Origin of the sequence: Chryseobacterium sp. RU33C, from assembly GCF_900156015.1 — a bacterium.
Classification (GTDB): domain Bacteria; phylum Bacteroidota; class Bacteroidia; order Flavobacteriales; family Weeksellaceae; genus Chryseobacterium; species Chryseobacterium candidae.
Genome location: NZ_FTMT01000003.1, coordinates 115,343 through 284,031 on the forward strand (window position 1 = coordinate 115,343; position 168,689 = coordinate 284,031).

162 protein-coding genes, 9 tRNA genes, 1 other RNA gene and 1 riboswitch (1 of these 173 cut by a window edge) are annotated in these 168,689 nt (G+C 35.4%); of the genes, 95 read left to right on the forward strand and 77 right to left on the reverse strand.

Annotation, left to right across the window (positions count from 1 at the left end; all coding sequences use genetic code 11):
- Together BW946_RS03930 and BW946_RS03935 are read right to left on the reverse strand one after the other, a co-directional pair.
- Positions 1-36, reverse strand: the start of a protein-coding gene (locus tag BW946_RS03930) for a glycosyltransferase family 2 protein (protein WP_076594927.1). Its footprint begins 720 nt before the window's first position; 36 of the gene's 756 nt are visible here — the first part of the coding sequence; the start codon lies at positions 34-36; its stop codon lies beyond the left edge, outside the window.
- Between the two features lie 22 nt (positions 37-58).
- Positions 59-1,090 carry an acyltransferase family protein gene (locus BW946_RS03935; protein ID WP_076595075.1) on the reverse strand — a complete coding sequence of 344 codons (1,032 nt, stop codon included), beginning with the start codon at positions 1,088-1,090 and terminating at the stop codon, positions 59-61.
- A gap of 145 nt (positions 1,091-1,235) precedes the next feature.
- On the opposite strand from BW946_RS03935, the gene BW946_RS03940 reads away from it, so the two are divergent.
- The 13 genes from BW946_RS03940 to BW946_RS04000 all read left to right on the forward strand — a co-directional run bounded on the left by BW946_RS03940 (position 1,236) and on the right by BW946_RS04000 (position 16,625).
- Positions 1,236-1,712 carry a lipocalin-like domain-containing protein gene (locus BW946_RS03940; RefSeq protein WP_034693028.1) on the forward strand — a complete coding sequence of 159 codons (477 nt, stop codon included), beginning with the start codon at positions 1,236-1,238 and terminating at the stop codon, positions 1,710-1,712.
- A 172-nt stretch (positions 1,713-1,884) separates the two neighbouring features.
- Positions 1,885-4,698: a leucine--tRNA ligase gene (gene leuS / locus BW946_RS03945; protein WP_076594928.1), complete on the forward strand. Its 2,814-nt coding sequence runs from the start codon at positions 1,885-1,887 to the stop codon at positions 4,696-4,698.
- 240 nt (positions 4,699-4,938) lie between these two features.
- Entirely contained in the window at positions 4,939-5,802 is an 864-nt protein-coding gene (locus BW946_RS03950) for a MotA/TolQ/ExbB proton channel family protein (protein ID WP_076594929.1), read from the forward strand.
- Between the two features lie 61 nt (positions 5,803-5,863).
- Entirely contained in the window at positions 5,864-6,472 is a 609-nt protein-coding gene (locus BW946_RS03955; RefSeq protein ID WP_076594930.1) for an ExbD/TolR family protein, read from the forward strand.
- Between the two features lie 11 nt (positions 6,473-6,483).
- Positions 6,484-7,053, forward strand: coding sequence for an ExbD/TolR family protein (locus BW946_RS03960; protein WP_076594931.1), 570 nt, complete (start codon positions 6,484-6,486; stop codon positions 7,051-7,053).
- A 29-nt stretch (positions 7,054-7,082) separates the two neighbouring features.
- Positions 7,083-7,925 (forward strand): energy transducer TonB, encoded by an 843-nt coding sequence (locus tag BW946_RS03965; RefSeq protein ID WP_062675757.1) that lies wholly within the window; start codon positions 7,083-7,085, stop codon positions 7,923-7,925.
- A gap of 75 nt (positions 7,926-8,000) precedes the next feature.
- Entirely contained in the window at positions 8,001-8,198 is a 198-nt protein-coding gene (locus tag BW946_RS03970) for a DUF308 domain-containing protein (protein ID WP_170872050.1), read from the forward strand.
- Positions 8,188-9,060 carry a PstS family phosphate ABC transporter substrate-binding protein gene (locus BW946_RS03975; RefSeq protein ID WP_076594933.1) on the forward strand — a complete coding sequence of 291 codons (873 nt, stop codon included), beginning with the start codon at positions 8,188-8,190 and terminating at the stop codon, positions 9,058-9,060. Before BW946_RS03970 ends, BW946_RS03975 begins: the two co-directional genes overlap by 11 nt.
- An 89-nt stretch (positions 9,061-9,149) precedes the next feature.
- The gene (locus BW946_RS03980) at positions 9,150-10,802 is read left to right on the forward strand and encodes a tetratricopeptide repeat protein (protein ID WP_076594934.1); all 1,653 of its coding nucleotides are present in this window, start codon (positions 9,150-9,152) and stop codon (positions 10,800-10,802) included.
- An 82-nt stretch (positions 10,803-10,884) separates the two neighbouring features.
- Positions 10,885-11,604, forward strand: coding sequence for a bacillithiol biosynthesis deacetylase BshB1 (bshB1, locus tag BW946_RS03985; RefSeq protein ID WP_076594935.1), 720 nt, complete (start codon positions 10,885-10,887; stop codon positions 11,602-11,604).
- A 35-nt stretch (positions 11,605-11,639) separates the two neighbouring features.
- A tRNA-His gene (locus tag BW946_RS03990) sits at positions 11,640-11,715 on the forward strand.
- Positions 11,716-11,961: 246 nt separating this feature from the next.
- On the forward strand, positions 11,962-14,274 hold the full coding sequence (locus BW946_RS03995; RefSeq protein ID WP_076594936.1) for a VCBS repeat-containing protein: 2,313 nt from the start codon (positions 11,962-11,964) through the stop codon (positions 14,272-14,274).
- A gap of 44 nt (positions 14,275-14,318) precedes the next feature.
- Positions 14,319-16,625, forward strand: coding sequence for a hypothetical protein (locus tag BW946_RS04000; RefSeq protein ID WP_139325961.1), 2,307 nt, complete (start codon positions 14,319-14,321; stop codon positions 16,623-16,625).
- A 125-nt stretch (positions 16,626-16,750) separates the two neighbouring features.
- On the opposite strand, the gene BW946_RS04005 is transcribed toward BW946_RS04000, so the two are convergent.
- Together BW946_RS04005 and BW946_RS04010 are read right to left on the reverse strand one after the other, a co-directional pair.
- On the reverse strand, positions 16,751-17,086 hold the full coding sequence (locus BW946_RS04005; protein WP_002976288.1) for a DUF3276 family protein: 336 nt from the start codon (positions 17,084-17,086) through the stop codon (positions 16,751-16,753).
- 99 nt (positions 17,087-17,185) lie between these two features.
- Positions 17,186-18,847, reverse strand: coding sequence for an ABC transporter ATP-binding protein (locus BW946_RS04010; RefSeq protein WP_076594938.1), 1,662 nt, complete (start codon positions 18,845-18,847; stop codon positions 17,186-17,188).
- A gap of 91 nt (positions 18,848-18,938) precedes the next feature.
- Here BW946_RS04010 and BW946_RS04015 point away from each other — a divergent pair, with 91 nt between their 5' ends.
- The 7 genes from BW946_RS04015 (at position 18,939) to BW946_RS04045 (ending at position 24,928) form a co-directional block, all read left to right on the forward strand.
- The gene (locus tag BW946_RS04015; protein WP_034693040.1) at positions 18,939-19,844 is read left to right on the forward strand and encodes a transcription antitermination protein NusB; all 906 of its coding nucleotides are present in this window, start codon (positions 18,939-18,941) and stop codon (positions 19,842-19,844) included.
- 1 nt (position 19,845) lies between these two features.
- Entirely contained in the window at positions 19,846-20,352 is a 507-nt protein-coding gene (locus BW946_RS04020; protein WP_076594939.1) for a DUF1573 domain-containing protein, read from the forward strand.
- 10 nt (positions 20,353-20,362) lie between these two features.
- Entirely contained in the window at positions 20,363-20,725 is a 363-nt protein-coding gene (yajC, locus tag BW946_RS04025) for a preprotein translocase subunit YajC (protein ID WP_062675766.1), read from the forward strand.
- Between the two features lie 139 nt (positions 20,726-20,864).
- Complete coding sequence (locus tag BW946_RS04030) at positions 20,865-21,599, forward strand: SDR family NAD(P)-dependent oxidoreductase (protein WP_076594940.1); 735 nt, start codon at positions 20,865-20,867, stop codon at positions 21,597-21,599.
- Positions 21,600-21,871: 272 nt separating this feature from the next.
- A complete protein-coding gene (locus tag BW946_RS04035; RefSeq protein ID WP_076594941.1) occupies positions 21,872-22,717 on the forward strand; it encodes a mechanosensitive ion channel family protein in 846 nt (281 codons plus the stop codon).
- A 187-nt stretch (positions 22,718-22,904) separates the two neighbouring features.
- Positions 22,905-23,474, forward strand: a complete 570-nt coding sequence (locus BW946_RS04040; RefSeq protein WP_076594942.1) for a Crp/Fnr family transcriptional regulator — start codon at positions 22,905-22,907, stop codon at positions 23,472-23,474.
- Between the two features lie 170 nt (positions 23,475-23,644).
- Positions 23,645-24,928, forward strand: a complete 1,284-nt coding sequence (locus tag BW946_RS04045; RefSeq protein WP_076594943.1) for an adenylosuccinate synthase — start codon at positions 23,645-23,647, stop codon at positions 24,926-24,928.
- 187 nt (positions 24,929-25,115) lie between these two features.
- On the opposite strand, the gene BW946_RS04050 is transcribed toward BW946_RS04045, so the two are convergent.
- From BW946_RS04050 to BW946_RS04060, 3 genes are all read right to left on the reverse strand, one after another.
- Positions 25,116-26,447, reverse strand: coding sequence for a M12 family metallopeptidase (locus tag BW946_RS04050; RefSeq protein ID WP_076594944.1), 1,332 nt, complete (start codon positions 26,445-26,447; stop codon positions 25,116-25,118).
- A gap of 479 nt (positions 26,448-26,926) precedes the next feature.
- Positions 26,927-28,681, reverse strand: a complete 1,755-nt coding sequence (gene aspS / locus BW946_RS04055) for an aspartate--tRNA ligase (RefSeq protein WP_076594945.1) — start codon at positions 28,679-28,681, stop codon at positions 26,927-26,929.
- A 138-nt stretch (positions 28,682-28,819) separates the two neighbouring features.
- A complete protein-coding gene (locus BW946_RS04060; RefSeq protein WP_076594946.1) occupies positions 28,820-29,182 on the reverse strand; it encodes an ankyrin repeat domain-containing protein in 363 nt (120 codons plus the stop codon).
- A gap of 112 nt (positions 29,183-29,294) precedes the next feature.
- Between BW946_RS04060 and BW946_RS04065 the strand changes: the two genes are divergently transcribed.
- Positions 29,295-30,689 carry an MATE family efflux transporter gene (locus tag BW946_RS04065; RefSeq protein WP_076594947.1) on the forward strand — a complete coding sequence of 465 codons (1,395 nt, stop codon included), beginning with the start codon at positions 29,295-29,297 and terminating at the stop codon, positions 30,687-30,689.
- Positions 30,690-30,731: 42 nt separating this feature from the next.
- On the opposite strand, the gene BW946_RS21770 is transcribed toward BW946_RS04065, so the two are convergent.
- Entirely contained in the window at positions 30,732-30,863 is a 132-nt protein-coding gene (locus BW946_RS21770; protein WP_262484558.1) for a hypothetical protein, read from the reverse strand.
- 57 nt (positions 30,864-30,920) lie between these two features.
- On the opposite strand from BW946_RS21770, the gene BW946_RS04070 reads away from it, so the two are divergent.
- Positions 30,921-31,040 carry a 30S ribosomal protein THX gene (locus BW946_RS04070; RefSeq protein WP_076594948.1) on the forward strand — a complete coding sequence of 40 codons (120 nt, stop codon included), beginning with the start codon at positions 30,921-30,923 and terminating at the stop codon, positions 31,038-31,040.
- A gap of 58 nt (positions 31,041-31,098) precedes the next feature.
- Here the strand turns inward: BW946_RS04070 and BW946_RS04075 are convergent, their stop codons facing one another.
- Both BW946_RS04075 and BW946_RS04080 read right to left on the reverse strand, forming a co-directional pair.
- Positions 31,099-31,755 carry a DUF937 domain-containing protein gene (locus tag BW946_RS04075; protein ID WP_076594949.1) on the reverse strand — a complete coding sequence of 219 codons (657 nt, stop codon included), beginning with the start codon at positions 31,753-31,755 and terminating at the stop codon, positions 31,099-31,101.
- Between the two features lie 109 nt (positions 31,756-31,864).
- Entirely contained in the window at positions 31,865-32,374 is a 510-nt protein-coding gene (locus tag BW946_RS04080) for a DUF2480 family protein (RefSeq protein ID WP_076594950.1), read from the reverse strand.
- Positions 32,375-32,452: 78 nt separating this feature from the next.
- Between BW946_RS04080 and lpxB the strand changes: the two genes are divergently transcribed.
- From lpxB to BW946_RS04145, 13 genes are all read left to right on the forward strand, one after another.
- Positions 32,453-33,556 (forward strand): lipid-A-disaccharide synthase, encoded by a 1,104-nt coding sequence (lpxB, locus tag BW946_RS04085; protein ID WP_076594951.1) that lies wholly within the window; start codon positions 32,453-32,455, stop codon positions 33,554-33,556.
- 35 nt (positions 33,557-33,591) lie between these two features.
- Entirely contained in the window at positions 33,592-34,683 is a 1,092-nt protein-coding gene (locus BW946_RS04090; RefSeq protein ID WP_076594952.1) for a glycoside hydrolase family 99 protein, read from the forward strand.
- A 142-nt stretch (positions 34,684-34,825) separates the two neighbouring features.
- The gene (locus BW946_RS04095; RefSeq protein ID WP_076594953.1) at positions 34,826-36,598 is read left to right on the forward strand and encodes a ComEC/Rec2 family competence protein; all 1,773 of its coding nucleotides are present in this window, start codon (positions 34,826-34,828) and stop codon (positions 36,596-36,598) included.
- 145 nt (positions 36,599-36,743) lie between these two features.
- On the forward strand, positions 36,744-37,406 hold the full coding sequence (locus BW946_RS04100) for a succinate dehydrogenase cytochrome b subunit (protein WP_076594954.1): 663 nt from the start codon (positions 36,744-36,746) through the stop codon (positions 37,404-37,406).
- A 15-nt stretch (positions 37,407-37,421) separates the two neighbouring features.
- Positions 37,422-39,434, forward strand: a complete 2,013-nt coding sequence (locus tag BW946_RS04105) for a fumarate reductase/succinate dehydrogenase flavoprotein subunit (RefSeq protein ID WP_076594955.1) — start codon at positions 37,422-37,424, stop codon at positions 39,432-39,434.
- Position 39,435: 1 nt separating this feature from the next.
- Positions 39,436-40,017, forward strand: coding sequence for a hypothetical protein (locus BW946_RS04110; RefSeq protein ID WP_076594956.1), 582 nt, complete (start codon positions 39,436-39,438; stop codon positions 40,015-40,017).
- A gap of 24 nt (positions 40,018-40,041) precedes the next feature.
- A complete protein-coding gene (locus tag BW946_RS04115) occupies positions 40,042-40,809 on the forward strand; it encodes a succinate dehydrogenase/fumarate reductase iron-sulfur subunit (RefSeq protein WP_065399437.1) in 768 nt (255 codons plus the stop codon).
- Positions 40,810-41,117: 308 nt separating this feature from the next.
- The gene (locus BW946_RS04120) at positions 41,118-42,659 is read left to right on the forward strand and encodes a TlpA family protein disulfide reductase (protein ID WP_076594957.1); all 1,542 of its coding nucleotides are present in this window, start codon (positions 41,118-41,120) and stop codon (positions 42,657-42,659) included.
- Positions 42,660-42,767: 108 nt separating this feature from the next.
- Positions 42,768-44,180, forward strand: a complete 1,413-nt coding sequence (rlmD, locus tag BW946_RS04125; protein WP_076594958.1) for a 23S rRNA (uracil(1939)-C(5))-methyltransferase RlmD — start codon at positions 42,768-42,770, stop codon at positions 44,178-44,180.
- Between the two features lie 25 nt (positions 44,181-44,205).
- Positions 44,206-44,682, forward strand: coding sequence for a DUF6452 family protein (locus BW946_RS04130; protein WP_076594959.1), 477 nt, complete (start codon positions 44,206-44,208; stop codon positions 44,680-44,682).
- Entirely contained in the window at positions 44,648-45,313 is a 666-nt protein-coding gene (locus BW946_RS04135) for a DUF6048 family protein (protein WP_076594960.1), read from the forward strand. The genes BW946_RS04130 and BW946_RS04135 overlap by 35 nt, the downstream gene beginning before the upstream one ends.
- A 179-nt stretch (positions 45,314-45,492) precedes the next feature.
- A complete protein-coding gene (locus BW946_RS04140) occupies positions 45,493-48,528 on the forward strand; it encodes a reprolysin-like metallopeptidase (protein WP_076594961.1) in 3,036 nt (1,011 codons plus the stop codon).
- A 167-nt stretch (positions 48,529-48,695) separates the two neighbouring features.
- Positions 48,696-53,126: a GEVED domain-containing protein gene (locus tag BW946_RS04145; RefSeq protein WP_076594962.1), complete on the forward strand. Its 4,431-nt coding sequence runs from the start codon at positions 48,696-48,698 to the stop codon at positions 53,124-53,126.
- A 148-nt stretch (positions 53,127-53,274) separates the two neighbouring features.
- On the opposite strand, the gene coaE is transcribed toward BW946_RS04145, so the two are convergent.
- The 4 genes from coaE to ruvB are packed head-to-tail and all read right to left on the reverse strand — an operon-like array spanning position 53,275 to position 56,477.
- Complete coding sequence (gene coaE / locus BW946_RS04150) at positions 53,275-53,904, reverse strand: dephospho-CoA kinase (RefSeq protein ID WP_076594963.1); 630 nt, start codon at positions 53,902-53,904, stop codon at positions 53,275-53,277.
- 9 nt (positions 53,905-53,913) lie between these two features.
- The gene (locus BW946_RS04155) at positions 53,914-54,780 is read right to left on the reverse strand and encodes an MBL fold metallo-hydrolase (RefSeq protein WP_076594964.1); all 867 of its coding nucleotides are present in this window, start codon (positions 54,778-54,780) and stop codon (positions 53,914-53,916) included.
- A 13-nt stretch (positions 54,781-54,793) separates the two neighbouring features.
- Positions 54,794-55,405 carry an FMN-binding negative transcriptional regulator gene (locus BW946_RS04160; RefSeq protein WP_076594965.1) on the reverse strand — a complete coding sequence of 204 codons (612 nt, stop codon included), beginning with the start codon at positions 55,403-55,405 and terminating at the stop codon, positions 54,794-54,796.
- Positions 55,406-55,454: 49 nt separating this feature from the next.
- Complete coding sequence (gene ruvB / locus BW946_RS04165; protein WP_076594966.1) at positions 55,455-56,477, reverse strand: Holliday junction branch migration DNA helicase RuvB; 1,023 nt, start codon at positions 56,475-56,477, stop codon at positions 55,455-55,457.
- Between the two features lie 259 nt (positions 56,478-56,736).
- Between ruvB and hutI the strand changes: the two genes are divergently transcribed.
- From hutI to BW946_RS04185, 4 genes are all read left to right on the forward strand, one after another.
- Entirely contained in the window at positions 56,737-57,960 is a 1,224-nt protein-coding gene (gene hutI / locus BW946_RS04170) for an imidazolonepropionase (RefSeq protein WP_076595076.1), read from the forward strand.
- Between the two features lie 15 nt (positions 57,961-57,975).
- The gene (locus BW946_RS04175) at positions 57,976-58,377 is read left to right on the forward strand and encodes a hypothetical protein (protein WP_076594967.1); all 402 of its coding nucleotides are present in this window, start codon (positions 57,976-57,978) and stop codon (positions 58,375-58,377) included.
- Between the two features lie 8 nt (positions 58,378-58,385).
- Positions 58,386-59,300: a formimidoylglutamase gene (gene hutG, locus BW946_RS04180; RefSeq protein ID WP_076594968.1), complete on the forward strand. Its 915-nt coding sequence runs from the start codon at positions 58,386-58,388 to the stop codon at positions 59,298-59,300.
- A 138-nt stretch (positions 59,301-59,438) separates the two neighbouring features.
- Positions 59,439-60,731, forward strand: a complete 1,293-nt coding sequence (locus tag BW946_RS04185; protein WP_076594969.1) for an aldehyde dehydrogenase family protein — start codon at positions 59,439-59,441, stop codon at positions 60,729-60,731.
- Between the two features lie 204 nt (positions 60,732-60,935).
- Here BW946_RS04185 and pyk read toward each other — a convergent pair whose 3' ends face one another.
- The 6 genes from pyk to BW946_RS04215 all read right to left on the reverse strand — a co-directional run bounded on the left by pyk (position 60,936) and on the right by BW946_RS04215 (position 65,961).
- Positions 60,936-62,381: a pyruvate kinase gene (gene pyk, locus BW946_RS04190; RefSeq protein WP_076594970.1), complete on the reverse strand. Its 1,446-nt coding sequence runs from the start codon at positions 62,379-62,381 to the stop codon at positions 60,936-60,938.
- Positions 62,374-62,847, reverse strand: a complete 474-nt coding sequence (locus tag BW946_RS04195; RefSeq protein WP_076594971.1) for an IPExxxVDY family protein — start codon at positions 62,845-62,847, stop codon at positions 62,374-62,376. The genes pyk and BW946_RS04195 overlap by 8 nt, the downstream gene beginning before the upstream one ends.
- Positions 62,825-63,589 carry a ribonuclease III gene (gene rnc / locus BW946_RS04200; RefSeq protein ID WP_076594972.1) on the reverse strand — a complete coding sequence of 255 codons (765 nt, stop codon included), beginning with the start codon at positions 63,587-63,589 and terminating at the stop codon, positions 62,825-62,827. Before rnc ends, BW946_RS04195 begins: the two co-directional genes overlap by 23 nt.
- A gap of 9 nt (positions 63,590-63,598) precedes the next feature.
- Positions 63,599-64,843 (reverse strand): beta-ketoacyl-ACP synthase II, encoded by a 1,245-nt coding sequence (gene fabF / locus BW946_RS04205; RefSeq protein ID WP_034693118.1) that lies wholly within the window; start codon positions 64,841-64,843, stop codon positions 63,599-63,601.
- Between the two features lie 34 nt (positions 64,844-64,877).
- On the reverse strand, positions 64,878-65,117 hold the full coding sequence (locus BW946_RS04210; RefSeq protein WP_002976354.1) for an acyl carrier protein: 240 nt from the start codon (positions 65,115-65,117) through the stop codon (positions 64,878-64,880).
- A gap of 385 nt (positions 65,118-65,502) precedes the next feature.
- The gene (locus BW946_RS04215) at positions 65,503-65,961 is read right to left on the reverse strand and encodes a hypothetical protein (RefSeq protein WP_076594973.1); all 459 of its coding nucleotides are present in this window, start codon (positions 65,959-65,961) and stop codon (positions 65,503-65,505) included.
- A gap of 343 nt (positions 65,962-66,304) precedes the next feature.
- Here BW946_RS04215 and BW946_RS04220 point away from each other — a divergent pair, with 343 nt between their 5' ends.
- The 5 genes from BW946_RS04220 to BW946_RS04240 all read left to right on the forward strand — a co-directional run bounded on the left by BW946_RS04220 (position 66,305) and on the right by BW946_RS04240 (position 72,055).
- Positions 66,305-67,594 carry a site-specific integrase gene (locus BW946_RS04220; RefSeq protein WP_076594974.1) on the forward strand — a complete coding sequence of 430 codons (1,290 nt, stop codon included), beginning with the start codon at positions 66,305-66,307 and terminating at the stop codon, positions 67,592-67,594.
- Between the two features lie 3 nt (positions 67,595-67,597).
- On the forward strand, positions 67,598-69,043 hold the full coding sequence (locus tag BW946_RS04225; protein ID WP_076594975.1) for a hypothetical protein: 1,446 nt from the start codon (positions 67,598-67,600) through the stop codon (positions 69,041-69,043).
- A 128-nt stretch (positions 69,044-69,171) separates the two neighbouring features.
- Positions 69,172-69,447, forward strand: a complete 276-nt coding sequence (locus BW946_RS04230; RefSeq protein WP_076594976.1) for a helix-turn-helix domain-containing protein — start codon at positions 69,172-69,174, stop codon at positions 69,445-69,447.
- Positions 69,448-69,570: 123 nt separating this feature from the next.
- Positions 69,571-70,431: a ParB/RepB/Spo0J family partition protein gene (locus BW946_RS04235; protein ID WP_076594977.1), complete on the forward strand. Its 861-nt coding sequence runs from the start codon at positions 69,571-69,573 to the stop codon at positions 70,429-70,431.
- A gap of 229 nt (positions 70,432-70,660) precedes the next feature.
- On the forward strand, positions 70,661-72,055 hold the full coding sequence (locus BW946_RS04240) for a hypothetical protein (protein WP_076594978.1): 1,395 nt from the start codon (positions 70,661-70,663) through the stop codon (positions 72,053-72,055).
- A gap of 176 nt (positions 72,056-72,231) precedes the next feature.
- Here the strand turns inward: BW946_RS04240 and BW946_RS04245 are convergent, their stop codons facing one another.
- From BW946_RS04245 to BW946_RS04280, 8 genes are all read right to left on the reverse strand, one after another.
- Complete coding sequence (locus BW946_RS04245; RefSeq protein WP_076594979.1) at positions 72,232-72,804, reverse strand: hypothetical protein; 573 nt, start codon at positions 72,802-72,804, stop codon at positions 72,232-72,234.
- Positions 72,805-72,824: 20 nt separating this feature from the next.
- On the reverse strand, positions 72,825-74,159 hold the full coding sequence (locus BW946_RS04250) for a hypothetical protein (RefSeq protein WP_139325962.1): 1,335 nt from the start codon (positions 74,157-74,159) through the stop codon (positions 72,825-72,827).
- 286 nt (positions 74,160-74,445) lie between these two features.
- On the reverse strand, positions 74,446-74,883 hold the full coding sequence (locus tag BW946_RS04255; protein ID WP_076594981.1) for a hypothetical protein: 438 nt from the start codon (positions 74,881-74,883) through the stop codon (positions 74,446-74,448).
- A 16-nt stretch (positions 74,884-74,899) separates the two neighbouring features.
- Complete coding sequence (locus BW946_RS21585; protein WP_076594982.1) at positions 74,900-75,889, reverse strand: hypothetical protein; 990 nt, start codon at positions 75,887-75,889, stop codon at positions 74,900-74,902.
- 1 nt (position 75,890) lies between these two features.
- Positions 75,891-76,292, reverse strand: a complete 402-nt coding sequence (locus BW946_RS04265; RefSeq protein WP_076594983.1) for a hypothetical protein — start codon at positions 76,290-76,292, stop codon at positions 75,891-75,893.
- 505 nt (positions 76,293-76,797) lie between these two features.
- The gene (locus tag BW946_RS04270) at positions 76,798-77,139 is read right to left on the reverse strand and encodes a hypothetical protein (RefSeq protein WP_076594984.1); all 342 of its coding nucleotides are present in this window, start codon (positions 77,137-77,139) and stop codon (positions 76,798-76,800) included.
- A gap of 18 nt (positions 77,140-77,157) precedes the next feature.
- On the reverse strand, positions 77,158-77,580 hold the full coding sequence (locus BW946_RS04275) for a hypothetical protein (RefSeq protein WP_076594985.1): 423 nt from the start codon (positions 77,578-77,580) through the stop codon (positions 77,158-77,160).
- A gap of 74 nt (positions 77,581-77,654) precedes the next feature.
- Positions 77,655-78,191: a TetR family transcriptional regulator gene (locus tag BW946_RS04280; protein ID WP_076594986.1), complete on the reverse strand. Its 537-nt coding sequence runs from the start codon at positions 78,189-78,191 to the stop codon at positions 77,655-77,657.
- Between the two features lie 2,618 nt (positions 78,192-80,809).
- Between BW946_RS04280 and BW946_RS04285 the strand changes: the two genes are divergently transcribed.
- On the forward strand, positions 80,810-81,340 hold the full coding sequence (locus BW946_RS04285; RefSeq protein ID WP_076594987.1) for an antirestriction protein ArdA: 531 nt from the start codon (positions 80,810-80,812) through the stop codon (positions 81,338-81,340).
- A gap of 179 nt (positions 81,341-81,519) precedes the next feature.
- Here BW946_RS04285 and ssrA read toward each other — a convergent pair.
- Positions 81,520-81,921, reverse strand: a transfer-messenger RNA (tmRNA) gene (gene ssrA / locus BW946_RS04290).
- Between the two features lie 269 nt (positions 81,922-82,190).
- Here ssrA and rpsU point away from each other — a divergent pair.
- The 15 genes from rpsU (at position 82,191) to BW946_RS04365 (ending at position 92,510) form a co-directional block, all read left to right on the forward strand.
- On the forward strand, positions 82,191-82,388 hold the full coding sequence (rpsU, locus tag BW946_RS04295) for a 30S ribosomal protein S21 (RefSeq protein ID WP_034693154.1): 198 nt from the start codon (positions 82,191-82,193) through the stop codon (positions 82,386-82,388).
- Between the two features lie 79 nt (positions 82,389-82,467).
- Entirely contained in the window at positions 82,468-83,355 is an 888-nt protein-coding gene (locus tag BW946_RS04300; RefSeq protein ID WP_076594988.1) for a tyrosine-type recombinase/integrase, read from the forward strand.
- Positions 83,352-83,642, forward strand: coding sequence for an HPF/RaiA family ribosome-associated protein (locus BW946_RS04305; RefSeq protein ID WP_076594989.1), 291 nt, complete (start codon positions 83,352-83,354; stop codon positions 83,640-83,642). Before BW946_RS04300 ends, BW946_RS04305 begins: the two co-directional genes overlap by 4 nt.
- A 109-nt stretch (positions 83,643-83,751) precedes the next feature.
- Positions 83,752-83,825 (forward strand) — tRNA-Thr (locus tag BW946_RS04310).
- 18 nt (positions 83,826-83,843) lie between these two features.
- Positions 83,844-83,924 (forward strand) — tRNA-Tyr (locus BW946_RS04315).
- An 87-nt stretch (positions 83,925-84,011) separates the two neighbouring features.
- Positions 84,012-84,084: transfer RNA gene (locus BW946_RS04320), tRNA-Gly, on the forward strand.
- Positions 84,085-84,173: 89 nt separating this feature from the next.
- Positions 84,174-84,247: transfer RNA gene (locus tag BW946_RS04325), tRNA-Thr, on the forward strand.
- A 20-nt stretch (positions 84,248-84,267) separates the two neighbouring features.
- Positions 84,268-84,348: transfer RNA gene (locus BW946_RS04330), tRNA-Tyr, on the forward strand.
- 86 nt (positions 84,349-84,434) lie between these two features.
- A tRNA-Gly gene (locus BW946_RS04335) sits at positions 84,435-84,507 on the forward strand.
- A gap of 42 nt (positions 84,508-84,549) precedes the next feature.
- A tRNA-Thr gene (locus tag BW946_RS04340) sits at positions 84,550-84,621 on the forward strand.
- A gap of 125 nt (positions 84,622-84,746) precedes the next feature.
- Complete coding sequence (locus BW946_RS04345) at positions 84,747-85,427, forward strand: response regulator transcription factor (RefSeq protein ID WP_076594990.1); 681 nt, start codon at positions 84,747-84,749, stop codon at positions 85,425-85,427.
- A complete protein-coding gene (locus BW946_RS04350) occupies positions 85,428-86,792 on the forward strand; it encodes a sensor histidine kinase (RefSeq protein WP_076594991.1) in 1,365 nt (454 codons plus the stop codon).
- 215 nt (positions 86,793-87,007) lie between these two features.
- On the forward strand, positions 87,008-88,249 hold the full coding sequence (locus tag BW946_RS04355; protein WP_083688777.1) for a TolC family protein: 1,242 nt from the start codon (positions 87,008-87,010) through the stop codon (positions 88,247-88,249).
- A 4-nt stretch (positions 88,250-88,253) separates the two neighbouring features.
- Positions 88,254-89,339: an efflux RND transporter periplasmic adaptor subunit gene (locus BW946_RS04360; protein ID WP_076595078.1), complete on the forward strand. Its 1,086-nt coding sequence runs from the start codon at positions 88,254-88,256 to the stop codon at positions 89,337-89,339.
- A 69-nt stretch (positions 89,340-89,408) separates the two neighbouring features.
- Positions 89,409-92,510 (forward strand): efflux RND transporter permease subunit, encoded by a 3,102-nt coding sequence (locus BW946_RS04365; protein ID WP_076594992.1) that lies wholly within the window; start codon positions 89,409-89,411, stop codon positions 92,508-92,510.
- A gap of 85 nt (positions 92,511-92,595) precedes the next feature.
- On the opposite strand, the gene BW946_RS04370 is transcribed toward BW946_RS04365, so the two are convergent.
- On the reverse strand, positions 92,596-94,098 hold the full coding sequence (locus tag BW946_RS04370) for a DUF4394 domain-containing protein (protein WP_076594993.1): 1,503 nt from the start codon (positions 94,096-94,098) through the stop codon (positions 92,596-92,598).
- Positions 94,099-94,420: 322 nt separating this feature from the next.
- On the opposite strand from BW946_RS04370, the gene tuf reads away from it, so the two are divergent.
- The 24 genes from tuf to BW946_RS04495 all read left to right on the forward strand — a co-directional run bounded on the left by tuf (position 94,421) and on the right by BW946_RS04495 (position 118,161).
- Entirely contained in the window at positions 94,421-95,608 is a 1,188-nt protein-coding gene (gene tuf / locus BW946_RS04375) for an elongation factor Tu (RefSeq protein ID WP_034693176.1), read from the forward strand.
- A gap of 63 nt (positions 95,609-95,671) precedes the next feature.
- Positions 95,672-95,742 (forward strand) — tRNA-Trp (locus BW946_RS04380).
- Between the two features lie 12 nt (positions 95,743-95,754).
- Positions 95,755-95,961 (forward strand): preprotein translocase subunit SecE, encoded by a 207-nt coding sequence (gene secE, locus BW946_RS04385; RefSeq protein ID WP_002976410.1) that lies wholly within the window; start codon positions 95,755-95,757, stop codon positions 95,959-95,961.
- 19 nt (positions 95,962-95,980) lie between these two features.
- The gene (gene nusG / locus BW946_RS04390) at positions 95,981-96,523 is read left to right on the forward strand and encodes a transcription termination/antitermination protein NusG (protein WP_002976412.1); all 543 of its coding nucleotides are present in this window, start codon (positions 95,981-95,983) and stop codon (positions 96,521-96,523) included.
- Positions 96,524-97,006: 483 nt separating this feature from the next.
- The gene (locus BW946_RS04395; RefSeq protein ID WP_076594994.1) at positions 97,007-97,627 is read left to right on the forward strand and encodes a hypothetical protein; all 621 of its coding nucleotides are present in this window, start codon (positions 97,007-97,009) and stop codon (positions 97,625-97,627) included.
- A 12-nt stretch (positions 97,628-97,639) separates the two neighbouring features.
- The gene (locus BW946_RS04400) at positions 97,640-98,287 is read left to right on the forward strand and encodes a hypothetical protein (RefSeq protein WP_076594995.1); all 648 of its coding nucleotides are present in this window, start codon (positions 97,640-97,642) and stop codon (positions 98,285-98,287) included.
- Between the two features lie 6 nt (positions 98,288-98,293).
- Positions 98,294-98,962 carry a hypothetical protein gene (locus BW946_RS04405; RefSeq protein WP_076594996.1) on the forward strand — a complete coding sequence of 223 codons (669 nt, stop codon included), beginning with the start codon at positions 98,294-98,296 and terminating at the stop codon, positions 98,960-98,962.
- Between the two features lie 376 nt (positions 98,963-99,338).
- Positions 99,339-99,782 carry a 50S ribosomal protein L11 gene (gene rplK, locus BW946_RS04415; RefSeq protein WP_047435399.1) on the forward strand — a complete coding sequence of 148 codons (444 nt, stop codon included), beginning with the start codon at positions 99,339-99,341 and terminating at the stop codon, positions 99,780-99,782.
- An 11-nt stretch (positions 99,783-99,793) separates the two neighbouring features.
- Positions 99,794-100,486, forward strand: coding sequence for a 50S ribosomal protein L1 (gene rplA / locus BW946_RS04420; protein WP_076594998.1), 693 nt, complete (start codon positions 99,794-99,796; stop codon positions 100,484-100,486).
- 17 nt (positions 100,487-100,503) lie between these two features.
- On the forward strand, positions 100,504-101,091 hold the full coding sequence (rplJ, locus tag BW946_RS04425) for a 50S ribosomal protein L10 (protein ID WP_076594999.1): 588 nt from the start codon (positions 100,504-100,506) through the stop codon (positions 101,089-101,091).
- A gap of 46 nt (positions 101,092-101,137) precedes the next feature.
- Positions 101,138-101,506 carry a 50S ribosomal protein L7/L12 gene (gene rplL / locus BW946_RS04430; RefSeq protein ID WP_062675820.1) on the forward strand — a complete coding sequence of 123 codons (369 nt, stop codon included), beginning with the start codon at positions 101,138-101,140 and terminating at the stop codon, positions 101,504-101,506.
- Positions 101,507-101,775: 269 nt separating this feature from the next.
- A complete protein-coding gene (locus BW946_RS04435) occupies positions 101,776-102,168 on the forward strand; it encodes a hypothetical protein (RefSeq protein WP_076595000.1) in 393 nt (130 codons plus the stop codon).
- A 194-nt stretch (positions 102,169-102,362) separates the two neighbouring features.
- Positions 102,363-102,593, forward strand: coding sequence for a hypothetical protein (locus tag BW946_RS04440; protein WP_076595001.1), 231 nt, complete (start codon positions 102,363-102,365; stop codon positions 102,591-102,593).
- Positions 102,594-103,166: 573 nt separating this feature from the next.
- Positions 103,167-106,988, forward strand: a complete 3,822-nt coding sequence (rpoB, locus tag BW946_RS04445) for a DNA-directed RNA polymerase subunit beta (RefSeq protein ID WP_076595002.1) — start codon at positions 103,167-103,169, stop codon at positions 106,986-106,988.
- A 122-nt stretch (positions 106,989-107,110) separates the two neighbouring features.
- Entirely contained in the window at positions 107,111-111,376 is a 4,266-nt protein-coding gene (gene rpoC, locus BW946_RS04450) for a DNA-directed RNA polymerase subunit beta' (RefSeq protein WP_076595003.1), read from the forward strand.
- A gap of 87 nt (positions 111,377-111,463) precedes the next feature.
- Positions 111,464-111,769 (forward strand): DUF3467 domain-containing protein, encoded by a 306-nt coding sequence (locus BW946_RS04455; protein ID WP_002976436.1) that lies wholly within the window; start codon positions 111,464-111,466, stop codon positions 111,767-111,769.
- Between the two features lie 178 nt (positions 111,770-111,947).
- On the forward strand, positions 111,948-112,598 hold the full coding sequence (locus BW946_RS04460) for a Crp/Fnr family transcriptional regulator (RefSeq protein ID WP_076595004.1): 651 nt from the start codon (positions 111,948-111,950) through the stop codon (positions 112,596-112,598).
- 125 nt (positions 112,599-112,723) lie between these two features.
- Positions 112,724-113,566: a DUF5777 family beta-barrel protein gene (locus BW946_RS04465; protein ID WP_076595005.1), complete on the forward strand. Its 843-nt coding sequence runs from the start codon at positions 112,724-112,726 to the stop codon at positions 113,564-113,566.
- Between the two features lies 1 nt (position 113,567).
- Positions 113,568-113,915, forward strand: coding sequence for a hypothetical protein (locus tag BW946_RS04470; RefSeq protein WP_076595006.1), 348 nt, complete (start codon positions 113,568-113,570; stop codon positions 113,913-113,915).
- A 10-nt stretch (positions 113,916-113,925) separates the two neighbouring features.
- Positions 113,926-114,471: a YceI family protein gene (locus BW946_RS04475; protein ID WP_076595079.1), complete on the forward strand. Its 546-nt coding sequence runs from the start codon at positions 113,926-113,928 to the stop codon at positions 114,469-114,471.
- Positions 114,468-114,992 carry an ankyrin repeat domain-containing protein gene (locus BW946_RS04480; protein ID WP_076595007.1) on the forward strand — a complete coding sequence of 175 codons (525 nt, stop codon included), beginning with the start codon at positions 114,468-114,470 and terminating at the stop codon, positions 114,990-114,992. The genes BW946_RS04475 and BW946_RS04480 overlap by 4 nt, the downstream gene beginning before the upstream one ends.
- A 1-nt stretch (position 114,993) precedes the next feature.
- Positions 114,994-115,743 carry a T9SS type A sorting domain-containing protein gene (locus BW946_RS04485; protein ID WP_076595008.1) on the forward strand — a complete coding sequence of 250 codons (750 nt, stop codon included), beginning with the start codon at positions 114,994-114,996 and terminating at the stop codon, positions 115,741-115,743.
- A gap of 177 nt (positions 115,744-115,920) precedes the next feature.
- Positions 115,921-116,769, forward strand: coding sequence for a GNAT family N-acetyltransferase (locus tag BW946_RS04490; protein ID WP_076595009.1), 849 nt, complete (start codon positions 115,921-115,923; stop codon positions 116,767-116,769).
- Positions 116,770-116,877: 108 nt separating this feature from the next.
- Positions 116,878-118,161, forward strand: a complete 1,284-nt coding sequence (locus BW946_RS04495) for an alkaline phosphatase family protein (protein ID WP_076595010.1) — start codon at positions 116,878-116,880, stop codon at positions 118,159-118,161.
- Between the two features lie 106 nt (positions 118,162-118,267).
- On the opposite strand, the gene BW946_RS04500 is transcribed toward BW946_RS04495, so the two are convergent.
- Positions 118,268-119,146: an NAD(P)H-binding protein gene (locus tag BW946_RS04500; protein WP_076595011.1), complete on the reverse strand. Its 879-nt coding sequence runs from the start codon at positions 119,144-119,146 to the stop codon at positions 118,268-118,270.
- 81 nt (positions 119,147-119,227) lie between these two features.
- Between BW946_RS04500 and BW946_RS04505 the strand changes: the two genes are divergently transcribed.
- Positions 119,228-119,656, forward strand: a complete 429-nt coding sequence (locus BW946_RS04505; RefSeq protein WP_076595012.1) for a winged helix-turn-helix transcriptional regulator — start codon at positions 119,228-119,230, stop codon at positions 119,654-119,656.
- Positions 119,657-119,709: 53 nt separating this feature from the next.
- Here BW946_RS04505 and BW946_RS04510 read toward each other — a convergent pair whose 3' ends face one another.
- Positions 119,710-120,765 carry an NAD(P)-dependent alcohol dehydrogenase gene (locus tag BW946_RS04510; RefSeq protein ID WP_136522677.1) on the reverse strand — a complete coding sequence of 352 codons (1,056 nt, stop codon included), beginning with the start codon at positions 120,763-120,765 and terminating at the stop codon, positions 119,710-119,712.
- A 190-nt stretch (positions 120,766-120,955) separates the two neighbouring features.
- Between BW946_RS04510 and BW946_RS04515 the strand changes: the two genes are divergently transcribed.
- Both BW946_RS04515 and BW946_RS21340 read left to right on the forward strand, forming a co-directional pair.
- The gene (locus tag BW946_RS04515) at positions 120,956-121,858 is read left to right on the forward strand and encodes a helix-turn-helix domain-containing protein (protein ID WP_076595013.1); all 903 of its coding nucleotides are present in this window, start codon (positions 120,956-120,958) and stop codon (positions 121,856-121,858) included.
- A 369-nt stretch (positions 121,859-122,227) separates the two neighbouring features.
- Positions 122,228-122,395: a hypothetical protein gene (locus BW946_RS21340; RefSeq protein ID WP_168802009.1), complete on the forward strand. Its 168-nt coding sequence runs from the start codon at positions 122,228-122,230 to the stop codon at positions 122,393-122,395.
- Positions 122,396-122,470: 75 nt separating this feature from the next.
- On the opposite strand, the gene BW946_RS04520 is transcribed toward BW946_RS21340, so the two are convergent.
- The 6 genes from BW946_RS04520 to lpxK form a co-directional block, all read right to left on the reverse strand.
- Positions 122,471-123,943 carry an alpha-amylase gene (locus BW946_RS04520; protein ID WP_076595014.1) on the reverse strand — a complete coding sequence of 491 codons (1,473 nt, stop codon included), beginning with the start codon at positions 123,941-123,943 and terminating at the stop codon, positions 122,471-122,473.
- Positions 123,944-123,987: 44 nt separating this feature from the next.
- Positions 123,988-125,085, reverse strand: coding sequence for a DNA polymerase IV (dinB, locus tag BW946_RS04525; RefSeq protein WP_076595015.1), 1,098 nt, complete (start codon positions 125,083-125,085; stop codon positions 123,988-123,990).
- A gap of 181 nt (positions 125,086-125,266) precedes the next feature.
- Entirely contained in the window at positions 125,267-125,722 is a 456-nt protein-coding gene (locus BW946_RS04530) for a GNAT family N-acetyltransferase (protein ID WP_076595016.1), read from the reverse strand.
- A gap of 85 nt (positions 125,723-125,807) precedes the next feature.
- Positions 125,808-126,323: a TlpA family protein disulfide reductase gene (locus BW946_RS04535; RefSeq protein ID WP_076595081.1), complete on the reverse strand. Its 516-nt coding sequence runs from the start codon at positions 126,321-126,323 to the stop codon at positions 125,808-125,810.
- A gap of 209 nt (positions 126,324-126,532) precedes the next feature.
- Positions 126,533-127,348, reverse strand: coding sequence for a purine-nucleoside phosphorylase (locus BW946_RS04540; protein ID WP_076595017.1), 816 nt, complete (start codon positions 127,346-127,348; stop codon positions 126,533-126,535).
- Positions 127,332-128,357: a tetraacyldisaccharide 4'-kinase gene (lpxK, locus tag BW946_RS04545; protein WP_076595018.1), complete on the reverse strand. Its 1,026-nt coding sequence runs from the start codon at positions 128,355-128,357 to the stop codon at positions 127,332-127,334. The genes BW946_RS04540 and lpxK overlap by 17 nt, the downstream gene beginning before the upstream one ends.
- 108 nt (positions 128,358-128,465) lie before the next feature.
- Here lpxK and truA point away from each other — a divergent pair, with 108 nt between their 5' ends.
- The 3 genes from truA to BW946_RS04560 all read left to right on the forward strand — a co-directional run bounded on the left by truA (position 128,466) and on the right by BW946_RS04560 (position 131,564).
- Positions 128,466-129,197 carry a tRNA pseudouridine(38-40) synthase TruA gene (gene truA / locus BW946_RS04550; RefSeq protein WP_076595019.1) on the forward strand — a complete coding sequence of 244 codons (732 nt, stop codon included), beginning with the start codon at positions 128,466-128,468 and terminating at the stop codon, positions 129,195-129,197.
- Between the two features lie 27 nt (positions 129,198-129,224).
- Positions 129,225-129,569 (forward strand): hypothetical protein, encoded by a 345-nt coding sequence (locus BW946_RS04555; protein WP_076595020.1) that lies wholly within the window; start codon positions 129,225-129,227, stop codon positions 129,567-129,569.
- Positions 129,570-129,812: 243 nt separating this feature from the next.
- Positions 129,813-131,564, forward strand: coding sequence for an ABC transporter ATP-binding protein (locus BW946_RS04560; protein ID WP_076595021.1), 1,752 nt, complete (start codon positions 129,813-129,815; stop codon positions 131,562-131,564).
- Between the two features lie 88 nt (positions 131,565-131,652).
- Here the strand turns inward: BW946_RS04560 and BW946_RS04565 are convergent, their stop codons facing one another.
- Together BW946_RS04565 and BW946_RS04570 are read right to left on the reverse strand one after the other, a co-directional pair.
- Positions 131,653-132,267: a class I SAM-dependent methyltransferase gene (locus BW946_RS04565; protein WP_076595022.1), complete on the reverse strand. Its 615-nt coding sequence runs from the start codon at positions 132,265-132,267 to the stop codon at positions 131,653-131,655.
- Positions 132,268-132,471: 204 nt separating this feature from the next.
- On the reverse strand, positions 132,472-133,146 hold the full coding sequence (locus BW946_RS04570) for a DUF4919 domain-containing protein (RefSeq protein ID WP_076595023.1): 675 nt from the start codon (positions 133,144-133,146) through the stop codon (positions 132,472-132,474).
- 218 nt (positions 133,147-133,364) lie between these two features.
- Between BW946_RS04570 and BW946_RS04575 the strand changes: the two genes are divergently transcribed.
- Positions 133,365-133,580 carry a hypothetical protein gene (locus BW946_RS04575; RefSeq protein ID WP_076595024.1) on the forward strand — a complete coding sequence of 72 codons (216 nt, stop codon included), beginning with the start codon at positions 133,365-133,367 and terminating at the stop codon, positions 133,578-133,580.
- 57 nt (positions 133,581-133,637) lie between these two features.
- Here BW946_RS04575 and BW946_RS04580 read toward each other — a convergent pair whose 3' ends face one another.
- Together BW946_RS04580 and BW946_RS04585 are read right to left on the reverse strand one after the other, a co-directional pair.
- Complete coding sequence (locus BW946_RS04580) at positions 133,638-134,930, reverse strand: MFS transporter (protein ID WP_076595025.1); 1,293 nt, start codon at positions 134,928-134,930, stop codon at positions 133,638-133,640.
- 107 nt (positions 134,931-135,037) lie between these two features.
- Entirely contained in the window at positions 135,038-135,790 is a 753-nt protein-coding gene (locus tag BW946_RS04585) for a DUF3575 domain-containing protein (RefSeq protein WP_076595026.1), read from the reverse strand.
- A gap of 166 nt (positions 135,791-135,956) precedes the next feature.
- On the opposite strand from BW946_RS04585, the gene BW946_RS04590 reads away from it, so the two are divergent.
- Positions 135,957-138,041 carry an outer membrane beta-barrel protein gene (locus tag BW946_RS04590; protein ID WP_076595027.1) on the forward strand — a complete coding sequence of 695 codons (2,085 nt, stop codon included), beginning with the start codon at positions 135,957-135,959 and terminating at the stop codon, positions 138,039-138,041.
- A 62-nt stretch (positions 138,042-138,103) separates the two neighbouring features.
- Here BW946_RS04590 and BW946_RS04595 read toward each other — a convergent pair whose 3' ends face one another.
- From BW946_RS04595 to BW946_RS04680, 18 genes are all read right to left on the reverse strand, one after another.
- Positions 138,104-139,102: a T9SS type A sorting domain-containing protein gene (locus BW946_RS04595; protein ID WP_076595028.1), complete on the reverse strand. Its 999-nt coding sequence runs from the start codon at positions 139,100-139,102 to the stop codon at positions 138,104-138,106.
- 136 nt (positions 139,103-139,238) lie between these two features.
- On the reverse strand, positions 139,239-139,886 hold the full coding sequence (ribB, locus tag BW946_RS04600; protein ID WP_076595029.1) for a 3,4-dihydroxy-2-butanone-4-phosphate synthase: 648 nt from the start codon (positions 139,884-139,886) through the stop codon (positions 139,239-139,241).
- Positions 139,887-139,978: 92 nt separating this feature from the next.
- A riboswitch (FMN riboswitch) is annotated at positions 139,979-140,104 on the reverse strand.
- A 126-nt stretch (positions 140,105-140,230) separates the two neighbouring features.
- Positions 140,231-140,671 (reverse strand): DUF1801 domain-containing protein, encoded by a 441-nt coding sequence (locus BW946_RS04605; RefSeq protein WP_076595030.1) that lies wholly within the window; start codon positions 140,669-140,671, stop codon positions 140,231-140,233.
- A gap of 39 nt (positions 140,672-140,710) precedes the next feature.
- Positions 140,711-141,490, reverse strand: coding sequence for an alpha/beta fold hydrolase (locus BW946_RS04610; protein WP_076595031.1), 780 nt, complete (start codon positions 141,488-141,490; stop codon positions 140,711-140,713).
- 399 nt (positions 141,491-141,889) lie between these two features.
- Entirely contained in the window at positions 141,890-142,393 is a 504-nt protein-coding gene (locus BW946_RS04615) for a DinB family protein (RefSeq protein ID WP_076595032.1), read from the reverse strand.
- 32 nt (positions 142,394-142,425) lie between these two features.
- A complete protein-coding gene (locus BW946_RS04620; RefSeq protein WP_076595033.1) occupies positions 142,426-142,809 on the reverse strand; it encodes a 5-carboxymethyl-2-hydroxymuconate Delta-isomerase in 384 nt (127 codons plus the stop codon).
- 130 nt (positions 142,810-142,939) lie between these two features.
- Positions 142,940-144,550: a serine hydrolase gene (locus tag BW946_RS04625; protein ID WP_076595034.1), complete on the reverse strand. Its 1,611-nt coding sequence runs from the start codon at positions 144,548-144,550 to the stop codon at positions 142,940-142,942.
- Positions 144,551-144,649: 99 nt separating this feature from the next.
- The gene (locus tag BW946_RS04630) at positions 144,650-145,429 is read right to left on the reverse strand and encodes a hypothetical protein (protein ID WP_076595035.1); all 780 of its coding nucleotides are present in this window, start codon (positions 145,427-145,429) and stop codon (positions 144,650-144,652) included.
- 3 nt (positions 145,430-145,432) lie between these two features.
- Entirely contained in the window at positions 145,433-145,936 is a 504-nt protein-coding gene (locus BW946_RS04635) for a hypothetical protein (RefSeq protein WP_076595036.1), read from the reverse strand.
- A 12-nt stretch (positions 145,937-145,948) separates the two neighbouring features.
- Positions 145,949-146,464, reverse strand: coding sequence for a hypothetical protein (locus BW946_RS04640; RefSeq protein WP_076595037.1), 516 nt, complete (start codon positions 146,462-146,464; stop codon positions 145,949-145,951).
- A gap of 1 nt (position 146,465) precedes the next feature.
- A complete protein-coding gene (locus BW946_RS04645; protein WP_076595038.1) occupies positions 146,466-146,825 on the reverse strand; it encodes a hypothetical protein in 360 nt (119 codons plus the stop codon).
- A gap of 61 nt (positions 146,826-146,886) precedes the next feature.
- On the reverse strand, positions 146,887-147,429 hold the full coding sequence (locus tag BW946_RS04650; protein WP_076595039.1) for a hypothetical protein: 543 nt from the start codon (positions 147,427-147,429) through the stop codon (positions 146,887-146,889).
- A gap of 69 nt (positions 147,430-147,498) precedes the next feature.
- Entirely contained in the window at positions 147,499-148,140 is a 642-nt protein-coding gene (locus BW946_RS04655; protein ID WP_076595040.1) for a hypothetical protein, read from the reverse strand.
- A gap of 68 nt (positions 148,141-148,208) precedes the next feature.
- On the reverse strand, positions 148,209-149,177 hold the full coding sequence (locus tag BW946_RS04660) for a hypothetical protein (protein ID WP_076595041.1): 969 nt from the start codon (positions 149,175-149,177) through the stop codon (positions 148,209-148,211).
- 59 nt (positions 149,178-149,236) lie between these two features.
- The gene (locus BW946_RS04665; RefSeq protein WP_139325963.1) at positions 149,237-149,713 is read right to left on the reverse strand and encodes a hypothetical protein; all 477 of its coding nucleotides are present in this window, start codon (positions 149,711-149,713) and stop codon (positions 149,237-149,239) included.
- 84 nt (positions 149,714-149,797) lie between these two features.
- Positions 149,798-150,457, reverse strand: a complete 660-nt coding sequence (locus tag BW946_RS04670) for a DUF2461 domain-containing protein (protein WP_076595043.1) — start codon at positions 150,455-150,457, stop codon at positions 149,798-149,800.
- A 92-nt stretch (positions 150,458-150,549) separates the two neighbouring features.
- Positions 150,550-150,960 (reverse strand): SMI1/KNR4 family protein, encoded by a 411-nt coding sequence (locus BW946_RS04675; protein ID WP_076595044.1) that lies wholly within the window; start codon positions 150,958-150,960, stop codon positions 150,550-150,552.
- Between the two features lie 19 nt (positions 150,961-150,979).
- Complete coding sequence (locus BW946_RS04680) at positions 150,980-152,155, reverse strand: T9SS C-terminal target domain-containing protein (RefSeq protein WP_170872052.1); 1,176 nt, start codon at positions 152,153-152,155, stop codon at positions 150,980-150,982.
- Between the two features lie 424 nt (positions 152,156-152,579).
- On the opposite strand from BW946_RS04680, the gene BW946_RS04685 reads away from it, so the two are divergent.
- A complete protein-coding gene (locus BW946_RS04685) occupies positions 152,580-153,008 on the forward strand; it encodes a CBS domain-containing protein (RefSeq protein ID WP_076595046.1) in 429 nt (142 codons plus the stop codon).
- Positions 153,009-153,236: 228 nt separating this feature from the next.
- Here BW946_RS04685 and BW946_RS04690 read toward each other — a convergent pair whose 3' ends face one another.
- The 9 genes from BW946_RS04690 to BW946_RS04735 form a co-directional block, all read right to left on the reverse strand.
- Positions 153,237-153,659 (reverse strand): hypothetical protein, encoded by a 423-nt coding sequence (locus BW946_RS04690; RefSeq protein ID WP_076595047.1) that lies wholly within the window; start codon positions 153,657-153,659, stop codon positions 153,237-153,239.
- A gap of 555 nt (positions 153,660-154,214) precedes the next feature.
- The gene (locus BW946_RS04695; RefSeq protein ID WP_076595048.1) at positions 154,215-154,775 is read right to left on the reverse strand and encodes a hypothetical protein; all 561 of its coding nucleotides are present in this window, start codon (positions 154,773-154,775) and stop codon (positions 154,215-154,217) included.
- Between the two features lie 240 nt (positions 154,776-155,015).
- Entirely contained in the window at positions 155,016-155,477 is a 462-nt protein-coding gene (locus BW946_RS04700) for a hypothetical protein (protein WP_076595049.1), read from the reverse strand.
- 43 nt (positions 155,478-155,520) lie between these two features.
- Complete coding sequence (locus tag BW946_RS04705) at positions 155,521-156,090, reverse strand: hypothetical protein (protein ID WP_076595050.1); 570 nt, start codon at positions 156,088-156,090, stop codon at positions 155,521-155,523.
- 52 nt (positions 156,091-156,142) lie between these two features.
- A complete protein-coding gene (locus BW946_RS04710) occupies positions 156,143-156,592 on the reverse strand; it encodes a hypothetical protein (RefSeq protein ID WP_076595051.1) in 450 nt (149 codons plus the stop codon).
- 19 nt (positions 156,593-156,611) lie between these two features.
- Positions 156,612-157,019 carry a helix-turn-helix transcriptional regulator gene (locus tag BW946_RS04715; protein WP_076595052.1) on the reverse strand — a complete coding sequence of 136 codons (408 nt, stop codon included), beginning with the start codon at positions 157,017-157,019 and terminating at the stop codon, positions 156,612-156,614.
- Between the two features lie 233 nt (positions 157,020-157,252).
- Positions 157,253-157,951 (reverse strand): DUF4386 domain-containing protein, encoded by a 699-nt coding sequence (locus BW946_RS04725; protein ID WP_076595054.1) that lies wholly within the window; start codon positions 157,949-157,951, stop codon positions 157,253-157,255.
- Positions 157,952-158,185: 234 nt separating this feature from the next.
- Positions 158,186-158,599 (reverse strand): phenolic acid decarboxylase, encoded by a 414-nt coding sequence (locus BW946_RS04730; RefSeq protein ID WP_139325964.1) that lies wholly within the window; start codon positions 158,597-158,599, stop codon positions 158,186-158,188.
- Positions 158,600-159,006: 407 nt separating this feature from the next.
- Positions 159,007-159,531, reverse strand: a complete 525-nt coding sequence (locus BW946_RS04735; RefSeq protein WP_076595056.1) for a hypothetical protein — start codon at positions 159,529-159,531, stop codon at positions 159,007-159,009.
- Positions 159,532-160,042: 511 nt separating this feature from the next.
- Here BW946_RS04735 and BW946_RS04740 point away from each other — a divergent pair.
- Positions 160,043-160,300, forward strand: a complete 258-nt coding sequence (locus BW946_RS04740; RefSeq protein ID WP_076595057.1) for a hypothetical protein — start codon at positions 160,043-160,045, stop codon at positions 160,298-160,300.
- Between the two features lie 122 nt (positions 160,301-160,422).
- On the opposite strand, the gene BW946_RS04745 is transcribed toward BW946_RS04740, so the two are convergent.
- From BW946_RS04745 to BW946_RS04765, 5 genes are all read right to left on the reverse strand, one after another.
- Positions 160,423-162,369, reverse strand: a complete 1,947-nt coding sequence (locus tag BW946_RS04745; protein ID WP_076595058.1) for a DUF262 domain-containing protein — start codon at positions 162,367-162,369, stop codon at positions 160,423-160,425.
- 471 nt (positions 162,370-162,840) lie between these two features.
- Positions 162,841-163,722 carry a helix-turn-helix domain-containing protein gene (locus BW946_RS04750; protein ID WP_076595059.1) on the reverse strand — a complete coding sequence of 294 codons (882 nt, stop codon included), beginning with the start codon at positions 163,720-163,722 and terminating at the stop codon, positions 162,841-162,843.
- A gap of 12 nt (positions 163,723-163,734) precedes the next feature.
- On the reverse strand, positions 163,735-163,917 hold the full coding sequence (locus BW946_RS04755; RefSeq protein WP_228402457.1) for a DUF1348 family protein: 183 nt from the start codon (positions 163,915-163,917) through the stop codon (positions 163,735-163,737).
- A gap of 57 nt (positions 163,918-163,974) precedes the next feature.
- Positions 163,975-164,505 (reverse strand): carboxymuconolactone decarboxylase family protein, encoded by a 531-nt coding sequence (locus tag BW946_RS04760; RefSeq protein ID WP_076595060.1) that lies wholly within the window; start codon positions 164,503-164,505, stop codon positions 163,975-163,977.
- Between the two features lie 270 nt (positions 164,506-164,775).
- A complete protein-coding gene (locus BW946_RS04765; protein WP_139325965.1) occupies positions 164,776-165,300 on the reverse strand; it encodes a hypothetical protein in 525 nt (174 codons plus the stop codon).
- A 519-nt stretch (positions 165,301-165,819) separates the two neighbouring features.
- Between BW946_RS04765 and BW946_RS04770 the strand changes: the two genes are divergently transcribed.
- Positions 165,820-166,053: a helix-turn-helix domain-containing protein gene (locus tag BW946_RS04770; RefSeq protein ID WP_228402458.1), complete on the forward strand. Its 234-nt coding sequence runs from the start codon at positions 165,820-165,822 to the stop codon at positions 166,051-166,053.
- A 70-nt stretch (positions 166,054-166,123) separates the two neighbouring features.
- Here BW946_RS04770 and BW946_RS04775 read toward each other — a convergent pair whose 3' ends face one another.
- The 3 genes from BW946_RS04775 to BW946_RS04785 form a co-directional block, all read right to left on the reverse strand.
- Complete coding sequence (locus BW946_RS04775) at positions 166,124-166,621, reverse strand: DUF4411 family protein (RefSeq protein ID WP_076595063.1); 498 nt, start codon at positions 166,619-166,621, stop codon at positions 166,124-166,126.
- A complete protein-coding gene (locus BW946_RS04780) occupies positions 166,621-167,754 on the reverse strand; it encodes an ImmA/IrrE family metallo-endopeptidase (RefSeq protein WP_076595064.1) in 1,134 nt (377 codons plus the stop codon). Before BW946_RS04780 ends, BW946_RS04775 begins: the two co-directional genes overlap by 1 nt.
- Before the next feature lie 360 nt (positions 167,755-168,114).
- A complete protein-coding gene (locus tag BW946_RS04785; protein WP_139325966.1) occupies positions 168,115-168,444 on the reverse strand; it encodes a hypothetical protein in 330 nt (109 codons plus the stop codon).
- Positions 168,445-168,689 lie beyond the last annotated feature (245 nt).

The following is a 168,689-nucleotide window of genomic DNA, read 5'->3' on the forward strand; positions in this document are numbered from 1 at the left end:
GTAGCAAGGAGTAATAATAGAGACAAGATTTTTCATTTATGTTTTTTATACTGCAAAATTATAAAAATCTTTTTTCATAAAGATGCCAGGAGCTTACACCTACAGCAACTACCACCAACATGCATACCAAAGCCATTACAAAAGGATTGTAATCTTCGAATAATCCTAAAGTCTGGAAAGTTCTGATGATAGGAAAGTGAAAAATATAAATTCCGTATGTGAAATCACCATATTTTCCGAAATTATTTAAGAATTTAAATGAATAGGCAATATACATTACGATAACACCAATCATTATTGGGGAAAAAAGCTGGATAGGTAAATATAAATCAATCCACACCGTGGCAAGAGCAATGACGAAAATGATATTTTTATGTTGGATAAATTTATCAAAATTAAAGTAAATCAGCATTCCGGGGATAAAATAGGATAATGTTCCTGGAAGCTGTTTGGCAAGTGAAATTTTATTTAAAGATTCAAAATAGTTGAGATAAATAAGTGATAAAAAATATAAAATAATCAAACTGGTATTTCTGTACTTATTATTCTTCCCGAAAAGCAAAAACAACAGAGGAACTGCAAAATAGTAGCACATTTCTATTTTCAGTGTCCATAGGGCACCATTCACTGCCTGATTTCCAAAAACTCCCGGAAGCCAGGGTGCTTTAAAATTTAAAAATAATGAATTCCAGAAAAGGTATTTGTAAACCTGTGTATTGCTGAAATATTCGGTGAAAGAATATGTACTTACCAGGCTTAATAAAATTGCACATAAAAAAATAACCAATAAGTAAGCGGGAACAATTCTTCTGATTCTTTTTTTTAAATAACTTTTCAGGCTTGAAGACCTTTCATAGCTCCTTGCAATCAGAAATCCGCTCACAGCGAAGAACCCGAAAACGGCAATTTCTATAGGACTGTACTCAAAAATTTTGAGATCAGGAGAAGCGCTGAGGGTGCCAAGATGTCCAAGAAAGACAATAAAGGCGAGGAGAACACGTATAAAGTCAAAATTGTTTTTCGTTATATCCTGCATCTGTATTTTGTTTCCTGCAAAAATAACTTTTTTAATAGAATGAATGATGCTCATATATTCATTATTTGTTAAATAAAGGGAAAATGAGGTCTTCGTATTTTTAAATATATATAAATATAGGGAGATGAAATAATTTTTCATAAAAAATAGTAATATAAATCAAAAAAATTATAATTTTAGCGCTTGAAAAAATTGATCTATGAAGAAATTAGCATTACTATTTGCAGGTTTATCTTTGTTTGCTGCAGCTACAGGCTGTAGTAGTGACAATGATACTGTTCTGGAAGCTCCTCTTGTTGGGACATGGCAACCGTTAAAAGAAGTAGTTACCACTGTAGAAGTTGGTGAAGACCCGGTTTCTAACACGATTACTTATACAGATTGTCAGAAACAGACAAGATGGTGGTTTAGCGTTGACTCCAAAGGAGGGAAAACGAACTGGGGAGATACTGCTACACCTGGTCAGTGTGCTATTCTTTCAGATATCAAATTCAATTATACTTATAATAAGGAAGGGAAAGACGTTCAGATGAAAATCCAGGGAATAGTAGAACCGCAAAATGCAAAGGTTATTACTTTGGATGCTACAACGCTCAATCTTGCTGTAAGAGAGGAGACTCAGGATCCTAAGATATTCCAGACAAGAACATATACCTTCAAAAGAGTTACTCAATAATAGTATATACTTCAGGATATAAAAAAGATCTCATCTCCGGATGGGATTTTTTTGTGGAGGATAGAATTTGTAATTCATCATAAATTCATTTCTATTTACTTTAAAATCATTAATTTTGTGAATCTTGTCAAAAAGAAAAATAATTCAGTCTAACATATAACATATATATCAAGTGTTTTACGATCATCAGCAGATAGAAAAAAAGTGGCAGAAATACTGGGAGGAAAATCAAACCTATAAAACCTCTAATAACACAGACAAACCAAAGTTTTATGTACTCGATATGTTCCCGTACCCATCAGGAGCAGGCCTTCACGTAGGTCACCCGCTGGGATATATTGCATCGGATATCTATGCGAGATACAAAAGACATCAGGGGTTTAATGTACTCCACCCGGTAGGATATGACAGCTTTGGACTTCCAGCTGAACAATATGCAATCCAGACAGGACAGCACCCGGCTATTACTACAGAACAGAATATCAACAGATACGAAGAGCAGCTGAAAAAAATCGGGTTCTCATTCGACTGGAGCAGGGAAGTAAGAACTTCAGACGCTTCTTATTATAAATGGACACAGTGGATTTTTATCCAGCTGTATCATTCCTGGTATAATAAAAATACGGATAAGGCAGAATCTATTGATTCTTTGATTCACCATTTTGAAGAAAAAGGAACAGAAGGATTAAATGCTAATCAGAACGACGAATTAAATTTCACAGCAGAAGAATGGAAGAGCGCCTCCGAAATTGATAAAGAAGATATCCTTTTAAATTATCGTCTTGCTTACAGAGCAGAAACGACAGTAAACTGGTGTCCTGCATTAGGAACTGTACTGGCCAATGATGAAGTAAAGGATGGGAAATCTGAAAGAGGAGGATTCCCTGTATTTCAAAAGAAAATGATGCAGTGGAGTATGAGAATTTCTGCGTACTCTGAAAGATTATTACAAGGATTGAATACATTAGACTGGCCGCAGCCGCTGAAAGATTCCCAGGAATACTGGATCGGGAAATCTCAGGGAGCGCAGGTTCGTTTCAAGGTAGAAGGGCATAATGAAATCGTTGAGGTATTTACCACAAGACCCGACACCATCTTTGGAGCAACCTTTATGGTATTGGCTCCGGAAAATCCTTTAGTGGAAACCATTACTACAGACGCTCAAAAGGTAGAAGTAGATACTTATATTGAAGAAACTTCCAAAAAGACGGAGAGAGACAGAATGTCTGACGTGAAAAACGTGAGCGGAGCTTTCACCGGAAGTTATGCAATTAACCCGTTCAGTAATGAAAAAATGCCTGTCTATATTTCAGACTATGTATTAATGGGATATGGAACAGGAGCTGTAATGGCAGTTCCGGCACACGATGAGCGTGACCATAGATTTGCTAAGAAATTTAATCTTGAAATCAAGAAAGTTGTAGAAACGGAAGAAGACGTTCAGGAAAAATCTTTTGATTCTAAAGATTCCGTTTGTGTCAACTCTGATTTCTTGAACGGATTGAATTATAACGATGCAAAATCAAAAATAATTTCAGAGATCGAAACGAAAGGTATCGGTCATGGAACTACCAACTACAGACAGCGTGATGCTATTTTCTCAAGACAGCGTTATTGGGGAGAACCCGTTCCTATATATTATAAGGATGGGATGCCTTACACATTGCCTGCTTCTGCTTTGCCGTTGGAACTTCCTGAAGTTGAAAAATATTTACCTACAGAAGACGGAGATCCGCCACTGGGAAATGCAAAGGAATTTGCATGGGATGAAGCTAACCAGAAGGTAGTAGCTATAGACTTAATTGATGATAAAACAATTTTTCCGTTAGAATTATCTACAATGCCGGGCTGGGCAGGAAGTTCATGGTATTTCCTTAGATATATGGATCCGCAAAATGACGGAGAATTCTGTGCAAAGAATCTTTCAGACTATTGGGGACAGGTAGATTTATATATAGGAGGGAGCGAACATGCAACCGGACATTTGTTATATTCCCGTTTCTGGAACATGTTCTTAAAAGACAGAGGATATATCAGCCATGATGAGCCATTCCAGAAATTGATCAACCAGGGAATGATCTTAGGGATGAGTGCATTTGTATACAGAATTGACGGAACAAATCAATATGTATCTAAAAATTTAGCCAAAGACTACCAGACTCAGCAGATTCACGTTGACGTATCTTTATTAAAAGGAACTTCTGATGAATTGGATACTGAAGCTTTCAAAGCTTGGAGACCGGATTATGCCGATGCTGAATTTATTCTGGAAGACGGAAAATACATCACAGACCGTGAAGTAGAAAAAATGTCCAAGTCAAAGTACAATGTAGTAAATCCTGATGATATCTGTGAAGAGTATGGAGCAGACGGATTAAGATTATATGAAATGTTCTTAGGACCACTGGAACAGTCCAAGCCTTGGAATACCCAAGGGCTAAGCGGAGTATATGGTTTCCTTAAAAAATTCTGGAACCTGTATTTTAACGGAGACGTATTTGAAATTTCAGACGAAGAACCTACAAAAGCAGAATACAAAGTTTTACATACCTTAATAAAGAAGGTAGTATATGATATTGAAAACTTCTCTTTCAATACTTCAGTATCATCCTTTATGATCGCTGTGAATGAGCTTCAGAAAATAAAATGCAACAAGCGCAATATTTTAGAGCCACTGGCCGTTATCATTTCTCCGTATGCTCCTCACATCTGTGAAGAACTATGGAGTTTATTAGGTCACGGTACATCGATAGAATTTGAAAAATTCCCGGTATTAAATGAAGATTATCTGGTTGAAGACGAAATTGAGTATCCGGTAAGTGTAAATGGTAAAATGAAGTTCAAAATTTCACTTTCAGCTCAATTATCTGCCAAGGAAGTGGAAGATTTGGTGATTTCGAACGAGAAAATGCAACAGATTTTGGAAGGTAAAACCCCTAAAAAAATCATTGTAGTCCCTCACCGTATTGTGAATATCGTAATTTAAAAAAAAATTAACATTGGGAAATTAAAAAAAATGGGTGTCTTATTTTTTTGATTTTTTAATTCAAATGTTAAATTTTGAAAAAATAAATAAAATAATTTAAAATAATTATTATTTCGAAATCGTATTAAAATTTCTTTATCAAAAAAAAGCAAAATGTTTAATTAAGACTCTTGCATTTTAATTAATTTTGCCTTTAATTTACACCCTGTAAAATTTTAAAACAATATAATTTAGTTAAATATGGAAATGAATGTTTCAAAAAATGATGAGCAAGTAGTTGCTAGAAAGGCAGGAGGTTTAAATCCAGCTGTTATTATTCCTATTCTATTTGCTATAGGAGTATGTATTTATTTATTTGTTCTTGGTAGCCCAGGAAACTTTAAAGATGCAGATAAACTAGGAAGCGGTTCTGTAGCTTTTTCAAGTGTTGAAGGAAAAGACATTCACCCAGAATCGTTTTTAGGTATTATCTACAAAGGAGGGGTTATTGTACCCATCTTGATTACTTTCATGATTACTGTAATCGTTTTCTCTTTTGAAAGATATTTCGTTCTTGGTAAAGCAGCTGGAAAAGGAAACTTAGACAACTTCGTTGTACAGGTAAGAAGCTTACTAAACCAAAACAAAATTGACGAAGCTATCGAAGAGTGTGACAGACAACAAGGTTCTGTTGGTAACGTAGTAAAAGAAGGTCTTACTACTTACAAAGCACTTTCTCACGATACTACATTAAATAAGGAGCAGAAAATGGTAGCGCTTAACAAAGCTATTGAAGAAGCTACTACTCTTGAGATGCCAATGCTTGAGAAAAACATGATGATTCTTTCTACTTTAGGTACTGTTGCAACATTAGTAGCACTACTTGGAACGGTAATCGGGATGATCAAGGCGTTCTTCGCATTAGGTTCAGGAGGTGGTACTCCGGATGCTGCCGCTCTATCTACAGGTATCTCTGAAGCCTTGATCAACACGGCTTTAGGTATTGGTACTTCAGCAATCGCTATTATCCTTTACAACTTCTTTACATCTAAAATTGACGGATTAACTTACAAGATCGATGAGATCTCTATGAGTATCCAACAGTCTTTCGCTGAATTCAACTAAGAATTAGCAGGATATTTGCATTAGCAATTAAAAGAAGTTTAATTAAAAATATTTTATAATAATGGCGAGAGTCAAACCAAAAAGACATGGAGTAATTACGGACATGACTGCAATGTGTGACGTTGCGTTCCTACTCCTTACGTTCTTTATCTTGACCACTCAGTTTAAAAAACCTGACGTGGAGCAGATCAAACCGCCATCTTCAATTTCGGAAAAATTGCTTCCTGATGCTAGTTTAATGACTATCAACGCTACTCCGGACGGAAAATTCTATTTCCAGCCAGTAGAAAATGCATCAGAAAGACTTGCTCTTTTGGATAAAATGGGACAAAAGTACGGTATTACTTTTGACAACAACCAAAAAGCAGCTTTCCAGAAAATTCAGGCAATTGGAGTTCCAATGAACCAACTTAAAGGGTACTTGGACATGCCTGCAGATGAGCAGAAAAATTATAAGAGTCCTACAGGTATTCCTATGGACAGTACAAATAAGCAATTAATTGATTGGGTAAAAGAAAGTTTGAGCGTTAACCCTGACTACAAGTTAGCTATTAAAGGTGACGTTACAACTGAATATCCGAAAGTTAAAAGCCTATTTGAGGGTTTAAGAGATATTGATTTTCTTAAATTTTGGTTGATTACATCACAAGAAGGTAAACCTAACGAATAATATCGATAGAAATGGCAGAAGTACAAGTACAAGAGAAAGGCGGCAAGGGCGGCAAAGTCCGTTCCAAGAAGCAAAGTACCAGAGTCGATATGACTCCGATGGTGGACTTGGGTTTTCTATTGATTACCTTCTTTATGTTCACAACTACGTTCAGTAAACCGAACGTTATGGATTTGGGTCTTCCGGCTAAACCGAAAGATGAAAAACAAAAACCACCTCCAACAGAAATTAAACTTTCTAACTCAATTTCTATCTTATTAGGAAAAAATAACAGAGTTTTCTGGCATCAGCAGGATGCTACTTCCTTGAATGACCAGACTCTTATGGAAACTACTCTTGATAGAGAGGGAATTAGAAAAGTAATTCAGCAGGCAAAATCTAGAGCTGCAGATCAAACGAAATTTACCGTGATCATTAAGCCAACTGACGATGCTGTATATAAGAACTTTGTCGATATTCTTGATGAAATGGCCATTACCAAAAGCGAGCAGTACGGTGTTACTGATATCAAACCTTGGGAAAAAGCTGTTTATGAGAAAAAAGTAGGAGGTGCTGCTGCACCGGCTGCTGCTACAAAGTAATTTAACCATAAAATTGTTATATCTAATCTATGGCAGATGAAAATGTATACGGTCAGAATCTTACTTTAGACGAAATCGTATTTGAAAATAGAAACAAGGAATATGGTGCCTATGATCTTAGACATCAGTATCCGAGACTTTTAACCAAGTCTTTTATTATCGGAACAGCATTATTCCTTTTGGCAGCTTTGTCTCCGTTCATCTATCTTACGATTAAAAATCTTACAGCTCCGCCTAAGCAGGAAGTAAAGGCAGATCTGGTAGATATTATCGAAGAAGATCCAATTATCGAGCAGCCTAAAGAAGAAGAACCACCTCCACCACCTCCACCACCAAAAGAAGAGGAGAAAATTGAGGTAATTCAGAACGTGGTTCCAGAGCCTGTAAAAGCTCCGAAAATTGAAACACCACCACCACCGATTTCTAAGCAGTTGGAAACAACAACTGGTTTACAGAATCAGGAGGGGGTAAAAGCTCCGGCTTATACGCCACCACCGCCACCGCCATCTACAGGTACTAAAGCTAGTACAGTAGAAGTAAAAGCGAACAACCCTAACGAGATCTATAAAGATGTTGACCAGTCTGCAGAATATCCTGGAGGTATGGGAGCATTAAGAAAGTTCCTGGGTGATAACTTTGATACTTCTTTGATGGAAGGAGGTGAAGGAACACTTAAAGCGAAGCTTAAGTTCGTTGTAGAAAAAGACGGAACTGTTTCGAATGTAACTATTGAAGAGAAATCTCCAAATGGCGACTTCAACAGTGAAGCGATGCGTGTAGTTAAGAAACTTAAAAAATGGACTCCTGCGAAGAGAAACGGGGAGAGCGTTAGATCTTACTACAGCGTACCATTTACTATGAACTTTGAATAACACTTATTTATTCAAAATATAAATAAAAAGAGAAGCATATGCTTCTCTTTTTATTTTTTTTGGTATTTTTGTTACATGATGTTCAATTGGTTATCCCTGGTTACGGGATTGTTTTATATCGTTTTAGGAATTGTAGTGATTGTCTACAAATTCTTCTTTACTATTTTAGAGCCTGCTGTTGCTTATGCATTGGGAGTGGTGCTGATTGTTTATGGTATTTTTAGAATTTACAGGGCGATCTCAAGAATTAAAAAATCGAGAAATGAAGAATAGTTTCAGGCTTGTACTCATGTTTGTGTTGAGCATGATGCTTGCAAGCTGTAAAAAGGAGAAAAATACTCCTTCCTATCACAAAGGTGATCTTACAATTTTTACTGACGAATCTTTTCAAAGCGTTACAGAAGCATTAGCCGAAGGCTATATGATCAACTATCCTGAAACACACATCAAAGTAGAAACGAAGAAAGAAGATTTAGGACTTCTTGATCTTTTGAAAGGAAGTGCTAAAGTGGTGGTAATGTCCAGAAATCTCAGTACTGAAGAAATAAAAACGTATGAGGAAAGAACAGATTTAAAGTTTCTTCCTGCCAGATTTGCTGCTGATGCAGTTGTTTTTGTTGTGCCTAAGGATTCTCCAAAAGAGAGTATTTCAATGGAAGAAATCAACAGCGGTCTGATGTCTGATAAAAAAGAATTTATTTTTGACGGAACCAACTCCAGTAATCTGAACTTTGTTGCTGAAAAATTAAAAAAGCAGCCAAAAGACCTGAAATTTTCCATTATACCGGGAAATCAGAAGATTATAGAGGAATTGGGGAAATATCCTGATAAGATAGGTGTTATCGGATTGAATACCTTCAGCCGTCCTTATGATAAAACTTCAGAAAAACTGAGAGAGATGGTGAAAGTTCTTCCTGTAGTAGAGAAAGGAAAATCATATACCGCAGATTTTGATAGACTTCGCACAATGGAATATCCGTTTACAAGAGTACTTTATTTCCTGATTAATGAAGGTAATTTCAATATTGCCAATGGATTTATTAGATTTTCATGTACCCATTTAGGCCAAAAGATTGTACAGAAAGAAGGTTTGCAGCCTTATAACCTGTATAAAAGAGAGGTACAAATGCGTTAAAAAAATTAAAATCACAATTTGTCCCTATTAAAATATTGATTTGGTCTGAAAATTGTGTAGAATTTAACTCAATTATTAGAAAATATAAAATGAAAGATATAATGAATATGAATGTAAAGAAGATTGCTTTTGGAGCAGCCGTGGTATTTTTTACCGGTTTTGCCTCTGCACAGACATTGCAGGATGGTATCAACAGTATAGACAGTGATAAATTTGCCCAGGCAAAAACAAACTTCACTGAAATGATCGCTAAAGAGCCTACAGCTGAAAACTACTTCTATTTGGGAAATACTTTCTTAAGACAAGGAGAACCGGATTATGCTAAGGCAACGGAGAGTTTCAATAAGGGATTAGCTGCTGACGGTAAAAGCTATTTGAATAGAATCGGTTTAGCTGCTGTTAAATTAGGTAAAGGTGATAAAAATGCCGTTGCTGAAATTCAGAAAGTAGTTACTGATTCAAGAGAAAAAGATGCTGAAGTTCTTTTCAGAGCGGCAGAAGCTTTAACTTTATTTGAGAAAAATAATTCACCGGATCTAGCTATTCAGTTTTTAACTAAAGCTATCGAGAAAGCTGAGAAAAAAGGTGTTCCTGCACATTATTATTATACATTAGGGGATGCTTACAGATTAAAAAGAATGCCGGGAGAGGCTATGTCTGCTTATGATAAAGCATTACCTGTAGCTAAAAATAAAGCTTCCGTTTACACGAGAATGGCTACTTTATGGATGGCAGCACAAGTATGGCAAAAAGCGAAAGAAAGCGTTGACAAAGCAATTGCTGTAGATCCTACTTATGCCCCTGCATACAAAGCTTTGGCTGGTTATGATATCAGATACCAACAGAACGCAAAAGCTACACAAGATCTTATCAACTATACAAAATATGCTGATGAAGATCCATATACTCAATTAGAAATTGCAAAACTATACTTCACAAATGAAGATTATGCAAATTCTAAAATGGTATTAGATAAAATTTTTGATAAAATTGACGATCCTATTAAGTTCAAGTTAAGAGCTTACAACGCATATGCAGATAAAAACTATGCAGATGCTAAACAAAATATGGACACTTTCGTTTCTCAGGTTGAGAAAACAAGAGTATTGCCTGCTGACCAGGGTTTACAGGGACTTATTGCTGCTGGTTTAGCAAAAGATGAAAAAGATGCTGCTAAAAAATCTGCTTTAATGGCTGAAGCTCAGCAAAAAGTGGGTATTGCAAAAGCTGCCAAAGATGAAACAATGAAGTGGGATCTTGAATTGGCTAACATCGCAGGTGGTGGAGGTGCTTCCCAGGCAGAAGCAGACAAAGGACCTACTAACCCAACAATTGAAGCATTGAAAAAGCAGGTTGCTGCTAATAGCCAGGATTCTGATGCTTTATTCAAGCTGGCAACAGCTTATCAGGATGTGAAAAACTGGAACGGAGCAATCCTTACATGGCAGAAAATGTCTGCTCTTCTTCCTGATTGGGCACCGGCATATTACAGCCAGGGGTATTCTTACCAGCAGGCAGGAAACAATGACGCAGCAAAATTAGCTTATGAGAAGTTCATCAGTACAGTAAAACCAGCTGATCAGGAAGCTAACAAGCAGACTCTTGCTTACGCCTACTTTGCAGTTGCATACATGAGTAAAGATTCTGATGTCGCCAAAGCAAAAGATTATGTAGCGAAGTCTTTACAGTTAGATCCTACCTATCAGGATGCTGTAAAATTAAATGCTGAGATCAACAAATAATTTAAAATTTAAATTATAGATATTAAAACTTCCCATTCGTAATTTTTGGGAAGTTTTTATTTTAAATCCTATCTTTGAATTTATGAAAACTGATATACTTGCTTTTGGTGCACATCCTGACGATGTAGAACTTGGATGTGGCGGAACTATTGCTAAAATGGTCTCTGAAGGAAAAAAAATTGTAGTTGTGGATCTTACAAGAGGTGAACTCGGAACAAGAGGTACAGATGAAACCAGAAAAGCAGAAGCTGCAGAAGCTGCTAAAATCCTGGGGCTTTCTGCGAGAGAGAATCTTGGAATGAAAGATGGCTTTTTGGTGAATTCTGAAGAATATCAAATGAGGATCGTAAAAATGATTCGCAAATACAGACCGGAAATCGTCTTAGCCAATGCAATTGATGATAGGCATCCAGATCATGCAAAAGGAGCGAAATTAGTGTCGGATGCGTGCTTTTTGTCCGGACTGAGAAAAATTGAAACGGTGTTGGATGGAGAGAATCAGGAAGTGTGGAGACCGAAGCATATTTTTCACTATATTCAGTGGAAAGATATCAAACCGGAATTTGTAATTGATATTTCAGAACACCTCCCTAAAAAACTTGAAGCCTGTATGGCGTACAAAACTCAGTTTTATGACCCGGCTTCTAAAGAACCTGAGACTCCAATTACAACAAAAGATTTTTATGAAAGCTTAACTTACCGGGCGCAGGATTTAGGGCGTTTATCGGGAGTTGCTTATGCTGAGGGCTTTACATCTGAAAAATTAATTTCTTTGAAAAATTTTGATGGAATTGTTTGGTAGTTGAGGAAATTGTCCTATATTTGCACTCAGAAAACGGTGATTGTAGCTCAGTTGGTTAGAGCGTCGGATTGTGGTTCCGAAGGTCGTGGGTTCGAGACCCATCATTCACCCAAAAAAAGTACACTTTTTGAAAGTGTACTTTTTTATTTTATATCCATTTCAGTATCCTCTGATGGTTTCTTTTTTTTACTTTTTTCTCCGAAATTTTTTTATAATCTGAAGCCAGCATATAAAAATGGTGTTCTTTTAATCCTTTAAAATAAATTCATGGATTGGTGACTGAAACTTTTATATTTGTTTAACCAGAATCATGAGAAATAATTCTCTTAAAAATTACCTCAGATTAAAACAAGAAATATGAAAAAAATCTTTACAATTCTCACGTTATTATTTGTTCTACAGTCTTATGCTCAATCTTACTATAAAAATCTATTTGATGAGAAGCATTATGATACATCTTTAGGCAATTCAGAAAGCCCCGATCAGGCTGAGTTTTCTTGGGGAGTGCCAGCACATATGGAAGCATTAGTACTAATGTATGAAAAAACACATGACCCAAAATATGCTAAAAACTTAATAAGATGCATAGGGAATGTTATTGATAGGAGAGATGATCTTAGGGGACAGGTGCCGGGATTAAGTCAAATTTTTGATTATCGTCATGTTTCAGGTGCCGCATGGTCCACTAATCGTTATAATGTAAATGCAAATTCTGGAGATCCTTACAGTCATTTAGTTCATAGTGCTAATATAACCTATCCTATGGCTAAGTTTGCTGCTATTGTTAAAAATGATAGTAGTATTCAAAATATATTATATCAATCAGGAGGGCGTTATAATAATATGACTTTTAAAAATATTGCTGATGATCTTAAACAAAAGATAAAAGAAACGCTTCTTTATCACAAAGACCAATGGTTTACAGAGTATAATTCTAATCCTAATGATAGTATAGGTTATTATAAAGAAAGGGATTCTCTTAATGTTAATAGTAATCCTCCAATAAAGTATAAAGGGGTAATTGCTCCCTTTAATATGCAAAGCTCTATGGGAAGGGTTTTGGTACAAATGTATAGAGCAACAGATGATCAAAGTTATCTTAAACAGCTTAATAAAATTGCTAATTTTTTAAAATTAAATACTTCTGTTAATAATAATCTGGGGTCATATACTTGGATATATTGGAATCATTTTTATTTACGTGATGATATATCCCACGCAGGCTTAACGGTGAGTTTTCCATATGAATGCTATAAATATAGTATAAAGAATAACTACAACGATTCTCTTTATACATCTTTAGATATGGAGAGATATGTTAAAACTTTTACAAAAGATATTTATCAGGGACCTTTAGCAATAAATGATGCAGTAAATTATAACGGATTAAAATGGAATATTAAATATAGTACTATAAATAATTTTCCAACAGATATTAATACTAAATATGACGCATATGTTTCTTACATGTGGTTATATCTCTCCGCGGAATATGATAAAAAAATATATCAGATAATCGCAGACTTACAAGCGTCAAAAAATTATTATGATCATATCAATGTAGAAGGATCTGCTTTGACACTTGCACTTCTTGCAAATTACGAAAACTTTATAGTTCCTGTGAATACTTACCATTTATGGGGAGAAGATTCTGATTGGAGAGGTGTTGCAAAAGGAAATTTTGACGACGACGATGATGATGAGTTCGTGAAAATCAGAAATTATGATGGGTTCATAGGTACTCTTGAACCTTATGGTAAGAGTTTCAATACTGTTACAAACAGTATAGCTTATGGTGGTACTTATAATTGGAAAGGATTGGGTGCTGGTGATTTCTTTGGAGATAATAAAAGTGAAATCATTGCATTGAGTGATCATGCTGATTTTAATAAGAATGGCTTTTATATTTTTAAAATTGAAAATAACCAGATCGTTGAGCATTCAAAATTTACAGGTTTTGGAACAGACTCAGATTGGGTGGGAATTACTGCCGGAAATTTTATCAGTGGAGGCAAAGATGATTTTGTTGCCGTGAGAAATTATAACAAAGAAGTGAGAGTATATAAATTTAATAGTACTGATCCTGAATTGGTCTATTTTAATCAGCTCAATCTTCCTGCAAATTCTAAAATCAAAGCAGTTGCAGCCGGTGATCTTGATGGAGTTGGTAAAGATGAAATTGTATTGCTGGTTGATGCTGATGATTATATGCAGAATGGGGTGTATGTTTATAGTATTGATGATAATGGGGTAATGACTCTTATTGATAAATCTATAGGGTTTGGAGCTGCTTCAGATTGGAAAGGATTGGCTGTTGGAAATCTGGATGGTGATGGAGCAGATGAAATTATTGCTCATAGAAACTTTGATGGAGATTATAAAGTTTTTAAAATGAAGGAATCAAATGGGGTTAAATATTTAGATAATATTGGGATTGAAAGTTTTCCTGCAGTGCAAACCCAAAACAATGTAATGTGTTTTGGAAATTTTGATTCAAGTTCAAAAAATGATGAACTGGTTACTCTTAGAAAAGATGGCGGTATAGTGATGTTTTCGGCTGCAAAAGTTGTCAAAAGTGCTCCTGCTGCCAGTAAACAATCAGATCCATGTAAGAATGAGATACCGGAAGTATTATTCAGCTTCCTGAATCCTGTTCATTTTAATAACTAATATTGTTCTGAAGTATAGCTGAAATGTCCATAAAAATAAAAAATATGAAAAAAATCTTAACCGTTTTCTCTTTATTGTTGATACTTAAATCTTATGCTCAACCTTATGCTCAATCCTACTATAAAAATCTATTTGATAGCAAGCAATATGATGTGGTGCCTCTTAATTCAACCAGCCCCAACCAAGTAGAATTTTCATGGATTGTATCTGCCCATATGGAAGCACTGGCCTTGATGTACGAAAAGACACATGATGTAAAATATGCTAATGTTTTAATAGGGACTATGGGTAACGTGATTGATAGAAGAGATGATCTTAGAGACCAATTACCACCTAATATAGGTGTAAGTAATATTTCCGATTACCGCGGAATTTCTGGTGCTGCATGGTCAACTGATTATTATAATACAAATCAAGGTGATGGAAAAACTTATGCTCACGTTGCGCACAGTGCTAACATAACTTATCCTATGGCTAAGTTTGCAGCCATTGTAAAAAAAGATAGCACTATTCAGAATACAATGTATAATTCTGGTGGTCGTTATAATGGAATGACTTTTAAAGCTATCGCCAATGACCTTAAACAGAAGGTAAGTGAAACACTTATTTATCATGAAACTCAATGGTATACAGAACCCAATAATATAATAGGTTATTATAAAGAACGTAATGATAATCCGCCAATAGATAACGATGGTGAAATTTTACCTTTTAATATGCAAAGTGCAATGGGAAGAGTATTGGTACAGATGTATCTGGCAACAGATAACCCGGATTATCTTATACAAATTAACCAAATTGCCAATTTTTTAAAAGCGAATACCTCTTTTGATTCCAATTTGCAATCTAATAAATGGACGTATTGGAAAAAAACTACTTTGCGGGAAGATATTTCTCACGGAGGTTTGACCATATCTTTTCCATATGAATGCCGTAAATATAGTATTTCAAATGGAGGAGCACTTATTTATACTGATTCTGATATGAATGCCTATGCTAATACTTTAACGAAAGATATCTATCAATCTCCTTTGTATATAAATAATGGAGTAGCCTATCCTGCAGAACACTGGAATCTTAAGTCTGGTTTTAGGATGGGAAATGCAGACTTAAGCACCTATACCTGTTTCCAGTGGGCTTCCTTATCCAAATATGATGCGAAAATATATCAGCTACTTGCCGAAATGCAAACAGCAGAAAATTATTATACACCTCTGATGCCTGAGAATTTTCCTTTGGCCGTTGCTTATTTAGCTTATTATGAAAATTTGATTGTTCCTGTTAATACAGAACATGGATGGGGAGATGGCTCGGATTGGAGAGGAGTTGCAAGCGGTAACTTTGATGAAGATAGTGCTAATGAATTTGTTGTTATCAGAAATTACGACGGGATGATAGGGACTATGGAACCTTATGGTAAAAAATTTCATTCCGTTACAAACGATAAATACTATAGTGGTCAATATAATTGGCGTGGCATAGCAGCAGGAGATTTTTTTGGTGATAATAAAAGTGAAATTGTAACATTAAGTAATCATACCGATCCTGGTAATAATGGAGTATATATATTAAAAATTGAAAACAATAATATTGTTGAACATACAAAATCTATTGGTTGGGATGCGCAATCTGATTGGGTGGGTGCTGCAGCAGGAAACTTTATTACCGGAGGAAAGGATGATTTTATTGCTGTCAGAAATTTAAATAAAGAAGTCCTTGTTTTTAATTTCAATGGGACTACTCCTCAATTGGTTCATACTAACGCTCTCAATCTGCCATCGAATTCTAAAATTACGGCGGTAGCATCAGGTAATCTTGATGGTGTAGGCAAAGATGAGATTGTTTTGCTTGTAGATGCTCAAGATCCTGCTTATAATGGGATCTATGTTTACAATATAGATGATAATGGTATAGTGACAAAAATAGCCCAATCTACAAATTGGGGTTCAGGTTCAGAATGGAGAGGGCTAGCTGTTGGAAATCTGGATGGCAATGGAGCAGATGAAATTATCGTTCATAGAAATTATGATGGTGAATATGTAGCGTATACGCTAAGTGGGAATATTTTGAATAGTACAGGTGTTGAAAGATTTCCTATCCTACAGACCCAAGACAACATCATGTGTTCTGGAAATTTTGATCCAAGTTCAAAAAATGATGAACTGGTTACTCTTAGAAAAGATGGCGGTATAGTAATGTTTTCTGCAGCCAAAGTTATCAGAGCTAATTCTACTACTAATAATAATAAACAATCAGATCCGTGTCAAAATGAGTTACCGGAAGTATTATTCAGCTTCCTGAAATCAGCTTCTTTTAAAAGAGAAGAACTAAAAGAAATATCTGTAAGATAACAAGATTGGGAATAAAAATATAATATTCAATAGAAACGGGCTTTAGCCCGTTTTTTTATGCCTGTATAATTTTACCGCATAAAAAAAGCATCTTTTTCAGATGCTTGTGTTTTTAGATATTCTTTTTAAACTTCGTCGTCAGAATCAATTGTATAAGATCTGCTCTTAAAGTCTTTGTCATGTTTTTCTGAAATTACATCCTCACCCTTTTCATTAATGATGAAATCTGTGGACTCATTAAACATCTCCTGGAAACTCTTAAAATCTTCCTTGTAAAGGTAAATTTTATGCTTCTCGAATGTAGCTTCCCCATTCTCTCCGAAATTCTTCTTACTCTCAGTGATTGTAAGATAATAATCTCCTGCTTTCGTCTCGCGCACATCAAAGAAATAAGTTCTTCTCCCTGCTTTTAACACCTTCGTGAAAATCTCATTTTCATGGCGTTCCTTGTATTCACTCATTGTTAGATATTTTTTAATCTTGTTAAGAACAAATATAAAAGAATTCTTTTAATCACAAAATTTTTTTTATGATTTATTTAACAATTGAGAACGAAATGGCTAAGCGGTTACAGAATTGGCAATTTCAGTCAGGTTGATAATCTGATGGGCTTTTTGAGCGCTAGACTCTCTGTGTGTGATAATTATGGAAGTAGCGTTACTGATTTTTTTGTCAATATTTTCCAGAATATTCTGCTCCGTTTCTGTGTCTAAGGCAGACAGAGAATCATCAAAAATAATGATATTAGGCTCCTTAATTAAGGCTCTTGCGATACAAATTCTTTGCTTTTGTCCCCCCGAAAGCATTACTCCGCGTTCACCAACAAGTGTTTTATATTGATCCTTAAACTCTACAATATTTTTGTGAACATCTGCAATATTGGAATACTCTACCACTTTTTCGTGAGAAGGATGATCTATGGCAAAACCAATATTATTTTCAATAGAATCAGAGAATAAATAGCTCTCCTGAGGAATATATCCGATAAAGTTTCTGTAGTTCTCCAGATTATGGTGTTTAAGGTTTTTACCATCAATTAAAATTTCCCCTTCAGTAGGGTCTATTAATCGGCATAATAGCAGGGCAATTGTTGACTTTCCACTACCTGTCTTACCCATAATAGCCAATGATTCTCCGGCTTTTACCTTGAAACTTAGATTGTCCAGAGCTTTGATTCCTGTATTGGGATATACATAAGAAACATTTCTGAACTCTATATCTCCTTTGATCGGATAGTTTTCAAAATTTGTATTAATGATTTCAGATTTTTTGTCCATGAACTCATTAATTCTTTGCATGGATGCTTCAGCTCTCTGGTTGACAGAAGTTACCCATCCTACCATAGAGAAAGGAAAAATCAGGGTGTTGATATACATGAAGAAATCGGCAATCTTACCAATGCTTAATTCTCCTGCAATATACTTTGTTCCTCCAATCAGGATAATGGCAACATTTAATAATCCGATGACAAAAAGAATAATGGTGAAGAAATAGGCTTCTGTTTTGGCAAGATCCAAAGCTTTATTCTGATAATCGGTGACTTTGATTCCGTAGTTTTTTTCAATGTATTTTTCTCTGGCGAAAAATTTTACTACACGGATTCCGGAAAAGCTGTCCTGTACAAAAGTAGAAATTGCAGACTGGCTTTTCTGCATGATCTTCGACTTTTTGTTGATAATAGAACTTACCTTATAAATAGCAAAAGATAAAATAGGAAGAGGAAGCAAGGTCCACATCGTCATAGAAGCATCCGTTTTTACCATGTAAATGGCTGTAATCAGCACCAGTACAATCAGGTTCGCTACATACATCACTCCGGGACCAAGATACATTCTTACTGCCACAACATCTTCACTTAATCTGTTCATTAAATCTCCAATGGTAGTCTGTTTATAATCCGTTAAAGATAAATCCTGATAATGTCTGTAGATTTTATTTTTAAGCTCATATTCTATTCTTCTTGACGCAACAATGATGGTCTGCCTCATCATAAAAGTAAAGAATCCGGTCAAAAGAGAGCATCCTACAATAATTCCAACATAGATTAAAACCTGTTGGTTGAAGCCAAGGTTTCCACTTTTTGTAAGTTCATCCACAGATTTTCCTACAAACTGGACTTTATATATATTAAAGAAATTACTGGCGATGATAAAGAGTAACCCCCAAAACAGTAGTATTTTGTGTTTCCAAAAATAAGGGTTTAAGGTTTTTAGCGCTTTCATATAGTTGCACAAAATTACAAAAATGTCATCACACTACGAATTTCATCAATTTTAAATTTTGTATCTTTGCACCCATAAAAAAGCTCTTTGAATGTTAGGAAGACGACAAATCCGTGAAAAAGTAGTACAGACCGTGTATTCTTACTACCAAAATCCTGTAAAATTTGATGTTTTAGAGAAAAACATGTTTGCCGGGATAGAGAAAATCTATTATCTATACATCTATCAGCTCAACTTTTTGGTGGGTCTGAAAGATTTGGCAGAGAATCAGATCGAAATTGGTAAGAATAAATTTCTTAAAACTGATGCTGATATTAATCCTAACCAAAAATTCATCAATAACCAGGTATTGCTTAAGCTGGAAGAAAATCCTGAAAGATTATTTTTTACAGGGCAGCACAAGCAGCTGAAATGGGATATGCATGATGATTTATTGGTAAAAACTTTCCAGAGAATTACTGCTGGGAAACGTTATCAGGATTTTATGAAAGAAGAAGGATACTCCTTTGAAGAAGATCAGAAATTTATCGGGAAATTATTCTTAAGATATATTGCTGAAAATGAAGATTTTCATGACTATTTGGGTGATAAGGAACTTTCATGGTATGATGATATCCATATCGCCAACTCAATGGTACAAAAAACAATCGGTTTCCTGAGAGAAGATGAAGAAAGCAGAACTTTGATCAAAATGATTAAAGATGAAGAAGATAAAACATTCGCTGCAAAATTGTTGAGAGATACCCTGAACAACTGGGAAAACAATGAAAAGAAACTGGAAGAAAGGCTGGAAAACTGGGATCTGGAAAGAGTTTCTCTAATGGATAAAGTAATTTTATCTACAGCAATTGCAGAGCTTGATAACTTTGCTTTCACGCCTTCAAGAGTGATCATTAACGAATATATTGAAATTGCAAAAGTATTTGCTACAGACCGTTCCAATATCTTCATCAATGGTATTTTAGATAAATATTGTAAAGATCAAAATAGAATATAAAATGAAAAAGACGTTATCAATTATCGCCTTGTCAATTATAGGCTTTGGGTTAGTTTCATGTAAAAAAGAAAACAAAGAAACTCAAAGTGCTGAAACTGCAACTACTGATTCTGCATCTGTTGCGGCTCCGGTAACCACTGATTCTGCAGCAGCACCTGTAACAGGTGAAACAGCCGCTCCGGTTTCTAACGAACCATCAACTTCTGTTGCTTTATCTGAAAACAGCTTCGATTTTGGAAAAATCAAAAAAGGAGATAAAGTAGAGCACGTATATGAAATTACCAACACCGGTAAAAACCCATTGATTATTTCTGAAGTGAAGCCAGGATGCGGATGTACAGCTCCTGATTTTACAAAAGAGCCTATCATGCCTGGTAAAAAAGGAAAAGTTACTTTACACTTCGATTCTTCAAGCTTCGACGGAAACGTTCAGAAGTATGCAGACGTTTTTGCTAATGTAGAAAAAGCTCCAATCAGATTAACGTTCACAGCGAACATTCAACCATAATATTTACAATATGTTGACACTATTTTTACAGGCACAGGGTGGATCTTCACCTATGATGCTGATCATGATGGGAGTAATGTTTGTAGGGTTCTATTTCCTGATGATCAGACCTCAGATGAAAAAGCAAAAGCAGGAGAAAAACTTTCAGGAAAACCTTAAAGTGGGAACAAGAGTAGTTCTTACATCAGGTCTTCACGGAAGAATTGCTCAGGTTCAGGATGACGGTTTTGTTATTGAAACATTATCGGGAAAACTGAAATTCGAAAAAGCAGCAGTTTCAAGAGAAATGACTGAAGCTCGTTTTGGAGATAAAGCAAAAACTGCTGAGAAGGCAGATGACAAAAAAGAAACAGCAACTGAAGAAAAAAAATAATTCAGTCTGAAGATATTGAGCTGCGGCGGGTGAACTTTGTTCACCCGCCGCAATTTTTTCTACATTAGTTTGAAAAATTGTGTCCATTTGGGAAAAACAACAGTGAAATTAGTGTTTAATAAAAAATTATCTTTGTCTCATGAATCAAAACACGAACAAAACCGTTCTTATTCTGGGCGCTAATTCAGATGTAGCAAAACAATGCTTAGTACAATATGTTGAAAAGGGATTTACAGTTATTGCTGCTTCCCGAAATACAGCATCTTTGGATAATTTTATTGATTCAAACAATCTGGACCGCTCAAAAGTATTTGTTTTGTATTTTGATGCCGCTGATTTTGATTCTCATCATCAGTTTTATTCCAGTCTTTCTGTAAAGCCTCATATTGTAGTTTATGCCGCAGGTTTTTTAGTGGACAATCAAAAAGCTTTAACTGATTTCAAAGGAGCGAAACAAATGATGAAAGTCAATTATATGGGTGGTGTATCTATCCTGAGTATTATTGCAATGGATAAAAGGAATACCAGCCTGGAAAGAATAATCGGGCTTTCTTCCTTGTCAGGAGTAAGAGGAAGAAAAAGTAATTTTGTCTATGGTAGTACAAAGGCTGCGTTTACACAGTTTCTGGCAGGATTGAGACAGGAGCTGGCTTCCCGAAAAATAATTGTGAATGCCTTGGTTATTGGCTATATCAGAACAAAAATCAATGAAGGATTAGAACTTAATGAATCTCTGATCATGGAACCTGATTATGTGGCAAAATTTATTGTTAATGCAGGAAGTACCTTTACCATTGTCCCGAACTTTAAATGGAAAATTATCTATCATATCCTTAGACTTTTACCGGAAAGCCTTGCTGCAAAATTACCTTAAGGAATGTTTACTAACATTATTTTTCTTTGAAGATAACTACACTTCGGTATCGTTTTTGTAATTCTATATGCCAAAATTATTTCTTCCTGCAAGATTCAGTTTCTGAATGATTATTGAATAAAGCTGAAACATTCTTTTTCTGCTGTCAATCTATTTCAAGGATAAATATGATTCACCTTCGCTCAGGTAGGGAAGGGTGGATTTCTTTTTTCAAATCCTGCAGAAGATGTCAATGCTTTTATTGATATAAATAGTAAAACACATAGTATACAATGGACGATTTAGAATTAAACAAGATTCAACAACACTGGGACACCTTAATTTCTTCAGCAATCTCATGGGCGCCGAGAATTTTTACAGCAATTATATCTGCATTATTAATTTATCTGATCGGATCATGGATGATCAGAATGATTAAGAAACTGGTGGAAAAAGCTTTCAAAAAAAGAAATATGGAAGCTTCACTGCAGCATTTCCTGTTAAATATTATCAACTGGGGACTTAATATTCTGCTGTTTATTGTTGTTGTTACACAGCTTGGAGTACAGACTTCTGCATTTGTTGCAATGATTGGTGCCGCAGGTCTTGCAGTAGGTTTAGCTTTGCAGGGATCCTTAACGAATTTTGCAGGCGGAATCTTAATTCTACTATTAAAACCTTTTAAGATTGGTGATTTTATTTCTACCAATTCAGGCGTTTCCGGAACTGTAGATGCCATAGATATCTTTCATACGAAACTGATCACCCCACAAAACCAACTGATCATTATTCCTAACGGAGTAGTTTCAAATAACAGTATTACCAATTTTACCCAGCTGGGTACAAGAAGAACATCACTGGATATCGGAATTGCCTATGATGCGGATCTTAGACAGACCAAGGACGTTTTAATGAATGTCATTAAGAATAATCAATATGCTCTCGCAACACCTGCTCCACAGGTGGTGGTTACTGAACTTGGAGACAGTGCTGTCAATGTATCCGTAAGAGTAAGTACTTCCACTGAAAATTTCTGGGCAATGAACGAAGAACTAATCATAGGTTGTAAAGAGGCTCTTGATAAAGCTGGAATCGGAATTCCTTTTCCACAGAGAGATATCCATGTTTACAATCAATAATTATATTTAATTTTTTTTAAGAAGCTCCTGCATTATTGTAATGTGGGAGTTTTTATTTGGAAGAAGATAAAGATGTCTTGTTTTTCTTTGTAAACATATTTATTAGGCTTTGTTGTCAAATGACAATTGTTTTTAACGTTGACTTTTATACCTTTATATTTCCGCAATCCGTGGGTATAACATAAATATGGAAGAGCTTTTTACTTATATCAAAAAATTTGGAACGCTGAATCCTCAGGATGAAATTTTAATTGCTGAAGGAATTCAGGAAATCACTGTAAAGAAAGGAGATTCTTTTGTGGAAGCAGGAAAAGTGAGCCAAAGAATTGCTTTTGTAAAAAAAGGTGTTTTCCGGTCTTTGTATTATAATAAGCAGGGTGACGATTTTACCAGATATTTCATTTATGAAGGTAGATTTATAGGAGATTTTCAGGGTTTTACAGATCAGCTGCCCGCTCATGAAGATATTGAAGCCATTACTGATGCTGTACTGCTGGTGATTGATCTCAAACATTTTAAGCTTCTTGAAGAGAAAATTGCCGTATGGCCGGTTTTGTTTGCAAGAATCCATGCGTTTGTTGTTGAGAATAAACTGAAAGTTGCCAGTATCATGCTCAATCAGGATGCAAAATCCCGTTACATTCATTTTTTAAATCACTATCCCGGCCTTGCCAACAGAGTTCCGCAATCTATGCTGGCTTCTTATCTTGGCGTGACCCCTTCTTCACTGAGCAGGATCAGGAGAAATATCGTCTAGAATTATTATTGATAAATTATAATTGATAGATGATCTTAAGGAGTATGCAGGGCAACAGAGTTTGTAGATTTTACAAACTTCAAACATCTCATAAATCTCTTTTTGTCAAATGACAATGGTCTTTCCCGCTGACTGTCATAGTTTTGCTTCATAAAATTTAAAGTACAAATATGGATATTGTATTAGGACTGCAATGGGGAGATGAAGGAAAAGGAAAGTTCATTGATCTGATCAGTGAAAATTACGACATTACAGCACGTTTTAATGGTGGATCTAATGCTGGGCACAGCATTGAAAGAAACGGACGCATAATAACGCTTAAAATGATTCCTTCGGGAATCTTTATGAATGGTGTGCAGAATGTTATCGGTACCGGAACTGTTATTGATCCGGTAAGTTTTAAAAAGGAAATTCTGAATCTTCAGGTATTTGATAAAACCATTCAGCCGGAAAATAATATCATTATTTCCCGAAAAGCACATCTGGTAATGCCAACGCATAAGCTTCTGGATATTTTTATGGAGGAAAGTTCTGGCTATACCAAGATCGGAACTACTAAAAATGGGATTGCTCAGGCATATTCAAACAAAATATTAAGACAGAATCTGAGAGTAGGGGATATATTTTCATCAGATTTTCAAAGCAGAGCGAAGCATATTCTGGATAGAGATTACAGAATGCTGGAAGAAGTAGGAATGATTGTTTTGCCTGCTTTAGAAGAAATCAGTAAAGAGTTTTTTGATGGAGTGGAATTCCTTAAAAAATTCAATTGTACAGAAACTGAAATTTATCTTAACGAAGCTTTATCTGAAGGTAAAAAAGTATTGGCAGAAGGATCTCAGGCAGCAATGTTGGATATTGATCATGGTACTTACCCGTATGTGACATCTTCCTCAACGACAGCATCAGGAGCGAGTAGCGGCTTAGGTGTATCGCCGAAAAAGATCGGTGAGATTTACGGAATAGCGAAAGCTTATTGTACGCGTGTGGGAAATGGTGCGTTTCCAACGGAACTTTTAGATGAATTTGGAGATGACCTCAGAATGAAGGGGAATGAATTTGGTTCCAATACAGGACGTCCGAGAAGAACAGGATGGCTGGATCTTCCTGCTCTAAAATATGCAGTAATGATCAACGGTGTAACTCAGCTGGTTCTGACAAAAGCTGATGTGCTAAGCGGATTGAAATCTGTAGCAGTTTGCACCCATTATGAACTGGAAAACGGCGAACTTGTATCTGTTTCCGGGATTCTTCCAGAAAATGCCAAGCCTATATTTAAATGGTTTACTGGTTGGCAAACCGATTTTTCCAGGATGAAAAGCTCTTCAGAATTGCCAAAAGAAGTTATCGGATTTCTGTCATTCTTAGAAACAGAATTGGAAATTCCGGTGGCTTATCTTTCTATCGGGCCTGGAAGAAATGAAATGTTGAAATTAACAGATAAATACTTATAATACAAGAATAATGTGCTAATCTGATAGAACAGAAGAGGCTGTCTAAAAAGTCAAATAAGTTGACGCTGTTATTCTGAACGAAATGTAGTGGAGTGAAGAATCTTGTATCATCAATTATGAATGAGATTCCTTCTTCGTCAGAATGACACTTTGAGACAGCCTCTTTGTCTTTATAATAGATAATAGTTTAGTTAACTTTTGTAAGTTTAAAGCGCTGTTTTACAGAAGGCTGAACTGTTTGATCCGTAGTGCCGATGACAATAGGCGTAAGATTGGTTGTTAAGCCGTTTTTTACCTCTAATCTCAATGCCGGTGCATTTTTAGGAGCAAATCCAAATCCGTTATTCCCTAAATTGAATAATAACCATTTTTGAGAATCTGTATTCGCATTGGTTCGTAATTCAACAGCTGTTCCATTCGTTGTTCCGTTACCCTTTACAGTAAGCACTTTTGCGGGGTCAAGTATAGATTTGATGATATAATATCCATGATCTGATTTGCTGAAAGTAAATCTCTGGTTATTCCCTGTAGAAGCTGAATATAGAATTATACCGGTGCCATCAGTAGTGGAACTTCCTGTGATATCTACATTTTTATCATTTGCTAAAGCGGTCGTCATCGTATAAGTTCCGTTGATTGCAGAACTGGCATTAACAGGTCCGTACAAATGATTTATTCCGGCATAATCACCGGCAGACAATCCTGTCCTTTGCTTGGTAAATGTAGACCCGTCAAGCTTGGTCATTACTGGCTGGCCTGGATCTATCGCAAAGTCTGTAGACTGATACATCATGACTGAACCGAAATCGAATGCCCCATGTCCTGCATAATCATTATAAAGATTGAAGTTATGACGGCTACCTTCCACCGCTTTATTAACATCTACGATAATGTACTGATCTCTATCTGGGCGGCACTGTTCGTGCATGATTCCCATTGAATGCATTATTTCGTGAGCGATAATGGCGGGATATGTGATATTATAAATTTTAATACCATTTACTCTGTTTTTTTGCCATCCAAGTGGAGAACTGTTGGAGGTTGTATAAGTAAAGGTGATGTATTCTGTTTGATTCGTGCGTTGAACAAACTGCATACTGGTTTGTGAAGAGATCATATCAAACGCTTTGTTGATATTGGTAAGGAATGTATCATAATTCTGAGTGCTCATAGTTCCCTGGCTGGGTAATGTGTAATAGACGATGGCATTAGGCCATGTCTTAATAAAGGAGCTTACAATGGTACTTTTTTCTGCTGTTGATGTTCCAGGGTTGGCCTGCTTTTGTAATGCATTAAACTGTTCGGAGCTGATCGTTATATCTTCTGCATAAAAATATTCACCATTGACTTCATTAACATAGGTGTATTTTCCGTCAATTAATAATTTGTGAATCTTTGCATTGTCCAGCTTTGTGGTTGTAGGATCGATTGAATCAGTTTGAGGATTTTCAATGTCCGACCTGCATGAATTCAGTGCCAGAATAAGGCATCCTGATAAGAGTAATAGTTTGCTTTTCATATTATTTAATATTGGTTGATGATCAGGTTTATATATGAACAGCTCTATTATTACCCCGCACAAAAGATTATTAAAATTAATTAATTCTAAGTTTGATTAAGTTCTGCATTATAATTCAGCTGTGTGTTGTAAATATACTAATAAAAGATTATTATTGCATACAACATAATATAATGATTGTTTTGTTAACTTTTTGTTTGTTTGATATATTTAATTCGTTTATTTGTTTGAAATGCTTTATTTTTTACTATTAATTTTGAAATTAAGTTATTTCACGAATATTTGATATGATGCTATAAACTGTATTTTATACTAGCATAAAGACTATTCTATTGATAAATTAATAAAGTATACTGAAATTTGTAAGGTCATGACGTTCAGGTAATACTGTATCATGAATATGTATTTTTGGAAGAATTACATTGAAGATGCCTGTAATTCGGGATATAAAAAAAGCGGGGCAAATACCCCGCTTACATTTATGCTTTTAAATTCAATTGTAACTCCAGTTCGTCAAGCTGTGCATCAGCAATAGAAGCAGGTGCATCGATCATTACATCTCGTCCTGAATTGTTCTTAGGGAATGCGATATAATCTCTGATTACTTCGTTTCCGTCAAGAATCGCTACCAAACGGTCAAATCCGAATGCCAGTCCTCCATGTGGCGGTGCTCCGTATTTGAAGGCATTCATCAGGAATCCAAACTGAGCTTCAGCTTCTTCTCTGGTAAATCCTAATAAATCAAACATTTTAGACTGAAGATCTCTGTCAAAAATTCTGATCGATCCTCCACCGATTTCGTTTCCGTTCAGAACCATATCGTAAGCATTAGCTCTTGCTTTTCCGGGATCTGTTTCCAATAAATGGATATCTTCAGTTTTTGGAGACGTGAAAGGGTGGTGCATTGCATGGTAACGTCCACTTTCTTCATCAAATTCCAATAGAGGGAAGTCAACTACCCATAGTGGTGCAAATTCGTTTCCTTTTCTTAATCCCAAACGGTTTCCAAGTTCCATTCTCAAAGCAGAAAGCTGAGCTCTTACTTTATTTTCGTTTCCGGAAAGAATCAACATTAAATCTCCTTCTTTGGCTCCGAATTTTTCGATGATCTTTGCTAAATCTTCTTCGTTGTAGAATTTATTTACCGATGAGGTTTTTACACCATCATTCTGGAATTTTACCCAAACCATTCCCGATGCTCCGATCTGAGGACGTTTAACCCAATCAACAAGTTCATCGATTTGTTTTCTCGTATATTCCGCACATCCTTCTACATTGATCCCGACTACTAATTCAGCATCATCAAATATCTTGAAGTCTTTTCCTTTTACCAGTTCATTCAGTTCTACGAACTCCATTCCGAAACGGATATCCGGTTTGTCGTTTCCGTATTTTCTCATCGCATCAGCGAAAGTCATTCTTGGGAAATCTCCGAATTCCTGACCTGTAATATCTTTTAAAAGCGTTTTAGTCATTCCTTCGAATACGTTCATAACGTCTTCCTGCTCTACGAAAGCCATTTCACAGTCGATTTGTGTAAACTCCGGCTGTCTGTCTGCTCTTAAATCCTCATCACGGAAACATTTTACGATCTGGAAATATTTATCCATTCCACCTACCATCAAAAGCTGTTTGAAAGTTTGTGGAGATTGTGGCAATGCATAAAACTGTCCGGGATTCATTCTGCTTGGTACCACAAAGTCTCTTGCTCCTTCCGGAGTAGATTTGATCAAAACAGGTGTTTCCACTTCAATGAAACCTTCTTCAGATAAATAATTTCTTACTTTCTGCGCCATTTTGTGGCGGAAGATCAGTTTATCTTTTACCGGATTTCTTCTGATATCCAGGTAACGGTATTTCATTCTTAATTCTTCACCTCCGTCTGTTTCATCCTCAATGGTGAAAGGTGGAAGCTGAGAATCGTTCAGAATCGTCAGTTTTTCTACCAGAATTTCAATTTCCCCGGTGGGAATATTAGGGTTTTTGCTTACTCTTTCAATAACTCTTCCGGTAGCCTGAATTACAAATTCACGGCCCAGTTTTTTAGCTTCTTCCATCAATTGTGCAGAAGAACGCTCCTGATCAAAAACCAGCTGGGTAATTCCGTAACGATCCCGAAGATCTACCCAAATCATAAATCCTTTATCACGGATAGTCTGTACCCATCCTGATAGTGTAACTTCTTCATTCAGATTTTTCAGAGATAGCTCTCCGTTGGTGTGTGATCGAAACATAATTATTTGTTTAAAGTTCAATGTTTAAGGTCCAATTCCGGACCTTGAATTTTTCGTTGGCAAAGATAAGATTTTTGCAGGTTTTATAAATAAAAAAAACTTCCTTTCGGAAGTTTCATATATTGTTTTTAGATTTTTTTAGATTCTGTTACCACCTTTTGCGATCAGAATTCTCTTTACTTCTTCACTGCCTTTTGTTTCATCAGCTACTTCAAGAGGAGTTTTATTCTGACATTTTTTATTCACATTCACTTTGTTATCCAAAAGGAAGTTGATAATATTCTTTCTGTCAGACATTACACTGAAACCAAGAGGTGAATAAAGTATATTCCCAACAAGGAAACATTTGTTGTAATCTCCCGGAGCAAACTGTTTTTTAAATGTTGCAACATCATCAGAATAAATGGCTTTCATCTTTTCCTGACTCATCTTCTGGGCAGAGAACATGCTGCCGGACAGTAACATTCCAAATAGAAAAGTAGTAGAGATTATTTTTTTCATAAGGATAATTTTTAAGAATATACAAATCTAAATTAAATTTTATTACCAATTGCTAAGTTTTTCTAATAATTGGATTTGTATTTTTGGGATTACATAAAATATTAATTGCGAAATGACAAAATATATTGAATTTTTGAAAAAAGCATTCAGCGGTGAAGAGACTGATTTTACCCAAATAAATATCAGAAGTGCCGTACTGCTTTTAGCGGTTCCCATGATGCTGGAAATGGCTATGGAATCTGTATTTGCGCTTGTTGACCTCTATTTTGTCGGGCATCTGAAAGAAAGCGGATTTGCTATCCAGACCGTAGGACTTACAGAATCTGTACTTTCCATAATGTATTCTATTGCGATTGGAATGAGTATGGCAGCCACAGCGTTGGTGGCAAGACGAATTGGTGAAAAAAATCCGGAACAGGCTTCCAGAAGTGCGGCGCAGGTATTACTCGTTTCGTTTGCTATTACTTTTGTTTTAAGTTTACTAGGAGTAATCTTTGCTGAAGAAATTCTGATTCTGATGGGATCAAAACCGGAAGCAGCTGCTTACGGAAAGAATTTTACCCGAATTATGATGGGAAGCAGTACAGTCATTATGCTTCTATTTTTAATTAATGGGATTTTCAGAGGAGCGGGAAATGCGATGATTGCGATGAAAAGCTTATGGATAGCTAATATTGCCAACATTATTCTCTGTCCGTTTCTGATAAAAGGCTTAGGACCTGTTCCGGCTTTGGGATTAACAGGAGCTGCTTTGGCAACAACAATAGGACGGAGCATTGGTGTTATTTATCAGTTGTACCATCTTTTAGTAGCCGATACTCAGATAAGAATTAAACTTCCTTATTTTAAACCGAATTACGGATTAATCAAATCTATTATAAAAATTGCAACTCCCGGTATTTTTCAGTTTGTCATTGCCTCGTGCAGCTGGATTTTCCTTGCGGAGCTGGTAGCGACCACAGGAGGAGAGAATGCGTCGGCAGGTTATCAGACTGCTTTGAGACTGATGATGTTCTTTATGCTTCCTGCCTGGGGTTTGAGTAATGCTGCATCTACATTGGTAGGACAGAATATGGGAGCGAATGAAATGATGAGAGCAGAGCAGTCCGTAATGAAAACCGTAAAGTATAATGTCATCTTTATGTTGATCGTAAGTCTGATCTTTCTTTTTATGGGGAACTTTTTAGTAGGCTTTTTTACTCAGGAAATGGCTATTAAAGATTTCGCTAAAAATGCGCTTCAGATTATGAGTATAGGGTTTATTTTTTATGGAATCGGGATGGTGATGATCAATGCTTTTAATGGAGCTGGTGATACATGGACTCCCACCTGGGTTAATCTTTTTGGTTTCTGGCTGTTTCAGATTCCGCTTGCCTATTTTTTATCAAAGTATCTTGATATGGGTCCAAAAGGTGTTTTCATTTCAATCCCAGCAGCAGAAACATTGATTACCATTGTTGCTTTTGTCTTGTTTAAAAAAGGAAAATGGAAGACGATAAAAGTTTAAAAAGCTGGAAGAAGGAGGTACTGGTAGTTTGAAATATTTAATCTAGCCTTTGGTAACAAAATAAAAAAGATAAGTAATCTGCTGGTTGAGAATTGAAAATAGTAACCTGATAGTCACTTCTAGCTTCCCTCTTCCAGCTTCCATTCCTAATTTATAAAACTTTAACAGCTTCATGAATTGGATTTTAATATTGTATTTTTTAAATTCGTAGAACAACAAATACTTAATACTATGGGAAAAGGAGACAAAAAATCAAGAAGAGGAAAAATCAATTCCGGAAGTTACGGCAAAAGAAGACCTAGAAAAGCCTCAAAATCTTTTACAGCTTCTGAAGAAAAATCTAAAAAGTAATCAAAAATAAAAAGACCGAAGATCAGATCTCCGGTCTTTTTTATGAAAATTAAATTAATTATTTACCTCCCAGAATATTACCAAGGATGCTGCCTAATCCGCCGCCGCCTTGTTGTTGGTTTCCACCACCGCCCAATACACTTCCAATTATATCGTTCAGGGGATTTCCAGATGATTGAGATTGTCCTCCTCCTAAAACACTTCCAAGAATGTCATTCAAAGGGTTAGACTGCTGAGCTTGAGCCTGATTGGAAGCGTTTCCAAGAATTCCTCCTAAAAGATCTCCCAAACCGCCTGCTCCTACATTACTCTGTTGTTTCTGCTGTCCGATATAACCCATTACTACAGGTGCAAGCATCGCAAGAATAGGACCTATTTTGTCAATTGAAATTCCTGTATTTTGTGACAATTGGTTTTCAACAGTACTTTTTTGCCCGCCAAAGATATGATCAAGGATAGATCCTCCTTCAGCCTGTCTTGCTTCAATTTGTGAAGCATCATTTAAAATACTACCGTTATGGTCTTTATCTAAAGCATTATTTAAAGCTTCTGCTTCTTTAGCATCCTGAGATTTATTTCTGAGATAAGAAATGATAAGAGGTGTAGCAACAGCCAAAAGGGCGATTACCTGATTTTTGCTGATCCCGAATTTGTTCTCAGCCTGTTCAGCAACCTGGTTGCCTGTGTTCCCTGTAAGTAGGTCTATTAAACTCATTTTTGTGTTTGTTAAGTATTAAGTAACCAAAGTTATCAAAAAATATGTCTCAGAAAATGACCGGCATTCACAATTATTGTTAAAGTTTCGGATGATATTTCAAAATGTCTTAGTTCTTTATGATAGGCACATTAGAACATGCTTCTCCGAACATCAGAGATTTTACAATAGGTTTTAGCTGTTCTACCAATTCAATATAAGCATTTTCGGGAATTTCTTTATCTGAACATCCTTTTACAAGGACTCTTTTTCCTCTCATTTCCTCAAAATCATGAGTCTGAATCGCATTGTGCATTAAAATAACTTCCAGATCCTCGCGGCTTCCAAAAACTATTTTCTTCGCTACATCTGTAAGTTTTGCGGTTAAAACGAAATAAGCCCAAAGAGGAATGATAGTATCTACAGAGTTGTAGATGTATATGTATGAATCTTTATATTGTTCAGTATCTATTGCCTCTACCTTTTCGCGGAAATCTTTTTCTTTCAGTATCATTTCCTGAAAAAGAAAATCTTTAAGGTCAATACCTTTTCTTTCCCCTTTTGGCAGTAAAGTGGTAAGGTCAAAATTGATAAGGCCGCTTTCTGCAACTTTATTCCGGATTTCAAATTCTTCTGACATTTTTTATCATTATCTTTGAACAAATTTACGAATTAAGATCATATCTGTCTTAATTTGTTCTCTATCCTTACTATAGAAATGAAATATTATATTATTGCTGGAGAAGCTTCCGGTGATTTGCATGGAAGCAACCTGATGAAAGCTTTAAAACAAAAAGATCCCCATGCGGAATTCAGATTTTGGGGTGGTGACCTGATGAAAGCTCAGGGCGGAACTTTGGTGAAACATTACCGTGATCTTGCTTTTATGGGATTTCTGGAAGTAGTGATGAACCTCCGTACCATTCTGAATAACATTAAATACTGTAAAGACGACATTCAGAAGAACAGACCTGATGTCTTGATTTTGGTAGATTATCCGGGATTCAATCTGAGAATCGCAAGATTTGCGAAAGAGTTGGGAATTAAAGTTATTTATTATATTTCTCCACAGCTTTGGGCATGGAAGGAAGGGCGCGTAGAAATTATCAAAAAATATGTGGATGAAATGATGGTCATCCTTCCTTTTGAAGAAGATTTTTACAGAAAACACGGTGTTCATTCTCATTTTGTAGGACATCCTTTGCTGGATGCTATTTCGGATCTCCAGGAAATCAGTATTGAAAATTTCAAGTCAGAACACGGACTGAACGAAAAAGAAATTATTGCATTGCTTCCGGGTTCCAGAGAACAAGAGGTGGAAAAAATGCTTGAGATGATGCTTTCCGTAAGACCACACTTTAAAGATTATCAGTTTGTAATTGCCGGAGCACCAAGTCTTCCAAAAGAATTTTATCAGAAATATGTAGATGATAATGTTCATTTTGTCTCTAATAAAACCTATGATCTGCTGAGATGTTCAAAAGCTGCTCTGGTGACTTCCGGAACGGCTACGTTGGAAACTGCTTTGCTGAATGTCCCTGAAGTAGTTTGCTATCGTGGAAGCAAAATTTCTTATGCCATTGCTAAAAGATTGGTAAAAAATATTAATTATATTTCTCTGGTTAATCTGATTATGGACAGGGAAGTGGTAAAAGAATTAATTCAAAATGATCTGAATACCAAAAATCTGGTAGAAGAGCTCAATAAAATTTTGTCAGGTGAGAAAAGGGAACAGGTTCTGAATGACTATCATCTTCTGAGAGAAAAGCTTGGCGGAAAAGGAGCCAGCGATCATGCTGCTGAAGTGATATTGAAAGTATAGTTCGTACTGAGTTTCTGATCATTTAATTTTTAACTATGAATTATTGTAACCGTTTTCTGTTATTACTAACTTTTACATTGTTTTTCTCAAACAGTTTTGGGCAGCAGAACAGTGCAAGAGATAAAGTTCAGATATTTTATTACGGCTGGTACGCCAATCCGGCAAAGGACGGAGATTATCAGCACTGGAATCATGAGATCCTTCCTCACTGGAGCAACCCGAAGTGGAATAATCTGGGACATCATAAAGGAGGAGATGATATCGGAGCTAATTTTTATCCGGCCCTTGGCAATTACAGTTCCAATGATCCGAAAATCATTGAACAGCATATGAAAATGATCAAAGACTCCGGAGTAGGAGTGGTAGTTGTAAGCTGGCTGGGAAAAGATTCGTTCACGGATAAAAGTCTTGCCAAATATCTGGATGTTGCAGATCGTTTTGATTTAAAAATTGCCTTTCATATTGAGCCATTCTATAAAAATATATCAGAATTAAAAGAACAGCTTTCTTATCTGGTAAAAACGTATTCCAGTCATCATGCTTTTTATAAAAAAGAAGGAAAGCCTTTGTTTTATGTGTATGACAGTTATAAAATTCCTAAAGAAGAATGGGTGAAAATGTTGTCTGAAAATGGAGAAAAGACCATCAGAAATACAGATTTAGATGCTCTTTATATCGGACTTTGGGTTGAAAAAAATGATGCTGAATTTTTTGATTCCTCAGGTTTTGATGGTTTCTATACCTATTTTGCCAGCGAAGGATTTGTATACGGAAGTACAACGGCTAATTGGGATTTTATGGCAAACTTCGCTAAAGATCACCATCTGATTTTTATTCCTTGTGTGGGCCCTGGTTATTCCGATACAAGAATCCGTCCGTGGAATGAAGCGAACTTCAAAAGCAGAGACAATGGAAAATATTATGAGAAAATGTTTGATGCTGCCATTAAAGTAAATCCGGAATTCATTGGCATTACATCATTCAACGAATGGCATGAAGGAACACAAATAGAGCCTGCTGTTCCTAAAAAAGCCGGTGATTTCAAATATGAAGATTATGGGAAAGATCCTTTATTTTATATCAAAGAAACAAAGCGATTGACGGATAGATTTCTGAAAAAAAGATAGTATACTTTCAAATATTATTTTTAAAGAATAAAATTAAGCGTTCTGTTGACATTTTTAATGAAGGCAGAACGCTTTTTTAGTTTTTAAAGAGATCATGAATTTCCCAATTCATTGCTTATTTTAAAAGGATAATTAATGGATTTTGAACAAACAGCCTCTTCTTATTCTGGCAATATGCTTTATTCTTGGAATTCTTTTTCAGGATAAGGTGGTATTGTCAGATACCATTGTTGGTAGAGTTGGAATAATCTGCTCAATATTGTTGATTTTAATCTGCTTTCATTCTTATCTTCTGCATAAAACCAAAACAGTTTTCCTGATGCTTCTGCTGTTTGGTGCAGGAATTATTCTTCATTTCTATAATACGAATTTGCTGGACGGAAAGTTTCCTATCAAGAAAAATGAAACGCTTATATTTAAAATCTCTCAGAAATTAAATTCTTCAGGAAAATATAGAAAATACGAAGGCATTGCACAGATGGGAAATACAGGTTTTAATTCAATTTTCTATGTTCCAAAAGAGAGTAAAGAGCTGGATTTTATTCATTACTACAAAGCCGAGGCTTATATTGCGCAGCCTAAGGCACCATCACATGATTTTCAGTTCAATTATGCTCAATATCTGAAAAGGAAGCATATTGATTATCAGGTTTATCTTTCAAAAGAAATTGTATGTGCAGAACGGAATGACTTAACGTTGGCAGATCAGCTTAGGCAGTATAGGTTTGAAGTTCTTAAAAAAATAGATAAAACAGAAATTTCGGAAAAAACCCAAGAATTTCTGAAAGGTATTATTCTGGCAGATCGGACGGAGATTGATGCAGACACTGTTAGAGATTTCAATAGATCAGGGCTGGTTCATTTTCTTGCTATTTCCGGAACTCATATTGTGGTTATTTTCGGGATGTTCTATTTTTTTCTGATTCGTTTTACTCCTTTACAATTCAGAAAATATGCTGTTGTTTTCAGTTTGGTTTTTATATGGCTGTTTGCTGTTTTTATTGGATTTGGTAATTCAGTATTGCGTTCCTGCATCATGTTGAGTGTTTATTTTATTTTTGTCCTCCTTCAGCGGAAACCGGACCTGCTTCACTCATTAGCCGTGTCTGCTTTTTTTATTCTAACCGGAGATACGCAGCAGCTTTTTGATGTGGGGTTTCAGCTTAGCTTTTTGGCTGTTTTGGGAATATATTGGCTGAACCAGCCACTTTTGAAATACTTTCCGAAACAGGATAATTATGTCAAAAAAATTTTGTTTAATACCATTGCAATATCGTTATCGGCACAGCTGGCAACCCTTCCCCTGGTCTTGTATTATTTTCATCAGTTTTCATTCATATCAATCATTGCTAATGTTGTTATTGTTCCTTTTTCTGAGATAATTATCGTTTTCTCATTTATAATGACGGGTCTTATTTCTTTTGGAGTTGATTTTGAATTTATAAATGGAATGTATGATGAGGTTATTTATGTTTTACTGAAGATAATCCATTGGTTTGCTGAGATTGATCTGTTGTTTTTTGACAATATCCCAATGAATGGGATAGAAGTGATGTCAGCATCAGTTTTTGTATATTTACTAAGACCCGTTATTCTGAATTTCAATTTTAAAAACAGGATAAGGCTGGTGACAGCAGCATTACTATTTCTGGTGATAAGAACCGGAAGCACTGCATTTGAAAATCAGAAAGAAGAGATATTGGTCCATCATTTTTATAAAAACAAAATTTTTTCCGTAAAAAATAATAACAGAGTATGTTTCTGGATTTCGGATATGAAAAATAAGACGAAGATTTTACAGTATATAGTCAATCCCTATTGTGCTTCCAGGAGAGTAGATCATTTTGAGATAAAACACATGTCTTCCTCTGTTCAAAAAGTAGTTTTCAGGAATAAAACTTACGATCTGAAATGATGGTTCTTAATTTAGCCATTTTCCTGTATCTATAATGGATAAAATTCTTATTTAGAAAGATTACAAACTGCCTATTTGTGAGATTTCTCACTTTTCGATATTGTTAAACTTTCTTAATTTTGTAGAAATTCAAATTTAAACTTATATGGCAGGTTTAACGAGTTCTACGATAGGTAGAAAATATGCTATGGCATTATCAGCTCTATTTTTGCTGATTTTTCTTATACTGCATTTGACGACCAATTTGTTATCAGTTCTAAACAAAGATGCATTTAATACAGCATCTGACTTTATGGGCTATAATCCTTTTGTGCAGTTCTTAATGCAGCCTATTCTTGGTTTTGCAGTAATTTTCCATTTTGTAATGGGATTTGTGCTTGAGATCAAGAATAATAAAGCGCGTCCGGTAAAGTATGCAGCAAACAACGCATCAGTGAATTCTTCATGGATGTCCAGAAATATGATTATTTCAGGTGCTGTTATCTTAGCGTTCCTGGCGCTTCACTTATATGATTTCTGGTTACATGAAATGAATTATAAGTATGTAGAAGGATTGACTCCTGATGCAGAACGTTTCTGGCCGGAACTTCATGAGAAGTTTGCCGATCTTTGGAGAGTGGCTTTATATGTAATTTCTTTTGTTCTGCTAGGATTACACTTAGCTCACGGATTCCAGTCTTCATTCCAGTCTATCGGAGCAAGACATCCAAAATATACGCCGGTGATCAAAGCTTTCGGAACATGGTATTCAATCCTTATTCCTGCAGGATTCATCATCGTAGCAGTTTTCCATTTTATAACTCAATAATATCAATATACTAATATGAGTAAATTAGATTCAAGAATTCCAGCGGGTCCTCTTAAAGACAAGTGGAAAAATCATAAAGACCATATGAACCTTGTTGCCCCAAACAACAGAGACAAGATTGATATTATTGTTGTAGGTACAGGTTTGGCAGGAGGTTCTGCTGCAGCTACATTGGCTGAGCAGGGATATAACGTAAAAGCATTCTGCTACCAGGATTCTCCAAGAAGAGCGCACTCCATTGCCGCTCAGGGAGGTATCAACGCAGCGAAGAATTATCAGGGAGACGGTGACTCTACTTACAGATTATTCTATGATACCATCAAAGGTGGTGACTATAGAGCAAGAGAGGCCAACGTTTACAGATTAGCTGAAGTTTCCGCTAATATTATTGACCAGTGTGTTTCCCAGGGGGTTCCTTTCGGGAGAGATTACGGCGGTCAGCTGGATAACCGTTCATTTGGTGGGGTTCAGGTAAAAAGAACGTTCTATGCAAAAGGACAAACCGGACAGCAGTTATTATTAGGTGCTTATTCTGCAATGAGCCGTCAGATCGGTAAAGGAAGAATTAAGATGTACAACCGTCATGAGATGTTAGATCTTGTTATTGTTGACGGAAAAGCAAGAGGGATTATCGCAAGAAATCTTGTAACAGGTGAAATTGAGAGACACTCTGCTCACGCAGTGGTAATTGCTTCAGGAGGATACGGGAACGTATACTTCCTTTCTACCAATGCAATGGGATCCAACGTTTCTGCGGCATGGAAAATTCACAAGAAAGGAGCTTACTTTGCAAACCCATGCTACGTACAGATTCACCCTACTTGTATTCCTGTTCACGGAACACAGCAGTCTAAACTGACTTTGATGTCTGAATCACTAAGAAACTCAGGAAGAATCTGGGTTCCTAAGAAAATTGAAGATTCAGTAGCGATCAGAGAAGGCAAATTAAGACCTGAAAATATTAAAGAAGAAGATAGAGATTATTATTTGGAAAGAAGATACCCTGCATTCGGTAACCTTGTACCTAGAGACGTTGCTTCCAGAGCAGCTAAGGAAAGATGTGATGCCGGATTCGGAATTGAAAATAATGATACTCAGGAAGGTGTTTACCTTGATTTCTCTACAGAGATCATGAAAAAAGGTAAAGAAGCCGCTATTGAAAAACATATTCATAATCCTACAGATCAGCAGATCTATGATCTTGGTAAGAAGTGGGTTGAGGAGAAGTATGGTAACTTATTCGTAATGTACGAGAAAATTACCGCTGATGATCCTTACAAAACTCCAATGAAGATCTATCCTGCGGTTCACTATACCATGGGTGGTGTTTGGGTTGATTATAACCTTCAGTCTACAATCCCTGGATGTTTCGTAATTGGTGAGGCTAACTTCTCAGATCACGGGGCAAACAGATTGGGGGCATCTGCATTGATGCAGGGGCTTGCTGACGGATATTTTGTACTTCCTTATACGATTGCAGATTACCTTTCTGCAGATATCAGAACAGGAGCTATTCCTACTAATTCAGCACCTTTTGACGAGGCTGAGAAAGGAATTAAAGAAAAAATTGATTTCTTCTTAAACAATAAAGGAACTCATTCAGTAGATCATTTCCATAAAAAACTGGGACACATCATGTGGAACAAGGTAGGTATGGGCAGAACTCCTGAAGGTTTGAGAGAAGCAATCAAAGAAATCGAAGAAGTAAGAAATGACTTCTGGAAAAATGTAAAAGTACCTGGGGAAGGAGAAGGAATGAACACTGAGCTTGAAAAAGCATTCAGAGTAGCAGACTTCCTGGAACTTGGGCAATTAATGGCTATCGATGCACTACACAGAAACGAATCTTGTGGTGGACATTTCCGTGAAGACCATTCAACTCCGGACGGAGAAGCGGAAAGAGATGACGTAAACTACAAATACGTCGGAGCTTGGGAATATCAAGGAAACGATATCAACGCGGAAGTGTTGCATAAAGAAGAGTTGATATATGATAACATCGAGGTTAAAACTAGAAGTTATAAATAGTATGAAGAATTTAAAAAAATTACTATTATTTTTTGTAGTTCTCTTTGGATTCTCTACTGTTGTTGCTCAGAAAATTACGACTCAGGCTATTGATAAACCTTCTGAAGGAAAATCATTAGTTTATATTTTAAAAACCGGAGCTGGTTTACTGGTTAATTTCAGAATTTATGATAAAGATCTTTTTCTAGGACCTATTTCAAGTGGAAAATATCTGGTTTATGAATGTGAACCAGGTGAGCATTTGTTTTGGGCCGGTGCAGAAAACAGAGATTATGTTGAAGCTAACTTGGAGCCTAATTCTGTATACGTTATTAATGCAGAGGGACAAATGGGGGCTTTTGTTGCTGGTGTAAATCTTAAACCTTTAAAACCTACAGAGTTTAGAGATAAAAAGCTTTTTTATCAGGTGATAAAAGGAGATACTAAAAAAGTATACGAAAAATCACAGGATGATAAGTCTGAAAATATTGCAAAAGCAATGGAAAAATATAAGGAGTTAAAAAGTAGAAACTCTAATAAAATTGCAGTTCTTACTTCAGATATGAAGTTTGAAAATGCAGATAAACCAGAAAAAAATAAATAATCTCCAACCTATAAATAAAAAATTATGAGTGCAAAAAAAGGCTTACATCTTACGCTGAAAATTTGGAGACAAAAAAACAACAAATCTAAAGGTCAGTTTGAGACTTATAAAATATCAGATGTATCTACAGACTCTTCATTTTTAGAGATGTTAGATATCCTGAACGAAAATTTAATTAACGAAGGAAAAGAACCTATCGCTTTTGACCACGACTGTCGTGAGGGAATCTGCGGGATGTGTTCTCTTTACATCAATGGTAGAGCTCATGGGCCTGATACGGGGATTACAACTTGTCAGCTTCACATGAGAATGTTCAAAGATGGAGAGACTATCGTTATTGAACCCTGGAGAAGTGCCGCTTTCCCTGTTATCAAAGACTTAATGGTAGACAGAAGCGCATTCGACAGAGTAATGGCAGCAGGAGGATTCATTTCTGTGAACACTTCTGGTAATACATTAGATGCTAACGCAATTCCTGTTCCCAAAGAAGATGCAGACAAAGCAATGGATGCAGCAGCTTGTATCGGATGTGGAGCTTGTGTAGCTACATGTAAAAACGGATCTGCAATGTTATTCGTGGGAGCTAAAGTTTCTCAGTATGCATTACTTCCACAAGGTAGAGTAGAAGCTAAGAGAAGAGTTCTGAACATGGTGAAAGCTATGGACGAAGAAGGATTCGGAAACTGTTCAAACACCGGAGCATGTGAAGTAGAATGTCCTAAAGGTATTTCTCTTGAAAACATCGCAAGAATGAACAGAGAATACATGGCTGCTCTTGTAGATCAAGGATAGAATTGATTCAGATACATAAAAAATCGCCTTCACTTTTGGAGGCGATTTTTTTATGAAATTAACACCTCTGTTAAAGTTTGTTAACTTATTGACTGATCTTCGTTATTCTTTATTTATTAAGTATATATTTGAAAGGTAATTGAATCGTTTTCTGAAAAGACCTTCAAATACTTTTTACCTTCAAAAAGACAGTATTCCGTAATGGGAATACCCCTTTTGAACGGTAATAATAAAATTTTTAAAAAAAATAATTAGAGTGAATTAACAAGCCCTAAAAAGCTTATTTTTGTGTAATATTAAAAATTGAAATGAAAAAATATCTTTTATTGTTTATCATCACATTCTTTGTGATGTCTTGTTCAAAAAAAGTAGAAGTAAAAGGAAAAATTACTGGAGGCTCACCATTAGAAAGAATTGAATTTGTAGAAGCTTCAGGAGTAGGAACCCTGCCTTTGATTAATATAGGTCTGGATAAAGACGGAAACTTTTCAGGAAATTTTGATGCTCCTAAAGATGGGATGTACGTAATCAACTACGCAGGCAGACAAAGCCTGATCTATCTTGAAGGAGGACAAAAAGTGAATATCTCAGGAAACGGGGCTACTTTCCCAAATGAATATGTAATTACCGGAGATGCTAAAAAGAACAATGATTTCCTTACGGCTTCTCAGAAGTTTTTAGCTGAGTATGGTAATAAAGTTAACTTAGGCGCTTTAATGGCAGGAGATGAAGCTGCATTCTTGAAAGGGATGCATAAAATTGAAGCAGATATTAATAAAAATGTAGATGACCTGGCTAAGAAAAATAATCCGAGCAAAGGATTATTAGAATGGAAAAAAAACGATGTCAAAGTAACCATTCTTAACTTGCTTGCGAACTATGAAATGTCTCACGGTCCAATGTCAGGAAATCCGTCTTTCAAAGCATCTAAGGCTTTCAAAGATTATGAAACCCAGTTGGAAACAGATAAAGAAGCAATGGTGAAAACTATCCCTCTTTACAGACAATATCTTCTTGTAAAAATGACTCCTGATTTCCAGAAGTATGCGGAAGCAAACAGCAAAGGAAAAACAGGGATTACAACTTCTGAGATGTTCGCTCAGTATTTGAAAACTAAAAAAGATTTATCTCAAACAACAAAAGATTATCTTCTTGCATTTGTAATGGCTCAGGCTGATATTCACCCAACGAGTCCGACTGCCAATATCGACAAGATTAAAAAGATCATCGATTCAGATATTAAAGATGCTACTATTAAAAGTGACCTTTTAAAAATGCAGGTAGCTATTACAGGACTTAAAATCGGAGAAGCAGCTCCAGAAGCAGCTTTAGCAAAACAAGACGGAAAAGCTTACAAGCTTTCTGAAAACAAAGGGAAACCTTATATGTTATTCTTCTACGCTTCATGGAATCCTTACATCAGCGAAGCTACAGTACCTGTATTAAAAGAAGTGGTAAACTTTTATAAATCTAAAATGAATTTTGTATTTGTAAATGTGGATGATACAAAAGATCAGTTCATTAAAACAAGTAATTCTTTATTAAAAGGAATTCAGGGAGTAAATGTTTACGGAGAAGGAGGATTGAACTCAGATATCGCTAAGAAATATGGGGTATACGGATTCAAATTACCTTGTTTTGTAATTATTGATAAAGATGGTAAAATTGCCAGCAGATCTTTTGTAAACCTTGGTGAGCAGGAATTGGTGACTATTTTGGATAAACAAACAGGTCTTTCCGCACCGAAGGTAGATCCGAATGCTCAAATGCAGCCACAACTGCAGCTTGATCCATCTGCTATGCAGCAAGCACCACAGCAGGCAAATCCACAACCGGCTCCAACAAAATAATAAACTTTAACACAGTATAGAAACCTTATCTTCGGATAAGGTTTTTTTTATTGTATTTTTGCAAACTGGAACGTAAAAGTTTCAATTAGGAAAATAGAAAATTTTAGAATGAGTAGGAAGAAAAAAAGAGATCTAGTTCTTGAAAATATAAAACTATTGACAGCCGGAGCTAAAGGGGTGGCAATAGGGAAAACAGACGAAGGTAAAACTGTAATGGTTTCCGGGGCAATTCCAGGAGATATTGTGAATGTAAGAGTGAAAAAAGCAAAGTCAAAATACTATGAAGGCGAAGCGATTGAAGTTCTTGAAAAATCACCATACAGAGTAGAGCCTAAATGTATCCACTTTGGTACTTGCGGAGGATGCAAATGGCAGAATATGAGCTATGAAAAGCAGCTTGATTTTAAACAGGAAGAAGTATATAATAATATTAAAAGAATCGGAGGAATTGATGACTTTGTAACCGTGCCAATTCTGGGATCTGAAGAACAGTATTTTTATAGAAACAAAATGGAGTTTTCCTTCTCTAACGCAAGATGGCTTACTCAATACGAAATCAGTTCCGAAGAGAATTTCGGGAGCAAAGATGCTTTAGGTTTTCATATTCCTGGGATGTGGAGCAAAATCCTGGATTTGAAGGAGTGTTTCCTTCAGGAAGATCCTTCCAATGCTATAAGACTGGCTGTAAAAGAATACGGTGTTAATAATGGCTTGGATTTCTTTGATGTAAGAAATCAGGAAGGTTTCCTTAGAACCTTGATGATGAGACAGAACTCAAAAGGAGAGTGGATGGTTCTTTTCCAGCTTTACAGAGAAGAAAAAGAAAACAGAGAAAAGCTTTTTGAATTCTTATTAGAAAAATTTCCGCAGATTAAAACGTTGGTATATGCCATCAACCCTAAACAGAATGACTCTATTTATGATTTAAATATCAATGTGTACTTCGGGGAAGGTTATCTTATGGAAGAGATGGATGGGCTGCATTTTAAGATAGGGCCGAAATCATTCTTCCAGACCAACTACAAACAGGCATTGGAACTATACAGAAAAACATTGGAATTTGCAGATCTGAAAGGCAATGAAGTAGTATATGATCTTTATACAGGAACTGGAACAATCGCCCAGTATGTAGCAAGAAATGCAAAACAGGTCATCGGAATAGAATCTGTACAGGAAGCCATAGATGCAGCAATAGAACATGCGGCATTGAACGGATTGACAAACACAACATTCTATTGTGGAGATATGAAAGATGTTTTCAATGACGAATTCATGGCAAACCACCCTAAAGCAGATGTATTAATCACAGATCCACCAAGAGATGGAATGCATCAGAAGGTGGTAGAACAGATTCTTAAGCTTTCACCGCAAAAAGTAGTTTATGTAAGCTGCAACTCGGCAACACAGGCAAGAGATCTGGCATTGATGAAAGAACATTATACTTTAGTGAAGATCTTACCGGTAGATATGTTTCCGCAAACACACCATGTTGAGAATATTGCATTGCTGATTAAAAAATAAATTTATTTAAATTTGAAATCTTAATATGAAGTACTTTAAATTTCTCATAGCGATCTGCTTTTTAGGAATGCTTTTTTCCTGTGGAGGTGACGATGATATTTGTGAAAGCGGAGAAGGAACCCCCAGAATGAAGGTAGCCTTCAGGTCTATGGATAGTGGAAAAGAGAAGACTCTGGATTCACTCTATGTTGCGGTAGATTATGGTGCCGGAAAGGTAGATCTGGGAGGAGTTGCAAAGATTGATTCCAGATTAATTCCTTTACGTGTAGACAGCTCACCGTATACAGACGTTTATTTTAAACTTACCAAAAAGGGTGCGGAATCTAAAGTAAGGATTAAGTATACTACAAAATCAACTTATGTATCTCCGGGATGCGGGATTAAAAAGTCATATGAGAATTTAAGTTCAGAATTGTTAACTCCTAATCCGGTGCTAAAGCTGGAGGCCGGACAAAATCAAATAGAGAATGAAGACAAGACTAATCTTTACCTTTCTTTTTAGTTTTTTTGGAATAATAAGCTGGGCTCAGGACAAAAAAAAGGAAGCAGAGAAGAAGGTTCACGAAAAATATGAACCTAATTTTATGGTTGGCCTTGATGTATTGAATACCGGAGCCGGATTTTTTTCGGATAGAAAACTATATCAGGGATTTATCTCTTCAAAAATCAGAGGAAATGTTCATGCCATTGCAGAAGCCGGTTTTGAGAAAAACGTATATCAGAAGAATGGATATGATGCCAAGGCAAACGGTCCCTTTGTTAAGTTGGGGGCTTTCTATATGCTCGCAAAAGATGCTGAAAATGAATTCAACGGTTTTTATGCAGGAGGAAAAGTGGGAGGATCATTTTATAATCAGGAGTATATGGCGGTTCCCGTTCGTGGATTTGGTGGAAGTAACTCCTCTGAAGCATTTCCCTCATCCTCTCAGTCTTCTTTTTGGCTGGAAGGAACTATAGGAGGAAGGGTGCAGTTATTCAGCTCCAATTTTTATATAGATGTAAATCTTCAGCCAAGATATATGGTATACACTTCCAAACAGGATGATATCTCTCCGATGATTGTTCCGGGTTTTGGAAAAAGTTCTTCGAAGTTTAATATGGGATTTGCATGGAATATTGCTTATAAGTTCTAGAAATAGTAATACATAACTTTTAAAATACATAAAATACAAACTTTAGACTCGTCTGAAGTTTGTGTTTTTTTTAATAAATATGCTTATTAGATGTATAATGTTAAAAAATAACTGCTTATTTCATTTTTTAATTTATAAATTAGCTATATTTGGCGAATATTATAATTGTGTTTTAATTTATGAAAAAAGTATTTACTGCTTTAATGTTTACTTTTATTGGAGGGGCAGTGTTCGGCCAATGGACACCCACTTCTCTTAAAAAAGGAGACGATAACAAAAGAAGTACAGGATTTAGAGTAGATCAATCTAATGTAAGAGGTAACGGGTACTATAAACTGGACCTGAACTTATTGAGATCTCAGCTGAAGAATGCACAGGAAATGGGAGCAAATTCCACTCCTGTAGTAATTTCTCTTCCTACTATGAGTGGGAAGATTGAAAGGTTTAACGTATACAGTTTTCCGGTAGTTGTAAAAGAACTGGCAGACAAGTATGAATTAGGATCTTATGTTGGAACAAGTGTCGATGACCCTACCAAATATTTAAGATTCAGTATCGCTCCTAATGATTTTCAGTCAATGATTATCCATGGAGATAAATATGAATTCATTGACCCCGCTTCAACAGACAAAACAGTGTATGCTGTTCATCCTAAAACAAAAAAGGAAAAGAATGGTTTCTTGTGTTCTACAGAAGAGTCTCCTGCTGCTAAGAAGGAAATAGATGCTTTATTAAAAAACGGACAGTCATTCTCTAATCAGCCAACAACTTTTAATAAAAGTTCTGATAAGAAATACAGAACAATGAGACTGGCAATGTCAGTTACAGGTGAGTATACACAATACTTTATGACACTTGCCGGAGTTCCTGCTACTGCTAATGATGATCAGAAAAGAGCTCCTGCTCTTGTTGCCATCAATAACACACTAACCAGAGTAAATGGGGTTTTTGAGAAAGATTTTGCACTGCACCTGAACCTGCAGAATTTTCCTAATGTAATTTATATTGATCCGGCTAACGATCCGTATGCTGCAGCTGCAACAGGATCACAAGGAGCATGGAACACACAGTTACAAACTGCCTTGACAAATAATGTAGGAAATGAAAACTATGATATCGGACACTTGTTTGGTAAATCAGGAGGTGGAGGAAATGCAGGATGTATCGGATGTGTATGTATTAATCCTACCACTACCGTTCCTAAAGGAAAAGGTTCAGGGTTTACTTCCCCGGCAAATGGAATTCCATCAGGAGACAGCTTTGATATCGACTATGTTGCGCATGAAATGGGGCATCAGTTAGGAGCTAACCATACTTTCTCTCATAATCTTGAAGGAAGCGGGGTGAATATGGAACCAGGTTCAGGAACTACCATTATGGGATATGCAGGTATTACGGGTCCTGACACAGATGTTCAGGCAAATTCTGATCCTTATTTCCACAAAGCAAGTATCGGTCAGGTACAGGCTAATTTAATTGCAAAAACTTGTGATGTAGAAACTACAATTACCAACAACCCGCCGGTAATTGCTGATCTGCCAACATATACTATACCTAAAGGTACTGCTTTTGCATTAACAGGTACTGCTACAGATCCTGAAAATGACCCAATGACCTATTCTTGGGAAGAAGTAGATGATGCTTCAGTTTCTATTGATAAGTATAACTTAGGAAATACTACATCAGGAGCTTCATTCAGATCTGCTGCTCCCAACGCAAGCCCAACAAGATACTTTCCGAAATTTACTTCTGTAATGAGTGGAGTATTAAATAATGCAAATAATACCTGGGAAGCAGTATCTACTATAGCAAGAACTACAAATTTTGCATTAACGGTAAGAGATAATAATTCCAATGTGGCCCAACAGCAGTCAGCTTTTAAAGTTCAGACAATTGTTGTAGGAGATAATGGTCCTTTCAGATTAGCTAACCAATATGCTGATGTGAATACGCCAACTCCAGTTCAGTGGATTGTTGCCAACACCAATGCCGCTCCTTATAATGTTGCTAATGTAAAGATCGACTATACTACAGATAACGGAACAACCTGGACGGTACTATCTGCTTCAACACCTAACGACGGATCTGAAAACTTTACTTTCCCTTCTTCATTGAACGGTCAGACTATTAAAGTAAGAGTTTCTTCAATAGGAAATGTTTTCTATGCAGTAGGGCCTGTTAGTATTGCACCTCTATCTGCTTGTAGCAGTGCTGCTCCAACTAACGTTGTGGTAAGCAATATCACTGTTTCTTCAGGAAGCGTGTCTTGGATGTCCTATACCGGAGCAACTTATAAAGTACGTTACAGAAAAGTAGGTACAACTGTATGGACTGAAGCTGATACCGCAGTTCCTTCAATTAACCTAAGTAATTTGATTGATGGTACTACTTATGAAGTACAGGTGGCTTTAGTTTGCGGTACTACAGTAGGAACATATTCTGCATCTGTAAACTTCAGTACACCGGCACTTACTTATTGTACAGCTTCTACAGGTAGTTCAAGTTATGAGTATATTGCCAATGTAACCCTTGCGAATGTAAATAATACCTCTGCAAATAGTACCTATACAAATTATACAACGAATTCAGCTCTTCAGATTAACTTAACAAAAGGAAATGTTTATCCTATGTCTGTTACTGTTGGTAATCCTGATATTGCAGATTATGATGCAGTAGCAGCATTTATTGACTTTAACAAGGACGGTGTTTTCAGTGATTCCGAAAGGGTATTGAATTATCCTGTAACATTAACGCAGCCATCAACGGTGATCAATTCAAATGTTACAATTCCAAGTAATGCAGTAGAAGGGCAGCCACTAAGAATGAGAGTTGTAGCATTCTATGTTGGAGCTGGTAGCGGAAACGAAAATGTTGGCCTTTCATTGCCTGCAGAATATGTATGTGGAGACCTTTTCGATTACGGAGAAGTGGAAGATTATAACGTAGTTATTACAGGAAACCTTGCTACTTCTGAAACAGCTGTTAAGAATGATGGTATCCAGATTTATCCAAATCCAGCAACTGATGTTCTGAACGTTACTAAAGTTTCAGATAAGGCAACTTATAAAATCTATAGTGCTGCCGGACAATTAGTAGATAGAGGAAATATCAATAATGGAAAGGTTAATGTTTCGGCTTTAGTTAAAGGTGGTTACATTATTACAATAGATGATAAAGGAATTGAACAATTCAAATCTAAATTTATCAAGAAATAAAGATAACCTTTAAATATTAGTAAATCCCCGGGAACTCCCGGGGATTTCTTTATTTAGAGTATAAGTGAAAAAAATATTGTTTTTTTTCAGAAAAAACCCAAATGCACTTATAAATTAATAATAAAAAATGATTAGATTTGTGTGATTAATATTATAATGAAAACATTATGAAGAAACTCTTTACCTCTTTAATTCTGTTTCTCTGTTTGATTTGTACAGGCTTTGTATCCAAAGTCTCGGCTCAGGCAGGGCAGATTGGGACAGGAACAGGTACCTCTGTGTATCTTCCCATACGTTCCTATTATGGGTATAGTTATTCTCAGCAGATCTACACTGCTGCGGAACTTACGACTGCCATCGGTACGTCGAACTATATCACGGCTATAAAGTTTTATTCCACCACCGTTGCAACCTCTCAGGCTGTATATAAGGATTGGGTGGTATACATGGGAAACACAACTCAGAATAACTTTGCCTCCAATACAAACTGGATTCCATTAAGTTCACTGACTCAGGTGTATGCCGGAGATTTACCTACCCTATCAAATGGAAACTGGGTAACTCTTCAATTGGCTACTCCATTTTTATGGAATGGAACAGACAATCTTGTGGTTGCTGTAAATGAAAAAACTCCAGGCTATGCATCTTCACCAGGTACGGCCTGGGGATCTTATAATGCCGGGGCCAACCGAGGGATCATCTATTATGAGGATACTGCAAATCCAGATCCTGCAGCACCTCCTTCTGCAAAAGACAGACTCGCAGATATTCCTAGAATACAGTTGGAAAGCCAACCGCTTTCAGCTTGTTCAGCGGCTCCGCCTACCAATATTGCAGTTTCAAACCTTACAACAACTTCTGCTAATGTGAGCTGGTATCTTTCTGCAGGAGCCACTTATGTGGTAAGATACAGGCCTGTATCTGGTGGACCTTGGATAACAATCAATGTTACAACTCCTTTGGTCGGAAACCAGCTTATTACCGGATTAACTGAGCAGACCCAGTATGAAGTTCAGGTAGCCACTGTTTGTGGTGGTTCACAGGGAGCATTCTCTTCCAGCACCAACTTTACAACTCCAGCACTCACTTATTGTAATTCCGCTGCAACAAGTACTTTTATTGATGGATATATCAATCAGGTTTCTGTTAATGCACAAGGAGCCCCATCCATGTACAGTAACTCTGGTCAGAGTGGTTATACAGATTATAGTACAGATCCTACAAGAGTAGTTACTTTAGTAAGAGGGGGGACTGCTACCGTTTCAGTTTCAAAAACGTGGCCAGGTACTCAATATAGTTTCTTGACTGGAGTTTGGATTGATTTTAACCGTAATGGTGTTTTTGAAGCCACTGAAAGAGTGCTTACTTCACCAAGTAATACAACAACTCCGGTTACAGCAAACTTTACAATACCAACTGTTGTTGGTGGTGTTTACACTGGAAACCTGACTACAAAAATGCGTGTTGTATTAAACGAGTACAGCCCTATTAATGCTTGTGGAACATACTCTTACGGTGAAACCGAAGACTATGCTGTAAAATTTATAGACTTATCAACTTGTACTACAGCACCACCATCTAATATTACGGTAAATAACGTAACTCCTTCCTCTGCTAATGTTACCTGGACATCAGCTACTGGGGCTACTTATATAGTAAGATACAGAGTTTCTCCTTCTGGTGCATGGCAGCAGATTGCAGTAAATACACCATTAATCAGTAATCAAATGCTTACAGGGTTATTGGAGCAGACTACTTATGAAGTACAGGTTGCTACTGTTTGTGGGGGAACAACAGGTGCTTTCTCACCAAGTGTTACCTTTACAACACCGGCTCTTACTTATTGTACGGCTGGCCCTACAAGTAATACTGCTACAAGCGGATATATTAATAATGTAACTGTTACTCCTACGAATACTCCTATTATGTTGAGTAATTCCGGATCTGACAATTATAAAGACTATACCACAGATGCTACAAGAGTAGTGATCTTTGAAAGAGGTTCAGCAAATAATAAAATTTCTGTAAACAAATACTGGCCAGGTTCTCCTTCTTCATATGGAGTTTCTGCTTGGGTAGATTTTAACAGAAACGGAACATTTGAAACCAGTGAGAGAATTCTTAATACTACCTATAACACAACTACTCCTGTAACGGCTACTTTTGCAGTACCTACAGTGGCAAGTGGTAATGTGTATACAGGAACTCTTCCTACCCGTATGCGTGTAGTAATGAGATATTTTGATAATGCTAATCCTTGTGGTACATTCAGTCAGGGAGAAGTAGAAGATTATGCAGTAAAATTTGTAGATGCTCAACCTTGTTCAACAGCTGCTCCAACAAATATTACAGTGAATAATATCGCTGCTACAACAGCAACTGTATCATGGGTTGCTACTGCTGGTGCTACGTATAATATAAGATGGAGAGTTGCCCCAAGTGGAGCTTGGCAAACAGCAACAGTTCCTGCTGGTCAGAACTTCTACGGAATTACTGGTCTTACAGAACAGACTAATTATGAGGTTCAGGTTTCTACAACTTGTAACGGTTCTACAGGATCTTACTCATCATCAGTAACATTTACAACACCTCCATTGTCTTACTGTCCAATGACGGGTACCGGAACAAATGACCATATTTCGAATGTAACAGTTACCTCTTCGAACCTGGGTGTTCCGCCAATGAATAATACTTCAGTACAGACAAATTATATCAGCTATACTACTCCGGAAACTCTTATTACTCTGGATGTAGATTCTCAGAATAATAAAATCTCTGTAGCAAAAGGATGGACAGGTGCAACAGGTAACGATGCTGTAACAGCTTGGATCGACTTTGACAGAAACGGACAGTTTACTGATACTGAGAGAATTTTAATTTCTCCAGCCAATACAACGACTCCGGTTACTGCTACTTTTGCGGTTCCTTCAAATGCTTACACAGGACCATTAACAACTACAATGAGAGTTGTGCTGAAGCGTACAAGTGCTCCTACAATGTGTCAGAATGCAATAGATGGGGAAGTAGAAGACTATAGAGTAAGAATCAGACCTTGCAGCAATGCAACTCCTAATGCACCAACATTTACAACAACGCATACAACAGCTACTGTAACAATCACAGGAGCAGGAGTGAGCTATGTGGTAAGATACAGAGTTCAGGGAACAACTGCCTGGACGCAGGTATATGCTTCCGCACAATTAGGTAACCTTCCGTTAGTAATCAGCGGACTGGTACCAGCTACTACTTATGAAGTAGAAGTTGCAGCTATTTGTGGAGACATTGTTGGAACAGCAACACCAATTAAAACGTTTACTACAAGATGTGATCCTACTCCTCCAAATGTAACTGTAAGTACTATCACACCAACAACTGCATTGATTACATGGTCTCCGCTTGCGGCAAGTTCTACGTATACAATGAGATGGAGAAAAGTAGGTACTACAACATGGGCTACTATAAGTTTACCGGCAGCTCCTGCAAATACTTATGTATTAGGAAGTGTAACTCCTTTAGAGCCATATACTACTTATGAAGTTCAGATTGCTAACCAATGTAACGGGGAAACTACACTAAATCCATATTCTAACCCTAAAGTATTTACTACAGAAAGAATATGCCAGATTCCGCCTCCAGGATTAACAATTACCCAATTGCTTCCTACATCAGCGGCGATCCAATGGGATCCGTTCCCGGGAGCAACATATGTTCTTAGATACAGAAAAGTGGGTATTCCAAGCTGGACAGAAGTACCATCATTAGTTAATAACATTGTATTAACAGGTCTTGCAGAATTAACGAAATATGAAATGCAGGTAGTGAATATCTGTAATGGTACACCAGGAAACTATACTCCTCCTTACTACTTTACAACACCTACAGTAATCTACTGTAAGATGAAAGCAGAAAACTCTACAGGTGAGCATATTTCCAAAGTTACAGTGAAGCCTACAGGTAAGAAAACAATGGAGAATGAATCCGGAGCATCTACATATACAGATTATACCGGAGTTCCTAAAACATTCATCGAAATGATCCAGGGATCTACTGACAATGAGATCATCATTGAGAAAAAATGGACAGGAACTACTTATAACGAAGGAATCGCAGTTTGGATTGACTTCAACAGAAACGGAGAGTTTGATATCAATGAAAGAGTATTCACTTCTTCACCAAATTCAAACAGCCCTGTTTCAGGTAAATTCAATGTTCCTGCAGATGCTTTTGTAAGTATGACAGATTATAAGTATGTAGTGATGAGAGTTGCCATGTCTAGAGACGGTATCCCTGTAAACTGTGCTGACTTCAAAAACGGAGAGGTAGAGGATTACACGGTAAGAATCTCTAAACCGGTTGTTGCTAACCCAATTGATCAGACCAGTGTTATGATTTATCCTAACCCGGTAAGCTCAGTATTGTTTGTGAAAAATGTTAGCAAAAGAGCTAAGTATAAGATCTACAATGCTGCAGGACAGGTTATCGCTGATGGTATCTTACTGAACAACCAGATCAACGTAAGCAGATTGATTAACGGTGTTTATGTTATTGATATTGATGATAACGGTAATACTACTCAAAAGAAATTTATCAAAGAATAAGATATTTAAATTTCAATAGAATAAGCCTCCAGAAATGGAGGCTTATTTTTTGGGTAATGTGGTCAAAAATATCTCAGGTGAACCTGCTGCTCCTAAGAAATATTTTTACAGAAAAAACTCGTTAGAAAAGCTTCTAACGAGTTTTTATTTATTCAATACTGAAGATCACTTTTTCAGTTTGTTCTTTTAAATCTTCCAGATTGGTATTGTTATAGATAATACAATCTGCCATTTTAATTTTATCCCTTTCGGGCATTTGTTTTTCCATGACAGTTTCTACCTCACGGTAGGTTTTATGATCCCTGTCCATTACTCTTTTGATCCTGATATTATCCTCGGCAGTTACCAGAAGAGATTTATAACATTGTCTGTTAAGCTTCAGTTCAAATAATAAAGCTGTTTCTTTAAAAACTAAATATTTGCTTTGTTTCCTTACCCAGTTTTCAAAATCAATTTTTACAGCAGGATGAATAATCTCATTCAATTGTTGAAGCAGATCTCTGTTATTAAAAACTTTATCTGCTACAAACTTTCTGTCATACAATCCGTTCTCATCATATGAATCTTCGCCTAGAAGTTCTTTGATTTTTATTTTCAGATCTTCACTCTCATTGACAATGGTTTTTGCTCTGTCATCGGAATAATAAACCGGAAAACCGAATTCCTCTATAAAGCGCGCTACTGTGGTTTTTCCAGAGCCTATTCCTCCTGTTAAGCCAATGATCTTGGGTGCTGGTTCCGGCTCTGTCTGCGGGGTTTCTGAATGTAATTCTTCCATGATTAAAAATTAATATCCAAAAACATCATTAAAGCTAAACGTTTCATCGAGTCTTACCCCTTTATCGGTCATTTTAAGACTTGCAAGCTCATTATGGGCATCATGCTCAAAGAACAATAAATACTCGTTGTCTACACACTGCTTAAGGAATTTTCCTTTTTCTTCCAGTGTTAAAAGAGGTCTTGTATCATATCCCATCACATATACCTGGTTGATATGTCCTGCTGTAGGAATAAGATCTGCAGCAAAAACAACTGTTTTTTCCTGATACTGGATAACCGGAAGCATCTGCTTTTCGGTATGCCCGTCTACGAAGATAACGTCCATTTTCAGATCCGGAGCGAAACCGTAGTTTCCGGTAGTGGGAAGTGGCAAAAAGTTAAGCTGCCCGCTTTCCTGCATGGGCATAATGTTTTCCTTCAGGAAACTTGCTTTTTCTCTTGCATTGGGTTCTGTTGCCCATTGCCAGTGGTTTTCATTAGTCCAGAAATTAGCATTTTTAAAAGCTGGTCTGTATCCGGTTCTGTCGTCATTCCATTCTATAGCTCCACCACAGTGGTCAAAGTGAAGGTGAGTAAGGAATACATCCGTAATATCTTCCTTTATAAAGCCATATTTTTTAAGATTTTTATCAAGACTATCATCTCCCCAAAGAGAGTAGTGGCCGAAAAATTTATCATCCTGTTTGTTACCAAGACCACAGTCTACAAGGATCAGTTTTTTTCCATCTTCAATAAGAAGGGAACGGGTTCCCAGCTCGATTAGGTTTTTTTCGTCTGCAGGATTCGTTTTTTCCCACAGACTCTTTGGGACGACTCCGAACATAGCACCGCCGTCCAGTTTAAATTTTCCACATTGTATTGGATATAACTTCATATGTATATTTTGATTATTTTTTTATTAATTTCATTTTATCCGCAATTTTTCTTGCGTTATGATCAGATTGTTCAAGCTGGCTGATAATATTGTTATAGTCAGTCTCTTTTCTGTTTTGAGAAAGTTTTTGTTTGATAAATATTTCGGTAGGAATTATTTTAATCCCAAAAGCTCCTTTCATTTCTTTTTCTACAAATTCCTTTCCCATATCTTCTACCATCATTGGACATTGCTGAAAACTTTCGTATTTGGAAGTTAATTTATCCAAATGGGTATAGAGTTCATCATGATTCATTATTTCAACTGTTCCATGAATCTGCACCGCTTCATAATTCCAGGTGGAAACATTAATATGATCATACCAGCTGCTGGATATATAAGTGTGAGCTCCCAAAAAATCACAAAGAACTTCATTTCCATCGTTTAAGGTTTTTGCCTGAGGATTGGCCCTTGAAATATGAGTTTCAATATAAGCATTTTCAGGATCATCTTCATTAAGCATCATCATGGAATGAGTAGCTCTAATCTTATCAACGGAAGAAATCAGTAAAGCAAAAGAGTTTTCTTTGATAATCTCTTTCATCAAATCGTAATCTTCACTTCTGTATAATTTAGGTATAAACATAAACTAATCAATTCGCATTAACATTAAACCATAAACTCGAAATTTTGAATTAAAATAGTTCTCCCGGGTTTTTAGGTCTTGTAATATTCAAATGTTTGTAGGCCTTGTCGGTAACTTCCCGTCCTCTGGGAGTTCTGATAATAAACCCTTCCTGGATCAGAAACGGTTCATAAACTTCTTCCAGTGTTTCAGGATTTTCAGCAATAGATGTTGCCAGAGCAGAAATACCAACCGGCTTTCCTTTAAAGTTTTCAATCATGACGCGCATGATCTTATTATCCATTTCATCCAGACCAAATTCGTCCACATTTAAAGAATCCAAAGCATATTTGGTGATCTTGATCTCAATCTCACCATTTCCTTTAATCTCAGCGAAATCACGTACCCTTCTCAGTAGTGCATTGGCAATCCTCGGTGTTCCACGGCTTCTTCTTGCAATTTCTATAGCAGCATCTTCATAGATGACAACACCTAAAACCCTTGAACTTCTCTGAATAATGGTTGACAAAAGTTCAATAGAATAATATTCCAGCCTGCTCTGAATCCCAAATCTGGCAAGCATTGGCTTTGTAAGCATACCACTTCTTGTAGTAGCTCCCACCAGAGTAAAAGGATTCAGCCCTATCTGTACACTTCTGGCATTAGGACCTGTTTCCAGCATAATATCAATCTTGTAATCCTCCATTGCAGAATACAGGTATTCCTCTACTACAGGAGAAAGACGGTGAATCTCATCAATGAAAAGAACATCATTTTCTTCCAGATTGGTCAGTAAACCAGCTAAACTTCCGGGCTTATCCAATACAGGACCCGAAGTAACCTTGCAGTTTACCCCAAGTTCATTAGCAATAATATTGGCTAAAGTCGTTTTACCAAGCCCCGGCGGACCGTGTAATAAAACATGATCTAGTGCTCCGCCACGTCTTTTTGCAGCGGTAACAAAAACCTCAAGGTTCTCCAGCGTTTTTCTCTGCCCCGCAAAATCTTTAAAGCTCTGGGGACGGATCTGTTCTTCCTGCATCAGCTCCTCGTTTGAGTAGTTTTCCTTATCTGGATGTAAAAAATCTGGCATTAATTCATTTCATTTACTTCAAAGATAGCAAATTTAGACAAAGGTTGAAGGGCAGATTGAGAAAACGTTGAGATTGATACAGAGGTTGAAGTCAGCGTTGAAAATGAGAACAGCTAAGATTTAAATAATTGGGATATTTTAAGTATTTTTGAGAGAAGAAATTATTAATAAAAATTAATAAAATTTTGAATGTTGAGAAACAGGTACTGATATAAGAATGTGTCAGCTTGAATCTAAACATCACATTAACTTTAAACTAATGAAATTAATAGGACCATTCAAACAGGTGGTAACACTTGCTAACTTACCCTTAAGAGGAAAACTTTCTGATGACCAGCTTGAAATTATTGCAGACGGAGGAATTGTAGTAGATCAGAATACTATCCGGAAAGTTGGAAATTTCGAAACATTAAAAACAGAAAATCCTACTATAGAAATTGAATATATTGAAGGAGAGCAAATTGTTCTTCCTGCTTTTGTAGATTCACATACCCATATTTGTTTCGGAGGAAACCGTGCCAACGATTTTGCCATGCGTAATGCCGGGAAAACTTATCTTGAGATTGCGGAAAGCGGCGGCGGAATCTGGAGTTCCGTACAGCATACGAGAAATGCTTCAGAAGAAGTATTATTAAAAACTTTAGTTGAAAGAATCAATTTTTTGCTTGATCTGGGAATTACAACTATTGAAGTGAAGAGCGGTTATGGTCTGGATGTGGAAAATGAGCTGAAAATGCTTAGAATTATTAAAAAAGCACAGCAAGAAACAAAGGCAACTTTAGTTCCTACCTGTCTTTCTGCCCACTTAAAACCCAGAGATTTTGAAGGTAGCAATCCTGAATATCTTGAATATATCATTACCGAAATTTTACCAAAAGTAAAAGAAGAAGGATTGGCAAACAGAGTAGATATTTTTATTGAAAAATCTGCTTTTCAGCCTGAGGAAAGTAAGGATTTTTTATGTAAAGCAAAAGAATTAGGCTTTGAAATCACTGTTCATGCAGATCAGTTTACACCGGGAAGTTCAAGAATTGCAGTAGAAGTGGGAGCAAAATCTGCGGACCATTTGGAAGCAACCATAGATGACGATATTGAGTTCCTTGCAGAATCTGATACCGTTGCGACAGCTCTGCCGGGGGCAAGTCTGGGATTAGGTGAGAAATTTACTCCGGCTAGAAAATTATTAGATGCAGGAGCTATCGTAGCCATAGCAAGTGACTGGAATCCGGGATCGGCACCCATGGGGAATTTGATTACCCAGGCATCTATTCTGGCTACATTCCAGAAGCTGACTACAGCCGAAGTGTTAGCAGGAATGACTTTCCGTGCTGCTTATGCATTGAACCTTAAAGACAGAGGACAATTGGAAGCAGGAAAAAAAGCCGATTTTGTCACTTTTAAAACCAATAATTTCCAGAATGTATTGTATAATCAGGGAAGCTTGAGCGCGGAAAATGTTTATATCAATGGAAATAAGAAGTAGTAAAAAAACACGATCATGAAAATTAAATTAGAAGAGATTAAAGAAAAATATGTCTCTCTTGGAGTTGCAGAAAAAAACGTTGATTATGCATTAAATGCTGTAAAAGCGGGCACAAAAAAAGATTTTATTATAAAGAATTTGACTTCAGATATTAGAAAAGTGGATGCAACTACTGCCAATAGCATGCTGGATGAAATGTTTACTGCAAACGGTGGAGAATTTAAATATGAAAATAGAGGAGGATATCTTTATTCTACCTTTTACTTAATTGCTATTGTTGCTTTAGGCGTTGTGACTTTTTATTTTAGTAAAGAAAATAGAAGCATGCAATTTAAATTCGGTGGTGCTTTATTAGTGTTTATAGTTTTATTTTTCAGAACATTTATACCTACCATCAGAGGGAGGTTTAGAGAATAATTTAGATTATGATTTGGCAAGGCAGATTAGACGGAGAAGAACTTCTCTATCACAGATTATTTCAAAGGGTAAAAGAAGAACACAATTACGATAATATTTCTACAGGAGATTTTGCACTACATGGTTTTGCTGTAGATGAAGGAGTAAGGAGAAACAAAGGCCGTCAGGGCGCGAAAGATGCTCCGGATGTGATCAGGAAAAATATGTCTAATTTTCCGGTAATTCTTCCTGACTTTTCAATGCTTGACTTTGGGAATGTTACCTGTGAAGACGGTAATCTGGAAAATACTCAGAATAATCTTGCCAAAAATGTCTCAAAAGTACTTTTAAAAGGAGGGAAATCTCTTGTTTTGGGTGGAGGTCATGAAGTGACTTATGCTCATTATCTGGGTGTAAAAACAGCTTTTCCGGAACAAAAAATAGGGATCATCAATATGGATGCCCATTTCGATAACAGACAGCCGGAAAAAGGAGTAGGACCAAGTTCCGGAACTGGTTTCTGGCAGATTGCTCAGGAAGGTCCTATCCATTCTTTGCATATTGGAATCCAGAGAAACTCCAATACATTGAAGCTTTTTGATACAGCCCATCAGTACGGAATGAAATATATTCTGGCAGATGAACTGTTTTTTGAAAATCTTAGCTCCATCTATCAACGTATTGATGAACTGCTGAACAGTGTAGATTATGCCTATCTTACCATTTGCATGGACGTCTTTAATGCATCCGTCGCTCCGGGAGTTTCTGCTGCGGCTTATAATGGTATCTTTGCAGATACAGCTTTTATGCATTTTTACAGACATATCTTAAAAAATAAAAAATTGGTAGCGCTGGATGTGGCAGAAGTAAACCCTTCTTTCGATATCCAGGACAGAACCGCAAGACTGGCAGCATGTCTTGTAAATGAATGGCTAATGATGTAAGATAAAGTTATATTCTTCCGATAGAGAAAATCATTATTTTATTGACCCTTAAGGAATGAAATTTGCTGATTTCACCGTGCTTTTAAAATAAAAGCGCTCATAAATTCATTAGCTGAATTTAAAACAGAAATTTATATTATGGAACAATTAATTGAAAGCAAGCTTATTAAAGCAGATAAAGCGTTTTCAGTGTGGAGAAAAGTGCCGTTTGAGGAAAGGCAGAAGTTAATTGCAAAAGCAGCGGGAATTTTAAAGAATAATTCGGAGAAATTTGGAAAAATAATTACAACAGAAATGAATAAACCCATTTCAGAATCTATTGCTGAAGTGGAAAAGTGTGCTTTAATGATGAATTATTATGCAGACGCTGAGAATACTTTACAACCTGAAAAAGTAGAATCAGAATTTGCTTACTCTGAAGTTCACTATGCTCCAAAAGGGGTAATTTTAGGGGTGATGCCATGGAACTTTCCTTTCTGGCAGGTACTGAGATTTGCTACTCCTGCAATTTTGGCTGGAAATACAATAGTTTTGAAGCATGCTTCAATTTGTTTTGGTAGTGGAAATGCCATTGAAGAAGTTCTTTTGGAAGCAGGTTTTCCGGAAGGTATTTTTCAGAATCTTGAAGTAGGACATAAAGCAGTAAAAGAAATTCTTGAACATGACACTGTAAAAGGAGTAAGCTTAACAGGCAGCGGAAAAGCAGGAGGAGAAGTAGCTTCAATAGCAGGCTTAAATATCAAAAAATCTTTACTTGAATTAGGCGGAAGTGATGCTTTTATCATTTTTGATGATGCAGATCTTGAAGAAGCCGCTAAAGCCGGTGTAAAATCAAGACTTCAAAACTGCGGACAAACCTGTACTGCAGCAAAAAGATTTATCATTGATGAAAAGATCGGGGATACATTTTTACCAATCTTCATTGAAGAATACAAAAAGTATGAGATTGGTGATCCTTTAGATAAAGAAACCAAACTTGCAGGAATGGCAAGACCTGATCTTGCTGATGAACTGAAAGCCCAGTTCAACAGAGCATTGGAAAACGGAGCTGAAATCATCATTCCTCTGGAAAGAGTTTCTGAAAATGAATTTAAACCTGGTTTAATCAGAGTTCAGGAAGGTAATCCTATTTTAAAAGAAGAGCTTTTCGGACCTCTGGGTATGGTTATGATTGCAAAAACTGATGAGGAAGCTTTACAGATGGCGAATGATATTCCTTTCGGTCTTTCCAATTCTGTATGGACTAAAAATAAAGAACGCCAGTTATTCTTCATTGAAAACCTTGAATCCGGAACAGTCAATATCAACCGTATGACAAGCTCTGATCCACGTTTTCCGTTTGGAGGATCAAAAGCTTCCGGATATGGAACAGAACTATCTTTATTGGCTTTAAAAGAATTTGTGACCGCTAAGACGATTGTAGGTAACTAAATTAGGTATAATGTCATTGTTGGGAATCGAGTCTCAGGTTTTTTTCACTTCACTCTGTTTCGTTCAGAATGACAAACTGCCGTTTATCAGTTAACAGTCTACTTTACACTATAAATAAAAAACTCCCGAAAATCAATTTTCGGGAGTTTTTTATGCTTTTACAAAAAGTAATTTTGCTTATTGCTTATTGCTTATTGCTTATTGCTATACTGTTGTCAGTCTCAATGTATTTGTTTTTCCCCCTTCATAGGATGGAGTAGCATTGATGTTGATTACGAAATCTCCGGTTTCGATATAACCATAGTTGTGTGTTAACATATTTACCTGGATAATCGTTTCATCAGTAGATTTTTTCATGTCATAATAGTATGCGTGAACACCCCAAAGAAGGTTCAGCATCGTGATAACTCTTCTGTTACCGCTGTATACGATAATATGAGAGTTAGGTCTGTGTGCTGCAAGCTGGAATGCGGTGTACCCGGAGTGAGTAAGCGTTACGATAGCAGAAACGTTAGTTGTTTTAGCAATTCTTACCGCTGCAAGACAAACCCTGTTGGTAATGAATCTTTCATCGATACAGTTATAATCTTTCTCGATAGGCTCATTTTTGTGTTGGTAGAAATGAGTAGTTTCAATATTCTTTACAATTTTAGCCATGTTTTCCACAACCTGTACCGGATATCTACCTACCGAAGTTTCTCCGGAAAGCATTACAGCATCAGCTCCGTCCAGTACAGAGTTGGCCACGTCATTTACTTCCGCTCTTGTTGGTGTTAAACTGTTGATCATCGTTTCCATCATCTGGGTAGCAATGATAACCGGCTTGGAATAGAATCTTGCTTTTTCTACCAGGTTTTTCTGGATGGCAGGAACTTCTTCCATTGGAACTTCTACTCCAAGATCTCCACGGGCTACCATTAATCCATCACATTCAAGAAGGATTTCATCAATATTTTTAACGCCTTCAGGCTTTTCAATCTTCGCAATAATCGGAGTTTTGAATTTACCATTTGGATGCGCTTTAATAAGCTCCTTCAAGTCGATAATATCCTGAGCATGACGAACAAATGATAAGGCAATCCAGTCAACTTCCATGTCAAGCATGAAATTAGCATCCTGAACATCTTTTTCTGTTAATGCAGGAAGAGAAACATTTGTATTAGGGAGATTAACTCCTTTTTTAGAACTTAGCGGACCTCCCTGAATAGTTTTTGCTTTTACAGTATCTTTTTCATTGGTTTCAATAACCTCCAGCATTAGTTTCCCATCATCAATAAGAATTCTTTCCCCTACTTTTACATCTTGTGGAAACTGTTGGTATGTCATGTATACCTTAGTGGAATCTCCCTCCATCTTTTCATTGGTGAAAGTCAGAATATCACCTGGATTCAGATAAGATCCTTCCTTTACAACTCCCACTCTCAGCTTAGGACCCTGAAGGTCTCCCAGGATTCCCACAGAATAACCATACTCATTGTTTAGCTCTCTAATTATTTCAATATTTTTTCGAACTAAGTCGTAATCTGCATGGGAAAAATTTATTCTGAAAATATCAACACCCGCTTTCATTAAATCTAACATTACCTCCTTCGACGATGAAGCAGGCCCTAGTGTTGCGATAATTTTTGTCTTCTTTAAATACTTATTCATAATACTGGATAATTTGATAAAGTTCCTCGTCAGAACTCAGTGTATAATCTTGAATTGGAAAAACAAGATTTTCAGGGAGCAAAATTACGGAAAAATCAGGAAACTGTTCCGAACTATGCAGAATATATTCCACATCTACCTGATTATTTAATAAAAATTTAATGTTCTCTTCTTCTGTAAAGAGTTCTGTCTGAATTTTTTTTTGCTTACTTTCAGAAGATTTATTGGAAATGAAGGTAAAACAAGTCTTTGTATACTTGTGATAGGCTTCATATCTTGGAAAAAAATAATCATAATATCCCCCATGAAAGACAAGATCTTTCTTTCTTGAAAAACTGAGGTTATTGGTTTGATTTATTTTGTAGAAAAACTCGTGAGCAGGTATATCTTTGGCTAATCTTACCAATCCTATGGCAATATCTTCAAATTCTATATCATCAAGATCATAAAGTTTTTGAATTTCCAAGTATATTTTCTTTTTTGTTTAAAATATAAAATGCCCTCTGTGCTGCTTTTTCCTCTGCTTTCTTCTTGGAAGTCTCTGTTGCATTGGCAATTTTTTCGTCTCCAAGCCATACATGGCATCTGAATACGACAGATTTATTAGCCTGTATTTCCTCGCAGGTTTCGTACTTTATATTGACCTTCTTTTTCTGGCTCCATTCGAGCAGAAGACCTTTATAGCTCACAATTTTGTTTTCAAGCTTATTGATCTCGGAAGGGGTCAGTAATTTTTCCAGAATAATCCTTTTACAGGTATCATAATGGAAGTCTAAATAAACAGCACCAATTAAGGCTTCGAACAAATTTCCAGAGATATTTTCTCCCAAAGCTGATGAGCTGTTTTGCTTTTGCAAAAGGCTGGTAAGCTTGAGATCTTCTCCTAATTTATTGAGGTTTTTCCTATTAACAATCTTAGATTTCATTTGTGTCAGATATCCCTCATTGGCCTGAGGATATGTCTGGAACAAATGACAAGAAATAATTGTACCCAAAACAGAATCTCCCAAAAATTCAAGTCTTTCGTAATTGCTGTCTTGATTTTTAGAAGAATTTTTCAAAGAAAAAGCTTCGCGGTAAAGAGCTATATTCTGTACCTCTGTACCTAATACTTTTCTAAGCTCGGTACTGAGAAAATACTCTCTCTCCGTTAATTGTCTTTTTCTTTTTTTGAGAAGGAATTTAGAAAAGTATTTCTGTAACTCCATTCATTGAATTTAGATTTTCTTAAATAGAACGCAAGCGTTATGCCCGCCAAATCCGAAAGTATTGCTCATGGCTACTTTTACATCTTTCTTAACAGCTGTATTAAACGTAAAGTTAAGTCGGCTGTCAATATTTTCATCATCAGTAAAATGGTTGATGGTTGGAGGGACTGTACCATGAATAATAGTTCCCAATGCAGCGATAGCTTCAATAACACCTGCAGCACCTAAAAGATGGCCAGTCATTGATTTTGTAGAATTAATCTGAATGTCATAAGCATGCTCGCCTAATAATTTCGAAATTGCATTGGATTCTGCGATGTCTCCTAATGGAGTAGATGTACCATGCATGTTGATATGATCTACTTCATCAGCAGTTAAGCCTGCATCTTCCAGACAACTTTTCATTACCAGATAAGCGCCAAGACCTTCAGGATGTGGAGCAGTCATGTGATGTGCATCAGCACTCAGACCTCCTCCCAGTAATTCTGCATAAATTGTAGCACCACGTTTTACGGCGTGCTCATATTCTTCAAGAACAATACATCCTGCACCTTCACCTAGCACAAATCCATCTCTGTCTTTGTCAAAAGGTCTTGAAGCTGTTTTAGGATCGTCGTTTCTTGTAGAAAGTGCCATCATTGCGTTGAATCCACCGACACCACTTGCTGTAACGGCTGCTTCAGAGCCTCCGCACACAATCACGTCTGCTTTTCCTAACTGGATCAGCATTTTGGAATCAATTATAGCATTTGCTGAAGAGGCACATGCAGATACAGTAGTGTAGTTTGGTCCGTGGAAACCGTATTCAATTGAGATATGTCCTGGAGTGATATCCGCAATCATTTTTGGGATAAAGAAAGGGTTGAATCTCGGAATTTCCGTATTGGCCCATCCTAAAACCTCAGTTTCAAAAGTCTCTAATCCTCCGATTCCGGAGCCCCAGATTACACCAACTCTGTTTTTATCTACATTGTCTTCAATAATGCCGGAATGCGCTACTGCTTCTCTTGCAGCAACAAGTCCCAGTTGAGTATTTCTATCCATTTTTTTAGCCTCTTTCTTATCGAAATGCTGTAACGGATCGAAATTTTTTACCTCGCAAGCGAACTTTGTTTTAAAGTTTGTGGCATCAAAAAGAGTAATCGGAGCGGCACCGCTCTCACCTTTCACAAGATTTTCCCAGTATTCTTTTGCATTATTTCCTATTGGTGTTATTGCTCCAAATCCGGTTACAACTACTCTTTTTAATTCCATAAACTTTGTTTAATTTCTTTTTTGTTGAAGAATATTATTTATTTACTACTTCTTCGATGTAAGCGATAGCGTGTCCTACAGTAGTAATTTTTTCAGCTTGGTCATCAGGGATCTGAATGTTAAATTCTTTTTCAAATTCCATGATTAACTCAACTGTATCTAGTGAATCAGCTCCTAAATCGTTAGTGAAGCTAGCTTCAGGAGTTACTTCTGTTTCTTCAACGTCAAGCTTATCAGCGATGATAGCTTTTACTCTTGATGCAATGTCTGACATAGTAAATTATTTTTTTAATTGTTAGATGGTGCAAATATATAAAATTCTTTACGATAAAACATTTTTTTAGTCTTTTTTGTGGACCGGAAGCTTTCATTTTAGATTGTTTCGCTTTAGTCTTTTAGTTTTCAGGTGGTTATGTTTTATTGTCTGCTGGCGGATCTAAAACCAATTAAATTAGTCAAAGGAAAATTAAAGGTAATACTTCCAAATTTATTATTGTTGGCTTTACTATTATGAATGACGCCAAATCGATAATTGTAAAATTCTAAATCATTAATGAGTTCAGTTTTTTGTTGTAAATAATAAAGAATAAGAAAAATCACCTATTTAAATAGGTGATTTTCTATAAGAAATCAATATGAAATCAATGTTCTTTAATTTACTAGTCTTTTTCTTTGACATAATAAATTAAATAAGAAAAATCTGGAGCTCTTAGCATTAGTGTATCATTAATTTTCTGAACTCTAAACTTATTGTCAGCATATGGACCACCTCCAACAGATCTGAAGGTCAACCTATAATAGTAGAGCGTATTTGATGCCCCTTCATCTTCTACTGCCCATATCAGATTTGTGGTTTTTGATTTGTTTATTTGATCATTGAGACTTGAATTGTCATTTAATGAAATAATGTCATCTTTAGTAAATTTTAAGCGTGTAGTAGGAGTCCCTGTTGTATGCCATGTGCCTTGTATCCAGAGTGGTGGGTTGAAGTGCTTAGTTTGAACAGGTGCTGTTGGTTCTTCTTTTTCAGGTAGATTATCATTATCTTCAGAACAACTTAATACTAAGAATAAAAATGCAAAAAGAGATATTGATAAAACGTTCTTTGTAATTTTCATAAAATGGATTATTAGTTATTTAATAAGTTACTATTCTCTTTTTATTAGAGAATAAAGAATATTGATGTAAATATGTGGGTTTATTCTAATTACAAAGTTATTGGATGTTGAGAGTCTGTAATCTGCAAGAAACAAAAAAAACCGCTTAAATAAAATAAGCGGTTTTATGTGGAGTTGGAGGCTCTACCTTTTTAAATCTGTTAAAATCTTAATTAATTTATAAATGCTCTGTATTAAAGCGTTTAAAATATTTTTAATTAAATTGAATTTATCGAAATTAAACTATATTTGAATTTTTTGGGTACAACTTTGGGTACAACTTTAAATTTGAATCATTTTAATTATGGCATCAGTAAGTTTTTTTATTAGAGGAAAAGTAGCAGATAAGGAAAGTACAATTTGGGCAAAGTTCAGAGATAGAGATATTGATATTCGTGTACCTGTTCCATATCTGAACTGTAAACCGAAAGACTGGAAAGATGGTAAGTGCAAAATACCTTCTAAAAAAATGCACAAAGACGATACAGAAACTATTAACACACGTTTAGCACAATTGGAAGCAAATATTATTTCCAGTTATACGGAGGATAAGCCCGAACTAGATTTGAAAGAGTGGCTAAAATCAATAATTGAGCATAAAAGCTTAAAAGTTGAAAAAGCAAGTTATTCAGATGATGTTGTTTCTTTCATAGATATTTATATTTCCCTTAAAAAAGATAGTATTACAGAATCTACTGTTAAAAAAGCGAACGTAGTAAAACAATTATTACAAAGATATACGGATAGTAAAAGTAAAAAGACTTTCAGGAATTTGAAATTTAAGGATTTAGATAATAATTTCAGAATTGATTTTGAAAAATATTGCCAAAACGAGGTTTATAAAGTTTCAAATACTTACAAAAATTTAAAGTTCTTAAAAATGGTGTGTACTGTAGCAGAATCTTTTGATATTGAAGTACATAGACACACTAAGAATTGGAAGTTTGAAGTCGAAAAAGTAACAAGGAATGACCCGAAGTCAATATATTTAACATTTGACGAACTTAATAAGATTGAACAAGCAGAAATGCCCCATGACTATTTGGATAACGCTAGAGACTGGCTTTTAGTTGCTTGCTATACAGCCCAACGTGTAAGCGATTATTTAAGATTTACTTCCTCTATGATTGTGGAGGATGCTGAAAGTCAAAAGTATTTAGAATTTATACAGCAAAAAACAGGAGCTAAAATGAAAATCCCTTTACTAAAGAAAGTGCAGGAGATTTTAGATAAAAGGGATGGGGAGTTTCCACGAAAAATATCAGATGTGAAATTTAATCTTTATATCAAGGAAGTCTGTAAAATTGCTAATATTGACGAAATGATTTATAACGGAAAAGTAATGTCAATAGAGCGAAAAGGAAAGCCCAAAATTACCCGAAAGGTTTTTGGAGAATTTCCGAAATACGAATTGGTTACTTCTCATATTGGGCGTAAAAGTTTTGCTTCAAATTTCTATGAAAAAATTCCTACCACTTATTTGCTTAATTTTACAGGACACACTACAGAAAGGCAGTTATTGGCATATATCAACAAAACAGAAGTCGAGAAAGCCAAGTCAACTGCAAATATTTTTAACAGTTTAGGATATTAAGAAATGATATTAAAAAATCTCATTTTCCTGCAAAGTATTGGCGGGTTACCTATCTCTGATACTAGTAAAAAAGGAGGTGTAATATTAGATTTTGTGATGTATTATCTATTCACACAATTTCCCAATAAAAATCTTCCAATTATGAATTTTTTTGGAGACAAAGATTTATTAGAAATTGATACCGAAAATATAAGTTTAAGTGAAGCACTCGACCTTTATTCTAATTTTACGTATAGTCCAAAAAATACTGAGGATTTAAAGAAAAGATTCATAAAAAGCTTGCAACTATCTGCACATAAAGAAATAATTGATTTTATTATCAAAGATATATTAAAACAGAACACTAATTATATTTATTATATTAATAGAAAAATTAACCTTCTCCAATTAGGAAATTTTAATGAAAAAGTCGATGTAGTAAATAGTTTGGAAGATTTATTAGATAATGATAATATTTTTCGCTTAGCTAATGGTCTCAATAAATATGTTGCTAAATATAATGTTGATAAAAATACACATATAATTTCTGTAGAAAGTTTAGGTGAAGAATTTGAAGACTATCTTGAATTAAGAAATATAGATAGCACAGTTTTTATAAGTTATTATGCATTTTTATTGGATGCAGATTTTTTTAATGCATCCATTGAAGGTATGAAGTTTGGAAATCAAATAAAAGCAACATGCAGTTCATCTATTTTTTCAAAAAAACAATTAAAAAACGAATTTATTGATTATTCAATTCAAACGGTAAAGAACGAATTATTCCAGAATATGTATGAAAAAAATTTTCAATATCAAGGGATTTTTGAAAAAGAAGATAGCTTTTTTATTGATAAAAAACAAACTTTGATTGATTGTTTAAAAATACTTAGCAATACTTCTCGTACAGAAAAGCATTACTCACAGAAAAAAATAGATATTAAAAAATCTACTAGCTATTTAAAGTTAACTTTTTTGCAGCGTTATCAATATAGTGAACAATTAGATAAGACTTTAAAGAGTAAAACTGAAATGCAATTTGATGAAATCCAGAAAAAGAATAGCGATTATAAAAAATATTTAGCTCAAAAGGGATTTAATAGTTATGAAGTTAAAATTATTTTTAATTTGCTTTCTCAGAACAAATATAAAGATTTGGGGATTATATATCTAAGTAACTTCAGACAAGTAGATTTTTTCAGATTTTGCTATGCATTTTACTTTTTTGATTTTTTTATCGAAATAAAAAAGTATAATTTTGATACAATTAAATCATTTGAAATTATCTTCAGCTTTGATAATGAAAACGACTATACATCAGACTCACTTGAGCAAATGAGAAAGTATTACTTAAATATGAAAAAGAAAACGAACAAGCATTACCCTTTTAACAACTATGAGAAAAACTGTATTGACATAGAAAAAATACTGAGAATTGATAGGGAAAAATTAAAACCGATTTTGGAATAATAAAAATATTAAATTTTTATCACTGATAATCAATTATTTATATTGGATTAAAGTAAAAAATATTTTCCCTGTTTTTTCCCTGTTTTCCCTATTAGAAACTTTGCATCATAATAATAACACAAAAAATTATGACAAATTCAGCCATTCAATTGATGCAAATAGATATAGAATCTTTTGGTCAATTTATTCAAAAACTAGTTAGGGAAGAATTAGAAAAAATCATTCCTGTACAATCAGAGGAAAAAGAGTTCTATACTCGTGAAGAAACAGCAAAACTTTTAAATGTAAGTTTGACAACTTTATTTCATTGGAATAATGATGGTACATTAAAAAATACCAAAATCGGCAACAGGGTGTATTACTCAAAAGATGAAGTATTTTCAAAACTGAAACAAGTTTCTTAATACAGCGGGAAATTCTTCTCAATCCAATTATTTCTTAATCATTTACCACACTTTTAATGTTTAATCAAAGCACAGTCGAGTATTGTGTGGGTATCTCTTGTGCCAAATTTATAAATATTTATTATGTCAAATACAATTCAATTATTAGGACAAAGCTATAATGTGCAATATCACTACAATGATTTAACAACTATCTCGGAACTACAATCCTATCTTACTATTACAGATTTAAATAGATGTAGCCAGTTAAAAGAAGATATTGAAAAAAACGGAATTAATGACCCGATTTTATTTTATACAACTGTAAACGGAATCAAGTTGGTTCTTGACGGTCATGTGCGTTTAAAAGCTTGTATTGAGCTGAATTTAGTAGATATTCCAGTAAAGGAAATTCGAGAAGATTTTAAATGTCTGGAAGATATTCAGTTTTGGATGTTTAAAAATCAATGCCAAAGAAGAAACCTTACACCAATACAAAGATTGCAGCTAGCATGTTTATATGAAGAAACTATTGAAAAAAGGGCAAAAGAAAATCTTGTCAAAGCAGGTAAAGGTGAGACTATAGATGATAAAGTAGATACTATTTTAGAAATAGCCAAGCTTGCAGATGTTAGTAAAGCAACAGTTGCCAGGTACAGAAAGGTTCTAAAAAATGGGTCTGATAAAATTAGGACAAAAATGATAAAGGGAGATGTAAGCATTACATCAGCATATATGCAGACACAAAATAGTCGAAAAAAGAAGAGCTTGAATCCTGATATAAAAACGGATATTCAAGAAGATGTGCAACAAGAGCCAGAATTAGAAAATTTGCAGACTGAAATTTCTGCTGAAAAATATGCGAATGATATTAATACAGGTAGACATCTTTTAGTAAATAATGAAATTGAATATTTTATTGTAGCTAAAGACGAAACTAAAGTGAAAGACTTTATCTTTCAACAACCAGGTGCTAAATATAAGCTTTTCATATTAGAGATTTAGCCTTATCTCTAAAGACAAAAGGCTGTAACCACAGAATCTTTTTCCTGTTACACCGCACAGACATTGCGAACGGGTAAAAAACATCTTTTTATTATTATGCCGTACAACAACTCTGTGCACATAAATTAAGCCCCTAAACGTCCCAAAAATCAACTACAAAAAACCCCTAGAGACATGGCAAAAAAGCTGTGTACAGCCCTTGCTATGTCTTTTTACAGCACTATTTATTATGAACGAATATTATGTACTTGTACCTAAAAGCCTGAATCTGAAGCAGAGACTGTCTAAATTTCCGCCTGATTTTGAATTGAGCCGTGATTATTGCAATTATTTTATCTCTGAATTAATAAAACAAGTTTCTAATCAAAATAATTCTGACGAATTTAAAGATTTCAAAGCTGCAACAACTCATTTTACTTCCAGATGTGCAGGAATTAATCAATCTATTTATAGAAATTCAAAACTGCACATAGACTATCTTTATCAGGACTTCGGAGGTGAAGGGAGGGTATTGTGGAGACATAATTACAAACCTGGCAGCTGCTATTCGTATTATTTGCCTAAATATTTTTGGGGAGATGGTGAGCTGGAACTGATTTGTATTACAGAAAAAACTTTGGTTGATAAGGTCAAAAAGCTTAATAAACCTCAGATTGATAATACCGTCCGAAAACACCTTAATTTTACAATTCAGTATTTTGACACTAACCGTATAGAATTAGACGCAGAATCAGCCTTAAATGAACTGTATCAGGACTACGGGCGGACGGGAGACTATGCAAAATACTTAAAAAATGCAGTTATGATAATGAATCTGAAAAATAAAGGATATAATTTTCATTACAACCCTGAAACGGACGGCAGACTACATACAGCACTATCGCAGTTCCCTAAGATAGGTCGAAAATATCTAAAATATGACGGGCAGCACATAGCCGAAGTCGATTTGTCTTCCTCAGTACCTTTTTTCCTGTCTTATCTACTCTCACTACCTGCATCTAGTAAATCCGCCATACTATCCGCACAGTTACCATACAGTGAAAACATATTATACCATTATATGCTAGTAGAATCTTCGGTAAGTCCTTCTATCAGGGAGATAGCGGATTTCAGGCAACTTGTCCTGAATAACGAGCTTTATGGTAAGTTTATGCCTAGTTTTACAGACCTGCAAAACTTTGGGTCGGGCTTTAAAAATATGTTTGGTAGAGCATTTGATGGTGACGAGGATGAACTCCGAAAATATACTAAAAAAAGATTGTTGTCTATGTTATTTGCCTGTCCGAAAGAATACACGCAGGAACAAGCTGTATTTTATTGTTATTTTCCAAAGATACATCAACTTATCAAAAAATTTAAACAAGCGAAATTTAAAGGTGTTCCGAGGTCTGAAAGACATACAAGGTTTTCACATTTATTGTTTCAATTGGAATCTCATTTCATGTTGAATGTGATTGCTCGTGAAATCAATAATAAATTTAGACGAAAGATACCATTTTTTACACTTCATGATTGTTTAATGGTCAGGGAATCTGATTTAGACCAAGTTTATCACTTAATACACGATATTTTTATCCGTGAGATTGGATATGCTCCAAACCTGACTACTAAGATTTATAAGTAAAAATCACGGAAAATAAAAACAGTAACCTAGATACCACGATTTACTTGTAGCTAAATTTCAGAGTTTGATAGGGGATAAGTAGTATTAAGAGTAATTTGTACTGTAAAATAAAAATGATTGGCTTTACCTGCTTATGGTAGAACCAATCATTTTTTAGTTAAAGATATTAAGCGTTATTACTGTTTAGTAAAAATCAAATCTTTTGTTTCAGGGAGATAAATATTAATATCTGTTCCTGGAGGGCACTTGCTATCATCAAGAATAATATCATTAGGTTTATATTCCCATGAGATTTGAGTAGAACTGATTTTTTTTAGAATTATTTTACCCCAACCAACACGGCAATTTGTACCACTATAAAAGAATATAGTAGAATTATCATAAGATTTTGTTCCTATACTATAAAGATTAATTGAGGGGATATTATTATTCTTTGTGTCTTGCAAAACTACACCAGAAGAATTTTTAACAACATACTTTATATCTAAAACATCTGAATAATAGGTTTTTTGTGAGCTTTTTTGTAATTTCTTTTCAATTTTTGTAATGTATAGTATAATGTTTTTTCCTTGAAAATTTCCTTGAAATACCCCAGTATATGAATTTAATTCATTGTTTAAATCTTTTAAATAAGAATTAGCAGGAATATCCTTTAAAGAAGTGTTTAAAGGGAGTGTGGTTTGTGCTTTACAAGATAAAAAGCCTAAAAAAAGACTAAAAAATATTGTTTTTTTGATATTTGTTTTCATATTCTATATTTGATTTACTATTAGCAAGTAGTTGAGGTTGGCTGATTATTGGCATTCAGATTAATATTTTTTACACTACCATCATTTTCTATTCTTTGTAAATTAACTTTTCCTTCCAGCCCCATATTCTTTAATGTTTCAAAAAAAAGTTTTTCCACTCCTAAATTATTTATTGTACCATCGCTATTCATGTATGTCATTCCATTTTTTGCTTTATCTGTTAAATCACTTTCAGTCTTTATATAATCAATAATATAAGCATCTATCTGGTCTTGTGAATAATTGGTAATAGCGTCTTGATAAGTTCCATTAAACCAAATAACATAATGCATGCCATTTGGAGCAACCATTCCCACATAAGCATTATTTACATTTGCAGGATTAGAAGTTGGTTGTGCTCTCGCAAAACCTAATAACTGGTCAACATCTGGTGGTGATAACATAGGTATTCCTGTTGGAGTATGATTATGATAGCCTCCTGCATAGCCTGTTTTATCTCCAAAATTTACACTATGTGCTCCTCCGATTATTGTCTCGGAAGGTGTTCCATCTGCTTTCAATTTTACTCCTTTTTCACCACCTAAAGTAGATTGTGCTTTAAGCTCATCAATTTTTGCTTTAACATTGGTATTGGTTATTATACCAGTAGTCTTTTCACAAGGATTCTTCGGGTCCTGAGGGTTTTGAGTTTGACTTCCACCTCCTCCTCCGTAGGTGTCAGACCCACCACTCATTCCACCACCATTACTTCCGTAATCTACGTAAGGTTGGTAATAATGATTAACAGGTCCAGTAATATCTCCATAAACATAAATTATAACTGGTAGTATATCTTCTGTTTGTTCAGGCTCTCTACCTCTTGATGCTATTGAAGGTGAATTATAAACGTTTTGAAAATTTGAAATCATACTCTGTACTTCGGGGGAGTTATTTTTCAATACTATAAAATTAACCCAATCTCTTTTGGGATTAACCAATCCTACCAATACTGCGTTAACTGAGCCGTCTTTTATAATTGGATAGGCAATTCCTTTTGTTGTTTCTCCGTACGTTAAACTTCTAAGATTAAAATAAATTTCTCCTACTTCGTTCTGGAATTTCTGAGTGAAAACAGGATTATTGTTCATGAATGTCCGAATAATTTCCTTAAAGGGCTCATGATAACTGATATATTCAGAGTTCTTTTGTGTGTTTTTTTGAGAGTCTAGATTGCTCTCAAACCTGCTAAATGCTTCGATTTTTTCTCTTTCAGTTCTTTTCTCTTCTTGAGTAGCTTCATCGGTTCTACACGAATTGAAAAAAAACAATGACACTGTTACTAATAACAGTAACCGCAAAATAATTTTTTTGTTCATCGATTTGTTATAATTTTTAAGTTGGCTAATTTATAATTTTTTTTATTTCACAAAACATAGATTTTCTAGTCTTTCTACAAATGTATATCTATAAAGCGACAAAACTTGACGTGTTTTCTCTAAATTTTCCCGATTAATGAGTTTAGATGGATTTGAGAATAGTGTAATAAGTAATATGAATATGTATAGTGTTATGGTATTATCTTCGAGTTTTTTTTGTCAGCCCCTCTGTTCATCGGTGTTTACAGAAGCCTTGTATACAAAGATACAAGGCTGTTGGTGTGTGTTACATCTTGACCAGGTCAAACCAAGTTCCGTTACTTTTCCACTGAATCTGAGTTGCGGAAACTTTTCTGAACTCAAAACTTTGTGTTGTGGTTGTAATATTGTATTTTACAGTAAAATTATACTGTGTACCATTGTTAGATGTCTCGTCAACACTTCCCCCATTTGGACTTGATTTTATTGTTCCTGTCATACTCTGTTCGCTTACACCTGTTACAAGTAGTATAAAATCATCTGCCGTAAACTTGTACAGCTTGTTTGAAGTTGTACCATTGGTTACGCCCCAAGTTCCCTGAATCCACGTTGGCGGATGAAAATATTGAGTTGTTGCAGGTTGTTGATTGGTTGTGGTGTTTTCATCATCATTGTTGCCCGAGCAACTTGTAGTTAATAATGTAGCTGTTAGTGATAATGCTGTTAAGATTGCTGTTTTTTTCATAATTGAAATTTTGATGTTAATTATAGTTTTGATTGTTTCTTTTTTGTTCCTCAACCCATATTTCATGCTCCATTTGTAGCTGTCGGGTTTGTTCATGTTCTTCGGGTGTAATGCTTTTCCATTCTCTGATAATCTGTTCCTGTTCTTCTTTGGTCAAGGTTTTTGGAGTAGGTTTTTGATTAGATAAAGTTGTATTGCGGATTTTAGAGATTCGTTCCTTTTCCTGACTTGCTTCTGCGTAGCTGTCAAATCGCATCATGTATCTTTCGAGAATGTTTTTGTCAAACAGATAGGCGTTGCATTTTGCCTGTGTATCGTCTAAAATCATGTATTCTTCATCCGTGCTAATGGTGTAAGGTGTATTAAAGATTCCTGTTACAATTACAGATTCTTTACTGAAGTATTTATCTTTTACCTTGAAGACTACAAACGAGTGTTTTACGGCTGTTTCAGGCGTATTTCGAGGGATTGATGTATTGGGATTGTTTAAGGTTGTTTTTGTTGTGTCTATGGCTGTTTTAGGGGTTGCTATTGGCTCTTGTTTAGTCTTGTCACAACTCATCCCTAAAATTGGCAATATCAGAATCAAAACCTTTACACGGTATCTTTTGAAAAATAGTACGATTAGTGTGTATGTTATCCAAAATAGCAGGAGATATTTGTAATCGGTAAATACTGACTTTGCATACAACACGCCTTTATTGGAGTAGCTCTTGAACTCAGAATCATACAATAGCTCACTACACATCATTCCGTTTGCGGGTAAATTTATCTTTGTTCCGAATGGCGTAGTCTGGTACAATGCACCAACAGGCGTTGTGCGGGTGTCGTATGTTCCGCTAATAACAATCTTATGTCCGTAATCTATTGTGGGATTGCTAAGATTCGGGATATATGAAAATGTACTGAAATGTTGGACTGTAAAAACCGTTACAAATGCTAATACAAAACCTATTAGCAATGATTTAAGTATATTGCTGTCAACCTGAATGGTTTTCTTTTCCATCTTAATAATATTCAGCTAATCCATCGTTATCCATAACAATAATTTTCTTGTAATCCTGAGAAACAAATACGTAAATGTTCTGTTTTGAGTTGGTATTGTAGTAAAGTGATTGCTTGAAAATTACACCTCCAATCTCCTTATATCCTGATTTTTTTATTTCAGCCGCCCAATATGCTTCCGTACCGTTATTGTAAACAGTGAAAAGTTGAGTTGCTCTCCCATTGGTGGATACTTCAAAATAAAACTTGTAGTTAGAAGTTTCATCTGCAATAAGTTTGTATTGCGTTTTTCCGTAGCTGTCTGTGTATTTTATACTTTCCTTTCGGTGACTGAAATAGTAGTTTTGGGAAAAACAGAAAGTACCTAGCAGTACAATTGCTAGTGATAATAATAGTTTTTTCATAGTGATTTTGTATCACTCGAGCCTAAAGTGTGGTTTTGTTTGGGTTGTATAATAGAAAAAGGACGCAGGCTCGTAACTCTTATTTACTGGCAGAGGCTCTGGTAAGCCTTGTAGTGTAAATAAGCGAAACCCACGCCCCGTAATATATGGACGTGAGCGTTCAACTTATCACCCTGCACTACTTTGAATTTACCAGATTCCTGCCAGCAGAATAATTATTAACGCTTTTTCGTTTTCGATAAAATTTGAGGTGCTAATATAAGAATTTTTGTAATTATGTGACAGTTTGTTTTTTTAGTGTAAATGTAATTGCTCGGGCATCATCACCCAAAAAAAAGAGACTCTTATGAAAGTCTCTTGTATCTCTATGGTTTACGATAAACCCATTATTGAAGAAAAGATAACGAAGCTGAAGTTTATTCTAAGCTGGTTGAAGGGTTTTTCAATAGGGTTTTCGTTGTTGGCTTTGCAAGTTCCACGAAACCTTAGCTATTGGTGGTAGTATTTATTTGTTTCCAATTATAACTTTTTGTATATTACCTTTTTCTTTTTGTAGTAAATACAGAATATACGGTGCAAATACAATAATTCCTATGATTGAAGCAATAATGCCAAAAATTATTGACTTTGTAGAGAACTCGTTTCTCCACATAATCCAAAGACCTGAAAGTAGTAAATAACAACTAAAATCAAGATTAAATTGCCCATTCCAGTTAAATGAGGTAATATTTGTTAAGAAAATTTGAAATAGACTTGCCCCTTCTTGTTGAAAAGCAAAAATCGTATAAACCGATACAGTTACACTAAATAGTATAAGTAGAATTTTTAAAATAAGTTGTTTGTTCATAATGAAAATATTTGTTTGCTAAATTTCTTTTGAAGGGTGCCACAATGGTCCTACTGCAATGAGTAAAACTATGATATTAATGACTGCGTTGGAAGTATTTCCTGAAGCGATAGAACCAGCACTGTCCAAAACAAACCAAGAAAGAAGTCCCAATATAACTGCTTTTCTTACTTGTTCAGGTGCTTTGTCGTACACCCAAATAGATAAGAACCAAACCATAACTCCCCACCCAAACAAAAAACCCCCAGTCAATGCTGATAAAAACCTTGTTGTTGGTTCGCTATAATTTTGAACTCCATCAACTGGAAAACTCAAAAAATCAAGTGTCCACCTTGCTGGTTCAGATGTTGAAAGCATTGTCCCCAAAAAGAAAATAGGTCCAAAAGACCCAATTACGATTGCTGTGATTTTTAGCCAAAATTTGTGAAACTTTTGCGTCATCTTAAAATGTATTTCTATTTTTTTTTGCAAAAGTAATGTGTCGATATCGAGTGTTTTAGTCGCTACCGTACAATTTAGACGAAATTGCTTACAATCTTTTTCAGATTTTTGAAATATGATGAAAGCCACTCATAATTCAAAGTTTCGATATTGATTTGAAGAAAGAAATTTTCTAATGCTAATGAAAAAATACCTTCAACTTGTTTTTGCGAAAGCTGTAAGTCCAAGTCACTAATCCAAATATCCAAAAAAGCATCACCTACAATTTTGTTTGACTTTTGAAGAATGTTGGCCAATGGAGTTACATTTTGATTTATTCTCAATTGTCTGTTGAAAAGTAGGTCAATCTTATGTTCTATAAGAATGTTGATTAGTTCGGGGTCAATATTCTCGGCATTTTGCTCTTTACGTGCAATTATTTTTGTTCTCTCGATATGATATTTCAGCAAGTACTCAGTGAAAATTTCTAAGTCGGCAAAATGATGGTAGAAAGATGATTTACTTTTACCAACTTTTTTTGAAAGCGGTTCAATTTTAAGTCCGTTCTGTCCATAGGTTGCAAAAATTTCGTAACCCTTTATTATCCAAATTTCTTTAATATCTGTAGTCATTTTGTATAGTTCTGCAAAATTACCGCCAACATCTAAATTTAAGCATTGTATCACTAATGACAATTGATATTGCGTCAATTTTTTTAATATTTATGAAATGCCTTTTTGTAATGATTAGATTTTCAGTAATAAGAAGTGGAGTGTTTTTATTCTTTTTGCATTGGTGAAAATTTTAAATGTTAATATAAGAATTTTTGTAATTATATGACAGTTTGTTTTTTTGCGTGGAAACGTAACGGTGAGTGCAGGAGTATAATTGTACTGTCTGCTGAAATGACAGAAATCAACATGTGTGCTTTTAAGAAGATTTTGTGTAAATTCTGTACCACAATCGGGCAGGAAGTAAAAAGTACCCCATTATAATACTATATAAAATGCTATTTCAATAGGGTATGATTATATTAGGGTATTTTTTGTTGGTGTGTACCGTAATACAAACTTGAGTTTGTTGTTTGTAAGATGGCTGAACACTCTCATAAAGTTCCATGGATGACTTAAATTTCCATTATTTTTTATTTGCGGTAAAAAAACCTCAAAAGCCGTAAAAACCATCAAATAAGCTTCTTTGTGTATCGATAAAACGATAAGGTGTAGTTAAACATGCTTGTATAACTCCGTAAAGGTGTTAAATTTCTATTATCTCTGTTTTGTGATGTTATGTCCACAAAAAATATTAAAACTTATAAAAACGCCTTTTTTGTAATTTATGTGTCTGCGGGTGATTAAAAACTCTTGTATGACTTCATAGATGCCTCAAATTTCGACTATCTTTTCTTTGTAGTATTATATGCCTTAAAAGTTATAAAGATATCTAGAAATGACTTTATTTGCGTTTTGTGAGTTTAATGAACAGTGAATGCTGCTTGATGTCCTCCTACAACCCCGTCATGGTGTTAAATTTCAACTATTTTTCTTTTGTAATTGCTATCAAAATACTGTAAAAGTATTAAAATGGGCTTTATTTAAATTTTTGTGTATTTTGAGATAGTGGAATAAGCTACATACCCTTGTATAGCTCTGTAAATGCATCAAATTTCCATTATCTCTGTTTTTCGGTGTTGTATAGAAGTGTCTAAAAAAAACTTATCTGTGGGTTTGGAGATAACTTTGAAATCTGCTATCGCTCTGACAGAAGGCGTTTACAGAGTTTCTGCTAACATATAATGATATAGTATGTAGTATGCTGATACATAGCCCCCCTCTATATGCAGGTGGTTGACAGCTAGTAGTAGGTAACTAGATATGGAAGCAGTAGTTATTCGGGCTGCTTTTTAGAGTGCAGAATCTTTTTTTTGATGATAGGCGGTTACGGATTTGTGCGGGTGGGATGGTAATGTGCAGTTGTTTTTTCCGTTACACTATCTCGGAGGTATACACTGTTACGGAATTTATCTATATAAAAAAAGCCCCTCAATAATGAGAGGCATTTTAAACACTTTAGGATGGAAAAAATTATTTTTTCTGTAGCAAAAGTAATTTGATGTTATGTTATTTGCAAATAAATCCATTTAAAATTTATTATTATTATTATTATTATATATGTTTTTACCAATATCTACTTGTTAATATTCAACAAGCACCTTTTTGTGTTAATTATAATCAATTTGTTGTTTTGAAGGAGCTCATAGACAGTTTGTACAGTTTGTGGCGGGGCGTAGAGAAAAAGATTTTTAGCTTATGAATTTTGCTAATATATACCGCTCAATTTACCCCAAAACGAGAGAATCTGCACATATCACAATCTATTATCCTGAACTATGTTCCGTGTGTAAGCTTATGACTGTAAAAAAAGATTTGTTTTTACGATTCAGTTTTTCAGGCGTATGAAAAACTGAATTTCTGAAGCCTGATTTAAACATTTTTTTTACACTATTAAAGCTTTCTGGGTGTGGTAAGTAATCTTTAAGGTTTTGGGCGAGGTGTAGAAAAGTAGATTTTTTGTGGATGTAATTTTGTCAATATATATCTACCTGTTTACCCCAAAACCAAACTACACAATCTCATCAAACATTTATTAATAAGGGTGTTTCCAGAGTTTCTGCAAGATATTACCAATATATAGTATACTTTATTTCTTAACTAATCACACACTAACACACTTTTATTCATTTTAAATCAATATTTCGGGAAACTGTGGTAAACGGTTTGTGATGTTCTGTATGGAATTGTCATTTTATCTGCGGAGTTTTGAGAAAATGTATAATACTTGTTACTATTTACACCACCCGCCAAACTCTTGCTGTAAAAAAGCCCCCCCCCCTCCCATGTCGAGTTTCAAAATTTTTACATGGGCATCGGGTCTCTATCTACTATACGGATTTTGCACCCCGTCAAGGAGATTTTTTCGTTACGCCCCCTATGCTCGGATTTTGTTATTCTCAGACTTGTTTTACTTTTCCTGCGCTCCGAGTGGTTAAAAAGTTTTTAACAACGGTTGATATTTTGGTTAAAAAGTGTTGTAAACGCTTGTGTTTATGGGCTTTTTGTCGTATATTTATACTGCTTTTGTGAGCGACTTACTATTAAAATATATCTCAATATATACATAAAAAAGCCTTGAAGCACTGCAATGCGACAAGGCGAATCAATAAATTTTAATGTATCTAAAACTTATCAACATGACAAATTTACAAAATTGTCTGCAAAATTGTGCTATCTACTGTGGCACTTATGCGAAGTACAACAATTCAAGTATTTACGGCAAATGGTTTAACCTTAGCGAATACGGAAGCTATGACGAACTACTGGAAGCAATGCACGAACTACACGAAGATGAACAAGACCCTGAATTTATGTTTTCCGATTATGAGGGTTGCGAACTGTTTGAGAAATTAGGATTGATACATGAGAGTTTTTTATCTCCCGAGATTTACGAGATAGCCGAGCAAATAAATGAATCTGAACATGATATAGAAGTATTTGAAGCGGTTTTGGATAATCTTGGTACAATAGATTTTCAAAGTGCTTATGAGTACGCAAATAATTTTTACTGTGGTGAATTTGCAAATGATATTGAGTTCGTGGAATATTTATATGAAAATGATATACCGTTCAATCTGCCTAACTTTGTTGTGATTGATTGGGAAGCTACGGCAAAAAACATTATGTATGATTATTTTGAGAGTAACGGACATTATTTTAAATCGTAGTATATTTGTAATATTATAAACCCTTTGTATGCTTTAAAATTCAAATAGGTTTAATTAAATTCAAGCAGATTTAAAAAAGCACATCTTAAAAATCTGGGTACAACCTTGGGTACAAAAACAAAAAAGAGAAAATGTAATTATTCAGAAATCAATAAATTACAAATTCTCTTTAGCTTAAAAAGTGGAGTTGGAGGGATTCGAACCCTCGTCCAAACAAGCAATACATAAGCTTTCTACATGCTTATTCTACCATTGGTTTTCGACTGGAAGCAGAGGATAGACACCCAACTACCAGCTTATCTTTTGAAATTTTCGAGCTTTAGCCAAAGCTTCTAAAGCCTTATTTCCGCATTCCTATATCCCAGGATCAAACGCTGCAGAACAGAGCATTTGTGGAATATCTTGCTTCCCTACTGAAATCTTCGGGAAAACGCTTGATCTACTATACTTCGATATTAAGCTGCAAGAGCGAACTCTTCGTTGCCAGTTAAAATTTTGTAGCAAGGGATTATAGAGATCGCGCTACGGTTCTCTGCATGCTTACTTACCCATTGGTCTTGCTGTCGAAACCAGTCAACCCCATGAATAAAGTGAATGCAAAGATAGTGCTTTTTGTTTACATTTCATTAATATAGGTGGTTTTAATAGTAATTGGGAAATAAAATGAATAACCTGAAGCTATTAAAAATTGAATGTCTGGTTATTGTGGATAAAAAATTAATGTCTGTTAACAGGCTTTAATACGGGGTTTTTTAACAGTCTTAAGATAGGGTAGTGATTGTTTATTGCAATATATTTTGTGTTCTCATAAAAATTACCTAATTTTGCAATCCAAAATGAGATGTAAAATATGTTAATAATTCCAGTAAAAGATGGTGAATCCATCGACAGAGCTTTAAAAAAATACAAGAGAAAATTTGATAAAACAGGAACTGTTCGTCAATTAAGGTCTAGACAACAGTTTATTAAGCCTTCCGTAACTTTGAGACAAGCTAGACTGAAAGCGGCTTACAAACAAAGAGCGCTTAGCAAAGAAGAGCAGGCTTAAGATTTTTTCTTAACCATATATTAATTCACTTCTTAAATTCTTATATTTGAGAAGTGAATTTTTATTTTTATATCCTATGATGCTGGAAAAGTTTTTAGAATACTTACAATTCGAAAAAAGATATTCTCCTCATACCATTACAAGCTACAAAAAAGACCTTGAAGACTTTTCCCATTTCTTCCTCCGAACAGAATCTTCCGACAATTTAGCCAGGGCAGACAAAAAAATTATCCGAAATTTTATTGTTGAATTGAGCGAAAATAATATTTCCAAAAGAAGTATCAACAGAAAATTATCTTCACTCCGAAGTTTTTATCTTTTTCTTTTAAAAATAGGGGAGATTAAAGTTTCTCCTGTAGAAGGGATTTCTTCCCTGAAGTTTTATGCTGAAAAACAGATTCCTATGTCTAAAGAGGAAATGACTGATCTCAATGAAAGAATTTTCGAACAGGTACATGATGTACTTGAAAAATGTATTTTGGAAGTTCTTTATCAGACAGGAATGCGTAAAGCAGAACTTTGTGGCCTGATATTTGAGAATGTTGACTTATATGGAAATGAATTAAAAGTAATAGGAAAAGGGAACAAAGAAAGGGTGATTCCCATTTCCAATGAATTGTCTGAGCTTCTGAAAAGTTATCTGGAAATAAGAAATCCGCAGACAGAATTCAAATCATATTTTTTCGTCAATAAGAAAGGGAAAAAACTCAATGAAAAATTTGTTTATGTGGTAGTTAATAAGTACCTTAGTCTTGTAACAACGAAAGAAAAAAAAAGTCCTCACATCCTACGGCATAGCTTTGCTACCCACGTATTGGATAATGGGGCGGAGATCTCCAAAGTAAAAAAAATATTAGGGCATTCCAGCCTTGCCAGTACTCAAGTCTATACGAATGCTAATATTGAGCAATTGAAAAAAGTGTTTAATCAGGCTCACCCTCGAGCATCAAAAAAAGAAGAATTATGAAGATTTCAGTTCAATCAATTGGTTTAACACCACACGAACCACTAGAGTCACACATTGACAAAAAAGTAAGCAAATTGGATACCTTTTATGACAAAATTCATGAGTGTAAGGTATTTTTAAAAGTAGAAAATAACGCTGATAAAGCTAATAAAACTGCTGAGATTATTTTGGCGGTTCCGGGAGACGATATCGTAGTAAAGAAAACATCTACCAGTTTTGAAGAAAGTTTGGACCTTTGTGTTGATACAGCTAAAAAGCTACTAATCAAGAAAAAAGAAATGGCGTAGAAAAAAAAGTCAAAAAAAGTTTATAAAATATTTGAGAATTCAAAAAATCCGTTCTATATTTGCACTCGCAAAAAAGGAACAGCGATCTTTTGAATTCTTTTTTATATTTGCCTCCATAGCTCAGTTGGCCAGAGCACGTGATTTGTAATCTCGGGGTCGTGGGTTCGAATCCCTCTGGAGGCTCATAAAATATAAACTTTTGGGGAGATTCCAGAGTGGCTAAATGGGACTGACTGTAACTCAGTTGCTTCGGCTTCGTAGGTTCGAATCCTGCTCTCCCCACTTTATATTTTTATAAAAAAACTTGCAGGATTAAATAAGTTTTCTTAGTTTTGCACAGCGTTTACCAATAGTTTTGGAAACAAAATTGCGGAAGTAGCTCAGTTGGTAGAGCGTCAGCCTTCCAAGCTGAATGTCGCGGGTTCGACCCCCGTCTTCCGCTCAATAAAATCACAGAGTAAAAGTGATTTTTTTTAACACTGAAATATGTAGAGTAGAGTTTCTCAATCAGTTTCAGTCCTTTATTAAAATGCCTCCATAGCTCAGTTGGCCAGAGCACGTGATTTGTAATCTCGGGGTCGTGGGTTCGAATCCCTCTGGAGGCTCATTTTAATATAAAATATCTGGGGAGATTCCAGAGTGGCTAAATGGGACTGACTGTAACTCAGTTGCTTCGGCTTCGTAGGTTCGAATCCTGCTCTCCCCACATTTTATATTATAAAAATAGTTGCGAGATTAAATAAGTTTTCTTAGTTTTGCACAGCGTTTACCAATAATTTTGGAAACAAAATTGCGGAAGTAGCTCAGTTGGTAGAGCGTCAGCCTTCCAAGCTGAATGTCGCGGGTTCGACCCCCGTCTTCCGCTCAACGAAAAATCACGCTACTTAGTGTGATTTTTTTAGTTGATGCCGACTTAGCTCAGCGGTAGAGTGCTTCCTTGGTAAGGAAGAGGTCACGGGTTCAAGTCCCGTAGTTGGCTCTCGATTTTCCCGAATTTTCTTCGGGATTTTTTTATGCCCAACTTTTGAGACTGATCCACTTTTACTCCAGCTTTACAATCACAATCATAAAATTTTCGTTAAATTCGTGTAAAATAAATTTTTGATGAATATTCTTTTACTGGAAGATGATCTCATTCTGTCTGCAGAATTGTGCAGATTTTTAGAATCAAATAATTTTAACTGTGATAAAATCTATGACGGAGAAACCTTTCTCCGTCAGATAAAAAATAGTACCTATGATCTGTATCTGCTGGATATTAATGTTCCTAAAATAAACGGACTAGATGTCTGTCAGACGATCCGTTCTTTTGACAAGAATACTCCCATCATTATCATCTCTGCCTATGGAGATATCTCTGATAAAAAAGATGCTTTCACAAGACTGGCTGACGATTATCTCGTAAAGCCATTTCAGTTTGAAGAACTTCTTCTAAGAATCAATTCGCTGCTGAGGAGAAAAGCTCCTTCTGATGATTCCGATCAGGATATTGTAAGAATTGATGACCTTATTATCAACAAAACAGAGCAGAAGGTTTATCGTGGAGGAAATGAAATAACCCTTACGCTGAAAGAATTTCAGTTGTTGGTTTACCTAGCGGAAGCGCAGGGAAGAACGGTTTCCAAACAACAGATCACAGAACATGTATGGGAACACAATTTTAACACAAATACCAATACCGTAGAAGTGTATATCAATTTTCTGAGGAAGAAGATTGATAAAGATTTTAAAATAAAACTAATCCACACCCGTTCTGGTTTCGGATATTACCTAAGCCCATTATAAATGTCTTTAAAAAGGAAGATCGCTTTAACGATAAGTATTGCCTTTTCATTACTATTTGGAATGGTGATGGCGGTCATTTATTTATCTTTTAACGATTTCAGAAGGGATGAGTTTAAAGAACGATTCAGACAGCGACTTGAATTTACTTCCCATTTTATCTCAAAATCAAAAGACTTTGAAGAAGAGGCTCCGGTTTTTTTCAACGAAAATTCAGATAACATTCTTTTGAATGAAAAGATTTTAATTTTCAATGAGAAAAAAGAACTCATCTACAGTACGATCAAAGACCGGAATGTCATCTGGGACAGTGCAATGCTTAAAGAGCTGGATAAAAAGAAAATTATCTATACAGAAAAAACAGTTCCGGAAATCTATGCTGCACTCAGGAATATCAACGGAGAAAATTATTATATCCTTACCAGTGCTTTTGATACTAACGGAAAATCCAAGTTGGGATATCTTAAATATCTTTTGATTACGGCTTATGTGATGAGCACCATGCTTATTGGTTTTTTCAGTTATTATTTTGTCGAAAAGTTCCTTCGTCCACTGGAAGACCTGAACAAGGAAATTTCTGAAGTTACTGCCCATAAACTCACCACACAGATTCCGGTAGAGCAGTCTAATGATGAAGTAAGTGTTCTTGCCAAATCCTTTAATACCATGATTGGAAGGCTGGATGATGTATTTCAGTCGCAAAAAGATTTTACGGCCAGTGCTTCGCATGAGATCAGAACGCCGATAACAAGAATGGCATTTCAGCTGGAAAATCTGATTAAATTTGAGGAACATTCTCCGGAAACGATGTCTTCTTTAAAACAGATTCAGCGGGACGTTTATCAATTATCAGACCTTACCAATTCACTTCTGCTGTTGACAAAGTTTGATAAAGAAAATATTCAGAGCATTTATGAGGAAGTAAGAATTGATGAAGTCATCTTTGAAGCCTTTGAAGCGGTGGAGAAAAGTTATCCACAACTTAAGCTGGATTTTCTGATCAATGAAGATAGTTCTGAAAATGCTTTTCTGACTATAAAAGGAATTCATTCACTATTGGTAATCGTATTTATCAACTTATTTAAAAATGCAGCAGTGTATTCAGATAATACAGAAGTGAATGTTCTGATTACTGAAACCAACGATAATCTTTCCGTTGAAGTTATTTCTCACGGCAATACTATTTCTGAAGAGGAGCAGACTAAACTGTTTGAAGCTTTCACAAGAGGAAATAACGCACAGAATATAGCAGGGTCAGGATTAGGCCTTAGAATTGTCAAAAGGATTCTGGAATATCATGATGCAGATATTGTATACTCTTCCCCTGAGGATCACATGAATAAGTTTACATTATTTTTTAAAAAATAAAATAAAAGCGACTGATACGAAAAACAGTTGCTTTTTTGTTAAACTCCTGATTTAAATTTTTAATAAAAATTGAATGTTTGTAGAAAAATTAGCTGATTTTGTCTCGTAATTTATTCTGTAAACAGCCTGTTCATAACTATTTTAATATTTTTTTAAGCGTCATTTAAGTTTCTTTTAATAGCATCAAAGCAATTTTGTAATTTAAAAAGATAATAATGAATAGAATTGCAGTGCTGTGCCTCGCCGTTTCCTCATTCATGGCGGCACAACAGCAGATGTCTCTTTTGGAATGCGAAGAAGCTTTTCAGAAGAACAACCTCCAGATGCTCGCCGAACAATACAACATCAATATGGCTGATGCGGATATTCTGCAGGCTAAAATCTGGGAATTACCTCAGTTAAGCGGACAGTTCAATGCTTACAATCCTCAAAGCAAAAAGTTTTTTGATGTAGGACATTCTAAAGGAGCGGGTATTACTCAATTGATTTATATGGGCGGCAAAAAGAAAAATGAAATTGCTTTTGCCAGATCCAATAAAGAACTGGCCCAGCTTCAGTTTTCACAATTGCTGGTAGATTTAAGATCTCAGCTTCGCTCTGCTTATTTTAACCTTTATTACGAAAAACGAAAGCTGGAAAATACCAACAGACAGTTAGGATATATGAATGATCTTTTGAATGCCTATCGTATACAGTCGGCAAAAGGAAATGTTTCCCTTAAAGATGCTGTAAGGCTGCAGAGTATTGTGATTCAGCTGAATCATGATAAGCTGGAGATCAATAAAAATATTCTTGATTTTGAGCAGAATCTGAAAGTTCTGACAGGAGTTGCAGAAGAGATAGAGCCTGCAATGTCTGAAACCGAAGCAAAAGAAGCTCTGGCAGCACAGCCTTTCGGTGATGAAGAAGAACTGAAAAGCAAAGCCCTCGAAAATAATGCAGATTACCGATACAATTTGAAGCTCATTGATAACAGTAAGTTGTATGCACAGTGGCAGAAATCATTGAATGTACCGGATGTTACGGTAGGTGCAGCGTGGGATCAGGCAGGAGGAACTTTTAATAACGAAGCTAATCTGACCTTGGGAATTCCTTTGCCACTATGGAAAGCCAATCAGGGAAATGTAGTAAAAGCAAACTATGCTATCCGGCAGAATCAGAAAAATGCTGATTTTCAAAAACTGACGCTGGAAACTAAAGTTCAATCTGCATACAAAACCTGGAAGGCACAATATGATCAGCTTCTGGATGTAAAAACTACAGACCTTCAGAATATGGAACTTGTTTACAACGGAATGCTGACCAATTTCAGAAAAGGAAATATCAACCTGATTGAATTTACAGACTTTATGGATAGCTACAGGGAGACAGCTCTTCAGATCTATGATATGAAAAATGAGATCATGCAGTCGGCAGAACAACTTAATCAACTAGTACAAACGAAAATCTTCTATTAAAATGATGAAAACATATATTATTCCCGCATTGATGGTCCTTTCATTAATGGCCTGTTCAAAAAAGGAGGAAGAGAAAAATAATCATACGAAAAAAGGATTCGAGCTCAGTAACACCATGCTGAATTCTATTTCCCTGGCAAAAGTTGAAAAAAAGAATATAGAAGATGAATACAGCTTCTATGGAAAAATATCGGCAGACAAAAACAGTTATATAGATGTTTACCCTTTGGTAGGAGGAAATGTGATGAGTGTGAATGTAGAATTGGGTGACTATGTAAAAAAAGGACAGGTGTTGGCTACCATCAGAAGTACTGAGCTTGCAGAAATTCAGAAAGATGTTAGCGATGCAAAAACAGATCTTGTAGTAGCAAAAAATAACCTCCGTGTTGCAAAAGAACTCTACGAAGGAAAGCTTAATACGGAAAGAGATGTACTGGAAGCTAAAAGTCAGTTACAAAAAGCAGAAGATCAGTTGCAGAGAGCCGCCGCTGTAAGTACCGTTTATAATGTGAAAAGCGGAAATATATACAGTGTAGTAGCACCTATCAATGGTTATATTGTTCAGAAAAGTATTAACAAAGACATGCAGCTGAGAAGTGACAGGAGTGATAATATCTTTGATGTGGCCAATACTACCAATGTATGGGCTATTATGAATGTCAACGAATCTGATATTGATAAAATCAGCCTTGGAATGAAGGCCCAGGTATCCACACTTTCTTATCCGGACAAGGTTTTTGATGGAAAAATTGATAAGATCTTCAAAATTATTGATCCGCAGACCAACGCCATGCAGGCAAGAGTAGTATTGAACAATTCCAACGGACTTTTGATCCCGGAGAGTAAAGCCACGATAAAAGTTTCCAGCCTTGAAAGCAACGCTACACTTACCGTTCCCTCCAAAGCAGTGATTTTTGATGATAATAAAAGCTTTGTGGTGATTTTTAAATCCAGAACAGATGTAAAGATCAGAGAAATCAAAGTATTAAAGCAGGTTGGTGATGTCACTTATATTGCACACGGTCTTAAAGAAGGAGAAGAAGTAATTACCAATAACCAACTGCTGATCTACCGTTCACTGAACAGCTAGTCTTATTAAACCATTAAGAATATGTACTTTTTTCTTTAACGGCTTTTTTAGGTCATCAATGTATCTATCATGAATAAATTCATAAAAAATATAATCGCTTTTTCATTAAAAAATAAAGCATTTACCTTTATCTGGGTAGCGATTTTAGCCATCTCTGGTTTTATAAGTTTCAAAAACATGCCTATTGAAGCTTTTCCGGATGTAACCAATACCCAGATTGTCATCATCACCCAATGGAATGGGCGTAGTGCAGAAGAAGTAGAACGTTTTGTCACGACACCCATCGAATTGGCGATGAGCCCGGTTCAGAAAAAAACAAGTGTAAGAAGCACCACCATGTTTGGGCTTTCTATTGTTAAAATTCTTTTTGACGATGGGGTGGATGATACTTTTGCCAGAAATCAGGTCAATAACCAGTTAAGAACCATTAGCCTTCCTGATGAGGTAGACCCTGAAGTACAGCCACCCTACGGGCCAACCGGTGAGATTTTCAGATATACGCTGGAAAGTAAAACAAAAGACTCCCGAACACTGCTTACCCTGCAAAACTGGATAATAGACCGTGCTCTAAGAGGAGTTCCGGGTGTAGCAGATATCAATGTTTTCGGAGGGCAGGATAAAGTGTTTGAGCTCAGTATCGATCCGAGAGCATTGGATAAATATAACCTCACGCCGCTTCAGGTATATGATGCCGTTACCAAAAGTAACCTGAATGTAGGAGGTGATGTTATTGAGAAAAACGGACAGGCCTACGTGGTAAGGGGAATTGGTCTCGTAAAATCAGTGGCGGATATCGGAAATATTACCATTCAGAATGACAGCGGAAACCCTGTTTTGGTAAAAAATGTAGCTGAAGTTCATGAAAGTTCCATGCCTAGAGTAGGGCAGGCTGCCCTGAATCATCATGACGATACGGTGGAAGGAATTGTTGTGATGAGAAAAGGGGAGAATCCAAGAGAAGTACTGGTAGGAGTGAAGGCTAAGATTAAAGAGCTTAACGAAAAAGTCCTTCCAAAAGATGTGAAAATGGTCACTTTCTATGACCGCGACAATCTGATGGATTTCACAACCCATACCGTAATGCATAACCTTATTGAAGGAATTGTTCTGGTAACGGTAATCGTTTTAATCTTCATGGCAGACTGGAGAACTACGCTGATTGTTTCCATCATCATTCCTCTATCCTTACTATTTGCCTTTTTATGTTTAAAACTGGCCGGGATGAGTGCCAATCTGCTTTCGTTAGGTGCTGTAGACTTCGGGATTATCATAGACGGAGCCGTCGTCATGGTGGAAGGCCTCTTCGTAATGTTAGATCATAAAGCGAAGCGTTACGGAATGGAGAAATTCAATAAACTCGCAAAAGGAGGCTGGATCAAGCAGACAGGAACCGGATTAGGAAAAGCGATCTTTTTTTCAAAATTAATCATCATCACTTCGTTGATTCCTATTTTCTCATTTCAGAAAGTGGAAGGTAAAATGTTCTCTCCTCTTGCATTTACATTAGGATTTGCATTAATGGGAGCATTGATATTTACATTAACATTGGTTCCTGTTCTTTCGCATATCCTTTTAAATAAAAATGTAAGAGAAAAAAATAATCCGTTTGTTAACTTTTGGGACAGAATCGTTTTGAAAGGTTTTAATTTAACATTCAGGTACAAAAAAATGAGCATGATTGCAGCGATTTCCTTTCTGGCTGTTACATTGTTTTCCGGAAAGTTTTTAGGAACAGAATTCCTGCCTCAGCTGAATGAAGGATCATTGTGGATCACCGCAGAAATGCCGATGAGTTCTTCATTAAAAGAATCTCTGAAAACAGCAGATCTTTTAAAGAAAGACATTCTGAGCTTCTCCGAAGTGACAGATGTTCTTGCGCAGACGGGAAGAAGTAATGACGGGACTGATCCCAACGGGTTCGGATTTGTGCAGTTTGCAGTTAATCTTAAGCCAAGAGAAGAATGGAAGCGTAAAATTACTTATGATGAACTGATCAATGAAATAGACAAAAAGCTCAGAAGTTACCAGGGAATTACTTTCAACTATTCCCAGCCGATCTCGGATAACGTAGCCGAAGCTGTAGCAGGATTCAAAGCAGAAAATGGAATCAAGATCTATGGTGACAATCTGGAAACGCTGGACAAATTAGCCCATGAAGTTTTGCTTAAAATTAAAGACGTACAAGGCGTAAAAGACCCGGGAATTATTAAAAATATCGGCCAGCCTGAAGTAAGTGTGGTTCTGGACAGAGATAAAATGGCTGCTTACGGAGTAATGCCTGCAGATGCACAAGCCGTGTTGGAAATGGCGTTTGGAGGGAAAACAGCGTCTGAAATGTTCGATGGGGAAAGAAAATTCCCGATCCGTCTTCGTTATTCTCAGGAATACAGAACCAATGAAAACGATATTGCTTCTTTGATGGTCCCTACACAGGATGGAGCAAAAATTCCCTTAAAAGAAATAAGTACCATTGTTAAGGATAACGGAGCCGCATTTATTTACAGAGACAATATCAAGCGATATATCGGGGTTAAATTCTCCATCCGTGACAGAGATTTGGGAAGTACCATTGCGGATGCACAGAAAAAAGTGGAAACTATTGAACTTCCGGATGGGTATTCCGTAGGATGGACAGGTCAGTTTGAAAACCAGCAGCGCGCATCACACAGATTGGCACAAGTAGTACCGGTGAGTATCCTGATGATTTTCTTCCTGCTGTTTATTCTGTTTGGAAATATGAAAGATTCTCTTTTGGTACTGGCGAATGTGCCTTTTGCTTTGATAGGTGGAATTATCGCCCTGCATGTTACCGGTATCAATTTCGGAATCTCTGCCGGAGTAGGGATGATTGCTCTTCTTGGAATTTGTATTCAGAACGGGGTAATCCTTATTACAGAGTTCCACCAGAATGTTAAAGACGGAATGGATATAGACACCGCCATCTTAAATGGAGTAAAATCCAGGACGAGACCTGTAATTATGACAGCATTGATGGCTTCCATAGGGCTTATGCCGGCAGCCTTGTCTACAGGAATCGGATCGGAGTCTCAGAAACCTCTGGCCATTGTTATTATTGGAGGACTGATTACCGCTACAGTGCTTACCCTGCTTATTTTCCCTATTATCTTCTGGATTTTCAACAAAACGAAAAGCTCGGTCAAATTTGATTAATCTTTCATTTATATAGTAAGAAGCGCGGAAAACAAAGTTTTCCGCGCTTCCCGATTATTGAAATAAAATAGGATGAGTTTAAAATTTAAAATCCTAATCCTACTGCAAAAGCTTTTACAGCATTCGGATAATCGGAAACAGAAGTGGCTGCTCCTGTCGTTGTATTGATAGAGTAAATTTTTGTAGATGAACCTACTGATGCCATTAAATAGGCCTTTTGGCTCATACTTCCAATATCAAAACCATTGGCATTGGGAATGTTGATTCCTAAAGAACCTGTTTCAACCAAAGTTCCGTTATTGGGTGGGTTTTGGATATATAATTTATCCGTATTATGATCAATCACCAATAAGGTAGTTGAGGTAGCTCCGGCAAAGTTGTTGGTATAGGCGGCTGCACTTATCATGGGACTTCCCGGGTTCAGTGTAAGATCTACAGCAGCAATTGTTCCATCGTTAGGATTGAGGCGGAGATTTTGTCCTGTATTGCTTACTACCCTTATTCTGTCTACTGTGGGATTAAAATCAAATCCGAAATCCGTGCCGGAAAGTAAGGTGGAAAATGGAGATGCTCCCACAGCAGTAGCGGCACCTGTCCCTAAGTTAATTGTATAGATTCTGCTTGAGCTTCCCAAAGCATACAATTGTCCGTTCGCAGGACGGAAATCTATTCCTAAAATATTCTCGCCGCTTTGTAATCCGGCCACTGTTTTAGAAACAGGCATAGGATTATTGGGATTGAAAATTTGAAGATTATTTGAATTGTCAATAGCGTAAGCTACCGGTTCTGTAGGGATGGCAATATCAATAATTCCCTGCTGAAGTGATCCTATTGAGGTTGTTTTACCATTATTCAGGTCCAGAACATGTAATTTATCATTGAAAGCTAGAAGAGCAGTACTGTTATCATATTTGATGTCAAAAGCAGACTGTCCCGTAAAAGTCGTTCCAAGACTTCCAACCTCTACTAAAGTTCCATTGTTGGGAGGGTCCTGCTTATATAATTTCCCCAAAGTAGGATCGATATCGTATAAAACAGTTGTAGAGGCACCTGCTTTGCTGTTGGTATATGCCAATCCGGTTATGGACGGGCTTCCTGTGCCGTTAATATTGATGTCTGTGGCCGCAACAGCTCCGGTTTCCGGATGTAAGCGTAGATTTTGGCCAGAATTACTTACCAAACGAATTCTGTCAACAGTAGGGTTGAAATCAATAGAAGCAATTGTTCCGGAGATCATAGGAGTAAATGCCGTTGAACTTACCACTCTTGCGGAGGCATTGGCTGTATTGATAATATATAATTTGCTGGCATTTGATAATGCATACAATTCTCCTGTGGCAGGTCTGAAATCTATACTTAACAGCTTTTCGCCTGATGCAACACCTGTTACAGATGTTTTTGAGGTGAAATTTTTTGGATTGTTGGAATTAAAATAAACAAGCTCGTTCATGGCTGTTATTCCATACACCATAAGATCAGGCCCTTGAGATATCATATTTTCAGTCATGATATTTTCATCTGAATTGTCACATGAAAATAAGGTTGTAATGGCAAACAAAGCCAAATACATGGGTAATAGTTTTCTCATAATATTGATTTTAGTTGTTGTTTTTATATTTACGAGAAAAAAATAAAGCTGGATGTACACAAATTAATTCTCCGGAATTTTTTTCAGTATATTGTATTCATAATTAGTAAGATAGTTTATATTTTTAATAAAACGTTTCTAAGGATTTTTTCTATTGGGAAAAATTTGTAAATTTGCAGTCTCAATACGTTGAAATATAAGGTTTGTCCTTCACTGGATGAGAATATTGAAAGTTTTTTTAATAAAAAGTTTTTGGTATTTAAAAATTCATTATATTTGCACACCGAAAATTTGAAAAACAATAAATAAATAATTTTAAATCATGGCAAAGGAAACGTTTAATCGTAACAAACCACACTTGAACATTGGTACTATTGGTCACGTTGACCATGGTAAAACTACACTTACTGCAGCTATCAGTAGTGTATTAGCGAACAAAGGTCTTGCTGAGAAAAAAGACTTCTCTGCTATTGACTCTGCTCCAGAAGAAAAAGAAAGAGGTATCACTATTAATACAGCTCACATCGAGTACGAAACTGAAAACAGACACTATGCACACGTTGACTGTCCAGGTCACGCCGACTATGTTAAGAACATGGTAACTGGTGCTGCTCAGATGGATGGAGCGATCTTAGTATGTGCTGCAACTGATGGACCAATGCCTCAAACTAGAGAGCACATCCTACTTTGCCGTCAGGTAAATGTACCAAGAATCGTTGTTTTCATGAACAAAGTTGATATGGTGGATGATGCTGAGCTTTTAGAGCTTGTTGAACTTGAACTTAGAGATTTATTATCTACTTACGAATATGACGGAGATAACTCTCCAGTGATCCAAGGATCTGCTCTTGGTGCTCTTAACGGAGACGAGAAGTGGGTTAAGACTGTTGAAGAATTGATGGATGCAGTTGATACATGGATCGAGCAGCCTGTTAGAGATCAGGATAAGCCATTCTTGATGCCAATCGAAGACGTATTCTCTATTACAGGTAGAGGTACTGTAGCAACTGGTAGAATCGAGGCTGGTGTTATCAACACTGGTGATCCGGTTGATATCGTAGGTATGGGTGATGAAAAATTAACTTCTACTATTACAGGGGTTGAGATGTTCAGAAAAATCCTAGACAGAGGTGAAGCTGGTGATAACGTAGGTCTATTGTTGAGAGGTATTGAAAAAACTGACATCAAGAGAGGTATGGTTATCGCTAAGAAAGATTCAGTTAAGCCACACAAAAAATTCAAAGCTGAGGTTTATATCCTTTCTAAAGAAGAAGGTGGACGTCACACTCCATTCCACAACAAGTACCGTCCTCAGTTCTATGTAAGAACTACTGACGTTACAGGTGAGATCTTCTTACCAGAAGGTGTAGAAATGGTAATGCCTGGTGATAACTTAACAATCACTGTTGAATTACTTCAGCCAATCGCTCTTAACGAGGGTCTTAGATTCGCGATCAGAGAAGGTGGTAGAACTGTAGGTGCAGGTCAGGTAACTGAAATCATCGACTAATCCACATCTAAAACATATAAAAAGCTTCCGTAAGGAACATTCTTTACGGAGCTTTTTTTAACTACGGGCATCGTCCAATGGTAGGATACCGGTCTCCAAAACCGTTGATCAGGGTTCGAATCCTTGTGCCCGTGCAAATATAAATTATGAGTTCATTTGTCGATTTTTTAAAAGGTTCTTATAACGAATTCAGACATAAAGTTGAATGGCCAAAATGGGCTGACCTTCAGTCTTCTACAATTGTAGTGACTATAGCGACAGTTATTCTGGCTTTATTTACCTTTGGAGTTGATGAATTGTTTTCAAAGGCAATCAGCAACATAATAGGAATGCTAATCAACTTGTTCAATTAATAATTAAGTATTTTCCATAATGAGCGAATTGAAATGGTATGTGCTGAAAGCAATCAGCGGACAGGAAAATAAAGTGAAAAACTATATTGAGACAGAAATCAAACGTTTAGGTTTTGAACAGTACGTTACTCAAGTGGTTATTCCTATGGAAAAGGTAATTCAGATTAGAAATGGTAAAAAAGTTCCTAAAGAAAGACCTTACTATCCTGGCTACTTGATGATTGAAGCAGACCTGATGGGAGAGATTCCTCACGTTATTAAAAATATTCCTGGAGTTATCTCTTTCTTAAGTTTAACAAAAGGAGGTGATCCTGTTCCAATGAGAAAATCAGAGGTTAACAGAATGCTTGGAAGAATGGATGAACTTTCAGAATTCGCAAGCGATGTTGAAATTCCTTATGTAGTAGGTGAAAACGTTAAAGTGATCGACGGACCTTTCAACGGATTCAATGGTACAGTTGAGAAGATTCTTGAAGACAAAAAGAAAATTGAGGTTTCTGTATTGATCTTCGGTAGAAAAACTCCAATGGAACTGAGCTACATGCAAGTAGAAAAAGTATAATACATTACTTATAAAATATAAAAAGACCGTTTTTAAAACGGTCTTTTTCATTTGTATCTTTTTATATTTTTCAATGACTTCTTTTGAAATAATTAATTCTGTACTCCTATTAATTCATAATGAAATTTTGAATTTTACTTTTACACTTTTTCCCTGTTGTTAGAGTTTTTTTAATTTAATGATATTATTTTATTGATCCTCAAAATATCATAACTCTGTTGATTGCCTCTATAGTGTACTTTGCTTTAATTGAAATATCACCGTTTTGTGATGAAATTTTCATTTTAAGCATTAAGCTTTTTTTAATTGTTTGATTCACTTTCAGATGGCATAGTTCTTGCAAACAAGCTGTTAACTAATTATTAAAATTTTATATCTTTTTATTTCAGACAATACAGAGGTATGGATATTTTATGTTTAAAATAAATGTCAAATTCGGATCAGCTATCCATAAACACAAGCTTTATATAAACACATAACCCAATGACAAAAATTATCTCGATGATCACTCTGGTAGGTGCATCTGTGTTCATAAACGCACAGGTTGGTATTAATACTACAACGCCGGAAAAAGAACTTACCGTGAACGGTACAATGAAGACATCAGGAATAGTTTTCAAGCAGCCCCTTGAAAAACTGACTGCAGACGAGAATTACACTTTCATTATTAAGTCTCCGTCTCCGGAAAACAAAATTACAGCGTACAATGATTCTTTTGTACCTAATTCACCGGCACCTATCAACCTTATTCAATTCAAGATTACCTGTGATCCTACAGACAAGGATTGGGTAAATCAATTTGACACAAAGATCAATTCCAGCAAGTTTCTGGTCGTTATTTCTTCTTTCGGATTTACACAGCCTACAAGAACATATTCTGCTGATTGGCTTACTCCGGTACCTCAGATTTTTGCTTATTCTTCGGGAGGAACATGGAAGCTTAAGGCAGATTACGAGGGATTCGCTCCTGATAATTCTTTCCCTACAGGAGTCTGGACACTGAACTTATTGGTATTTGACAGATCATATGCCAAAGATTTTAATTCAACACAAAACCTTAGCGGTTCAACTACTGGTGCTGCTGCTGCTCCATTAATTCAATAAAACATAAACTCTATGAAAAAAAATATTGCGATACTCTTTACGGGTTTTGCTGCTTTAAGCATGAATGCCCAAGTAGGAATAAACACTAACACACCTAAAGGGACATTGGATGTTGAAGGTGAAACATTAGTGGAATCCTATTTAATAGATACTGAAAATACAAAGGCAGGAGGAAACTATCTTCTTCTTACCCGATCAAAAGATACTTCACCGGTAGGTAAGGTGAAGCTGTTGGATATATCGCTCCGTAATGTAGCACCTGTAAATATGTATAATGTTATACTAAAAAATGTGAGACAGGATGAAGTGGTGAATCTTAATACAGGATTAGATGCCAGTAAATATGTTGTGGCTATTACAGGTGCTGTTTTTACAGGAGCGGTTTCGGCAGCCAATACCACTACCACTCCCAAATCTTATGGTTCCTACGCAACTGAAATTACACAGGTAACCAGTGGAGGTAAAAAATACCATGCTATTAATTTGGCTTTTAAAGGGGCCGGAACTGTTTCTTCTCAAAATGGAACCTGGACACTTACCTTAAATGTCTTTGAAAAATCATTAGTTAAAGACTGGGGAACTTTTAATGGTTCTGTTTCAGCATCTGCTTCACCGGTATATTCAGGAGTATCAACCAATACGCCTTTAGGGCTTCAATAAAAAACTATGAAAAGAAAAATTTATATCACATTAATCATGTGCTTTGGGATATTTTTGAATGCCCAGAAAGGAAAAGTAGGGGTGAACACAGCCAATCCTACAGAAACACTTGATGTAAATGGAAAAACCTATACGAATTCTCTGTATTTAAGAAATCCTGGAGAACCTACGATGACAGGAGGCAGCTTTTTGGCAACCTCACAGAATGCTTTGCAGCTGTATGATCCTGCTCTCGAAAGCAGCGGACTGTTTAATTATCTTAAGCTTACCCTTACCGGAGTACCCGGAACCGGAATTGCAGATTATGATACCAAAATTGATGCAACCAATTTTCTGGTTATACTTCACAACTATTCATTCAAGCTGAATGACGGAACTACCAACGTAATGCTTGATTATGGTGATAACGGAGTGAACGACAACAAGCAGGGATCGCCGGAAGTAATTGCCTTCAAGAGTAATGGGACTTGGCACGTCAAAGCAAGATTTGTAGACAGCAGAATTATTGCTACCAATTCTACTACCCCATCAAGAACATACAACAACTTTACCGTTGATCTTTATCTGATGGCCTACAGAAGATTGATTGAAAAACAAAATATAAACGATATCAATGATGATCTTGGAGGAAATGACGGTTCTACAAAAACAATTAATAAACCTACAGGTTTCTAGTAAATCTTTTCTTTCAAAAATATTTAAAAGAGGCTGTCTCAAAAGTGTCATTCTGAACGAAATGAAATGTAGTGAAGAATCTCATGTGTTTGGTTATCAATGAGATTCTTCCTTCGTCAGAATGACAAAAGCCAGATTGTTTGACTTTTGAGACAGCCTCTTTTGTTTTTCTGGCATTATTTTTAATGATATAATAATAGGGCATTATTTGTTTTTTTTCTAAAACTTTTAAAAATCAGTAATTTCCGTTTGCTAATTCAAAAATATTTTATACTTTTGCAGTCCAAAAAGTAGGTTTATTGTTATGTGAGTGCATAACCTACTGAATAATAAATGCTTCCAAACTCATTAATTATTCAAATTTAAAAAACAAACAATGGCTAAGAAAGTCTTTAAAATGGTAAAGCTTCAGGTGAAAGGGGGCGCAGCTAACCCTTCTCCACCAGTAGGTCCAGCATTGGGTTCTGCAGGTGTGAACATCATGGAGTTTTGTAAGCAATTTAACGGAAGAACCCAAGATAAGCCAGGGCAAGTTTTACCTGTAGTAATTACAGTATACGAAGACAAATCTTTTGAATTCGTTATTAAAACTCCACCTGCAGCAATCCAGTTAATGGATGCAGCTAAGATCAAGGGAGGTTCTGGTGAACCAAACAGAAACAAAGTAGGTTCTGTAACTTGGGAACAAGTAAAGAAAATCGCTGAAGATAAAATGGCGGATCTTAACTGTTTTACAATGGACTCTGCTCTTTCTATGGTTGCAGGTACTGCCAGATCTATGGGATTAAGAGTAACAGGAACTAAACCAACTAACGCTTAAAACTTAAAGAAATGGCAAAATTAACTAAAAAGCAAAAGGAAGCTTTAAGCAAAGTAGAAAAAGGAAGAATCTATAACCTTGAAGAAGGTTCAGCTCTTGTAAAAGAAGTGAACACTACAAAGTTTGATGCTTCTGTAGATATCGCTGTAAGATTAGGTGTAGACCCTAGAAAAGCAAACCAAATGGTAAGAGGTGTTGTATCTCTTCCTCACGGTACTGGTAAAGATGTTAAAGTATTAGCTCTTGTAACTCCAGATAAAGAAGCAGAAGCTAAAACCGCTGGTGCTGACTATGTAGGTCTTGACGAATATTTACAAAAAATCAAAGAAGGTTGGACAGATGTTGACGTTATCGTTACTATGCCAGCTGTAATGGGTAAATTAGGTCCGTTAGGTAGAGTATTAGGTCCAAGAGGTTTAATGCCAAACCCTAAATCAGGAACTGTAACAATGGAAATTGGTAAAGCAGTAACTGAAGTAAAAGCAGGTAAAATTGATTTCAAAGTAGACAAGTATGGTATTATCCATGCAGGTATTGGTAAAGTATCTTTCGATGCTGCTAAGATCAAAGAAAATGCTCAGGAATTAATCCAGACATTGATCAAAATGAAACCAACTGCTGCTAAAGGAACTTATGTGAAGAGCATCTATTTGTCTTCTACAATGAGCCCTGGTATTGCAATTGATACTAAATCTGTTAACTAATAATAATCCTTAAGACAATGACAAAAGACCAAAAAGTTGTAGCAATACAAGAGATCAAAGATTTGCTTCAGGATGCAAAAGTAGTATACGTAGCAGATTTAGAAGGTTTGAACGCTGGTAAATCTTCAGATTTCAGAAGACAGGCTTTCAAGCAAAATATCAAAGTAAAAGTTGTAAAAAACACACTTTTACAAAAAGCAATGGAACAAATTGAAGGAGTAGATTACTCTGAAATGTTCCCATCTTTCAAAGGAAACTCAGCATTAATGATTGCTGAAACAGCAAATGCTCCTGCGAAATTGATCCAAGGATTCAGAAAGAAAGAAGAAAAGCCAGCTTTAAAGTCTGCTTTTGTTCAAGAAACTTTCTATGTTGGTGACAACAACCTGGACATGTTGGCTAACATCAAGTCTAGAGAAGAAATGATCGGTGAAATCATCGGATTACTTCAGTCTCCAATCCAGAGAGTTGTTTCTGCTCTTCAAAACAAACCTGAAACTGTAGAAGCTAAAGCTGAAGAAGCTGCTCCTGCGGTAGAAGAAACTCCTGCTGCTGAAGCTCCAGAAGCTTCTGCAGAAAGCACTGAAGAAACAAGTGCTGAATAATTACACTCAAAAAATTAAATAAATAATCAACAAAAACATTACAACAATGTCAGATTTAAAAAATTTAGCTGAAACGCTAGTAAACCTAACTGTAAAAGACGTAAACGAATTAGCTGCTATCCTTAAGGATGAGTACGGAATTGAGCCAGCTGCTGCTGCTGTAGTTGTTGCTGCAGGTGGTGCAGGTGATGCTGCTGAAGAAAAGACTGAATTCGATGTAATTCTTAAGTCTGCGGGTGCTTCTAAATTAGCTATCGTTAAATTAGTAAAAGATTTAACTGGTGCTGGTCTTAAAGAAGCTAAAGATATCGTAGACGGAGCTCCTGCTGCAATTAAGCAAGGTGTTTCTAAAGACGAAGCTGAAGCTCTTAAGAAGCAATTAGAAGAAGCTGGTGCTGAAGTAGAATTGAAATAATTTCAATTGTATTATAAATATAGGAGCCCGGGCAATAGCCCGGGCTTTTTTTATGTAATCCCTTGTAAATCTGTCTTTTATTTTGTAACAGTATTTTAATATTATTATTTTCAATTCTGATATATTTTTTTATGATTAACTATTTATTTCAAATTAACATAATATTTTGATTGTGTCGTATTGTTTGTTTATTTTGTGTAATTTTTCACTAATAAATTGTTCTTTTTATTGAGAAAATATTATATTTGTGTCTGAAAAAACACAACATATTGGATAAAAATTATTTTCTTTCTTACGGCTATAAGATTAAATTCTTGTTACTTCCGGTAGCTGCAGGAACTCCAAACACTAAATTGATATCTGTAATGAGAGCAAAACCTGTGTTGTCATATTCTGCAGATATTAAAAATTATCCGCAGGTTGTTTTAGCTGATGTTTTCGTTTATATGTGTTCTGAAGCAAAAAATATTTGGCATGCCATTAACAGGCTTTTTGCTCATAAAAAAGGAACTCATACATTCTATGACAAAAATTTCCTATATAATCTCTTTTCCTTTAATAAGATAAAACTCGGTGCTATATCGAATAAATTGATTTATTCGTGCCAAAAACATATGGAGAATATTTGTATGACGTTTAGAGAAGTTAAAAAATTACTATAGTAATTCCTTTAAACTGGTTATAAGGGGTATCTATTACGCACAGGTAGGCATCAATATAATGGAACCTCAGGCAAGCTTTGATATTATTGGATGGGTTTCTAATACAAGCAGACTTGACGGTAAGATAGTCTCAATGCTTGCAGGAGTACAATTAAAAAGCTAAAAACCACACTGCTTGCCAAATCGGAGCATTAGTGCATGCTACAGCCGCTGAAACTGCACTTGCAGGACAAACCATGACGTTGTATTATTATTTTGATGATACCGGGGAAAACTTAAGTGAAGGTATTAGAACAAATGGGAATGCGTGCATAATAGCAACTACGGTAGCTTTAGGAATATACATTGGAACTGGAAATTATTTGAGAATACATGACGGTCATAACTTAGTTTGGCTACTCATAAAAATGGAGTTCTCAACATAAGGACAGGAAGTTAAGAGGGATGGATTTAAAGCTCATATGGACATTGATACTTCTTCATTTCCAAAAGGAGTAAGTATGATTAAGATAGAAATCAAATCGACGATATAATCTTATAAGATTATTGTAAAATAATCATAAGATTAGCTTGTGTTGCGGAGGGGTTGCTCAAATTTGGGCAGCCTCTCTTATTTTAAGAGCCTCAAAATGAGATGATTTATTTGTTATTGTGGATAACTTTTTGTATATTTGCCCCTCTTTTGGCGCGAAAAATTGTTTGTAAATTTATAAAATACTGAAAATCAACTCTTTCATTGTGTAAAACATGGAAGGGATTTTGTGTATATAAATACTGCGGTAATACTGCCTCAAAAGTAATAAAAATATTTTGCATTACGCTGTGAAAAGATATACCAGTGTTGCAGTTAGAAAGAACCAAGTACAAAGTTTAAAAGAACCTGAGGTCCTTTGTGAGCGCCAAAAACACTTTTACCTTTTACTTTTATCTTGTTTCTTGTTCTTTTCTGATATTTTTTAATGAATCAAAATATTTTTTAACCCTTTCTTAAAAGTTTTATGAGTAAAACAAAATCAACAACTCAAGGAAATCCGAGAATTAATTTCTCATCAGCGAAAGGAAAAATCATCACTCCTGACTTTTTGGATATCCAAATTGAGTCTTTCAGAGAATTTTTCCAGCTTGATACACTTCCTGAAGCCAGAAAGACAGAAGCTCTTTACAAGACTTTCCAAGAGAATTTCCCGATTACGGATTCAAGAAACCAATTCGTATTAGAATTCTTAGACTATCTGGTAGATTCTCCACGTTATTCAATCGATGAGTGTGTGGAAAGAGGACTTACCTATTCAGTTCCTCTAAAAGCAAGACTTAAACTGTATTGTACTGACCCGGAACACGAAGATTTCCAAACAGTGGTTCAGGACGTATACTTAGGTCCGGTTCCTTATATGACGCCAAGTGGTTCTTTTATCATCAATGGTGCTGAAAGAGTTATCGTTACGCAGCTTCACCGTTCACCTGGTGTATTCTTCGGACAAACTTACCACGCCAACGGAACCAAACTTTACTATTCAAGAATTATTCCTTTCAAAGGATCTTGGATGGAATTTACAACAGATATCAACAGCGTAATGTACGCGTATATCGACCGTAAGAAAAAATTACCATTAACAACTCTATTAAGAGCGATTGGTTATGAATCTGACAAGGATATCCTTCAGATCTTCGACCTTGCTGAAGAAGTGAAAGTTTCTAAAGCTGCCCTTAAAAAAGTGGAAGGGAGAACATTGGCTGCGAGAGTATTGAACACCTGGTTCGAAGACTTCGTAGACGAAGATACAGGTGAAGTAGTTTCTATCGAAAGAAATGAGATCATCCTGGACAGAGAAACTATTCTTGAAAAAGAACATTTAGATCTTATTCTTGATGCTGGTGTGAAATCAATCCTGATTCACAAAGAAAACAGCAACGAATTCTCGATCATCCAGAATACATTACAAAAAGACCCTACTAACTCTGAAAAAGAAGCTGTAGAGTATATTTATCGTCAGTTAAGAAATGCAGATCCGCCAGATGAGGAAACAGCAAGAGGAATCATTGAAAAATTATTCTTCTCTGAGCAAAGATATTCATTAGGTGAAGTAGGGCGTTACAGATTGAACAAAAAGTTAGGTCTTAATATTCCAACTACCACTGAGGTTCTTACCAAAGAAGATATCATTGCTATCGTAAGACACCTAATCGAGCTTGTCAACTCTAAAGCTGAAGTGGATGATATTGACCACTTATCAAACAGAAGAATTAAAACTGTTGGTGAGCAATTAGCAGGACAGTTCGGAGTAGGTCTTTCAAGAATTGCAAGAACAATCAAGGAAAGAATGAACGTTAGAGATAACGAAATCTTTACTCCACTTGACCTTGTAAATGCTAAGACATTAACATCTGTAATCAACTCATTCTTTGGTACCAACCAGCTTTCTCAGTTCATGGACCAAACCAACCCTCTATCAGAAATTACTCACAAGAGAAGATTATCTGCACTAGGGCCTGGTGGTTTATCAAGAGAAAGAGCAGGTTTCGAGGTTCGAGACGTTCACCATACTCACTACGGAAGAATTTGCCCGATTGAAACTCCGGAAGGACCAAACATCGGTTTGATTTCATCCCTTGGTATTTATGCTAAAATCAACAGACTAGGTTTCATCGAAACTCCATATAGAAAAGTAGAAGAAGGTAAGATTAATCTTAATGCTGATCCTATTTACCTTAATGCAGAAGATGAAGAAGACAAAGTAATTGCTCAGGCAAACGTTGAATTGAGCGATAACGGTGATTTCTTGACAGACAGAATTATTGCAAGATTAGATGGTGACTACCCTGTAGTAGAGCCATCTCAGGTTAACCTTATTGATGTTGCACCAAACCAGATCTCTGGTATTTCTGCATCATTAATTCCGTTCCTTGAGCATGATGATGCGAACCGTGCATTGATGGGATCGAACATGATGCGTCAGGCCGTTCCTCTATTGAAGCCACAGGCTCCAATCGTGGGTACAGGGCTTGAGCAACAAGTTGCAAGAGATTCAAGAATCTTAATTAACGCTGAAGGTACAGGTACAGTACAGTACGTAGATGCTGACAGAATCGTTATTAAATATGAAAGAAGCGAAGACGAAGATTTAGTACAATTCGAGCCTGCTACTAAAACATACAACCTTACTAAGTTCAGAAAAACAAACCAGAGTACAACCATTACCCTAAGACCAAACGTAAGAGTAGGTGATGTAGTGGAAAAGGGACAGGTACTTTGCGACGGTTATGCTACTGAAAAAGGAGAATTGGCTCTTGGTAGAAACTTAGTGGTAGCGTTCATGCCTTGGAAAGGGTACAACTTCGAGGATGCAATCGTAATCAACGAAAAAGTAGTACGTGAAGACTGGTTTACTTCAATTCACGTGGATGAATATTCTCTTGAAGTTCGTGATACTAAATTAGGTATGGAAGAGCTTACAGCAGATATTCCAAACGTATCTGAAGAAGCTACTAAAGATCTTGACGAGAACGGTATGATCAGAATCGGTGCTGAAGTGAAGCCTGGAGATATCATGATTGGTAAAATTACTCCAAAAGGTGAATCTGACCCGACGCCTGAAGAAAAACTTCTTAGAGCAATCTTCGGTGATAAAGCTGGTGATGTGAAGGATGCTTCACTGAAAGCTGACTCTTCATTAAGAGGTGTTGTTATCAACAAGAAACTGTTTTCAAGAAACATTAAAGACAAAAAGAAAAGAACTGAAGAAAAACTTAAACTTGAGGAAATTGAAAACACTTACAAGGCTAAGTTTGACGAGTTGAGAAATACGTTAATTGAAAAATTAAATACACTGGTAAGCGGTAAAACTTCTCAAGGGGTACAAAATGACCTGGACGAGGAAATCATCGGTAAAGGTGTGAAATTTACTCACAAGTTATTAACTTCAGTTGAAGATTATGTAAACGTTAGCGGTTCAGACTGGACAGTAGACGCTGACAAGAATGAATTGATCAAACAATTGATTCACAATTACAAAATCAAATATAACGACATCCAGGGAGTTAAAAACCGTGAGAAATTCGCAATTTCAATCGGAGATGAGCTTCCGGCAGGGATCATGAAGCTGGCTAAAGTTTATATCGCTAAGAAACGTAAACTGAATGTAGGGGATAAAATGGCAGGACGTCACGGTAACAAAGGTATTGTTTCAAGAATCGTTCGTGAAGAAGATATGCCATTCCTTGAAGACGGAACACCAGTAGATATCGTATTGAATCCACTAGGGGTACCTTCCCGTATGAACATTGGTCAGATCTATGAAACAGTTCTTGGATGGGCAGGTCAGAAACTGGGTATGAAGTTCGCTACGCCAATCTTTGACGGAGCAACTCTTGATCAGATTACTGAATACACTGAGAAAGCAGGTCTTCCTAAATTCGGTCACACTCACCTTTATGATGGGGGTACCGGAGAAAGATTTACTCAGGCTGCAACAGTAGGTATCATTTACATGTTGAAACTAGGACACATGGTAGATGATAAGATGCACGCACGTTCTATTGGTCCTTATTCATTGATTACTCAGCAGCCGTTAGGAGGTAAAGCTCAGTTCGGAGGTCAGAGATTCGGAGAGATGGAGGTTTGGGCGCTTGAAGCATTCGGTGCATCTAACATCCTGAGAGAGATCTTAACTGTGAAGTCGGATGACGTGATTGGTAGAGCAAAAACTTATGAAGCAATTGCAAAAGGTGAATCTATGCCTGAACCAGGTATTCCGGAATCATTCAACGTATTACTTCACGAGTTACAAGGTCTTGGATTAGACGTAAGATTGGAGGAGTAAGATATCAGATGTCAGACACAAGATGTCAGACTATGACACTCTAAGAATTTTATAATCCTTGAATTTGGAATGATGATTTCTTCTGAAATCTGAAATCTGAAATCTAAAATCTAAAAAAAATTATGTCAAATAAAAATAAATCAAGTAGATTTAATAAAATAACCATCGGTTTAGCTTCACCGGAGTCTATTTTACAAGACTCAAGAGGGGAGGTTTTAAAGCCGGAAACTATTAACTACAGAACTCACAAGCCTGAAAGAGACGGGCTATTCTGTGAGAAAATCTTTGGTCCTGTAAAGGATTACGAATGTGCTTGTGGTAAATACAAGAGAATTCGTTACAAAGGAATCGTTTGTGACCGTTGTGGAGTAGAAGTTACTGAGAAAAAAGTAAGAAGAGAGAGAATCGGGCACATCAACCTTGTAGTTCCAATTGCACACATCTGGTATTTCCGTTCATTACCAAACAAAATCGGATACCTTTTAGGAATTCCTTCTAAGAAATTAGATATGATCATCTACTACGAAAGATATGTAGTGATTCAGCAGGGTATTGCTAAAAAATTAGACGGTTCTGATTTTGAAAGCATGGAATTCCTTACAGAAGAAGAGTACCTTGACATCATGGAAACTCTTCCTGTAGAAAACCAGTATCTTGATGATTCTGATCCCAACAAATTCATCGCCAGAATGGGTGCTGAAGCTGTAGAAGATCTGTTAAAAAGAATCGATCTTGATGCATTGTCTTTCGACTTGAGACACAAAGCTCACAACGAAGGTTCAAAACAAAGAAGAACTGAAGCTCTTAAGAGATTGAACGTTGTAGAAGCATTAAGAGGTGCTAATACAAGAATGATCAACAGACCAGAGTGGATGATCATGCGTGTACTTCCTGTTATCCCGCCAGAACTAAGACCATTGGTTCCATTGGATGGAGGACGTTTCGCTACTTCTGACCTGAATGACCTTTATAGAAGAGTTATCATCAGAAATAACCGTTTGAAGAGATTATTGGAGATCAAAGCTCCTGAAGTAATCTTGAGAAACGAGAAGCGTATGCTTCAGGAATCAGTAGATTCATTATTCGATAACACAAGAAAATCTTCTGCAGTAAAATCTGAATCAAACAGACCATTGAAATCACTTTCTGATTCATTGAAAGGTAAGCAAGGTCGTTTCCGTCAGAACCTACTAGGAAAAAGGGTTGACTACTCTGCGCGTTCGGTAATTGTTGTAGGTCCAAACTTACAGCTTCACGAATGTGGTATTCCTAAGGATATGGCAGCTGAATTGTACAAACCGTTCATCATTAGAAAACTAATTGAAAGAGGTATTGTAAAAACAGTAAAATCTGCAAAGAGAATTATCGACAGAAAAGAACCGGTAGTATATGATATCCTTGAAAACGTGATGAAAGGTCACCCTGTTCTATTGAACAGAGCACCTACGCTTCACAGACTGGGTATTCAGGCTTTCCAACCTAAGATGATCGAAGGTAAGGCAATCCAGCTACACCCGTTAGTAACTACGGCCTTCAACGCCGATTTCGATGGTGACCAGATGGCAGTACACTTGCCGTTAGGACCAGAAGCAATCCTTGAGGCTCAGTTATTGATGTTAGGTTCTCAAAACATCTTGAACCCTGCAAACGGTTCTCCAATTACAGTACCATCTCAGGACATGGTTCTTGGTCTTTATTTCATGACTAAAGAATTGAGCTCTACAGAAGATATGAAAGTGAAAGGAGAAGGTCTTGCATTCTATTCTCCTGAAGAAGCAGAAATTGCTTACGCTGAAGGCAGAGTATCTTTAAATGCTAAAGTAAGATGTAGACTACCTATCAAAGAAGATGGAGAAATCGTAACAAGATTAATCGAAACTTCTGTAGGTAGAATCCTGTTCAACCAGATTGTACCTAAGCAGGTAGGATATATCAATGAACTTCTTACAAAGAAATCATTAAGAAATGTTATCGGTAAGATCCTTGCTGATACAGATTTCCCTACCACTGTGAAGTTCCTTGATGCAATGAAAGACCTGGGGTATTCAAATGCATTCAAAGGAGGTCTTTCTTTCTCACTAGGGGATATTGTAGTTCCTGTTGAGAAAAAGCAGATGATTGCACAGTCAATCGAAACTGTAGACGAAATTAGAGCCAACTATAACATGGGTCTGATTACCGATACAGAACGTTATAACCAGGTAATCGACGTTTGGACAAACACCAACGCCGGATTAACTGAAATGATCATGAGCAGAATGAAAACTGACCAAGGTGGTTTCAACTCTGTATACATGATGCTTGACTCTGGAGCGAGGGGTTCTAAGGAACAGATCCGTCAGTTATCAGGGATGAGAGGTTTGATGGCAAAACCGCAGAAAGCCGGTTCTACCGGAGCGGAGATCATCGAAAACCCGATTCTTGCCAACTTTAAGGAAGGTCTTTCGATTCTAGAGTACTTTATCTCTACTCACGGTGCCCGTAAAGGTCTTGCGGATACCGCTCTTAAGACAGCCGATGCCGGTTACTTAACGAGAAGATTGGTAGACGTTGCACAGGACGTTATTGTTACAGAAGACGACTGTGGAACATTAAGAGGTACAGAAGTTACTGCACTTAAGAAAAATGACGAGATCGTTGAAAGAATCTCTGAAAGAATCTTAGGTAGAGTATCTCTTCATAATATTTATGATCCTGAAACTGACGAGCTTATTGCAAGTGCAGATCAGGTGATTATTGAATCTTTGGCGAAAAGAATCGAAGAAGCAGGATTAGAAGCTGTGGAGGTTCGTTCACCATTAACTTGTGAAGCTAAGAAAGGGATCTGTGCGAAATGTTACGGTAGAAACTTAGCAACAGGTAAAGTGATCCACATGGGTGAAGCGGTAGGTGTAATTGCAGCACAGTCAATTGGGGAACCGGGTACTCAGCTTACGTTGAGAACCTTCCACCAAGGGGGTACTGCAGGTAACGTATCAGAAAACCCATCTATCGTAGCAAGAAGAGATGGTATCGTAGAAATGGATGAAGTAAGAACAATTACTTCTGAAGATGAAAACGGTAATACAGCTGAGGTTGTAGTTTCCCGTTCAACAGAATTCAGATTAGTTGCTGATAATGAGTCCAGAACTCCATTAATGGTAGCTAACGTACCTTACGGATCCATATTATCTGTAAAACCAGGTGATAAAGTGAAGAAAGGAGATACCATCTGTAGATGGGATCCGTATAACGCGGTTATTATTGCTGAAACTTCAGGTAAGGTAGAATACGAGGATATCATCCAGGGTATTTCATTCCAGCTTGAAATTGACGAACAGACAGGATTTGAAGAGAAAGTAATCTCTGAATCAAGAAATAAGAAAGCCGTACCTACCTTGAAGGTGGTAGACTCTAAAGGAGTTGAGCAGAAAGCTTACAACTTACCGGTAGGAGCCCACTTAATGGTTAACGATGGTGAAAAAATTAAGGCTGGTAAAGTCTTAATCAAGATCCCAAGAAAATCTGCAAAAGCAGGGGATATCACCGGAGGTCTTCCGAGAGTTACCGAATTATTCGAAGCAAGAAACCCTTCAAACCCAGCGGTTGTTACTGAAATCGACGGGGTAGTTTCTTACGGAAAAATTAAGAGAGGTAACCGTGAACTTATTGTTGAGGCTAAAACTGGAGAAAGAAAAATTTACTTAGTAAAACTTTCTAACCAGATTCTTGTTCAGGAGAATGACTTCGTAAGAGCAGGTTCTCCACTTTCTGACGGTTCTATCACACCGGAAGATATCTTAAGAATTAAAGGTCCAACAGCCGTTCAGGAATACTTAGTAAACGAAATTCAGGAAGTTTACCGTCTACAGGGGGTAAAAATCGACGACAAGCACTTCGAAATTATCGTAAGACAGATGATGACGAAAGTATCTATCGTAGATGGAGGTGATACTCAATTCCTTGAAGGAGCTCTTGAACACAAGTTTGATTTCTTGGAAGAAAACAACAGAGTATTCGGTCTTAAAGTAGTAGTAGATGCTGGTGATTCTAAAGAATTCAAACCAGGTCAGATGATTACTGCAAGAGAATTAAGAGATGAAAACTCCAAGTTGAAGCGTGAAGATTTAGCATTGGTAGAAGTAAGAGAAGCTCTTCCAGCTACTGCAACTCCTGTACTGCAAGGTATTACAAGAGCTGCCCTTCAGACTAAGTCATTCATGTCTGCAGCATCGTTCCAGGAAACAACTAAAGTTCTTAACGAAGCAGCAGTTGCTGGTAAGATAGACGATCTTAACGGTCTTAAAGAAAATGTAATTGTAGGTCACAGAATCCCTGCAGGTACAGGTCTTAAAGAGTATCAAAACGTTATTGTTGGTTCTAAGAAAGAATTCGAAGACCTTAACTAAAATTAATGATTTGAAATTTGGGATTTGAAATTATTTTTATATTTTCACAATCTCAAATTTCGAATTTTAAAAACATAATTTATAACAATGGACAACAATCAAAATCCACAAGACGGAAACATCAACATCGAATTAAACGAAATGGTAGCTGCTGGTATCTATGCTAACCTAGCTTTAGTAAACCACTCTCCATCTGAATTTGTAGTAGACTTTATTCAGTTGATGCCAGGTGTTCAGCAGGCAAAAGTAAGATCAAGAGTAATTCTTGCTCCACTTCACGCTAAAAGAGTATTAAATGCTCTTCAACAGAACATCGCTAACTACGAGCAGCAGTTCGGAGAAATCAAAGAAGTTGAGCCTTTCGTATTAGGAGGAAACAACGTTCAAGCGTAAGATTTCTTTTACAATAAAATAAAGGATGCCCTGGTAAAAACCAGGGCATTTTTTTGCACTTTGAGGAATAATAGTGAGCACTTGTTAAATTGTTAATTATATTTAATAAGGTAAAAATGTGTAGTAAGAACATATCAATTTTATATATTTGTTTAAGAAAAAGCAGAAAACATAACATATGATTGATAACTCGTTCGCTATAAGTAAATTTGGCTTTTTAGGTGCCGAATTTTTATCTGAGCTTGAAAAACATGCTGTTGCTATTGATATAAAAGCAAAAACTGAAATCATAAGGGAAGGACAAAAAAATAAGTTTGTTCCTTTCCTGATAAAAGGATCTATCAAGGTATTTACCCTTAATGATGGAAGAGAGCTCATCTACTATTATATTAAACCTAAGGATAGCTGTCTCATGACCTTTTCATCTATTCTGACGGACTATATCAGCAGGGTATATGCCATTGCAGAAGAAGACTCGGAAGCAATTCTTATTCCCGTCTCTATTATGCATGAATGGCTTATCAGATTTCCGGAAATCAATAAACTCTTTTACCATGAATATGACCGAAGATTTTCAGAAGTGATGAATATGGTGAATGATGCTGTTTTCCATAAACTGGATAAAAGAGTCCTCAATTATATCAAACAGCAGATTTCATCCACAGGAAACAATCCTATTAAGATCACCCATCGTGAAATTGCCAGCAGTCTGGGAACTTCCAGAGAAGTTGTGAGCCGGGTTTTGAAAAAAATTGAAAGCGAAGGTGAAATTATTCAGACTAAAGAAGGAATAAAAGTTGCTGTAAATGAAAATGTTAGAATGATCTAATTTTAATTGTTTGGAAAGTTTATTTCTATTATTGATAAAAACAATTTGACTGGTGACTTTTATCACCTGTTTTTGAATTGAGAACTCAATAAGTTTGTCATATCATAATTTAATTCAAATTGTATATGACAAAAACTCTCTTATTTTTGTCAATGTTTTCATCAGGTCTTGTCTTTGCACAGGAAGATCTGCTGAAAGATATTGACACGGTGAAAACCAATACAGAAACCTCACAACCCGCCTTTAAAGCCCTTCAGATTGTAACAGGACAATCTACAAAACTGGCAGCTAAAAAAGAATGGTACATTATCGTAGCCCACAGATTTGGAGATATAAGCGCAGGATTTAAAGATTTTTTCGGTCTGGATCATGCTTCCACCAAATTAGGCGTTATCTATGGTATTTCAGACGCAGTATCTGTAAGCCTTTCCAGAGAAACGAATATGAAAACCTTTGAAGGAGCCGTGAAATACAGACTGGTAAGACAAAATGAAAACTTCCCGGTGGATATTGTGGGGTACAATGTAATGGGGGCCAATACTGAACTGGATAAAGATACTTATCCTCATCTGAAATTCAGTGACAGGCTTTCTTATCTAACACAGGCGCTGATCTCAAGAAGATTCAGTGATAAGCTCTCTGTACAGCTTACACCATCTTTCGTTCATAAAAACCTTTACGAACCTACCATTGAAAACAAGAATCAGTTTCTGGCAGGGTTGGGAGGACGCTACAAAATCTCAAAAAGAGTTTCTGTGAATGCAGAATACTTTGTGAATTTCGACGATCACAGTTTTTATAAAAACCCACTATCACTAGGGGTTGATATAGAAACAGGGGGACATGTGTTCCAGCTTTTACTAACGAACTCCCAGATCAACTCAGATATCGGATATCTTACCAATGCCACAGGAGCATGGGGAAAGGGACATATTTTCTTTGGGTTTAACCTTTACAGAGTCTTTTAAAATGAAAAAGCTAACATCCTTATTGATATTGTCGTCAGCAATCATACTGACGGCTTGTGACAGCAGAACGTATGAAGAGATTTCTGACAATACACCCATTACAACACCCGTAAAATATACTGCAGACGTAAAACCAATTGTGGATAACAATTGTATAAGCTGTCATTCCGCAGGAAGTTTTAAACCTTTGGCTACCTATGATCAGGTGAAAAATAATATAGAAGAAATTCTTGACCGTATCCAAAGACCTAACGGTGATCCAGGGAAAATGCCGCAGGGAGGGTCTCTGTCCGCAGCCCAAATCAATATTTTCATCAAATGGAAAGCTGACGGATTAAATGAAAATTAAAAAAATTGATATGAAAAAATTAGCATTATTAAGCGTATTACTCCTTTCTGCCGGATACGTTTCGGCACAAAAATATAGCTCCAAAACAGGGAAAGTAACTTTTGAAGCGTCAGTTCCTCTGTTTGATGATATTTTTGCTCAGGATGATAATAATATTGTCATTCTCAATGCAGACAATGGTGAGATGGCATCAGTCTCAAATGTCAAAAACTTTCATTTTAAAACAAAATTAATGGAAGAGCATTTCAATGAAAGCTATGCTGAATCTGCAAAATATCCAAAAACAACTTTTAAAGGGAAGATTGTCAACTTTGATAAAACAAAGCTTACCACAAGCCCTCAGAAATATACTGTGCAGGGAACGTTAAACTTTCATGGAGTAGACAAAGCCGTTACCTCTGCAGCCACTTTATATGCAAAAGACGGTAAAATCTATATGCAGGGAGGTTTTGTAGCAAAACCTGTGGATTATAAAGTGACTATTCCTAAAATGGTTACCAAAAAAGTGGCAGAAAATGTCAATATTGAGTACAACTACGTAATGGTAAAACAATGAGAAATATAATTTTAGTATTAGGACTCTTTCTGAGCTCATTCATATCTGCTCAGGAAAAAGCAAAATCAATATTTGATGTTGCCAGAAGCGGAACGGTTGCGGAAGTACAGGAACTGATGAAACAAAATCCGGATGTGATTAATCAGGTTAACGAAAACGGATTTTCACCGCTTATTTTAGCCTGTTACAGAGGAAATACAGACGTTGCAGATTTTCTGATTGAGAATGTGAAAGATGTCAATTACAAAAGCCGTGAAGGAACAGCGTTGGCAGGTTTAGCCATTAAATACAACAAAGATCTGGTAGAGCATCTGCTGAAGAAAAAAGCAGATCCCAATATTGCAGATGAAACAGGATATACACCTTTATTCTGGGCTGTAAAATCAGGAAATAAAGACCTGGTGGAACAGTTGCTGAAATATAAAGCAGATAAAACAAAGAAGGATTCAATGGGAATGACCCCTTTCGAATATGCATTACAAACTAACAACAGGGAAATTATAAATCTTTTAAAAAATTGATATGAAAAAAACTCTACTAGCGCTTAGCGTACTTCTTGCCAATTTTGCATTGGCGCAGTTTTCATCAGGAACGGTAACCCTACCCGCAACTTCCATGACGGTGAAATTAGATACAACTCCTTCAGGTGTAACAATGACAGTGACTGGTGACAGCAACTCTATGATGGGAATAGGTTTTGGAACTACAGGAATGGCAGTCGGTGCAGATGGTTTTATTTATAACGCTTCTGCCAACAGAGATTATTCTTTTAATGGAGTTCCCAATACACCTTCAGCTGATGCATCTCAGGACTGGACAGAAACTTCGAACACCGTATCGGGATCTACAAGAACTGTAGTAGCAACAAGATCACTTGCAGGTGGAGCAGGAGATTTTGCGATTGCCAACGCTGCCGGAACAATCAATATTTTCTATTCCCGTAAAAGTGGAGGAACTTCTTTAGGATATCATGATGCAGGAAGAGGATATGCAACATTAACGATGACGGCAGCCACCTTATCTACCCATGAAATTACAGCAGATAGCAAGAAGGTAAATCTATATCCTAATCCGGCAAAATCAACCGTTAATTTCAAAAACTCTGATAAAATAAAGTCTGTTGATATCTATGAAGCAACAGGAAGAAAAGTGAAATCAGTAAAACCTGAAGGCGAAAGTATCAGTGTTGAAGATCTGAGATCAGGAAGTTATTATCTTGAAATTCAGTTTAAAGATGGAAGTAAATCTTATGAAAAACTGATTAAAGAATAATTTTTCGCAGAGAACCCACCTTAATATTTTTTTTAACAGATACCTCTGATCTTTCAGGGGTATCATTTTTTTTCTTAAAGTCCCAATTTCAGGGAGTTTGCTTTAAAATTTATATATTTGTGTATATCCTGATTTTTAACAAAAAGAAATTTCCTGATCTTACAATTTTTATAACCAATGGAATTTAAAACTTTAGCTGATATCACAACAGATGAGCTTTTATTTGTGTTCAATCATTCATTTTCTGATTATGTTGTTCCTTTTCACTTAACAAAAGAAGTGCTTGTTGCAAAAATAGCTGCCGAAAAACTGGATATGAATATTTCTGCCGGAGCATTTGAAGAGGGCAAACTGGTAGCTTTTATTCTTCAGTCTGAAAAAATTGAAAATGGAGAAAAGATTATCTACAACGGAGGTACAGGAGTTGTTCCGGAAAGCAGAGGCAAAGGATTGGTGAGAAAAATGTATGATTTTATCATTCCTGTTTTAAAAGAAAGAAATGCCAATACATTGCTGCTTGAAGTTATTGAAGGAAACCAGCCTGCTATAAGGGCTTATGAAAATTTAGGTTTTAAGATTGTCAGAAGACTGCTTTGCTTTAACGGAAGTATTAAGCAGAATGGAAAAGAAAATACTGAAGTATCTATACGAGACTTAAAAGACTTCCAATGGAATGTATTATGTTCTTTCTGGGATATTGAACCTTCATGGCAGGGATCAGTTTTCGTATTGAAACCGATGCCGGAAAATTATGTGACTTTAGGGGCTTATAAAGATGAAAATCTGGTTGGATATATTGTTTATGGTCCTGCTTCTAGAAAAATATATCAGTTTGCTGTAGATAAGAATTACAGAAATCAAGGAATAGGCACAAAGTTGTTTAATGCAATTAGAGAAAAAAATAACGGACAGACTATAGCCCTGAATAATGTGGATGATTCCTCAGAAAATACAAGTAAGTTTCTTAGTGAAAGAGTAGGACTGAACAACTGGCTGTCACAGTTTGAGATGAAAAGGTCTATTTAACAGGTATTCATTTTGATTCAAAAAAATTAGGGGGTTTTAATATACTTTTAATCTCTTAAACTTTTCAGGGAGAAGGATAGGATGTAACTTTGCTGAAAATTTTAAATAATGAAGCGAGGAATCCATTTTTTACTGCTGTTCATTTCCTTTACGGCTTTTGCACAACAAGTCAATATTGACACTGCCCAGGTGGTTATACCAGGAAGACAAAACAGCACGGAAGCACAGTCGAAACCTTATGTGATTATGATTTCAACGGATGGTTTCCGTTATGACTATGCCCGGAAATATAATGCTGAGAATCTTTTAAAACTGTCTAACGGCGGGGTGAAGGCCGAAGCAATGATTCCAAGCTATCCAAGTATTACTTTCCCTAACCACTGGAGTCTAATTACCGGACTTTACCCTTCTCATCATGGTTTGATTGATAACTTTTTTTACGATTACGAGCGAAAAGAAGGCTATGCAATGAGTAACAAAAAAAATGCTGAGGACGGAAGCTGGTACGGAGGAACTCCGCTTTGGGGTCTTGCTGAAAAGCAGGGAATGGTATCAGCCTCTTTAATGTGGGTAGGATCTGCAAGTGATGCCGGAGGAATAAGACCCACTTATTATTATCCTTATCATGAAAAATTTACCCCTTCAGAAAAAGTAGAAAAAGTAGTCAACTGGCTGAAATTACCTGAAGATAAAAGACCACACTTTATTTCATTATATTTCCCGGAAGTAGATGGAAGCGGGCATCATTATGGTCCGGATACCAAAGAAACAGAAACAGCTGTTCATTTGATAGACCAGGCTGTTGGTGATCTTGTTCAGAAAGTAAATGATTTAGGATTAAAAAATGTCAACTATGTTTTTGTTTCTGATCACGGAATGATTAAAGTAGATGGAGGCACACCGTTGGAGATTCCGGCTGTTCTTTTTGATAAAAACAGATTTGATTTTTATAATTCCCAGACTTTGTTAAGAGTTTACGTTAAAAACCCGAATGAGATAAAAAAGGTTTACAAAGAACTGAAAGCTCATAAAACAGATGATTACGAAGTATATCTAGACAAAAAGCTTCCTAAATATCTGCACTTCGCTACAAGAGACGATCAATACAACAGAATAGGACAGATTCTTCTCATTCCGAATGCTCCGAAAATTTTTCTGGAAAAAGGTAAAAAATCATCGGTTGGAAAGCATGGCTATAATCCTAAAGTTGTTCCGGAAATGAAAGCTACTTTCTTTGCCTGGGGACCTGAATTTAAAAATAATCTGGTGATCAGTGAATTTGCCAACATTAATGTTTATCCTTTGGTTGCTGAGGTTTTAGGATTAAAAATTGATCAGCCTATCGATGGAAAACTGAAAGTTTTAAAGAAAACCCTGAAAGACAAGAAATAGTCTGAAGGTTTACCATATAATAATTAAAATAAGTTTCGGCGCACCAAAGGTGCGCCGAAACTCATTTTAATTCCAGTCTTGAACTTTTGTTTCAAGACCAAAGAAATTAAAACTTAGAAGAAAATTCCTTTGCAAAATCTTCTAACTTAACGCTTCCCGTAACAGGAGAACCATGATCAATAAAATCTTTCTGTACAACTCCTGTTCTTATTCCCCTACCCATTTCAACATACAGCTTAGCCATATCTTCAGGTAATCCTGCCTGAAGCATTCCGTTTAAAGAATCTTCATCAGAGAATTCTACCCATGGAAGTTCAGGTTTATTCACTGCAATTCCTAAAACCTTTGCAAAATCTGAAGCTTTTCTTACATCACTTACAATATATCTGATATTGTTGGCATTTCCGTCTTTTATCAGTTCTTCAGCAGCGGCTTTGGCAATATCAGTAGGGTGTACTACGGGTACTTCAATACTTGCAGGATAATTTCCTCCGATGATTCCTGCATTTTGAATCATCGGAATATCATTGAAGAAGTTATTATAAAAATATCCGGCTCTTAAAAAAGTAAAAGAAGTATTCTCTACCTCGTTGTATATTTTTTCAATATTGTGAAGACCTGCGATGGGTCCGTTTTCAACCGGGGATTCTGCTCCTACGCTGCTTAGCATTACAGCTCTTTTTATATTTGCATTTTTTAAAGCTGTAGCATAATTTTTTCCTGCATTGGTAGTATTTTCCACAATCTTATCCGGACTGATAGCAGGAGGTGTCATGACAAAAACAGCATCAGCTCCTTCAAAAGTTTGCGTTAAAAAATTAATATCGGTGATAGATCCTATAGCCGGTGTTGCTCCCAGAGATTCAATATCCTGTTTTCTTGCATTACTGCTGCTTACTACTGTAATATCATGCCCTTGGGCAATTAATTGTTGTGCTAATGGTTTAGCTACATTTCCTAATGATCCTGTGATTACAATTTTCATAATAAATATTTTTTTATTTCCGGGAACAAAGTTATATTTGTACTTACTTTTATACAAGTACTTACCCTAAAGTATGTAGATATGACAGCCATCAAAGAAAGCTCAACCATTCAGGAAAATAAGAAAACAGTGCAGGATTGTCCTGTAATGTACGTTATGGAAAGAATTGGCGGATTCTGGAAACCTATTATTCTGTTTAATCTTTCCACAGGAGAAAAAAGGTACAGCGAGTTGAAGAAAGCAATTCCTGCAGTAACAGAAAAAATGCTCATCCAGCATTTGAAGCAACTGGAATCAGATGGATTGATTATCAGAACAGCAAAGCCTGTTGTACCGCCTCATGTGACTTATAAACTGAGTGAAGCAGGTAATGAATTGGCTCCTGTGATTGATGCAATGGCAGCATGGGCTTTTCAGGATATGGAAAGGAATGATAATAAATATGCCAAAGGAAACAGATATATGCTGAATCAGGATCAAGATACTTTTAGTCAAAACCTGAAAAAATAAAAATAGGTTCTTCAATCCGAAGAACCTGTTTCTGTTAATATTCTATAGAAGAATTACAAAGACTGCATATCAATTACAAAACGATATTTTACATCACTTTTCAGCATTCTTTCATACGCGCTGTTGATATCCTGCATTTTAATCAGTTCAATATCAGAAACAATATTATGTTTTCCACAGAAATCTAACAATTCCTGTGTTTCTGCAATACCTCCGATTAAAGATCCTGCTACAGAACGGCGTTGGAAGATCATCGGTCTTGTGCTTACTTCGGTTTCCTGAAACTCACCTACGAATCCTACAAGAACCAAAGTTCCGTTCAAAGAAAGAGTTTGCATATAAGGGTTGATGTCATGCTCATAAGGTACAGTATCAATGATAAGATCAAATTTACCCTTTACAGCGTCCATCTGTGAATCATCCGTAGAGATCACTACATGATCTGCTCCAAGTTGTTTGGCATCATCAGTCTTTCCAGGAGTTCTTGAGAATAAAGTAACTTCAGCTCCCAGTCCTTTTGCCAGTTTAATAGCCATGTGGCCTAATCCACCTAATCCTACAACTGCCACTTTTGAACCCGGCCCGGCATTCCAGTGTCTTAATGGTGACCAAGTGGTAATTCCTGCACATAGAAGGGGCGCTACTGCTGCCAGATCTAAATTTTCAGGAACACTTAGTACAAAATGCTCATCAACGACTACTTTTTGAGAATATCCTCCGAAAGTGTGGCCTCCAAGGTGCTTATCTTTTCCGTTATAAGTTCCTGTAAATCCATTTTGACAATATTGCTCCAAATCGTGTTTGCAGCTGTTGCAATGTCCGCAAGAATCTACCATACATCCTACTGCTGCAAGATCTCCTGCTTTAAATTTGGAGACTTCGCTTCCTACCTTTGTAATTCTTCCTACAATTTCATGTCCCGGAACTACAGGATATAAAGATCCTCCCCAGTCGTTTCTTGCTGTATGAAGATCAGAGTGGCATACCCCGCAGTAGAGAATTTCAATTTCTACATCCTTTGCGGTTACTTCTCTTCTTTCAATATTCATTTCTTTCAGATCTGCTGTGGTAGACTCTGCACCATAAGCTTTTACTGTGATTGTACTCATTTTTTTATATTTAGTTTATTTAGGTTTTTAATGATTGTGTTTTTGATAATGGTTTCCAAAACATTACAAAAATCGATACTTTATTGTAAATCGTGCTTATACAGATTACCGAATTACTTACCAATTTTACAGACATCATTTCAGTTACAAATGAAAGTGGTAATTTTGAATAGCAATAAAAATATACTTCATGGAAAATCAGGAGGTTGAAATCTATAACACGGTCTCGGAATATAATAAAATGGCGAATCATGAAACCCTGCACCCGCTGGTGAGTATTATTGATTTTTCCAAATCTGATCCTATTTGCCAGTATAGAAGGAAATTTGGGTTTTATACCGTTTTCCTGAAAGATGTGATGTGTGGAGACATGCAATACGGGAAACACAGCTACGATTATCAGGAAGGGACTTTGGTTTTTATTGCTCCCGGACAGACGTATGGAATTTATAATAAAGACAGATCTGTTCAGCCTGCAGGTTTTGCTCTGATTTTTCATCCGGACTTAATAAAAGGAACTAACCTGGGGAAGAATATGAAAGACTATTCTTTTTTCTCTTATGATGTACATGAAGCATTACATCTCTCGGAAAAAGAAAGGGAAGTGGTGCTGGACTGCTTTAAAAATATTAAACTCGAGCTGGAACAGGCTATAGATAAACACAGCAAGTCTTTAATTGTTAATAATATTGAACTGTTTTTGAATTACTGTATGCGTTTTTATGACCGCCAGTTTATTACAAGAGATCATATTAACCAGGGAGTCATCGGAAAATTTGAAAATCTGGTAGATGATTATCTGAAGTCTGAAAATCCAAAAAATATAGGTTTTCCCATGGTCAATTATTTTGCAGAAAAGCTGAACCTGTCTGCCAATTATTTCGGAGATCTGATCAAAAAAGAACTGGGAATTTCTGCTCAGGAATTTATCCACAATAAGCTTATTGATATAGCCAAAGAACAGATTCTGGATCAGGGAAAGACAATCAGTGAAATTTCCTATGATTTAGGCTTTAAATATCCGCAGCATTTTACAAGACTGTTTAAAACCAAAGTAGGTGTTTCTCCAAGTGAGTATAAAGTACTGAACTAGTTTTTAAACACTAATAGCACTAATTTTTTCACAAATGGCACAATGATGGTTCGTGGATATTTGTGAGATCATGGGTGAGATTGGTGTTTAAATAATTAAAAGTTTTCACCGTTGTAAAGATGACACCAAATCTGGAGCTCCGAAAGATGTAGCTGGTCATCAAAATTTTAAAACCTCTTACCTTAATCAATATTCCAACTGAAGAGGCAAACATTGACATCCTTAAACGGGGTGGTTCATCATATTTCCAATATTTATATTTTTATTATATAAATTGTGTATGTTAAATCAATAAATAATACTTAATGTTTATCCATAATTGTATTTTTTAATGTATATTTAGTAATTAAACCAAAAAAAATAGTAATTATGAAAACAAACAAAGATTACAAAGTGAGAAAACTGAATCGACAGGAATTAAAGAGTTTAAAAGCCGGAGATATTAACAGAGGTAAGGTGTGCTGTACTTCCAACGAAGACGGTCAATGCTGTGAATGGGCTAAAGATATTTGGTACTGCCAGTATATCTATTGCTAAAATATACTTCTGATAAGAACAAGGCATAACTGATCGTCTGGCCAGGTATGCCTTTTGTTTTGCTGAAATTTAATCTTATTCAGGAATCCAGACGCTCACGTTTCCTGCCGGAGCAGGAAAATCTCCCCACCCGTTTTCATCAATGGTTACTTTTTCTTTGAATCTTTTCAACACATCTTTGAATTTTTTTCCTGCATACAATGTTCCCATTTCCATGGGCTTGTTGTAAGAATCTTTATTGCTCAGAACAACAGCACATCCGCTATGTTGATCATCTCCCATACGTACCCAGCCGAGGCAGTTCGCATCCTCAAAATAATCATGCTGGTCTCCATAGGCATGATCTTTCCTTGCTTTTAGTAACTCTTCAATACCGTCTACTTTGGGCATGAATATTTCCTGATCATTGCCTTCTCTGTCTTTATCCACATAATGAGCACCATAGAGATCAGGATAAAATATACATGGGTAGCCATCTTTTCTCAATAAAATAAGGGCATAAGCAATAGGTTTGAACCATGGCTCAACAGGGGCTTCAAGATCCTGTAAAGGCTGTGTATCATGATTGGCTACTAAACTGACAGAGTGTATAGGATCTGCCTGGGTAAGTGTTTCATCAAAAATTCGTCTGAGATCATAAGAAGCTCCTTCCCTGGAGGCTGTATGAAAATTATTCTGCAGGGAACTGTCAAAAAGACTCATGCATCCTTCCGTCACTTCAATATATTTTTGGAGAAGATGGAGATATCCGGGAGCCCAGTATTCTCCAACGGCGAAAATGTCTTTTCCGGAATTAGAACGGAGCAGCATAAGCCATTCTTTATAAAAATCAAAAGAAATATGTTTTAAAGCATCCAGTCTCACTCCATCAAAATCGGTCTCGTCAAAATACCATTTTGCCCAATTGTTGAGTTCTTCCCGTACAAAAGGATTCCGGTGCTCAATATCATTATACATCAGGTAATCATAATTTCCTTTTTCATCATCTATCATTTCCTCCCAGTCATTTCCGTATTCTGACTGTATTTTAAAGATATAGGAATCCATCCCTTCTGCATAATCCACACCGCTGAAACAGGTGAAATTCCATTCAAAATCAGAATATTTTTTTCCTCTTCCGGGAAAAGTGAATTTTGTATAAGATTCTATTTCGATGACATCGGAAATTATTTTTTCCCTGTTCTCTTCATCTACTTTTACGACTTTAAATTTTTCCAGTTCGTCACCACCGGCTTTATGCCCGAGAACAATATCTACAATGACTTGTATATTTTTTTTCTTTAAGGCTTTAATGGCTTTTGTATACTCGTTTTTCGTGCCGTATTTGGTAGGAAGCGTGCCTTTTTGATCAAACTCTCCCAGATCATAAAGATCGTAAGCATCATATCCGGTAGAATAACCGCCATTTGTTCCTTTATAGGCTGGAGGAAACCATACAGAAGTAATTCCAAGTTTTGCCAGGTATCCGGCCTGTTTTTCTGCTTCTTTCCACAATTTTCCGTCGCCTTCAGAATACCAATGGAAAAACTGAATCATGGTTGGGTTCATAAATTTGCTGATTTGGTTGATACAAGATAGCGAAAAAATATGACCTATTCATTTTCGAATTCTTCAAACGGGATTTTTAGTTGAACTAAAACCTGTTTTTTCTCTTCTGTATTCAATTGAGAGAGGGATAATCCGAGCAGACGTACTGCTTTATCAAAAGGACGAAGTTCCCAAAGTTTTTTTCCGGTATTATAATACTGCTCAGGAGACGAAAAATAATCTTCCCTGGTTATACTTCTTGTGAAAAGAGAGAAATCTTTATATTTTATCTTTAAAGTTAAAGTCCTTCCGAGAATATTATTCTTCTGTAATCTTTGGTGGATTTCCTCTGCAAGGCTTTCCAGCTTTTCATTGATCTGCTGTTCATCCAGAAGATCCTCAAAAAATGTTCTTTCCACAGCCACACTTTTCTGAATACGATGAGGCTTTACTTCAGAAGTATGAATCCCGCGCACCACATTGTAATAATGCTGGCCGGACTTTCCAAAAAGCCTTACCAGATCTTCAAGCGATCTTTTCTTTAGATCTTTTCCTTTATAAATTCCTAAACTAAACATTTTGTTGGCTGTTACCTTTCCAACACCATAAAATTTTTCCACAGGCAGTTCTTCCAGAAAATGCTCCATTTTATCAGGATGAATGGTTTTCTGGCCATTCGGTTTATTAATATCAGAAGCTACTTTAGCCAGAAACTTATTAACTGAAATACCTGCAGAAGCCGTCAGACCGGTCTGTTCAAAAATTTTCTGACGTATTTCTTTGGCGATGAGGTTAGCCGATTCCATTCCTTTTTTATTTTCAGTAACATCCAGATAAGCTTCATCGAGTGATAGGGGTTCTACCAGATCGGTATATTCATAGAAAATTTCCCGGATTTTTTTGGAAATTTCTTTATATCTGCTAAACCGGGGGGGAACAAAAATAAGCTGAGGACACTTTTCTTTGGCCGTCTTACTGGGCATTGCAGAACGTACACCGTATTTTCTGGCTTCATAACTTGCGGCTGCCACTACACCCCGGTGCTGCCCTCCTACGGCTATTGGTTTTCCTTTCAACTCAGGATTATCATGCTGCTCCACAGAAGCATAGAATGCATCCATATCCACATGAATAATTTTACGAAGAGGCAAAGAAAAATCCATATACAAAGATATGGATTCCTTTATTTACGGTAAATTTTTATAGAAGGGAAGTTTGAAGCTGGAGACTGGAAGGTAATGAGGATAATATGGAAATTGATGACCTGTTTATTGAAAATGAATTAAAAAAATAACGGATTATTTAACGCATTAAGATTACTTCCATATCCCATCTTCCAGCCTTTTATGGTTTTAATCTCATCAGAAGAATATGAGGTTCAAAACCTGCTTTTTCATAAGCTTTTATAGCGGATTCATTTTGAGCATATACCTCTAGTCTTACCTCATTGATTCCTCTTGATTTTGCCCAGGCAATGAGTTCATCGGTAATCACTTTATTGATTCCTTTTCCTCTGTACTCAGGCTTTACATACATAAAACCGAGATAGACATATTCTTTAAACCGGTAATAGTTCTTCTCTGCTTTTTTGATCAGGGCATAGCCTGATGCAATGATTTCATTATTCTCTTCGGCAACAATTAAGGTTGCTTCCGGAGATTGTATCAGAGATTTTAAATCATAATAATGAATCTCTCCATCAATCAATGTACTGTTGAAAGGTCTTTCTGCAGTAACAACTCCCTGTTCAAATTCTAAAAGAATTTCTAAATCCTGTTCTGTGGCTTGTCTTGTGATCATGGTGTTTAATAAAATTTTAAAAACTCATTGAAAGCAGATGAGTTCCAATGAGTTTTATGTTTTTCGAATTAAAAATAAATGGCAACTATTTTAAAAGTCTGTCTATGGTTTGCTGAATTTCAGGATCGTCAGGGGAGATTGCATAATATTTGGCAATAGAAGATTTCTGATCAATCACCATATATCTTGGGATCCAGTTAAGATCTACATAATTATTAAAATCGTTTTTCCAGCCCGTAGAAAACCAGTAATTTTCTTTGTGTTTCATATCAAATCTTTCCAGACTTTTTTCAAACCCTTCTTTTGAACGGTCTAATGATAGAAATACAAAATCAATATTTTTGTTGTGTTCTTCTAATTCCTTGGCTTTTGGAAGAGCATTTAAACAGTCTCGGCACCATCCTGCCCAAAAATCAATCACTAAAACTTTTCCTTTATGCTGATCCAGTATCTGCTGAATGGTAATGGCTTTTCCTTCTTCATCTTCCAGTTTCTGTTGTAAAGCTTCTTTTGAAAATCCTGTTTTAAGGACTGAAGGCGCTTTTTGTGAATAGCTTATTCCAAAAATACCTATCATAAATAATAATATCAACTTTCTCATCCCGTACAATTTCATTTGTACAAATCTAAACAATGAATTGCAATCTGAGATTGATTTATCTGGAATTAGGAAAAATTTATAATATTGATGGATTCTATGGGATGGGAGAGTGGGAGTGTGAAAACCACCCCGTCAAAAATTCAAAGAATTTTTGACACCCCTCCAGAGGATGGGAATGTTACGTCTTCAGTTGTAGTATTAGGTTATTTTTACCGATAGTTTTTAATCAAACCTTTGACAACAGCAATTACATTCGGCATTGCTTTGTTGGCTGCATTCAGAACTTCTTCGTGAGAAACGGCAAAAGCAACATCTGGCCCGCCAAGATCGGTGATGACAGAAATACAGAATACATCCATCCCCATATGTCGGGCAACGATGACTTCGGGAACAGTACTCATTCCTACCATATCACCACCAATGGCTTTAATCATTCCGTATTCGGCAGGAGTTTCAAAAGTTGGACCTTGTAATGCCACGTAAACTCCCTGATGGATTTTAATCTGGTGATCTGCAGCTGCCTGTTCCGCAATGGCAATCATTTTTTTGTTGTAAGGCTCGCTCATATCCACAAAACGTGGTCCAAGCTCATCTATATTTTTTCCGCGTAACGGATGCTCGGGCATCATATTGATATGATCTTTCAGAATAACAATATCTGCCACGCTATAGGCAGTGTTTACCCCGCCGCAGGCATTGGAAAGAATAAGATTTTGAATTCCCAGCAGATGAAAAACTCTTATCGGGAAAGTGACCGTCTCCATTGAATGTCCTTCGTAATAATGGAAACGTCCGCTCATCATCAGTACTTTTTTTCCTTCCAGAAGTCCATAAATCAGTTTTCCGGTGTGTCCGGCAACAGTAGTTTGTGGGAAATGGGGAATGTCTTTGTACTCTAAAACGTGGATGGGTTCTACTTCATTTTGTAACTTTCCAAGACCGGATCCTAAAACAACTGCAAAATCAGGAGTTTCCTGAATGATATTTTTAATAAAATCTGCGGTCTCTTTAATTTTTTCTAACATAATCTAAGATGATTTGGTTGAATTCTTCTTTCTTATCAATAAGTACATTGATAGGCCAGTAGTAAACAATATCTCTAAGATAGTCAAAAGTTTTCAGACGTACATAATCTTTCTCCGTGGTTAATATCAGTTTATATTCTCCGAGTTTTTTGTATTCAGCAATAATTTTTTTAATATCATCATCTGTGAAATTATGATGATCTCTGAACTTTAAATGTTTCACCCTTTTTGAAAATTTTGCCAGATGTTCCAGAAGCGGTTTAGGATTGGCAATTCCGGTAATGAGTAAAATATCATAATAATTCAGGTTGTTATCCGGAAGCATTTTATCTTTTCCGTATACATTTTCGTCATAGCCGATGGATGAAAAGAATACTTTTTGTCCGTAAGAAGGTCTTATTCTTGAGATATAATACCTTTTTGTTTCTTCTGTGAGTTCATCAGGACATTTGCTGACCATGATGATGTTTGCTCTTTTATAACCTGCTCTTGATTCTCTAAGATCTCCGGCAGGAAGAATATAATCCTTGAAAAAAGGATCATTAAAATCAGTCATCAGAATATTGAATCCGGCCTTAATGGCTCTGTGCTGCATAGCATCATCCAGTACAAGAACTTCAAGATCCATGTCATCAATCACTTTTTTGGCTCCGGGAACACGTTCTTCGGAAACGGCAATTACGAAACGGTTTTTAAAGCGTTCAAAAAGCTGCATTGCTTCATCACCTACCATTTTGTAGTTGCTTTCGTAATTCGTTACTTCATAGCCTTTGGTAAGCCTTCCGTAGCCACGTGAAAGCACTCCGGTTCTGTAATGTTTGGATAGGAGCTGAGCAAGATACATCACCATGGGTGACTTTCCGCTTCCGCCCACAGAAAGGTTTCCGACATTGATTATCGGTGTTTTGAATTTCGTCGACTTAAAAATTCCCAGATCATACATTGTGTTCCGGATACCCGTTACCAAATGATAACCAAGGGAAAAAGGATAAAGGTACCATCTTTTCATACGATTGCAAAAATAGGAATTTTCATAAGCATTGATGTAATATTCTCGAAGACTTTTCAACAAATATTTCGTTAAATTAAAGTATTTTTGTGGAGTTATTACAATACATTGAGATACTTTATTGAATTTTCTTACAACGGGAAGAATTATTTCGGCTACCAGATACAGCCGGATGCTATTTCTGTACAGGAAGAACTGGAAAAAGCGCTGTCTACAATTTTGCGCGAAGAGATTAAAACAACAGGAGCAGGAAGAACAGATACAGGAGTTCACGCCAAAAAAATATTTGCCCATTTTGATACCGGAAAAGAGTTGGATGATCAGCTTACACGCAGACTGAACAGTTTTCTTCCACCCGATATTTCCATTAAAAGGATTTTTCCGGTAAAAGATGATTTTCATGCCCGTTTTGATGCGACTTACAGAACCTACGAATATTATATCTCCTTGGAAAAAAATCCGTTCACTCAGGAATCTGCATGGCAGCACTGGAAAAGAGGGCTGGATATGGATGCGATGAATGAGGCCTGCAAAATTCTTTTTGAATATGAAGATTTCACCAGCTTTGCCAAATTAAAAACCGACAACAAAACCAATATCTGTAAAATATACAAAGCAGAGTGGGAACAGAATGGTTCAGAGCTGAAATTCACCGTTTCTGCCAATCGTTTCCTGAGAAATATGGTTCGTGCTATTGTCGGAACGATGGTGGAAATTGGAACAGGAAAACTGAAACCTGAAGATCTTCGTAAAGTAATTGAAGATAAAAACCGGAACGCTGCAGGAACTTCAGCACCAGGGCACGGGCTGTATCTTGTAGATGTGGGATATGAATTTTAAATAAAAACTAAAAACAAAATAATAATCATGTTATCAATTTTTATTCTTATCGGCGCTTACCGATATTATGCGCAATTAGCAGAAAGGTTTGGAAAAACAAAGTGGCAGTATGGTATTCTGGCCATCGGTATTTATCTGGGTACTCAGCTTTTATTAGGTTTCGGTTATGGTATGTATATGGGATTAACAGATCCTGAATCCGCAGAAAATGTTAATTATACAGGATTTTCCGCCGTGAATATCATTGGCTGGTTAATCTCTATTGTCGCTGTTTGGGGTGTTTATAAATTCCTTGAAAATAAATTTGTCAAAGAAAGATCTGTAAAACCAATCATCGAAATTGAAGAAATAGGAAAGATCTCGGATAAGTAAGATCTGAGTATTGGAAATTAAGATTATCCTTTAATAAAAAGAGTTTTACTATTAATAGAGGTTTGCAATTGATGAAAAATATATACTGGTCTGAATGGAAAAAAGTGTTTAATATATTCATATTGTAAATAGTAGGTATCTTATATTTTCTATTACGATTTGCAGAAGTTGTAAAGGCGGTCCGGTTATAATGTCTTATTTTTGCATAGAATTTTATTTTAATTCTTTCTTTCGATTCGTACAATGAAAAAACAAGATACCTGGGGAATTATAAAAAGGCTGTTCTTTATCGGAATGAAATTTCGTTCATGGTTCATCCTTACCCTTATCATTTCCATATTCCTTTCTATCGTTTCTACTTACAGGCCTTATCTTACCATGCAGGTGGTGGATAATGATATTACAAAGCTGCATGATAAGGCTTTGATGATGAAACATATCTATATCCTTGTTGGATTGGTCTTTGCTGAAACAGTTTTAAACTTTTTCCTGGTTTATTTTTCAAATTTCATTTCGCAGAATGTAATCAGGGATATCAGAGAGCGTTTATATGCCAAGCTGATTTATTTTAAGACCTCATTTTTTGATAAAACGCCTATCGGGCAGCTGGTAACGCGTGCTGTAGGAGATGTGGAGACCATTGCAACGGTATACACAGATGGTTTCCTGATGGTATTTGGGGATATTCTGAGAATTTTGTTTGTACTGATTATGATGTTCAGTACCAATGTTCACCTGAGTTATATTACGCTGGCCATTTTACCTTTAATGGTTGTGATTACAAGATTCTTCCAGAAAAGACTGAAAAAAGCTTTCGGGGATGAGAGAAACTGGACGGCCAATCAGAACTCTTTTGTTCAGGAAAGACTGGCAGGAATGTCGATCATTCAGGTCTTCAACAGACAGGAATCTGAGTTTAAGAAATTTGATGATATCAATATTACGCTGAAAGGAGCATTACTGAGAACGGTATTTATTTTCTCACTGTTCTTTCCTGTAGTGGAACTTATTTCTTCATTATTCATAGGGTTTATTCTTTTCTATGGAGGATATATTACCATCAGTGCAGGAGTTGTAATTGCATTTATCCAGTATATTTCAATGCTGATCCGTCCATTAAGACAGATTGCAGACCGCTTTAACAATATCCAGCGGGGAATTGTAGGAGCGGAAAGAGTACTGGGATTAATGGATGAAGAAAACTCAATGCCGAATAACGGCACCGTGAAGAAAGATCACTTTGACGGAAAAATTGAATTCCAAAAAGTACACTTTGCTTACGATGAAAAGCAGGAAGTGCTGAAAGGAATAGATTTTAAAGTAAACCCGGGAGAAACGGTAGCGATTGTAGGGGCAACTGGTGCCGGAAAATCTACCATCATCAGCCTGATTACAAGATTATATGATATCAACTCCGGAAATATTCTCATTGATGATGTGGATTTAAAGGATTATGAATTGTATAATCTGAGAAGCCATATCGGAGTGGTATTGCAGGATGTATTCCTTTTCCATGGAAGTATTTTTGAAAATCTTGCCTTCGGGGATGACAGTATAACACTGGATAAAATAAAAGCAGGTGCACGGGAAATTGAAGTAGACGAATTCATCCAGCAGCTTCCCGGCGGATATGATTATGTAGTAAGTGAAAGAGGTTCATCCATCTCTTTAGGACAAAGACAATTGCTGTCTTTCCTGAGAGCTTATCTGTCAGATCCGAAAATTTTAATTCTGGATGAAGCCACATCTTCTATTGACCACGAAAGTGAAAAACTGATTCAGAGAGCAACAGAGAAAATTACCAAAAACAGAACCTCCATTATTATTGCCCACAGACTTTCCACTATTGAAAAAGCAGATAAGATTATTGTGATGGAGCATGGTAAAATTGTGGAAGAAGGCAAGCACCTTGAACTTCTGGATAAGAACGGTTACTATGCCACTCTTTACAAAGCCCAGCTGCGAGTAGAAGTGGAAGAAGAAAAAGAATTATAATCAGGAAGAATAATCATTCCTTTGAAATGAGATAAACAAAAAAGAGAGCCAGTAATGATTCTCTTTTTTTATCTAAATAATACACTCGTTACTGCTTTTTAAAATTACAGAATATGAAATTCTGAATGGTCTCGAAAGGAGTCGTGTGATCTTCAGTAATACATTGTAATTTTTTAAAACTTTTTTCAAATTTTTCTGATAATGATTCCTCGTCATACTGTTGAATATCCAATCCACTGCATTTCGTTGGACCGTTTTTCGAAAAAGTTCCGACGATTATAAAATTGTTCACATTTTTTTCTGCAATACCAATATATCTGGAAACCTGTTCCGGGGTTGTGAGAAAATGAAAAGCAGCCCTGTCATGCCAGATATCATACTTTTCTGTAGGCTCGAAATCCGTAATATCAGTGACAATCCATTTTACTTTACCTGCAGAATCACCCAGTCTTTGCTGTGCTTTTTCCAGAGCTTTGGCAGAAATATCAAGTACGGTAATATTTTCGTAACCATCCTCAAGAAGAAAATCAACAAGGTTACTGTCTCCGCCGCCAATATCAATGATGCTGGCTTCTTTTCCCAATCCGGAAGATCTTATAAAATCAAGTGATCTCTGAGGCTTTTTCTGAGTCCAGCTTACCTGATCCGGACTTTTGGTTTCATATACATTTTCCCAATGATTTTTGTTGTCTGAAGATATCATGATTCTTTTAATTGATTATTGATCTCTTCAAATTTATTAATTAATTCGCCAAGTTTACCCTGCTGTTTCTTTATGGTTAGTGGTTTCAGATAAAGCCAATTGAAGCGAGTCCAGAAAAGTGTTACTGCATAAGTGAGAATACCTGATCCAAACCGTCATTCCTGAAGTATATTCATACATAAAAAACACATTCCCGGAAAATGATTAATCTAATATTCTTCCGTAGAATCTGCTGATGTCAAAATAAAATCCTCCCACTTTGTATTTGTCCTTTTCGAACTCCTGATAGTCGCATTTTCCTTTCAGACTTTGTGATTTTGTTTCCATTTGGAATCTGTTTAAAAGTACATATTCATCCGTTACGGAAATAACATGAAAACCTGTTTCACATGTAAGTCCGTCACCGGAGGTAAGGATAGCATTTAATAATCCGTGGAAATTTCCCGCAATTTTTTCAGCAGTGGCATCGTCTTTATTTAAATGATATAAATAAGCCAGATAATTCATAGCACGCAGATCCAGTGGATTTTCATCCAAAGCATCGAGAAATAACTGGATTCCTTTGGACAGATCTTTTTGTGAAATACCCTCGCCTCGGTAATACTTGGCAACTTCTTCAGCTTTCTTTCCTGTTTTATAAGGCTGATATGCTTTTTGAAATGTATATCCGAAATAAAGATGACGATATTGATTCCTGGTAAGGAGCGTATCGTTCTGTTTTAATCTTTTTAAAAGTTTCGGATAATAGAATTCTGAACTTTTATCTTCAATATTTTTTTGAATGACAGCATAATCCGGTGCTTTAAATTCCATTTTCTGACCATGAAGGAAAGTAAGCAGCGTGAAAAAGAATAAAGAGAAAAATGCTTTAATATTCATGGTTTGTATAAGGTTGTGACAATTTTCTGTAAGGTTAAAAATACGAAATATACATCAATTGAATAATATCGATTAGCTATTTATAAAAAAAACAATAAAATATTACCAGAGTGTTACTTTGTGTTGATAAATTTACTAACTTTATTCGGAATTTGAGATGTTACCCCTGACATTTGAAGGGGTAAAAGGAATTTTTAACTAAAAAACTATAAATATTAATGAGCAGTAGTATCCAAGATGAATTTAAAGTCTTCAAAGACGAATTAAGAAAGTTGAATATCGAAGTACAGAAAGTGGTAAAAGTAGGAAACGGTAGTATGGATTTTCACGAGGTTTTCTACAAATCACCGAGGTATGAAGAGATAAAAAGCATATACGTCCAGCGTCATAATCTGGATAGTATGATTGAAAAATTTAAACAGGCCTATCATTAAAAATAGAACGAGCGCCACAGATTTTCTGCGGCGCTCGCTTTTTATAATTTTCTGATACTAATCTTTATCCAGTGCTGACGTTTTTTTGGTGTCTTTCATTCCGATATAAACAACCAGTGAAAAAAGAATACATCCGGTAATGTACCAATAAAAGTATTCTTCAGAACCCATCTTTTTAAACCAGAGTGCAATATATTCTGCCGTTCCACCAAATACCGCAACTGTTATTGCATACGGCAAACCAACGCCAAGTGCCCTGATTTCAGAAGGAAAAAGTTCTGCTTTTACTACTGCATTGATGGATGTGTAGCCGCTTACAATAATTAAAGCTGCTATAATCAGGAAAAATGCACCCCAGATTGATGTGGTTGTACTTAGTGCTGTAAGAAGCGGAACGGTACACAAAGTACCCAAAATACCAAAGCCTAAAAGAAGTGGTCTTCTTCCGATCCTGTCAGATAAACCTCCAAATACAGGCTGAAGGCATGCAAATATAAAGAGTGAAATAAAAGAGACTAATGTAGATTCTTCCTTTGTAAGGTGTACGGTATTCACCAGGAATTTCTGCATATACGTTGTATAGGTATAAAATGCCAGTGTTCCTCCTAATGTCAGCCCTACAACGGTAAGTAATGCTCTAGGGTGTTTCATCAGTTCTTTCACTGTTCCTTTTTTCTTTTCGCTGACTTCTTTTTTATTCTCAAAAGCTTCGGTTTCATGAAGGTTGGCGCGAAGATATAATGCAATAATAGAAAGCATTGCTCCAATCACAAACGGAATTCTCCATCCCCATTCCTCAAGCTGAGCCTCTGTGAGTAATAGTTTTTGTAAAATAAGCTGAATACCTAAAGCAATAAGCTGACCGCCAATTAAAGTGACATATTGAAAACTTGAATAAAATCCCCTTCTGTCCTGCGTGGCCATTTCGCTGAGGTAAGTTGCAGAAACCCCATATTCACCGCCAACACTTAATCCCTGAAGTAACCTTGCCAGTAAAAGTAATAAAGGAGCGAGAATACCTATGGACTGATAAGTAGGTGTAAGAGCAATCAGCAGAGATCCAAAAGACATCAGCAGAACGGAAAGCGTCATTGCTTTTTTTCTTCCGATTTTATCTGCAATACTTCCGAACATCCATCCGCCGATTGGGCGCATTAAAAAACCGACAGCAAATATTCCTGCGGTATTCATCAGTTGGGCATTCAGGTCAGAATCCGGGAAAAATGAATGGGAGAAATAAATGGCAAAGGCTGCATACGCATACCAGTCATACCATTCAACAAGATTTCCGATAGATCCGCCAATGATGGCTTTGATCCTTTGGCCTGTGGTGATTGAGTGTGAGTCCATAGAAGTATTTCCAGAAAGTTTTTAATAATGGCATCCAAGATACAAATTTCAGGAAAAAATAAACCGTTCTTAAAAGAGCGGTTTAATCCCAAATAAGAATGATTTTTCTAAAACCTATATCCAATGGAAAGTCCGCTTCTGAAACCTGCCCACGGCCCGTCCACTTTTATTCTGGCACCATTGGCATTGGTTTCTACGGTATACTTAACAAATGGAATATCCAGATTTTCAATTTCTTTTTTAAGCTCAGCCTGCATATCAGGTGTCAGCACATAATCTGAGGTCATGGTAAAATCACCTTTTCCACTTCCATAATGAGCTCCTGCGATCCAGAAATCAAGGACAAGATTCTGACTTCTGGTCAGAAAGAACTGTACGCCTACCATTAACCCACCGCTGTTGCCTTTGGTGTCTCCCTGGCCTCTTAGAGGAATTGGATAGGTGTTCCCGTCAGGACCATTGTAGTCATAATAAAAATTAAAAGTATTTGAGGTAACACTTGAATAACGGTAATACGGTGCAAAATAGAAACCTTTCCCATAGCCTTTTCCAATATAAAACCGGGGTTCTATGGTGAAATTGGTAGCTTTTACTCTCAGATTCTGGAATCTTTCTTCATCTTTATCTTTCAGAAAAGCATTGATAAAAGGGACTTTCCCTTCAGTCATAGTCCCGAATCCGATATTCACAGAAAACCATTGGTTAATGGCTCTTTCATAAGACAGATTGATATTTCTGAATGCATAAGCCGTACCATTGGTCTTGATGATATTCATCTTCTCTGCCGCGCTGTTATGAATTTCCTGAGCTCCCAGAACAGAAAACAGGAAGCACGGAATTAATAGAAATGCTTTTTTCATGACTCAATATTTTGTGATGTAAAAAAAGTACCAGCAAAAAACGGGCTGGATTTAACATAATAATTTGAATTTAAAGAAAAATAGGTCAATTATTTATTTGTTTGCTTTTATAAATGTAATATTTACCGGGAATTGATTGTCCTGATAGTATAATTCATCTTCAGACATGAAAAAAACTATATATACCATTTTCTTTCTTTGCAGTGCTTTTATATTTTCACAAGAGAAGAAGAATGATACAATGGATGCAGCAGCCACTAAAGAGATTCAGGAAGTTATTTTGAAATCACAGCGTAAAAAGCAATTTGCAGACAAAGCTGTTTATACTTTTGATAAAGAAGCACTGGAAAAGGCCCGGTATGCAAAAGATCTGCTTCGTACCCTTCCGGAATTGCAGCTGAATCCGGTAGAAAACACCATTACGAGTACTAAAGGAGGAACCATACTATTTCTTATCAACGGGATTGAAGCTACAGATATGCAGATCCGTAGTGTTGCGCCCAACGAGGTTTTGAAAGTAGAGTACTATGATATTCCTCCTGCAAGATGGGCGACAAGAGCAGATACGGTAGTTAATATTCTGACAAAATCTACAGAAACAGGGTATATGTTCGGGGCAGATGTGTCTGCGGCTTTGAATACCGGTTTTGTGAATGGTTCTGCTTATGCGAATTATACAAAAGGAAAAAATAATTTCGGACTTGAGTATTCCCTCAACCTCAGAGATTATAATGACAGAAGAGTCAACAGTATCTATGATTATCAGCTGAACGGGAAGCATTACCGCTCTGATGAAAACCGCAAAGATCATTTTGGATATACTTTCCAGAATATTGCTTTGCGTTATACGAGATTTGTTCCTGACGATTATTCTTTTCAGACAAAGCTGAATATGGATATTTTCAGCAGATTTTCGAAAGGAGTAGGACAAAGTGTCTTTACTGAAGATAATTTGAAGGAAGAACACAATATGTTCAAAAATAATGGTTCGGATTATGTGATTCCTAAGCTGGATCTTTATTTTTCTAAAAAAATTGGTGAAAAAGATGAGTTAAGTATTAATGTATTAGGTTCTCATTATACTACCAATACTACAGAAACAGCCAAAGAATGGATAGTAGGTTCAGGATTGTCTGTGTATGATAATGATATGGTATTGAAAGCAAAACAAACGGGCTGGGTTGGGGAGCTGGCACATATACATGATTTCAAGGCAGGAAAACTTTCATCCGGATATCGTATTTCAAGGTCTTCTATATCCAATGATTTGAATAATCTTGCAGGATATTCCCAATACAATGTCAACTATCTGGAACAGTATTTTTATAGTGAATTTGCCGGAAAAGTTGATCAATTTAGCTATCGTATCGGAGCAGGGCTTACCAATATTCACAATAAAAGTGCAGAAAATACTTTTGATGAATGGACTTTTACTCCAAAGGTTATTTTAGCCTATCAGATTAAAGGAAATCACAACCTTCGTTTTACGGCAAGTTATAATCCGGTAAGTCCATGGAGTAATGCTTTGAGTAGTAATGTGGTACAGTTGGTACCTAATATTGTTCAGAGGGGAAATCCTTTTTTAGAATCCCAGCAGGTTTTTTCTAATAACCTTATCTATTCTTTTAATAATAAGTATTTTGATTTTAATGCAGGTTTATTTTACCGATATACCAACAGGGTGATCAATCAGTACTATGTTCAGGATGAGGTGTTGAATGGATATGCATTAACTTACGAAAACGGAAAAAATGCTCAGAGATATGGAGTTCAGTTAACAGGTTCTTATAAACCTTTCGGGAATAGCCTTTTGGTTATAAAGGCTGTGATCACACCTACTTCCGAAACTGTGAAAACAAGTAAAGGTGTTTTGATAAAGAATGATTATTTGGGAAATTATTTTTCGATTTCTTCAGAATATAAATCTTTCTCCGTTCAGTACCAGTTCAATATTCCGGTGTATAGCCTTAGTGGAGCATTCCTGAATACGAATGAAAACCAAAATAATATTTTTGTGAGCTATAAACATAAAAGCTGGACCTTTTCCACAGGGATGTATTGGATAGGAATGCCTTCAGAGTATAAAACAAAAAGTTTATCGGAAAGCCTGGTAGATTATAAGGTACATACACAGATTATGAACAATAAATCCATGTTTGTATTAGGGCTGAGTTATGATTTCTCGAAAGGAAAAAAAACAGAAATTCAGCGAAAGCTTAATAACGAAACTGCTCCTGCAGCTACCTTTTAGAAGCTATTTTGAATGTTAATAAGAAATCCCCGCTCATTTGTAGGAGCGGGGATTTTGCTTTATTATTTCTTAATGAATTTCGTGTTCTTTGTGTCAGCAGCATTTTTTCCATTGATCTGAATGAAATAGGATGCAGGAGGAAGATCCGAGATCTGTATATTTCCGGATTTTACGTCTGAAGTTTTAACCAGTTTTCCGTCCAGACTGTAAATATTTGCTTTGGAATAATGATCTGTATTTCCTTTGAAACTGATAAAATCCTGTGCAGGATTTGGATAAACCACTAGGTTTTCTTTTTTCACTGCATTGTTTACCGCCAGAAATGTTTCGTTTAAAGCCAGTGAAGTTGCTACTGTCTGGTTGATACTCAATATTGGAACACTGATATTTCCGGTTGTAGAATTTAGCAAAGCATATCTGTGAGATGCATCGTAATAACCATAAGCTGTATTGGTAATGGTTCCGATAGGGTTAGAATAAATAACATCCAGAGATGAATACAGATTGAAATTCTGTGTGAATTTTACTCTGAGAACATTACTGTATGTTTGATTACCTATAATTAAAGTTCCGTAAGCATCAGCAATAGCTGTCATTGTGCCACTGAACAATCCGCTGGCAGAAGATGAGGAGAAAGTACCTTTAGCGGTGTCGTTTTGTGCCGGTCCGTAAGTTGTTGGATAATTGATATAAGTTCCATTGTCCACATTAAAGTTTAAAGTTGCCTGGGTATTTACAATTCCTGTAATTTCCAGTTTAGTGGATGAAGCTTTATAATAAACGGTTGTAGAACCGTCTATCATCTTAATGGTGGAACCTGGAAATGTTGCTATTTCAGTAGAGGTAGGAGTTGCATAGGTTGTTTGTGATGCTGCCCCCATCGTAAGTCCCGCGTTTGAGAATGTAGCGTTGGCTCCTGTAGCAGAGTTGTTTACGCCTCCGTTTGCAATATTGTAATTAACAATATTTCCGGAAATAGGATCATTGGCTGCTTTTGTAAGCGTAATCTGCGCAGAAAACATGGCAGAAGCTCCTAATAAAAGGAGTAAAGATTTTCTCATAGTCAAAAATTTTTGTTAAATGTAAATAAAAAATGGCATTCAATTATCAAATTAATTGCCTTTTGATTGGATTTTTAATAAAAAACGCCTGTTGATCGGTTCAACAGGCGGTCTGTGCGTTAAAAAATGTTTAGGTCTAGTTACTCATTACCATTTTACGGTAAGCATAAATATCTTCAATGGTTACCACACTCATTCCTTTTTTGAGAGCAAAGTCTGCAATTTCCGGAAGTCTTGCCATAGAACCATCTTCATTAGTCAGTTCGCAAAGTACAGCATCTTCACCCAGGTTGGCCATTTTTACAAGGTCTACACTTCCTTCGGTATGTCCACGTCTTTCAAATACACCACCTTTTCTGGCAATCAGCGGGAAAACATGCCCGGGGCTGGCAATATGCTCTGCCTGTGCGCCTGATGCTATCGCTGTTTTGATTGTGGTTATACGATCTTTTGCTGAAACTCCTGATTCCACACCTTCTTTAGCTTCAATGGAAATGGTAAAGGCAGTTTGATTTTTTGAATTGTTGTTTTCCACCATAGGGCGAAGGTTGAGGTGGCGGCTTTTCTCTTCAGAAATGCATAAGCAGACGATCCCGCTGCATTCACGGATTAGAAGTGCCATGTCCTGTTCTGTAATCGTGGAAGCGGGAAAGATGATGTCACCTTCGTTTTCACGGTTTTCGTCATCTACTAAAAGAATACCTTTTCCCTTTTGTAATGTTTGAAGTGCTTTTTCTACACGTTCTCTGGAGCTAGCTCCGAATTGTTCTAATAATTTTTCCATGTTATTTTACTTTTAAAAGTTAAAATACTCTTCGGTACATGGAAATGAAATACAACGCAACAAGAATCCATTAGGACTCTTATTGGTCATCTCATTTTCTTCTCCCATCCAGACTTTAACTGTCGGTTCCGGAATTTCACCAGATCAGTCCTTTCAGAAGAAAGGAGTCGCGGACTGTAACCGCCGGTAGGGAATTACACCCTGCCCCGAAGAAAACTTATACTAAGTTTTGCTGTATGTTGTAATTTAAATTTTTATTTCATTGAATAGTATTTAACGCACAGACTGCTAATTTCGGGAAGTTTTTTGAATTGGAGAAGAAATTGATGACGAATCAGCTTACATTATTTTTCTCTACAGGCACATTCATGATTTTCATTTAAATAAGCAATGGTTGTCCTGCATATTTTTTCTAAGATGTCAATATTGATGTCAGAAAGCTTCTTGATGTAAATACAGGATTTTCCCATTTTAAATTTTCCAAAGTCATCCAATAACCGCTTGCTTTCTTCGGTAGGCGAATAAACATACAGTGAAAACTCTGCTTTACGTGGTGAAAAGCCTATGAGCGGCATATCGCCTTCATGTCCGCTTGTATATTTATAATGATAACTTCCAAATCCGATAATGGTTGGTCCCCACATTTTAGGCTCAAATCCCGACCATTCACTCATCAATTGTATTAATTGAAAGCTATCCGATTTTTTTTCATTTTTTTCTACAAATGAGTTAATGAAATCAGTTACGTTTACGTCAGTTTCGTTAGTTTTATTTGCTTTAGCCATGGTTTCCCATTTTTTTAGTTATCATTTTTATCATATATTTCAAATCAGTCTTTTCAGGACATTATCTAAAATAGCATTGAACTCATCCGGTTTTTCCAGCATAGGATAATGTCCGACTCCTTCGATAATAACATAATCATAGTTTTTCAAATATTTACGGTTTGCTTCCAGATCAGTAGGAGAGGTATCAGAATTGATGGCAATAACTGGTATTTGAACTTGTTTCGCAATGGTATTGAAATCCGTTTTATATAGAGGTCTGAGAAGGTTGATGGCTAGTTCAGGCTTATTCTGAAGAAATTCGTACTGCAGTCTTTCTTTTACGTTAGCAGGAGTTTGCTCAACAAACAGGTATTGAGGCAAAAAGTTTTCCACCGCATATTTAAAATCCGTCATATACTGTGTGAATAAAATTTCTTCAGCCTGTTGTTCTGTGAAAGCTTCATCCAGATTTTTCAGGGTATCAATCAGAATCAGAGCTTTTACCTTTGGTATTTTCAAAGAAGCTTCAAGTACATAGGCGCTGGACATAGAATGTCCTATAAGAATGATTGCATCTGATTTCACAGTATCGGCAACTGCTTTAATGTCATCAGCATATCCGGCGCTCGTCCATTCCTTTCTTGAGGAATCAGATTTTCCGTGCCCTGCGAGATCCATTAGTACAATGTGATACTGACTGTTTAAATATTTTTGCTGAGCGTCCCACCATTCAGTATTCCCAAGCCATCCATGAATGAAGATTAGGGTTGTTTTTCCGCTTCCGGATTCTTTGTAACATATTTTCTGACCGTCTGATGATACTGTGTGTTTTTCCATTTAAAATTGTGAGTATTGGTTATTATAAATCAAATTTACAAATCGCAGTGATCATATAAGAATTGTTACCGCAGATAAATGGAAACTCACTCTAAAAATGCGGATAAGTTATCCACAAAACTTATCAACATGATCTTGTATTATGGAAATTTTGCGAAAATTTATATTTATTGTAAATTAAAGAAATACAGGTAATTATGGATAATTTTTTAATTCATTAAAAAGTTATCCATAGTTTATCCACAGGGGTATATTCAAGGATGAAAAGTTATCCACAGATATTTTGAAATGTGGATAACGGTTTGTTTTTGATTTAAATTATTTTAAATCAATGATTTAATAGTATTTAAGTTGATGATGTGAAATTCTTTATCAGACTTATCCACAAATTGATTGGTTTTATTGCTGATCTTTGTAAATATTCCAGAAATTAAAATCGGTCATGGGTGCATCCGTGATTCCGATATTTCTTCCCATTGTTACAATTTGTCCTCTGTGATATGTTCCGTGAAGAATAGCATGCTGGATATATTCGTATTTTGAAAAATTGCACTGAAACCATTGGGATTCTATCTTTACATTTTTTGCAAGATCTTCTTCAGATAAGCTTTCCACATAATCCACCAGTTTTTGAGAATTGTTTTTTATCGCATTAAAAACATCTTCTTTACTGCTGGTGTCTGTTGTTTGGGTAAAATCAAAATCATTATTCTCTGAAATATGGCTCCACCAGTATTCCTGGGTCTGCCAGATATGATGCAGGGTTTTTAAGATAGTCGGGAAACTGGAGATTGTCTCCTGATTCAGCTGTTCGTCAGACTTTGTGGATAACCAGTCAATGTATTTATTGACTACCCAGTTGTTGTACTGTACGCTTTTGTTGACTAATGTTTTTAGGCTCATAGTATTAATATTTTGTAGGTTTTAAGAAGGTGCTATAATCCGAAATGCCGGTCTTTATTAATGTTTTCAGGATTGATGAGTGCTTTGTTGCTGTAGGTTGCTGCTTCAAAATCACTAATGTTTACAGAAAGAAAAGAAATATCAGGCAGCAATTCTGAAAGCCGGATACTGATTTGTTTTGACAGACTGGCTTTTTGTTCTGTATTTCGTTCCTGCATGATGTACCCGAATACATGAAGAAAATTTTTTTTGCCTTCCCTTAATCTGTAATACTGATAAGGCTGGATTCTTATTTTGATATCATTGGGAGCAAACAAACCAGTAGCGCCAGCCACTCCGTAAACGGCATCCATCAATTCATCGGGAATTCTCTGCTGAAGAATATCCTGTGAACAATCTATAATAAAATGAGGCATAGACTATATTTTGTGGTTTGATTTTGTGTGAGATAAAAATAATAAAAATATTAATGAATAGTTAAAATAAAAAACCACTCTTAAATAGAATGGTTTGAAAATGTGTATTTTTTACTTTATGAATGTGATTTTACGGATTCGATTTTTGGATGCTGTATTGTGGTTTTATGGCGTTGGTCATGTCAAGAACAATATCATAAATTCCATCTTCATGGATTGGGAAATCATAAGCATCAAAGGCAATACTTTTATTATCATTATTCAGACCAATGCTGTATCCCCAGTCATTATTAAACCTGAATTTTAAATTACCTTTTTTCAATGTATAGTTTTTCAGAAAATAAATATTCGGATTTTTAAGATCTGTCTGTAACGGAATATCTTTTCCTTCCCAACCGTTTGGAGTGGCGTTTCCAATAATTCCCCACGTAAGAGTATTGGTATTTCTTTTCGCCGTTTTTACAGTTCCGTCCCAAAAATGAATAACAACGGTATTTATTTTTCCATTTTGATCCGGTTGGAACGTACAGGTGAATTTTTCATCCAGCTGAAAAGATGTTTTGCTTTTTGGCAATAAGGCATTTCTTGGATAGCTGCCTTCTTTGAAAACAAGTTGTCCATCGTTACTGGTGATATAAAAATTTGAATTTTCTGTGGAATAAACACCTTCCAGCTTTTTTAAATCCTCGGCACTCACTTTTGCAATGGCCGGAATGCTATATGGTTTATTGTACAGTATTTTTTCTACCTGAGGAATAATAAAATCGGAGTGCGAAAGTTCTGAATTGGAAATTACAATCACACAAATATCATCATCCAGAACTCTGTAATATCGGCTTCTGTAACCAGGTCCGCCACCATCATGGCCAACCCTTTTTTTATCAAAAGTTGTAGAGATCTGGAAACCTAAGCCATAGTGATCTTTAAGATAAGGTGTAAAAGCTTTTTCTGTGGTCTCTTTTTTAAAAAGGGTATAGTTTTTTAACGCTTCATTAAATTTAAAAAGATCTTCTACCGTAGAATACATCGCTCCGGCAGCAAAAGGATGATCGGTTTTGAAGCGCAATGCTTCGTTAGACCTTTTAGCTGATAAAAATTCATATCCAAATGCCTTGTTTTCATCCGTTACATTATTGAAATTGAATCCACTATGATTCATTTTCAGAGGTTTCAGGATATTATTTTCTATGACCTGATCATAATTCAGACCTGTAACTTTCCTAATGATATAGCCGAGAATATAATACCCGGAATTGGAGTAATCCCAGTCCTTACCAGGGGAGAAATTCAAAGGTTTTGCAGCAATATATTTTAAAAATGTTTCTTCATCTATCGTGTATTCAGAGTTGGTATCATTGGGAATTCCTGAAGTGTGGGAAAGCAGCTGGGCAATGGTAATGCTGTCACCTTTTGGAAAGTCAGGATAGTATTTGGAAAGTTTGTCGTTTAAAGATAATTTTCCCTGTTCTTCTAACTGAAAAATAACAGTTGTCGTGAACATTTTTGTGGTGGAGAAAACTCTGTAAAGACTGTTATTGGTATTTTTCTCTTTTTTAGGAGCATTTCTATAGCCGTAGCTATTTTCAAAAATAATTTTTCCTTTTTCAGCAATCAAAACAGAACCACTGAACAATCCTGCTTTTTCATATGTTGAAAATAACTGTTTCAGTTTTTTGGATTTTTGTGAAAAAAGAGGATGTACCGCAAGCATTAAAACGATACAGGTGAGAATAGGTTTCATGTAATTTTTTTAAATAAGACACTTTTAAGTGTGATGATATTACATGGGGTTTTAAAAAATATTTACAACTGTATTTTCGTAAGTTTTCCTTCAAGTTTTTTAATCTAGTGGATCAAAAGGAATTTTATTTTCATCGATAAGTTTGTTTTTAAATTTCTCTGAGTAAGTGTGAGCAAATTTTTCTTTTTCATTTTTGGGAATCCGGAAATAAAGATCCATTCTTTCGTCACATGCATCACCATCCATATCTTTTTCATTATCTTTGTATCCTGGTCTCTCAACAACTTCCAAATAATGAACATAATGTCTAAATTCATGTGGCAAAGTTCTATAAAGCTGAGTATTTCTAATATTTTGAGGTTGGAATTCTGCTATGAAATTTCTTTTTGTTTCCGTAAAAGTATGACCATCTGTTTTTAACCTTTCAAATTCCTGTTGATTTTCTATTGTCTGTTTCTTTGGCCATGATAATTGTTTTTTCAAATCAATAGCGTCTAGAATGATGGCGGGAAAATATTCATTTTCGAAATTGTAACTATAAATTAATCTTCCCCACACTGGCGAAAGTATTTCTTCCTTTCTTTTGGGCTGCCTTAAAATGATATACTTTAATTCTCCATAATCATTTGCAGGGATATTTTCTATAATTTTTTGAATGTCATTGATGGAGCAAGAATGCATTGAATTTTTACGGGTATTTTCAATTATAAATACAAATTCATGATTGTTGATAAGCCGTACTTCTTTTCGATAATCAGTGAGCTTTTCATAAAAAGATTTGAGATCTCCATAAGGAGAGGAAATTGTCAATTTATTATTTTGACCATGTCCCTGTTTTTTTGTGCCAATATTTCTATTTCTTCGGGTTGGATTATACATTTTTTAATACCACATTTTTTTTATTTGATCTGTTATTTCATAAGCTTTGGTGTCGGTGATCCAATCTACAACTCTTATTTCGTTGCGATTTTGTATAAAAACAACAGAATAGGTTGAGCCACTCAGAGAAAAGTGATAACGAACCCCGAATTTATATTTTTTTATCTGAAAATCTTTTATCTGAATCTGATCAATTTCTTTTTTTGCATAAATTTTTGGGCTTGCAAATAACTTGTTTTTATATCGTACTGTTATTTGTTCTGGCTCAATAATAAGTATTGTTTTTCCAAAGGTATTCCATAACCAGATATACAAGAATAGTATAAAAAATGCTGCAAGGGGAGCTGTAAATGAAATATAATATAAAATAAAAAAGAAACCTTCCTCCTGAAGGCTTGTAAGAGGAATAATAATCAGGATAATAAAAGTAAGTAGGAGCAATCCTAAGCTCAATATAATGGTTACAACCCAGTTGGTTTTATTTTTTATTTTAATGGTGATGGGCATAATTATCAATCTTTAAGCAAGTCTTTTTTCATATAACTTTGTTTTCTCAAGCCCGAAATTATTAATCCTAACCGATAGCGAATCCAGTTCCCAGGTAGGAAGATTCGAGGAAAGTTGATCTGTTAATTTTACTATTCCTGGGGTTACCTTATGATCAAATTCATAATATTTTTCATTGGTGATTATTTCCAGTCCGGATTGTTTTTTATCAAACGGAGACGGAATAATGAAAGAATATACAGATATTATTTCATCCCATTTTATAAACTCTGTTTCCTTATTTTGCTTGAAATAAAATCCATCTTTTGTGTATTGAAAGATACCATCAAATGTATGCAGGCTATCCATTTCCTTTTCAAATGTATCATAACCTTTTTCTTCAGGAGAATAGAGTTTAGCAATGGAAAATACAAGAACAACAAAACAAAGAAAAATAATAGCAAATGTTATTTTTTTGTCATCATAAACAGGGTATTTGTAAAGTGTAAGAACTAATACCAGGGATGTAGCTGCAATGATTTTTTTCATGTTATATTTTTTTAAAGTACTTCCCTTTGAACTGATAACGGATTTTCTTTTCTGTAATTTTAGAATTTTCAATATACAGCCCTTTTGGAGAGTTATCTGGCTCAAACATACCTCCGTTCATAGCGAATACTAATTTTTCTTGTTTAGCCTGAACATCATTCTTCAGATGATCAAGACTTTTCAGAATTTCCCCTTTATTATTTTTCCAATACAACCGTATATTTTGTTTCTCAGGATTTACCTGATAGGCAACAAAACGGTTGTCCTCCTTTATTTTTTCTGTACAACATATACAAAAGAAAAGCAGGATATAAAGAAGAATATGACAGATTATCTTTGGAGTAAAGCTTTGATTTTTCATTTCAATAAAGAAATAATTTCTTTGTTCATGATATCGTTTTCAATTTGATGTTTTTATTATTCTATACATTAAATAGTTCGGTTATTTTTTGATACAGATCATTCAGATATTCATTATGAGGGGCGCAATTGCCATTGCTCATTTTTAACAGACTGTTTTTCTTCATTGCATAAATAAATATTCCATTTCCGTCTGTACAATTTGAAGGAACATCATAATTGTTATTGAGCCAAAAATGATTTTCAGATAGTAATTTCATGAATTGTACGTATTGTTTTTGAGTTAAATTTTTCTGTACAAGAATGGTAAACAATGAATTTCTTTTTTCACCTGTCTTCTGATCGTATTCACTTGTATATATTTTCTTTTTGACAAGAATATATTTGTGTCCTTTTTTTTCTATCCTGAGTAAATGATTATCTCGAAATGCAGACCATTTGAAAAACTGATATACTTCATTATTTTCTTTAAAGGTCGATTTATCAATACATTCTAAAGGTTTTTCTTTAAGGTTTTCAGATAAGTATTTACATATATTGTCATTGTTCTGAGCAGTAAGAAGATTGAATATAAAGGGTAGAATGAATAATAATGCTTTTTTCATAGGTTAAATTTTAAACAAATAAAGCCGCTCTTGTAACGGAACAGCTTTCAATATATTGTCAACATCAGCTTATCGATAAGGCAAATTGATTTCTTCAATTTTTGTTCTCAAATCTCCAATGGTAAAGGTTTCTGAATTACATTGGAATTCAGGAATATCGTGCTTGGATAAGAAATCATTTAAATCATCACAATTTTGCAGAATATTAAATTCTTTATTGTCTAAATCTAAAACAATTCCTTTGGTTTTCCCATTGATAGAGTAGGTAAGAGGACTTAATGCTCCCAAAAAAGCCTTGGACCATAAGCCTTTCATATTTTCTTCAAAATAAATGAATCTTCCATAGTTTAAAACTTTGCAAAATCTTGAATACTGGTCAGGATCATATCCATTGTCTTTCTTGTTGGTATATTTCCGATAAGTCTGAAAATACATTTCTCCTTTATGCGAAACAGCTAATGGAATTTTTACTCTTTTATTTTTTTGTTTGAAATAAAAGAATGCTTTTTCCGGCAGATCAAGAGAATCACATTTCTGGCAGGCTTTGAAATACACTTCTTCAGTTGAAGATGGTTTTTTATTTAAAACATCTTCCAGAGTCATATAAATACCTTCCGGAAAATCTCCTTTCTTGATGGATGGATATTCTTTTTCTTGTGCTGTTACTATGCTGGAAATAAAAAGAAGAGCAAATAAAATATACAGTTTCATGGGTTTTGTTTTTTCTCAGCGGCTAAATTACAAATAAGTAGATAGCGAAAATAGAATAAAAAGAAAGTTTATTCGGTTTCGTTGTAAGAATTAACCTTATAAAGCAGCTGGAACTTGATGGTATCTTTTTTAGAATTCGGATATTTTTCTTCATTTACCTGTTTTTCGAATTCTTTCATAATTTCCAGATCCAGATCATCTTTAACTGCAAACTGAATGTCATTTTTCTTTTTTCCTAATTCAAATTGGACCATTATTTTTCCTTCCCTTTTGGAATTTTTAAACAATTTCTCAAATATCTTGTTGGTTTTGTCAATAACAGACTTAATATCCTCAATGGAAGAATTCGCCTTTAATTCAGAATCACCGGTCAAAAATATGACCTTTTCCAGTTTAGTTTCTCTGTTTCCTTTATCGGTAACATACACTTCATTGCCATTTTTATAGGTTTTAATTGTTCCTTCCGTTGTATAGGTTCCGTTATCAATAGGATTATTGTAAGAGTTTTTATACGGGAACTCATCAAGCCAGAATAATGTCTGATTTTTTTTCAGAAAGTTTAAAATATAACGCTGGTTTTCGGTTTGCAGAATGAATAAAGGCTCTTCGATGTCAAATGAAATGGTAGACCAATAGTATTTTAATTCATCTTCATTGGCTTTTCTAATCTGATAATTTCCAGAAACTTCTTTCTTAAATTCATTCCATATCTTTTTTGAGTCATCCGGTTTCTTGGCCATTTTCCCCTCAATTTCCACATCATCTATATAGAAAATCAAACTATCAGGAATACTTTTTAAGTTTTCTATATTTTTAAATCTTTTCCACAGAGTTGGTCCTATAATTAAATTATTTCCCAGTACATCATAACTGTTGGTATTGGTAAGGCTTTCGGTAAGTAATTTTTTTACTTTTTCGTTGATTTTATCATCTGCATAATGATAAACTATGCCATTGGGAATGGTTATTTTCTCCGTGATTTGTGCTTTGACAGCATTGACGAAGAATAAAAAAATGAGAAGAATTTTTATTTTCATGTTTTTTTTAATTGGGTAACATAAAAAAAAGAAATCTGATTTTTTCTGTGTCCTGAATATTATTGTGTAAACTGTAATGTATGAATTGCTTTTAAAAGTTCTACCTGACTTTCTTTTTTCAGATTTGTACCATATAGATTGAATCTGATTTTTCCTATTGATCCAGTCTTGAGGCTGTCAATATAAACTCCTGTTATTCCTTTTCCCACTTGTTTGGGCTCTAATATTTTTACCTTGTACCCATCAATTTTTTTATAGGTTATTTTACTTTTGACAAAATCTTCTCTATTTACATTTTTATCAATGACAATAAATTGTGTTGTATCAGCCTTTGGATTCACTGCTAGAAGTTTGTTGAAATCTTTTCTGTTAATAATCGTGACATTTTCTTCTAATGTATAGGAATAAGGTCCGTAATCATAAAAAATCGAATCATTATTTTTTGTAATGATAATTCCGGCATTACTATCATATGCACCCAGTTTCAACTTGCTCCAGTCTTTAGGAGCCTGAAGTTTAAAACTGCGAAAATCCATGGATTTTGTTTTCTGAGAATTCTTAGAACAACCAAATATTATGAAAGAGGTAAAAATGAATAAGAGCATTTTTTTCATGACTTTTTAAAATAAAGGCTCTCCGTTCAAATCCGTGGTCAGAATTTCACTCATATAATCAAAAAAAGGTCTCATGGCAAGTAAGGTTTGCAGTGCTTCTTTTTGAAAATTGTCTGATAAAACCTCCTTGTCTGTAAATTTCCGCATTACAACAAATTGCTTTTTCCGGATTAAATCTATAGACGGATGATTTTTATCAAAACCTCGCGGAGCTGTTTTTACAGCATCACCTTTGAGTTCTCCAAAATATTGTATAAAAGTCTTATCTGAGATAATTTTTTCAATTTCTGAGCTGCTGATTTCAAATTCTTTACGGATACGAAGTAAATCTTTGGCTTCCGGACCCCAAAAACCGCCTCCTACAAAACTGTTGCCGGGTTCCAGCTGAATATAATATCCGCCTCTCAACATGGGTTTCGACCGCGAATATCCAACGCCAAAATTGGTTTTATAGGGTGTCTTGTCTTTGGAAAAACGAACATCATTGTAAATCCTGAAAATATGAATTCCCTTAAGCTGGTCATGCTCCTGAAGTTCATGATAGATCTGAGTAAAAAAAGCTTTGTTTTCTTTTACAATGACATCGTACTCGGATTTATGTTGGGCAAACCATTCCCGGTTGTTGTTTTCTTTTAAATGGGTGAGAAATTCAAATGCTTTTTTCATAAAAGTGTAGGAATTTTTTATTTAATGATAAGTCAAAATAAAATAAGTGACAAAGTTGATCCTACAGAATGTTTATCTGTAAGTAATTGATCTCAATACAGAATATCTGCATCTATATGGATAAGAAAGATTGCTTCAGAAAAAGTATTTGCTATCTTCACAGGCATTTCATCTGTATTTTTAAATATCCCGTTTTTCCCTTTTACAAAACCGATATGATGCGCGTTAATCATATAGTCTGCAAATACAATGAAACTCTTATCATTTTCATTATGATATTCCTCCAGAATTCTTGCTAGTGGCCAGATAGAAAACATATTTTTTGTCCAGTCCCAATCTGCAAATCCATCCAGATTTAAATAAAATTCTTTAAAATCATCAGAAAAATGAAAATCAATGATTTCTTCGAATACTTTTATAGCTTTCCGTGTTGCGGGTGGGCTAAGCTTTATATTTTCACTTGCCCATTTCTCTTTAATTTTATCAATTCGGAGATGTATCATTAAGAATATTTAGGAGATATTATCTGTAAATTTTAATCTGCTGTAAAACCCCTTTCTCATTTTTAAAACTGAAAATATAGTTTCCGGGTTTTACTCTGGATAAATCTATCGTTTTATTATAGTAAGCAAAACCTTTACTTATTTCCCTTCCATCTAAAGAGTAAACGGTAAATTCAAATTGATTGCTGTTATTTTTATTGCTGATGATAAAGCCATCTCTTTGTGCATTGGTATACACTCTTGTTTTAGTTTCATGATCTTCACTGGCTGTATCTGAAGAGAGGGCATTCTCAGTAATATCGGCTGCCTGTATACTTTTAATAGCTGATTTCGTTATAGACGTTGTACTTCCGCCGAGGATGTATAATTTATTGTTATATACCTCCGCTGCGGCGTGTCTTCGGGGAATCATATTGGATGATAGCTGATGGAATTTATGGGTTGTTGTATCAAAATAGGCCAGAAAAGTCTGATTATTGTAACCCCCGGCAATAAAAATCTTATCACCGGATACCGCTAATGAATGTCCGGATATCCCGGCAGGCATCGTAAATTGATCGGTCCACAGATTGGTGTTGAGGTCATAAACATTGATCAGGCGGGATGAGGTGCCGTTAAAACCACCAATAACATAAAGCTTATCGTTCACTATTTTGCCTTTTGCTTCTCTGGCGGTGGGCATATTAGGTAATGGATGCCATGTATTGGAAGCAATATCGTAATATTGGAATCTGTTAGAAAATACAGTAGTTGCAGCGCCGTTGAGTCCGCTGCCACCAAACACATATATTTTGCCATTATGAATAGCAGAACCTGCATTTCCTGTATAGGAACGGTTAACAGCTCCTTTCGTTACCTTATGCGTGGCAAGGTCTACAATTTCAAGATGGCTGTTTCCCCAACCGTTAAAAATATAAATTTTATTATTGTAAGTCTCCGAATTAGCAAATTTTTTGGGACTGAGAGTAGCAGTGAGAACACTCCATTTATTATCGGTAATATTATACTTTTCAATATAATTGGCAGTACCTCCGCTTTCCTGATATCCATTGATCACATAGATATTATCATCCACAATAACACTGGTTGAAGCACCTCTGCCCACAGACATATTGGCGAGACTTTTAAAGTTAAGCGTTTGTGCATGGGCGAGCAGTGAACTTAAAAATGACAGGAATAATAATTTTGTTTTCAATGGCATGCGTTTCAGTGTTGGATTCTGTTTAACTTTCTTTCAGTGATTCAGGTTTATTTTTAATACCGGTTTTAAGCGAATATTTGTGGTTTAAAGATAGGAAAAAGTTGAAGAGAATTACCATATGCTTTTGGTCAGGCAGAGATATTTTCCTGCAGCATCAAGATCTGCTTTGCCTGCATGTAAAAAACAGGTTGATTTTTGGTAAGGTATTGAAAATGATTTATTAAAATTAGAAAATCCTTTAAAAAATCACAAAAATGCAACCATGATATTTAACATATCATACAACGGGAAAAATTGATAAATATCAGCCGTAATTGTATGATAAGGCAGGTGTTTCTTCGCTAACTTTGAGTATGAAAAAGGGATTTAGGGTTCGTTTTTCATTGTTAATTTTCACAATAATCTAAACAAAAATGGTATGAAACAAAGAGTTCCAATTTCCCAAATTATGACCAAAGAACTGATTACACTTAATCTTACACAATCATTGTATGAGGCTGAAAGTTTATTTAAAAAAAATAAAATCAGGCATATTCCGGTTGTAGAAAATCAAAAGTTATTAGGAGTATTAAGTTATAGTGATCTATTAAAAATCAGCTATGCGGATGTAGAACAATCGGATGATGCGGAAGATGTTCCTGTGTCAGCAGTGGTATACGACGTATTTACTATTTCGCAGGTGATGACAAAAGCTCCTCTCACTGTAAATCCTGATACTACCATAAAAGAGGTAGCAGAGATTTTATCCGAACATAGTTTTCATTCTGTTCCGGTGGTAGAAAATGGTGACCTAAAAGGTATTGTAACTACTACAGATATTTTAAAGTATTTATTGCAGCAGTATTAAATGGATCAGTATTCACTTTAAATGCCCATTTATACTGAGTTCCTTAAATTTTCCAAATTCAGAGTAATTGAAAATTGCATAGGTATAAGAACCCCGAAGTCCGGACTTCGGGGTTCTTATTTTTTTAGAGGCTGTTGAATGTTCCCCGCTGCTGCACGAATCCTTCGTGTGGTTATCATATTATAAATTAAAAATTCTAATAATATAAAATCATGTTAGCAACAGTTATTATTTTAATTGAATTTCAATCTTTTTATCTTCCATAAATAACTTTATCCAATTCGGATTTTCATTATTTCCTGGAATGCATTCGATTAAACTTTTATTATTTTTATAATTTTCTATAGCTTTTTCCCCAAACTTGATTTTCATTTCATAAATTTCATTGCCACCATATCCAATCCAGGCTTTTGTTATGATTTGCTTGTTGTTTTCAATATTATGATACAGTAAAGATTTTGTGTCTTCCGGTAAATGACTTACACCATCACACCAAAAATTCTTAGCATAATATTTTATCTTTTCATTTTCAATGTTGTTAAAATCCAGAGACCATTCTAAATGACTGCAAAACTCTAAATTAAACATTGGTTCATTAAGATTATAATTAAAAGCACCACAATTTGGACACTCAATATATTCTCCATTCAATTTTTCAAATTCACATTCTGCACATCTGCCGTTTCTATTGTTTAAATGTTGAATAATAATTTTTGCTTCTTTTTTGTCTAAATTGAATTCGTCAATTATTTTTTTTCAGTAAATACTTTTAAATCGTATTGCATCAAAATATAAAGATCAAGCTTTTGTTCTTCAGAAAAGGTTATGGTAATAACTTCATTTTTACATTTGTTGCAATTAACTTTCATTCTTAATTTTTTTTTTTGTTACAAACATCCAAATCTAGAATATTAAATTAACATGAGAGAGTATCTATAAGTTCAAATTTGAATAGAGAGCATTTGAACAAAAATTGTTCTTTTAGAATAGGTTTTATTTTTTCCCTTTCCTTGCAAGAAGAAGGTACGCTGCTTCAAGTATTTTGATCAGATGAATATATGGGCTTATAATGTCCCTTTCTGGTAGTTTGTCATAGATGCCCACTGCTACCGCACGAATCCTTCGTGTGGTTATAGTATTATAAATTAAACATTTCAATAATATAAAAAAATTAAGCCACAGGATACAATAGTACGGTAGCTACATTTAATTATTGTTAATTATTTCCTGACTTTCGGATTTTGAAATACCAAATGAATCAGAAACATTCCAGTTTTCACTTTTACTCAAAGTCACATGCAGGATTTTAATTTCCATACCGTTGGTATAATGAAACATTAAAGTACCTTTATTATCAATTAATGAATTTTTACTATACCAAACCAAAAGCCCATTATTGATGGCAGGAAAGTAATATTGTTTTAGTGGAGAGTAATGTACTTCAAACAGACGGTATTCTCCTTCTTTTCTTTTTTTTATATAATCTGAAATCTTACATGGAATGTAATAGCCTCTGTAAGAGTCCTGATAAATAGAAGTAGAAGAAATAATATTAGGGTGAAAAAGAGATATTCTGAGTTCATTACCATGACTCCAAAAAGAAAATAATTTTTCTTCTTCAGTTGCCCATCTGCTATCAAAAATATTATTTACACCGGTAATAAATAATTCTCTTGGTTTCCAGAGCTGAACATATTTTCTGATGATTTTTTCACAGTTGGCAATGAAAGTAGAATCATCATTTTCATCTTTGGTTATAAAATCCATTATTTTATGTTGAATGAAATGAAATTAGTGAAGTACTTATACCAATTTTATTTCTGAATTACGTAATTATTATTTTACCTTTTTCAAGTCCATTTCCGAATATAATCTATACTGTATATTTCCTGTACTTTCATACACTTTGTCATATAATACCTTTGCCTCTTTGTATTTTCCCAATTCATCATAAAGAGCACCTAACATATAAGCAGCTTCTACTTGATCAGTTTCATTTTTTAAAATTTATTTATACATCCTTTCAGCCTGTTCATTTTCATTATGGGCAAAATACCAGTTGGCTATTTCCCAATAATCAGCTAAGAGCTTTGTTTCAGTAAATTTATTTTTTAGAGAATCGATACTTATTTCTTTGTAATCATTTCTAAACTTGTCCATTCCTGTTTTCTTTAAATCAGCCATATGAATATAGAAAGGATCACAATTATTTATTAATCTGATCATAAGGTCTTTCATGAAATCATTTCTGTTTTTGTTAGCTGTGCTGTTATGGAAGTTTTCAAAATCTTTCTGAAGTTTTGACATTACTTCATAGGAACAAGTTTTAAATGTTTCATCAGTATAATTTGTTTTACCAGATAAACAAGTGCAAAATTCCTTTTCAAATTTTTGTAAAAAATCCTGAGCTTTAATGTGAAAAGAAATTGAAACAGAGAACAATATTCCCAATAGTAATTTTTTTTTCATGTATAGCTATTTTATTAATGTTTTTCTGTTCATAACAATATTCTTAATCACAATAAATTGCCAAACATATTTGATCAAATCCACCTTTTCCTCTGAAACGAAATAAGTAGGCGTTCAAATTTTTACTTTGCCATTTTACATCATCCCTTACCGTTTCTTCTTTAGATTTTTCTAAATCTTCATATATTTCAAGGGATGGTTTTCCAAGATTTTCAGTTATATATTTTTTTATTTCGTGGAATTTTTCGTTAAACATTTCATTCGAAGTTTCAATTTTTTCATTTTCATTCCATTCATAAGACTTGAATTTGACTTGCTTATCTTTGGTGAAAAAATAATCTACTTTAAGAATGAAGTTGTTTTCGTTTCGTTGATATGATCTGGGAATTTCAAACTTATATTTTTGAAAAGCGGGATAAATATCTTCTCCAATTCCCCAAAAATATCCAAGAGTAATATCTTTTGATTCTTTATCAACTTCTTCATTTTTAATTTCATTAAAGCTTTTAAAGGAAAGATCAATTTCATTTCTAGCAGGAACATTGCCATATTTATTTAGTGAGCAGCTATAAGAAATTAGAATCATAAGAAGAAAGAGAATTCTTGATTTCATTAATATGTTGTTGCGATTATATAGGTGAAAAAAGGTATTGAAGTATCGAATTTTATTTAGTATAATCCCCTGCAACAATAGATTTTTCCATGGTACTTATAATCTCAGAAACTTGAATGGTAAATATCCCGGCATTTCCATTATCAAACTCTTTTTTCCAGTAAGAATATCCATCCATTTCAAGGGAGTCAGGGTTTTTGTAAGTCTCCTTTTTCAGACTGGTGACACTTTTGTTCAAAGCTTCTTCCGATATGGGAAGATGGCTGAGGTTTTCTGCATACCCTGTAGGGCTGGCAGGATTTTTCATCTTCAAACCACTGATGGAAATATGGATCACTTTTCCGGTTTCAGGATATTCTTCAATCTTTAAAATTTTAAGGGTGGAGCTTTTTTCTGTGGGACGCGTTTTGTAATTCCATTCCTGGCCGACACTGTATTTGTCTTTTTTTGCACAACTGAAGGATAGCAAAAGTAGTACTGCTATGAAAGTATAGAGTTTCATAAAGGGTGGTTTTTGTTTTTTATTTCTGTATCAGCTGCTCCAGCCTGGTCATCATCTCATCTTTTTCTTTCAGCATTCTTTCGTAGAGCGCAATTTTTTCTTCGTGTACTTTAATCAATTGATCTACAGGGTTAAGTGTAGAATTATAGAAAATAGAAGCTGGTTGCTGACAATTATCGAAAGTGTTAGAAATAATATTAATTGCCTGCTCTTCATCAAAATTCTGAAAAGCTTCCACCGGAATTTTCAACACTTCGGAAATCTTTTGCAACAAAAGATCTTCAATAGTTTCTTTCTGCTCCAAAAGCGAAATCTTCTTCTGGTTCCAGTCTTCACCAAGATCAAAAGCCAAAGCCTCCTGCTTGATGCCCAGCATCTCCCGAAAACGTTTGATATTTCTCCCCTGATGTATTTTTTTGTTTTGCATATTTGTGTACGTTATAGAAACAAATATAGGTAAAAGTTGGGGTATAGAAAATGGGAGAGTGGGGTATTTTAGATGGGAAGATTATAAAAATACGAAGTCAGGAGACTTCGTATTACTTATTTTATTGTGGAAATCAGGGAAACTTACAAAATGTCTTCAAAAGTATTGTTTCGGGTTTCAAGCCCTTCTCATTTTTGGTATAATGGTTCAGGCATTTTCAAATATATTGATTTTCATCTTTTGTTTTCTAGTTTTGATATGTCGATACCTTTTATGAGTAACCACAAACAAAGAGATAGTTCTCCAAAAAAAATCGGAATTGCAAGGTAAATGAACAAAGGATTTACAAATCCTTTTGACAGAAACATTGTGAAATTATTGATCAAGTAGCATATTCCTGCTATTGCATAAGCTAATCCAATAATTTTTGGGATGGCATTTGTTTTAAAAATTACATATCCAATTAATATACAGTAAAATCCAAAAAATACTAAACCAATTCCATAACCTTGTGCCTGAATATTTAAGGACAAAAGAGCAAGTGTTGCGAGTTGGTTTTGCTGAAAAGTATTCAAGTAAGTGTCATTGCTTAATAGCAATAATGGTGTGATTTGATTTAATAGATTGACTGCAATAATTGCCGTTTGAATAATAACCAATGCTAAAGCGATTTGCAGTATAATTTTATTTGATTTTTTAAAAAAATGATAAATTATCAATATTGTGGGTATACCCACTACAAAATTGATTAGGTCAGCCACAAACCCCCACCGAAAAAGCATTTCATTAGTCTGAATATTGTGAGCCGTTGTTAATGCATCGTTTGACACCCTTAATGCCTGTCTTACGAAAACTTCTGAAAATAGCCCTGTAGCTATTACAATTAAGTAGCAAAAGCCTGCAGTTCTGGCTAAATTTTTATTTGAGATCATTTTGTGGAGAATGTAAATTTGTGATTGTTATTTTTTATAATTTTCAGTTAAATTTATTTTTCGTTATATTGAGTTGGAGGTTGCTTTCCTGACTGGCTTAACGGTTTGGGCTTTGCGCTCGGGTGGGAAATCAAAGTACAATAGCTGATATGATTACTAAAGTTCAATTGAAAAACTGCCGTTGAGTTTTGCATTTCAGTCCGCCTGACACAAAACTCTTTTTATATGCAGGCTTTATTTGACTTCCTTAAATTTACCGGGATTAACAAAAACAGAATTATCTTGTCTTGCGTGAGTTGTCAAATTATTTGTGTTAAAGTCCATTATATTACAATATCCCAATCCACTTTTTTCAACCCAGGAAACAAAAAGCACATTTTCATTTATTTGAGTAGAAATATACTTGTCAGTTTCTTCTCTTGCTCCCGGAAATTCTCCTTTTACTAATTTCCAGTTAACTGTAGAATCCGATTCAAATTTTATATGATACACATATTTGTCTGAGTAATTGAATTCGTATGTTTTGCCAATTATGTCTTTTAATTCTGTTTTATTTAATACTTGCTTCTCCATTTTAGATTGTTTCTTTTCATCACAAGAAGTTAAGAAAATTGAAATTGTCAGTAAAAAAAATAATATTTGTTTCATAGTTTCGATATTTAAGGATTTTTCGGTTTAAGCTTGCATACAACATCCAAATTTCACATTGCCAATATACAATATATATGATTGCGCTAATGTTGTTTTGATTGGGTAATCATTAAATTAAAATTTAAATATACTATTTCCTTACAGAAAACTATAATCCAAATAAAAAACCGCTCCACAAAAAGTAGAACGGTTAGTATATTAATCTGTCTCGGTCGCTGACCGTTACATGATTCCTGGCATTCCGCCACCCATAGGTATAGCTGGTTTGTCTTTTTTCACTTCAGTGATCACACATTCAGTTAAAAGCATTCTGTGTACAGAATCTGCATATTGTAAGAAGTTGAGTTTAAATCAGATCTGATCCGAATACAGTCAAAACCATTTTCAGTTTAATTTTTAAAGCTTTACTGCTTTCCTCTTCTTTCAAGAATAAGGTATGCTGCATCCAGCATTTTGGTCAGATGGAGGTACGGACTGATGATATTCCTTTCCGGCAGGTTGTGGTAAACCCTGAGGCAGAAATAAACCATCCCGGACAAAAAATAATTAAATTCCTGTACGCTGTATTCCCTGAATGCTTTTTTAAAGACCAGCAGAGGATTTTGGTATTCTTTCTCAGACAGTAAGCCAAGAAAAGGAGGATAGACCTCTTCAACATGAATATTGAAGGTCTGTTTCTTTTCCTTCAGTGCCATGAGATAGCCTGCCTGTACAAACGACTGCATACACTGGTGAAAGTGATAGATAACGGACGGATCTTCTTTGATAATGCTATTTCTTTTTATGGCATGATTCATAATGCTGTTGAGTTTCTTTTTGGAGGTTTCCAGATCATTGAACCGGAAGAAGGTCTCCATCCGCTGTAAGCCGCCATGTTTTTTTCTGTTTTTCCCGGGCTGGGGTTGAATATCTGCTTTGGTTTTTGTCATGTTTTTGTGTTTTTTTTACTGGTTGTAAAGGAGGAAGCCCCGGCAATGCCTGAACTTCCTGCCCATACGAACCAAGGGTAATATGATAGAATTTGTGTTTTTCTGAAAGCCCGAAAGCCGCAATGGATTTTACACCCCATTGTACCGTATCATGATACTTTATGTGGCAAAGCAGGCTTAGAAAAAAATGATTGTAGAAAAGCAGAACAGCATGAAAATAAAAACGGCATGAGACTCTACAATATCCGACTTGAGGTACTGGTATACCATGCAACAGATAAGAGAGCTCACGCCTAGGTCGTGAGCTTCTTGCTTATCTTCTCGTTGCTTTTAAATTACCAGTTTTCAAGTCGAGATTCTAAGCAATAGCTTCTAATATTCTTTGAAGTATCGCAAAATTACATCTTCAAATGTAATCTATAGACAAATATAATAAAAATATCTTCATATTACCGAATTCGGTAATGGAAATTTATACTAATAATTCCAATTTGCACCAAACAGTGCGATTATGAACGAGTTTAAGACTGATGAAATCAAAAAAATGGTCTCAGAAAAAATAAAAGAAATAAAAGGAGAAACTCCATATTCTAAGGTTTCTGAGAGATGCAATGTCACTGCTGCAAGAATCAGTGATGTTGCTAATAACAAGATCGATTGTCAACTCAGTACTTTTATTGAAATTGCAACTGGACTAAGAATACATCCTAAGGAATTATTTGATATTATTTTTGATTTTGAAGAGTATTATTCTGAATTAGATAAATAAACCAAGCTCCGAAGTCTGAAGACTTCGGAGCTTGGTTTAAAGTAGTATTTATATTTGCTGAATAAAAATCATTAGACTTCGCGTAGCTGTGAAAGAGTTCAATAATAATAGTTAAATTAAATTTAAATTAAAAAGTTAAGATTTAAAATTGTAGTTCTATTTTCATCATTATTAAAATTTAGATCCCATCTTTTTTCCATAAATTTTAATAATATGAGTCCTCTTTTTAAAATATCTTCTGGAGTCCAATCTTTATTTTTTGATACTTCAATTTCAGAATAGCTACCAAATCTAAACCCTATATAATTGTCTCCATTTTCTATTTTGTCTTTAAAACATCTATTTTGAAGACTTGAGTTTTTAGGTCTTGACAAAGGGAGTAAATTTCCTAGAGAATTATTTAGAATTTTTCTTTGACTTAATGGATATGAATTAAATTTTTCTTTCCAACATTCAGATCGAGGTGTTTGAGGATAAATATGTTCTATAGTAATAAAGTCTTCTAAATCTTTTCTATAAGTATTCCAATCGATTTTTTGAGAACTATTTTTTGTTTTAGATTTAAGAAAGTCTTCATATTCATATAAAAAATACTTTATACCTTGCCACTCATAAAAGCCACCATTACTCCTAAAGTTTTCAGAAACTCTGTTTATAAAGTCTGGTTTACTTAAGATAAATGATATTCTTTCGTCTAAAAAATTACTTACCTCATTTAATGACATTTCTCCTTTTAATAGTTTAATTCCTATAATTGAAAAATTAATAGGACCTATAAAAGCTCTATAACTTATTATGCTAACAATAAAAAGAAACTTTTCTAATTTTTGAAGTATTTGAAGTTTGATTCTTTCTCCAGGTTTACTAAGATAAAGAGAGAGTAAAAAATTAGATGTATTTCTCGTGTTTCCAACTAATCTATTTATCCTTTCTAAGGCTAATTTTTCTTTATCATTAAAATCATTTGATAATGAAGGATTAAATATATAGAACCAAATTTTCACAGAATCCTGTAAACTTTCGACATATTTTTTAATATTTTGAGTATCTAGATTTTTGTCTATAATAACGTTCTTTAAAGTAAACTTTTTATCAAGTAAGTAATATTCTAAAGAATCAGGTGTAAAATAACCTCTTCTAAATTTAAAATTATCTTCTTCTTCTAATGAAGGGTATATTTCATTACCATAAAATACTGTACAATGACTATGTAAAAAATTATCATCGTATAAAGGATTATCTTTATTTAATCCTAAATAATGATAAACCCCTCTCCAGCCGTCATTAATAATTTTTCTTAACTTGTTTTTTTCATGTTCTGAAGTTTCTAATTTTGTTGAAAGGTAAATTAATCTATTTTTTAGTAGTTCAAGATTAGATAATGGTTTCCCCCTATTGTTCATTGTTTCAAATGCAATAAAAACATCAATATCGCTTGAAATTGAATAAATATTGAATAATAAGTTTTGGGTTACTTTTTTATAAATAATTTCAATATCAGTTATTTCTAATTCTTGTAACTTATCATGAAAATATTTTTTAGCAAAATCTAGATTATGAGTATATATGGTTACTTCATTATTATAACCACTGGTTGAAGTTTCATTAAAAATATTTGTTTTCAAAAATTCATATGACGGATTATCTTTTTCATACCCGAAGATGTATGAACGAGAGATTAAGCCATCTTTACTTTCGAAAATAAATTTTTTCTTGATCTCATCGGCTGTTGAATAATTTAATTTTTTTCCTTCTTTAATGAATTCAGTTATTGCTTGTATTAAGATAATAGTTGTTGTTAGCCTCTGTTGTCCATCAACAATATAAAATGGCTCATAGTTTTTTGATTCGATAATCCACAAATCATCTTCCCATGTATTAAAAATACTTTCAGGAACTTTTTCTAAAGTTAAAACACCCACATAATGATTATTATTCTCAATTAATTCAATATCTGTCCAAAAATCTTTTAGTTGTTTTTCTGTCCATGCATATCCGCGTTGATAATCTGGTATTCTAAAAATTTTTTCAGTAAAAATTTTTGAAATTGATTGAAGTTGATTGTCCATTAATTTGGTTTAGTTTTGATTATAGATTAGATCTAGTGATATAATTTTTTAATATAAAATTTTCTTGGAGATAAATATAAGATTTAAATCAATCGTTTTTGTAAGTTTTATATATACAATGCGGAAGTTATAAATACTTTATGCTAATTTAAGAAATTGTAACAGAGATTCCTTACGGAAAACCATAATCCACAAAAAAACCGCCCTACAAAGCAGAACGGTTTATATATTAATTTGTCTCGGTCGCTGACCGTTATATCATTCCTTACATTCAACCACCCATTGGCATAGTTGGTTCGTCTTTTTTCACTTCAGTGATCACACATTCCGTTGTTAAAAGTATTCCGGATACGAGTAAGTTTTTGAAGGTTTAGAAATTCATCCTCAGGAATTGTTCGGCTTCATACAGTTGAGAAACTCTGACGAGAGTTAGGCTTTATATTTATTAACCTATCAGATAAAGAGGTTGTGTTACTCCATTGCTCTTCCAAAGCCAACCGTATTTCTGTACGCTTGCGGTGAAATATCGGTATTGTTTTTAAAAAATCTGCTAAAATAGTATTCATCTGCATAGCCCAGCTCATACGCAATTTCTTTAACCGCTTTGTTTGTTAAATACAGTTCTCTTTTGGCTTCTATAATTATTCTCTCGGAAATTAAATCAGTGAGTGTTTTATTAAAATGGGTCTTAGTAATTTTAGCTAATACTTTAGTTGATATATTCAGCAAGTCTGCATAATCACTAGCCGAATGCTTGGTTTTAAAATGGATTTCGATATAATTTTTAAGATTTTGAAGGATAAAAGGTTCTTTGTATTCTTTAGGATTCATTTGGATTTCGGTTTGTTGTTCAGCTTTTAGCCTGGATGCAGTAATTAGAAATATTTTTAAATAAGAAACCAATAATTCATATTGAGCCAATGCAGGGTTTTGCATTTCAGCTGTTATCTGCTCCAGCAACATGTTAAAGGTATTGTTTGCATTTTCATCAACATCTACCAATGGCGGATTGTATATATTATTAAACAATACACCATTACAGGCTACCTCTTGCTGATGCTTGTGAATGCAAAAAAAATCGGGATGAAAATTTATTACAACGCCTTGTATGTGCTCATCGGTTTGAAACATAAAAGGTTGGTATGGCGAAAATGCAAACAAAGTACTTGGTCTGAAATCGTATTCCGAAAAATCAGATTTTGCAATTCCTTTCCCATTTTTTATCCAAATCAATGAGTAATAATTAAGTCGCTGAATATGGTCGAAATGGCTGCTGCCGTTCAACGAAAAAACTTTAAATGCTAAGTTTCCCGTTTGCGGATTAATCAAAGTATAGGTATCTGAACTCATCATATATAGGTAAGATTACTTTGGTTTTCTGTCTTTTTCATCAATAGCCGATTTTCTTTCCCGGCCATTTATAGGGTAAGCCTTGGATATTCTTTCCGGGTCTTGGATATTCCATGCATTTTCTGCCAATTGTACTTTTTGAAGAGCTGTTTCTGGGGTACAAGGTGATAATGGCAGGTGTTGTTTTATATTTTCCATCCTGTTTGTTTAAAATTTGCGAACCGGCTTTACAGCTAGTTCGCAAATGTATTCATTTTAAATTGTTGGAGCTAAAGGAAAATCTACAGGAACTTTGGTAAGATTGTGCAAATAGTTCATAGCTGTTTTATCGCTTACCTGTAGGATTAGGTCAACTAAATTTTCTTTGGTATATCCCGCTGAAAAAAAAGCATCTACATTTTTTTCGCTTGCGTTACCTCTGTTCTCCGTAATATCGGCAGCTAATGCAACCAATGCATTCAGCTTGCTGTCAGAGGATTTGCCGTGTCTGATTTCAGCTAATTGTTCCTCATTAAACCCATTCATTTTGCCTAATACTAAATGAGCACTTTGGCAGTATATGCAGCCATTTATTTGGCTTACAATTAAATTTACGGCTTCTTTTTCTTTGTTTGAAAGTGATGTCCTTGCATTTTGATAGGTCAAAAATCTTTCCAAACCATTTTTGGAATAAGCAATAGTGGCATACAGATTGGGTACAAAACCTAAAGCTTTATTCAGATTGTCAAAAATTGCTTGATTAGCCGGGGCTACTTCTTCTCTTGTTGGAACTGTGAATACTGTCATCTTTTTATTTTTTTAAATTATTGTCGTTATTGACAATACAAAGGTGCAACTCCTTAGGTGCTTATAAAATGGACAGACAACGCAATTAGATGGACAATTTTTTTAGTATGGTGTTTATCTTGTATGCTTTCATAGAATGATACATAATATCCAAATTTACCCGCGGCACTAATATACAATAGTGCTATTTAAAATAACAAACGAAGTTGAGTTTAAATCAGATCTGATCCGAATACCGTCAAAACCCTTTTCAATTTAATTTTTAAAGCTTTACTGTTTTCCTCTTCTTTCAAGAATAAGGTACGCTGCATCCAGCATTTTCGTCAGATGGAGGTACGGACTGATGATATTCCTTTCCGGCAGGTTGTGGTAAACCCTGAGGGAGAAATAAACCATCCCGGACAAAAAATAATTAAATTCCTGTACGCTGTATTCTCTGAATGCTTTTTTAAAGACCAGCAGAGGATTTTGGTATTCTTTCTCAGACAGCAAGCCAAGAATTGGCGGGGAGACCTCTTCAACATGAGTATTGAAGGACTGTTTCTTTTCCTTCAGTGCCATGAGATAGCCTGCCTGTACAAACGACTGCATACACTGGTGAAAATGATAGATAACGGACGGATCTTCTTTGATACTGCTATTTCTTTTTATGGCATGATTCATAATACTGTTGAGTTTCTTTTTGGAGGTTTCCAGATCATTGAACCGGAAGAAGGTCTCCATCCGCTGTAAGCCGCCGTGCTTTTTTCGGCTTTTCCCGGGCTGGGGTTGAATATCTGCTTTGGTTTTTTTCATGTTTTTGTGTTTTTTACTTGTTGTAAAGGAGGAAGTCCCGACAAAGCGTGAACTTCCTGCCCATACAAACAAAGGGTAAATATGATAGAATTTGTGTTTTTTTAAAAGCCCTAAAGCCGCAATGGATTGTACACTCCATTGTACCATATCATGATACTTTATGTTGAAAAGCAGGCTTAGAAAAAGATGATTGTAGAAAAACAAAACGGTATAAAAATAAAAACGGCATGGGACTCTACAATATCCGCTTTTGAGGCACTGGTATACCATTGGAACAGATAAGGAGAGCCCACGCCTAGGTCGTGAGCTTCCTGCTTATCGTCTTGTTCCTATTAAAAATTACCAGTTTTCAAAAGCAAGATTCTAAGCAATAGCTTCTATATTTTTGTTTGAAGTATCGCAAAGCTACATTTATTGTAGCTTATAGTACAAATATAATATAATTTTTGAATTGTAGGTTAATTCAACTACATTTTTTTATTGTAAACTTTCCAAATTGCTTTAATAATGGTATTTACAATGGATAAAATTGAATTTCGAATAGCTTTTGGTAAAAGAGTTGAAAAATTTAGGAAGAAGATGGGATTAAGCTATCGTGAGTTAGCTCAAAAATGTGATGTAGACCATAGTAATATCAGCAAAATTGAAAAAGGAGAAGTTGATTTGAGAATTTCAACAATACAGGAATTAGCTAAAGGCTTAGAAGTTCACCCTCAAGAATTGTTTGATTTTAAAATTGATGAGAAAACCTGACGAGAGTTGGGATTTGTTTTTATTAACCTATCAGATAGAAAGGTATTGCCGAAATGACGGTAGTATTATTTTAAAAGGTTTCACCTATTTCTCTAAACATTTCAATAGGTGATAGGTACCTTACTCCAAAATGAATACAAGGCTCAGGGATTTTTATTCTATTTTTTCTTTGTGGTTGACTAATTTCATGAGTCACTATTGTTAAACTATGCTTTTTAGCATATGCGATTAACCAAGGGTCAGCTAAATCTGTGGCTAAAAATTCATCTTTGGCTGATTGTAGAAAATGAGTACTTGAATGTGTCCAAATTGCGATTTGTGCATAAATATCTACACAAGAAGTAGAATCTGCAAAGAAACTATTATCTAACTCATTTTCACACCAAACAGATAGTTGATCTGGATTATTTGTTTCACAAAGTTCTTTTTTTACCTTATCAATGCTGATAATTATTCCATTATTAGATAATTCTAATATTTTATTCCAAAAACTAGGCACTACGTCGAATGGATAATACATTCGATGTGCTTGGATAAATATATTACTATCTAATAAATATTTTGCCACTAATATAAATATTCGTTAATAAATTTATTATAGGTTTCACCTTTCATATTTGTCAGTTTATATGCATCACGATATAAAAGCTTATTCTCTTTCACAGCATTGTTTACAAAAGCTGCAAAACGCAAACTAATTCTCTTTTTTGTAGTTGCGTAAAAATCACCACCAGAACTTTGTCTGTCTTTTCTTTCTTTAATTTCATTCATATATTCATTGTAAAATTGAATGAACTGATGAAACTTAATTAATTTTAAATCTAAAGCACGACGACCAATTACTATTGGACTGACTTTAAAGATTCTACTTAAATATATAAAATTCTGGCTGGTTTTCCATTTCTTTATAAAATATATTTCAGGAACCAAAAGTTCTGCTGCAACTTTATCACAAAGTAGTTCTAATGGATCATTTGCAGGTAATAAATTAGCATTATCAAAACCTGCGCTTTCACCAAGCCATACATGAGCTAACTCATGTATTATTGTAAACATTTGTGCTGCTTTTGCATCTGCAGAATTTATAAATAAAAAAGGAGCTTTTTTGTTTACTAACACAAATCCTCGACACTCATTAACATCAATAACTCGATGAGTGTTATTTCCAACAATACCATTATAAGTTACAATAATGCCAGCCTCTTCAATCTTAATAGTTAAATATTCAAGAGCTTCTTCCCATTTATTATGTTTGCTTGCCCAATCAAGTTCAAGTTTAAGTACATTTCTAATGTTATTAACAATATCTATATATTTATCTTTAATACTAAATTTTCCAACAAAATCTAATTCTGGAAAGTTTAATTCTTCCAAATATTCAGTAAGCCAATTTTGTCTATCTTGTACTATTTGAACTGTATGAAAAACGTTAAGACTAACTTTATTAGTAGTAGTTTTTCCAGTTCTAAAAAACGGTAATGGAATAGTTTCGTTGGGCGGTTGTGGTAAAAACATATATCCAAAAGGGACATGAACTTTGTGGGTGAAATTTTCTAGTTGCTTTACAGTAGGGAATTTTTCGCCTTTAATCCAGCTTTCAACATTTGGATTTTGAGCATAGAATTCTTCTAGACTATTACCATTTCTAATAATAGCCCATTCAATTAATTCTTTGTTTATATTTTCTACTCTAGTGCTCACGGTACAAATTTAAACATTTTATGAACCCAATTTAATTTTTACACGCTCAATTTAATATTACTGCTAACATCCAAATTTACGCATTACGCCAATATACAATATATATAATTGCGCTAATGTTGTTTTGATTTGTTAATCATTAAATTACAATCTAAATATAACTATTTCCTTACAGAAAACCATAACTTCAACAAAAACCGCCCTAAAAAAGCAGAACGGTTAGTATATTAATTTGTCTTAGCTTACGCTACTACATCATTCCTGGCATTCCACCACCCATTGGCATAGCTGGTTCGTCTTTTTTTACTTCAGTGATGACATATTCAATAGTAAGAAGCATACATGATATTGGATGATTTTTTATGTATTTGTAAAAAGTTTTTTAATCTTCTCAATCACAGTTTGTAAAGGGGTTAATTCAAATCCAATATGCTCACAATTTAAAGATTTTAAAAATTCAGGTAAATTGGAATATATGTTTACTTTTAATGTTGCGATTTTTCTATTTTGATCGTCAAATAGACTTATAAATTCATTTCCATCATCATCAACTCCATGTTTATATCCGAGAATATCCTTTAAATGAATCGTTTTTTTTATAAATAAGAAGTTATAATAAATTAGATTTCCGCGTTGAATCTTGGCTCGTATCAATTCATAATAATTCTTTTTTCCTACTAGGTAAATCATAAATAGAAAGATTAGAATAAAGTAACAGAACCATAAATAATGACCTTTTGAAATCATATTTTGATATGCTCCTTCAGTAAAAATAAATGGCAAAGGGAGTGAAAGAAAAAAGAGAACAATTCTAAAAAGAACGATGAAATAGTTTTTTATGACACTATCCCACGAAGTGTGTAAGTTAAAAAGTTAGGGCTTGGATTTTATAATCTGAGCCTTTGTTCAAAAATAAGCATAAATTGGTTGAGAAC

Bases quoted from the DNA above. Each gene is read 5' to 3' on its own strand.
- BW946_RS04495 (WP_076595010.1), top strand. From the start codon at position 116,878: ATGAAGCGAGGAATCCATTTTTTACTGCTGTTCATTTCCTTTACGGCT.
- lpxK (WP_076595018.1), bottom strand. From the start codon at position 128,357: ATGAAAAGATGGTACCTTTATCCTTTTTCCCTTGGTTATCATTTGGTA.
- BW946_RS04670 (WP_076595043.1), bottom strand. From the start codon at position 150,457: ATGAAAAAAGCATTTGAATTTCTCACCCATTTAAAAGAAAACAACAAC.
- BW946_RS04090 (WP_076594952.1), top strand. From the start codon at position 33,592: ATGAATTATTGTAACCGTTTTCTGTTATTACTAACTTTTACATTGTTT.
- secE (WP_002976410.1), top strand. From the start codon at position 95,755: ATGAGTTCATTTGTCGATTTTTTAAAAGGTTCTTATAACGAATTCAGA.
- BW946_RS04365 (WP_076594992.1), top strand. From the start codon at position 89,409: ATGAATAAATTCATAAAAAATATAATCGCTTTTTCATTAAAAAATAAA.
- BW946_RS03995 (WP_076594936.1), top strand. From the start codon at position 11,962: ATGAAAAAAATCTTTACAATTCTCACGTTATTATTTGTTCTACAGTCT.
- BW946_RS04490 (WP_076595009.1), top strand. From the start codon at position 115,921: ATGGAATTTAAAACTTTAGCTGATATCACAACAGATGAGCTTTTATTT.
- BW946_RS04610 (WP_076595031.1), bottom strand. From the start codon at position 141,490: ATGGAAAAACACACAGTATCATCAGACGGTCAGAAAATATGTTACAAA.
- BW946_RS04240 (WP_076594978.1), top strand. From the start codon at position 70,661: ATGAACGAATATTATGTACTTGTACCTAAAAGCCTGAATCTGAAGCAG.
- BW946_RS04755 (WP_228402457.1), bottom strand. From the start codon at position 163,917: ATGGAAAATATAAAACAACACCTGCCATTATCACCTTGTACCCCAGAA.
- BW946_RS04785 (WP_139325966.1), bottom strand. From the start codon at position 168,444: ATGATTTACCTAGTAGGAAAAAAGAATTATTATGAATTGATACGAGCC.
- BW946_RS04645 (WP_076595038.1), bottom strand. From the start codon at position 146,825: ATGAAAAATCAAAGCTTTACTCCAAAGATAATCTGTCATATTCTTCTT.
- BW946_RS04230 (WP_076594976.1), top strand. From the start codon at position 69,172: ATGACAAATTCAGCCATTCAATTGATGCAAATAGATATAGAATCTTTT.
- BW946_RS04565 (WP_076595022.1), bottom strand. From the start codon at position 132,267: ATGATATCTTCAGACAACAAAAATCATTGGGAAAATGTATATGAAACC.
- BW946_RS04175 (WP_076594967.1), top strand. From the start codon at position 57,976: ATGAAAATTAAATTAGAAGAGATTAAAGAAAAATATGTCTCTCTTGGA.
- BW946_RS04485 (WP_076595008.1), top strand. From the start codon at position 114,994: ATGAAAAAAACTCTACTAGCGCTTAGCGTACTTCTTGCCAATTTTGCA.
- BW946_RS03975 (WP_076594933.1), top strand. From the start codon at position 8,188: ATGAAGAATAGTTTCAGGCTTGTACTCATGTTTGTGTTGAGCATGATG.
- BW946_RS04225 (WP_076594975.1), top strand. From the start codon at position 67,598: ATGATATTAAAAAATCTCATTTTCCTGCAAAGTATTGGCGGGTTACCT.
- BW946_RS03980 (WP_076594934.1), top strand. From the start codon at position 9,150: ATGAAAGATATAATGAATATGAATGTAAAGAAGATTGCTTTTGGAGCA.
- nusG (WP_002976412.1), top strand. From the start codon at position 95,981: ATGAGCGAATTGAAATGGTATGTGCTGAAAGCAATCAGCGGACAGGAA.
- pyk (WP_076594970.1), bottom strand. From the start codon at position 62,381: ATGAATAAGTATTTAAAGAAGACAAAAATTATCGCAACACTAGGGCCT.
- BW946_RS04000 (WP_139325961.1), top strand. From the start codon at position 14,319: ATGAAAAAAATCTTAACCGTTTTCTCTTTATTGTTGATACTTAAATCT.
- BW946_RS04020 (WP_076594939.1), top strand. From the start codon at position 19,846: ATGAAAAAGACGTTATCAATTATCGCCTTGTCAATTATAGGCTTTGGG.
- hutI (WP_076595076.1), top strand. From the start codon at position 56,737: ATGAAATTAATAGGACCATTCAAACAGGTGGTAACACTTGCTAACTTA.
- BW946_RS04770 (WP_228402458.1), top strand. From the start codon at position 165,820: ATGGATAAAATTGAATTTCGAATAGCTTTTGGTAAAAGAGTTGAAAAA.
- BW946_RS04480 (WP_076595007.1), top strand. From the start codon at position 114,468: ATGAGAAATATAATTTTAGTATTAGGACTCTTTCTGAGCTCATTCATA.
- BW946_RS04585 (WP_076595026.1), bottom strand. From the start codon at position 135,790: ATGAAAAAAGCATTTCTATTAATTCCGTGCTTCCTGTTTTCTGTTCTG.
- BW946_RS21340 (WP_168802009.1), top strand. From the start codon at position 122,228: ATGAAAACAAACAAAGATTACAAAGTGAGAAAACTGAATCGACAGGAA.
- BW946_RS04350 (WP_076594991.1), top strand. From the start codon at position 85,428: ATGTCTTTAAAAAGGAAGATCGCTTTAACGATAAGTATTGCCTTTTCA.
- BW946_RS04160 (WP_076594965.1), bottom strand. From the start codon at position 55,405: ATGTTTATACCTAAATTATACAGAAGTGAAGATTACGATTTGATGAAA.
- BW946_RS04220 (WP_076594974.1), top strand. From the start codon at position 66,305: ATGGCATCAGTAAGTTTTTTTATTAGAGGAAAAGTAGCAGATAAGGAA.
- lpxB (WP_076594951.1), top strand. From the start codon at position 32,453: ATGAAATATTATATTATTGCTGGAGAAGCTTCCGGTGATTTGCATGGA.
- BW946_RS04235 (WP_076594977.1), top strand. From the start codon at position 69,571: ATGTCAAATACAATTCAATTATTAGGACAAAGCTATAATGTGCAATAT.
- BW946_RS04630 (WP_076595035.1), bottom strand. From the start codon at position 145,429: ATGTATAATCCAACCCGAAGAAATAGAAATATTGGCACAAAAAAACAG.
- BW946_RS04625 (WP_076595034.1), bottom strand. From the start codon at position 144,550: ATGAAACCTATTCTCACCTGTATCGTTTTAATGCTTGCGGTACATCCT.
- BW946_RS04695 (WP_076595048.1), bottom strand. From the start codon at position 154,775: ATGGATTTTATAACCAAAGATGAAAATGATGATTCTACTTTCATTGCC.
- BW946_RS04015 (WP_034693040.1), top strand. From the start codon at position 18,939: ATGTTAGGAAGACGACAAATCCGTGAAAAAGTAGTACAGACCGTGTAT.
- BW946_RS04215 (WP_076594973.1), bottom strand. From the start codon at position 65,961: ATGAAAATTACAAAGAACGTTTTATCAATATCTCTTTTTGCATTTTTA.
- BW946_RS04590 (WP_076595027.1), top strand. From the start codon at position 135,957: ATGAAAAAAACTATATATACCATTTTCTTTCTTTGCAGTGCTTTTATA.
- BW946_RS04475 (WP_076595079.1), top strand. From the start codon at position 113,926: ATGAAAAAATTAGCATTATTAAGCGTATTACTCCTTTCTGCCGGATAC.
- BW946_RS04570 (WP_076595023.1), bottom strand. From the start codon at position 133,146: ATGAATATTAAAGCATTTTTCTCTTTATTCTTTTTCACGCTGCTTACT.
- BW946_RS04285 (WP_076594987.1), top strand. From the start codon at position 80,810: ATGACAAATTTACAAAATTGTCTGCAAAATTGTGCTATCTACTGTGGC.
- BW946_RS04155 (WP_076594964.1), bottom strand. From the start codon at position 54,780: ATGAAGTTATATCCAATACAATGTGGAAAATTTAAACTGGACGGCGGT.
- BW946_RS04540 (WP_076595017.1), bottom strand. From the start codon at position 127,348: ATGTTAGAAAAAATTAAAGAGACCGCAGATTTTATTAAAAATATCATT.
- BW946_RS04750 (WP_076595059.1), bottom strand. From the start codon at position 163,722: ATGATGAGTTCAGATACCTATACTTTGATTAATCCGCAAACGGGAAAC.
- rplK (WP_047435399.1), top strand. From the start codon at position 99,339: ATGGCTAAGAAAGTCTTTAAAATGGTAAAGCTTCAGGTGAAAGGGGGC.
- BW946_RS21770 (WP_262484558.1), bottom strand. From the start codon at position 30,863: ATGAAGCTGTTAAAGTTTTATAAATTAGGAATGGAAGCTGGAAGAGGG.
- BW946_RS04735 (WP_076595056.1), bottom strand. From the start codon at position 159,531: ATGACAAAAACCAAAGCAGATATTCAACCCCAGCCCGGGAAAAACAGA.
- BW946_RS04620 (WP_076595033.1), bottom strand. From the start codon at position 142,809: ATGCCTCATTTTATTATAGATTGTTCACAGGATATTCTTCAGCAGAGA.
- BW946_RS04470 (WP_076595006.1), top strand. From the start codon at position 113,568: ATGAAAAAGCTAACATCCTTATTGATATTGTCGTCAGCAATCATACTG.
- rpoB (WP_076595002.1), top strand. From the start codon at position 103,167: ATGAGTAAAACAAAATCAACAACTCAAGGAAATCCGAGAATTAATTTC.
- BW946_RS04245 (WP_076594979.1), bottom strand. From the start codon at position 72,804: ATGAAAACAAATATCAAAAAAACAATATTTTTTAGTCTTTTTTTAGGC.
- BW946_RS21585 (WP_076594982.1), bottom strand. From the start codon at position 75,889: ATGGAAAAGAAAACCATTCAGGTTGACAGCAATATACTTAAATCATTG.
- BW946_RS04255 (WP_076594981.1), bottom strand. From the start codon at position 74,883: ATGAAAAAAACAGCAATCTTAACAGCATTATCACTAACAGCTACATTA.
- BW946_RS03965 (WP_062675757.1), top strand. From the start codon at position 7,083: ATGGCAGATGAAAATGTATACGGTCAGAATCTTACTTTAGACGAAATC.
- BW946_RS04615 (WP_076595032.1), bottom strand. From the start codon at position 142,393: ATGAGCCTAAAAACATTAGTCAACAAAAGCGTACAGTACAACAACTGG.
- rplL (WP_062675820.1), top strand. From the start codon at position 101,138: ATGTCAGATTTAAAAAATTTAGCTGAAACGCTAGTAAACCTAACTGTA.
- BW946_RS03960 (WP_076594931.1), top strand. From the start codon at position 6,484: ATGGCAGAAGTACAAGTACAAGAGAAAGGCGGCAAGGGCGGCAAAGTC.
- rpsU (WP_034693154.1), top strand. From the start codon at position 82,191: ATGTTAATAATTCCAGTAAAAGATGGTGAATCCATCGACAGAGCTTTA.
- BW946_RS04275 (WP_076594985.1), bottom strand. From the start codon at position 77,580: ATGACGCAAAAGTTTCACAAATTTTGGCTAAAAATCACAGCAATCGTA.
- BW946_RS04640 (WP_076595037.1), bottom strand. From the start codon at position 146,464: ATGAAAAAAATCATTGCAGCTACATCCCTGGTATTAGTTCTTACACTT.
- BW946_RS04535 (WP_076595081.1), bottom strand. From the start codon at position 126,323: ATGAGAAAGTTGATATTATTATTTATGATAGGTATTTTTGGAATAAGC.
- BW946_RS04250 (WP_139325962.1), bottom strand. From the start codon at position 74,159: ATGAACAAAAAAATTATTTTGCGGTTACTGTTATTAGTAACAGTGTCA.
- rlmD (WP_076594958.1), top strand. From the start codon at position 42,768: ATGAGTAGGAAGAAAAAAAGAGATCTAGTTCTTGAAAATATAAAACTA.
- BW946_RS04745 (WP_076595058.1), bottom strand. From the start codon at position 162,369: ATGGACAATCAACTTCAATCAATTTCAAAAATTTTTACTGAAAAAATT.
- BW946_RS04060 (WP_076594946.1), bottom strand. From the start codon at position 29,182: ATGAAAAAAATAATCTCTACTACTTTTCTATTTGGAATGTTACTGTCC.
- BW946_RS04105 (WP_076594955.1), top strand. From the start codon at position 37,422: ATGAGTAAATTAGATTCAAGAATTCCAGCGGGTCCTCTTAAAGACAAG.
- BW946_RS04505 (WP_076595012.1), top strand. From the start codon at position 119,228: ATGACAGCCATCAAAGAAAGCTCAACCATTCAGGAAAATAAGAAAACA.
- BW946_RS04185 (WP_076594969.1), top strand. From the start codon at position 59,439: ATGGAACAATTAATTGAAAGCAAGCTTATTAAAGCAGATAAAGCGTTT.
- BW946_RS04400 (WP_076594995.1), top strand. From the start codon at position 97,640: ATGAAAAAAAATATTGCGATACTCTTTACGGGTTTTGCTGCTTTAAGC.
- BW946_RS04115 (WP_065399437.1), top strand. From the start codon at position 40,042: ATGAGTGCAAAAAAAGGCTTACATCTTACGCTGAAAATTTGGAGACAA.
- BW946_RS04760 (WP_076595060.1), bottom strand. From the start codon at position 164,505: ATGACAGTATTCACAGTTCCAACAAGAGAAGAAGTAGCCCCGGCTAAT.
- BW946_RS04715 (WP_076595052.1), bottom strand. From the start codon at position 157,019: ATGCAAAACAAAAAAATACATCAGGGGAGAAATATCAAACGTTTTCGG.
- dinB (WP_076595015.1), bottom strand. From the start codon at position 125,085: ATGGATTTTTCTTTGCCTCTTCGTAAAATTATTCATGTGGATATGGAT.
- BW946_RS04465 (WP_076595005.1), top strand. From the start codon at position 112,724: ATGACAAAAACTCTCTTATTTTTGTCAATGTTTTCATCAGGTCTTGTC.
- BW946_RS04555 (WP_076595020.1), top strand. From the start codon at position 129,225: ATGTTATCAATTTTTATTCTTATCGGCGCTTACCGATATTATGCGCAA.
- BW946_RS03935 (WP_076595075.1), bottom strand. From the start codon at position 1,090: ATGAGCATCATTCATTCTATTAAAAAAGTTATTTTTGCAGGAAACAAA.
- BW946_RS03950 (WP_076594929.1), top strand. From the start codon at position 4,939: ATGGAAATGAATGTTTCAAAAAATGATGAGCAAGTAGTTGCTAGAAAG.
- BW946_RS04405 (WP_076594996.1), top strand. From the start codon at position 98,294: ATGAAAAGAAAAATTTATATCACATTAATCATGTGCTTTGGGATATTT.
- rpoC (WP_076595003.1), top strand. From the start codon at position 107,111: ATGTCAAATAAAAATAAATCAAGTAGATTTAATAAAATAACCATCGGT.
- BW946_RS04685 (WP_076595046.1), top strand. From the start codon at position 152,580: ATGAAACAAAGAGTTCCAATTTCCCAAATTATGACCAAAGAACTGATT.
- BW946_RS04575 (WP_076595024.1), top strand. From the start codon at position 133,365: ATGAGCAGTAGTATCCAAGATGAATTTAAAGTCTTCAAAGACGAATTA.
- BW946_RS03970 (WP_170872050.1), top strand. From the start codon at position 8,001: ATGATGTTCAATTGGTTATCCCTGGTTACGGGATTGTTTTATATCGTT.
- BW946_RS04765 (WP_139325965.1), bottom strand. From the start codon at position 165,300: ATGAAAAAAACCAAAGCAGATATTCAACCCCAGCCCGGGAAAAGCCGA.
- BW946_RS04660 (WP_076595041.1), bottom strand. From the start codon at position 149,177: ATGAAAATAAAAATTCTTCTCATTTTTTTATTCTTCGTCAATGCTGTC.
- BW946_RS04700 (WP_076595049.1), bottom strand. From the start codon at position 155,477: ATGAAAAAAAAATTACTATTGGGAATATTGTTCTCTGTTTCAATTTCT.
- BW946_RS04460 (WP_076595004.1), top strand. From the start codon at position 111,948: ATGATTGATAACTCGTTCGCTATAAGTAAATTTGGCTTTTTAGGTGCC.
- aspS (WP_076594945.1), bottom strand. From the start codon at position 28,681: ATGTTTCGATCACACACCAACGGAGAGCTATCTCTGAAAAATCTGAAT.
- BW946_RS04110 (WP_076594956.1), top strand. From the start codon at position 39,436: ATGAAGAATTTAAAAAAATTACTATTATTTTTTGTAGTTCTCTTTGGA.
- BW946_RS03940 (WP_034693028.1), top strand. From the start codon at position 1,236: ATGAAGAAATTAGCATTACTATTTGCAGGTTTATCTTTGTTTGCTGCA.
- BW946_RS04040 (WP_076594942.1), top strand. From the start codon at position 22,905: ATGGAAGAGCTTTTTACTTATATCAAAAAATTTGGAACGCTGAATCCT.
- BW946_RS04100 (WP_076594954.1), top strand. From the start codon at position 36,744: ATGGCAGGTTTAACGAGTTCTACGATAGGTAGAAAATATGCTATGGCA.
- BW946_RS04395 (WP_076594994.1), top strand. From the start codon at position 97,007: ATGACAAAAATTATCTCGATGATCACTCTGGTAGGTGCATCTGTGTTC.
- BW946_RS04515 (WP_076595013.1), top strand. From the start codon at position 120,956: ATGGAAAATCAGGAGGTTGAAATCTATAACACGGTCTCGGAATATAAT.
- tuf (WP_034693176.1), top strand. From the start codon at position 94,421: ATGGCAAAGGAAACGTTTAATCGTAACAAACCACACTTGAACATTGGT.
- BW946_RS04705 (WP_076595050.1), bottom strand. From the start codon at position 156,090: ATGAAATCAAGAATTCTCTTTCTTCTTATGATTCTAATTTCTTATAGC.
- BW946_RS04345 (WP_076594990.1), top strand. From the start codon at position 84,747: ATGAATATTCTTTTACTGGAAGATGATCTCATTCTGTCTGCAGAATTG.
- hutG (WP_076594968.1), top strand. From the start codon at position 58,386: ATGATTTGGCAAGGCAGATTAGACGGAGAAGAACTTCTCTATCACAGA.
- BW946_RS04140 (WP_076594961.1), top strand. From the start codon at position 45,493: ATGAAAAAAGTATTTACTGCTTTAATGTTTACTTTTATTGGAGGGGCA.
- BW946_RS04730 (WP_139325964.1), bottom strand. From the start codon at position 158,599: ATGAAACAAATATTATTTTTTTTACTGACAATTTCAATTTTCTTAACT.
- BW946_RS04135 (WP_076594960.1), top strand. From the start codon at position 44,648: ATGAAGACAAGACTAATCTTTACCTTTCTTTTTAGTTTTTTTGGAATA.
- BW946_RS04530 (WP_076595016.1), bottom strand. From the start codon at position 125,722: ATGATCACAAGACAAGCCACAGAACAGGATTTAGAAATTCTTTTAGAA.
- BW946_RS04305 (WP_076594989.1), top strand. From the start codon at position 83,352: ATGAAGATTTCAGTTCAATCAATTGGTTTAACACCACACGAACCACTA.
- BW946_RS04210 (WP_002976354.1), bottom strand. From the start codon at position 65,117: ATGTCAGACATTGCATCAAGAGTAAAAGCTATCATCGCTGATAAGCTT.
- BW946_RS04045 (WP_076594943.1), top strand. From the start codon at position 23,645: ATGGATATTGTATTAGGACTGCAATGGGGAGATGAAGGAAAAGGAAAG.
- BW946_RS04500 (WP_076595011.1), bottom strand. From the start codon at position 119,146: ATGAAAATTGTAATCACAGGATCATTAGGAAATGTAGCTAAACCATTA.
- BW946_RS04010 (WP_076594938.1), bottom strand. From the start codon at position 18,847: ATGAAAGCGCTAAAAACCTTAAACCCTTATTTTTGGAAACACAAAATA.
- BW946_RS04635 (WP_076595036.1), bottom strand. From the start codon at position 145,936: ATGCCCATCACCATTAAAATAAAAAATAAAACCAACTGGGTTGTAACC.
- BW946_RS04520 (WP_076595014.1), bottom strand. From the start codon at position 123,943: ATGAACCCAACCATGATTCAGTTTTTCCATTGGTATTCTGAAGGCGAC.
- BW946_RS04675 (WP_076595044.1), bottom strand. From the start codon at position 150,960: ATGATACATCTCCGAATTGATAAAATTAAAGAGAAATGGGCAAGTGAA.
- BW946_RS04665 (WP_139325963.1), bottom strand. From the start codon at position 149,713: ATGGATTTTCGCAGTTTTAAACTTCAGGCTCCTAAAGACTGGAGCAAG.
- BW946_RS04120 (WP_076594957.1), top strand. From the start codon at position 41,118: ATGAAAAAATATCTTTTATTGTTTATCATCACATTCTTTGTGATGTCT.
- fabF (WP_034693118.1), bottom strand. From the start codon at position 64,843: ATGGAATTAAAAAGAGTAGTTGTAACCGGATTTGGAGCAATAACACCA.
- BW946_RS04360 (WP_076595078.1), top strand. From the start codon at position 88,254: ATGAAAACATATATTATTCCCGCATTGATGGTCCTTTCATTAATGGCC.
- bshB1 (WP_076594935.1), top strand. From the start codon at position 10,885: ATGAAAACTGATATACTTGCTTTTGGTGCACATCCTGACGATGTAGAA.
- ruvB (WP_076594966.1), bottom strand. From the start codon at position 56,477: ATGCCAGATTTTTTACATCCAGATAAGGAAAACTACTCAAACGAGGAG.
- BW946_RS04050 (WP_076594944.1), bottom strand. From the start codon at position 26,447: ATGAAAAGCAAACTATTACTCTTATCAGGATGCCTTATTCTGGCACTG.
- BW946_RS04065 (WP_076594947.1), top strand. From the start codon at position 29,295: ATGACAAAATATATTGAATTTTTGAAAAAAGCATTCAGCGGTGAAGAG.
- rnc (WP_076594972.1), bottom strand. From the start codon at position 63,589: ATGGAGTTACAGAAATACTTTTCTAAATTCCTTCTCAAAAAAAGAAAA.
- BW946_RS03955 (WP_076594930.1), top strand. From the start codon at position 5,864: ATGGCGAGAGTCAAACCAAAAAGACATGGAGTAATTACGGACATGACT.
- BW946_RS04075 (WP_076594949.1), bottom strand. From the start codon at position 31,755: ATGAGTTTAATAGACCTACTTACAGGGAACACAGGCAACCAGGTTGCT.
- BW946_RS04265 (WP_076594983.1), bottom strand. From the start codon at position 76,292: ATGAAAAAACTATTATTATCACTAGCAATTGTACTGCTAGGTACTTTC.
- BW946_RS04270 (WP_076594984.1), bottom strand. From the start codon at position 77,139: ATGAACAAACAACTTATTTTAAAAATTCTACTTATACTATTTAGTGTA.
- BW946_RS04300 (WP_076594988.1), top strand. From the start codon at position 82,468: ATGCTGGAAAAGTTTTTAGAATACTTACAATTCGAAAAAAGATATTCT.
- BW946_RS04030 (WP_076594940.1), top strand. From the start codon at position 20,865: ATGAATCAAAACACGAACAAAACCGTTCTTATTCTGGGCGCTAATTCA.
- BW946_RS04560 (WP_076595021.1), top strand. From the start codon at position 129,813: ATGAAAAAACAAGATACCTGGGGAATTATAAAAAGGCTGTTCTTTATC.
- yajC (WP_062675766.1), top strand. From the start codon at position 20,363: ATGTTGACACTATTTTTACAGGCACAGGGTGGATCTTCACCTATGATG.
- BW946_RS04655 (WP_076595040.1), bottom strand. From the start codon at position 148,140: ATGAAACTGTATATTTTATTTGCTCTTCTTTTTATTTCCAGCATAGTA.
- BW946_RS04280 (WP_076594986.1), bottom strand. From the start codon at position 78,191: ATGACTACAGATATTAAAGAAATTTGGATAATAAAGGGTTACGAAATT.
- BW946_RS04650 (WP_076595039.1), bottom strand. From the start codon at position 147,429: ATGAAAAAAGCATTATTATTCATTCTACCCTTTATATTCAATCTTCTT.
- BW946_RS04455 (WP_002976436.1), top strand. From the start codon at position 111,464: ATGGACAACAATCAAAATCCACAAGACGGAAACATCAACATCGAATTA.
- BW946_RS04355 (WP_083688777.1), top strand. From the start codon at position 87,008: ATGAATAGAATTGCAGTGCTGTGCCTCGCCGTTTCCTCATTCATGGCG.
- BW946_RS04510 (WP_136522677.1), bottom strand. From the start codon at position 120,765: ATGAGTACAATCACAGTAAAAGCTTATGGTGCAGAGTCTACCACAGCA.
- BW946_RS04605 (WP_076595030.1), bottom strand. From the start codon at position 140,671: ATGGCTAAAGCAAATAAAACTAACGAAACTGACGTAAACGTAACTGAT.
- rplJ (WP_076594999.1), top strand. From the start codon at position 100,504: ATGACAAAAGACCAAAAAGTTGTAGCAATACAAGAGATCAAAGATTTG.
- rplA (WP_076594998.1), top strand. From the start codon at position 99,794: ATGGCAAAATTAACTAAAAAGCAAAAGGAAGCTTTAAGCAAAGTAGAA.
- BW946_RS04005 (WP_002976288.1), bottom strand. From the start codon at position 17,086: ATGAGTGAATACAAGGAACGCCATGAAAATGAGATTTTCACGAAGGTG.
- BW946_RS04740 (WP_076595057.1), top strand. From the start codon at position 160,043: ATGAACGAGTTTAAGACTGATGAAATCAAAAAAATGGTCTCAGAAAAA.
- BW946_RS04145 (WP_076594962.1), top strand. From the start codon at position 48,696: ATGAAGAAACTCTTTACCTCTTTAATTCTGTTTCTCTGTTTGATTTGT.
- BW946_RS04595 (WP_076595028.1), bottom strand. From the start codon at position 139,102: ATGAGAAAATCTTTACTCCTTTTATTAGGAGCTTCTGCCATGTTTTCT.
- BW946_RS04130 (WP_076594959.1), top strand. From the start codon at position 44,206: ATGAAGTACTTTAAATTTCTCATAGCGATCTGCTTTTTAGGAATGCTT.
- BW946_RS04725 (WP_076595054.1), bottom strand. From the start codon at position 157,951: ATGATCTCAAATAAAAATTTAGCCAGAACTGCAGGCTTTTGCTACTTA.
- BW946_RS04035 (WP_076594941.1), top strand. From the start codon at position 21,872: ATGGACGATTTAGAATTAAACAAGATTCAACAACACTGGGACACCTTA.
- BW946_RS04710 (WP_076595051.1), bottom strand. From the start codon at position 156,592: ATGAAACTCTATACTTTCATAGCAGTACTACTTTTGCTATCCTTCAGT.
- BW946_RS04370 (WP_076594993.1), bottom strand. From the start codon at position 94,098: ATGAGAAAACTATTACCCATGTATTTGGCTTTGTTTGCCATTACAACC.
- coaE (WP_076594963.1), bottom strand. From the start codon at position 53,904: ATGGAAGAATTACATTCAGAAACCCCGCAGACAGAGCCGGAACCAGCA.
- BW946_RS04070 (WP_076594948.1), top strand. From the start codon at position 30,921: ATGGGAAAAGGAGACAAAAAATCAAGAAGAGGAAAAATCAATTCCGGA.
- BW946_RS04580 (WP_076595025.1), bottom strand. From the start codon at position 134,930: ATGGACTCACACTCAATCACCACAGGCCAAAGGATCAAAGCCATCATT.
- BW946_RS04080 (WP_076594950.1), bottom strand. From the start codon at position 32,374: ATGTCAGAAGAATTTGAAATCCGGAATAAAGTTGCAGAAAGCGGCCTT.
- ribB (WP_076595029.1), bottom strand. From the start codon at position 139,886: ATGGAAAAATTATTAGAACAATTCGGAGCTAGCTCCAGAGAACGTGTA.